The organism is Rhizobium chutanense (assembly GCF_002531935.1).
Lineage (GTDB): Bacteria > Pseudomonadota > Alphaproteobacteria > Rhizobiales > Rhizobiaceae > Rhizobium > Rhizobium chutanense.
In genome coordinates, this window is the sequence record NZ_NWSV01000001.1 from 56,028 (window position 1) to 283,319 (window position 227,292).

Below are 227,292 nucleotides of genomic sequence, written 5' to 3' on the forward strand. Positions count from 1 at the left end.
CGCCGAAAGCTCCTTCGTCGCCACCGAATTCCAGAAGCATTTTCTGAAGATCAGCCTCAAGGGCTCGGCGATCGGCAGCGCGCTTGCCGCTCTCTTTTTCGCCTCCGCGGGTTTCTGGCAGAGCCGCACGCTCGCCACCCCGGAAACGGATCAGGCCACCGCGCTCTTCGGCACCTTTTCCGTCGGCGTGCTCGGCTATGCCGGAATCTTCGCAACGATGATCGTCATCGCGCTGCTGACCACCTTCACCGCGCGTCTGACCGTCATGCGGACGATCTACGAAATCGATACATTGCGCTCGGACCCGACACGCACTGACGGTATTCCGAGTTGATCGTGACCATGCCGTTTTGCCATGAAAGCGTCTGTTCCGCGCCGCAATCAGCGTATAGTCACGATTGATGACCATGGGAGATACGACACCCAACCCGATTCATCAGGGTCCGGAGCTTGACCGCCCGGCGCCCTTGGCGCCGCGTCGCGGGCTGATCCGCCGCCTGCTGCGTTGGGGCGGTTTTGCCTGCATATTGGCAATGGCGCTGGTGTTCGGCGGCTTCCTGCGGTTCGCCGATTCCGTCACGACGCTGAAGCCCCCGGCCGAGCCGAAGGCCGATGCCATCGTCGTGCTGACGGGGGGCTACCAGCGCATCGACCAGGCCGTCGAACTGCTGCAGAAAGGCGCCGGCAAGCGGCTGCTGATCTCCGGCGTCCATCCGACCACGACTCCGAGGCAGATCCGCAGGATGACGCAGGGTTCGGCCGATCTCTTCTCCTGCTGCGTCGATATCGGTCACGACGCCATAGACACGATCGGCAATGCCGAGGAAGCCTCCAACTGGATCCATGCCAACGGCTACAGGAGCGTCATCGTCGTCACCAACAACTACCATATGCCGCGAAGCCTCGCCGAACTCTCCTATGTCGATCCCGACATCGAGTTCATTCCCTATCCCGTCGTCAATTCCGATCTGAAAACCCGCAATTGGTTCACCGATCCGAACGCGATGCGTGTCATGCTCGCCGAATATGTGAAGGTGCTGCTGGCCGGCGCCCGCAACATCACCGGCTTCGGCCGCCACACGGGGCTTCGCTCGGCAAGCGTGTCCGCCGCAGACTGAGCTTTTGCATTAACCCATCACCAAATGCTTTTTATGACGGGCAATATCGTGTAGGCCGGTCGCGTGAGCATGCCTCGGGAAAATTTCATGATCGCCCTGCGTTCCGTTCTCTTCAATACGATCTTCTACGCCAACCTCATCATCCGGATGATCGTGCTCTCGCCCTATTATTTTGTGGCGCCGCGCCTGACCGCCTATGCGATCCCGAAGAACTGGGCGCGTTCCAACCACTGGCTGATGCGGGCGATCGTCGGCACGACCTTCGAGATCGAGGGTCTGGAGAACCTGCCTGACGGCAGCTATATCCTGGCGCCGAAGCACCAGTCTTTCTGGGATACCTATGCGCTGCTGCCCTGGCTGAAAGACCCGGTCTATATCCTGAAGCGCGAGCTGATGTGGATTCCGCTGTTCGGCTGGTACGCCAAGAAGCAGCGGGTAATCCCCGTCAATCGCGGCGCCCGCGGCAAGGTGATGGTGGAAGTGCTCAAACGCACGAAAGAAGAACTCTCGACCGGCCGCCAGCTGATCATCTATCCCGAGGGCACCCGCCGTCCGCCGGGTGCGGAGCCGGTTTATAAATACGGCATCGCCCGCATGTACCGCGATCTCAACATCCCGGTCGTGCCGGTTGCCATGCATCCCGGCCTCTTCTGGCCGCGGCGAAGCTTTCGCCGTTATCCCGGCCATTTCAAGGTGAGGATCCTGCCGCCGATCATGCCCGGCATGGATCCGGACGCCTTTTTCGCCCAGCTGATCGAGGTATCGGAGCGGGCAAGCGACGAGCTTCTTCTGCAAACCGTCGAGCAAAATCCGCATCTGCCGCTGCCGCCGACAGCGGTCGAAAGGCTGGCCGAACTGCGCAAGCTGAAGGCGGCGACGGCCTGATCAGGCGGCGCGCAATCGCTCCACTTCACTGACGACCTGCTCCAGCCACTGATCGCGGATGCCCATCTGCCTCAGATGTGCCAGCGTGTTGAAGACATAGGCATCGTTCGGCCCGGACTGGCCCGTGGCCTCGTGCACCACCCGCGCCGCCTCAAATGCATCGAGCGTGCCGGCATATTGCTCGTGGTCGCGATCGGCAACATAGGTCACCGCCTCCACCCTGCGGCCTCCGGCAAATTGCAGCCGCACCCGCCGCTCCAGATAGACATTGGTGACCAGTTCGCGGGCGCGGAGATAATCGATCACCTCGTCCCATTTATCCGGCGAAATACGGAAGGCCATGCCGCGGCAGGCGCCGCCTCTGTCGAGGCCGAGGACGAGGCCCGGACTGTCGCGAGTGCCGCGATGGACGAAGGAGCGGACGCAGAGCGAACGCCTGTAACCATGCACCAAAGCATCGACTCGTTCTAAAAACTCGAAGCCCGGATTCCACATCAGCGAACCGTAGCCAAACACCCAAAATTCGTCCATATCGCACGCCAGACCGGAATCACATTTGCGATTCACCATTGGAGAACATCATGGCAGCGTCAAGCCGATCCGGCAGCGGTCAATCCAGCAGCGGCAAGAAATTCTGGCTGCTGGGTGGCGGTATCCTCCTGGTGATCGCACTTTATACCGGCGGCTGGTTCTATGCGGCATCGGCGTTGAAAACCACGGTGCTGAAAGCGATCGCACCAGGCAATCCGGCGGGCGTCAGCGGCGAATGCGGCGATATCGAATTCCGCGGCTATCCTTTCCGTATCGGCCTGTTCTGCTCCAAGATCGATGTCGACGACAATGTCAACGGCGTCTCCGCCAGCTTCGGCGCGCTGCGCTCGGCAGCTCAGGTCTACGCGCCCGGCAATATCGTCTGGGAGCTTGATTCGCCGGCCGAAATCCGCACCACCAATGGCCTTTCGATTTCGGCGCAATGGACGAACCTGCTGTCGAGTCTTGCGACCAGGCTCAAGGGCATCGACCACAGCTCGACCGTCGTCGAGGGTCTGAAAGCGACGGCGGTCTCCTCCTACACCGGCCAGACCATCAGCTTCGATGCCGCTCGCACCGAAATCCATCTGCGCCAGAACGGCGCCGATCTCGATGGCGCGATCTCGGTGCAGGATGCCAACACGGCGATCAAGGACTGGCCGCAGGTCTTCCCGAAATTCTCCGCCAGCATCGATCTGACCATCGCCGGCAAGGCCGGCCTGATCGACGGCAGTGATCCGACCGGCCTCAATGGTGCCAATGGCGAACTGCGCCGCATCGTCGCCGACATCGGCGACGGCAAGGTGATGACGCTGACCGGCCCCTTCTCCTTTGACGAGCAGGGCCTTCTCTCGGGTAAATTCAAGCTGGAGATCGAGCAGCTCGGCCCCTGGGGCCACAGCCTGAAACAGGCCTTCCCCGATGTCGCCTCGACCGTCGATACGGCGACGAAGCTCTTGAAATCGCTTGCCGGCGGCAAAGACAAGGTCTCGGTGGATCTCGTCGTCGATCACGGCAACGCCACCGTCAGCGGCTTCATCCCACTCGGCCGGATTCCGCCGATCTAACCGATCCGCTTGATGAAAAAGACCTCGGGTACCGACTGAAGTCCGGGCAGCTCGATCGCACCGGTTTCTGTAAAGCCGTTGCGGCGATGCCAGTCCTGCGGCCGGCTCTCGTCGCATTCGCTCGAGGTCATCAGCAGACGGGCGCCCTCGCCGCGCATCGCCTCTTCCCAGGCGAGAAACAGCGCGGTGCCGACGCCCGACCGGCGATGGCCGGGCAGAACGCGGATCATTTCCATATAGGGAACCCTGCCCCAGAAGCGGGAGAAACGCAGGAAACCGACGATCTCGCCGGCTTGCCTGGCGACGAGATATTCGCCGAGCGTCACGCAGCGCGATACCCACGCCTTGCCGGCGCTGGCATCTTCGCGAGCCAGCCAGTCGATATCCGCCTGACCTGCGCTCGCCACCTCCACCATCGGCGCTTACTTCTTGTCCAGAGCGTGGGGGCGGCCGAAATCGGGCGCGTCGACATCCTGGCCGGCCTGGACGATCGACCGGCGGATGGCGCGCGTGCGGGTGAAGAGTTCGAAAATCTTGTCGCCCTCGCCCCAGCGGATCGCGCGCTGCAGATAGGCGAGATCCTCCGAGAAGCGCGCCAGCATTTCGAGGATCGCATCACGGTTGTGCAGGCAGACGTCCCGCCACATGGTCGGGTCGGAGGCGGCAAGGCGGGTGAAGTCGCGAAAGCCCGAAGCCGAATATTTGATGACCTCGGACTCCGTCACCGTCTCCAGATCGTCGGCGGTGCCAACGATGTTGTAGGCGATGATATGCGGCAGGTGCGACACGATCGCCAGCACCTTGTCGTGATGTTCCGCATCCATCTCGTCGACCTTCGAGCCGAGCGCTTCCCAGAAGCTGCGCAGCCGCTTCATCGCCGCCACGTCGGTACCTGCGACCGGCGTGAAGATGCACCAGCGGCCCTCGAAGAGACCGGGAAAGCCGGCATCCGGACCGGATTTTTCCGTACCGGCCAGCGGATGTCCGGGGATGAAATGCACATGCTCAGGCATATGCGGCAGCATCTGCGCGATGACCGAGGCCTTGGTGGAGCCGACATCGGTAACAATAGCGCCGGGCTTCAAGCGCCCCGCGATCTCCTTCGCCACGCTTTCCGAAGCGCCGACCGGCACCGAGACGATGATGAGGTCGGCATCTTCGACGGCATCGGCCGACGACGTCGTGTAGCGATCGCCGAGACCGAGTTCTTTTGCCCGCTTCAGCGTATCGGGGCTGCGCGTCGCGACGACGATCTCTCTTGCAAGGCCAAGCCGTCTGATGTCGTAGGCAAGCGAAGAGCCGATCAGGCCGATGCCGATCAGCGCGATACGATCGAACTGCACGTTCATGCGTTGCGTCCCATGAATTCGGTGAGGGCGGCGATGACGCCGCGGTTGGCCTCTTCGGGGCCGACGCTCATGCGCAGCGCATTGGCGAAGCCATAGCTGCGCACGGCCCGCAGGATGTAGCCGCGGCTCGTCAGCAGCTCGTCGGCATCGGCGGCGCGCTTGCCGTCGATATCGGGGAAATGGATGAGGACGAAGTTGGCGACCGACGGCGTCACCGTCAGACCGATCGCTTCGAGCGCCTGGGTGAGCGTCTCCAGCCACATCTGGTTGAAGGAGACGGCCTGCTGGACGAAGGCCTGGTCGCGGATAGCCGCGGCACCCGCGGCAATGGCCGCTGCGTTCAAATTGAAGGGCGCGCGCACCCGGTTCAACGCGCCGACGATCTCGGCGGGCGCATACATCCAGCCGACACGCAGCGCCGCCAGGCCGTAGGCCTTCGAGAAGGTGCGGGTCATCACCACATTGGCATTGGAGGACACGACCTCGATGCCGGCTTCATAATCGTTGCGGCGCACATATTCGGCGTAAGCCGCGTCGAGCACGAGCACGACATGCTTCGGCAATCCGGCCTGCAGGCGGCGGATCTCGCTGACCGGAACATAGGTGCCGGTGGGATTGCCGGGATTGGCGATGAAGACGATCTTGGTCTTCTCCGTCACCGCCGCCAGGATCGCGTCGACATCGACGGTATAGTCCTTTTCCCGGACGACGACAGGTGTGGCGCCGGCGCCCATGATCTGGATCTTGTAGACGAGGAAACCGTGCTCGGTGATAATGGCCTCGTCGCCGGCGCCGAGATAGACATGGCAGAGCAGGCCGAGCAGTTCGTCCGAACCGTTGCCGCACAGGATATTTGCCGGATTGAGACCGTGCACGGCAGCGATCGCCTCGCGCAGTTCGACCGCCTGCCCGTCGGGATAACGCCCGAGATCGCCGCCGGCGGCCTTGAAGGCCTCGATCGCCTTCGGGCTGGCGCCGAGCGGCGTCTCGTTGGACGAAAGCTTGTAGACGCGGGCAACGCCCGGCACATGTTCCTTGCCCGGCACATAAGATGCGATATCGAGAATACCGGGACGCGGAACGGGCTTGCTCATCTCAACGCTCATGGGATCGACCTTGGAATTGCCGGAAAATGACCCCGTGGCATTAAAGCGGAATCCGGTTCTTGTCGAGAGCCGGAGGCCTACCGGTTGCGTGTCGTCGGCACACCGTGCGGGGCGAGAACCGGCACGAAGACGCGGCGGGAAGCGCGCGCCGCAACCGGCAGCCCCTGATAGAGCCGCTTCTGCGCCTCGACGATGATGACGCCCGAAAAAGCCGGCCACAGCGTTCGGCCGATCCGCTCGAAGGCGCGGCGCAGGCGCAGGATGGTTCTGAGTTTCGAAGGCGGGAAGAACAGCGCTTCGGCCGTTGCGCCCGGGGTGAAATTCGTCTCGCGCAGCAGATGTGTCAGCTGACCGCGCGAATAGGGCCGGCCCGAACCGAAGGGCGTATGCTCCATGCGGGCCCACACGCCGCGCCGGTTCGGCACGACGATGACAAGCCGTCCGCCCGGCGCCAGCACCCGCCAGAGCTCCTTCAGCGTCTCGCGCGGGCTTTCGGCGAATTCCAGCGAATGCACCATCAGCACCCGGTCGATCGAGGAATCCGGCAACGGCAATTCCTCGTCGAAAACCAGTGTCGTCGACGAGAGCGACCCCATCGGCCAGTTCACCGCGCCCTGCCCGGCCGGCATGAAGGCAAAGGTGCGCTCGGTATCGGCCTGGAAGCGATCGAGGAAAGGCACGGCATAACCGAGGCCGACCAGCCGCTCCTGCGGCAGCCGCACCCAGAGCGAGGACAGCGCCATGGCGATCGACTGCTCGGCAAGACGCCCGAGCTCGGAATGATAGAACTGGCGTAGGTCGACGATATCGGCGTGCATTGCGATAAATGTTATCAGCGGGCGGTTGGACTTCAAGACCGGACCCTCTACATTTCCGCGAGACTCGCATGACAAGGGATTATTGAACGATGAAACCGTTGGAATTAGACGTTTTTCTCTGCCGCACCGACAATTTCGGCGTTCTCGTCCACGACCCGGAAACAGGCTTTACCGCGGCGATCGACGCGCCGGAGGAGGCGCCGATCCTCAAGGCGGCGGCACGGCGCGGCTGGAAGATCACCCATATCTTCACCACCCATCACCACACCGACCATGTCGCCGCCAACCTGGCGCTGAAGGAGCGGTTCGGCTGCGAGATCATCGGCCCGATCAACGAGGCCATCGCCATTCCCGGTCTCGACCGGACGATGGCCGATGGCGACAGCTTCCTGTTCGGCGATCACACGGTCGACGTCATCGAGACACCCGGCCATACCGCCGGCCACATCTGCTATCACTTCGTCGACGACAAGCTGCTCTTTGCAGCCGACACGCTGTTTGCACTCGGCTGCGGCCGGCTGTTCGAACGCCCGGCCGCCGACATGTGGCACTCGCTGCAGAAACTTGCCGTGCTGCCCGATGAGACCGCCGTTTATTTCGGCCACGAATATACGCTCTCCAACGCCCGCTTCGCACTGACGGTCGATCCCGGCAATGAGCGGCTGAAAAGCCGTGCGGCCGAGATCGAGGCCTTGCGCACCGAGGGCAAATTCACCATTCCGACGACGCTGGGGCTGGAAAAGGAAACCAATCCGTTCCTGCGCGCCGCCGATCCGGCGATCCGCCGCAATCTGCTGATGGAAGGCAAGACCAACGAAGAAGTCTTCGCCGAGATCCGCAAACGCAAGGACAATTTCTGATGTCTCCCGAGGAGATCATCCGCGAACTCGGCATGCAGCCGCACCCGGAAGGCGGCTGGTACGTGCAGACCTTCCGCGACACTATGGGCGGAGACCGCGGCCACTCGACCGCGATTTACTACCTGCTGACCAGGGGACAGCGCTCGCACTGGCACCGCGTCCACGACGCCGCCGAGGTCTGGCATTATTACGCCGGTGCACCGCTTTCACTGCACCGGTCGGCAGACGGAACAGCAAGCGAGACGATGACGCTGGGAACGAACCTTCCCGCCGGCGAACGGCCGCAGGCGATCGTTCCCGCCAACTGCTGGCAATCGGCCGAAAGCCTCGGCGACTTCACCCTGGTCGGCTGCACCGTCTCGCCCGGCTTCGAATTTTCAAGCTTCGAGATGGCGCCATCAGGCTGGAAGCCCGGCGGCTGAGATCATTCCGCCGCGACGGCCGGCTGGACCTTGCGGCGGAACATGTCCTGGGCGGCCAGCACCGCCCCGCCGGTGACGAGCAGGCAGGCGAGAGCGATGCGCCAGCTCGGCTCGGCAAAGCCGAACAACGTCAGGATCAGCGTCGACAGCAGCGGTGCGGCATAACTGGCCGCACCGAGGATCTGGATATCGCCGTTCTTGACGCCGTAGTCCCAGGCGTAGAAGGCAGCCCCCACCGGCAGGAGCCCGAGTCCGGCGACGGCCAGCCATTCGAAGCCGGTTGCCGGCCAGACGGTCGTCTCCAGGCCGAGGTGGCAGAACAGCGACAGGATCGAGGTCGCCAAGCAGAAGCCGGTGACGACATCGGTGGAGACGGCGTCGAAACGCCGGGTCAGCAACGAATAACCGGACCAGGTGAAGGCGCTGAGAAAGGCGGCCCCGTAACCGACGGCATAGGCGCCGTCAAAATCGATGCCGTTGCGCGCGACGATCAGGAAGGTGCCGCAGAGCCCGGCAAACGCGCCGGTAACATGATACCAGCGCAGCCGTTCGCCCGGCAGCAGCGCCGAGCCGACGACGATCAGCAGTGGCCAGAGATAGGCGACCAGCCCCGCCTCCACCGCCGGCGCGTTTCTGAGCGCGGTGAAATAGAGGAAATGATAGCCGAACAGGCCTGCAATCCCCGTCAGCCAGACCTTGGCCGGCTGCTTCAGCAGCGCCAGGCGTGACGGGTTGAGGATAAGCACGGCAATGCCGGGGATGCTGCCGATCGCAAAGCAGATGGCCGACAGCTGGAATGGCGGCATCCTGCCGGAGGCTGATGTGAACAGCGCCAGGAACGACCACATCAGAATGGCCGCAAAACCGATCAACGTCGCGCGAAGCTTCACCCGTCCCCCTTGACGGGCAGGGGCCCGTCAGCTGTTGCTGCCGTATTTGACGGCAGTGATCGTCACCATGCCATATTCGGTTGGAATGCGCACATAGACGGGAGCGTATACATTTGCCGCGTCCGACTTGGCAAACCAGATTTCCATCCGGTCGCTCTTGCTGAGATAGACGATGTCCTTGCGGCCCTTCTTGTAGCCCGAGCGCGGCACGAAGCGCACGCCGCAGACAACCGCCTTGCCCTTGAAGCCGTCGGTCGAAAAATCTTCGTCGCCCTTCGGCGACAGCACCAGATCCATGCGCGTCTCGCCGTCGAAGATCGGCAGCGTCTGCGAGCAGACCTTGGTATCGCCGGTGAAGACCAGGCCGGAGATCGGATCGAGCACCGAGCGCATGTCGCCCGGCGTCACATCGATCCAGTTCTTCGGCCGTTTCGGCGCCGGCGTCGTCGTTGCCGAGACGATGTTGCCGTTGCGGTAGCTCACCTCGTAGACGCGGGCCTTCTTGCCGCTCTTGTAATAGAGCGAATATTTCTGCGCCTGCAACCGATCGTCGCGCACGACGCCGGTGACGCTGGTCTTGGCCGAAATCGTCGTGATGAGATCGGCAAGGCCGGCCGAATTGATGCTGCCGGCGATCTTGTAGCTGTGATCGTCCTCGATCTCGGTCAGGAACGCGGCGCGCGCGATCGGCAGGCCGGCGAGCGTCACCCGATATTCCGTCCGATGCTGGATTTCGGCCGCCGATGCCGGTATGGCAAGAAGCGCTGTTATGGCCGAAATGAAAATCCGTCTGCCCGAATGAGCCATGAATGAAGCCTTGTCTTGCCGCGCGCCGGCAGCCTTTGCCGAGCGCTCTATACGCCTGCCGTGAAGCGAAGAAAACAGCAGCTTTTTGACAGAATTGCGGGAAAGGCCAAGGTTTGGCTTGACGCGAGCGGCCGGTCTGACTATAGAACCGCAACTTTCCAATCATGCCCGTTGGATTGCGCGCCCGGTTTTGCCGGGAATGGCAATTCGATGGCCCGAGAAAAACAAGAATAGGTGTTCCATGTCCCGCGTGTGCGAATTGACCGGCAAGGCCGTCCTGACTGGTAACAATGTCAGCCATGCCAACAACAAGACCAAGCGCCGTTTCCTGCCGAACCTGTGCCAGGTCACGCTGATCTCAGACGCTCTCAACCAGCGTTATCGTCTTCGCGTTTCGGCTGCGGCTCTGCGTTCCGTCGAGCATCGCGGCGGCCTCGATGCCTTCCTGATCAAGGCAAGCGAAAACGAACTGTCGATGCGCGCGCGCCTGCTGCGCCGCCAGATCGTCAAGAAGAACGCCGAAGCCGCTGCTGCGTAAGCTTCTGCCTTTCTTTCATACGGCTTCAAAAGGCTTGCACGGATAAACCCGGTCAGGCCTTTTGCTTTGCCTGAGCACTCCAACTGGTGGCATCACCCAGGATAAAAAAATGCTGAAGACGCGCTATACCATCGCCTATGTCGCCCTGATGACGCTTGTCGTCGTCGCCTCCAACTTCCTCGTCCAGTTCCCGCTGAACGCCGAAGTCGCCGGCATCAACCTGGCCGATATCCTCACCTGGGGCGCCTTCTCCTATCCGGTCGCCTTCCTGATCACCGACCTGACCAACCGCCAGTTCGGCCCGCAGGCAGCCCGCAAGGTCGTCTTTGCCGGCTTCGTCGTCGGCGTGACGCTGTCCTTCTTTACCTCGGTGCCGCGCATCGCCATCGCCTCCGGCTCGGCCTATCTCGCCGGCCAGCTGCTCGATATCGCCGTCTTCAACCGGCTTCGCCGCCAGGCCTGGTGGCGCGCACCGCTCGTCGGCTCACTGATCGGCTCGGCGCTCGATACGGTGATGTTCTTCTCGCTGTCCTTTGCCGCGTTCTTCGTCTTCCTCGGCCCGAACGAACCCTTCGCGCTGGAAGTCGCGCCCGTCCTCGGCGTCTTCGCCACGGAGGCGCCGCGCTGGATTTCCTGGGCGCTCGGCGATTTCGCCGTCAAGATGATCGTCGGCCTGGTCATGCTGCTGCCCTATGGCGCACTGATGAACGTGCTGCGGCCGATGCAGGCCGCCCGCGCCAGCTGAACAGCGAGATCACCGACGCCGCCGGACCGCGCCGGCGGCGATCGCCGGATGCAGCAGTACCTCCGCCGTCAGAGCGTCGATGTCTCGCGATGACTCGAGCCGCAACACTGGCGCGGTCTGCGTTTCCAGCCATTGTTCGTGCGCCGCAAGGCTGCGCCGTTCCGGGCCTGCCGTATCGTAGCTGGCCGCCCATTCGAGGAATTCGCCGCTTTTCACTTCCATGTCGCCGCCGGGTCCGATTCTGTCGCCGTATCGGGCAGTCTCCCGCGCACGAATGCGCGCCATTCGAAGCTCCGGCTCGATCCTGAGGAAGACGATCAGATCGTAGAGCGGCTCGACCGGCCCTCCCCATTTCAGCGCCGATCCGGAAAGAACCCAGCCGTCGGGCCGTCCCGTCGCCTCAAGCAGCAGCCGAATGCGCTCGTCGGCATCCCTCGGCGTGGTATACGGCGGATCGGTCGGCAGCCAGAAGAAATCGTCGGTGTCGAGATGGGCGATATCGAGCTTTTCGGCAAGTGCAAGGCCGAGCGATGTCGTGCCGGAACCGGACGCGCCCATGATATGGATATGCACCATGATTTCCCTCCGAGAGCGGCGACGGGACGAAGGCTCAAGCCGGCCGACTGCGGCTCAACCCGATAGCCGAAGCCTGTGACATCAGTCTGATGCGGCCTGCTTCACATTGTCGGAAAGCCGGAATTCCAGCATCAGATTGCGCTGCAGGATCGAATGGTTGTCGTCCGATATCAGGATGAGATGGGTCGTGCCGTCGGCGGCCTGGAAAGTGTCGAGCCCTTCCATATTGTCGATCTGCGAATTGAAATCGCCTTCGAGCAGCAACTCACCGTCGACGACGGCGCCGGGCCGGATATCGGCGCCCTTGATGCGCCGAAGGCGCATGCCGATGCCTTCAGCCATGTTGAAGCGCCGCTCCAGGAGCAGCAGGTCGCCGTTCGGCAGGAAGGCGCCGTCGGTGACGTCGAAGCTGCCGTCCCGCGCGACCGCGAACTGCCCTTTCAGCGGCCCGCTCAGAATGGCCGCCAACCGGTTGCCGTCCCGGTCGAGACCCCGTTCCGAGACGATGACCACGCCGCCCTTGAGCGGGCTCGAGGCCGGCGCGACGGTGATGGTTTCGATACCGCGGTTGTCGCTCAGCATTTTGCGCGGGATGAGGATCGGCAAAGTGCCGATCGCGCGCGATTGGGCAAAGCCGGGATCGGGATAGACGTCGACGCGATGCTCCTGCTCGAAGGAGACCAGGATCCGGTCGCCGTCGAACGCCAGGCCCTCGGCATCCATATAACCCTTGCCCTCGAAGCTGCGTCCGGCGCTGTTCTTCATCGGGGTGATCTCGACATCGGAAAGGCCGGAAAGCCTGCCCTTGACGTCGCGCTCGATGCTGCCGGTCAGCCACTGGCCGGTGTCGAGCACCACGACGAAATGTTTCTGATCCTGGCGGAAGCGGATGGAAGAGAGCGAGCCGAACAGCGCTTTGCTGGAGACCATCTCCAGCCCGCCGAGAAATTCCAGCGAGCCGAATTGCATCTGCGAAGAGCCGATCCTGAAATCGGATATTTGCCGGCTAATGACCGGCACGTCGCCGCCGGCCCACGACGGGGAAACGGCGGCAGCGATGCAGAGAAGGATCGACGCCACACGGCGGAGGCGCTTGCCCATCATTCCCGACATTTCCCTGGTTGGCGTCAGCCGGCGCGACGGAGCCGGCCGCCGCGTGGCTGGGTGGATTGGTCTTCGAACAGCGAGGCAAGCTGCTCGGTCATCGCGCCGGCGAGCTCGTCCGCATCGACGATCGTCACGGCGCGGCGATAGTAGCGCGTCACGTCGTGACCGATGCCGATTGCCAGCAGTTCCACCGGCGAGCGCGTCTCGATCTGTTCGATGACGGCGCGCAGATGCCGCTCGAGATAATTGCCCGGATTGACCGACAGCGTCGAATCGTCGACCGGCGCCCCGTCCGAAATCATCATCAGGATACGCCGCTGCTCGCGCCGCGCGAGCAGGCGATTATGCGCCCAGATCAGCGCCTCGCCGTCGATATTTTCCTTGAGCAGGCCCTCGCGCATCATCAGCCCGAGATTGGCGCGTGCGCGGCGCCACGGCGCGTCGGCGGATTTGTAGATGATATGGCGCAGGTCGTTGAGGCGTCCCGGCGTCTGCGGCTTGCCGCCGGCAAGCCAGCTTTCGCGCGCCTGCCCGCCCTTCCAGGCCTTCGTGGTAAAGCCGAGGATCTCGACCTTGACGCCGCAGCGCTCCAGCGTGCGGGCGAGAATATCGGCGCAGGTGGCGGCAACCGTGATCGGCCGGCCGCGCATCGAGCCGGAATTGTCGATGAGCAGGGTGACGACGGTGTCGCGGAACTGCGTGTCGCGCTCCATCTTGAAGGAAAGCGCCTGCATCGGATCGATGATGATGCGCTGCAGCCGGGCCGGATCGAGATAGCCCTCTTCCAGGTCGAAATCCCAGGAACGGTTCTGCTGCGCCATCAGGCGGCGCTGCAGCCGGTTGGCCAGACGCCCAACCGCGCCCTGCAGATGCGCCAGCTGCTTGTCGAGGAAGGCGCGCAGGCGCTCCAGCTCGGCGGCATCGCAAAGTTCCTCGGCGGTGATGATCTCGTCGAACTCTTCGGTATAGACGTGATAATCGACCTTCTCGTTGAAATCGGAAAAAGGCGTGTTCGGACGGCGGGTCTCGCCGGGCGTTTCCGAATCGTCCTCGCCCTCTTCCATCATGTCGTCGTCGGAGATTTCGGCGCCTTCGGTCTCGCCGTCCTCCATCTGCTCGTCGGCGACCTCGCTGTCCTCGACGGGGGCGGCATCGGTGCCGGCATCCTCGTCGACCTCGTCCTGATCCTGCTCGTCGCCGCTCGGCTGGTCTTCCTGCTCCGACTGGTCGTCATTGTCGGCTTGGCTGTCGTCGTCGCCGTATTCCTCGGCCATTTCCATGGCCGACAGCATGTTGCGGACGACCTTGGCGAAGGCCTGCTGGTCATTGATCGCGCTCGACAGATTGTCGAGCTCGGCCCCTGCCTTGTCCTCGATGAAGCCGCGCCAGAGATCCAGCACCTTGCCGGCGGAAGCCGGCGGGCGCTGGCCGGTCAGCTTCTCGCGCACCATCATTGCCACGGCTTCACCGACTGGTGCGTCTTCCTGGCGCTCGATGCCGGTGAAATTCGCCTTGGAATATTTCTCTTCCGTCATGGAACGCAGGTTCGCCGCCACACCTTCCATGCGCAGCGCGCCGATCGATTCGACACGCGCCTGCTCGACGACGTCGAAGATCGCCCGGGCGTCGGAGCCCTGCGGCGCCATCGTCGAATGCATCTTCTCGTCATGGCAGGCGAGGCGCAATGCCATGGAATCGCCGAGCCCGCGGGTTACCGCCAGCTCATGCGCCGTCGGCCGCTTGGAAAGCTCCGGCAGCCGGATGCGCTCGCCGGTCATGCCAGGCCGTTCATTGGCAAAGGTCACCTCGACCTCGCCGTCACCGGCGATCGAGCGCACGCAGCCGGTTATTGCCCGGCGCAATGGCTCGACGTCGACGGGCGCGCCGGGCTTTGCTTTCGAATTGTCACCGCGAGCTGCCATGATCGGTCGGGCCTCAGGCTCCGAGAACGATATTGGCGGCACTTTCCTTCAGCTCGACGCCGAAGGCGCGCTGATAGTGCTCGGCGACCAGCGGACGCTCCAGTTCGTCGCACTTGTTGAGGAAGGTGACGCGGAAGGCGAAGGCGAGGTCGCCGAAGATTTCGGCATTCTCGGCCCAGGTGATGACCGTACGCGGGCTCATCACGGTGGAGAGATCGCCGTTCATGAAGGCGGCGCGCGTGAGGTCGGCGACCCGCACCATCTTCGAGACGGTATCGCGGCCGTCCCTGTCCTTGCCGAAGCTCTTCACCTTGGCGGCGACGATATTCACTTCGTGATCATGCGGCAGGTAATTCAGCGTCGTCACGATCGACCAGCGGTCCATCTGCGCCTGGTTGATCTGCTGCGTGCCGTGATAGAGGCCGGTGGTATCACCGAGGCCGATGGTGTTGGCGGTCGCAAACAGGCGGAAGGCCGGGTGCGGCCGGATGACGCGGCTCTGGTCGAGCAGCGTCAGGCGGCCGGACGATTCGAGCACGCGCTGGATGACGAACATCACGTCGGGGCGGCCGGCATCATATTCGTCGAAGACGAGCGCGACATTGTGCTGATAGGCCCAGGGCAGGATGCCGTCCTTGAATTCGGTAACCTGCAGCCCGTCCTTGACGACGATCGCATCCTTGCCGACGAGATCGATACGGCTGACATGGCTGTCGAGGTTGATGCGCACGCAGGGCCAGTTGAGGCGCGCCGCCACCTGCTCGATATGCGAGGATTTGCCGGTGCCGTGATAGCCGGAGATCATCACGCGGCGGTTATGGGCAAAGCCGGCGAGAATGGCGAGCGTCGTCTCGCGGTCGAAGAGGTAGTCGGGGTCGAGGTCCGGCACATAGGCGTCGCCCTTGCTGTAGGCGGGAACGCGGATGTCGGAATCGATGCCAAAGGTCTCGCGGACCGAAACGGTGGTATCGGGAAGTTCTGAAATATCGAGGTCGATCTTGCTCATCATGTCTCCAAGGCGGGTGATGCCACCCGGCCATACTGTCTCAGGCCATGTCGCAACCGTGACGCCGCGATTTTATTCCGCGCCCGTCCAGGTCGGAACGTCGGCGATACTTCTCCGGGACTGAGACGAAACCTCGGCGGGATAATGACCGCATGCGAGCATTCTTGAAAGAGTCCCGGACAAGAAACGCCGCGTCCGGAAGGTCGGCGGAGGCGATATCGGGAAAACGCACAAATATGAGCCGCGTTTGCCTGCGGCCTCAGCCGATTTGGACCATACCCGATTGAAGCCCAAGAGCAAGGACGGGAATTAACAAAAACCGTTCTGCTTCAACAATTGATAGGCCTGGATGACGGCGCGGAAACGTTCCTCCGAGCCGCGGTCGCCGCCATTGGCATCCGGATGGTGCTTCTTGACCAGTTCCTTGTAGCGGCTCTTGATCTCCGCCGACGTCGCATTGGCGTCGAGCCCCATCGTATCGAAGGCCTTGCTTTCCAGCGATTTCAGCTTGCGCGCCTGGGGGAAACGCGGCCCGCTGCCCTTGCCGCCTTCCTTGACGAAGCCGAAGGGATCGCGAACCCGCGAATAGGCGCCGGAGCGAACTTCCGAATGCAGCGGGCTGTCTTTGGCCGACTTGTTGACGCCGACGGTCCATGTCGGCCGATGACCGGTGATCGCCTCTTTCTGGTATCGGGCAATCTCGCCGTCGGAAAGACCGGAGAAATAATTGTAGCCCTTGTTGTAGTCCTTGACGTGCTCGAAGCAGAACAAAAAGAACTGGCCTTCCGCATTGCGTCCGACAGGAGCGCGATGCGAACCTTTTTTGTCGCAGCCGTCCCACTGACAGGTAGGCGGTGCCTGCTCTGTCTCCTGCTCGCGTTTGCGGCGTGTTCGGATGCGATCGAAATATTTGGAATCAAGTCTCATGACGGCGCTAATTATGGGGCTGTCGCGACGCGACAACAAGAATTGACAAACGGGTTTGTTGCTGGCTTGGTGGGAACCTTTTTCGCGAAACAGCAAGACCGGATGATGACCCTGCGAACCCGCATCGAAGAAAAACTCGTCGAAGCCTTCGCGCCCGACCGCCTGAGCGTCATCGACGAAAGCCATCTGCATGCCGGACATCAGCCCGATATCACGGGCACCGGCGAAACCCATATGCGGGTGAGGATCGTTTCGGCGAAATTCGCCGGCATGTCGCGGCTGGCGCGCCACCGGGCGATTACCGAGCTGTTGAAACCGGAACTCGACGCCGGCCTGCATGCGCTGGCCGTCGAACCGGCAGCCCCTGACGAACCGACCCGCTGGTAACACAGCCTATATAAGATCGATCGCCTGCGATCCAAGCCGGATCAGGCCGGTTTTGCGCCGTCTTCCCCGGCCGGGCGGATGCGCAGCTTGGTGATGCGGTTCTTTTCGCGCTTCATGACCACGAAACGCTTGCCGTAAAATGTGAAGGCCTGGCGCTCTTCCGGGATGATCATCGATTCATGGATGACGAGGCCGGCAATCGTCGTCGCCTCCTCGTCGGGCAGGTTCCAGTCGAGCGCCCGGTTGAGATCGCGGATCGGCACGCCGCCGTCGACGACGACCGAGCCATCGGCCTCCTGGCGCACGCCCTGGATCGCGATATCGTGTTCATCGGCAATATCGCCGACGATTTCCTCAAGAATATCCTCCAGCGTGACGATGCCCTGCACCTCGCCATATTCGTCGACGACGACGGCGAAATGCTGCTTGCGCCTGAGGAAGGCGTTGAGCTGGTCTTCGAGGTTGGTGCTGTCGGGCACGAACCACGGCTTCTGCGCGATCTTCACGATATCGAGGTTCTGCGGTTCCATGTGCGGCTCGGCAAGCGCCCGCAGCAGATCCTTGGCGTGCACGACGCCGATGATGTTGTCGATCGTGCCGCGCCACAGCGGCATGCGCGTATAGGGGCTTTCGAGAATGGCGCGCACCACCGCCTCGGGCGGATCGTCGGCGTTGATCGCCCGCATCGCCGTGCGGTGGACCATGATGTCGGAGAGTTCAAGCTCGCCGAGATCGAGCACGCCGCCGAGGCGGTCGCGGTCGGCCTTCACCACCGATCCCTCGCGGTGCAACAGATCGACGGCGCCGCGCAGCTCCTCATGTGCCGTCAGCATCGATACCTCCCGCGAGAGGTTGATGCCGAACAGCGCCAGGATCCGCCGCACGATCGCATTGACGAAGGAAGAAACCGGGCCGACCACGAGGACGAAGAGTTTGACCGGCAACGCAACGGCAAGGGCGAAACGGTCGGGCGTCGAAATCGCCCAGCTTTTCGGCAGCACTTCGGCGAAGATGACCAGGATGACGGTCATCGCCAGCGTCGCCAGGGCCACGCCGGAACTGCCGAACAGCCCGAGGAACAGGCTGGTGGCAATCGAGGAGGACAGGATATTGGCGAGATTATTGCCGATGAGCAGGGCGCCGATCAGCCGGTCACGCCGCTCTATCAGCTGCCGGACAAGGCCGGCGCGTTCGTCGCCATTGACCTCGAGTGTGTGGATGCGGCTGCGCGAAACGGCGGTCAAAGCGGTCTCGGAGCCGGAAAAGAAGGCGGACATCAGCACGAGCGCCGTGATCGAAAGGATCTCCGGCCAGTACGTCGCGAGAAATTCCAGCGCGCCTTCAATCGTCGTCAAGGATGTTTTTCCCGGAGAAAGCTGATCACTTCGGAGGCGGGAACGTCGTCGGCGACGAAGGACTGGCCGATGCCGCGCGTCAGGATGAAGGTGAGCTTGCCGCTCTTGACCTTCTTGTCCTGCGCGATCGCATCCATCAGCGTTTCGGCCGGCGGCAGCTCGCCCGGAATCTCCGCCATGCGGGTCGGCAAGCCGACCTCCTTCAAGTGCCGCTCGACGCGCCGCGCATCGTCTGGGCTTGCCAGATTCATCCGCGCGGAGAATTCATGGGCCAGCACCATGCCGATCGAAACGCCCTCGCCGTGCACGAGGCGGGAGCTGTCATAGGCTGTCGCCGCTTCCAGCGCGTGGCCGAAAGTATGGCCGAGATTGAGCAGCGCGCGCTGGCCGTTCTCACGCTCGTCGGCAACGACGACATCGGCCTTCGCCTGGCAACTGGCGGCAATCGCCTCGATACGTGCGGAGCCGCCTGTGAAAACCGCTTTCCAATTGGCTTCCAGCCAGGCGAAAAAATCCGGCTTGTCGATCAGCCCGTATTTGGCGACCTCGGCGTAACCGGCGCGGAATTCGCGCTCGCTCAGCGTATTCAGCGCATCCGTATCGGCCAGAACCAGGTCCGGCTGGTGGAAGACGCCGATCAGATTCTTGCCGTGGCGGGAATTGATGCCGGTCTTGCCGCCGACCGAAGAATCCACCTGCGCCAGCAGCGAGGTCGGCACCTGCACGAAGCGCACGCCGCGCCTGACGATGCCGGCCGCAAATCCCGAAAGGTCGCCGATGACGCCGCCGCCGAGCGCAATGACGCAATCGTTGCGCTCGACGCGGGCTTCGAGCACCTTGTCGCAGGCCGTCATCAGATGTTCGAAGCTCTTGGTCTTCTCACCGGCCGGCAGCACGACCGCAGCCGCAGCGATGCCCGCTTCATTCAGACTGGCGATCAGCGCCTCGAGATAAAGCGGAGCCACATTTTCGTCGGTGATCACAGCCGCCTTGCGGCCCTTGAGACGCGAGGCGATTTCGGCGCCGGCCCGCGCGACCAGCCCCGGCCCGATCAGGATGTCGTAGGCGCGCTCGCCGAGCGGCACATGCACCGTCTGGACTGAGGAGGCGGAGATTGTCGCATTCATGACGCTGCACTTTCCTTCTGAGCTTCGATCACCGCCTTCAGCACCTCGTCGGCCATGATTTCCTTGCGCACATCGCGCGAGAGCACGGTGAGATCGGCCTGCGCATAGATCGGATAACGCGCGTTCATCAGGCTTTCGAGCGTCTGCTTCGGATTTTCGGTCTTGAGCAGCGGCCGTGTATCGCGCTTGTTCACCCGGTCCCAGAGCACGTCGAGATCGGCCTTCAGCCAGACGGAAAGGCCGCCCTTCTTGATATGCCTGCGCGTCCGCTCGTTGATGAAGGCGCCGCCGCCGGTGGAAACGACACGCGGCCCGCTCTTCAAGAGCCGCTTCATCACCCGCGTTTCCAGCGCCCGGAACTCTTCCTCGCCATAGGCGGCGAAAAGTTCGGTGATCGTCATGCGCGACACCCGCTCGATTTCGTGATCGCTGTCGATGAAGGGAATGGCGAGCTGGCTGGCGACGATGCGGCCGACGGAGGATTTTCCCGCGCCCATCAGGCCGACGAGGATCAGATTGCGTGAACCGAGCGCGGCGCGAGCTCTGTCTTTCAGGCTGTCAGCAACGGTCAGCAGTGGTTCACTCATCGGTCCATTCACACTTTGTTTGCAAACCGTATCGACAAATGCAGGTGGAGCGTCAAGCCGGGGACAAGGGAATCATGGCTTGAAGAGCGCTTCTTGCACTTGCAGATACGCTTCTTATAACAGAAGCAGAGCATGAAGGAGTTGCCGGATGCCGACCCTGTTCCGTTTTCTGTTCTTCTGCGCGATCCTCGCCGGAACGGTCTACGGAGCCATGTGGGCGCTCGTGACCTTCGTCGAGCCGCAGCCGCGCGACGTGACGATCCGCATTCCCTCCGAGCGGGTCAATCCGCCGGCGACGGGCGCGATCGACCCGGCCAGGAAGTGAACGGCATGAGAGATCTCGGTCACGTCCATGTGGAATCCTTCCTGGAGATGATGAGCGCCGAGCGCGGTGCGGCGGCCAACACGCTGCAATCTTACGAGCGCGACCTCGACGATGTCAGCGCCTTCCTTAGGGAACGCAGCATCCGGCTGACCGAAGCCGCCTCCACAGATCTCGCCGCCTATCTCGCCTCGCTCGCCCGAAAAGGGTTCAAACCCTCGTCCCAGGCGCGCCGGCTGGCCGCCATGCGGCAGTTCTACAAGTTCCTTTACGCCGAGGGCCTCAGGACCGACGATCCCACCGGCATTCTCGATGCGCCGAAGAAGGGCCGCCCGCTGCCGAAGACGATGGGGGTCGAGGACGTCGGCAAGTTGCTTTCACAGGCTGAGGCCGAGGCACAGGACACGGCTCCTGGCCAGCTGCAGCGCCTGCGCATGCTGGCGCTCCTGGAGCTGCTCTATGCCACCGGCATGCGTGTCAGCGAACTCGTTTCGCTTCCCGCCCGCGTGCTCGACCAGGAAGGCCGTTTCCTGATGATCCGCGGCAAGGGCAACAAGGAGCGGCTGGTACCGCTGTCGCTATCGGCGATATCGGCGCTGAAATCCTACGGGCGCCTGCTGGCGGCGGAAAATGCAGCGGCAAAGGATCCGCAGGACAGCCCGTGGCTGTTTCCCGCCGCCTCGAAGGAGGGCTACCTGCCGCGCCAGGTATTCGCTCGCGACCTGAAGAATCTGGCGATCCGCGCCGGCCTGACGCCGTCGATGATCTCGCCGCACGTCATGCGCCACGCCTTCGCCAGCCATCTGCTCGCCAACGGCGCCGACCTGCGTGTCGTGCAGGAACTGCTCGGCCATTCGGACATTTCGACCACACAGATCTACACACATGTCCTCGAAGAGAGGCTGCAGCAGCTCGTCCAGACACATCACCCCCTTGCCAAACAGGCGAAAAAGCACGAATAGGACCGGCGACAAGGGGCGGAGCCAGGAAAACGCCCCGGGCACAAGGAACGGAAACGCACCTCATGCACAATTATCTCGACTTCGAAAAGCCGATCTCCGACCTCGAAGGCAAGATTATCGAGCTGAAAAAGCTCGCAACGGAAGACGAGAGCATCGACACCACCGATGAGATCGGCCGGCTGGAGGTTCGCGTTCGCGAGGCGATCGTCGAAATCTATTCCAAGCTCAATCCCTGGCAGAAGACCCAGGTCGCCCGCCATCCGCAGCGCCCGCATTTCGTCGACTACGCCAGGACGCTGTTCCAGGAATTCACGCCGCTCGCCGGCGACCGCAAATTTTCCGAGGATGCCGCGATCCAGGCGGGCCTTGCCCGCTTCCGCGGCCAGCCCGTCGCCGTCATCGGCCAGGAAAAAGGCAACGACACCAAGACCCGCCTGAAGCATAATTTCGGCAGCCCCCGGCCGGAAGGCTACCGCAAGGCGATCCGCATCCTGGAGATGGCCGATCGTTTCGGCCTGCCGGTGATTTCGCTGGTGGATACGGCCGGCGCCTATCCCGGCGTCGGCGCCGAAGAACGCGGCCAGGCCGAGGCGATCGCCCGCTCGACGGAAATGTGCCTCGGCGTCAAGGTTCCGCTGGTTTCCGTCGTCATCGGCGAAGGCGGCTCGGGCGGCGCCATTGCGATTGCCACCGGCAACAAGGTCTATATGCTCGAGCATTCGATCTACAGCGTCATCTCGCCGGAGGGGGCCGCCTCCATTCTCTGGCGCGATTCCACCCGCGCCCGCGAGGCGGCGACCAACATGAAGATCACTGCCGAGGACCTGAAATCGCTCGGCGTCATCGACGGCATCATTTCCGAGCCGCTCGGCGGCGCGCATCGTGATCCCGACAGCGTCATCGCCGCGACCGGCGACATGATTGCCAATGCGCTCGGCGAAATGGCCTCCCGTTCCGGCGAGCAGCTGCGCAACGAGCGGCGGCAGAAATTCCTCAATATCGGCCGCAACCTCTAAAACGGGGATGATTTCAGGCCGGATCGGCCTGAAATCTCAATCCTGTTCTCAATGGGTTGGAGCATCATGTCGCCCGAAAACCGCTGACGCTTTTGCGCGACATGCTCTGGACAAGTTGGGCTTTCATCGATTGGGGCCAAATCTTGGCCACATTGATGTTATCTGTAACTTTCGCGCTTGCGGGGATGTTCAGGGCACGTCATAGGCTGGTAAGGTTTTGTAAAGTATAAGCCACCTATGATTCTTTCCGATGCCCGAACTCCATAGGCGGACCGGGTCGCACAATCTTTATGGGCTAGTTTGGATGCGCATACGTCATTTTGCCTATGTTTCCCTCATGGCGCTGGCCCTGACCGGCTGCAATGACACGTTGGAATCGGCCCAGGGTATCGACCTCTCCACGGTCAGGAACAAGGTCGAGCAACCGCTTCCCTCTCATATCCTTACCGCCATGGCCGCCAAGGGCATGGACCGCAATTCGCCGATCATGATCCGCATCTTCAAGGAAGAGGGTGCCATGGAGATCTGGAAGGCGAAGGCCGACAACCGTTTCGACAAGATCGCCGATTACAAGATCTGCGCCTGGTCCGGCCGTCTCGGCCCGAAGGTCAAGACCGGCGACCGGCAGGCGCCGGAAGGCTTCTACGAGCTGACACGCGCCAACCTGAACCCGAACTCGAAATATTACCTGGCGATCAACACCGGCTTCCCGAACCGCTACGACGCGGCGAACGGCCGCACCGGCTCCGATCTGATGATCCATGGCGCCTGCTCGTCCTCCGGCTGCTATTCGATGACCGACCAGCAGGTGCTGGAGATCTATGCCTTCGCCCGCGACGCGTTCAAGGGCGGCCAGGCGACGGTGCAGCTGCAGGCCTTCCCCTTCCGCATGACGGCGGAAAACATGGTCAAGCATCGCCTCGACTCGAGCTACGACTTCTGGAAAATGCTGAAGGTCGGCTACGACAATTTCGAAGTGACGAAACGCCCGCCAGAGGTGAATGTCTGCGAGAAGAAATACGTCTTCAACCAGCAGGCAACCGATGGCGGCGCCTTCAATGCCTCCGGCAAATGCCCAGCCATGTCGACGCCGCCGGCGCTGACGGCGGCGCTTGCCTCCTACGGCAAGACCTATGATGCCGACTATGCCAAGGCGATGAGCAAATATGACGGCATGGCCTGGTACGACCCCTCCGAAGCCGAGCGCAAGGCCGTGGTCGCCAAGACGCGCAAGGGCCGCGAGCTGGCTTATGCCCCGACCGGCACCTCGCTGGAAGCCGGCCGCATGGTCAAGATTGCCGAACTCGAAGACCTGATGGCCAAGCGCACCGCCCAGGGGCTGGCCGCCAAGACCGCGCCCGGCGCCACGCCGGCAATGCCTGCCGCGCCGCAGGCAATCTCGGCCCAGCCGCAGGCAACCGCCGTCGCGGCCGCGACACCGGCGGTCGTGCCGATCCCGACGCAGAACCCGCTGGCCTTTACCGCGCCCGAGCCGCAGGAAACGGCGGAAGCCGCGGCAAAGAAGCCGTTCTGGAAATTCTGGGCACGGAACTGAACGGCTTGAGCCCCGTTCTCTACGACCTTCGCGGCCTGAAATGCCCATTCCCGGTGATCAAGACACGCAAGAAGCTTGCCGCCATGGCAAGCGGCGCCCTCATTCGCGTCGACACCACCGATCCGATGGCGGTGATCGACATGCCGCATTTCTGCAATGAGGACGGCCACGAACTGGTCGAGACCGAAAAGACCGAAGACGGCCACCGCTTCCTGATCCGCAAGCGCTAACTGGCACGGCTTCCTTGGCCAGACACCATCGTAGCACCGGGAAAGTTTTTTCCGCGCGATCCCCAATGGACCTGCGGCCTGAAATGAGGTTGCCTTTTATTTATATGATTGCACCAGCCACTCACCGGCATGAAGCTTGAAGGCCAAATAACGATGAACGCCGCCGCCTCATTTCGCAAGGATTACTCCGAACTCGTCCCGCCAAACCAGGATTTCTACCAGAATATTTTCAGGTTGAATGGTCGCTGCTTTCTGTTCGAGGGAACCAATGATGGTGTGCAGGGCTATGGAACCTTCAATTTGAAGGTCGAGGACCATGAGTATGGTCTGTCCAATGGGTTGTCACCGATTGAGTTGAGGTTGTGGAGTTTCGAAATCGAAGGACGCACGATCGTCTGCGCTGTGGCGCAGCATTTCCGTCGCCTTTCCAACGCCCCGGCGGACATGCGCTTTCGCTATACTGTCGAAGCGATCAATGTAAGCTGTTTCCATCACAGCGCGGACGCCGCGATCACAAAGGCCGATTGCCAGATGCTGTCGCGCATTTTGCGGAAGATGCTGCCCGATTATCACCGCATGGCTTTCCGGAATTTTCCGCTGCAAACGGCCGCCCCCATTGAGATCGTTGAAAGGTGGAACAATCCGAATCGGCAAGTTGCGTCTTTTCTCACGTTGACGACGCAAGTCGCGTGGGACGTTGAATCCGCGGAGCGCCAAATGGAAGGTATAGATAGCTTTTTCAAAGAAGGTTGGCGGGACCGATATGATTTTGCCTCCGACAATAATTTTGCCGTCAAGTTCCGCGCTCCGCCAATTGAAGACATTCCTTCGTTTAGCGTCATCTTCGATGGCCTTGAGTTCACGTACAACTATCAGGAGTTTTCAGAAACAATAGGCCAAAAAACCTTTTGCTCTACTGTGTTATACACTCCTTGGTCGCCGAACTCTATCAGGGCATCCGTCGACGGGGCGATATCTTCTATCGCCGATGAGACGAGAGCAAGAGCTGACCGGTTTGCGCGCTTTAGCGCTTACAGAGACCTTAGAGCAAGCTGGGGTGAGAAGTATCGGGACACCCCTCTTAGCGTGATTTTGCTTTCGGGAGAACTTTGACGTCTAAAACCATTGCTCCTAAACTTCTCGCTAAATTTTCATGCCCGGAATGGCGAGCGGGTTGTCGGAGAGCGCCGCACGATCCGGCCTGTCGATGCGCGGCTTGCCGAGGAAGGCGTCGAACAAATCCTTGACGAAGGCCTCCGGCAGATCCCTTGTGATCAGCACCATGCGTGTGCGCCGGTCCTGCGGATCAGGCCAGGCGGGAAGCCGCACCGGCGGATGGAAGATGCTTTGCACGCCGTGCAGCACCAGCGGCCGGTCCGGCCGGTCGGAGACGGAAACGATCGCCTTCATTCTCAAAAGCTTCTCGCCATGGGCGGAGCGCAGGAGATCGATGAACATATCGAGCGCCATCGGCTCGATCGGCTTCTCCTCGACGATCGAGAAAGAGCGGATCGAGGCATCGTGACGATTGACGTCGTGCGCGTCCTGGTGCGCATGACCGTGATGAGGGTGATGGTGATGGTGGTGGTGGCCGTGATCCTGGCCATGATGGTCATGATTGCCATCACGATCATCATCGTGATGGTGATGATGATGCGCCTCGTGGGCGTCCTCGTCCTGCAGCCAGCGGCCGACATCGGCGATCTTCGTCGTCGGATCATAGAGCCCGTTGACCAGCACCGCGGCGCTGCCGGCATCGGTGCTGTCGGCATCCATCATCGCGGCGCGCGGATTGAGCGCCCGCAGCCGCTTTTCCAGGGTATCCGTTCCAGCGTCGGCCATCGATTTTTTCGAGACGATCAGCCGGTCGGCGACTGCCGCCTGCTTGCGCGCTTCCTCGTGATTGTCGAGCGTCTGCAGCCCATTCACCGCATCCACCACGGTCACCACGCCGTCGAGCTCGAAATTCATGGCAATGACCGGATTGCCCATGATCGCCTGCATCACCGGGGCAGGGTCGGCAAGGCCCGTCGTTTCGATGACGACGCGCTTCACCGGCTTGACGCGGCCGGTCTGCACGGCGTCCATCAGGTTGGCGAGCGTATCGACGAGTTCACCGCGCACGGTGCAGCACAGACACCCGTCCGACAGCTCGATGATCGAATCGCCTGAGCTTTCGACCAGCAGATGATCGATGCCGACATCGCCGAATTCGTTGATGATGACGGCGGCATCCTTCATCGCGGGGTCTTTGAGGATGCGGTTGAGCAGCGTCGATTTGCCGGCGCCGAGAAAGCCGGTCAGAATGGTGACCGGAATCCTGTCGTTGAGGGCGCTCATCTCGTTTGACCTTGGCAGTTTAGAAGGATGTCGGGCGCGGCATCGGCACCGGCACGTTGGCGAGCGCTCCGGCCGCATCGCCGGCCGCCACCTTGTCCGGCTGCTGAGCCGGCTGCGGGTCCTGCCCGGGGATGAGGCCGGCAAAGACGAAGCGCGGATCGTGGTCCATTTCCAGGATATAGGGCGACTGCACGCGCATGCGGCCGACCTCGTCGCGCGTTTCGCTGCGTATTTTTGCGCCCTTGGCGCTGCAGATGTCGGCGCTGATGTCGGCAACCTGGTCCTGTCCCGGGCCATAGGGCCGCAGCGACCCCAGCGTCTCGCTGCCCGGAAACTGCGTGGTAAATCCCTTCTGCAACAGGTTTGCCGTCGCATCGGCGCGCGCCGCCAGGCTGTCGGTGCCGAGCACGACGGAGACCAGCGTGCGGCCGTTGCGTGTCGCCGAACCGATCTGGTTGAAGCCCGAGGCGCAGATGAAGCCGGTCTTCATGCCGTCGGCGCCGGCAAAGCGGCCGATCAGCATATTGAGGCTCGGCACGTTCTGCTGGCCGTTGGTGAAACCTTCAAGCGCGAAATAACCGGCATATTGCGGAAAATCGCGGCGCAGCGCCACCGTCAGCACCGCGAGATCGCGCGCCGTCGTATACTGCCCTTTGCCCGGCAGGCCGTTCGGATTGACGAAATGCGAATCCGTCATGCCGAGCTTCAGCGCCTCGCCGTTCATCCGCGTCACGAAGCCTTCCTGCGTGCCGCCGATGGCTTCGGCGACGGCGACGGCGATGTCGTTGGCCGATTTCACCATCAGGATCTTCAGCGCGCTGTCGAGCGTCAGCTTCTGGCCCGGCTTGAAATACATCTTGGCGGCCGGCTGCGCGGCGGCGCGCTTGCTCATGACGATGGGCGTATCGAGGCCGATCTGGCCGGCGCGGATCGCGTCGAACACGGTATAGACGGTCATCAGCTTGGTCAGCGAGGCCGGATACCATTTGCGGAAGGCTTCCTCGTGTTCGAGCACGCGGCCGGTCTGCACGTCGACGAGAATATGCGGATTGGCCTGGGCAAGCGGAACGGAGGCAAGAAAACCGGCAGTCGCGGCGACCACGAAACTAAACGGCCGCAAAACGGCAAACAAACGGAAGTGGCTCGTCGACACGGTTCGTCCTTCGGATATCAGGAAAATCTCGAAACCTTCCCCTATCTAGCCTATATGGCTATGACATGGCAAAGGTCATTGACTAAGTAATTTCCGAAAGCCTCACACCCAAGCTTCACACCGCCGTGATGCGAGGAAAGATTGTTGGGATTTCATAACAGGAACGCCAATATGCCGATTTTGAACAGAGCCGCGGAATTGCAGGACGAAGTCGCCGAATGGCGCCGCCACATCCACGCGCGGCCCGAACTGCTTTTCGCGGTGGAAAACACGGCCGCCTTCGTCGCTGAAAAACTCAAGGAATTCGGCGTCGACGAGATCGTCACCGGCATCGGCCGCACCGGCGTCGTCGGCCTGATCAAGGGCAAGGGCGAAGGCCGCCGCACCGTCGGCCTGCGCGCCGATATGGACGCCCTGCCGCTGACCGAAATCACCGGTAAGCCCTGGGCCTCGAAGACGCCGGGCAAGATGCATGCCTGCGGCCATGACGGCCACACCGCCATGCTGCTCGGCGCCGCGAAATATCTGGCGGAGACCCGCAATTTCAACGGCAATATCGCCGTCATCTTCCAGCCGGCCGAAGAAGGCGGCGGCGGCGGCAACCTGATGGTCAAGGACGGCATGATGGAGCGCTTCGACATCGAAGAGGTCTACGGCATGCACAATCTGCCGGGCCTGCCTGTGGGACAGTTCGCCACCCGCAAGGGCGCGATCATGGCGGCGACCGACGAATTCACCGTCACCATCAAGGGCCGCGGCGGCCACGCCGCCCAGCCGCACCGGACGATCGACCCGATCGCCATCAGCGCCCAGATCGTCGCCAACCTGCAGATGATCGCTTCGCGCACCGCCGATCCGATCAGCTCGGTCGTCGTTTCGGTGACCAAGTTCAATGCCGGTTTTGCCCATAACGTCATCCCGAACGATGCGACCTTCGCCGGCACCGTCCGCACTCTCGACCCCGAGATGCGCACGCTTGCCGAGACACGCTTCCGGCAGATCATCGAGGGCATGGTCGCAGCTCATGGCGCCGAGGCCGAAATCAGCTTCAACCGCAACTACCCCGTCACCGTCAACCATCCCGACGAGACCGAGCATGCGGTGGCCGTCGCCAGCGCCATCGCCGGCGAGGCCAACGTCAATGCCGAAATCGATCCGATGATGGGCGGCGAGGATTTCTCCTATATGCTGAACGCCCGCCCCGGCGCCTTCATCTTCATCGGCAACGGCGACAGCGCCGGTCTGCACAACCCGGCCTACGACTTCAACGACGAAGCGATCGCCCACGGCATCTCCTATTGGGTGCGCCTTGCCGAACAACGCTTGGGTCTCTGACAAGAATTAAGGCTTGGCTTCGCGCCAAGCCTTTTGTATGCATGGCATGCAAGTGGTCCCGTAGCTCAGCAGGATAGAGCACCAGATTCCTAATCTGGGGGTCACGCGTTCGAATCGCGTCGGGATCACCATTCGTTTCAATTACTTAAGGCTTAAAGCCTGAGTTTTCATGGAATCGCTCAAAAGGTTTGTCCCCACGAGCGCTGTTTTGTCCCTGACGCTTCAATAGGTTTGTCCCTGATTTTTTGCGCCAATCCGATTGCGCTGACGATCATTGATTTCATTACAAGAATCACATTCTTCTGCGAAAGATCAACGCGGAGATGGCTCTTATCGTGATGCTGACTTCGAACGTTCTCCAGCGGGCATCCACTTCCTCATCTTGATGCTCCGGTCGCGATGATGGCATGCTCGTCGTACGAGCCTCCACTCCTGTGATTCACAAATGGATGAATTGAAGACGCTGTTGGACAGGAAAGTTCGGACTAGCGTTCGGGTGCATGGTCTACTGGTTCCGGCCAATTCTCTACAATCACGGCTTCACGCACAACAATGTTTACTTGATCACGAGCGGAATACGCGCTCCCGCTGGCCATAAGAAGCGATCAGCCTTGATTTATCGCCGGCCGCGATCGAAGCATAGAACGTGGGGCCGCTCGGTCCGAACGCCGACAATGTTGCGCTGCTGGTGAAGGAATACGTTACAAAACGCCCTGGAGCCAGCCCCTACCAGATCACCTTGGACAGTTCGGAGAGGACAGCGTCGCCATAGCTCTCGTCTTTGATGCTGAACTCTGCCTCACCGGACACGAGATTGAAGTTAAAGTAGACTTCGGCCTGATCTTCTCCGAGGAAAATCTTGGTGGTGTACCAGTCCCCGGGACCGCCGCCGAAACCGCCTCCAGGGGACCGGGTAGTCGGTGGTCCGAGAAATGCTATATCGAACGCTAGCGTGTCCTGTTTGGCGTCCGAAAGGCTAGGATCGCTCGCTTCCAGGGCTTTGCCCAGTTCAGAAATGAACTGCGTGGGTCGCGCCCCGCCTGCAAGATGGCGAAACCTGCCGTGCGACTCACTCTGTAGTTCGATAGCGAATTTCGTTTGGTCGTCGCCATCGCCATACGACGCCATCAAGGCGAGTTCATCGGAGCCTGATTTAGCGGACAGCCAGGTGATCTTGAAGGCAAGCGACCCCGGAGACCGGTCGTCGGCAACCTGATCCTGTGCGTAAACGCTGCCGGAGAACACGGCACTCGCAAATACTATCAAGGCGGAGCGTCGAGTGATCATGTCATTCTCCTGAGAAAGAACCTGCGGCCACGGCCCTTGGCTGGGCCGCGAACACGAGTACGGAGATTATTCCCAGTCGTCATCGTCATCGTCGTCTTCACCCGCCTCCGCAGCCGCCAGTCCGATCTGGTATCGATGCGTCGGAACCGAGATGAAATCGACCGCGGCGGGGTTCAGAAACAGGTAGTGATGGTACGGGACGGCCTGAATGTACCTCGCTCCGAACGTCGGAATGTACTTGCCATCAAAGATATCGGAAAAGGCGTCATACATTTTTCGTTCGCTCTCGAACGAAAGCTCTCGCCGTGCTCCAGAGGACAGCTGGTAGACGCAGCGGAGTGACAGCTTCTCGGCCTCATCGAGATTCTTCTCCACAAGCTTTTTGACCTCGTCCACCTGTTCCTGCGTCACTTTTCCGGAGGCAAGGTCCTGTTCGATCACCTCTTTGGGCGGGCCGCATATGGCTCGTTTCAGGCGCTCCAAGCTTTCTTTGTCGTAGTCAGTCTCGCCGAAGTCGAGCACGATGGATTCGATGATTTCCCAGTCCCGGTTGTCGGGGTATTGCAGGTTCGAAGGGCGTTCGTAGGTCTCGTGTTCTGGGCCGTAGTCGTCGTGCGCCTCGCTACAGAAATAGATGTCGGCGATGGCATCCCTGCGAATGGCAACCAACTGATTGGTCAGGCTTCGAATGGGGATGAAGTAGCTCGAACCCATCATCGCGCGCGAAAACTGAACGCGAACTTCTTCCGAGATGGAAAGGACGAGTGGCTTCCCGCCAGAAGCAAAGTGGAAGGATACCTCACCGTAATATTGGTGTTCGGTCGGAGCGGTGTCGTCATAAAACGCCGCCACGATGGGAGCGTTAACTCCCAACAGGCGGTCTTCGGTCGAATTGAACAGCTTCGCCAGCGCCTTAATCTTTGCAGGCGGGACCTGTGCTCCCTTTTCCCAGCGCTGATATGTCGGTTGCGTGACCTTAATCGCCTCCGCTACCTCTATCTGTGTCATTTCGGCAGCAAGCCGATGCTCGCGTAGCCTATTAGATGTCATGACCGCCCCCGTTCGTGTATAATATGCGTATATTATACACGAACGGGCTTGGCAATCATTTTCTGCTGGCGCGATCCGGACGAGTTCCGATCCTACCTCGTCGCCAACGTCGGGCGGGCACCCTGCCCCGTAAAGGCGCCTGTTTAAACGGGCTCAGACGAGGGTCGTTCTCGATGGCTACCTTTCAATCGTGAAGCTCGCCCACAGATGTAATTGCCAGCTACGCGAACTCGTTGAGGCGGTTCTGCAGGATCAGCTTGAAGGAATTGTACGGGCTGGCGACGATTTGACGTTTCCTAATCTCTTTGTGAATCTGAAGGAGGCCCAGGAAATGCGACGTCGTGTTGTAAAGCAGAAGATCGGTATCAAGCTACTAACCATCAGGGACGCGGCGGCCGTATTGAAGACGACGCAGGTTAAGGTCTATCCACTCGTCAGGAGCGGCCTCCTTCCGTCCATCTCGAGACTCCATCCGTCGACGCGCAAAAGGCAGTTCTTCATCGAGCCCGAGGCGCTTGAGGAATTCCAGCGTCTTCATATCTCGATCGCCGGGATCGCTTCGATCTATGGGACTCGGGCCGACATCATCGCACGAAGGATGGAACTGCTCGGCATCGAGCCGAGTTTCGATCCCGGAGGCCGGACAGGACGATTTTATCGGCGGAGCGATCTCGATAAGTTCACCTTCGACCGATTGGCGGCATAAGCCTCCTGCATCATCATCCAAGGTTTCAAAGGCTCCGGTTTCGGGGCCTTTTTTACTGCCCTAATTCTGGTGGCGATTTCAGGGACAGACCTATTAAAACATCAGGGACCGATCAAATTAAACGGTGGTAAAAAACCCACAAAATCAATTACGATCCATCTCTTCTGGGACAAACCTACCGAACCGCTCCACTCGTTCAGCGTCGCCTCCTTTCCAGCGGCATACATTCACACCCGGTCACTCCAGGTAACCAATCGTCAATTACGAATTTGGAATACACGCGTATTATACTTCGGGGATTGCGATCCCTGCCCTGAGGTCGACGACTATGGATTGGGACGCAACGTCTGCATACACGCCCGTCGGGCTGGCTCTGCGCGGCCAGCCAGCTCACAGGGTCGTCCGCACTCTCCGCGATGCGGCATATATGCTGCTCAAGGAATGGCCCTCCGACGACGGCGAAGAATATGTCACCGCGGTGAAGGCTTGCGTCGATGCAATCAGCGGTGAGATCACTCAGCAGCAATTTTGGGACGCGTTCCTTCGCGCGGCCGATGAGGCCGGTATCGCCGCCCTGACCGTCGTTCAGCGATGACAACGAGTACGACGTAGCCCGGGAAAGCTCGGCGGCCAATGGTTGGCCGCCTATCTGGAACAACTGCAAGGACCACGAGTTAATGGTTCAGTCGGGCGTAAGCGTAATGGAGCGCGGCGCTCTCCCCATCCCTCGGGTATCCGAGGTTGCTTCCAGCCTTCGAGCTGTGACGCGGGGTTCGAATCCCTGCCCCGACAACCAAATTCGATACAATCGAACAAAGCCTTGGATTTCTGGTCGGGCTACCTCAGCCTGACCTCGACATGACACCCCTTCTCCGTGGGATACCTGATCACCTCGCCATCGAACTGCGCCGCCATCAGCTTGACGAGTTTCGATCCGATCCCGTCGTCGAGGTCGGGCGGGCACCCTGCCCCGTTGTCCGCCACGGTGAGGAGGATGTCCGCTCCTTCCGAGGTCAGCGCGATCTCTACGCTCCCACCATCGTCGTTCGGAAAGGCGTACTTGAAGGCGTTCGTCACCAATTCGTTGACAATCAGACCGATGGACGAGGCCTTGTTAGAGGGAATGAGTAGGTGCGGGCTCCTAACCCTGAGGGCGATTGGCCTCGCGCCGCGCAGCAGATCGGCCAGCCCTTGGGTCAGCTCTTCCAGATAGTTGGCGATGTCGACCGCCGCGCCGTCATCGTGGCTCTCCTGAAGATGGCGGTGCACGTGCGCGATAACGTTCAGCCGCGAAACTGCATCGTCGAGGGCGACCCGGGCCGGCCCCTGTTCGATGGCACGCGCCTGAAGGCGTAGAAGTGAGGCCACAGCGGCCAGATCGTTCTTGGTACGGTGGCCGAGTTCTTCCAACTGGACGGCCCTCGCCTTCTCAGACCGCGCCAGATTTGTGACGGCGCGCCTGAGGCTCTCGGTAACCGCTGTAATTCCGAAACCGATCACGACGAAGAGGAAGACCGGGAGCCATTGATCAGCCCCAACAGCCATGCTCCACTTGGGAACAATGAAAATCCACGTGGCGATCACGGCGCTCAAAACTGTGGCGAGATAACCGGAGCCTCGGTCGAAAAACAAAGCGGCAAGGAAGACGGCGGGCACGAACAGAAGCAACTGATAGTTCTGCAGAGATTCGTCGAGTGCGGCTCGCAGAAGCGCCGCCGAAGCCACAATGCCAACGGTGACCGAGTATCGCACCAGCGTCGAAGTTTGCGTTCTGGATAACACCGCAAGGAGGAGATTTTCCATGGCCACATGGAAACTCTCTTCACGGGGCCAAGGTTCCGTATTGGGTGGAAGGCCTCGAAGGGACTCATGACATACCCATCCCAGCCTTCCCATGTTCTTCAGGGGCGGACGCCACACACTGGCCTCGTCTCGAATTTCGAGTGCGTTGGGGTTCGAGATGTTCTCAGTGCGGCGGATCGATTAATGGAGGGCTGCGGGCGCTGGCGCGATCAGGGGAAACCGTGCGATTAATATACTGGTGAGTTCCTCCTGGGTACGATGGCCGCGATTGAAAAGGTCGATTGCAGCGCTGCAAATTATTTCCGATGTCTTGTCGTCCGGTTTGGCCCTGTAGTGCCTAAACCAAGATTGAACGGACATCGAGAGTACGGCCCATTCGGTTTCTTGGACGCTCGTGATCAACATTCCTCATTTCCCCACAAGTTGAAACGCGGCAGCTTTGCAGGGTTTCATAAGTGAGCCCCAGTTGTGCCGTGACGTTGAAGAATATTTCCTGCCATTCAGTGCGAGATGATCGCACGATCGCTGGACGCGAGATGCTCTGTAATGGCGCGCCGGATTTCGGTGACCGTGTCGAAGAGCCTGTTGTCTAGGTCGATGACATTGAAGCGGACAGCGATGAATTTGAGGCGGTTTTCGACAGGGACCGCGATCCCGACCTCCTGACCATTGAATACGACAGCTTGCTTTTGCATAACAAACCTCGGGCGCGCCACACGGGAGCACCATCTTAGAAAAGTGGAAGAAAGGGTTTACGACGCGTCAGATTCCCGTCGCAGGTCGGTATCGGATCGAGACGATATCACGCACTCGCTGCACCATTGCGAAGAAACGAAGTCGGACAAACAACGCATCATCCTCCCTCAAAGCGAGTAAAACGACCCCGCCGAGTATCGCCGGCAAGGGCCGGAGTTTCAAAACTCTTCTGTAAAAAACGTAGTCGAGAAATTTCGAGTAAGCAACTGATTTTTGTTATTATTTAGCGTTTTGAATCGTATGATAATTACCGCAGGTGCGAAGTAAAAAATGATGTACGTTCGTCCGCACGCATTGTCCGAGCGCGGTCGACGACCCGCCCGACAAAGCCCTGATGGTCTGGAGAAATCTTCATCACATGCATGCATGCATGCATGCATCGATGATGATCGCCTGGAGTTGTTCCAGGTCGTCAACGTCCATTGGACGCCGAACGGCGTTGTTCCCTATCAAGCTCGCGGCACTTGACGATAGGCTCCTCGCTCCCTCACAACCCGCCGCACCCCAAATCCCAGCAACGCCGCCACGACCCAGCCACCGATAAAACCGATCGCGCCCCAGACAAGACCCGCAAAGCTGACCGGCACGCCCGGCACAAAGTCTCGCCAGGTATTGGCAAACACGACATCGTCCGGCTCCCGCAGCAGCACGAAGGGCTTGGCGACAGGGGCGGCGGTGCCGAGTTTCATTTGCTGCGACAGCAGCGTTTCATAACGCGTGATCGTGGTCTGCATCGAGACGCCGCGGTCGCGCAGGAAATCGTCGGAGGATTGGGCATAGGCGCTGAGCGCCTGCTGGCGATCGAGATGATGGTCGGCCGCCTGGGCGTTGAAATCTTCGACGATGACGCGCAATTCGTCGACCGCTCCCCCGATCCGCTGGCGGTATTGCTGGGCAAATTCCGGCGCCTGTGAAAAAACCGTGCCGCCGGCAAGCCCGGCGACGATGGCGATGATCCTTGCAATCGATCCCATGAACGGTGCCTCCGGCTCTCCCCAGCCCTAACGATCCGCGGCGGCAAAGGTTTCTTCCTCGACACAATCGGTAACTCTATGTGATTGAACCGACAGCGCTTCCGGCGAGTTGATCCCCCAGAACCAACTCAGAAAGAGAGGCTTATCATGAAACAGTTCATCCTCGCCTATACGCTCGCTGCGGCGTCGGTCTTTTCCGCAATGCCGTCAGAGGCGGCGAGCGTTACCATTACCACGGACAATGCGCGTCCCTATTACGGCGATTCCGAGCGCCCCTATTACCGCCACCGTCCGTATCACCGCTACTATGGGATGTCGCATCGCGTCTCGCGTGATTGCTTCACCAAGACGGAAAAGATCCGTCGTCATGGCCATACGGTCGTCAAGGAAACCCGAATCTGCCGATAGGCAATCCATGCAGCAAACCCGGCTGATCAGCCGGGTTTTTCATTTGATCCGGTGATGCGGAACTTCGCCTCATCGTCCGCGTTATAAGCGAAGGGAGTGACCATCATGCGTATCAAAATGACTCTTTTGGCTGCCGCCTATGTCGCCGTCAGCGCCATGCTGCTTGCCATCGCCTATCACCCGCAGGGCTCGGGCGCCATGCAGAAGACGGATCGCCTCGCCGGTTCGTCCTTCCTGGTCGAGCGCTTCGCCGGTTGATCCCGGGTGATCCACTGGGCGCCGTCTATCGGCGCCGGACTATTCCGATAATGATCACGGCGAGCCCTCAGCCAAGGATCCGCCGAGCAGGATGCGATTGTGCACCGACTGCACGCCCTCGACGGCTTTTGCGACTGCGCTCGCCCTCTCGATCTCGCCGACCGTGCCGACCGTACCGCTCAGCACCACCTGGTCATTCTCCATCGTCACCTCGACATCGGACGCATCAATGCCGCCGGCAATCGCCAGCGCATTGGCAACGGCTGCCTCGACCTGTGCGCGATTGGCGACTTCGACCTCCATTTCAGGCTCGAGCCCATGAAATGTCTGCTCTTTGAAAACCATGATCCGTTGCTCCTTGAACCTCATCATCAAATCTCAGGAAGAACGCTTGGCAGCGGAATTTGGTTTCAGCACCGCTACCACTGCAGACGATAGCGCAGATTGACGCTGCCGGCCTCGCTTGGTGAAAACGGATTGCTGACCGAGGCATCGAGGTTGAGGTTCGGCAGGATGGTCTGGCCGACAGCCACCGTCGTCGAGAAATCACCGGCGGCATTGCTGATACCGGTGCCGGCCGAAAGCGAGGTTCCCGTCCACGGATGGATCAGTTTCAGCGCCTGCGACGCCGTCACCGAGGCCTGCCTGGTATCGATCGCGTCAAACTGCACACTGATGGACCGGCTCGATTGCATGTCGAGCGAATCGGACAGGATCCAGCTGCGCGAGCGGCTCAGCGTCAGCGCGCCGCTGCCGCGCAGCGTATCGACACTGACTTTCGCGCCCCGCTGCGACTGGCCCGCCGGCGTGACGCTCGTCTTCACGATCCGGCCCCAGAGCATGGCCTGGCCGGAATCGGGCAGCAAGGCACCGCCTTTGGTCGAGGCGAGCGCGATATCGGCGCCGGCGCTGGTTTCCCATTCCGCCGGCAGGCGAAAACCCATCGTCGCCTTGTAAGACCGGTCGGAGAGTTTTGCCGGCGACCAGATCAGCAGATCATCGGCCCTTGCAACAGCAGCGAGCGACGGCAGGATGGCGAAAAGCATGCATGCGGTTTTGAATATCGTCATGACATAAGAACGTGTTTTGACCTGACACGGGCTGCAGCGGCGCTCCTAGCGAACGCGATGGAATCACGGCAAAGCCGCGATAGAGATTACGGCCAAGCCGCTCATCCCGGTTTCATCTTCGATTTCATGTTGGCCGGAAGGCCGGCGGCACCAAGTGCCTTTGTGGACGCCGCAGCGCCCCGAATTGCTCATGCCGGTGTGGCTGGCTGCGGGAATCCCGTTTCCTCGAGCAATGCTGTAAGGATCGCCTCCAGCCGCCCTGATGTAAACCCCTCGACGGCGGAAATCTGCTGCACCGCACACTTGCCGCCCCCTCCAAAGCCTAGTAGAGCCTGAGCCTACGAGAGAAATTTTCGCGAAATTCCACATGATGACCGGCAAAAGCGCGCCGCGGCGCCTCAGCATCTTCGGTTCGACGGGTTCGATCGGCCAGAATACACTCAATGTCGTCGATCACCTGGGCGGACGGGAGAAGTTCGAAATTTCCGTGCTGACGGGCAACGGCAATGTCGAATTGCTGGCCCGGCAGGCGAAATCATCCGGCGCGCGGCTGGCGGTGACGGCAAACGACCGGCATTACGAATCGCTGAAGAGCGAACTTTCCGGCAGCGGCATCGCGGTTGCCTCGGGAAAATCCGGCCTGATGGAAGCGGCCGACCGCGAGGCCGACTGGGTGATGGCGGCGATCGTCGGCACCGCGGGTCTGGCGCCGACGCTTGCGGCGGCACGCCGCGGCGCCGATATCGCCCTTGCCAATAAGGAATGCCTGGTCTCGGCCGGCGATCTCTTCATCAAGGCAATCCACCAGGGCGGCGGCAGGCTGCTTCCGGTCGACAGCGAGCACAATGCGATCTTCCAGGTGCTGGAGGAAAACCAGCGCCACGCCATCGAGCGCGTCGTCCTGACGGCATCGGGCGGCCCCTTCCGCACCGCCTCGCTCAAGGAGATGGCTGACGTGACGGTGGAAACCGCGCGCGCCCACCCCAACTGGTCGATGGGATTGAAGATCTCGATCGACAGCGCCTCGATGTTCAACAAGGCGCTGGAGATGATCGAAGCCCGGCATCTGTTCGGCCTGACGCCCGAACAGATCGAGGTCATCATCCATCCGCAATCGATCATCCATTCGATGGTCGGCTATACCGACGGCTCGGTGCTGGCCCAGCTCGGCGCGCCCGACATGCGCACGGCGATCGGTTATGCGCTGTCCTTTCCGCGCCGGCCGAACCTGCCGATCGAACGGCTGGATTTCGCCAGGCTCGCCCGGCTGGATTTCGAGGCGCCGGACGAGCTGCGCTTTCCGGCGCTCAGGCTGGCGCGCCTTGCGATGACGCGCGGCGGTGTTCAGGGCGCGGTGTTGAACGGCGCCAAGGAAGTGGCGCTCGAAGCCTTCATCGAAGGGCGGCTGCCCTTCCTCGCCATGGCCGAGATCACCGAGCGGGTCATGGACGATCTGGCCGGCCTGCCGCCGGCCACCACCATGGACGATGTCTTTGCCGCCGACAGGCAGGCGCGGCAAAGGGCGGCTGATCTGATGAAGCTGGCGATCGCCGGCTGAAGGCTGTAGATTTTACGCATGTCGTTGCCGCAAAGCCGCTGCACACTTTTGCGCGACATGCTCTAGCGCAGCCGATTGCCACCCTCATCGAACAATCGGCAATCGGCCGGTTCGAACAGCAGGCCGACCTCTTCGCCGGCCGCAATGCCGACCGGCGAACGGTGCTCGACGGTGAGCGACTGGCCATCGGCAAGCTGGCAATAGAGATATTGCGTTCCCCCGAGATATTCCGAAAAATCGACCCTGGCCGACAGGCTGCCCGACGACTCGGATGCCACCTTCAGATGTTCCGGCCGCAGACCGAGCGTGACTGCGGCGCCGACAGGCCTGTCTGCCGGCGGCAGGCCGCTGTCGATGCGCCGGCCGGCGACCTCCACCAGCCCTGCGTCACTCCAGCGGGCATTCAGAAGGTTCATCCTCGGCGAACCGATGAAACCCGCCACGAAAGTATTGGCGGGGTCCTCGTAGATCTGCCGCGGCGTTCCGGCCTGTTCGACCCGGCCGTCGCGCAGCACGACGATCTTGTCGGCGAGCGTCATCGCCTCCGTCTGGTCGTGGGTGACATAGATCATCGTATTGCCGAGCTCGCGGTGCAGGCGGGCGATCTCGATGCGCATCGACACGCGCAGTTCGGCATCGAGATTGGACAGCGGTTCGTCGAACAGGAAAACGTCGGGCTTGCGCACGATCGCCCGGCCGATCGCCACTCGCTGACGTTGGCCGCCGGAAAGCTGGCCCGGCCGCCGGTCGAGAAGATGGTCGATCTTCAGGATGGCGGAGGCGGCCTTCACCCGCGTCTCGATCTCGGCGGCATGGGTGCGCGCCATCTTCAGCCCGAAGGCCAGGTTGTCGCGCACGCTCATATGCGGATAGAGCGCATAGGACTGAAAGACCATGGCGATGCCGCGCTCGGACGGATCGAGATCGGTGACCATTCGTCCCTTGATCTCGACCTCGCCGTCGGTGACGTCTTCCAGGCCGGCGATCATCCGAAGAAGCGTCGATTTTCCGCAGCCGGACGGGCCGACGAAGACGACGAATTCACCTTCCTCGATCGTCAGGTCGATGCCGTGGACCACCTGCAGATTGCCATAGCTTTTTCGCACGTCCTGGAGCACGACGCTCTTGTTAGCCATACCGTTCGTCATCCCCAAACGACCTACTTGTCCGACTGGACCCAGACGAGCATCTCTCCGGGCGCACGGTTATCCCAGAGATGATAGGGCACGAAACGCGCCGTGGCGACCTGCCTTTCGGCCGGCGCCTTGCGATAAAGCGGCGCGCCCCAGTTCGACGTCTCCTCGCGCTCGACCTTGAGATCGAGGGCGACGGCATCGTTGAGATCCTTCAGCACCACGGTTTCGGCGGCCGGCAGTTCGCGCGGCAGGACGATGGCATTGAGATCGTCGCCATTGTCCGTTGTCTCGACGCAATAAACCAGCGGGCCGCGCATCAAGGCGACGCGGCCGGCATCCTGGCGCACCTTCGGATTGGCATATTGCGGGCGAAGCGAAAGCGGCAGGAAAAGGTCGACACGATCGCCATCGGCCCATTGGCGCTCGATCCTGGCATAGCCGTCACGGATAGCGGCGCCGAGATCGAGCTTTTCTCCGTTGACGCTGAGGGTGGCGCCCTCGGCCCAATCGGGAATGCGCAGCGACAGGGCGAATTTTGCCGGCTTCTCCAGCCGGGTGGTGAAGGCGACCGCACCGTCCCAGGGATAATTGGTCGCCTGCTGGAGTTCGACTGCAGCGCCATTGGCAAGCTTCAGCCGGGTGGTGCTCTCGCCATAGAGATGCACGGCGATTTCGTCATCGGCAACCGCATACATATAGGAGCCGATCGAGGTTACCAGCCGGGCGATATTCGGTGGGCAGCAGGGGCAGTGATGCCATTTCCAGCGGTGGTGCTTGCCGGCACTTTCGAGCGGATTGTCGTAGAAGAAGGTCTTGCCGTCGGTGGAAAGGCCGGGCAGCGCGCCATTATAAAGCGCCTGTTCCATGATGTCGGCGTAGCGCCGGTCCGGCCCGCGCCCGAGCATGCGGCTTGCCCAGAAGACCAGGCCGACGGAGGCGCAGGTTTCCGCATAGGCCGTATCATTGGGCAGGTCGTAATAATCGGTAAAGCCTTCATTGGAGGCGGCCGGGCCGATGCCGCCGGTGATGTACATCTGCTTGGTGGTCAGGTCGTCCCAGAGGGTTTCCAGCGCCGCCGTCAGGCTGTCGTCCTTATATTCGGTGGCGATGTCGGCCATGCCGGAATAGAGATACATGGCCCGCACCGCGTGGCCGACCACCTTCGTCTGCTCGCGCACCGGCTGGTGCGCCTGGCCATATTCATAGGTCTTCTGATGGAAGTCGGCAGCACTGCGACCGTCGCGCGCGGCTTCCGCCGTGAAGAAGTGCGGCTCGGTGCCGCGCTCGTCGATGAAGAATTTCGACAGCTCGAGATATTTCGTCTCGCCGGTTACCCGGGCGAGCTTGACCAGCGCCAGCTCGACTTCCTCATGGCCGCAATAACCGGGGATTTGTCCCTCGCCATGGCCGAAGATCTTGATCATGTAATCGGCAAAGCGGCACATGATGTCGAGCAGCTTGCGCTTGCCGGTCGCCTGGTAATAGGCGACCGCGGCCTCCATCAGATGGCCGGCGCAATAGAGTTCGTGGTGGTCGCGCAGATTGGTCCAGCGACGGCTTGGCTCGACGCGCTGGAACCAGGCGTTCAGATAGCCGTCCTTGTCCTGCAGCCTCTCATACATGTCGATGATTTCGTCGGCGCGCGCCTCCAGCTTCGGGTTCGGCCGGCGATAGAGCGAATAGGCGATGGTCTCGATCGATTTGCCGAGGTCGGAATCCCAAAACATCTGCGTCGTGCCGCCCCAGGGCTGGATGGGAATGACGACGCCCGGGCTCGGCTGGTTGACGTCGATCGCCTTCAGCATGCCGGCCTCGACGCAGCGGTCGAGCAGGGTTTCGGCGGTGGAATTGCAGACGGCGTCCTGCCATTTGCCCCAGAAGCCGCCGAGCTCGACATCGGGAACGGCGACGGGACGAAACTGGCGGTCGTTGCTTGATTTGGTCATGGGCTCTACCTTCTCTCGTTCATTTCACCGCGCCGGCCATCAACCCGCGCATGTAGTAACGTTGCAGCAGCAGGAAGACGATCAGGCAGGGGATCGTCATGACGACGACGCCGGCCTGCACCGCTCCCCAGTTGATGGCGCCGAGCCGCCCGGCGCGAACCGCCGTCATCAGCACCGGCAAAGTGTATTTCTCGTTGCTGGAGAGCAGCACGAGGGCGGCCAGAAACTCGTTCCAGGCATTGAGGAAGGCGAAGATCGCCACCGTCGCGACGCCGGGAAGCACCAGCGGCAGGAGGACGCGCGCCAGCAGTCTGAGATCCCGTGCGCCGTCGATGCGCGCGGCCTCCTCGATCTCCTTCGGCACGGCATCGAAGGCGTTGCGCATCATGAAAACGGAGAAGGGCAGCTGCAGCGTCACATAGACGAGCGTCAGCCCGAGCAGCGAATTGTTGAGGCCGAGTTTTGCCAGGATGATGAAGAGCGGCGTCAGGATCGACTGGAACGGGATCATCAGTGTGGCGATGATCAGCACGAAGAGCGCATTCTTCATCGGGAAGCGATACCGCGAGAAGCCATAGCCGGCGAGCAGGCTGACGGCGACGGTCAGCACCACGGTGGCGACCGAAACGAACAGCGAATTGATCATGTGCCGCCAGATGCCGGCGCCGAACGTATCGAGCAGCGCATAGGCATCGAAGCTGACGCCCGAGCTCGGCCATGGCGGCAGCGGCGGCAGGCTGGCCTCGGCGCCCGGCCGGAAGGAGGCGAGCAGCGTGATCGCGAAGGGTGCGAGAAAGAAGATCGAGATGGCGATGCCGGTGAGATGATAGGCCGATTTCACCCGGATCGCCTTGCGGGCGCGGCGCTCCTTTGAGGTCGTCATGGACGCTCCTCCCCGACCCGCAGCAGCCAGAGCTGCACGATGCTGATGGCCATCAGGATGGCGAGAAGCACGATCGACAGTGCGGCGCCATAACCGAGATTGAACGACACGAAGGACTGGTTGAAGATGTAGTAGACCACCGAGATCATCTTGTTCTGCGGTCCGCCCGCCGTCATGATGTAGAACTGGTCGAAGGCGAGGATCGAGCCGGTGACCGAGACGATCAGCGCCAGCGCAATCGTCTTGCGCATCAGCGGCAGCGTCAGGTGCCGGAAACGCTGCCAGCGGCCGGCGCCGTCGATGCGGGCCGCCTCCGTCAGCTCCGACGGAATGGCCTGCAGCCCGGTCAACAGAATGATCATGGTGAAGCCGGCGATCTTCCAGACGACCATCACCACGACCGTCAGGAAGGCGGTGTCGAAGGTCGCCAGCAGATTGGGGCTCTTTTCCAGAAGACCGAGCGCTTTCAAGGCCGGGCCGATGAAGCCGCTATCGACATTGGCAAGCCAGACCCAGAGCAGCGAGGCGGTGGCAAGCCCGACGACCACGGGCAGGAAGATGATGGTGCGATAGGCGCTGACGAACTGCCGTTCCTTCTCGACGAAAATGGCCAGCGGAAAGGCGACGGCGAAGATCGCGATGGTGACGATCACGGTATAATAGGCGGTGAAATTCAGCGCCGTCATGAAACGCGTGTCGTTGACCATGCGGTAATAATTGTTGAAGCCGATCCAGCGCGACGCCCCCATCAGCGGCCAGTTGTGCAGGCTCATCCATCCGGTAAAGACAACCGGCATGATGAAGAAGACGATGACCAGCGCCATGGCCGGCGCGATATAGGCAAGGCCGCGCCAGTTCGATTGGCGCCGTCGCCTGCGCCGAGGCAACAGGGTCTCTTGCCGAGGCAATAGGGTCTCTGAACCGGAACCGGTCATCAAACGCTCCAAACCTGTCGAGTGAATTGGCCGGGAAGCTGCCACCGCTCCCCGGCCGCGGCCGAGGGAGAGTTATTGGCCGCTATCGATGATCGATTGCATTTCCGACTGGGCGCTCGAAAACGCGCCGTCGACATCGTCGCCGAAGATCGCCGCATTGGTGAAACTTGCCCAGGGGCCGTTGGCGCTGTTGATCAGATCGTTGAACTGCAGCGTATAGGGCGTCTTGGCGACACTGATCGCCTTGAGGCCGACCTGCATGCGCGGATCGAGACCCTCCAGCACCTTGTCGGCGATATCACCACGGGTCGGCAGGCTGCCGTATTTCGCCATGATCTTCTGGCCGTCCATCGAATAGATATATTCGAGGAACTCCTTCACCGCGTCGATCTTCTTGGTGCCCTTGGTGATGACGAAGTTGTCGCCGCCGGCAAAGGACGACGGCTTGCCGTCGACGCCGGGAATGAGGGTGACGCCGAAGTTGATGTCGGGATGCTGGGTCACCAGCGTGCCGATCGCAAAGGCGCCGAGACTTTGCTGGCCGATCTTGCCGTTGGTGAAGGTCAGGAAGTTGGCGCCGTTGTCGCTGGCAGCACCCGCCGGCACGAGGTCCTTCTTGACCATATTGCGGTAGATGTCGACGGCCTTGCGCATCTGAGGCGTATCGAGCGTCGCTTTCTTGCTGTCGGCCGACAGGATATCGGCGCCGGCACCCCAGGTGAGCGGCGTGAAGGTGAAGATCATGCAGCCGCCGCAGCCGCCGCCGGAGAAATAGAAACCGTAAGTATCGTCACCGAGCGCCCGGATCTTCTCGGCATTGGCGGTGATTTCGTCCCAATTGGCCGGCGCCTTTTCCGGGTCGAGACCGGCCTTCTTGTAGAGATCCTTGTTCCAGGCGAAGACCGATGTTTCCACCGAGAGCGGCAGGCCGTAAATCTTGTCCTGATAGGTGCCGAGACGGACATGCGACGGCGACAGCGAATTGAAATAGGGCAGCGATTTTGCCCAGTCGGTCAGGTCTTCCAGCTGGCCGGCCGCGGCAAAGGCGGGGTTGTAAATGAGGTCCATCGAGAGCGCGTCGGGCGCCTGCCCGCCGGCGATCGCCGTCGCATATTTCTGCACCAGCTCGGAGAACGGCACCTCGGTCACCACGACCTTGGTGTCGTGGCTGGAATTATAGGATTCGACCACCTTCTTGAAGGAGTCGCCGATCCCCGTGCGAACCCACATTTCGACATTCTCGGCGGCTGACGCGGCCGAAAACAGGCACAAGGTGGCGATGCTGGTCGCCGCCAATAGACGCTTGATCATGACACTCCTCCCGATATGGCGCATCTCCCTGCGCCTTTGCTCATTCCCTTAGTCTCAATCCTTCGGGGCTTTACCCCCGCATGACTGCCGGACGATCAGCCGGCAGGGCAATTTCCGGACACCCGGTTCGACAGGCCGTCCTTCCGCAAGCGCCAGCACCGTCAATCCGGCCTGCCGCCCGAGCTCCTTCAACTCCATATCCACCGTCGTCAGCGGCGGCCGCGTCTGGGCTGCGACAATCTCCCAATTGTCGAAGCCGATCACCGAAACATCGCGCGGCACCTTGACGCCGCGCTCGCGCAGCGCATCCGAGGCACCCCGGGCGATCTGGTCGTTGCCGCAGAAGAGCGCGTCCGGTTTTTCTCCCGGCCGCTTCCAAAGCTGGTCGACCGCCTCATGACCCCAGCTTTCCGACCAGACGCCGTAAAGCACCGGCTCGCGATGGCCTGCGACCACGTGATAGGCGCCGGCCCGTTCGCGCACCGAGAAGAACTCCTCCGGCCCGGTGATATGGGCGATCCGCCGCCGCCCGGCCTTGACGAGCCATTCCACCGCCAGTCGCGCACCCTGTTCGTCGTCCGAACGGAAGGTAACGCTGTTCTGCGTCCCCTCCGTGAAGGCGTAGACGACAGGCACATGCAAATTCGACAGATCGACAGGCAGACGCCTGTCCAGGCGCTTTCCCGTCGCGATGATGCCGTCGACCTGCTTGTCCAGCATCGCATCGACATGGATCTGGGCGAGCGCCGGATCGTCTTCGATGGCACACAGGAAAACCGAGACCCCGTGATCGACGAGGGCGTCCGAAATACCCGCCATCACAGGCAGCGTGAAACGGCCGTAAGTGTCGTTGGTCAGCAGCCCGATGGTGAAGCTGCGTTTGCTGAGAAGCCCTCTCGCCAGCGCATTCGGCCGATATCCGATTTCCCCGGCGATCCGCTTCACCCGTTCGCGGGTTTCCGCTCCCATCCGGCCGGTGTCGTTGAGCGCCTTCGACGCCGTCGAAATGCTCACCCCGGCAGCCGACGCCACCTCATGGATGGTGATCCTGCCTCTTTTTCCTCCCGATATGTTCAGAACGTCCTCCTTCTGAAGTGGCTTGAGAAAAGCTTTTACCAGCCTCACCGTCAAGTGAGAAAAGGTTTTCTCATGCAATTCGAAAAATGAACAGAGGCGGACGCAGGACAGAAGGCGCGCAGGGAAGACCGGGCCGCATCGGCCGCGGCTGATCGCGAGATAGCCCGGGCGCCGAGATCGGCACAGCGGGTCACAGCGCCGGATGCGCTTCCGGGGCGATGGGAGATTTGGGCGGGATCCTGCACACGCAGAAGCGAGCGCGATCAGAACCTCCGGCGGAGATCCTGATTCGCGGTTTGAACCCAGGCGATCATCGAAAGATCAGGCGACGTGCCTTGCGAGCGCACAGCGTGACCAGAGCGAATGCAGCGCCTCGACCAGATGGGCGATATCGGCGTCGGAATGCAGCGGTGTCGGCGTGATGCGCAGCCGCTCGGTCTTCTTCGGCACGGTGGGATAGTTGATCGGCTGGACATAGACGCCGCAATTGTCGAGCAGCAGGTCGGAGATCCACTTGCACTTGGCCGCATCGCCGACCAGCACCGGCACGATGTGGCTCGGATTGGGCATATGCGGAATGCCGTTCTGGTCGAGCAGCGATCTGAGCTTGCGCACCCGGTCCTGATGGCGGGCGCGCTCGAACTGGCTGACCTTCAGGTGCTGAATCGAGGCGACCGCACCGGCGGCAAGCGCCGGCGGCAGCGCGGTGGTGAAGATGAAGCCGGAGGCAAACGAACGGATGAAATCGCAAAGTGCTGCCGACGCGGCGATATAACCGCCCATGACGCCGAAGGCCTTGCCGAGCGTGCCCTCGATCACCGTCAGCCGGTCCATCAGCCCCTCGCGCTCGGCAATGCCGCCGCCGCGCGGGCCGTACATGCCGACGCCGTGGACTTCATCGAGATAGGTCATCGCCCCGTATTTGTCGGCAAGATCGCAGATCTCCTTGATCGGGGCGATATCGCCGTCCATCGAATAGACGCTTTCGAAAGCGATCAGCTTCGGCGCCTTCGGATCGGCGGCTTTGAGCTTGGCTTCGAGATCGGCGACGTCGTTATGCTTCCAGATCACCTTGTCGCACTTGGCATAACGGATGCCCTCGATCATCGAGGCATGGTTGAGCGCGTCGGAGAAGATGATCAGGCCGGGAATTTTGGCGCCGAGCGTGCCGAGTGCGGCCCAGTTGGAGACATAGCCCGAGGTGAAGATCAGCGCTGATTCCTTGCCGTGCAGATCGGCAAGCTCACGTTCGAGCATGACGTGGTAGTGGTTGGTGCCAGAAATATTCCGGGTGCCTCCCGCACCCGCGCCACAGTGGTCGATGGCGGCCTTCATCGCCTCGATCACCTTCGGGTTCTGGCCCATGCCGAGATAGTCGTTGGAGCACCAGACCGTGACTTCCTTTGCGCCATCGGCGGTGTGACGCGTCGCGCGGGGAAAATTGCCGCGGTGACGTTCGAGATCGGCAAAAACGCGGTAACGGCCCTCGGCATGAAGCCCGTCCAGTTCGTTTTTGAAAAATGCTTCGAAATCCATCATATGCTCCAGTATCGCGCGGCCGTTCTTGCCGACCGGACGTCCGCGCGTCAATGCTTACGCTTTGCTTTACCATCAACTGCGGCAAAAGGCCCAGTTTTTTGAATGATTCCAGATAAAAAATATAGCAGCTGCGATTGATGAGATCGATGCGGTAAACGCGACGGCAATTCGCCGCGCTGACGCGGTCGCCGACACGGCTCCTGCTGCAAAAAAATCAGAACAATGGTGGACAACCCTTTCTTCCGACATAGTTTTCGAGCTAGCGTGCCAAAAAAACAATAGGGACGGCCTATGCCCATTGGGCGACAACCCAGGAGAAAAAGATGAAAAAAGCTGTCATACTCGCATTGATCGGCCTGTCGATCGCAAGCTGCACCCCGACTCAGCAGGGGGCCGGCATCGGCGCCGCATCCGGTGCGGTCATCGGCGGCGTCGTCACCGGCGATGTTCGTGGCGCAGCGGTCGGCGCCGCTATCGGCGGCGTCTCCGGCGCCCTGATCGGCAGCGTCGCCGAACAGCCCGGCCAGTGCTACTATCGCGACCGCTATGGCCGCCGCTACATCGATGCCTGCCCGCGCTGAGACGCCCGCAGACCGAAAAATTCAGGAAATCCCGGACACACATCCGGGATTTTTTGTGCTAAATTAGCGCGTTGGCAATTTAAAATGGTACACCCCGCGCGATTTTGCCGCTAAGCTGTTCACGGCTGGGCAACGAAGCTTCATTGTAGGCATAACCAAAAGCGGCGGATGCGGATCAGAGGGAAAAGCCCGAAAACAGGTATTGCGTATCGGCGAACAGGCACCATGATGGTGGTCGCAGCGGCAGCTGCGTTCTCACCGGTCCTGATCGGCGATGCTTACGCCTTCAAGCTTTTCGGCATTACCATCTTCGGCAAGGAAGAGGACGAAGGTCAACAGGTGCCCGATCCGGTGCGCTACCATGTCGACCTCAAAGCCGATACCGCCGATCCCGACCTCAAAGAAGCGCTGGAAAACAGTTCGCGTCTCGTCAGTGACCAGAAGCAGCCGGTGTCCGGCGATCTCGGCATCGTCGTCAAGGCGCGCGACGACCGCGAACGGCTGATCGCCACCCTCTATGAAAAGGCCCGTTATGGCGGCGTGGTGACGATCACCGTCGACGGCAAGAATATCGACGACCTGCCGCCCAATCCGACTTTCGACCGGTCCGGGCCGGTCCCCGTCACCGTCGACATTGCGCCCGGCCCGGTCTTCAAGGTCAGGGAAGTCCAGTTCGGCGGCGACGCCGCAAACCACAATCCCGCCGACTATGATCTTGCCCCCGGCGCTGAGGCCGGCTCGCTTGCCATCATCAAGGCCGGCGACAAGATCGTCGAACAATTGAAGAGCGAGGGCCGGCCCTTCGCCAAGCTGACCGAACGCAAGGTCGTCGCCGATCACAAAAGCGACACCGTCGATATCGTCCTTGCCGCCGAGGGCGGTCCCATCGCTCCGATCGGCGATGTCGGCGTTTCCGGCGAAAAAACCGTCAAGCCGGCTTTCATCCAGCGTTATTCCCGGCTGAACAAGGGCGAAGCCTATTCCCCGGAAGCGCTGAAGAAAGCCGGCGAGCGGCTTCGCGCCCTCGGCGTCTTTTCGAGCGTCACTATTCACGAAGGCGATGCGCTGGCGCCTGACGGCACCCTGCCGATGACGATCGAGGTGTCCGAAGGCAAGCAGCGCTATTTTGGTGTCGGCGCGCAATATTCCACCACCGACGGCTTCGGCGTGCAGGGCTATTGGGGCCACCGCAACCTGTTCGGCGAAGCCGAAACGCTGCGGATCGAGGGCTCGGTTTCGCGCCTTGGCGAAACCACCGATATCGGCAGCCTCGACTATTCCGCCGGCATCCTTTTCACCAAGCCCGGCGCCTTCTTCCCGGCCGCCACCCTGAAGGCCGGCATCGTTGCCAAGACCGAAAATCCGGACGCCTATAATGCGACGCTCGTCACCGCCTCGCTCGGACTTTCCTACGAACTGACCGACCGGGACACGGTCTCGGCAAGTGGCGAGCTCAGCTGGGAACGCGACGACGACGCCTTCGGCACCAACGACTATCTGACCTTCACCCTGCCGCTTCAATATGACCGCGACGCGCGCGACGACAAGTTCAACCCGACGGAAGGCTACCGCGCGACATTCTCGGTCAAGCCCGGCTATGAGATCTTCAACGCCACGCCCTATGCGGCGTTCGAGGGCTCGATTTCGGGCTATCTGCCGTTTGGCCAGGAAGACGGCTTGGTGCTGGCCGGCAAGGTTGCCGCCGGCGTCCTGATCGGCGGCGGCGGCATCGAGAACATTCCCGCCACGCAGCGCTTCTTTGCCGGCGGCGGCGGCTCGGTGCGCGGATACAGCTATCAGGAAATCTCGCCCTATAACGACAATGGCGACCCCACAGGCGGTCGCTCCTATGTGACCGGTTCGCTGGAGGCCCGCATCAAGATCACCGATACGATCGGCATCGTGCCCTTCATCGATGTCGGCACCGTCTCCGACAGCACCTTTCCGGGTTTTTCCGATATCCGCGCCGGCGCCGGTGCGGGAATACGATATGCGACGCCTTTCGGTCCGCTGCGGCTTGATTTTGCCATGCCGCTGAACAAGTACGAAGGTGGCACAGATTACGGAATCTATGCGGGCATCGGTCAATCCTTCTAGAATTGCCGTTAACCGCGTTTTTCGATCTGTGACCGCCATGAAAACGGGGTAGTGTCCGCGCCGATGCAAATGCTGGCAAAAATCGTCACCTGGGTCATACGGCTCACCGGCTATGTCGCCGGCGCCGCTTTGATTCTTACGGTCGTAGCCCTTGCGATCTTCGGCTTCACCGCCTTCGGCGCCCGCATCGTCACCGAAAAGATAGCCTCGACGCTGTCCAACCGCGACATGACGATCACGGTGCGTGAACCGGAAGGTCTTCTGACCGGTGGGCTGCGCGCCGCCGAGATCACCGTCTCCGATACCAGGGGCGTGTTTGCGGAAGTTCACGGCATCGCGATCGACTGGAACCCGCTGGCGCTGCTGACCGGAACCTTCCATGCCAAACGCTTCGAGATCGAAGCGATCGATGTGCTGCGCAAGCCGGTGCGCACCCTGCCCTCGCGGCCCGGAGCAGAAAATTCCGGCGGCTTCAGCCTTCCGATCAAGCTCGATATCGATCGCATCGCGCTGCCCGATATCAAGCTTGCCGAACCCTTTGCCGGGCGCGCCTTCGCGCTCGCTGCCGAGGGTAGCCTGTCGGCGAACGGCGATGGCGGCGAGGCCGTCGTCAACGTCAGCCGTCACGCAGTTCCGGATGCGCGGCTTGCCGCCGACATCGCTTATGCGCCGGCCGAAAACCGGCTGCGGCTGAAGGCGCAGCTTTCCGAGCCGAAGGGCGGGCTGGTCGCCGGCTTGCTCGGCCTGCCGGACGATCCCGCCGTCAACATCGATCTCGACGGCCAGGGGCCGATATCCGATTGGAAAGGCAAAGTGCAGGCCGCCCTCGACGGCCAGCCGCGCGCCGCGATCGAGGCCCGGCATCAGATCACGGCAGACGGACTGCATCACCTCGACCTCAAGGGCGGCGGCGATCTCAGTTCGCTGCTTCCATCGGCATTCCGGCCGCTTTTCGCCGGCCAGACCAATATCGATCTCGCCACCACCTTCGACAATCGCGGCAAGATCGACATCCAGACCGGCAATATCGCCACCGGCAGCCTCGTCATCGCCGCATCGGGCACGCTCGATCCGGCCGGCAACAATAGCCTGAACGCCAATCTGCTCGGCACATCCGGCCCGGTCGATTTCCGCTGGCCGCTTGCCGAAGGCGATGCGCGCTTCCTGATTTCAGGTCTCAACCTAGCCCTGACAGGCGACGCCCAGACGGCCCGACTGAGCGTCGGCGGTTCGCTCGACAGCGCAACCCTTCCACAGGCCGATATCGGCAACGTCAAGCTGACGGCAAAGAGCGACGCCTTCAATCTCGCCGCCCGTTCCGGCAGCGTTCAGCTGCGTCTGGCAGCCGGCGACGCGAGTTTTGCCGAGCCGAACCTCAACCGCGCGGTCCAAGGCCCCGTGACGATCGCCGCGCCGCTGCAGATCTCGCCCGCCGGCATCGGCTTCAACGGCACCACCGTCGAAAGCACCAATATCAATGGCAGCCTCAACGGCTCCTATAGGCCGGCCGATCAAACGCTGACCGGCAACGTCAAGCTCGCCATCGCACCGGCAGCGTTGCCGGCTGCGGTGGCGGGCAAGTTCGACGGGCTGATCTCGCTCGAAAGCCAAGTGGTCGGTACCATCCCGTCGAAGTTCGCGCTGTCCAACCTCGTCCTGAAATCCGGCACGCTGGAAGCCGCCGGCAACGTCGCGCTTGAGGGCTCGACGTTGAATGCCGACCTCTCCGGTCGGCTGCCTGACATCGGCAAACTCGTCGCTGGCGCCCGCGGTTCGGTAGGCTATGCGTTGAGAGGCGGAGGCGAACTTCCGGCAATCTCGGTGTCGGCCAATCTCAAGGCCGCCAGCCTTGAGATGGCCGACCGCGTGCTTGCCAACCTCAACATCGACCTGTCGGGTGTCGCCGACCCCAAGGCGCCGCAGGGCAAGATCGCCGCCACCGGCACGATCGACGGCCAGCCGATCGGCATCAACGGCGACATCCGCTCTGAGGACGGCAAGACCAGCATTCCGGCGCTGACCGCCGATATCGGCGGCAACCGCTTGACCGGCAATCTGGAATTTTCACCCACCCTTGAGCCGACAGGCGCACTGACATTCGACTTCCCCAATATCGGCCTGCTCGCCGCACTCGGCGGACAGAAGGCTGAAGGCGATCTCAAGGGGTCGCTCGGCATCGAGAGCAACAGCGGCAAGATTGCGTTGAAGCTGCTGGCATCAGGCGGCTCGATCCGCCGCGATACGCTTGCGATCGTCAAACCCGATATCGACGTCACGATCAGCGATCTCAGCGCGCTTGCGGCAAACGGCACTGTTAAGGCCGAGGAACTGAATGCCGGCGCGAACAGGCTCGCCGGTCTTTCGCTCGGTTTCACCAAACAGCAGAACCAGGCCGATTTCGACCTTAACGCCGCCTATGACGGCAATCCGGTGCTGGCCGCCGGCAATATCCAGGCGCCAGGCGGCACGATCGCGGTCAATCTTGATCGCTTCTCGGCCAGCCCCCGCAACATCCCGGTCGAACTTGCCGCACCGACTGAGGTCACGATCGGCGGCGGCACCGCCAATCTGAACGGACTGACGCTGAAAACAGGCACCGGCTCGGTGAGCGTCACCGGCTCCGCCGGCGAGACGCTGAAGCTGAATGCCGACATCCACGAATTGCCGGCAGCCCTTGCCAATGGTTTCGTGCCGACCCTTTCAGCCGGCGGCACGATCTCCGGAACGATCGCGGTGACCGGCACGCCGGCGGCACCCGTCGCCGATTTCAAGCTCGACTGGAAGGATGCGACGACCGGGCAGACCAAGGGCGCCGGGCTGGCGCCGCTCAGCATCGCCGCCGGCGGCAAATTCGCCGACAACAGGCTCGATTTCGACACGACGATCGGCAATGACGACGGCCTGTCTCTGAAGGCCGCCGGCAATGTCGCTCTCGCCGATCCGAAGAACCCGGTCCTGGATGTCGACGCCGATATCCTCAGCCTGCCCGCCCGCATCGCCAATGGTTTCGTTGCCGATCTCGCCGCCGAGGGCACGATTACAGGAAAAATAGCGGCCTCCGGCTCTCTTGCCGCGCCCACTGCCGATTTCGATCTCGATTGGAAGAAGGCAGCCACAAGCCAGACGAAACGGGCCGGCCTTGCGGATCTCGGCCTGAAAGCATCCGGAAAATTCGCCGACAACAAGCTCGATTTCGATACGGCGATATCAGGCGCCGACAGCCTGTCGCTGAAGGCAAACGGCAATGTCGCCATAACAGGCACGACGATCGGCAACGTCACGGTCGACGCCGCGCTGACAAATGTTCCCGCAAGCATCGCAAACAGCTTCGTCGCCGATCTCGCCGCCGAAGGCGCGATCTCAGGAAAGATCTCGGCCAACGGGTCCCTTTCCGCCCCCAGCGCGGATTTCGATCTCACTTGGAAAGACGCTGCGACGAGCCATACGAAACGTGCAGGCCTTGCAGGACTCGGCGTCGCCGCATCGGGAAAATTTGCTGAAAACAAGCTTGATTTCAATGCGGCAGCCAGCGGCGATAAAGACCTCTCACTGAAGGCCACGGGCAATGTCGCGCTGGCCGGCACCACGGTCGAAAACCTCAAGGTCGATGCCGAGATCGTCAAGCTTCCGGCCGCGCTCGCAAACGCTTTCGTTCCGGATCTCGCGGCCGGCGGCACGATATCAGGCACGGTGTCGGCCGCAGGCACACCCGCCGCACCGAAAGCCGACTTCAAGCTCGATTGGACGGATGCGGCGACCAGCCAGACCAGAAGCGCCCATCTCTCAGGCCTCGCGCTTGCTGCATCCGGCCGCTTTGCCGACAACCGGCTCGATTTCGATGGCAATCTCAGCGGCAAGGACGGCCTGTCGCTGAAGGCGGCCGGCAACCTTGCGATATCGGGCACCGCGGTTAAAACCCTTGACCTCAAGGCCGATCTTGCCAACCTGCCCGCCGGCCTCGCCAACGGCTTCGTCTCCGGCCTTGCGGCAGAGGGCACCGTCTCGGGAACGGCATCCGCGTCCGGCGCGCTTCCAAAGCCCGCCGTCGAATTCAAGCTCGACTGGAAGAATGCCGCCACCGCCCAGACCAGGAGCAGCGGCCTGTCGGGCCTGAGTGCGGCAGCATCCGGCAAGTTCGCCAATGACCGGGTCGATTTCGACGCCAATCTCGCCGGCAAGGATGGCGTGCTGGCCAAGGCGACCGGCGGCGTCACCATCGCGGGAACGGCAATCCGCGACCTTTCGATCAATGCCGATATCCCGGCGCTGCCGGCCAATATCGCCAATGCCTTCGTTCCCGGTCTCGGTGCCGAAGGCACGCTCTCGGCAAACGCCGTGACGTCGGGAACGCCGGCCAATCCGATCGTCGATTTCAAGCTCGCCTGGAAAGATGCCGCGACCAGCCACACGAAGGCTGCCGGCCTTTCCCGGCTGGTACTGGCGGCGACCGGAAAATACGCCGGCGACAGGCTCGATTTCGATGCCGATCTCAGCGGTGGCGGCGGCATTGCGCTGAAAGCCGCGGGCAATCTTTCGATCGCCGGCACCTCGATCCGCTCGGTCGACGTCACGGCGAACGCCACCAACGTCCCGGTCGGCCTCGCCAATGGCTTCGTGCCCGGCCTTGGCGCCGAGGGCGCGGTTTCGGCGACCGCAAAGGCCACCGGCGCGCTATCGGCGCCGTCCGTCGACTTCAAGGTCGACTGGAAGAACGCGGCGACGAGCCAGACGAAAGGCGCCGGCCTTTCGTCATTCACCATCGGCGCCTCAGGCAAGCTTGTCGGCGACAGACTGACCATCGACACCAGCCTTGCCGGCGACGCCGGCATGTCGCTGAAGGGCGGCGGCAGCGTTGTGATCACAGGCAATCGCGCCATCGACATGCGCTTCAACGGCAATCTTCCCTTCGCCGTGCTCGGCGCGCCGCTTGCCGCACAGGGCCTCGTCGCCGACGGCGTCGCCACCGTCAATCTGCAGGTCGGCGGAACGGCCGCTGCACCCGTCATCAACGGCACCGTTGCAACCAATGGCGCCAAGCTCGTCGACGTCCGGCGCAATCTTGCCGTCAACAATCTGACGGCGGCAGTGACCTTCAACGGCAACCAGGCCGTGATATCGCGCCTCAGCGGCAATCTCGGCGGCGGCGGCACGATCTCGGCGAGCGGCACCGTCGGCATCCAGCCGGCCGGCGGCTTTCCCGCCGATATTTCGATCAAGCTCGACAAGGCGGTCTATGTCGACGGCACCCTTGTCGTCTCCACCGTCAGCGGAACCCTGGGTCTGCGCGGGCCGATCATGAGCGCGACGCTGAACGGCAAGCTTCGGCTGGACAAGACCTCGATCACCGTTCCGGAAAAATTGCCGACCTCGCTCCGTGAAATCGATATCCGGCACAAGAATGCACCGCGGGCGGTGCTTGCGCAGCTCAGAGAAGACGGCGAGCGGAAACCCGGCGAGAAATCCTCGACGATCACGCTCGATCTCGAAATCGACGCGCCCTCGCATATCTTCGTGCGCGGCCGCGGCATCGATGCCGAGCTCGGCGGCAGTGTGACGATCCGCGGAACGGCGGCTGCACCCGTCGTGACCGGCGGTTTCACCATGCGCCGCGGGCGCCTGACCATTCTCAACCGCCGTATGGATTTCACCGACAAGAGCCGGATCACCTTTGCCGGCGACCTGACGCCGGCGCTCGATATGGAAGCGACCTCCGCCTCCGGCTCGACGACGCTGACCGTCGATGTCGCAGGTCTCGCCACCGACCCGGCGATCACCTTCTCCTCCTCGCCGCAGCTGCCGCAGGATGAGGTGCTGGCGCAGCTGATCTTCGGCCAGTCGATGTCGAAGCTCTCGCCGGTGCAGATCGCCCAGCTCGCCGACGCCGTCAGTCAGCTGGCCGGCAACCGCTCCACCTCGCTTTTCGAAGGTCTGCGCAACCAGCTCGGCGTCGACGATCTCGACATCAGCACCGATTCCAAGGGCCAGACGAGCGTCAGCGTCGGCCGCTATCTCAACGACCGCACCTATTTCGAACTGCAGCAGGGCGGCGCAGCCGGCGCCAAGGCGATCATCAACCTCGACGTCGGCCGCGGCGTCAAACTGCGCGGCGCGGCAGGGGGCAATGGCGAAGGGGAAGCAGGCGTCGTTTATGAACGGGAATATTGAGCCGGCTTAGCGTAATTCAGGAGAGGCACGCTAAGATTGCAAATTTGCCAAGGCGCCCCTCACCCTAACCCTCTCCCCGTAAACGGGGCGAGGGGACGTGCCCTGCGAAAGGCGAGCGGGGAACGGAGAGGTCGCGGCAGGGTCCCTTCGCCCCGTTTACGGGGAGAAGGTGGCGGCAGCCGGATGAGGGGCTAGCCCCCGATTTCTCAGGCCAACTATCGCGTGACAATGCGTTAGAAACCGGTCTTGCTCGTCTTGAGCAGAATATTGCTCTCGGTCGAATTGATGCCGTTGATCAGCCGGATGCGGCGCAGCGTCTCGTCGAAGGAGGCGAGGTCGCGATCCTCGAGTTCGGCGACGAAATCCCATTTGCCGTTGGTGCTATGCAGCGCGCGCACCTGGGGCAGGCCCCGCAACTGGTCGGCCACCCGGTCGGCAAGCTTGCCGAGCACTTCGATCATGACGATGGCGCGCACACCGGCCGACCGTGTCTCATGGCCGGTGCGGATGGTGAAGCCAACGATGGTGCCGCTGGCGACGAGCCGGTCGATCCGGGCGGCGACCGTCGCCCGCGATGCGCCCGTCATCGCCGCAAGCGAGGAGACGGAAATCCGGGCATTGTGGCGAAGCGCACTCAGAAGTTCGGTATCGAGATCATCCACGCCGATCACTTTGTCAAAATAGATTTATCAATTTGCGCAATCATAGTCCATTTCTGACATTTTTCCATCTTTTTGCTACCAGCCGTTTAACCCAGTATCGGCCGAAACAGGCCTCAACACGGAGCCCTCCACATGAATGCTCGATCGCGATCTGTCACCCTCATCGGCGCGCCGCTGGAAGAAGGCTCCGGCCGAAGGGGCGCTGCCATGGGACCGGCGGCGCTACGGATCGCCGGCGTCGACCAGACGCTGATCGAGCTTGGCCATGACGTCGCCGATCTCGGTGATCTCAGGATCGTGCCGGCCATGGACCTGCCGAACCATCCGAAGGCTCATAATCTGAGGATTGTCGGCGCCTTCACCCGTGCGCTCGAAAGCAGCGTCCACGACGTGGCCGCCTCTGGCCGTTTCCCGCTGATTCTCGGCGGCGACCACAGCCTGTCCATGGGCAGCGTCTCCGGCATGGCGCGATATGCCGCCAGTAAAGGCCGCCCGCTTTTCGTGCTCTGGCTCGATGCCCATGCAGATTTCAATTCTCCGGCGACCTCGCCGTCCGGCAATATTCACGGCATGCCCGTCGCCTTCTTCTGCGGCGAGGCGGAGTTCGCCGAGATCCTGCCGAAGGACCGCGCCTTCGTCGATCCGAAGAATGTCTTCCAGGTCGGCATTCGTTCGGTCGATGCGCGCGAGCGCGAGGAAATCCACGAACACGGCGTCAACGTCTTCGACATGCGCGCCATCGACGAGCAGGGTATCGGCGCCATCATGCGTGAGATCCTCGATGTCGTCACCAAGGCGAACGGCCTGCTGCATGTCAGCCTCGACCTCGATTTCCTCGACCCCGAAATTGCCCCCGGCGTCGGCACGACGGTGCCTGGCGGCGCGACCTTCCGCGAGGCGCATCTGGTCATGGAAATGCTTTCGGACAGCGGTCTCGTCTCGTCGCTCGATCTCGTCGAGCTCAATCCGTTTCTCGACGATCGCGGCAAAAGCGCCCGCATCCTGGTGGAACTGACGGCAAGCCTCTTCGGCCGCCGCATCTTCGATCGACCAACCCGCGCCGCATAGGACGGGTTTCGGCACTATACTCTGGAGGGAAAACGGCCATGAACACTTCGGAAAAACTGATTGCCACGGAACAGCGGCTCGGCGCCCACAATTACAAGCCGCTCGATGTGGTGCTGACGCGCGGCGAAGGTGTTTACGTCTGGGATACCGACGGCAATCGTTATCTCGATTGCCTCTCGGCCTATTCCGCCGTCAACCAGGGCCACTGCCACCCGAAAATCCTCGCCGCCATGGTCGAGCAGGCCGGCAGATTGACGCTCACCTCCCGCGCCTTCCGCAACGACCAGCTCGCTCATCTCTACGAAGAGCTCGCGGCGCTCACCGGCTCGCACAAGATCCTGCCGATGAATTCCGGCGCCGAAGCGGTGGAAACCGCCATCAAGGCGGTGCGCAAATGGGGATACGAAGTCAAGGGCGTGCCGGAAGGCCAGGCGGAGATCATCGTCTGCGCCGATAATTTCCACGGCCGGACGCTGAGCATCATCAGTTTCTCCACCGATCCCGACGCCCGCACCGGTTTCGGCCCCTATACACCGGGCTTCCGCACCATTCCCTTCGGCGACGCCGAGGCATTCGCGGCCGCGATCAACGGCAATACGGTCGCCGCCCTGATCGAGCCGATCCAGGGGGAAGCCGGCGTCATCATCCCGCCGGCCGGTTATTTCACCCGCATCCGCGAGCTTTGCACCGATAACAACGTCACCCTCATTCTCGACGAGATCCAGACCGGCCTCGGCCGCACCGGCAAGCTGCTCGCCGAGGAACACGAAGGCATCGAGGCCGACGTGACGCTGATCGGCAAGGCGCTGTCCGGCGGCTTCTATCCGGTGTCGGCCGTGCTGTCGAATTCCGAGGTTCTCGGCGTGCTGAAGCCCGGCCAGCACGGCTCGACCTTCGGCGGCAACCCGCTCGCCTGCGCGGTGGCGCGCACCGCCCTCAAGGTGCTGACGGAAGAAGGGATGATCGAAAACGCCGCTGTCATGGGCGACTATTTCCTCGAAGGCCTCGGGTCGATCCGCTCGAACATCGTCAGGGAGGTGCGCGGCCGCGGGCTGATGATGGCGATCGAGCTGGAACCCGAAGCCGGCGGCGCACGGCAATATTGTCATGCGCTGAAGGAGCGCGGCCTTCTCGCCAAGGATACTCACGACCATACGATTCGCCTCGCCCCGCCATTGGTCATCACAAGAGAACAGGTGGATTGGGCGGTCTCTGAGATCGAAAAGACCATAGGCTGACGTAAATCGGAGCTGAAAAGCTTCGCAATCCCGCTCCCGATTTAGATTTGGGCAACACTCTTTCGCTAATGTCGTCGTAACCGTAACGATGCTGCGCCGAGCGCAAAGCATCGCGTGGTGTGAAGGCAAGGCTTGTCAGCGCCAATGGTGGCGCAGCCGCTTCTGCTTTGGCTTACGACAGTTGGGAAGAATTCTAATGGCCACGATCAATTCCACTAGCTTCAGCGGCGATACGCTCGAAATCATTGCCTTCCGCCTGCATGATCAGGAATTTTGCGTCAAGACCACGACCATCCGCGAAATCCGCGGCTGGGCGCCCTCGACGCCGATCCCGCATTCGCCGGCCGACGTCATCGGCGTCATGAACCTGCGCGGCTCGGTGATCCCGATCATCGACCTCGCCTACAAGCTCGGCATGAAAAGCACCGTCGCCAACGAGCGCAGCGCCATTGTCGTCGCCGAAGTTCACAACATGGTCATCGGCATGCTCGTCGACCGCGTCTCGGATATTCTCACCATCTCGTCCAGCCAGGTCCAGCCGGTTCCTGAGGTGACCGCCTCCTTCGACCGCGCATTCTGCGAAGGCATCATCGCCTCCGAAAACGGCATGATCTGCTTCCTGAACCTCGCCAAGATGTTCAAGGAAAACGAGACGGATGAACTGGCGGCCTGATCCGGCACAGCTTGATTTTCGAAAAACCGCCCCGCTTCGGGCGGTTTTTTATTGCGGCATCATGCTCTGACTTGGCTCGATCATGTTTTTCAACCTAACGTAATATAAGCGATAGCTTTTATATCGAAAAAATTAACCACAGCCTATCATCATGATTGCGAAGCATAAGGATGACACGTCCTCCGGTAAGCATGATACAACGAACGAGTAGTGGTTGTATCGGAGCGCCGGCGTCCCTCACCCGATCTGCTTCCCGACCAAGCCGGCGCAGCGGATGCTGTGCATTTCAGAGGGACAGGAATGTTTAGTCTATCCTCCGATGCAAAATACATTCTTGATGCTATCTCCAGATCGCAAGCGATCATCGAATTCGATCTCAAGGGAAATATCCTGACGGCGAACGAGAATTTCTGCAAAGCGCTCGGTTACAGCCTGAACGAAATTCTCGGCAAGCATCACAGCATGTTCTGCGAGCCGGCCTATACGGCCACCCAGGAATATCGTGAATTCTGGGCGCGGCTCGGCCGCGGTGAGTATGATGCCGGTGCCTACAAACGCTTTGCCAAGGGCAGCAAGGAAATATGGATCCAGGCGTCCTACAATCCTGTTTTCAAGGGCCGAAAACCGTTCAAGGTCGTCAAATTTGCAGCCGACATCACCGTGACAAAGAGGAAGGCCGTTGAGGATGCCGGCAAGCTGGAAGCGATCTCGCGCTCGCAGGCGGTGATCGAATTCACCCCGACAGGCGAAATCCTGACTGCCAACGACAATTTCTGCACCGCCATGGGATATTCGCTGGCAGAGATCGCCGGCAAGCATCACGGCATGTTCTGCGATCCCGCCTACGCCAGGACCGAGGACTACGCCAATTTTTGGAAGCGGCTGGCAGGGGGCGAATACATCGCCAATGAATTTGTCCGATTCGGCAAAGGCGGCCGGCAAATCTGGATACAGGCGGCCTATAATCCGATCCTCGATGCCGATGGCAAGGTCTACAAGGTCGTGAAATTCGCGACCGACGTCACCGAACGTATGAGCGCCATTTCGCAGCTCGGCAACGCGTTGCGCAATCTCTCGGAGGGCGATCTGACCCAAACGGTGGACACGCCTTTCGTCCCCTCGATGGAGCAGTTGCGTCACGATTTCAACACTACGATCAGCGACCTCGCCGAAACGATGAAGACGATCGGCGAAAATGCCAGCGCGATCGCCGCCGGCTCGCGCGAGATCGGCGAATCGGCCGATTCTTTCTCCAAGCGCACCGAGCAGCAGGCCGCATCGATTGAGGAGACGGCGGCCGCGCTGGAGGAGATCACCACGACAGTCAACGATTCCAGCCGCCGCGCCGATGAGGCCGGCCGCCTCGTCGTCAAGACCAAGAAGGGGGCCGAGCAATCCGGCATCGTGGTTCGCAATGCCGTCGCGGCGATGGATCAGATCGAACACTCCTCGCGCGAGATCAACAACATCATCGGCGTGATCGACGACATCGCCTTCCAGACCAATCTCCTGGCGCTGAATGCCGGCGTCGAGGCAGCACGCGCCGGCGAAGCCGGCAAGGGCTTCGCGGTCGTGGCCCAGGAGGTTCGCGAGCTCGCCCAGCGTTCCGCCAAAGCCGCCAAGGAAATCAAGGCGCTGATCAACACGTCGAGCGACCTCGTCAAGAACGGTGTCGGCCTCGTCGGCGAGACCGGTCAGGCGCTCGAGGAGATTGTCGCGCAGGTGGGCGATATCGACGGCAATGTCGAGGCGATCGTCAAGGCATCGAAGGAACAGGCGGTCGGTCTCAAGGAAATAAATCAGGCGGTCAACACGATGGACCAGGCAACGCAGCAGAACGCCGCGATGGTCGAGGAGAGCACTGCCGCCAGCCACAATCTTGCACGGGAAGCCGAAACGCTGCGGGTCCTGCTGGCGAGGTTCCGCCTCCCGGGTCAAACCCAGGCGGTCGGCAGACCGCAGGCAAGACAGATGGGTTCGCCGGCGCTGCATCTCGTTGCACGGGTCGCCAAGGCCCAGGGCGCCGCCGCTGCAGGCGCCCAAAGCTGGGAAGAGTTCTGATTTCCCTCTGCCATTATCCGTTCAAGCCGGAATGAAAGCGCGCCGCCAGCCCCTGGGCGGCGCGTTTGGATGCTTAACCGAACAGAGCGAAGGTCGCCTTCAGCGTGCATGCGCAGGCAGCTGACTGCTGCCTCCCTCCCGCATCCGCCGATCGTGATTACCGGACCTGGTTAGCCTCCGCCGCCGGTTTGCGGATCATGGGAGCGGCCTGAAGCACCAGGGCATCCAGCCCGTTTTCTTCCGTCTCCAGAATTTCGAACAATTGCCGCCGCATGCGCGGCTCCCAGAATTTGTTGATATGATTGGCGACCCCCTCGACGGCCTCGCTTGCCGGCTGGCTTTTGAAGAAGGTGGCGATCTGATTTGCCATATAGACGAGCTTGGTCTTGGTATCATGCGACATCGGCGATGCTTCCGGGCGAGATGCGGTGCGGGTGGGTGAAAATCTCGAAATCCTCGCCGCGCACCAGCGCGACGAGCGTGATGCCGGCCGCTTCGGCCGTGCGAATGGCCAGAGCCGTCGGCGCCGAAATGGCGATGAGCACGGGACTGCCGAGGATTGCCGCCTTCTGCACCATCTCGACCGAAAGCCGGCTGGTGACGACGACGGCGCCGTCTCCGCCTGTTTCACTGGCGCCGATGACGGCGCCGCAGAGCTTGTCCAGCGCATTGTGCCGGCCGACATCTTCGCGCACGGCAATCAGCCCGGTGCCGGGCCGATAGAAGGCGGCGCCATGCACCGCCCGCGTTTCGCGATGCAGCTGCTGCGCCTCGTTCAGAAGCGCAACGGCCCGCACGATATCCGCATGCGACAGCGCCAGCGGCAATGTCGAAACGTCAGGCACCGGCCGCACCGCCTGCTCGATCGATTCGATGCCGCAGAGCCCGCAGCCGACCGGCCCCGCCATGCTGCGGCGGCGTGCCCGCAGCCGATCGGCGACATCATCGACAAGGCTCACCTGCACATCGATCCCCTGCTCGCCCGCAACGACCTCGATGCCCGAGATCTCCGTCCGCTTGGCGATGATCCCTTCGGTCAGGCTGAAGCCGACGGCAAAATCCTCGAGATCGGCGGGAGTGGCCATCATCACCGCATGCGAACTGCCGCCATAGGAAAAGGCGATCGGCACTTCCTCCGGCACGATGCGCGAACCGCTGTGCATGAGGCCGTTGCGACGGGCGGTTTCGGAGGCGCGGGCGGTGGTCGGGAAAGTCATGCTGTACGCCCCCTCTTCGGCAATAGCTGACCGCCCTGCATCGTCACTCCGCCGCTTCGAGCTTGCCGGCAATGCGGCGCGATTGCCGTGCCTGCTCATCATATTCCATCTGCCAGTCGCTCGGCCCGTTGGAGGGCGAGACCTGCACCGCCGTCACCTTGTATTCCGGGCAGTTCGTCGCCCAGTCGGAGAAATCGGTGGTGATGACGTTCGCTTGCGTATTGGGATGATGGAAGGTCGTATAGACGACGCCAGGGGCGACGCGATCGGTGATCAGCGCCCGCAGCGTCGTGTCACCGGAGCGGCTGACGAGCTTCACCCAGTCGCCGTCGCGAATGCCGCGCTGCTCGGCATCATGCGCATGAATTTCCAGCCGGTCTTCCGGATGCCAGGCGACATTCTCGGTCCGGCGCGTCTGCGCTCCGACATTGTAGTGACTGAGGATGCGGCCCGTGGTGAGCAGCAGCGGGAAGCGCGGGCCGGTGCGCTCGTCGGTCGCCACATATTCGGTGCGGATGAATTTGCCCTTGCCGCGCACGAAACCGTTCACATGCATGATCGGCGAGCCGAGCGGGTTCTTTTCGTTGCAGGGCCACTGCACCGAGCCCATCTTTTCGAGATAGTCGTAGGAAACAAGCGCGAAACTCGGCGTCGTTGCGGCGATCTCGTCCATGATTTCCGACGGGTGGCTGTAGTGCCAGTCGAGCCCCATCGCCTGGGCGAGCTTCTGCGTCACCTCCCAGTCGCCGTAACCGTTGCGCGGCGACATCACCTTGCGCACGCGATTGATGCGCCGCTCGGCATTGGTGAAGGTGCCGTCCTTCTCGAGGAAGGTCGAGCCCGGCAGGAACACATGGGCGTAATTGGCGGTCTCATTGAGGAAGAGATCCTGCACGACGACGCATTCCATCGCCGCAAGACCGGCCGCGACATGTTTCGTATCGGGATCGGACTGGAGAATGTCCTCGCCCTGGACGTAGAGGCCCTTGAACGAGCCGTCGACCGCCGCATCCAGCATGTTCGGAATGCGCAGACCCGGCTCGTTGTTGAGCTTCACGCCCCAGAGTTTTTCGAAGATGTCCCGTGTCGCATCGTCGGAAATGTGCCGGTAGCCCGGCAGCTCGTGCGGGAAGGAGCCCATGTCGCAGGAACCCTGCACGTTGTTCTGGCCGCGCAGCGGGTTCACGCCCACGCCCGGGCGGCCGATATTGCCGGTCGCCATCGCGAGATTGGCGATCGCCATGACGGTGGTCGAGCCCTGGCTGTGTTCGGTGACCCCGAGGCCGTAATAGATCGCGCCATTGCCGCCCTTGGCGTAGAGCCTTGCCGCGCCGCGTAGATCCGCCGCCGGTACGCCGGTGAACATTTCGGTCTGTTCGGGGCTGTGCTGAGGCTCGGCGACGAAGGCCGCCCAGTCCTCGAACTCCGACCAGTCGCAGCGCTCGCGGATGAACTTCTCGTCGAAAAGCCCTTCGGTGACGATCACATGCGCCAGCGCCGTCATGACGGCGACATTGGTGCCCGGCTTCAGCGGCAGGTGGTAGGAGGCCTCGACATGCGGCGAGCGGACGATGTCGGTGCGGCGTGGATCGATGACGATCAGCTTGGCGCCCTGGCGCAGCCGCTTCTTCAGCCGCGAGCCGAACACCGGATGGCCGTCCGTCGGATTGGCGCCGATGATCACGACGACATCGGACTGTTCGACGCTGTCGAAATCCTGCGTGCCCGCCGACGTGCCGAACGCCTGGCCGAGACCATAGCCGGTCGGCGAATGGCAGACGCGTGCGCAAGTATCGACGTTGTTGTTGCCGAAACCGGCACGGACCAGCTTCTGCACCAGATAGGTTTCCTCGTTGGTGCAGCGCGAGGAGGTGATGCCGCCGACCGCATCGCGGCCGTATTGATACTGGATGCGGCGGAATTCCGACGCCACATGCGCGAAAGCCTCGTCCCAGCTGACCTCCCGCCAGGGATCGCTGACCTTTTCGCGGATCATCGGATTGAGGATGCGGTCCTTATGGGTGGAATAGCCATAGGCGAAACGGCCCTTGACGCAGGAATGGCCGCGATTGGCCTGGCCGTCTTTCCACGGCACCATGCGCACCAGTTCCTCGCCGCGCATTTCCGCCTTGAAGGAGCAGCCGACGCCGCAATAGGCGCAGGTGGTGACCGCCGAATGCTCCGGCTGGCCGATCTGGATGACCGACTTCTCCGTCAGTGTCGCCGTCGGACAGGCCTGCACGCAGGCGCCGCAGGAAACGCATTCGGAATCGATGAACTGCTCGTGCATGCCGGATGCAACGCGCGAGCCGAAACCCCGCCCCTCGATCGTCAGCGCGAAGGTACCCTGCACTTCCTCGCAGGCGCGCACGCAGAGCGAACAGACGATGCACTTGGAGGGATCATAGGTGAAATAGGGATTGGACTCGTCCTTCGGCAGCCATTTCAGATTGATGTCGCCGCTGTTGCGGGCCTTGACATGATTGTCGCCCTCGTAGCCGTAGCGCACGTCGCGCAGGCCAACGGCACCCGCCATGTCCTGCAATTGGCAATCGCCGTTGGCAGCACAGGTAAGACAGTCGAGCGGATGGTCGGAGATATAGAGCTCCATCACGCCGCGGCGGATATCCTTGAGCCGCCCCGTCTGCGTATGCACCACCATGTTTGCCGCCACCGGCGTCGTACAGGAGGCAGGCGTGCCGGCGCGGCCCTCGATCTCGACGAGACAGAGCCGGCAGGAGCCGAAGGCATCGACCATGTCGGTAGCGCAGAGCTTCGGCACCTCGATGCCGGCCTCCATCGAGGCGCGCATGATGGATGTTCCCTCCGGCACGCTGATCTGCTGCCCATCGATGGTGAGCGTCACCATGGTCTCGGATTTCGAAGCCGGAGTCCCGTAGTCGATTTCATGGATGAGAGACATGGTCGGCCTCCTGAATGGAAATGGAATTGAGCAGGTCACGCCAGAACGACGTCATTCGGCGGCCTCCACGATCGGCGCCGGCGAAAAATCCTCCGGGAAATGCGTCATGGCGCTCACGACCGGGTATGGCGTGAAACCGCCGAGCGCGCAGAGCGAGCCGAACTTCATCGTGTTGCAGAGATCGGCAAGCAGCACCCGGTTCTTCTCCGGCTCGATGCCTTGGGCAATCTTGTCCACCGTCTCCACCCCGCGCGTCGATCCGATGCGGCAGGGCGTGCACTTACCGCAGCTTTCGACGGCGCAGAATTCCATGGCGAAACGCGCCTGCTTCAGCATGTCGGCCGTGTCATCGAAGACGACGATGCCGGCGTGACCGATCAGCCCGTCTTTGGCGGCGAAAGCTTCGTAATCGAAAGGCGTGTCGAACAGCGCCCGCGGGAAATAGGCGCCGAGCGGCCCGCCGACCTGCACGGCCTTGACCGGCCGGCCGGTCGCCGTGCCGCCGCCGATCCGGTCGACGATATCGCCGAGCGAAAGACCAAACCCAGTCTCATAAAGCCCGCCGTACTTGATATTGCCGGCAATCTGCAGCGGGATCGTACCGCGCGAGCGGCCCATGCCGAAATCACGGTAGAAGGCGGCGCCCTTTTCCATGATGACGGGGACGGAGGCGAGCGAGATCACGTTATTGATGACGGTCGGACAGTCAAACAGCCCCTTATGCGCCGGCAAGGGCGGCTTGGCGCGGACGATGCCGCGCTTGCCTTCGAGGCTGTTGAGCAGGGCCGTCTCCTCGCCGCAGACATAGGCACCGGCACCGGTGCGGACCTCCATATCGAAGGCGCGGCCCGAGCCGAGCACCGACGGGCCGAGAATACCGGCCTGCCGGGCAATGCCGATGGCCGCCGTCATCGCCGCGATCGCATGCGGATATTCCGAACGTGTGTAGACGAAGCCCTTGGTCGCTCCGGTCGCGAGCCCTGCGATCGCCATGCCCTCGATCAGTACGAAGGGATCGCCTTCCATGATCATTCTGTCGGCAAAGGTGCCGCTGTCGCCCTCATCGGCATTGCAGACGATATATTTGCGGTCGCCGCTGGCATCGAGGACGGTTTTCCACTTGACGCCCGTCGGGAAGCCCGCGCCGCCGCGTCCGCGCAGGCCGGAATCGGTGACTTCCTTGACGACGTCGGCAGACGCCATCGAAACGGCGCGGCGAAGGCCGGCAAGGCCGCCATGCGCTTCGTAATCCGCCAGCGAGAGCGGATCGATGACGCCGCAGCGGGCGAAGGTCAGGCGGGTCTGTTCCTTCAGGAACGGGAGGTCTTCAACCTCCCCGAGACAGAGCGGGTGATCGCCGCCATTGACGATCCCCGCGTCGAAGAGAACAGACACATCCCCAGCCTTCACCGGTCCGTAGCCGATGCGCTTGCCGGCGACCTCGACTTCGACAAGCGGTTCCAGCCAGAACATTCCGCGCGAGCCGTTGCGCACGATCTCGACATCGAGGCCGCGGGCGGCGATCTCCTGGGCAATCGCCTTTGCCACCTTTTCGGCCCCGAGCGCCAGCGCTGCGGCATCGCGCGGAACATAAATCCTGACTGTCATCGGCGGGCCTCCGCAACGAGTTCGGCCGCCATCTGATTGTCGATCCGGCCATAGACCTCACCGTCGAGCATCGCCGACGGGGCGCAGGCGCAGAGCCCGAGACAGTAGACCGGCTCCAGCGTCACGCTGCCGTCGAGCGTCGTCTGGTGAAAATCAATGCCGAGCAGCGTCTTGACGCGCTCGGCCACCGCATCGCCGCCCATCGACTGGCAAGCCTCGGCGCGACAGAGCTTCAGCACATGCCGGCCGGCGGGATGGTTGCGATAATCGTGATAGAAGGTCATCACGCCATGCACCTCGGCGCGAGAGAGGTTCAGCTCCTCGGCGATCACAGGCAAGGCTTCCTGCGGCACGTAGCCGAATTCGTCCTGAACCCCGTGCAGAATGGGAAGCAGCGGTCCTTCGAGGAAGCGCAGATCGGCGACGATGGCACGAGTGCGCGCGGCAATATCGCCTTCGGCGATATGAATGGTCATAAGGCAGCCCTCCCGACGGCTTGCTCGTTGCGGAATCGCAGCCTCCTCCAGCCCGGGCGCTACTCCTCGACCAGCATCGCAAGGAAGCCGCCGGCGATCAATAACGCTTTCACGTCGATCGATAGATTTTTTCTATCAGAGTTCTTCGTCCCGTACGAGCACTCTGGCTTCGTGCAGCAAGGCCGACACGAGCGGCGTAAAGGGCTCGCGATAGGGTGCAACAAGGCCGACCAGATGATGCGCCTCCGGCTCGACGATCGGAATCATGCGGATTTCCACCGGAAAACCAAAGGATTTTGCCACATTGCGTGGCATGATGCTCGCCCAACGGCCAGTCCTGACATGCGAAAACAGCACGATCATCGAATTGGATTCGAGCGTCGGATGCACGGTCGCGCCTGCTTCGGTCAGGTGCCGATTGATGATTCGCCGGTTCTGCATGTCGGCCGTCAATAGACAAAGCCGAAGATCGCCGACCTCCTTCCAGGTCACGTTATCGCGATCGGACAGCGGGCTGCCCGCGGCGGTGATCAGATGATAGCGCTCGGCATAGAGCGGAACGCTGGTGACACGACCGAGCGGCTCGTTTTCGAGATAGGTGATGCCGGCGTCGATTTCGAGGTTTTCGAGCATGCTCAGCACCTGCAGCGAATTGCGCGAGACGATCGAGAAGGTCACGCCGGGATGCCGCTCCTGAAACGGCGTGGTGATGCGCGACAGCATGGCGAGCGCCGTCGGAATGGCGGCGAGACGGATGTGGCCGGAAAGGCCGCGGCGGGCGGCGCGCATTTCCTCCCGCATGGTGCGGGTGTCGCCGACGATGCGCCGGGCCCATTCGAGCACGCGCTGCCCCTCCGGCGTCAGCCCCTGGAACCGCGAGCCGCGCTGCACCAACATGACGCCCAATTGATCCTCGAGCTGGCGGATGGCGGCCGAAAGTGTCGGCTGCGAAATCCCGCACTCCTCGGCGGCGCGGCCGAAATGCTTTTCATTGGCAAGGGCGATAAAGAATTCCAGCTTGTCGATCATCCCCTTATCTTCGACGCAGCAGCCGCGCTCCGCAAGGGCGGTTGCTAAAGACCACCGCACAGTTTTGCCCGACGGGCTTTAAAGATTTTCTGCAATCGGAAAAAGATCGAACAGCGATTCGAGGAAGGCAAGCACGCTGACATTGCCGATGCTGTAATAGACCAGCCTGCCCTGGCGGCGCGTATTGACCAGGCCTTCGAGCCGCAAACGCGCAAGCTGCTGCGAGACCATCGCCTGCTGTATGCCGAGAATATTTTCGATTTCACCGACCGTCCGCTCCTCTTTCGCCAGGATGCAGAGGATCAGAAGTCGGGTGTGATGCGCCAAAGCTTTCAGCAGATCGCTCGCCTCATGGGCTTTTCCAGCGAGTATGTGCAGTTCCTGGCCGGTCATCCCCGGCTCCGGTTTAGGCAACGGCATTCGATATCTCGGAAGGGAGGCGGTGAAATAGTTCAGCACAATAGCATATTTGCAGAAGAGAATTCGCCAATAATAATGAAATACCAAAAAAGGTCTAAGTAAATCAGCAGATAAGCTGTCCGCCATTGATCTCGACCACCTGGCCGGTAATGTATCCCGACAGCGAGGGAGCCGCCAGGAACAGATAGGCGGGAGCGCAATCCTCCGCCGTGCCGAGCCGCTGCAGCGGGATGGATTTTCTGGTCTGCTCCAGTTTTTCGCGGGAGGAATAGCGCTCGTGGAAATCCGTCTCGATCGTGCCCGGAGAGACGCAGTTGACGCGGATTGCATCCGGGGCAAGCTCCCGGGCGAGCGCCTTGGAATAGGTGGCGACGAAGGCTTTCGAGGCCGAATAGATCGAGGAGCCGGGGCTGCCGCCGGTCAGCGCCGAAATCGAGACGGTGTTGACGATGGCAGCACCCTCGGCCGCTTTCAATGCCGGCAGCAGGGCGCGCGTCAGCGCCACCACCGATGTCTGGTTGAGCCGTATGACCGCCTCATATTCGGCGTCGGTCAGCGTGGCGGCGGGAAAACGGCCAAGCATGGTGCCGGCATTGTTGACGAGCACATGAACCCTGTCGAAGAAAGCCAGAACATCTTCTGCAAATTGCGCCGCCCCGCCGACGGCGGAGAAATCGGCATGCAGCAGCAGTGCCCGTCTTTCGGATTCCGCCGTCAGCAGGAAATCCGGCAGATCCCGTCCGGGCTTGCGCCCGGTATGGACGATCACCTTCGCGCCGCAGTCGAGAAACTGCCGGGCGACTTCGAGGCCGATGCCGCGGCCGGCACCGGTCACCACGACATTGCGATTTTCAAACAGTCTGGGATGAAACACGAAGCCGTCCTCCTAGAGCATGATACCGAAAAGTGTGAGCGGCGTTCGGACAAAATCATGCTCTAACTATATAATTTAGAACAGGATTCAGATTTAAGGCCGGTCTGGACTGAAATCATCCTGTTTTAGCGAACAGCGCCGCCGGTTGCGCCATTCGCCCTTAACATATGAGCGCGCCGGCCGAAAGAAAGGCGGGCATCGATCTTTCCTGAAAGAGACAGCTAAGTCTCCCTCTGGGAAAGCCAGGTTTTAGCTTTCGGTCTCCAGCAGCCGCGCCCCCGGTCCCTCCTTGCCGAGCCGGTCGCCGGGATTGCGCAGCGGACAGCTATCGACCGACAGGCAACCGCAGCCGATGCAGCCGGTCAGGCGGTCGCGCAGCAGGCTGAGCTGGCTGATTCGCGCGTCGAGATCGTCCTTCCAGCGGGCCGACAGCGTTTGCCAGTCGGCGGCCGTCGGCGTGCGTCCTTGCGGCAGGGATTCGAACGCGGCCTGGATTTCCGCAAGCGGAATGCCGACACGCTGCGCCACCTTGATGATCCCGAGCCGGCGGAGCACGTCGCGCCCGTAGCGGCGCTGGTTGCCGCGGCTGCGAATGCTCGAGATCAGCCCCTTGGTTTCGTAAAAGTGCAGCGCCGAGACGGCAAGGCCGCTGCGTTCAGCCACGTCGCCGACCGTCAGGAGCTTGCCGAGCGGCACGGTAGGAATTGTCTCCATCGCCTCTTGACCTCAATATTAGTTGAGGTTTTATAAGCCTTGCTCCAGCAGTCGTAAAGCCCAATCGCGAGAGGAGCGACGCATGAAAACATCCATCAGGCTGGCGGTGATCTACGGAAGTACCAGAAAGGGCCGCATCTGCGAGCGGGTTGTCAAATGGCTGACGCAGGAAATTGCCCGCTTCCCGCAATTCGATATCGACATCATCGACCCGCTCGAATTTGCGCTGCCGCCGAGCCGTGAGACGACACATCCCGAAATCGACAGGCTTGCCGGGCGGCTCGGCATGGCCGACGCCTTCATCATCGTCACGCCGGAATACAATCACAGCTTCACCGCCGCGTTGAAATCGACCATCGATCTGTTTTTCGAGCCCTGGCAGGGCAAGCCGGTCGCCTTCGTTTGTTACGGCGGCATATCGGGCGGCCTGCGCGCGGTCGAGCAGCTGCGGCTCGTCTTTGCCGAACTGCACGCCGTCACCATCCGCGATTCGGTCAGCTTTTCCGCGCCATGGAACCGCTTCGACACGGCCGGACGACTTCATGATCCGAGCGACGCCCTGCACGCGCTCGACCGTATGATGGCGCGGCTGGAATGGTGGACCCGGGCTCTGATTGCCGCGCGCAGCGATCGTCCCTATGCCGACATCGCTGCCTGAGGCGGAAGGCTGCGGTTCCGTTCCCGGCAGGTACGGGACCCCTGGGGACACCCGGACAGGACCTCCGTCCGGGTGTTTTCCCATCATGCCGGCCTCATCCCGGCCATGCGGACGGGTTGGGAATTTTGCGGTTGCGGGAAGAAAACCCCGGTGATAATTTCCGCGCCGATTAACAGGGGAGCTCCGTATCGCCGGGGCTGAGATGCGAGGCGCAAGCGTCCGGACCCTTCAAAGCTGATCTGGGTAATGCCAGCGGAGCGAGGTTCGGATGTTCTCAGGCGCACAACTATCACTCTCTCCGATGTCCGGCAGTTTCGTCGGTATCATTCTCGATGCCGTCAGGGCGCCCGATCCCTATCGCGACCGGCTGCGCATCGAGACCGCCGCCGAAATCGAACGCTGATGACACCGTCGCCACCATCGGATTCCCGCCGTGCCGCGCTCCTGGCAGCTCTCACCCGGGGCATGCCGGCCTTTCTCGCCGGCTGCGCCTTTCTGGCGGCATGGGAAGTCTATGTCGATCTCTCCGGTATCAAACCGTCCATCCTGCCGGCGCCGTCGCGCATCGTCATCCAGGGCTGGCTGAACCGCGAAGCGCTGATGGCAAACACCTGGCCGACGCTTGGGGCCACACTCGGCGGTTTCGCGCTGTCGCTTGCCTTCGCCTTCGCCGCGTCGATCCTCATGGATTTCATGCCCTTCATGCGCCGGGCGTTGCTGCCGGTCTTCATCGCCAGCCAAACCCTGCCGCTGGTGGCAATCGCGCCTCTTGTCGTCCTCTGGTTCGGGTTCGGTCTCGTGCCGAAGATCCTGCTGGTGGCGCTCGTCACCTTCTTTCCGCTGCTCGTCGCCCTGCTGCAGGGTTATGAATCGACCGACCGTGACATCGCCGAATTGCTGAACTCGATGAAGGCAGGCCGCTGGCGGATTTTCCGCCTGGCGCGGCTTCCCTCGGCGCTGCCTTATTTCTTCGCCGGCCTGAGGATCTCGATCACCTATGCCGTCGTCGGTGCGATCTTTGCCGAATATGCCGGTGCCGCCCGCGGCCTCGGCATCTATATTCTCAACGCCAAGAACAATTTCCGTCCCGATCTCGTGCTCGCCGCCGTCCTCGTCAGCGCCGTGCTGACACTCTGCCTCTTCGGGCTGACGCTGCTGATCGAGCGCCTCGTCATGCCCTGGCAGCCATCCGGGGAGCGGCGCCGATGAACGATGCAATGGTTGAACTGCGCAAGATTTCGAAGTCCTTCGACGGCATGCGGGTGCTGGGCGATATTTCGCTCACCGTCGCAAACGGCGAGTTCGTTTCGATCGTCGGCCCGTCCGGCTCCGGAAAATCGACGATATTGCGATTGCTGACGCAGGCGCTGCGTGCCGATTCCGGCGCCTTGCTTTTCAACGGCGCGCCGCTGGAACAGGCGCCGCATTCCTTCGCCTTCATGCCGCAGCGCGATGCGCTGATGCCCTGGCGCCGGATCATCGACAATGCGGCACTCGGCCTCGAGGTGCGGGGCATGAGCCGCCGGGCCGCCCGCGCCGCCGTGGCGCCGCTGTTCGAAAGCTTCGGTCTTGCCGGCTTCGAACGCCATTATCCCGCCGAACTTTCGGGCGGCATGCGCCAGCGCGCCGCCCTGCTGCGCACCGTCGTCCAGACCCAGGACATGCTGCTGCTCGACGAGCCTTTCGGCGCGCTCGACGCGCTGACGCGCACGCAGATTCAGGAATGGCTGCAGGGCATGTGGACCGAACACCGCTGGACGGCGCTGCTGATCACCCACGATGTCCGCGAAGCGGTGTTCCTCTCCGACCGCATCTACGTGCTTTCGGCCCGTCCGGCGCGTATCATTCGCGAATTCCACGTTCCCCTGCCCCGCCCGAGAAGCATTGCCGACCTCGGCTCGGCGGCGGCGCAGGCGATCGAAACCGAAATCCTGCAAACCCTGCTTCATCCGCTGGAACAGGATGATTTCAGGCCGGTCGGCCTAAAATCTGAATCCTGTTCTCATTTATAGAGTTAGAGCATGATGCCGAAAACAGCTCACATTTTTCGGCATCATGCTCTCAAGACCTGAGGAGGTCACCATGCTGCTTCTCACCCGTCGCCAGACGATCTTCGCCGCCATCGCGGCCAGCCTCGCCGGCCGCTCCGCCTTCGCCCAATCGGCGCCCGCAAAGGTCCGCATCGCGCTCGACTGGACGCCCAACACCAATCATATCGGCATCTATGTCGCCAAGGCGAAGGGCTTCTATGAGGCCGCCGGCCTCGATGTCGAGATCCTTCCCTTTGCCGATGCCAGCGCCGGAACGCTGGTATCCAACGGCGTCGCCGATTTCGGCATCAGCAGCGAGATCGAGGCCATCACGCAGCGCGCCGGCGGCGGTGACGTGAAGATGGTCTACGGCGTCGTCCAGACCGAGACCGCGCGGTTGATCTTCAAGGGCGGACGCGACGACATCAAGAGCCCTAAAGATCTCGACGGCAAGACCTATGGCGGCTTTGGCGGCACCTGGGAAAGTGCGCTGATCTCGGCGATGATCCGCAATGACGGCGGCAAGGGCGAAGTCAACACCGTCACCCTCGGCACCTCCGCCTACGAGGCGCTGGACAATGGCTCGGTCGATTTCACCCTCGAAATCTACACCTGGGAAGGCATCGCCGCCGAGCTGGAAAACCGCAAGCTCGGCCGCTTCCATTATTCCGACTACGGCATTCCGGACGAGCAGACGACGGTCATCGTCTCCAGCGACGCCTATCTCTCGGCAAGCCACGAACATGCCCGCGCCTTCATCCAGGCGACGCGCCAGGGTTATGCCTATTCCGTCGACCATCCCGACGAAGCCTGCGCGCTGCTGATATCGGGAAGCAACGGCGCGCTGATGAACACGGAACTGGTCAAGGCTTCCCAGAAGGCGTTGATCGAGGGGCACTTCCTGCGGTCCGAGACCGGAGTGATCGGCACACTCGACCCGGCAAAGGCCGAAGGCATCGGCGGCTTCCTGCTCGAGAACGGCATTCTGGTCGATGCGAACGGCGCCGCCCTCAAGGAAAAGCCGGATTTTTCCAGCTATTACACCAACGAACTCCTCGTCTGACCTCGAGCCTCGGCCTCGCCCGTCGCCGCTTTCCGCGGCAAAGTTCGTCGAGCACTGCATGATTTCTTAAATCGGAATCGATATAAGAAAAACGATGCAGCACTTCAAAGTGTTACAGCGCCGCGCGGCTGAAAGACGCGGCGCCGTAAGGCGGGGAACAGGATGCGACAACAGGAAAGACTGGCCGGAGCGGACTTTCTGCGCGCGACGGCCTGTCTGCTGGTGTTTGTCCATCATCTGGCGATCCGGCTGGATATGCGCAGAATCCCCGACGAACTGGGGTCGACCGCAAACATCCTCCGCTTCGGTAATTTCGGCGTCGCCATCTTCTTCGTGCTCAGCGGCTTCCTTCTTGCCCATCCCTTCTGGCGGGCGCTCGACGACGGCCGCGACATGCCGAGCCTTCGCCATTACACGATCCGCAGGGCGGCGCGCATCGCCCCGGGCTTCTGGTTCGCCGCGACCATCGGCTTCGCCCTCAGCCTGACGCTGCTTGCCCTGCCGCTGACGCCAGAGCTTGCGCTGCGCTACCTCTCCGGGCTGCTGTTCATGAGCCAATGGCATTGGCGCACGTTCTTTCCTGTCGAGACAGACGGGCCGCTCTGGTCGATTCCCTTCGAGGTCACCAGCTATGTGCTGCTGCCGGCCTGCTTCTTCCTGCTGTTTCGTTTGCCGGCCTTGAGGCAGCGTCCGCTCCTCGCCCGCTTCGCCTGGCTTTGCCTCATCGCCGGCGTGCTCCTCGCCCATCTGCTGATCCTCACCGTCTTTGCGCTCGACGACAGCGGGCGTGGCTGGCAATACGGCCTCCAGGGCGGGGCGAAGGAGTGGATGCCGAGATATAATCCGATCGGCTTCTTCGCCGTCTTCGCGCTCGGCGCGCTTGCTGCCGGCGTCGAGGTGATGCTCCCCAGAAGGCCCTCCCCCTGGTTCGATAGCGCAGCGCTGCTCGCCCTTACCATTGCCGGCTACCGCCTTGGCATATCGCCGGGCGGCACCCCCGAAGCTTATGGCTGGCTCGAAATCCCCTATGGCTTCCCGGTCTTTCCGCTGGCAATCGCAACCGCCCTCGTCTCGCTCTGCCATTCGCAATATCTGGGCAGGCTGCTCGACAACGCTCCGGTCCGCTATATCGCAAAGATCTCCTTCGGCATCTATATCTGGCAGGAGATCATCCTGATATCGATCCAGAGGCTCGACCAGGGTTCGTTCGGCGTTTCCTCGGAAAACGTCGTCACCGGCTGGCTGCAGTCCTGCGGACTGGCGGGAGCACTTGTCCTTCTGGTTGCAAGCCTCAGCTACACCCTGCTGGAAAAGCCGGTGATCGACATCGGCAACCGCCTGACATCGCGCCAGCCCAATCGGGCTACTCCTTTCAAAGTATAAATTCCTCATAACCTCAACTAGAGGCGTTAAGGTTAACGCGAATTACTCCCATTTTTGGCTTCTTTAGGGTTACGGATTTCTTATTTAAACCGATGACAAACGATACGTGAGGATGTATCTGTCTCCCTGCAATTCAGTATCGCATCTAAACTTGTGGGCCTTGCGTAATGAATGCTTATACTTCGAAGACGAATTCACGCTTCGATCCGTCTCAGCGTCAGGACAAAATCAGGTCCCTGGTTATCGCGAATTCCAACATTCGCCAGCCGGACAGCTTTTCTCTCGTTGAAAGAAAGATGGCTGTGCGGCTCGGCGTGAAGCGTTTGATCGACATTGTCGCCTCGCTCAGCGCTCTCATCGTTCTGGCGCCGTTTTTTCTGGCGATCGCGCTCTTCATCAAGTTCGACGACGGCGGGCCGGTATTTTTCCGCCAGATCCGCTGGGGACTGAACGGCCACAAGATCACCGTCTTCAAGTTCCGCACGATGCGCGCCGAAGCTTGCGATCCGAGCGGCGTGCAACAGACGGTCAAGGGCGACAGCCGGGTGACGGGCATCGGCGCGGTGCTCCGCAAGACCAATATCGACGAACTGCCGCAGCTTCTGAACGTCCTCAAGGGCGACATGTCGCTGGTCGGCCCGCGCTGCCACGCCATCAACATGCGGGCGGCCGGCCGGCTCTACGAAGAACTCGTGCCCGACTACCATCACCGCCACATCATGCGTCCCGGCATTACCGGCCTTGCGCAGACGCGCGGATGGCGCGGACCGACGGCACGGCCGCTGCAAGCCCGGGCCCGCATCGCCTGCGATATTTATTATGTCAGGAATTTCAGCCTGCTGCTCGACTTGAAGATTCTGTTGAAGACGCTGGTCATCGAACTGCGCGGCGGCACCGGCTTCTGAGCCGATTCACTGCATCGGCAAAGCCGCACGTGGTCGCCGCCTTTTCACTTCTGTCTTTCGTCAGCCGACAGATCGACGGACATAAAAAAGGCGGCTGTTGCAGCCGCCTTTCGTCATCGCATTCGGTTGCGATCAGTCCTGTTGCACGATGCCGCTCAGATGCGTCAGTTCCATGATGAAGTGCTCGAGCTTCGACTTGTGCTCGTGCAACTCGGCATGTTCGAGCTCCAGGCGAGCGGCTTCGATGCGACGGGTCAGCTCGTCCTTGTGGAGTTCCTCGACCGGAACCGCGGATTCGGCAAGCAAGGTGCAGCCGGTCGGCAGGATATCGGCAAAACCGCCGAACACGACATAGTCCTGCTTCCTGCCGGAAGCCGAACGCACGCTCACGACACCGGGCTTGATCGTCGTCATCGTCGGCGCGTGGTGCGCCATGACGGTCATTTCGCCCTCAGTCGCAGGAATGACGACCTCGGTCACCATCTCCGACAGCAGCAGACGCTCCGGCGAAACGAGCTCAAAGTTGAAATTGTCAGCCATCAGTGACTTACCTTCTCGGCTATGGCTTTCGCATCTTGCAATTTAGTCCCGCAGAACGGGCAGTGCATTATTGCCTGGTCGAGGTAACCGAGGCCTTCCTCGCTCTGGACCAGACCCACCACCATCATCATCACGCCGTTATCGGCGCGATAGATGATCGGCGCTGCCGGTTCCGGAAGATCCGCCACGACCCCCTTGAGGGAGTCGCAGCAGAATATCTCGTCCGAGGCATCGGTCATCAAGCAGCTGCAGAGAGCTTCTTGGCCTTTTCGATGGCTTCGTCGATCGAGCCGACCATGTAGAAGGCAGCTTCCGGCAGATTGTCGTACTCGCCGTTGACGAGGCCCTTGAAGCCCTTGATCGTGTCTTCGAGAGCAACCAGCTTGCCCGGCGAGCCGGTGAAGACTTCGGCGACGAAGAACGGCTGCGACAGGAAGCGCTCGATTTTACGGGCGCGGGCAACCGACAGCTTGTCCTCTTCGGACAGTTCGTCCATGCCCAGGATGGCGATGATGTCCTGCAGGGCCTTGTAGCGCTGCAGCGTCGACTGAACCTTACGGGCGATTTCGTAGTGCTCTTCGCCGACAACGAGCGGATCGAGCATGCGCGAGGTCGAGTCGAGCGGATCGACGGCCGGATAGATGCCCTTTTCGGCGATCGAACGCGACAGAACCGTCGTTGCGTCCAAGTGGGCGAACGAGGTTGCCGGCGCCGGGTCGGTCAAGTCGTCGGCCGGAACGTAAATGGCCTGGACCGAGGTGATCGAGCCCGTCGTCGTCGTGGTGATGCGTTCCTGCATCTGGCCCATGTCGGTTGCGAGCGTCGGCTGATAACCCACGGCCGAAGGAATACGGCCTAGCAGAGCCGACACTTCCGAACCAGCCTGCGTGAAGCGGAAGATGTTGTCGACGAAGAACAGAACGTCCTGACCCTGGTCGCGGAAATGTTCTGCGACGGTGAGACCGGTCAGCGCGACGCGAGCGCGGGCGCCCGGCGGTTCGTTCATCTGGCCGTAAACGAGCGCAGCCTTGGAGCCTTCGCCGCCGCCGTGCTTGTTAACGCCCGATTCGATCATTTCATGGTAAAGGTCGTTGCCTTCGCGGGTGCGTTCACCGACGCCCGCAAAAACCGAGTAACCACCGTGCGCCTTGGCGACGTTGTTGATCAGTTCCATGATGAGAACGGTCTTGCCGACGCCGGCGCCGCCGAACAGGCCGATCTTGCCGCCCTTTGCGTAAGGCGCGAGAAGGTCGACCACCTTGATGCCGGTGACGAGGATCTGCGCTTCCGTGGACTGCTCGACGTAAGCCGGAGCGTCCTGGTGGATGGCGCGCCTGTGAGCGGTGTTCAGCGGGCCTGCTTCATCGACCGGCTCGCCGATGACGTTCATGATGCGGCCGAGCGTTTCATCGCCGACCGGAACCGAGATCGGAGCGCCGGTATCGATGACCTGCTGGCCACGAACGAGACCTTCGCTCGAGTCCATCGCGATGGTGCGGACTTCGTTTTCGCCCAGATGCTGAGCGACTTCGAGAACCAGGCGGACGCCGTTATTGTCGGTTTCGAGCGCGTTCAAAATCGCCGGCAGTTCGCCTTCGAAAGCAACGTCGACGACGGCGCCGATAACCTGGGTGACTTTGCCGACAGAGCGGGTAGCTGCCTCAGCCATTTTCTTACCCTCTTTCCCTAACTCAGAGCGCTTCCGCGCCCGAAATGATTTCAATCAGTTCCTTGGTGATCTGAGCCTGACGCTGACGGTTGTAGTTCAGCGTCAGCTTGTTGATCATCTCACCGGCATTGCGCGTCGCATTGTCCATCGCGCTCATCTTGGCGCCCATCTCGCCCGCGACGTTCTCAAGGAGAGCGCGGAAGATCTGGACGGAGATATTGCGTGGGATCAGGTCGTCGAGGATCGATGCCGGATCCGGCTCGTATTCGTAGACGGCGCCCGCATGTTCTGCATCCTCGGTGACGGCTTCCGGAGCCTTGGCCGGGATGAGCTGCTGTGCAGTCGGAACCTGGCTGATCACCGACTTGAACTCGGAGTAGAACAGCGTGCAGATATCGAACTCGCCGGCCTCGTACATCTCGATGATGCGCTTGCCGATCTGGTCGGCATTCTCGAAACCGATCTTCTTGACCTCGCGCAGTTCCTTGCGCTCGATGATCAGCGACGCATATTCACGGCGCAGGATGTCGTAACCCTTCTTGCCCACCGTGAAGATCTTCACCGTCTTGCCCTCGGCAAGCAGCTTGCGGACATGGTCACGCGCAAAGCGCGCAATCTGCGAGTTGAAGCCGCCGCACAGACCGCGTTCGGCCGTGCAGACCACCAGCAGGTGAACCTGGTCCTTGCCGGTGCCTGTCATCAGCGCCGGCGCGCCATCCGCCTCGGTGACGGCCTTGGCGATGTTCGCCAGGACCGCACCCATGCGCTGCGAATAGGGCCGGGCGGCCTCGGCCGCCTCCTGCGCACGCCGAAGCTTCGCCGCGGCGACCATTTTCATCGCCTTGGTGATCTTCTGCGTCGCCTTGACGGAGGCGATCCGGTTTTTCAGATCCTTAAGTGAAGGCATCCGTTATCCGTCCTAACTTAGGGCCCGATTACGAGAAAGACTTTGCGAAGCTATCGAGAGCAGCATTGAGCTTGCCCTTGGTATCATCGCTGATTGCCTTTTCCGTGCGGATTGCGTCGAGGATGGCGGAGCCTTCCGAACGCAGGTACGAAAGCAAGCCCTGCTCGAACTTGCCGACCGATGCGACCGGCAGCTTGTCGAGATAGCCGTTGACGCCGGCGAAGATCACGGCGACCTGCTCTTCCGTCTTCAGCGGCGAGAACTGCGGCTGCTTCAGGAGTTCGGTCAGGCGTGCACCGCGGTTCAGCAGGCGCTGCGTTGCAGCGTCGAGGTCAGAACCGAACTGGGCGAAGGCTGCCATTTCGCGATACTGGGCGAGTTCGCCCTTGATCGAGCCGGCAACCTGCTTCATCGCCTTGATCTGGGCCGAGGAACCGACGCGGGAAACCGACAGACCGACGTTAACGGCCGGACGGATACCCTGGTAGAACAGGTCGGTTTCGAGGAAGATCTGGCCGTCGGTGATCGAGATCACGTTGGTCGGAATGAAGGCCGAAACGTCGTTGCCCTGCGTTTCGATAACCGGCAGAGCGGTCAGCGAACCGGCGCCCTTGTCGTCGTTCATCTTTGCGGCGCGCTCGAGGAGACGCGAATGCAGGTAGAAAACGTCGCCCGGATAGGCTTCGCGGCCCGGCGGGCGGCGCAGCAGCAGCGACATCTGGCGGTAAGCGACAGCCTGCTTGGACAGGTCGTCATAGCCGATCAGGGCGTGCTGGGCGTTGTCGCGGAAGTATTCGCCCATTGCGCAGCCTGCGAACGGAGCGAGGAACTGCATCGGAGCCGGGTCGGAAGCCGTCGCAGCAACGATGATCGAGTACTTCAGGGCGCCGCGCTCTTCGAGAACCTTGACGAACTGAGCAACGGTGGAGCGCTTCTGGCCGACGGCGACGTAGACGCAGTAGAGCTTGTCGTTGTCAGGGCCGTTGTCGTGGATCGGCTTCTGGTTCAGGAAGGTGTCGAGCAGGATCGCGGTCTTGCCGGTCTGGCGGTCGCCGATGACGAGCTCGCGCTGGCCGCGGCCGACCGGGATGAGGGCGTCGATGGCCTTGAGGCCGGTCGACATCGGCTCATGTACCGACTTGCGCGGAATGATGCCCGGGGCCTTGACGTCGACGCGCGCACGGCGGGTCGCGTTGATCGGACCCTTGCCGTCGATCGGGTTGCCGAGCGCGTCGACGACGCGGCCAAGCAGTTCCGGACCGATCGGAACGTCAACGATGGCGCCCGTACGCTTGACGGTGTCGCCTTCCTTGATGTCGCGGTCGGAGCCGAAAATAACGACGCCGACGTTATCAGATTCAAGGTTCAGGGCCATGCCGCGGATGCCGCCGGGGAACTCGACCATTTCACCGGCCTGAACATTGTCCAGACCGTAAACGCGAGCGATACCGTCACCGACGGAGAGAACCTGGCCGACTTCCGAGACTTCTGCCTCTTTGCCGAAATTTTTGATCTGGTCTTTGAGAATTGCGGAAATTTCCGCGGCGCGGATATCCATCAGCCGACCTCTTTCAATGCAAGCTTAAGGGTAGAGAGTTTGGTACGAAGAGACGTATCAATCTGACGGGACCCGACCTTGACGATCAGACCACCAAGAATTGACGGATCAACCGTGACGGCAATCGCCACGTCTTTGCCGGTGACGCCCTTCAGCGCCGCCTTCAATTCATTTTCCTGCTCTGCGGAGAGAGCATGGGCCGAGGTAACCTCGGCGGAAATTTCGCCACGATGATTGGCGGCGATCAGCCGGAAGGCCTTGATCATGCCCGGCAGGGCAAACAGGCGGCGGTTGCGCGCCACGACCTTCAGGAAATTGGCGAAGAAGCCCGAGATGCCGGCCTTTTCACTGATGGCGACGATCGCCTTCAGCTGGTCCTCGGCGGAGAAAACCGGGCTCAGGATGAAGCGCTTCAGATCATCGCTCTCGTCCAGCATCGCCTGGAAACGGTCAAGATCTGCAGTTACGGTACCGACGGCGTTCTCTTCGAGCGCCAGCTCGAAAAGCGACGAGGCATAGCGCTCTGCAACACCAGAAGTAAGCTGGGACGTGTCTGCCACTGGCACAAATTTCCCTGATTTCAACCCAAAATCCGGCTCTCGGCGGGCGCCGAACCTATGATCTTGAATTCGTTTTGATTTCCCCCAGAAATCACAAGAGAAGCCTCTTGCTTCTTCCGAAATTCGGGGTCCGTCTAACATAGGATGTTCGGACTCGCAACACGCGTAATGCCCGAATACGCCTTTCACATGAATTTCTGTTCGCAAAATTGCGCAATGGCCTGAAAGCCGGTCAGGGAGACCGTCTGCCAGCCAGGAGATTCACGTTTGGATGAAGCCGAAAACATAGAGCAGCGGCAGGGCGGCCAAAGCGATCTGCACAACCAGAAGTAAATAGTTGACGAGATTACTCCCCTTATCGGACAGGATCGATATGATACGGGCAAAGGCTGCCATCGCAAAGGAGGCCCCGAGCGCCATGTAGATCCAGTCCTGGGCGAGCAGGATGGCCGACAGGCCGAAGCCGAGATAGAAACCGCCCATCGAGCGTCCCTCGCCGAAACCTTCCCGCCGCCCCTCCTGCACCTGGAGGCCGAGAAGGCGGAAGGCTTGTCCCGGCGCAAACATCATGATGAAGCCGGCGAGCGCCGTGAAAGCGGCGGAACAAAAGGCAAGCTGCTCGCCAAGCTCGGTCGGAAAGTAAAATTCCATGCGTCGGCCCCAAATCGCCCGGATGATTCGGTGTTTATGGCATGCGCCGGAAAAGGAGGAAATGGCGGCCTTATGTTTTAGAGAAAACTCTGCGGATCGATGTCGAGCTGCACCTGTACCGATCCGCGCTCCTTGGGCGATTGCGACAGCATCGCCCGCAGGAAGCCCTGCATGTCGGAGTTCCGTCGGCCGTGCACCAGCAGGCGGAAGCGGTGGCGGCCGCGCACCAGCGCAAGCGGCGCTTCGGCCGGGCCGAGCACCGAAATGCCGGACACTTGCGGCGCCGCGTTGCGCATGCCGCGGGCATGGTTTTCGGCGTCATGGCGGGTTTCGGCCGAAACGATGATCGAGGCGAGCCTGCCGAACGGCGGCAATATGGCGCGTTCGCGTTCGGTGATCTCGCGCTCGTAGAAGGCGTCGGAATTGCCCGACACGATCGCCTGCATGACGGGATGCTGCGGCTGGTAGGTCTGCAGCAGCCCATGGCTCTTGAGGCCGGTGCGCCCGGCCCGACCCGTCACCTGCGACAACAGCTGGAAGGTGCGCTCGGCGGCGCGCGGGTCGCCATTGGCAAGGCCGAGGTCGGCATCGACGATGCCGACCAGCGTCATCAGCGGAAAATTATGCCCCTTGGCGACCAACTGGGTGCCGATGACGATATCGGCCTCGCCCTTGGCGATTGCATCGAGCTCCAGCCGCAGCCGCTTCACTCCGCCCATGATATCGGAGGAGAGAACGATGGTCCGCGCCTCCGGGAAATGCCGTTCCACCTCCTCGGCAATACGCTCGACGCCTGGCCCGCAGGCAACGAGATGGTCGAGCGTGCCGCATTCCGGGCATGCTTCCGGCGTGCGCTCGGCATAGCCGCATTGATGGCATTGCAGCTGTTTGCGGAAGCGATGCTCGACCAGCCAGCTCGAACATTGCGGGCATTGGAACCGGTGGCCGCAGACCCGGCAGAGCGTCAGCGGCGCATAACCGCGCCGGTTGAGAAAAAGCAGCGCCTGTTGGCGCTTCTCCACCGTCTTGCCGATCGCCCGGATCAGCACCGGCGACAGGAAGCCGCCGCGCTCCGGAGCGTGCCGGCGCATATCGATGAGATGCAGGTCCGGCAGCGCCGCGTCGCCGAAACGCGTCGGCAGGTGGACGGTGCTGTAGCGCCCGCTCTGGCCGTTGACCTGGCTTTCGACCGACGGCGTCGCCGAGACCAGAATGACGGGAAAATCGCCGATGCGGCCGCGCACCACGGCCATGTCGCGCGCATTGTAGAAGACGCGGTCCTCCTGCTTGTAGGCAGGATCGTGCTCCTCGTCGACGATGATCAGGCCGAGATCCTCGAAGGGCAGGAAGAGCGCCGAGCGGGCGCCGGCCACGACCCTGACTTCGCCGGTCACCGCCTGGCGCCAGACCTTTTCGCGCATGCGCGGCGCCAAATCGGAATGCCATTCGGCCGGCTTTGCCCCGAAGCGATCCTGGAAACGCTCCATGAAACTGGCCGTCAGCGCGATCTCCGGCAGCAGGATCAGCACCTGCCTGCCGCGTTTCAGCGTCTCGGCAATCGCCTCGAAATAAACCTCGGTCTTGCCGGAGCCGGTCACCCCGTCGATCAGCGACACCGAAAACTCACCCTTGCGGATGTCGGACACGATCTCTTCTGCCGCCGCCCTCTGCGGCCCTTCGAGGCGTGCGGCGGCGAAATCCGGATCGGGCATCGCCACCACCGGCGGCGGCGGCAGGAATATCGTCTCGAAAATGCCGAGCGTGATCAGCCCGTCGACGACGCTCGCCGAAACCCCCGCCGCATGCGCCAGGCCGCTGCGTGTCCAGGAAAGCCCGGCGGCGGCGGTATCGAGCACCCGGGCGCGCGCCGGCGTCATCCGCTCCGGTTCGCCGCCGACGAATTTCAGCCCTTCCACCATCGGCTCCGGCTCGAAAGCGTTCGGCGCCCTCAGCGCCATGCGCGCGACGAGGCCCGGCGGCGAGAGCGTATAGGTCGCCACCCAATCGATGAAATCGCGCATCTCCCGGGAGAGCGGCGGGCAGTCGAAGACATGGCTGATCGGCCGCAATTTCTTCGGATCGACACCGTCCTCGCCGCCGTCCCAGACGACGCCGATCACCTGCCGCGGCCCGAGCGGTACCTGCACGACCGAGCCGGGCTCGACCGCCATGCCATCCGGCACCGAATAGGAATAGGGTTTCGACGCCGGCATCGGCACCAGCACGGGAACCGTTCGGTTCGCGGGCGGTGCCTCGAAAAGCGCGCCAAAGAGATCGGACGAATCTGTGCTCATCGGGCGAGACCATGCCCGCAAATCGATGGAATTGGAACCGCAAAGACGAGGCGGCGTCTCTTGCATCCGTGATCGCCTGCAGCCCGAACGAAAAGGTTGCCGGGCAAGCGATCAGCTGCATAGATTGCCGGACGATCGTGTTCGAAATGCCGAAGCGCTATTCTTCGGCCGCTGAATTGGAGAGCACCAATGGCCAGACTGACCGAAGATGCCAAGGGCGTCTATGTGATCGCCGTCACCCCTTTCACCGATGACGGCGCGCTCGATCTTGCCAGCATCGACGGCATGGTCGATTTCTACGAGGGCGCCGGCGTTACCGGACTGACGGTGCTTGGCCAACTCGGCGAGGCCCCGAAGCTGACCGCCGAGGAATCGCGGACTGTGGTCGAACGCGTGCTGAAGCGCCTGGACGGCCGTCTTCCCGTCGTGGTCGGCGTCTCGGCGCCGGGGCTTGCTCCGATGCGTGAACTTTCCGAAGCGGTCATGGCAGCGGGTGCTGCCGGCGTCATGGTCGCGCCACCCTGGACCGTCAAGACCGACGACCAGGCCTTCGCCTTCTACCAGTCGGTCGGCGAGGCCCTGGGTAATACGCCCTTCGTCCTGCAGGATTATCCCCTCACCACCAATGTGACGATCGCACCCAAGGTCATCGAGCGCATCGTCAACGAGGTGCCGAACTGCGTCATGCTCAAGCACGAGGATTGGCCGGGCCTTGCGAAGATATCGGCGCTTCGCGCCGCCAGCGACAAGGGCGGCATGCGGCGCATCTCGATCCTTTGCGGCAATGGCGGGCTTTTCCTGCCCGAAGAGATGGGCCGCGGCGCCGATGGCGCCATGACCGGCTTCTGCTATCCGGAGATGATGGTCGGTGTCGTCGCGGCCTATGCGGCCGGACATCCCGATCGTGCCTATGAAATCTTCGACGCCTACCTGCCGCTCGCCCGTTACGAACAGCAGCAGGGCATCGGCCTTGCCTGCCGCAAATATGTGCTCGCCAAGCGGGGCGTGATCGGGTCCGCCGCCCTGCGCAAACCGGGCGCCGGGCTTTCGGCGCCCGATATTGCCGATGTCGAGCGGCTGCTGGCGCGTCAGGCGATCCGCCTCAAGGAGATCGGGGCGTGAGATCGAGACGATGTGTGTATCCGTCCCGCCCGTCGGCCTGAAATCCGAGCGACGCCCAGAATTTTGCCGCGCCATCGTTTCCCGCATGAACGGTGACGATGCTGCCGCAGGACCGCGCATGGTCGAGCAGCGCCAGGGCCAGCTTCCGGCCGATGCCGCGCTCACGCATTGCCGGACCGATGTAGAAACGCCGCATCCGCAACGCTCCCGATAGGGCGGGTTCGACGGTCATGCCGCCGATGCCGGCGAGCGCCTCATCGACATAGGCGCCCAGCAGCCTTTCGCCGTCACGCTCGAACCTGGTGCCGCCGGCCGCCCATTCGTCGACAAGACGGGTGATATGGCGATATCCCTCTTGCCGGGCCGCGCTTTCGAGATCTGCGATCTCCTGCGGCAACCGATCGCGGATCATGCGGATATCGATCATCACGGCAATGCCGATCGATTTAAATTGCAGGAACCGGCAGCTCACGGGGCATCGCCGCAGCCGGCGGGCCGACCGGCGCGAAGGTCGCATCACCATCGGCTGCCATATCGTGCACCGTATGTTTCTCCAGCGCCTTCGTCACCTCGTTGAGATCGCCGTCCAGATGTTCGGCAGGAACGAGATTGCCGATCATGAAATCGAAGCGGTCGCCGCGTTTGTTCAACAGCTCGTGAAACACCGTCATGTCGCGAAGCTCCGTCGACCATTTCGCCAGCCAATAGAACAGGCCGGAATTGCGCGCCGTCATGTGGACGGGAAGGATCGGCAGATTGTATTTACGCGCCAGCCCGACGGCCGAAGTCTTCCATGGGCGTTCGATCAGCCGGCCGTTCGCCCAATAGGCGATGCGGCCGGAGGGAAAGAGCACCGTCGCCTTGCCTTCCCGCACCGCGTGGTTGGTCAGCTGCAGCGTCTCGCGCGCCTTCAGCTTGCTCTTATATTCCTCGCGCCATTCGACGGGGATGATCATCTCGGCAAAGCGTGGATTGACGCGGATCGCATCGCGATTGGCAAAGAACATCATATCCGGCCGGCGCGCCTTCAGGAGATCGAACACGGCAACGCCGTCGGCAATGCCCGTGGGATGATTGCTGACGAGGATGAAGCCGCCGGTTTCCGGAATGCGTTCGCCATTGATGATGCCGATGTCGAGTTTCAGCACGCCGCTCAGATATTCGAACGACTGGAAGCCCGGCATTTTGGCGACCGCATTGGCGAATTCGATCGCCTTGTTGTAGCGCAGCAGCGTGTAGAGGAACGGCCGCATGACCGGCCAGAGCGGATGTTTCACGATCCTCTGGCCGCGTTCGGCAATCAGCGTGTCGACGATATGACCGGGCTTTCCCTGTGAAACGAGAGCGATCGCTTCCGCGAGCTGTCCGAAAGCCGTCATGGAATCGCGCCGTGCCATGAAAGATCCTGTCTATGGGGTATAAAGCTATCGCAGCAGAATATGATCTGGGAATGACAAAGGTTTGGCCGGCATTAGCAATTCCATAACCGTTCCTGCTTCAAATTGGCGGACTTGAAGGCAAATTCAAGGCCAGTGACGTGAACGAACTCTTGATCATCGCCGATCCGCGCCTGATGGCGGAACGGGCCGCATGGCTCGAAAATCTCGCTCGCGAACGCCGTCTTTCCGAGCATACGCTGGATGCCTATGAGCGTGACACCCGCCAGTTCCTGACATTCCTGACCGGCCATCTCGCCGGCCCGGCGACGCTTGGCGATATCAGGGAATTGCGCCCCGCCGATTTCCGCGCCTTCCTGGCGGCCCGGCGCAAGCAGGGCTCCGGCGCTCGCTCGCTCGGCCGCAATCTCGCCGGGCTTCGCTCGCTGCTGCGCCATCTCGAAAAGAAGGGCCTGGTCAATGCCGCCGGCGCCGGCGCGATCCGTTCGCCGAAGCAGCCGAAATCGCTGCCCAAGCCGCTGTCGGACACGCAGGCGATCACCGTCGTCAGCAACGAAGCCCAGCTCCACGACGAACCCTGGATCGCTGCGCGCGACGCAGCCGTCATGACGCTGCTCTACGGCTGCGGCCTGCGTATCTCCGAGGCGCTGGATCTCGTTCCCGCCGACCTGCAAAAGGGTGCCACGACGCTGCGCATCACCGGCAAGGGCAACAAGACGCGGCTGGTGCCGCTGCTCTCCGTGGTTTTCGACGCGGTCGAGAAATATCGCACGCTCTGCCCATACGATCTGGAAAGCGCTGAGCCGCTGTTTCGCGGCGCGCGCGGCGGCAAACTGCAGCCGGCCATCATCCAGCGCGCCATGCAGAAACTGCGCAGCGCCTTCGGCCTGCCGGAGACGGCGACGCCCCATGCGCTTCGCCACTCCTTCGCCACCCACCTGCTTGCCGGCGGCGGCGATCTGCGCACCATCCAGGAACTGCTCGGCCATGCCAGCCTCTCGACAACACAGGTCTATACCGGGGTGGATGCCTCGCGGCTCCTGGAAGTGTATGATCGCGCCCATCCGCGCGCCTAAGCTTTCGTTAACGCATTCTCTTAAGGGAATATGCGCAAGCCGGGCGTAGAGCATGACACGCATAAGGCATGTGATCGGAAACACCATCATGACGATATCAATCGGCCGCCGGACGTCTTACCTTGCAGTGTCGGCCAATCTGCTTCTCTGGTTGATCGCAGCCTTTCATATGCTGCTGCTCGCGGCCTTGTTTGTCGCTTTCCTCGTGGCAAGGCCGGCAGCGGCCGAAGACGCGGCCTGCACCGGTCGCAACCTAATGGTCGAGCTGCAGCAGAACGATCCGGCCCGCTATGCCGAGGCGGTAAAGGAAGCCGAGGCAACGCCGAACGGCAAAGGCATCTTCTGGAAGATCGAAAAGTCCGGACTTGCACCCTCCTGGCTGCTCGGCAGCATGCATGTCACCGACCCGCGTGTGCTGGCCCTGCCGCCGCGCGCCCAGGCCGCCCACGACGCGGCGAATACGATCATCATCGAATCCGACGAGATCCTCGATGAGCGCAAGGCGACCGCCGCCCTGCTCGCAAGGCCTGAACTGACGATGTTCACCGACGGCACGACGATCGACAAGCTGCTTTCTCCCGAGGACTATAAGCGCCTCGAAGCCGGCCTCAAGCAGCGCGGTATCCCGCTCAGTGCGGTCTCCCGCATGCGGCCGTGGATGATCTCCAGCGCCGTCGCGCTGCCTGCCTGCGAAATCGCCCGCAAGGCAAAGGGCGTGCAGTTCCTCGACCAGAAGATCGCTACCGATGCCGTTGCCGAGGGCAAACAGGTCAAGGGGCTGGAAACGCTGGCCGAACAGATCCAGGCCATGGCCGACCTGCCGATCGAATTCCATCTGAAGTCGCTGATCGAGACCCTGGAGCTCGGCGACAAGATGAGCGATGTGGTGGAGACGATGACCGACCTCTATCTCTCCGGCGATATCGGCATGACCATGCCGATGCTGAAGACCGTGACGCCTGAGGACAAGGACGAAAGCAACGACTACGCCGCCTTCGAACAGCGCGTCATCCTCGATCGCAACAAGGTCATGGCAGAGCGCGCCGCGCCCATTCTCGACAGCGGCAACGTCTTCATGGCCGTCGGCGCCCTGCACCTGCCCGGCAAGGACGGCGTCATCGAACTGCTGCGCAAACAGGGCTTCACGGTGACGGCGGTCAACTGAACAAGCCGGCCCTCAGCCGAGCGTCATGCGGCGCAGCACATTGCTTTTCCAATAAAACTGATGAATGAGCGCGCCGGCGACATGCGCCGCGATCAGCGCCCAGAGAATGATCTTCAGGATGTCCGCGTGGAACGACCCGGCCGGATTGATGCCGAAATAATAGGCCGCGATGCCCGAAAGCGGCATGGCGAAGATCAGGATGTAAAGCCCGGCATGGGCGAGTTTTGCCGCGAGACGAAAGATTGCCGGCTCTTGCGAGACCTCGGGCGGTACGCCCTGGGCAAAACGCAGACAGAGCCTGAGGACGGCGAGCAGCAGGATGGCAATGCCGACATAGGCATGGATATTCGCCGACGCAATCTGCTCCGGCGTCGGCACCTCGCCTCTGCGTATCAGCCGATGCCAGATGTTCATGCCGTCGGGAAACAGCAGGTTGAAGAAGATCAACAGCGCCACCGTCCAGTGGAGAAGACGCTGGCTTAGGCTGTAACCCTTGGCGGACGGCTGCTGCATGTCTTCCCCTTCATCAAATGCCGGACTCTGCGGTGCTCCACAAATAAAACAGCCGCCTGCCTTGCGGCAAGCGGCTGCAGGCTTTGTTACGAAGATGTAAGCTTACATATGGATCGGCTTGAAGAAGGTCGCGAGCGCGGCCTCCTTGACCGCTTCCGACATTGTCGGATGCGCGTGGCAGCTGCGGCCGAGATCTTCCGACGAACCGCCGAACTCCATCAGCACGGCGATCTCGTGGATCATCTCGCCGGCGCCGAAGCCGACGATATGGCCGCCGAGCACCCGGTCGGTTTCCTTGTCGGCAAGGATCTTGACGAAACCGTCGGTTGCCAGCATTGCGCGGGCACGGCCGTTTGCGGTGAACGGGAACTTACCGACCTTGTAGGCAACGCCTGCCGCCTTCAGCTCTTCCTCGGTCTTGCCGACCGAAGCGATTTCCGGCTGGGTGTAGACGACGCTCGGAATGACCTCGTAATTGACGTGGCCATGCTGGCCGGCAAGGATTTCGGCAAGCGCCACACCCTCGTCCTCGGCCTTATGCGCCAGCATCGGACCTTTGACCACATCGCCGATCGCATAGATGCCGGCGACATTGGTCTTGAAGTGACCGTCGATCTCGACACGGCCGCGATTGTCGAGCGCAACACCGGCCTCTTCCAGGCCGAGACCCGCTGTAAAGGGCTTGCGGCCGGTGGCAATCAGCACAACTTCGGCGTCGAGCGTCACCTTGTCGCCGCCCTTGACCGGCTCGAACGTGACCTTGGCGCCCTTGTCGCCCTTTTCGACGCCGGTGACCTTGGCGCTGAGATTGAAATCGATACCCTGCTTGGCAAGCATGCGCTGGAACTGCTTGGAGACTTCGCCGTCCATGCCGCCGAGGATGGTGTCGAGATATTCGACGACGGTGACCTTGGCGCCGAGTCGCGACCAGACCGAGCCGAGTTCGAGACCGATGACGCCGCCGCCGACGACGATCAGCGTTTCCGGCACCTTTTCCAGCGCGATGCCGCCGGTGGACGAGATGATGGTCTTTTCATCGATCTCGACCTGTACACCGGGAATGCCGGCGACCTCGGAGCCGGTGGCGATGACGATGTTCTTGCCCTCGATCTCCTGGACCGTGCCGTCTTCGGCGGTAACGGAAACTTTGCCGGCCGAGACGATCTTGCCGTTGCCCTTGATGGCATCGATCTTGTTCTTCTTGAAGAGAAAGGCGACGCCGTCGACATTCGCCTTCACCGTCGCATCCTTGTGGGCCATCATATTGCCGAGGTTGAGCGTCGGTGCCGGGATATCGATACCGAGCGCGCTCATGCCGTGGCCGGCCTGATGGAACATTTCGGAGGCATGCAGCAGCGCCTTCGACGGGATGCAGCCAACATTCAGGCAGGTGCCGCCATAGGTCGCGCGCTTTTCGACGACGGCGACCTTGAGGCCGAGCTGGGCTGCCTTGACGGCACAGACATAGCCGCCCGGGCCGGTTCCGATAATGATGACATCGTAGGACATTTGTTTTTCCCTTTGGATTTTTCGTTTAATCGGCCGCGCGCGACGTTTGGCCGAAGAATTCGAGAATATACTGCGTGCTGTTTTGCCCTGGCGTTCTAGCGGCCGCCGCTCACATTGAGGATCGCGCCGGTTACATAGGAAGCCGAAGGAGACAGAAGATAGAGGATTGCATCCGCCACCTCCTCGGGCGTACCCGCGCGCTGCATCGGGACCGACGGCGCCATTTCGCGCGCCCGGTCCGGCAGCCCGCCCGAAGCATGGAGGTCGGTTTCGATGATGCCGGGTCTGATCGCATTCACGCGGATGCCCTCGCCGGCAACCTCGCGCGAAAGCCCCACGGTAAACGTGTCGATCGCCGCCTTCGAGGCGGCATAATCGACATACTGCGTCGCCGAACCGAGGATCGCCGCCATCGACGAGACGTTGACGATCACCCCGCCCTGCCCGCCGTGCCGGCGCGACATCCGGCGTATGGCCTCTGCGGCGCAGAGCATGGAGCCGGTCACATTGATGCGCAGCATGCTCTCGATCCGCTCCGCCGACATCTCGTCGACCCGCTGCGGCTGGTCGACGATGCCGGCATTGTTGACCAGCCCGTCGAGTCGGCCGAAATGCCGGTCGACGGCCGCAAACATCAAGGCGATATCCGCAGTCTTGCCGACATCACCTTCAATCGCCACGGCCTCGCCGCCACCTTCGACGATCGCCGCGACGACGGCATCGGCGGCCTTGCGGTTGGAGGCGTAATTCACCGCGACACGCCAGCCCTGGCGCGCAGCGAGGCGGCAGACCGCCGCGCCGATGCCCCGGCTTCCGCCGGTCACAAGAACAACAGGGGCATCGCTCATGTCGCACACTCCTTGAAAACAAGCACGTCCCAGGGCGCCACGGACGCCTTGCCCTCGCCCCAGGCGCTGGATTCGCGAATGGCAGGACCAAGGCCCGGAAGCACGAGCTTTTCAGCCGCCGCAGCACCTTCCGGCTGCAGATTGTCGAGCTCACCCTCGGCATTCATCCCATAGACGGCGCCCTGCCAGACCGTGCAGGCATCCAGATCGGCGCCGGTCGCATCGCCTTCGGGGCAATTGAACATCAGGATGCCGATGGCACGCACCGGATCTTCCGATGGCATGACATAACCTTCCATGATGACGGACGTCTTGAGCGCGCTGATCTTGAACTGGTTGCTGGCGGCAGCCGAGGGAGAATTCAGCGGTGCGAAGCGCAATTCATAAGCGCCGTCGCGGTCGACGTAGACGGCCCGTTCCTGTTTACACTCGGCGCCGGATGTGGCGGCAGGCACGACGAAAAACGCGGCGGCCGCGATGGCAGCCACGCCCTTCCGCCCCGCCGTGATGCCGGTCCCGAAGCTGGCCGCCGACGCAGAGACCGGTGCATGCGCGGCGGCAGCGCAAGCAAGAAGGCGCGCCGCTCGCATGATCCGGTTCCGCATCGAAAATGCTCCTTAGAGATCGAGAACCAGACGTTCCGGATCTTCGAGGCTCTCCTTGACGCGCACGAGGAAGGTGACCGCTTCCTTGCCGTCGACGATGCGGTGATCGTAGGACAGCGCCAGATACATCATCGGACGGATGACCACCTGGCCGCCGATCGCAACCGGACGTTCCTGGATCTTGTGCATGCCGAGGATGCCGGACTGCGGCGCGTTAAGGATCGGCGAAGACATCAGCGAACCGTAGACGCCGCCATTGGTGATGGTGAAGGTGCCGCCCTGCATGTCGGCCATGGAGAGCGAGCCGTCACGGGCTGCCTTGGCAAGACGGCCGAGTTCCTTCTCGATTTCGGCGATCGACATCTGGTCGGCGTCGCGGATGACAGGAACGACGAGGCCCTTGTCGGTGCCGACGGCCATGCCGACATGGCAGTAGTTCTTGTAGATGACGTCGGTGCCGTCGATCTCGGCGTTGACGGCCGGCAATTCCTTCAGCGCATGCGTTACCGCCTTGGTGAAGAAGCCCATGAAGCCGAGCTTGACGCCGTGCTTCTTCTCGAAAATGTCCTTGTACTTGTTGCGCAGATCCATGACCGCCTTCATGTCCACCTCATTGTAGGTGGTCAGCATGGCGGCGGTGTTCTGCGCGTCCTTGAGGCGCTTGGCGATCGTCTGGCGCAGGCGCGTCATCTTCACGCGCTCTTCGCGCGAAGCATCCTCGACCGTCGACGGGCCGCGCGCGGCGGCCGGAGCGGCGGGGGCTGCTGCCGGAGCGGAAATGCCCTTGGCGACGGCGGCGATGACATCGCCCTTCAGCACCTGGCCGCGCTTGCCGCTGCCGTCGATCTGATCGGCGGAAAGATTGTTTTCGGCAAGCATCTTCGAAGCCGCCGGTGCCGGCGGCATGGTGGAGACGGAGGCGCTCGACGACGATGCAGCAGCGGCAACCGCCGCCGGCTGGGCAGCAGCGGCCGGGGCTGGCTGGACAGGCGTTGCGGCCGGTGCAGCCGCAGCCGGTGCGGCGGCGGCGCCGGCACCTGCGGAGATCTGCCCGAGCAGCGCACCGAGGCCGACGGTCTCGCCGGCAGCAGCAACGATTTCCGAAAGCGTGCCGGAGGCCGGTGCGGGAACTTCGATGGTCACCTTGTCGGTTTCAAGCTCGAGAATCGGCTCGTCGGCCTTGATGGCGTCGCCGACCTTCTTGAACCAGGTGCCGACGGTTGCCTCGCTGACGGATTCACCGAGAGTTGGAACGCGGATTTCTGTGGCCATTGTTCAAATCCTGATTTCGTGTGTTTTCGTTTATGCGTTTCAGACGGCGGGCGGCCGCAAAATGATCGAGGGCATCGGCAGAATATCGAAACGGAAACCGAACCCGGAAGCGATAATCGGATCGCCGTCGGCAAGAGCTTGTGCCGCCGCCAGATCCTCGACTTCGACGACTGCCATGCCGAAGGCGCCTTCACCCTCGAAGACGGGACCGACGACGATCGCCGATCCCGCAAGAGCATGGCGGTGCCAGTATTCGACATGGCGTTTCATCGCCGCCATTTCCTCGCCCGTTCCGTCATGCGGGAAAGTCGGGCGCGGCGGCTGCAGTCTCAGAAAGAAATAAGCCATTGCGCCCTCCTTGTTTTAGCCGCCCAATGCATCCTCGAGGAATGCGGCGAGCTGCGACAGATGCTTGGACATCAGGCCCGTCGCCGGCGAGGCGGCGGCCGGACGGCCGGTATAACGGACGCGCTGGTACTTTGCATCGATATGGGCGAGCACCCATTCGAGGAAGGGATCGATGAACGACCATGCGCCCATGTTCTTCGGCTCTTCCTGGCACCAGACCATCTCGGCATTGCGGAAGCGCGACAGTTCGTTGATCAGCGCCTTTGCCGGGAACGGATAGAGCTGTTCGACACGCAGAAGATAGATGTCGTCGATGCCGCGCTTTTCGCGTTCTTCGAGAAGATCGTAATAGACCTTGCCGGAGCACATGACGACACGACGGATCTTGTTGTCCTTCTGCAGCTTGATCGGGCCGTCCTTGATCACTTCGGCATCGTCCCAGAGCAGGCGATGGAAGGCGGATTCACCGGCCATTTCGGCAAGCGTCGAGACCGCCCGCTTGTGGCGGAGCAGCGATTTCGGCGTCATCAGGATCAGCGGCTTGCGGAAGTCGCGCTTCAGCTGCCGGCGCAGGATATGGAAGTAGTTCGCCGGCGTCGTGACATTGGCGACCTGCATATTGTCTTCTGCGCAGAGCTGCAGGAAACGCTCGAGGCGGGCCGAGGAATGTTCCGGACCCTGACCCTCATAACCATGCGGCAACAGGCAGACGAGACCCGACATGCGCAGCCATTTGCGTTCGCCCGACGAGATGAACTGGTCGAAAACCACCTGCGCGCCGTTGGCGAAATCGCCGAACTGGGCTTCCCAGAGCGTCAGCGCGTTCGGGCGGGCAAGCGAGTAGCCGTATTCGAAACCGAGCACGGCCTCTTCCGAAAGCATCGAATTGATGACTTCGTAGCGACCCTGCGTCGGCGAGAGATTGGCGAGCGGGATGTAGCGTTCCTCGGTTTCCTGATCGTAGAGAACCGAATGACGCTGCGAGAAAGTGCCGCGTTCGCAATCCTGGCCGGACAGACGGATCTTGCTGCCTTCGACACAAAGCGCGCCGAAGGAGAGCGCTTCAGCCATCGCCCAGTCGATGCCCTCGCCGGTGGCGATCATGTTGGCGCGGTTTTCCATGAAGCGCTGGATCGTGCGATGCGCATTGAAGCCTGCCGGGATCTCCGACAGCTTGCGGCCGATCTCCTTCAGCGTCTTCATCGGCACGGCCGTTTTGCCGCGGCGCTGCTCGTCGGCGTTGTCGGCCGCGCGCAGGCCCGACCACTCGCCATCAAGCCAGTCGGCCTTATTCGGCTTATAGTGCTGGCCGGCCTCGAACTCCTGTTCGAGATGGGCGCGCCAGTCGGCCTTCATTTTCTCGACTTCACCTTCGGTGAGCAGGCCTTCGGCGACGAGGCGCGCCGCATAGATCTGCAGCACGGTCTTGTGGCCGCGGATGACCTTGTACATCTTCGGCTGCGTGAAGGACGGTTCGTCGCCTTCATTGTGGCCGTAGCGGCGATAGCAGAACATGTCGAGCACCACAGGCTTGTGGAACTTCATGCGGAATTCGGTGGCGATCTTGGCGCCATAAACGACCGCTTCCGGATCGTCGCCGTTGACGTGGAAGATCGGCGCCTCGATCATCTTGGCGACGTCGGACGGATAGGGCGACGAGCGCGAGAAGGCCGGGTTCGTGGTGAAGCCGATCTGGTTGTTGATGATGACGTGCATGGTGCCGGCGACGCGATGGCCGCGCAGACCGGAAAGGCCGAGGATTTCGGCGATGACACCCTGGCCGGCGAAGGCCGCATCACCGTGGATCAAGAGCGGCAGAACCTTGGCGCGTTCGGAAAGCGGAATGATGTCGCCGTCCCAGACAGCCGCATTCATGTCCTGCTTGGCGCGGGCCTTGCCCATGACGACCGGGTCGACGATTTCAAGATGCGAGGGGTTTGCCGTCAGCGAGACATGCACCTTGTTGCCGTCGAATTCACGGTCGGAGGAGGCGCCGAGATGGTACTTGACGTCGCCCGAACCTTCGACTTCGTCGGGTGCGTAGGAGCCGCCCTTGAATTCGTGGAAGATTGCCCGGTGCGGCTTGCCCATAACCTGGGAGAGCACGTTCAGGCGGCCGCGATGGGCCATGCCGAAGACGGCTTCCTTGAGGCCGAGATGACCGCCGCGCTTCAAGATCTGCTCCAGCGCCGGGATCAGCGATTCCCCGCCGTCGAGGCCGAAGCGCTTGGTGCCCTTGAACTTGACGTCGAGGAACTGTTCGTAACCTTCGGCTTCGATGAGCTTGGAAAGGATCGCCTTCTTGCCTTCGGCCGTGAAGGCCACGCCCTTGTCAGGACCTTCGATACGCTCCTGGATCCAGGCCTTCTCTTCCGGATTGGAGATGTGCATGAATTCGACGCCGAGCGTCGAGCAATAGGTGCGCTCGAGAATATCGATCATCTCTGGGATGGTCGCGTATTCCAGGCCGAGCACGTTGTCGATGAAGATCCTGCGGTCGTAATCGGCTGATGTGAAGCCGTAATTCTCAGGCGACAGCTCGCGATAGTCGTCGACCGATGCGGCGATGCCGAGCGGGTCGAGCTTGGCATGCAGGTGGCCGCGCATGCGGTAGGCGCGGATCATCATGATGGCGCGCACGGAATCGCGTGTCGCCTGCAGAACGTCGGTGCTGTCGGCAGGCTTGCCCTGCGCTTCGGCCTTGGCCTTGACCTTGGTCTCGATGACCTTTTCGACGATGCCCCAGTCGCCGTCGAGCGCCGACACCAGATCGCCGCCGGCCGCCAGCGGCCAGTTCTTCTTGCGCCAGGAAGCCCCCTTGGCCGCTCTCTTCACATCGCTGGGATCGTCCTCCAGCGCCTTGAAGAAGGTGCGCCACTGATCGTCGACCGACGCCGGATCCTCTTCGTATCGCGCATAAAGCTGCTCGATATAGGCCGCGTTGGCGCCATCCAGAAACGAGGTGATCTGAAACTGCTCGTTGGCTTCTTGCCGTGCCATGGTGTTATGCGGACGCTTCCGTCCGCCTCCTGACTTTGATGAATTGCCGGCTATCGCCGGCTGCCGCATTCCGATTGCCGCCTGTCCGCGGCGCATCTATGTCCCGTGCCGTCAAGGCCGGGCGGAAGGCTGAGATGCCGCTCCTCCGCCCGGGTATAAGTTGGATTAGCCCTTGAGGACTTCAACCAGCGTCTTGCCGAGGCGGGCCGGAGACGGCGACACCTTGATGCCGGCCGCTTCCATCGCCGCGATCTTCGATTCCGCATCGCCCTTGCCGCCGGATACCACGGCGCCGGCATGGCCCATGGTGCGGCCCTTCGGCGCCGTACGGCCGGCGATGAAGCCGGCCATCGGCTTCTTGCGGCCCTTCTTGGCCTCGTCGATAAGGAACTGGGCTGCGTCTTCTTCAGCCGAGCCGCCGATTTCGCCGATCATGATGATCGAGGTCGTGGCTTCGTCGGCCAGGAACATTTCCAGCACGTCGATGAACTCGGTGCCCTTGACCGGGTCGCCGCCGATGCCGACGGCGGTCGTCTGGCCGAGGCCTTCGTTGGAGGTCTGGAACACGGCTTCGTAGGTCAGCGTGCCCGAGCGGGACACGATGCCGACCGAGCCCTTGCGGAAGATCGAGCCCGGCATGATGCCGATCTTGCACTCTTCCGGCGTCATGATGCCCGGGCAGTTGGGCCCAAGCAGTCGCGACTTGGAGCGGTCGAGGCGAGCCTTGACGCGCACCATGTCCATGACCGGGATGCCTTCGGTGATGCAGGTGATGAACGGGATCTCGGCGTCGATCGCCTCGATGATCGCGTCCGCTGCACCGGCCGGCGGAACATAGATGACCGATGCGTTGGCGCCGGTCTTTTCCTTGCCTTCGGCAACGGTTGCGAAGATCGGCAGGCTTTCGCCCTTCGAGCCGGTCCAGTTTTCGCCGCCCTTCTTCGGGTGGATCCCGCCGACCATCTGCGTGCCGTAATAGGCGAGCGCCTGTTCGGTGTGGAACGTACCGGTCTTGCCGGTCAGACCCTGAACGAGGATCTTGGTGTCTTTATTGACGATAATAGACATTCTTTCAGATCCTTCAAATTTAGCCGTTGATCGCCGCGACGATCTTCTTGGCCGCATCGTCCAAGTCGTCAGCCGCCGTGATGGCGAGACCCGACTCGTTCAGGATCTTCTTGCCAAGCTCGACATTGGTGCCTTCGAGGCGCACGACGAGCGGAACCTTGAGGCCGACTTCCTTGACCGCGGCAATGACCCCCTCGGCGATGACATCGCACTTCATGATGCCGCCGAAGATGTTGACGAGAATGCCTTCGACCTTGGGGTCCGCGGTGATGATCTTGAAAGCCGCAGCAACCTTCTCCTTGCCGGCTCCGCCGCCGACGTCGCAGAAGTTAGCCGGCTCTTTACCGTAGAGCTTGATGATATCCATCGTCGCCATGGCAAGGCCGGCCCCGTTGACCATGCAGCCGATATTGCCGTCGAGCGCGACATAGGCGAGGTCCCACTTCGAGGCCTCGATTTCCTTGGCATCTTCTTCGGTCTCGTCGCGCAGCAGTTTGACGTCGTCGTGACGGAAGAGCGCATTGCCGTCGAAGGACATCTTCGCGTCGAGAACGCGCAGGTGGCCGTCCTTCATGACGATCAGCGGATTGACCTCGAGCAGCGCCATGTCCTTCTCGTTGAAGGCCTTGTAGAGCGCCGGGAAGAGCGACTTGGCATCTTCGGCGGCGGCACCCTCGAGCTGCAGAGCCTTGGAGATCGCCGCAACGTCGGCAGCCGTCACACCGGCTTCCGGATCGATGGCGATCGTCTGGATCTTCTCGGGCGTGTCGTGGGCGACAGCTTCGATATCCATGCCGCCTTCGGTGGAAACCACGAAAGCCACACGACCGACCGAGCGGTCGACCAGCAGCGAGCAGTAAAGCTCGCGAGCAATGTCGGCGCCGTCTTCGATGTAAAGGCGATTGACCTGCTTGCCGGCTTCGCCGGTCTGGGCCGTCACCAGCGTATGACCGAGCATTTCCTTGGCATGGGCGACCACTTCGTCGATCGACTTGGCAAGACGCACGCCGCCCTTGGCCTCCGGCGACAGTTCCTTGAACTTGCCTTTGCCGCGGCCGCCGGCATGGATCTGGCTCTTGACCACGTAAAGCGGGCCGGGAAGCGACTTGGCGGCAGCCTCGGCTTCCTCGACCTTGAGAATAGCCACACCCTCGGCAACCGGCGCGCCATAGCCCTTCAGCAGAGCCTTGGCTTGATATTCATGAATGTTCATGGGTCTATCCCTATTTCGATTAGCTCAGCCCATCGCCTACTTGAGGGCAGGCGCGATGTTGATGCAGGCTTCGCAGAGACCGGCGACGGCGCCGACGGACTTGTCGAAGGCTTCCTTCTCGGTCTTGTTGAGATCGATCTCGATGATGCGCTCGACGCCGCCGGCACCGATGACGGTGGGAACGCCGACATACATGTCCTTGACGCCGTACTGGCCGGTCAGGTGAGCAGCGCAGGGCAGAACGCGCTTCTTGTCCTTGAGGTAGGATTCAGCCATTTCGATCGCCGAGGCGGCCGGCGCGTAATAGGCCGAGCCGGTCTTCAGCAGGCCGACGATTTCGGCGCCGCCGTCACGGGTGCGCTGAATGATCTCTTCGAGACGCTCCTTGGTGACCCAGCCCATGGTGACGAGGTCGGTGAGCGGAATGCCGCCAACGGTGGAGTAACGGGCGAGCGGCACCATCGTGTCGCCGTGGCCGCCGAGCACGAAGGCCGTCACGTCCTGAACGGAAACGTTGAATTCCTTGGCGAGGAAGAGGCGGAAGCGCGAGGAGTCGAGCACGCCGGCCATGCCGACGACCTTGTTGGCCGGAAGGCCGGAAAACTTCTGCAGCGCCCAGACCATGGCGTCGAGCGGGTTGGTGATGCAGATCACGAAGGCGTTCGGCGCATATTTCTTGATGCCGGCGCCGACCTGCTCCATGACCTTGAGGTTGATGCCGAGAAGGTCGTCGCGGCTCATGCCCGGCTTGCGCGGAACACCGGCGGTGACGATGCAGACGTCGGCGCCTTCGATCGCCGAATAGTCGCTGGCGCCGGTCAGATTGGCGTCGAAGCCTTCAACCGGCGAGGACTGGGCGATGTCGAGGCCCTTGCCCTGGGGAATGCCGTCCGCGATGTCGAAGAGGACGATGTCGCCCAGTTCCTTCAGGCCGGCGAGGTGCGCCAGCGTGCCACCAATCATGCCAGAACCAATGAGTGCGATCTTGTTACGCGCCATTTCGCTGTTTCCTTTGCGATCAAATTCGTCGAGCAGCACCCAGCAAGGCGCCGCCCAATGCCGCAATCGCATAGACTGAAAGCCAAAAAATGGCAATCCATTAATTTTGATGCAGCGTTTTCAATCGTTTAGATACTAAAATTCTTACGTAAACGTAAGTTAGTTCGTCACGGGATTGTTACTCTGCGGCGCGTTTTTCATGGTGCAGCGCAAGATATTCGGCACTGCGCATCTCGAACAGGCGCGAGGCCGTGCGGTCGAATTCGAAACCTTCGGTGCCCCGGCGTTGCACCAGCAACTCCTCCGGCATCGCGGCTGCGGAAATGTAAAGCCGCACGGCATGATCGTAGAACGTATCGACGAGAATGATGAACCGTTTGATCTGGTTTCGCCTTTCCGGCCCGAGCAAGGGAACGTGATCGATGAAGACCATATCGAAACGCTCGGCGATCGCGAGGAAGTCGGCCGCCCCGAGCGGCTTGTCGCAAAGATCGGCGAAGGAGAACCGCGCCATACGCTCGCTGGCGAGCGGCACGTGGATGTGGCGCCCCTTCATCGGAATATCCAGCGGCTGCGCCTTGCGCCCATGCAGCGCCTGCGTCCACGACGCTTCCATCGCCATGTCGTTGTGTTCGTTGATCGGCACCAGATAGACCGGCTGGCTGTTCAGCTTCTCCATCCGGTAATCGGTCGGCGAATCCAGGGTGACGACATCGACATGCTGCTTGAGCAGGGCAACGAAGGGCAGGAAGAGGCCGCGATTGAGCCCATCCCTGTAGAGGTTGTCGGGTTCGACGTTCGACGTCGCGACCAGCACGCATCCGCGCGCGAACAGCTCGGAGAACAGCCGCGACAGGATCATCGCATCGGCGATGTCGGTGACCGTGAATTCGTCGAAGCAGAGCAGTTCCGCTTCCTCGTAAAGCGCTGCGGCAACCGGCGGCATCGGATCGGCCTGCTTCGTCTCGCCGTTCTTGAGCTTCAGCCGGTGCGCCGCGATGCGGTTGTGCACATCCGCCATGAATTCGTGGAAATGCGCCCGGCGTTTCTTCCGGCACGGCGCCATCGAGAAGAACATGTCCATGAGCATGGTCTTGCCGCGGCCGACGCTGCCATGGATGTAAAGCCCCTTGGCGCCGTCGGCGGATTTTTTCTTGGCGGCAAACAGCCAGCCGAGCGCACTCGATTTTGCCGCCGGCCGCCGCTGTTTCAATCCGGCAAGCACCCTGTCGAGGCTCTTTGCCACGTCCATCTGGGCGGAATCGACCTGAAGCGTGCCCGATGCGGTCAGCGCTTTAAGCTGTTCGCAGACGCTGAGCGCATAATCCGGCATTGGTTGCATGAGGGCATGTCCGCCTGTCAGTCAACGGCGCAGGTCCGCCGGAGCGTTACCACGCCGGGTTCGTTTACCGCGCCGGTCTGCTTACCGGCTCAGGCTGATCTGCTGGCCCGTGCTCGTCTGTCCATCGAAGCGGTTGTCGGCCGTCTTGTAGACGCTGCCGAGCTGGTTGCCCGAGCGATCCTTGAGCAGCACCTGCTTGCCGGAAACCTCCCAGGAGCCCATCGCCGTCAGTTCGCCGACACAGCCGCGCGTTCCGCCACGCGAACCGCTGCCGAGATTGGTCAGCGTCAGGAACATGTCGCAGCTGCCGTTGACGCGCCAGCTTCCGACCATCGATTCCTTGGTGACGTCAAGCGCATTCGCGGCCATGGCGCCGGACTGAGCCCCCGGCATCGATGCCGTCGTCGCCGTCGGCGCTGCCGGAAACTGAGAATTGTTGACCGGCGGAAGCTGCCCGCCCTGCACCGAGGGAACCGGCTGCGCCGTCAACGGCGCCGGTCCGGCATTCGGGCTGGAGCTATAATCATATGCCGTACGCTGACAACCGGCTAGCGAGAGAGCCACCACCAGACCTGTCATCGCATATCGCAACTGCATCATCATACTCCTGAATTCGGCTATCGCCGTAGAGAAACGGGCTGAGACAAGTCCGATTATCGTAATTCGCTTTGTTTAATCAAGTCAGGCTGCATAAATTGCCCGTCACAACAACTAACCGAAAAACGATACAGTTCAACTGTCCCGCTGCAAAACTTCCTGCACATAGAATTTGTCAGCAAGGTGTTGCGCGCGTTGATCTCTGTCCGGATCCCTGTCGAACTCCCGCAATATCCCCGAATAACGCTCGAACGAGTTCTGCAGAAAGGATTGCACCAGCGTCGGCGGCAGACCTTCCCCCATTTCGCGAGTCTGTTTCTTGACATGCACGAGGTCGAGTATCGCCGTTCGAAGATCGGGGGCGACCGAGATCGCTTCGAGGCATTCCAGCATATTCATCGGCGGCAATACGCGAAACGAACTCTGCCGCATCCATTCGAGCGCGATGGCCGGGCGGATGGTATAGAGGAGCTTCTTCAGCCTGATCGGCCCCTCGCCCTGGCTCTGAAAATGCTGCCGCATCAGCCCCACATAGTGGGCAGCGACCTTTTCCGGAACCATGATCAGATCGAGCAGATCGCCCAGACGCGAGCGAAAACCGGCTTCCTCTTCATAAACGATCGGCGATTTCAGCCATTCGACCACCACCGCGTTACCCTTGAGGGCAAGCAGCAGCGCCTTTCGCAGATCCCAGCCGCCGGTATCGATATCGCCAATGATCGGAAATTCGATGACATCACGCGCCGAAGCAAGCGCGAGATGATGCTTGACGGGACGGATATAGACGAAGCGGCAGTCATAATCGCTGTCGGGAGATGGAAATCCCCAGGCGCGACTGCCGCTTTCGATCGCAAAACCGATACGAATGCCCTGTTCGCGCACCGAGGCGAGCCGCGACCTGATCTCCTTGACGGCTTCGGGATCGAAGCCGTCCATTCCGCCATCGGCACGCATGCCATCAGACCCGGCGTTCGACCATCATCTTCTTGATTTCGGCGATCGCCTTGGCCGGGTTGAGGCCCTTCGGGCAGGTCTGCGCGCAGTTCATGATCGTGTGGCAGCGATAGAGGCGGAACGGATCTTCGAGATTGTCGAGACGTTCGCCGGTTGCCTCATCTCTGGAATCGATCAGCCAGCGATAGGCCTGCAGTAGAACGGCAGGACCGAGATAGCGGTCGCCGTTCCACCAGTAGCTCGGACAGGAGGTCGAGCAGCAGGCGCAGAGGATGCATTCATAGAGACCGTCGAGCTTCTGACGGTCCTCATGGCTCTGCTTCCATTCCTTGGCAGGCGCCGGCGACACCGTCTTCAGCCACGGCTCGATCGAACGATGCTGGGCATAGAAGTTGGTGAGGTCGGGCACCAGATCCTTGACAACAGGCAGATGCGGCAGCGGATAGATCTTTACCGCGCCCTTGATGTCGTCGAGACCCTTGGTGCAGGCAAGCGTATTGGTGCCGTCGATATTCATCGCGCAGGAGCCGCAGATGCCCTCGCGACAGGAGCGGCGCAGCGTCAGCGTCGGGTCGATCTTGTTCTTGATGTAGAGCAGGCCGTCGAGCACCATCGGGCCGCAATCGTCGACATCGATGTAGAAGGTGTCGATCGACGGGTTCTGTCCGTCGTCCGGGCTCCAGCGGTAGACGCGGAATTCGCGGGTGTTCTTGGCACCCGCCGGCTTCGGCCAGACCTTGCCTTCGCGCATCTGAGAATTCTTGGGGAGAGCGAGTTCAACCATATCCGGTTCCTCTTGAGATCAGTACACGCGAGCTTTCGGCTCGATCTTGTGCGGATCGATGCCTTCGGCGATGAGCTCGGTGTGAACCGGCCGATAGTCGAGCTTCACATCGCCCGCCTCGTTCACCCAGGCAAGCGTGTGCTTGCGCCAGTTGAGGTCGTCGCGGCCGGCGAATGCACCTTCGGTATAATCCTCGCGGGCATGCGAACCGCGGCTCTCCTTGCGGGCCTCGGCGCCGTAAATGGTCGTGATGGCGTTGGCCATCAGGTTCTGCAGTTCGAGCGTTTCCACCAGGTCGGAGTTCCAGACCATCGAACGGTCGGTAACCTTGATGTCCTGCATCTCGCCCCAGATCGCCGAAATGCGCCGGCAGCCGGATTCCAGCGAGTCTTGCGTGCGGAACACGGCAGCGTCTTCCTGCATGGCACGCTGCATTTTCTCGCGCAGCACGGCCGTCGGTGTGCCGCCGCTGGCGTGACGCAGGCCGTCGAAGCGGTCCATGATCTTGTCGCAGGCGGCGACGTTGAGATGCGGGATCGGCGCTGCGCGGTCGATGACTTCGCCGGCGCGGATCGCCGCGGCGCGGCCGAAGACCACAAGGTCGATCAGCGAATTGGAGCCGAGGCGGTTGGCGCCGTGCACCGAGGCGCAGCCGGCCTCGCCGACAGCCATCAGGCCGGGGATGATCCGCTCCGGATTGGCGCTGTCGGCGTTCAGCACTTCGCCCCAATAATTCGTGGGAATGCCGCCCATATTGTAGTGAACGGTCGGCAGAACCGGGATCGGCTCGCGGGTGACGTCGACGCCGGCGAAAATCTTGGCGCTCTCGGAAATCCCCGGCAGGCGTTCATGCAGCACGGCCGGATCGAGATGGTCGAGATGCAGGAAGATGTGATCCTTGTTCTTGCCGACGCCGCGGCCTTCGCGGATCTCCAGCGTCATGCAGCGCGAAACGACGTCGCGCGAGGCAAGATCCTTGGCCGAGGGCGCATAACGCTCCATGAAGCGTTCGCCCTCGGAATTGACGAGGTAACCGCCTTCGCCGCGTGCGCCTTCGGTGATCAGACAGCCCGAACCATAGATGCCGGTCGGGTGGAACTGGACGAATTCCATGTCCTGCAGCGGCAGGCCGGCGCGCGCCACCATGCCGCCGCCGTCGCCGGTGCAGGTATGGGCAGACGTTGCCGAGAAATAGGCGCGGCCGTAGCCGCCGGTCGCCAGCACCACCATCTTGGCGGCGAAGCGATGGATCGTGCCGTCATCGAGGCACCAGGCGACGACGCCGGTGCAGCGGCTGCCGTCTTCCGACATGATCAGGTCGAGCGCGAAATACTCGATGAAGAATTCGGCGTTGTTCCTGAGCGACTGGCCGTAGAGCGTATGCAGGATGGCGTGGCCGGTGCGGTCGGCGACGGCGCAGGTGCGCTGCACCGGCGGGCCTTCGCCGTAATTCTGCATGTGGCCGCCGAACGGGCGCTGATAGATCTTGCCTTCCTCGTTGCGCGAGAACGGCACGCCGTAATGCTCGAGCTCATAGACCGCCTTCGGCGCTTCCATGGTGAGATACTGCATGGCGTCGACGTCGCCGAGCCAGTCGGAACCCTTGACGGTGTCATAGAGGTGCCATTGCCAGCTGTCCGGCGTCATGTTGCGCAGCGAGGCGGCGATACCGCCCTGGGCGGCGACCGTATGCGAGCGGGTCGGGAATACCTTGGTGATGCAGGCGGTGCGGAAACCCTGCTCGGCCATGCCGAGCGTGGCGCGCAGGCCGGCGCCGCCGGCGCCGACGACGATCACGTCGTAGGAGTGATCGACATATTTGTAGGCCTTGCCGTTCTGGGCGGGTGAAGTCGGTGCCATATCGAGCTTATCCTACGAATGCGATTTTCAGAATGGCGAAAAGACAGAGGCCGGCGATCAGGATCGCGAAGAAGGTGTTCAGCATCAGCAGCGCGATCTTGCCGAACTCGCCATGCACGTAATCCTCGATGATGACCTGCATGCCGAGCTTCATGTGGATGACGCCCGAAATCACCATCAGCCCCATGACGACGGCGACGAAGGGGTTCGACAGCGCGCGAACCACGTCCGCATAGGGCGCGCCGGCATAGGCGATCATGAAGAAGAGGAAGAAGAGGATGAGCGGAACATTGGCGACGGCCGTCAGCCGCTGGCGCCAGAAATGGTCCGTGCCGTCCTTGGCGGAGCCGAGCCCGCGAACCTTGCCGAGGGGGGTGCGCATATCCATGAGAGGACCTTCAGAAGCGAATGAGGAAGCCGATCACCCAGACCAGCACGGTCAGACAGAGCGACCCGATGACGTTGGCGATGGCGAGCTTGGTGGAAAATTCCTTCTCGAAGCCGTAGCCGAGATCCCACATGAAGTGGCGGAAACCGCCGAGCATGTGGTGCAGCAGCGCCCAGGTATAGCCGAGCAGCACGAGCTTGCCGAGAAGGCTGCCGAGCACCCAGTTGGCCCAGTCATAGGAGCCCTGGCCGCTTGCCGCTGCGATCAGCCACCAGGCGACCAGCAGCGTGCCGACGTAAAGCGCCCCACCGGTAATGCGGTGGACGATGGACATGATCATGGTGGGAATAGGTTTGTAGATTTGCAAATGCGGCGACAGGGGCCGATTATTTGTCACGTTCGCCATCAGAACCTCGCGGCGGCTTCTCTGCGCTCCCGGATTTCGGAGCATGCTCAGTCAACCACACGAATGACAAAATTCTCTGTGTGCGTTGCATCAATTGCGACGTTTAATCACCGAAAACGCCGACGACAAGCACAATCGCTGTCTGCTTTTAATTTAATCGATTCGGGTTACCGGGAAGTTTGCCGGCATGGGCAAATCCAGGAAAATGCGAAGCGGCTTTCCCGGGCGAGACGCGCCGCGATTTTGCCGGCAATCGGGTAAAAACAACCGATTGGAGCGGTTCTGCGCTTCGACGGAAATTTGAGCCCCTCTCACAAAACTAGCCTTTTTCGCTCAATATTGATCGCGTTCCACCCCTGCGCATGGACAAGCCACGGCTTTTGGCGCAATCTGGTGTTAACGATTTGTTAACGATTGGAATTTCGGAGGCCGGCGCCCATGTTTCGCAGTCTGTCCGTCGTCACCCTGCTTGCCCTGTCCGCGCTCGTCGCACTGCCCGCCACCGCCGGCGAACGCCGCCACGGCGAGCGCTTTTTCGGCCATCGCCACAATTTCCACAACGGATTGTTTCTTGGCGAGCGTGCGGGCTGGCGCAATCGCGGCATCCTCCATGCTTTCGGCCCCCGATACGTCAGGGACCGGATGCCGTTCCTGAAGCGGTTTTCATCCCCGGCGACAAATCGCATCGCCCGCGGCCCTCTGGTCATCATCGCACCCCAGGCACCGGGTAGCGACAGCGGCGGCACCTATTCCGGCTCTTCCTATGCCTATCAGGTCGATGGCGGAACTTATGTCGGCGGCAACGGCTATGGATATGGTCCCGCGGCACGGCCCGAGCCGCAGACCCCGAAGGCGAAGGTCATCGACGTCGCCATCCAGGACGACCCCTGCACCTACGAGGCCAATGTCTGCGTCATCCGGCCTTAGAATATTTGCCGGCCCCCGCTTTTTCGCGACGCGGCTACGTCGATACGGACGGCGCACATCGGCGGGAGATTCTTGTCCTCGAACGTCGCCCGGCGTGGCGTTCCGCCATCCGGCATCCAGGCACCCCATACTCTGTTCATTTCCTCGAACGAGGCAAGATCCCTGAGCCAGATATTGGCGAGTATGATCTCCGACTTGTCGGTACCTTCGCGCAGCAGCATGTCATTGATGCGCTCCAGTATTTCGTTGGTTTGCGCTGTCACGCTCGCTCCCCTCGTCAGATTTGCGACTTGGCCCGGCAGGTAGGCGGCATCTGCAAGGAGTGTATCATCAACTTTGGCTTGCCCCGTCATCGTATTCGCAGACTTCCATGAATGCTTGAGATCGGGCCGTCGACCCATCATCGGATCACTATGGAGCTTCGCTCGCCACCCCGGTAGAGCGAATTAAATTGACCCGATATAATGGAAGCTGAACGCGCCTGAGGCACGTCGCACCAAACTTGATTCATACGACGTCTTTAGGTGCTTTGACGAATGTCGTTGTCACAAAACCGCCGCGTACTTTTGTGCGACATGCGTTAGCTCGACAGTATGGCCGTATGTCGCGAAATGAAGTCCACAAGATACCGCGCGCCTTCGGCCGTCTCGGACTGAGCATACAGACCGATCTCGATGCGCACCGGACCGGGCAGGTCCGTCGATTTGTCGAGTGTCCGGCAGCCCTCCGGTTTCGTTGTGAGCATCATCGGTGCAATACCGATACCGACGCGAACCGCAGTCGCCATGGCCACTAGCGTCGATGCGACGCAAGCCATCTTCCACTTGACGTTCCGCTGCGACAGAGCCGCAATCGTCGGGAGCGTCCAGGGACACTCCTCCTCGAACATAATGATGGGCAGCGGCTTTTCCGCATCCACCACAAAGTCGGATCTGACCGTCCACATCAAATATTCGGTCCAGATCAAGGTCGGTTTTCGGGAGAGGCAGGTGATGTCGCAAACCACGAGATCCAGCTTCCTGTCTTCAAACAGATGGGCGAGACGGCGATTGGGTTCGACGATGATGTCGATATCGACCTTCGGGTTCTGGGCTCTGAAATCACTAAGAATGTCGATCAGGTGGCCGGCGGCGAAGTCCTCAACGACGCCGAGGCGAATGCGGTCCTCGATCATCTTGCCTGTCAACCTTTTCTCGACTTCGTCGCTGAGGGCGACCATTTCGCGGGCATAAGCCAGCATGATCTGTCCATGGCTCGTCAGCTCGAGGCCTTTTGACGAACGTGAAAACAGCGCAACGCCGACAAGCTCCTCCAGCTTGCGGATCTGCATGCTCACGGCCGCCTGGGTTCTGTTGAGCTTGACGGCGGCCCCATTGACGGTGCCGATCCCCGCGACGGTCAGAAATGCACGAAGCAGATAGGAATCAAGATCAAGCATCAGCAGCCGCATTCCATACTTTGTGGCGATCGAGGGCCGATGCCTCTCTGCCTATAAGCGGATATTGGACGAACCATGTTCTTCCGGCAACTGGCGATCCCTAGCCCGGGGCGCAGCGCAAGCTGCGTCAATGCCAGCTTATCGCGCGAAGAGGACGCAGGCTTCGGGGGGAATGGACACGCCCACCTCCTGCCCGCGGGTGAAGGCTATGTCTGGACGGTTCGGGCAAGCCGAGATGATGCGGTCGCCACTGACCAGGTCGAGAACGACATGCCTGAAGGCACCGAGTGTCACAACGTCGGCAACGCGACCGAGCACGGCCCCGGCACTCCGCGCATCCGACGATATCTCGACGCTTTCCGGCCTCACACAAATCTCGGCGGCACCTGAAAGGCTTCCCGTGGTCGCGACCGGAAATTCCCAGCCGGATTCGGAGCGAAATTTGCGGGAGCTTTCGCCCGCTGCCGAAATCGAGCCGTGAATCCAATTCGTCCGTCCCATGAAATCGGCAACGAAACGCGAGTCCGGACGCCAATAGACATCATCCGGTCTGCCGGATTGCATGATTGCTCCACGATTCATCACGAATATGCGCTCTCCCAGGCTCATCGCCTCCTCCTGGTCGTGGGTTACCACGATTGCGGTCGAGCCGACCGCGGCAAGCACATCCTTCAATTCGGTGCGCAGCTCATGCCGAAGTTTGGCGTCGAGGGCCGACAGCGGCTCATCCAGAAGGACGAGGCTCGGATGGGTGGCGAGCGCCCGCGCAAGCGCAACACGCTGCTGCTGGCCGCCGCTCAACTGGTGCGGCCGCCGCTGTCCGAAGCCGACGAGCCGGACGAGCTCAAGCATCTCGGCGATGCGGCGAGGTATTTGCCCCGGCGGATGGTTGCGATGGCGAAGTCCGTAGCCGATATTCTGCTCGACGGTCATATGCGGGAAAAGAGCATAGTGCTGGAACAGCAGCCCGACGTTGCGCTCATAGGGTTTCAATCCCGCCATCGGCATGCCGTCGATCAAGATCGAGCCTTTATCGGGCCGCTCGAATCCGGCAATGAGCCGAAGAATGGTGGTTTTGCCGCAGCCGCTCGGTCCAAGCAGTGCGATTGTTTCACCTGGATTCACCGAGAAGGAGATATTACCGAGGGCGACGGTTTCGCCGAAGCGCTTGCTGACCCCTTGAAATTCCACGGCAGAAATCATCGTATTGTCCTCAAGAACGAAACAAACCCTGACCGACGACAGTGTCGAAGCCGACGACTCGGTCCAGTATGACGATCAGCAATGCGGTGACGGCAATCAGGACCACGGCCGCCGCAGCGATCGTCAGATCGAAAGCCGCGCGCATGTTGCTGACCAGCGTAACAGGCAAGGTCGTTGCGGACGGATCGCTCAGAAAGAGACTGATCGATACGTCATCTATCGAAATTGCGAAGGCGAAGATCGCGCCGGTGACGACGCCCGTCCGCATGAGCGGCAGGGTAATGGTCCAGAAGGCCTGGCGCTCGGTAGCACCGAGAACCATTGCCGCTTCCGTCAATCGTCGGTCGCTGCCGAGAAGGCTGGCAAGGCTGGTCCTGATGCAGTAGGGCAGCGTCACGATCACGTGGCCGAGGAGCAGGCGCGCCATACCATTTGCAATACCGACCTTGGAAAGGAAAAGCAGCAGGCCGAATCCGATGACGACCGGCGGGACGATGAGTGGCGAGAGGAAGGCCGAAGTCAGCGCTCCCCTTCCCGGAAAATTGCCACGGGCAAGGCCGACAGCCGCTGCAGTTCCGATCGTGACGGACAGAACCGTCGTCAATGCCGCCAAGATGAGGCTGGTGCGCAGGCTGGCAAGGATATCCGCCTGAGAGACGAGCCGTTCGAACCAGTGAAGCGACAGCGCAGGCGGCGGCAATGGACCGAGGTAGGTCCTGGCGTCGAAAGCCATGAGGCATGTTATCACCAACGGGATGGCGAGGAACGCCAATCCAAGGCCGATGACACCATAGGCAAGGGAAACGGCGATCCGGTCTCCGGTTCGCGCGGCAAGAGACTGCATGCTCATCGGGAAACCTTCCAGGCCTGCGCAAACGTGATAACAGCGACGACCGCCAACGCCACGGCAAGCATGACGAGCGAGATCGCCGCGCCGCTCGGATAATTGGCGATGTCACTGAACCGGGTGTAGATGACATTCGACATGAAAAGCACCCGGCCCCTCCCGAGCACCATAGGAATGACGAAGGCGCTGATCGCGAAAGTCAGCGAGACAAGCGCGCTTGAGATCAGAGCCGGGAAGCTCAGGGGAAGCGTGATCGACAGATGCGCCTTCCATCCCGGCGCGCCGAGGGACTGGGCGGCATCGAGCAGACGCGGATCGATCGATTGCATCGCACCAATCAGCGTCAGGGTTGCGACCGGTATGATCGAGTGAACCAGACCCGCAATAACAACGATGTTAATATATTCGCGGCTGTTGGGCGAAAGGCCAAGCGTCAGGAGGAGGGGTCGGAAGACGCCGACCGACCCGAAGGTCAATTCGATCGCATAAGTCTTGATCAGCACGCTGGAGAGCACAAGCGTAATCAAAAAACCGAGAGTGAGTGCGCGCATCCGCGGGGAAATGCGCCGCACGATGACGTAGGCAAGCGGGAGTGCCACAAGCTGGCCGATGATCGCGGCAGCTCCACCGATCCAGAAGGTTGTCAGCAGGACACTCGCAAACGCCTGGTTTGCAAGCTCATAATAGTTTTGAACCGTTGCCGCGGCATTTTCAACGGAACCGACGCGACCCGGCGTAAACTCCTTCAGGCTTTCGATTGCCAGATTGACCAACGGTGACAGAAAACCGAATGCGAACACCAGCAGGGCCGGCCCGAGCGTCAGGGCAGCATCTCGGCGATCGGGAATTGAAATGGCAACGGGTTGCCGCCTTGCTTGGGTCATGGTGGAACAGCCTTTTCCTCGCCCTAAACGGGCTATGAGAAAGGGAGGTTATCGACGTCCGCGTTCACGCCTTCGATAACCTGCCGCGAGGTGCCTTAGAGCAGCGGGGCGATGTCCTGTTCCCAGCGCGTGGACCAGGCATCCTGCTGTTCGAGAACAACATTGTAGTCCGGCACGTAAACGAAGTTCGAAAACTCGTCCGATGTGAAGGACAGATGCTTGAGATTGTCCGGCGTGACCGCCTTGCTGTTCAGCGGCGCTTCGCCAGCCACCTTGGCGTAGAGCGAATTCATGTCCGGGCTGATCGCGAAGTTGACGAAATCGAGCGTTGCCTTGGTGTTCGGTCTATTCTTCAATACGCCGAAACCGCTCTGGTAGAGGAAGGCCTTGAAGTTCTTGTCCTTGGTGAAACGAGTAACGGGGAAGTTCTTCGCGACGGCCGCCCAACCGGGTTCGGCGAAGAAGCCGACGGAGGTCTCGCCCGATGTCAGCGAATTGGTGAAGTCGATGTCGGTGATGGCGACACGGCCGATATTGCCGGATTTCGCCAAGTCCTTCATGAGCTTCCATCCCGGCTCCATATTCGTTTCACTGCCGCCGGCGTGAAGGGCGAGCGCGACAATCTGGAGCATCATGCTCTGTGTCGGGCCCGGCCAGCAGATCGCGCCCTTAAGATCGGGGCTCAGCAGATCATCGACGGTCTTCACGGCGATGGGAGCCGTGTCGGTTCGGGCACCGAAATACATGCCGCCGACTGCGCGTGGCACCGCCTTGATATTACCCTTGCCATCGCGAATGATGATTTTCTCGGGAATATTCGCAAGGTTGGGAACATCGGCAGGATTGATGGTCTCGAGCCAATCCTCCTTCACCATGCTGTTGAATGAGCCTTCCCAGCCGGCGACGTAGTCGTAGTCGACATTCGGCCAGACGGCCTTGATCTTTGGAAGGATCGCGCCCGCACCGCCCTGGTGAAGAACCCAGTTGAACGTCGCCGCATTCTGGTCGGCGGCAATCTGCTTCATGGCTTCGACGACATCACCGCCCCATTCGACGGCGGTAAGACTGCCGTTGTCGGCCGCGGCGGATCTCGCAAACCCGGCCATCGTGCCGGCAATCCCCGCAGCAGCGGCGGACCCGAGGAAGCGGCGACGTGTCATATCGTGCAACATGGTAAGTTCCCTTTGTTGTCGGCCCTCTGCAGGACCGTTCGCATCGGAGACTGCTTGCAGGTTGCCAACCGCGATAGTGGGAAAATTCTCGCCGGGTTATAAGGTTTTCTGAATAGCTCGATGAAGGCGCCAGCCGTACGGCGGAGCTCAGCGGAGCCAAGCTATCAACAATCGTTATATCCCCTCTCGAATTTTCGCGGTTCCAAGAGAAGCGGACGGCGCCGATGATCACGGCAGCATCAAGACCGTGGGAGCCTGCCTTGACCATTGACCGGGATTTTTTGGAAGACCTGAGAAGGCGCTTCGGCAGCGCTGCAGGCGGGGAGATGGAAGATCCGCACTTCCGTGCCGTGGCGGCGAGCGTTTTCAAGGACGGCGACAGCCGCAAGTGGCCCTTCGCCGATCCTGCCACCTTTCTGGACGCCCGTTTCATCGAAAACGGCTTGCGGCCCGAGGTACTTGAGATGCTCGACGTGGCTCTGATCGGCGTGCCGATGGATCTCGGTGTCACCAATCGCGCCGGCGCGCGGCTGGGGCCGCGGGCCGTCCGGGCGATCGAGCGCGTCGGTCCCTACGAGCATGTTCTGCGTGTCGCACCGATGGGAGGGCTAAAGGTCGCCGATGTCGGCGACGTGCCGATGCGCAGCCGGTTCGGCCTCGCAGAATGCCACGCCGACATCGAGGCCTGCTACCGGATGATCTCGGCAACCGGGGTCATTCCGCTGTCGGTCGGCGGCGACCATTCGATCTCCGGCGCCATCCTCAAGGGCTTGGCGGCCAGCCAGCCGGTCGGCATGATCCATATCGACGCGCATTGCGACACCGCAGGTCCCTATGAGGGTTCCAGGTTCCATCACGGCGCGCCCTTCCGCGAGGCAGTTCTGGCGGGCGTACTCGACCCGAAGCGTACGATCCAGATCGGCATCCGCGGCGGCGGCGAGTATCTCTGGGAGTTCTCCTTTGCCTCCGGTATGACCGTCATCCACGCGGAAGAGGTGGCGGAGATGGGTCTCAAGGCCGTGATCGCAAAGGCTTTGGAGGTCGTCGGCGCCGGTCCAACCTATCTCAGTTTCGACGTGGACAGCCTCGATCCGGCCTTTGCTCCGGGAACCGGCACGCCAGAAGTGGGCGGGCTTCAGCCGAGGGAGGCCCTGACCCTGCTGCGCGGCTTCAAAGGCATCAACCTCATCGGTGGCGACGTCGTGGAAATTGCGCCGCAGTACGACAACACCACCAACACTGCGCAAATCGCCGCACAGGTCCTGTTCGAACTCCTGTGCCTCGCGATGTTCAGTCCCGCGGTCAGGACAAACGTGACTTGAGAACCAGCTCCACAACGGCAGCGTGCGCCGTGCCCGCTGCCGTCCATCATCTGTCGCACAATACATCTCAAAAAGGGGAACGACATGAATGCTCTTATGAAATTGCGCTACGCCGCCACCGCGGCAATTGCCGTGTTCGGCATTCTGGCAGGGGCCGCTCAGGCTGACGAACTTGCCGATATCAAAGCCGCGGGCGAGATTAACATCGGCATCTTCTCCGATTTCCCGCCCTTCTCTTCGGCAAGCGCCGATATGAGCATCAAGGGCTATGACGTCGACGTCGCCCAGAAGATCGCCGACGGGCTCGGCGTGAAACTCAATCTCGTCAGCGTTACTGGCCAGAACAGGATCGCCTACCTGAACGACGACCGCGTCGACCTGCTGATGAGCGTCGGCTATTCGAAGGAGCGCGCCGAGGTCATCGATTTTGCCGCGCCGTACGCTCCCTACTATATCGCTGTCATCGGTCCAGCCGCGCTGAAGGTGAGCGGCAAGGAAGACCTTGCCGACAAGACCGTTGCCGTCAATCGCGGCACGCTCGAAGACACGTCACTGACCGCCGCCGCCCCCGGCTCGGCCGCGATCCAGCGCTTCGAGAACTACAATTCGGTCATCCAGGCCTTCATCTCAGGCCAGACCGAGCTGATGGTCGTCGGCAACGATGTCGGTGCGCAGGTTCTGGCACGACAGGACGCCCTGAAGCCGGAGCAGAAATTCCAACTCCTGAGTTCGCCCTCGCACATTGCGCTCCGCAAGGGCGAGGAAGGCCTGAAGAAGGCCGTTAATGACAGCGTCGCCGCAATGATCGCCGATGGTTCACTCGACGCAAGCTCGAAGAGCTGGCTGAAAGCGCCGCTCAACCCCGAAAATCTGAAGGACTGACGGAGCCGCCCCCGCTCATCAAAGCATGATGCCGAAAACTGGTAGCAATTTCAGTGGCATCATGCTGCATCTCTTGATTGAAAGGCGGATCCGCATGTCGGTCCGACCCAGCCCAGATCATCCGGCCCCAAAGGACAAACGATGAGATACAGCCTCGATTTCAATTGGCTTTGGGACGGACTGGGACCTCTGGCTTACGGCGCAGGCACGACGCTTGCACTGACGGCCTCCACATCGGCCCTCGGGATCGTTCTCAGCGTTCTCGGCGCAGCCGCGCGCCGCGGACCGTATCCATGGTTGCGCAAGGTCGTCGGGCTGTATGTGGAAGTCATGCGCAATACGCCATTCCTGGTGCAGCTGTTCTTCATCTTCTTTGGCTTGCCTAGCCTGGGCCTTCGCCTCGATCCGATCTCTGCCGCAGTTCTTGCCATGACCCTCAACATGGCGGCCTACACGATCGAGGTGGTCGGGGCCGGGCTGGATGCCATACCGAGAGGCCAGAAAGAAGCGGCGCAAGCACTTGGCCTCAGGCCTCGGCTGGTGTTCTTCAAGATCATCCTGCCGCAAGCACTCGCCATCATTTTCCCGGCACTCACAAGCCAGATCATCATCATGATGCTGGAATCGGCGGTGGTTTCGCAAATATCCGTCCGCGAACTGGCGCAGGAAGCCGATCTGCTTCAGTCGCGCACCTTCCGCTCCTTCGAGACCTATCTGGTGGCGACGTTGATCTACCTTTCGATGTCCGCCGCACTGCGCCGGCTCCTTTTCGCCGGGAAACGCCGTTTTCTGGGAGCTGGTCTGGCATGATTGAGTTCACGTTCTGGGACATTCTGCGCAATCTTGTCTTCGCGACCCGCTGGACCCTGCTGCTTTCGCTCGCAGCGTTTGCCGGCGGCGCCATCGTTGGCCTGGCGATCCTATCTGCACGGATATCGAAAATGCGCTGGCCGCGCAGCTTGGCGTCCGGCTACATTGCCCTGTTTCAGGGAACGCCGCTGCTCATGCAGCTCTTTTTGATGTTCTTCGGCCTGCCGATGCTCGGGTTCCGGATCGAGTCATGGACCGCTGCCGTCTGCGGCCTGACATTCTATGCCAGCGCTTATCTTGCCGAAATCTGGCGGAGCGGCGTCGAGGCGGTGCCGCGCGGGCAATGGGACGCTGCAGCCAGCCTGGGCCTGCATCGTCTCCTCGAACTTCGCCTTGTCATCCTTCCGCAGGCTTTCCGGATTACGCGCGCGCCGACTGTCGGCTTCTTGGTCCAATTGATCAAGAGCACCGCACTGGCCTCGATCCTGGGCTTCGAGGAACTGCTGAAAACCGCAAACGCCATCAACAATGCGACCTTCGAACCCTTCAAGGTCTACGGTCTCGTCGCAGTGATCTTCTTCGCCCTGTGCTATCCGCTTACGCAATACGCCAGAACTCTGGAGAAGAAAGCGGCCTTTGGCTGAGCGGTGCAGAATTGCTCCGCATCCGGCATTGCAGCGGAGTGGCCCAAAAGGCCGATGCCGCTTGAAAAGCCGGTGCGCCACGCAGCGGCGGCGCTGTTTCGGTCAACCACACTGAACTCGCCTTATCCAGCAGTTAGACCTTCCTGAGAGATCGCTTCAATGACCGACACGCAAATTCGTATTCTCGATGCCCGGACAACGGGCGAGCTTCTCCCTTTCGGCGCGCTGGTCGCGACCTTGCGGCAAGCATTTGCCGAAGGCTGTGTTGTCCCGGTACGGCATCACCACACGATAGCCAACAGCGACGAGTCGGATGCGACGCTGCTTCTGATGCCAGCCTGGCATGCAACGCACCGGTCGGAGCGCTATCTTGGCATCAAGATCGTTACCGTCTTTCCCGACAATACGGTGCGCGGCATTCCCGGTTTGACCTCGACTTACATGCTCTATGATGGCCGGACCGGGATGCAGCTTGCGTTAATTGACGGAAACACGATCACGGCGCGCCGTACGGTAGCGGCATCGGCCCTTGCCGCGGACTATCTTGCCCGAAAGGACGCGCGCCGCCTGCTGGTGATCGGCGCAGGTCGCGTCGCGAGCCTCATACCCGATGCCTACCGCGCCGTCCGGCCGGTCGCACATGTCGATATCTGGGATATCGATCCCGCCAGCGCGGAGCGGCTGGCGCAGAGCCTCGCGCAACGGGGATTCCACGCCACCGCCGTCACGAATCTGGAAGCCGCGGCGCGGCAAGCCGATATCGTCAGCGCGGCGACGCTAGCGACCGCGCCGCTGATCCGGGGCGAATGGCTGAGGCCGGGCACCCATGTCGATCTGATCGGCGGCTTCACCCCGGCGATGCGCGAGGCCGATGACGAGGCGCTTCGGCGCGCCTCGGTCTATATCGACACTCAAGAAGCCCTTCACGAAGCGGGCGATCTGGTTCAGCCGATCAGCGCAGGCGTCATTTCTACAGAGGCGGTGCGTGCGACACTCGACGAACTGTGTCGCCGGGATATTCCGGCGCGGGTGTCCAACGATGAGATCACTCTCTACAAGGCAGTCGGAACGGCATTGGCCGATCTTGCCGCCGCGACGATGGTCTATGAAGCCGCTTTGATTGCCGGCTGACATTTTCTGGCCTCGGCGGCCGCGAATACCAACCTAAGGAACGAAGCGCCAGACCGTCGTCTTCTTGATTTCGCTGTCCTCCAGCGCCCGCGTCACCGGCACCTCGTAGACCGCGCAGCATTCCAGCCGATCTCGAGGCAGGTAGCTACGCCCGGGATCGCCGACCAGAACCGATTTGCCGCCGGCCGCCAGCCCGGAAAACCAGGGAACGAGCGCAGCGGCGAAAGCGCTGTCGTAGAAGACGTCGCCGGCAAGCAGTATATCCGCATCGACGGCCTGGCCGATCAGATCGGCGCCGGCAAATCCGAGAACAACGCCGTTCACCTCGGCATTCAGCCGGACTGCGGCTTCCGCCCAGGGATCGATATCGCAGGCCGTGACCTCCCGGGCGCCGGCCATGACCGCCGCAATGCCGACGAGGCCGGAGCCGCTGGCGAAATCCAGCACGCGCTTGCCGCGCACCATCTCCGGATGATCGAGAATGTAGCGCGCCAGCCCCTGCCCGCCCGCCCAGGCGAAAGCCCAGAAGGGCGGCGGCAGGCCGATCGCTTCCAGCTCCTCCTCGGTCTTCAGCCAGAGCTCGTGCGCCTCGCTCGCCAGATAGAGCGAAATCTCCGGCACATGCGGCGGCGCCATCACGCTGGTATTGGCGCGGATGAAGATTTCAGGGTCGGTTTTCACCGCGGCGGATTGTCCAGGCCGCCCATGCGGCAGACCTCGGCCCATTCGTCATCGGTCACCGGCTGCACCGAAAGCCGCATCGAGGTGACGAGCGCCATCTTGGCAAGCTTTTCGCTCGCCTTCACGTCCTTCAGCGTCACCGGCTTCGGCATGTCCATGACGGCGCGGATATCGACGCAATCCCACTTCGGGTCGTCCTTGGCCGTGGAATCGGGATGCGATAGCGCGCAGACTTCGACAATGCCGACGATCTCCAGCCCGTCATTGGAGTGGTAGAAGAACCCCTTGTCGCCAATCTGCATCGCCCGCATGTTGTTGCGCGCCAGATAGTTGCGCACGCCGGTCCATTCCGTGCCCTTGTCGCCGGCAGCTTTCTGCTGCTCCCAGGACCAGGCAGCCGGTTCGGATTTATAGAGCCAGTGCGCCATGCTTATGCTTCCGGTTTGTTGAAGACCCAGTTGTAGGCCTGGACCTCGACGCTTTCGAACAGCCCGGCCTTGGCGTAGGGGTCGGCATCGGCCAGCGCACGCGCCGCCTCCTTCGAACCCGCTTCGACGATGATCAGGCTGCCGCAGGCCTTGCCCTCGTCATCGAGAAACGGGCCGGCAATCTTCAGCGTGCCCTCGGCGTTCAGCCCGTTCAGATACTCGAGATGCGTCGGACGCGTCTCCATGCGCACGTTCAGATGTCCGGGCTTGTCCTTGCAGAGAAGGGCGAAAAGCATGTCAGTCTCCTATTCGGTAGTGATTGGACGCGTCATCAACTGCTCGATGGCATCTGAAATATCGAGGCTGCCGTCGATGATGGCGGAAACGGCCTCGGTGATCGGCATGCTGATCGCCAGCTCCGCCGCAAGCCGGCAGGCGACGGAGGCAGCCAGCGCGCCTTCCACCAGTGCGCCCTGCAGCGGATCGACCTTTTCGCCGCGCCCGAGCGCGATGCCGAAGCGCAGGTTTCGCGATTGGTGGCTCGTTCCCGTCAGCACCAGATCGCCGAGTCCGGAAAGCCCGCGCACAGTATCCGTCTTCCCGCCCTTGGCGACGACGAAACGCGACATTTCCGCAAGCCCGCGCGCGATCAACGCCGCGCGCGCCGAGTCGCCGATACCACCGCCTTCGACGATGCCGCAGGCAATCGCCAGCACATTCTTGAGAGCGCCGCCGAGCTGCACGCCGATACGGTCGTCAGAGGCGTACAGCCGGAACGTCCGGCCGGATATCGCCTGAGCGAGCCGCTCCGCGGTCTCCATATCATCGGCCGCGATTGCCATCGCCGTCGGCAGGCCTTTGGCGATATCGGCGGCAAAACCCGGACCGGAGAGCACGGCGACCGGATGGTCCGGCAGTTCCCGTTCCAGCATGTCGGTCAGAAGATTGCCCGTCGCCCGCTCGATGCCCTTGGCACAGGTGACGACGACCGCATCCTTGGCAAGATAGGGGCCATATTGCCGCGCCGCATCGGCCTGCGCCTGCGACGGCATCGCAAAAAGCACGATGGAGGCGGCAGTGATCGCATCCGGCTCGGCGGAAAATTCCAGCGTATCGGGGAGAGAAATGCCGGGCAGCGCCGCGTCATGCAGCCGTTCAGCCTTCAGATCCGCAATCAGCGACGGATCACGCCCGACGAGCGTCACGGCGCTGCGGCCGGCAAGGGCGATGACGGCGGCGAGCGCCGTTCCGAAAGCCCCGGCTCCGACGACGGCGATGTTTTCGCTCATGCCTTAGCTCCTCGTTTTCCGAAACCGACCAGCGTCTCCGCCTTGGAATCGAGCGGCCAGCGCGAACGCGGCTGGACGTCGAGCGGATCAGGCGCGGCACCTGTCGCCATCCGCTCCAGCCCCGCCCAGGCGATCATCACGGCATTGTCGGTGCAGAGGCTGAGCGGCGGCGCGATGAAGCGGAAGCCGTTCTTGTCGCACAGCGCCTGCAATGTGGCGCGCAATTCGAGATTGGCGGCGACACCGCCGGCAACGACGAGCGCCGGCTTTTCGCCAGTAACAGGGAATTCCGTCTTGAACCGCTGCAGGCCGCGGCCGATGCGGTCCTTCAGCGTCCGCGAAATCGCCTTCTGGAACGAGGCGCAGATATCCGCCACATCCTGATCGCTGAGCGGCGCGATGTCCTGCGCTGCCTGCCGCACCGCCGTCTTCAGGCCGGAGAAGGAGAAGTCGAGCCTGGCCTCGCCGACCAGCGGCCGCGGAAAGGCGAAACGATCGGCATTGCCGTCGCGCGCCATCCGTTCCACCGCCGGGCCGCCGGGATAGGGCAGGCCGAGCAGCTTTGCCGTCTTGTCGAAGGCTTCGCCCAGCGCATCGTCGATCGTCGTGCCCCAGCGCTCATACTGTCCGACGCCGCGCACCAGGATGAGCTGGGTATGGCCGCCGGAAACGAGCAGCATCAGATAGGGAAAGGAAAGTCCGTCCGTCAGCCGCGCCGTCAGCGCATGGCCTTCGAGATGGTTGACCGCGTAAAGCGGCTTGCCGGCGGCTCTAGCGATCGCCTTGCCGGTCATCAACCCCACTAGCAGCCCGCCGATCAGCCCCGGCCCTGATGTCGCGGCAATGGCGTCGACCTCGGCGAGCGACACATTGGCGCGCGTCAGCGCCTCCTCGATCAACTCGTCCAGCGCCTCGACATGGGCGCGCGCGGCAATCTCCGGCACCACGCCGCCATAGGCGCTATGCTCGTCGAGCTGGGAAAGCACCACATCCGACAGCACCCTGGAATGCCCGTCCGCATCGCGCTCGACGACGGCGGCCGCGGTCTCGTCGCAGCTCGTTTCGATGCCAAGGATGCGCAGAAAGGGAACCATGAGGCCTGTTCGTTGATTGCGATGGGATGGAAACCCGTTTACGAGAACTCCGGTAACAACGGAATAGAGCGGATGCAAACAAAACCTTTCCGGATCGGCACGCGCGGCAGCCCGCTGGCGCTTGCCCAGGCGCACGAGGCCCGCGACAGGCTGATGGCGGCGCATCATCTGCCCGAGGAAATGTTCGAGATCGTCGTGCTGACGACCAAGGGCGACCGCATCACCGACCGGTCGCTCTCCGAGATCGGCGGCAAGGGCCTCTTCACCGAGGAACTCGAACAGCAGCTCGCCGCGGGCGAGCTGGATTTCGCCGTGCACTCCGCCAAGGACATGCCGACCAATCTGCCGGACGGCCTGCATCTCTCCGCCTATCTGCCGCGCGAGGATATCCGCGACGCCGTTATCGGCCGCACCGCGCCCAAGCTGATCGACCTGCCGCATGGCGCCACCGTCGGCTCCTCATCGCTCCGCCGCCAGGCGCTGATCCGCCGCATGCGGCCGGATATCAACGTCATCACTTTCCGCGGTCTGGTGGAAACGCGCCTGCGCAAACTCGAAGAGGGCCAGGTCGACGCGACCCTTTTGGCGCTTGCCGGCCTGAAACGGCTGGGGAAAGTCGAGGTGATTACCGATATCCTCGACCCCGACACTTTCCCGCCGGCACCGGCGCAAGGGGCGATCTGCATCGAAAGCCGCATCGGCGATAACAGGATCGACGATCTCCTGGCGCCGGTCAACGATGCCGCGACCTTCGACACCGTCTCCTGCGAGCGCGCCTTTCTCGCCGCCCTTGACGGCTCCTGCCGCACGCCGATCGGCGGTTACGCCGTCTGCGAAGGCGACCTGATCCGCTTCTCCGGTCTGATCATCACCCCCGACGGCCGCAGCCAGCATGCGGTGACAACAGACGGCCACCGCCGCGATGCGGCAGCTCTCGGCACCCGCGCCGGTCAGGACGTGCGCGCAAGGGCCGGCAGCGCATTCTTCGACGACTGGCACTGAGGCCGCCATGCGCGTGCTCGTCACCCGCCCCGCCCATTCGGCGACGAGAACCGCACAACGTCTGCGCGATATGGGCCACGAGCCGCTGCTGCTGCCGCTGCGTCAGCCGGTCCACGACAGCGCCGCCGCCGCGGCCGCGCTCGCAGCCACCGGCGGCGCAATCGCCGTGACTAGCGCCGAAGCGATCAGGGTCGTTTCCGCGCTCGGTGAGCAACTTCATCCGCATCTCGGCCGCCCGCTTTTCGCTGTGGGAGAAACCACGGCGGAAGAGGCGAAGAGCCTCGGCTTCCGATCCGTCGCCGCATCCCAGGGCAACGGCCGCGATCTCGCCGATCTCATCGCCGCGCAGGGAGCCGACGGCTTGCTCTACCTTGCCGGCATGCCGCGCGCCGAAACCTTCGAAGCAAGATTGGGCGAACTCGGCATCCGCTTTTCCGTCGCTGAATGTTATCGCATGCAGCCGGCTGCCCCCGGCCGGGCCGAGATCGAAGCGATTTTTGCGGGCGGCCGGCCGGACGCGGTTCTCTTCTATTCCCGGCAAACGGCCGAGGATTTCTTTGGCCTGGAGCAACTCCGCTTGGCCCTGCCAGAAGGGGCGGCAATCCGCCTTCTCTGTCTTAGCGAGGCGGTAGCTGACGCCATCCCGCCGGTTCTGAAAAATACCGTGGCAGTCGCACCGATGCCGGATGAGATAAGTCTTTTGTCGCTGCTTTGAATGCTCCAGCCGCCCAAATTTGATCTAACCTCTTCCCTTAATTGGCATCACTGTCTAGTTTCGTTGCAATGCAGGATAAAGAGGACCTCATGGTATCGGGAAACCCGCCACGCCATTCCAAGAGCGCCGACGAGCCGGTCACGATCGACCTCGAAGCACAGGATTTCGCCTCTGCAACCGATACCGAGAAGCCGGTGGAGAATGATGTCGGCGACGCCGACCGCAGTCCTGCCGAGGCAGGCATGCCGCCCGAAACAGAGGCCGCACCGCTGAGCGAACATGAACGGGCCGAGCTCGAATCGGCCGAACACCAGGACCAGTCTGGAATGGATGGGCAGGCGGAGGAGCCGGCAACCCCGGAACCGTCCTTCACGCCTCCTCCCGAACAGCCGGCGGCGCGGCGCGGCGGCACCTCCGGTCTCATCGCCGCCGGCATCTTCGGCGGCCTCGTGGCGCTGCTGGGTGCAGGCGCCATTCAATATGCCGGTTACCTCCCGGGCTCCTCGGCGCCGCAGACGTCGCCGGAGACCGCCGATCTTGCCGGCGAGATCGACGGCTTGAAACAGACCGTCGCCAATCTCGCTGCCAACCCGCCGATTGCAAAGAACGACGCGCTTGAAAAGCGTATCGCGGCGCTGGAAACCGCTGCCGGGGCACCCTCGGCCGGCGCGCCCGCCGATTCGGCAAATGTCGAAGCACTCAACCAGAAGATTGCCGAGCTCAGCGGTCAGCTCGACCAGCTGCGCGCCACGCTCGCCCAATCCTCCGAACAGCAGACGACCAGCGGCGCGGATATCACCAAGCGGCTGGAAGAGGCCGAAAAGAAGCTGAACGAGCCGCGCCAGGATGTTGCCGTCGCCAAGGCGATTGCGGCAGCCGCCCTCAAGGCGGCGATCGATCGCGGCGGCCCGTTCCTGGCCGAGCTCGATACTTTCGCCGGGGTCGCGCCCGACGATCCCACAGTTGCCGACCTGCGCAGCTTTGCCGAGACCGGCATTCCCTCGCGTGCCGAGCTCGTGCGGCAGGCTCCCGACGTTGCAACCGCGATCGTTGAAGCCGTCAACCAGCCGGATCCGAACCAGAGCTGGTCGGACCGACTGATGTCGAGCGCCAAGTCGCTGGTCACGGTCCGTCCCGTCGGCAATATCGAGGGCGAAAGCGTCGAAGCGATCGCCGCCCGCATGGAGGACAAGGTGAAGAACGGCGATCTGCCAGGCGCCTCTGCCGAATGGAACGCTCTGCCGGCCGTGGGCAAGCAGGCATCCGCCGCTTTCAAACAGTCGCTCGAAGCACGTATCCGCGTCGAAGAACTCGTCGGCGGGGCGCTGTCGAAAGCGGTTTCCGGCACCGGCAAGGAAGGATAAGACCATGCTGATCCGTCTTGTCGCCTTCGCCCTCTTCGTGCTGGCTCTCGCCTATGGCTTCTCCTGGCTTGCCGATCGTCCCGGCGACCTGTCGCTGATCTGGGAGGGACAGATCTATCAGACGAAACTGATCGTCGCCGCCAGCGCGATCATCGCTCTGATCGCCGCCGTCATGCTCGTCTGGTGGTTCGTCCGCCTGATCTGGACCTCGCCGCATTCGGTGACGCGTTATTTCCGCGCCCGCAAGCGTGACCGCGGTTATCAGGCGCTGTCGACCGGCCTGATCGCCGCCGGCGCCGGCAATGCCCTGCTCGCCCGCAAGATGGCCGCCCGCTCGCGTGGCCTCATCCGCGCCGATCAGGAGCCGCTGATCAACCTGCTGGAGGCCCAGGCCGCCCTGATCGAAGGCCGCCATGACGAGGCCCGCGCCAAATTCGAGGCCATGGCCAACGATCCCGAGACCCGTGAGCTCGGCCTGCGCGGCCTCTATCTGGAGGCCCGCCGGCTTGGCGCCAACGAGGCCGCCCGCCAATATGCCGAAAAGGCCGCCGACAATGCGCCCTATCTGCCCTGGGCAGCACAAGCGACACTCGAATATCGCAGCCAGGCCGGCCGCTGGGACGACGCGATCCGCCTGCTCGAGCAGCAGAAGGCCGCCCGGGTGGTCGAAAAAGCCGAAGCCAACCGCCTGCACGCCGTCCTTCTGACGGCGCGCGCCGGCGAGAAGCTGGAAGGCAACCCGGCCGGCGCCCGCGACGATGCCCTGCAGGCGCTGAAACTCGCCGCCGATTTCATTCCGGCAGCCCTCATCGCCGCAAAGGCGCTGTTCCGCGAAGGCGGCCTGCGCAAGGCTGCCTCGATTCTCGAGCAGGCATGGAAGTCAGCACCCCATCCCGAGATCGGCCAGGCCTATGTCAGGGCGCGCAGCGGCGATTCCACCCTCGACCGGCTGAAGCGGGCCGAGCGGCTGGAGGGGCTGCGTCCGAACAATGTCGAATCCCTTCTCGTCGTCGCCCAGGCAGCGCTCGACGCGCAGGAATTTGCCAGGGCCCGCGCCAAGGCGGAAGCGGCGGCGCGCATGCAGCCGCGTGAAGCCGCCTTCCTGCTGCTGGCCGACATCGAGGAAGCCGAAACCGGAGACCAGGGCCGCGTGCGCCACTGGCTGGCCCAGGCACTGAAAGCCCCGCGCGATCCGGCCTGGGTGGCTGACGGTTTCGTCTCCGACAAATGGCTGCCGGTGTCGCCGGTGACCGGCCGCCTCGACGCCTTCGAGTGGAAGGCGCCCTTCGGCCAGATCGAGGGTCCGCTCGAAGACGGCGCGGCGCCGGCCGCAATCGAAACCGCCCTGAAGACCCTGCCGCCGCTGCGCGACGTCAGGCCGGAAAGCCCGGTCAACGATCATCGCATCATCGAACTGGAGCGCGCCGCGACGATTGCCGAGGCGGTGCGTCCGGCACCGGAGCCAACCAACCAGAAGCCAGCAAAACAGAAGCCTGCCGAACCGGCCGCCGGCGATAAGGCGCCCGCGCCGAACGACGCCAAGCCTTTCTTCGGCGGGCTGCCGGATGATCCCGGCGTTCGCGATCCCAGGGCGGAGCAGGAACCCAGGACACGGCTCCGCCTTTTCTGAAATGGAACGAAAACCGCATGTTCGAACGCTTTCAGGCATTCTTCCAGAAGCTCACCGCCGACCACCCGAAAAAGGGTTTTGCCCCTGACGATCCGCGCATCGCGGTGGCAGCCCTCTGCATGCAGGTGATGGAGGCCGACGGTCAGATCAAAGCCAGCGAGAAGAAGCGGCTGCGCAAGCTCCTGAAGGAGCAATATGCGCTCGACGGCAAGCAGCTTGACGCCCTGATCGCCGCCGGCCTTGAGGCCGAAAGCTCCGCCGTCGACTATTATCGCTTCACCGCCGACCTGAAACGCCATCTGAATACCGAACAGCGGCTGGAGCTGATCGGCATTCTCTGGGACATCGTCTATGCCGATGGCGAACGCAGCGAAATGGAAGACCATGTGATCTGGCGTATCGCCGACCTGCTCGGCGTCTCCTCACGCGAGCGCATCCAGAAGCGGCAGGAGGCCGCCGCCAGGGTGACAGATGTCCAGGTTGCGCAAGATGACAGCGACTGAGCAAGACCCGAACCGCGACCGGCGACCGATCCTCATCGTCCTGCATCAGGAGCGGTCGAGCCCCGGCCGTGTCGGCCAGCTACTTATCGAAAAGGGCTACCGCCTCGATATCCGCCGCCCGGTTCTCGGCGAGCCGCTGCCGACGACGCTCGAAGACCATGCCGGCGCCGTCGTCTTCGGCGGGCCGATGAGCGCCAATGATCCCGAGGATTTCGTCAAGAAGGAGATCGACTGGATCAACATTCCCTTGCGGGAAAAACGCCCCTATCTCGGCATCTGCCTCGGCGCGCAGATGCTGGTGCGTCAACTCGGCGGCAAGGTGCAGTCGAATGCCGACGGCTCGACGGAGATCGGCTGGTATCCGCTGCACCCGACCGAGAAGGGCCGGCTGCTGATGCACTGGCCGAGGATGGTCTATCATTTCCACCGCGAGGGCTTCGAGCTGCCGCACGGCGCCGATCTTCTGGCCGAAGGCGATGCCTATCCCAACCAGGCTTTCCGCTACGACGGCAACGCCTGGGGCCTGCAGTTCCATGCCGAACTCACCCGGGTGATGATGCACCGCTGGGTCGTGCATGGCGCGCATCGCTTCATTCTGCCGAACGCCCAGCAGGGGCGCGAACATCTCGAAGGCCGCATGCTGTTCGACGCGCCGCTGAGAGCCTGGCTGAGCGAATTCCTCGATATCGTCTTCGAGGGCAAGACGGCGAAAGCCGCGCCCCCGATCACGCTTCCCGCATAAAGCGTCGTTCGGCAGAAGCCTCTATGGGCTGGGCGCGTCGAGCGTATCGATCTGCCGCAATTTCGGGAAACTCGAAGCCCAGATCGCCGCCACGGCAAGCGTTCCGATCCCGCCGATGACAACCGCCGGCACCGCGCCGAAGATCGATGCCATCGTGCCCGCCCGGAATTCCCCGAGTTCGTTCGAGGCGCCGACGAAAACCATGTTGACCGCATTGACGCGGCCGCGCAGCTGATCCGGCGTCCACAGCGCAATCAGGCTTTCGCGGACATAGACCGACACCATGTCGGCCGCCCCCATCAGCGCCAGCGCCGCGATCGAGACTTCGGTGTTGGTGGACACGCCGAAGATGATCGTTCCCATGCCGAACAGGGCGACGCCGATGAACATGTAGAGGCCGGCGCGATGTTTGAGCGGATAAGCCGCAAGAAAGATCGCCATGACGATGGCGCCTAGCCCCGGGGCGGCGCGCAGCAGCCCCAGGCCCCAGGGACCGAGCGTCAGGATATCGCGGGCGAAGATCGGCATCAGTGCAGTCGCGCCACCAAGCAGCACGGCGAAGAGATCGAGCGAGATCGCCCCGAGCACCACCTTTTCGGCGCGGATGAAACTGAAGCCGCCAAGGATCATCGCCCAGCTCTTGGCCTCGCCCGTCGTCTTCTGCTCCGGCTTCGGGATCATGTAGAGAAGAGCCGCGCCGAGCACGGAAAAGACCACCGCCACCGTATAGGCCGTCGCGGCACTGACGCCGTAGAGCAGACCGCCGATCACCGGCCCGGTGATCGCCGCGAGCTGCCAGGACGACGAGTTCCAGGCGATCGCATTGGAAAGAGCGTGCTCCGGCACGAGATTGGGCGCCAGCGACTGCACTGCCGGCGACATGAAGGCGCGTTCGATGCCGAAGATCAGCAGCACGGCGAAAACAGGCAGGGGCGTGAAGCTCCCCATAAGAGTCATGACAAGCAGCGCCAGCGTGCAGAGCGCGCTCACCAGCGAGCACAGAGCCGCGATTGCACGGCGATTGTGCCGGTCGGCAACCGAACCGGTGACGAGGATGAGCAGCAGCGACGGCAGGAACTGTACCAGCCCGATCAGACCGAGATAGATCGCCTTGCCGGTCTGGTCGTACATCTGCCAGCCGACGGCGACGCTGACGATCTGCTGCGAGAAGGACAGCAGGAAACGCGCAAAGAAAAAGCGCGTGTAAGACGAGTGCCGGAACGCGGCAAAACGGTCTCCGGTGGGCGAAAACGACATGGGTGTTGTCCGAGGAGACGGGCGCCGCAACAGCTGCAAAGCCGCCCGTTAAACATGATTCACCGTGCGTCTCCACACGGCACTTGCCCGTTTAGTCGCCAATGTCTACATGTCTGTCAACAACGAATTTGGAGACGGTGATGGCAGGGATTTTTCAAGCCATATTTACAATCCTCAATATGGCTTTGAACATTTATTGGTGGGTGATCATTTTCAGCGCCGTTTTCTCGTGGCTGTATGCATTCAATGTCATCAATTCGCACAACCAGTTTGTGAACCAGTTAGGCATGTTCTTCTACAATGCGACCGAGCCCGCGCTCCGGCCGATACGCCGCTTTATGCCCAATCTGGGCGGCATCGACATCTCGCCAATCATTCTGCTGCTGATCCTCGCCTTCATACAGATGATCCTGAACGATCCGATCAAGCCCTTCATCTACTCGCTGGTCGCTTGAGCCGTCCCTGGAGCCTTTTCGGCGATCATCTGCGCCTCGCCGTCCGGCTGATGCCGAATGGCGGGCGTGATGCGATCGATGGCATTGAGGTCGATGGCGAGGGCAAAACGCACCTGAAGGCCCGCGTCACATCGGTCCCGGAAAAGGGCAAGGCCAACAAGGCCCTCATCCTTCTCGTCGCCCAATCGCTGCGCATCGCCAAATCCAGCATCAGCCTCGTCTCCGGCGACACCGCGCGCAAAAAAATCCTCCGGATCGAAGGCGACCCGGAGGATTTGGCAAAAAAGCTCGAAACGCTTTTCGGCTGAATAATCAGCCCTTCGTCGTCTTGGCGCGCTCGACCGCCTCAAGAATGAGCTGGCCGGCTTCCTTGGAATCGCCCCAGCCGTAGATCTTAACCCACTTGCCGGGCTCCAGATCCTTGTAGTGCTCAAAGAAGTGCTCGATCTGCTTCAGTGTGATTTCCGGAAGATCGGTGTAATCCTTCACCTTCTCGTAGCGCAGCGTCAGCTTCGGCGACGGCACAGCGATGATCTTCTCGTCCTTGCCGGAATTGTCTTCCATCTTCAGGACGCCGATCGGGCGCACATTGATGACGCAGCCAGGAACCAGCGGGCGGGTGCTGGCGATCAGGACGTCGATCGGGTCGCCGTCTTCCGACAGCGTGTGCGGCACGAAACCGTAATTGCCCGGATAGGTCATCGGCGTATAGAGGAAACGATCGACCACCAGCGTACCGGCTTCCTTGTCCATCTCATACTTGATGGGATGGCCGCCAACTGGAACCTCGACGATAACGTTGACGTCCTCAGGTGGGTTATTACCGATTGAAATGGCATCGATGCGCATAGGAAACTCCCGCGAAGTTGAATTGCTCGCAGCCAGATAATCAGTTTCATGTGGCAACGCAACATTGGAGATCACCAATGCGTGATGGCACCGGCGCAAAGAGGTCAAATCTTTGGAATGGGCGATCGGCCCACGTCGACCAAACCGGTCAGTTCCAGATGAAGCCGATCTTCTTCAACTGCTTATGGTCGAAATTCTCCATGCCTTCGCAGAAATCGACACCGCCGTGATTGCGGTAGAAGCGGCCGGCGGTCTCGTTTTCCTCGAGGCACCAGACGACCAGCCCCTTGCAGCCGAGCGACTTCAGCAACCGCCGCGCCTCGCCGAACAGCATTCTGCCGAGGCCGATACCCTGATATTCGGGGCGAAGGTAAAGCTCGTAAATCTCGCCTTCCTGCGGCAGAGCGCGGGCGCGATTGAGGCCGAGCGTGGCGTAGCCGGCAACCGTTCCGGCAACATCGAGAACCAGCAGCGTTGCCGGTCCGCGGGTCGCCTTGCGCCACCAGTTTTCGCCGCGCCGCTCGATCATCTGCGTCAGCGCCCGATGCGGAATGATGCCCGCATAGGTATGCTGCCAGGCGAGCCTGTGGGTTTCCGATATGGCCCGGGCATCGTGCGGTTCGGCCCGCCGGACATCGATCGACAACGTCTTCATAACGTTTACTCTGGTCCTGCCAAAGGCAATTAACCATATGCGGCCAGCGCATCGTGATCGATTGCCCACAGACTTGATATGTGGACGACAGATAAATTTTAACGCTTTTTTAACGATTGTCACAAGTCGGAATCAGCGCAGCGCACAATAAAAAACCCCGGCTCGAAGACCGGGGTTTGAAATGATCTTTCCGAGCGCTCAGAGAGCCGCTTTGGACTTCTCGAAACGCTTGCGATCGTTGGCGTCGAGATACATCTTGCGCAGACGAATGTTCTTCGGCGTCACTTCCATCAGCTCGTCGTCCTGGATCCAGGAGAGAGCACGATCGAGCGTCATGCGGATCGGCGGGGTCAGCTTCACCGCTTCGTCCTTGCCGGCAGCGCGGATGTTGGTGAGCTGCTTGCCCTTCAGCACGTTGACCTCAAGGTCGTTGTCGCGCGAATGGATGCCGATAATCATGCCGGCATAGACCTTTTCGCCCGGCTCGATGATCATCGGGCCGCGATCTTCCAGGTTGAACATCGCATAGGCGACGGCTTCGCCGGAAGCGTTGGCGAGCAGCACGCCGTTGACGCGGCCACCGATCACACCCTTGTAGGGCTGGTAGTCGTGGAACAGGCGGTTCATGATCGCCGTGCCGCGCGTGTCGGTCAGCAGTTCCGACTGGTAGCCGATCAGGCCACGGGTCGGTGCATAGAAACGCAGGCGAAGACGGTTGCCGCCCGACGGACGCAGCTCGACCATTTCGGCCTTGCGCTCGGACATCTTCTGCACGACGACACCGGAATGTTCTTCGTCGACGTCGACGACGACTTCTTCGATCGGCTCGAGAAGCTGGCCGCTTTCATCCTTGTGCATCACGACGCGCGGACGCGACACGGCAAGCTCGAAGCCTTCGCGACGCATGGTTTCGATGAGAACGGCGAGCTGAAGTTCGCCGCGGCCGGAGACGTAGAACGAATCCTTGCCTTCGGCTTCTTCGATCTTCAGGGCGACGTTGCCTTCTGCTTCCTTGAACAGACGGTCGCGGATGACGCGTGAGGTCACCTTGTCGCCTTCGGTGCCCGCCAGTGGGCTGTCGTTGACGATGAAGGACATGGTGACCGTCGGCGGGTCGATCGGCTGTGCCTTCATGGCTTCCGAGACGGCCGGATCGCAGAAGGTATCGGCGACGGTCCCCTTGGAGAGGCCGGCGATCGCGACGATGTCGCCTGCGTGCGCTTCTTCGATCGCCGTGCGCTCAATGCCGCGGAAGGCGAGGATCTTGGAGATACGGCCGGTTTCGATCAGCTTGCCATCCTGGCCGAGAACCTTGACGGCCTGGTTCGGCTTGATCGAGCCCGAGGCGATGCGGCCGGTGATGATACGGCCGAGGAAGGGGTTGGCTTCGAGGATCGTGCCGATCATGCGGAACGGGCCTTCTTCGACCGTCGGCTCCGGAACATGCTTGAGCACCAGGTCGAGAAGCGGCGCAAGACCCTCATCCTTCGGGCCTTCCGGATTGACGTTCATCCAGCCGTCGCGGCCGGAACCGTAGAGGATCGGGAAGTCGAGCTGCTCGTCGGTCGCGTCGAGATTGGCAAAGAGGTCGAAGACTTCGTTGATGACTTCTTCGTGGCGGCCGTCGGGACGGTCGATCTTGTTGATCGCGACGATCGGGCGAAGGCCGACCTTCAGCGCCTTGCCGACGACGAACTTGGTCTGCGGCATCGGGCCTTCGGATGCATCGACGAGAACGATCGCGCCATCCACCATCGAGAGAATGCGCTCGACCTCACCGCCGAAGTCGGCGTGGCCGGGGGTGTCGACGATGTTGATGCGGACACCCTTCCATTCGACCGACGTCGCCTTGGCGAGAATGGTGATGCCGCGTTCTTTTTCGAGATCATTCGAGTCCATCACGCGTTCGGCGACGCGCTGATTTTCGCGGAACGAGCCGGACTGCTTGAGAAGCTCATCCACCAGGGTCGTCTTGCCATGGTCAACGTGCGCGATGATCGCGATATTGCGAAGTGCCATTTGTGAAATCTCTGAGGCTGGGGCGCTACGCTCTTGAGGACGCGCCTATTAGTTTGGGGCGTCCATACAGTTTTTTTTGCGCTTGCGAAAGGGGGGAACGCGCAAAAGCTGCGGCAGGGCCATCGCCCCGCCGCATGATAGCGTGTCATCAAATTGTCTTAGGCATCGCTGCCTGTCAATTCCTCGAAGGTCGAAAGTCCCTTTTTCACAAGCATCGCATTCGGGCTCGGCAGCTTGCCGCGGAAGGCCTTGTAGGCATCCTCCGGATCGACCGAGCCGCCGACGGAATAGATGTTTTCCCTAAGCTTGCGCGCCATTTCGCCATTGAAGGCGTCGCCCGTCTCCTCGAAGGCGGCGAAGGCGTCGGCGTCGAGCACCTCCGACCACATATAGGAGTAATAACCGGCCGAATAACCGCCGGAAAAGATGTGCTGGAAGTGCGGCGTCGCATGGCGCATGACGATCGATTTCGGCATGCCGATCTCAGCCAGCACCTCCGCCTGCACCGCCATCGGGTTCTCGACGGTCGTTCTCGTGTGAAACGCCATGTCGACAAGCGCCGACGAGGTGAACTCGACGGTGTTGAAGCCGGCATTGAAGGTGCGGGCGGCGAGCACCTTGTCGAGCAGAGCCTGCGGCATCGGCTCGCCGGTTTCGACGTGCACGGCGTAGCGCTTCAGGATAGCGGGAACCGTCAGCCAGTGCTCGTAGAGCTGCGACGGCAGCTCGACGAAATCGCGCGACACGCCGGTGCCGGAGACCGAGGGGTAGGTGACGTTCGACAGCATGCCGTGCAGCGCGTGGCCGAATTCGTGGAACAGCGTGCGCGCATCGTCGAGCGACAGCAGCGCCGGCTTGCCTTCCGCCGGCTTGGCGAAGTTGCAGACATTGTAGATGATCGGCAGTTCGCCGTGGCGGCCGTTCTTCAGTTCCAGCTTGTGCTGCGATTGCAGCGAGCTCATCCAGGCGCCGGAGCGTTTCGAGCCGCGGGCGAAATAATCACCGAGGAACAGGGCAACCAGCCGGTCCTCGCGGTCCCTGATTTCGAACACTCGGACATCCGGATGATAGGCGGCCACACCCTTCTTTTCGACGGCGCGGATGCCGAACAGCCGGCCGGCCACATCGAAGCAGGCCTCGACGATCTTCTCGAGCTGCAGATAGGGCTTGAGCTCAGCTTCGGAGAAGTCGAACTTCCGCGCCCGGATCTTTTCGGCGTAGTGGCGCCAGTCCCAGGGCATCACATCATGGTTCCGGCCTTCCTCGGCGATCAGCGCCGAGATATCGGCTTCCTCCTCGCCGGCGCGCTTCACCGCCCGCGCCCACACGGCTTTCAGCAGGTCGTTCACCGCACCCGCCGTCTTCGCCATGGTGTTGTCGAGCTTCAGCTCGGCAAAATTGCGGTAACCGAGCAGCGTCGCCACCTGATGGCGCAGCGCCAGCGTTTCCTTGATGACGGCGCGGTTGTCCGTCTCCCCGTCATTTTCGCCGCGCGCCACCCACGCCTTGAAAGCCTGCTCACGCAGATCGCGGCGCTCCGAGAAGGTCAGGAATGGCTCGATGATCGAGCGTGACAGCGTTACCGCATATTTGCCCTCTTCGCCGCGTTCACGCGCCGCCGCCGCCATTGCGTCGCGAAGGAATTCCGGCAGCCCATCGAGCTCGGCGCCATCGGCAAGCGTGAGCGCCCAGGCCGTCTCGTCGGCCAGCACGTTCTGGCCGAATTGCGTCCCGAGGCCGGCAAGCTTTTCATTGATCGCCGCGAGCTTCTCCTGCTCGGCCTTCTCAAGCTTGGCGCCCGACTTGACGAAGCCTTTCCAGTGGCGCTCCAGCACGCGTGTCTGTTCGAGCGTCAGGCCAAGGCTCTCGCGCTTTTCCCAGAGGGCATCGATGCGGGCAAAAAGCGCCGCATTCATCCCGATCTTCGAATAGTGGCGCGACATCTTCGGCGAGATCTCCCGCTCCAGCGCCTGGATCACGTCATTGGTATGGGCGCCCGCCTTGTTCCAGAACAGCGCCGAAACACGCGACAGCGCATCGCCGGCGATCTCCAGCGCCACGACCGTATTGTCGAATGTCGGCGCATGGCCATTGGCGGCGATTTCGTCGATCTCCGCTTCATGGGCGGCAAGCGCCGCGTCGAAGGCGGCGGCAAAATCGCCGTCGTCGACAGCATCGAAACGCGGCAGGCCATGAAGACCGTCCCAGTTGACCAGCGCCGGATTGACATTGCGGGGAGAAGACATCGGAGAAATTCCTTTTTGGCATGCAGGTGGATCGTCATATAGGAGAGCCGCCCTGGAATTGGTATGTTGCAGGCAAGCGCCTTTCGCCTCGCCCGCCAAATCTCGTGGACAAAAATTGACGCGCTCGAATTAACCATTTGTTAACGATTGACGCGAATCACGCGCAGGCGCTAGTTTCCCGATATTCTTCCTGTAAGGGGACATGCGCCATGGAAATTTTTTCTGTGCGGTCTTCTCAGAGTTTGCTATTTAAAAACAATCCTAATAACGCAAAAACTTCGAAGACCTCTGATATTGAAATCGAGACCAAAGCTCCGGCCCCGGCCTCATTCCAGATCGAAGACAATCTCGACGAAGGCCCCGATTTCACCGCGGTCAGCCCCGGAGAGCTGCGCAATTACGCACGCCAGAGCTTCGATAGCGGCCTGATCGATCAAAATACCTACGCCGCGATCTCCGAACCGCTGCCGATGCATGCGATCGATCCGCTCGGCAACGTCATCGACCTCTCCAGCGTCACCGACGGCACCAGCTTCAATTTCCTCGATTATTACAAGAGCCAACTGCAGGTCGCCATGTCGATCGGCGATCCCGACGAGGTTCAGACGCTGAATTCGATCGTCAATTTTCTGGATGGCTGATCAGGCCTTGCGCCAGCCGAGCAGGCCCGGTGTGGCGTGCCATAGGGCCTGGGCGGCAAAACCCATGAAGAGCACGCCGGAGCAACGCACGATCAAGCGCTCATGGGCGCGATAGAAGCGCCGCACCGCGCCGGCGCCGATGACGCCGATCAGGATGATGTCGGCCGTGACGAAACCGACGAAGGACACGCCGAGCAACAGCGGTAACGCCTCGAAATCGAGCGCCCCGGCCGAGCCTGCGACCAGTGCGGTGAAGGTCGCGAGCGCCACCGGATAACCCTTCGGATTGGTGACGCCGAAGATCAGCCCACGGCGAAACGGCCGCTCGACCATCACCAGAGCCTGCCCTTCGGCTTTCGGCTTGGCATTGACGGCGCTCCAGCCGATCCAGGCGAGATAGAAACCGCAGGCAAGGCCGAGCAGGTCGAAGACGAAGGTTCCGATCGTCTTGGCCCCGACGATCGCGATCAGCGCCAGCGACGACCAGATAATATCCCCGACCAGATGCCCCATCATGAAGAAGGCGCCGGCCTTGCGGCCCTGCCCGGCGCCGATGCCGAGCAACTGCAGGAAGGCGGGTCCGGGAATGAGCACGTAGAAGAGTGCTGCCAGAAAGGCACCGAAGACCAGGGACTGGGTCATGAAAAGACTCCGGAGGATGATTTGGCAGACTAAGCGATCGCGGCCGTCCGTCAAGGGTGGCCTCGGTCAAGGCCGGCCACACCGCCACGAAAAGGGAGATGCCGCCGGCGGCGGTTTCGGGCCAAGCGCATATATCGCTCAAATTCTCCGATCGAACAGGGCAAACGGCGTCTTCAGCCGATACAGTGTCGTCGGCCGCCGCGCCCGCTCGGTCTGCCGTTTTTCGCCCTCGACCGTTTCGAGGAGGTCCAGATCGTTGATCTTGCGGCGAAAGGCGCTTTGATCGAGCCGTTCGCCCATCACCGTCTCATAGATTGCCTGCAGTTCCGACATGGTGAAAATCTCCGGAAGCAGTCTCGCCGGAATGCTCGAATAGGCGCCCTTGCCGCGCAACCGCTCCAGCGCCGCGGCGACGATCTCATTGTGGTCGAAAGGCAGCTTGCCGGCAGCCTCGGCCGGCCGCAATTCCAGAGGGCTCGTGCCGCCCGCAAGCGCTCCCTGCGGCACCAATGCAAAATAGGCGATCGATACCGACCAGTCGCGGGGGTCGCGGCGCGCCGAAGCGAAGGTCCCGAGCTGCTCGAAGAATATGCCCTCGAGCCCGGCCTTCGCCTTGAGGATGCGCCGCACGGCCGCCTCGGCATCGGCGTCCTCGTCCGTATGCACATAGCCACCGATCAGCGCCGGAACGCCGGCAAACGGCGCGGCGGAGCGCGGCAGCAGCGCCACGCACAGCCGTCCTTCGTGCAGCGTCAGCAGGACGATGTCGACCGTCACGATCGGCCGTGCGAATTCAGCCTCTGCCATCAGCATCTCCCCGCTTGCGTGTTCCGGCTCTCATAGCGGCCAATCATAAAAATAACAATTTGCAAAACTCAACTTGCAAAGTGCAATTTGCAAGTTTATGCCATAAACATCGAAGCGGCAGGGGACAGACACCCAAGCCGGATCGCCAAAGCAAAACGCAAAGGAGTGACGCCATGGGTATGGGACGATTCAGCACGGCCGACTGGGCCGCCTACAATGCACGCCATGTGGACGGCCGCAGCCGGTCTGAAGTCTTCGGCGCCACCGGCATCGATCCGCAATTCGACCCGGCGCGCTTTGCCACCCGCGAGAGCCGCGACAGCGCCTATAATCCGCGATCGACCCCGATCATTCTGGCCTCGGATGTGACCGGCTCGATGGGCATGATCGCCCACGAACTGATGCGCGGCGGGCTCATCACCCTGACATCGGAGATCTACGATCGCCGTCCGGTGTCTGACCCGCACATCATGGTGGCGGCGGTGGGAGATGCGGACACCGATGTGGCACCGCTGCAGGCCACCCAGTTCGAGGCAGACATCTCGCTTGCCAGCCAGATCCGCGCCTTGTGGCTGGAGGGCAATGGCGGCGGCAATGACGGCGAGAGCTACAGCGCCGCCCATCTTTTGGCAGCCCTCAAAACCTCGACCGATGCCTTCGAAAGACGCGGCCGCAAGGGCTATCTCTTCACCATCGGCGACGAGCCGATTCACAATGGCCTGACCGCCCCTCAGATTGCCCGCATCTTCGGCATCGAACCGCCGCGCGGTCTGAGCGCCCGGGAATGCCTTGCGATGGCCGAGAGATCTTACGAGGTCTTCCACATCGTCATCCGCGAGGGCTATGCAGCCAGGAGGCTCGGCCGGGTGCTCGAAAGCTGGCAGCCGCTGCTGCCCGGCCGCACCTTCGTGCTCGATGATTACAGACGCATTGCCGAGCTGGTGGTTTCGATCATCGAGATCACCGAGGGCCGCGACCCCGGCGACGTGGCCGCTAGCTGGCCCGGCGCGGCAGCCGCGGTCGTCGCCAAGGCCATCGGCGAACGCCCGAAGCGGCACCTGCTGCCGTTCTTCTAAATCAGGCACTCCAAAGGCCCCGGCGCGATCGCTCCGGGGCGCCCTTTTAAGGAGCAGAATGATGACTATTGAAGCACAGGCCGTGATCGGCGCGCTCTACGGCGACGAAGGCAAGGGATTGATGGTCGATCGCCTAGCCGCGGCGACATCGGGCGCCGTGGTGGTTCGCAGCAACGGCGGTGCTCAAGCCGGCCACACGGTGGTTGGTGAGGCCGGCGCCCGCCATGTCTTTCACCATCTCGGCTCCGGCAGCTTTGCCGGGGCCGCCACGCATTTCAGCCGCTTCTTCGTCGCCCATCCGATGCTGCTGCTCGACGAATTGGCGGCCCTTGATGCGCTTGGTGTGAAGCCCGAGACCAGCAGCGACCCGCGTGCCCCAGTGACGACCCCATTCGACGTCATCATCAACCAGGCGCTGGAGCTGGCGCGCGGCGGCGCCCGTCACGGCAGTTGCGGCCTCGGCTTCGGCGAGACCATCGAGCGCAATCTGCGCCCGGAATTCGCCCTGTCGACGAAGGATCTGTTCCGCCCCGATCTGCAGGACCGCCTGGTCTCCATCCGTGACGCTTGGGTGCCGGTCCGGCTTGCCGCGCTCGGCATCACTGCCTTGCCCGCCGAACTTGCCGCCGCGCTGGCTGACGAAACCACCATCGCCCGCTTCCAGGCCGATTGCGCCGCCTATCTCGACCGGGTCACGCTCTGGCCCGACCGACGGCTGTGCGAGCGCGGCGCCGTCATCTTCGAGGCCGCCCAAGGTTTGCTGCTCGATCAGGATAGCGGCGGCTTTCCCCACGTCACCCGCTCGAAGACCGGGCTCGCCAACATGCTCGCCATTTCAGCTGAGGCCGGTATCACCGAGATCAACGCAACATATGCAACGCGCTGCTACACCACCCGGCACGGCACGGGGCTCCTCAAGGGCGAAGTTCCCGTACTGCCCGGGATCAAAGTCGCTGATCCCACCAACGCGCCGAACGAGTGGCAGGGCACCCTCAGGCTCGCCCCGCTCGATCTCGGTGTGTTGTGCGAGGCCATTGCACGCGATCTGGCGTTGGAGCGCGGCGGCATCGCGGTCAAAGCCGGGCTGGCGGTGACCTGCCTCGATCAGGCGGACGATGGCTTTGTCGTGGCGGATCGCGAAGAAGCAATGCAGCTTGATCCCACCAAAGCGGCGGCGCACATATCGGATCGTGTCGGCCTGCCGCTCTGTGCCGAAAGCTGGGGACCGCGCCGTGGGGATGTCAGGCTCTGTATGGATGCAGCCGCCGCGTGAACGCCGAGCAACAAAAGAGCCCGCGCGGCAATGCCGGCGGGCTCCTGTCGAATTCGAAAGCGCGTGATTACTTCGTGAGGTTGCGCTTGCCGAGCGTGCGCAGGCGCAGCGCGTTGAGCTTGATGAAGCCGGCTGCATCCTTCTGGTCGTAGGCGCCCTGGTCGTCCTCGAAGGTAACGAGCTTGTCGGAATAGAGCGACTTTGCGCTTTCGCGGCCGATGACCATGACGTTGCCCTTGTAGAGCTTCAGCGTCACTTCGCCTTCGACATGTTCCTGGCTCTTGTCGATCAGCGCCTGCAGCATCTCGCGCTCCGGCGAGAACCAGAAGCCGTAATAGATCAGCTCGGCGTAGCGCGGCATGATCTCGTCCTTGAGGTGGGCCGCACCACGGTCGAGCGTGATCGATTCGATGGCGCGATGCGCCGAGAGCAGGATCGTGCCGCCGGGTGTTTCATAGACGCCGCGCGACTTCATGCCGACGAAGCGGTTCTCGACGAGGTCGAGACGGCCGATGCCGTTGTCGCGGCCATAATTGTTGAGCGTTGCGAGGAGTGTGGCCGGCGACATCTCGACGCCGTTGATCGAGATCGCGTCGCCCTTGCGGAAGCCGACCTTGATGGTGGTCGCTTTGTCGGGGGCGGCTTCCGGCGAGATCGTGCGCATATGCACATATTCCGGCGCTTCCTGCGCCGGATCTTCGAGAACCTTGCCCTCGGAAGAGGAGTGCAGCAGGTTGGCGTCGACGGAGAAGGGCGCCTCGCCCTTCTTGTCCTTGGCCACCGGGATCTGATGCTGTTCGGCGAAGGCGAGCAGGTCGGTGCGGCTCTTGAAGGACCAGTCGCGCCACGGCGCGATGATCTTGATGTCGGGGTTCAGGGCATAGGCGGAAAGTTCGAAACGGACCTGGTCGTTGCCCTTGCCGGTCGCGCCGTGGGCGATCGCATCCGCGCCCGTCTTGCGGGCGATATCGATCAGATGCTTGGAAATCAAAGGCCGGGCGATCGAGGTGCCGAGCAGATAGACGCCCTCGTAGACGGCATTGGCGCGGAACATCGGGAAGACGAAATCGCGCACGAATTCCTCGCGCACATCCTCGATATAGATTTCCTTGATGCCGAGCATCTCGGCCTTCTTGCGCGCCGGCTCCAGCTCTTCGCCCTGGCCGAGATCGGCGGTGAAGGTGACGACTTCGGCGCCGAGTTCCGTCTGCAGCCACTTCAGGATGATCGAGGTGTCGAGACCGCCGGAATAGGCGAGAACGACTTTCTTCACGTCTTTGTATGATGCCATGATGATGAGGTCCGTTGCATAAAAGGCCGGCGAAAACCCGGTATCGCGGCACTTTTAGCGAGATTGGCGCGTGACGCAAGGGCAAGCCGGACACCACAAGCCCAGTTTAGAGATGGGCCGCGATATTCATGCGCCGATGCAGGATGCGAATAACCGTCAACGCTTCTTCGGTCTCTGCATAAATGATGAAATGCGAGCGAGACGCCAGAGCGGCGTAGCCGTCTCTCAATCCAATGATTTTGCGGCCACGCTTTGTCTGTGCTGCAAGCGCCTCGCAGTCATCCCGGAGCGCAAAGATATAGTCCTCCGCTTGAGCCTGCCCCCATTTCTCTTCGGTATAGTCATAAATCCTGTCGATATCGTCGGCAGCGGCTGGCGAGAGAACAAGCGCTTTCATTGGCGGCCGCGGCGTGCTCGCTTTCCCTCGATAAAAGCATCAAAATCAAAAGGCCGCGGCTGGCCGGATTTCTCACCGTCGATAATGGCTGCCTCGATGGCTGCAAGCTCTGCCTCGCGCTGCAGAAGCCTCAAACCGGCGTCGATCATCTCGTCTGCGGAGCCATAGGTTCCCTGATCGAGCTGATGGCCGATAAATTCCTCCATATGATCATCGATTCGGATCGACACGACCTTGGCCACGCGCGGCACCTCGCAGGTTTGACTTGCACTTCGAAACTACCATATTCGGCATCGTCCGAACAATGCTCCGAGGAGAGGCTGGTCCCGTGACGAATATTCAAGATATTTTCAAGACATCCAATGTTGCAGTCGTCACCGGCGGCGCGTCCGGCATCGGCCTGGCTGCGGCGAAATATTTCGCCGGACGCGGCATGAGCGTCGTCATCGCCGATCTCGGCGGCGACCGGCTGGCGGGCGCCGCCGACGAGCTCAAGGCTATTGCCGGCGAGGAAAATGTGATGGCGGTCGAGACCGACGTCGCGATCAAGGAATCCCTGGAAGCGCTCGAACGCGCCGTTCTGCAGCGTTTCGGCCGTGTGCATGTGCTGATGAACAATGCCGGCATCGGCCCGGAAACCTCGATCTTCAGCCCTCAGGCGAACTGGGACCATATCTTCGCCGTCAATCTGATGGGGGTGATCAACGGCACCCGCACCTTCGGCCCGAAGATGCTGTCGCACGGCGAGCCCGGCCTGATCATCAACACCGGCTCGAAGCAGGGCATCACCACGCCGCCCGGCAATCCCGCCTACAACATCTCCAAATCGGGCGTGAAGGTCTTCACCGAAGCGCTGGAGCACGAGCTGCGCAACATCGAGGGCGGGAAGATCTCCGCCCATCTTCTGATCCCCGGCTTCGTCTTCACCGGCCTCACCCAGGGCGACCGCTCGGAAAAGCCGGCCGCCGCCTGGACGCCGGAACAGACCGTCGACTTCATGGTCGAGAGCCTCGAGCGTGGCGACTTCTATATCCTCTGCCCCGACAATGACGTCGCCCGTCCGGTCGACGAGCGCCGCATGGCTTGGGCGGCCGGCGACATTATCGAGAACCGCCCGCCGCTGTCGCGCTGGCACAAGGACTATGCCGACAAGTTCAAGGCTTTTCTGGAACAGAAGTGATCGGCGGCATCAGCAGGTTTGATTGGTAATTTTCTGAAAGCCGGATAAAAAATCGTCCGATCTTTCCGGCTTTCAGAGCGTGCCATGGATTTCCTGCCGAGCCTCTCGACCCTTCTGGCCTTTGCCGCCGCAACGCTGTTGCTCGCGGCGACGCCGGGTCCCGACATGACGCTGTCGATCAGCCGTTCGCTGAGCCAGGGCAAGAAAGCGGCTCTTTTCGTCGTCATCGGCACCAGCCTCGGCATCGTCGTTCATACCATGCTGGTCGCCTTCGGCATTTCGGCGCTGATCACCGCCTCGCCGACCGCCTTCCTGATCCTGAAGACCGGTGGTGCTGCCTATCTGTTCTGGTTGGCGGTGCAGGCGATCCGCTTCGGCTCGAAGCTCACCGTCGCCAAGGTCGAGGAGCAGAAGGGTTCCGCACTTTCGAACATCTCGTCCGGCTTCTGGGTCAATCTTCTGAACCCGAAGGTCATCATCTTCTTCATGACCTTCCTGCCGCAATTCGTCAGCGCCGGCGATCCCGCCGTCACGCAGAAGCTGCTTTTCCTGGGGCTTTGCTTTATCGTCATCGGGATGCCGGTCAATGCCGGCGTCGTCCTTGCCGCCGACTGGCTGGCCTCCTGGCTGCAGAACAACAGGAAGGTGCTGCGCGGCATGGATTATACCTTCGCCGGCGTCTTCTCGATCTTCGCTGCCAAGATCCTGCTCACCCAGGCCAGATAATCAGCCGATCAGCAAAGCATCGTCGTCGAGCGTCTGGCCGCGCATGTTGCGGAACATGGCGATCAGGTCCTCGACCTGCAGGTTCTTTCTGTTGTCGCCTGCCACGTCGAGAACGATCTCGCCGCCATGCAGCATAATCGTGCGGTGGCCGTAATCCAGCGCCTGGCGCATCGAGTGCGTCACCATCATCGTCGTCAGCTTGCGTTCGGCGACGATCTTCTGCGTCAGGTTCATGACGAACTCGGCCATCCCGGGATCGAGCGCTGCCGTATGTTCGTCGAGCAGCAGCACTTCGGAACCGGCAAGTGTTGCCATGACAAGCGAGACGGCCTGCCGCTGCCCGCCGGAGAGCAGATCCATGCGGTCCTTCAGGCGGTTTTCCAGCCCGAGATTGAGCTCGGCGATCCGTTCCTTGAAATAGTCGCGCCGCTTGCTGCCAAGCGCCGAGACAAGTCCGCGCTTCTCGCCGCGCCGGGCAGCCAGCGCGAGATTTTCCTCGATCGACAAGGCGCCGCAGCTTCCCGTCAACGGATCCTGGAACACACGCGCCACCAGACCGGCGCGCGCCGCGGTCGATTTGCGCGTCACCTCGTTCTTGCCGATCAGCACCTGCCCTTCGCTCGGAATGACGTCGCCGGCGAGCACGCCGAGCAATGTCGATTTGCCGGCGCCGTTGGAGCCGATGACGGTGACGAAGGAGCCTTGCTCGATGGTCAGGCTGACGCCGTTCAGCGCCTGCTTCTGCAGCGGCGTGCCCCGCCCGAAAACAACCTTGATATCCTTGACGCTGATCACGATGCGGCACCTCCGCGAAGACGGGGAAGGATGAGCGCCACGGTCACCAGCACCGCCGTGACGAAATTGAGGTCGGATGCCTGCAAGCCGATGACGTCGCTCGAAAGCGCCAGCTGGATCGCGATGCGGTAGAGGATCGAGCCGAGCACGCAGCCGATCAACGCGATCAACAGACCGCGCCGCCCGAGCAGCGTCTCGCCGATGATGACGGCGGCAAGCCCGACGACGATCGTGCCGACGCCGGAGGTGACATCGGCAAAGCCATTCGTCTGGGCAAACAGCGCGCCGCCGAAGGCAACCAGCGCATTGGAAATCGCCATGCCGAGATAGATCTGCCGGCTGGTATCGACGCCCTGGGCGCGGGCCATCCTTGCATTGGCGCCGGTCGCCCGCATGGCAAGCCCGGCATCGCTTTCCAGGAAGCGCCAGACCAGGATGAGTGCGACGACGACCAGAACGCCGACGAACAGCGGCCGCACGTAGAAATCACGCAGGCCATGGCCGAAGAACGGGCTGATCATCGTATCCGCATTGATGAGCGCGACATTGGGTTTGCCCATCACCCTGAGATTGACGGAAAACAGCGCGATCATCGTCAGGATCGAGGCCAGCAGATTGAGGATCTTGAAACGCACGTTGAGCAGCGCCGTCACCATGCCGGCCGCCGCACCCGCCGCCATCGCGATCAGCGCCGCGAGCCAGGCATTGACGCCTGATATAATGAGCACGGCGGTCACCGCCGCACCGAGCGGAAAGGAACCGTCCACCGTCAGATCGGGAAAATCGAGGACGCGGAAGGCGAGATAGACGCCGAGGGCGACGAAGGAATAGACCAGGCCGAGCTCGACGGCCCCCCAGAATGCGATTTGGCTCAAGGCTTTCAGCCCCTTTTTTGTTTCCGTTCCGCCCGTCGCGAAACCGCAGCCTTGTAATACTTCAGCCGCCCCCGCGCAAACGGGAGCGGCTGAATGTGAACAGACCGATGGAGTTACAGATTTATTCGATGACCTTGTTGGCGCGCTTAAGCACGCTCTCAGGCAGGGTGACGCCCATCTTGGCGGCGGCGGCCTTGTTGACGACGAGGTCGCTGCCGGCGGCAGTCTTGACGGCGATATCGCCGGGGTTTTCGCCCTTCAGCACCCGCACGACGATTTCACCCGTCTGCTTGCCGACATCGTAATAGTTGAAGCCGAGGGCAGCGATCGAACCGCGCGACACCGAATCCGTGTCGGCGGTGAAGAGCGGCAGCTTGCTCTCTTCGGCAACGGCGACAGCGCCTTCGAGAGCGGAGATGATCGTGTTGTCGGTCGGGATATAGATCGCATCGGCGCGGCCGACGAGCGCACGCGCCGCACCCTGAACCTCGGCCGACTTGGTGGCAGCTGATTCAACAACTGTCAGGCCGGCCTTCTCAGCTTCGGCCTTCAAGACGGCGAGCAGCGAAACCGAGTTCGCCTCACCCGAGTTGTAGAGGTAACCGATGGTTTTCACCTTCGGCAGGATTTCCTTGATCAGCGCTAGGTGCTCGGCGACCGGCGACATGTCGGAAAGGCCGGTGACATTGCCGCCTGGCTTGTCCATGTTCTTGACGAGCTGGGCGCCGAGCGGGTCGGAGACGGCGGTGAAGACGACCGGGATGTCGCGCGTCGCCGACACGACGGCCTGGGCTGAGGGCGTGGAGATCGGCACGATGACATTGGGCTCGTCGCCGGCGAACTGGCGGGCGATCTGGGCAGCGGTGGCCGGATTGCCCTGCGCCGACTCGAACAGGAATTTCAGGTTCTCGCCTTCCTTGTAGCCGGCGGCCGTCAGCACATCGAGAACGCCCTTGCGGGCCGCATCCAGCGCCGGGTGCTCGACGATCGCCGTCACGGCAACCGTCACATTGTCAGCCTTTGCGGGCAGGGAAAGCGCCAAAGTGGCAGCAAGAGCGAGCAGAATCGGGCGCATGAGTGTCCTCCTGAATGATTTTGGCGGCACTATTAGAAAAAGCGCATGCTTAAATCAATGCAGGAGAATTGTAGCGAGGATCAAACTTGCTGATCAGTCGTCGGCGCCATGATTGGCGATCATCATCGCCTCGAAGGCCAGCCGCTCGGTCTTGCGCATGCGTTCGGATTCCGATTTCAGCTGACCGCAGGCGGCCAGAATGTCGCGGCCGCGCGGCGTGCGGATCGGCGAGGCATAGCCGGCCGAATTGATGAAATCGGCGAACTTCTCGATCTGCGCCCAGTCCGAACACTGATAATTGGTGCCGGGCCAGGGATTGAACGGGATGAGGTTGATCTTCGCCGGCACGCCCTTCAGGAGCTTGATCAGCCCCTTGGCGTCCTCGAGGCTGTCGTTGACATCCTTCAGCATCACATATTCGAAGGTGATGCGCCGGGCGTTGGAAAGACCCGGATAGGCCTTGCAAGCGTCAATCAATTCCTTCAGCGGATACTTCTTGTTGATCGGCACCAGAATGTCGCGCAGATCGTCGCGCACCGCATGCAGCGAGATCGCCAGCATGACGCCGATCTCCTCGCCGGTGCGGAAGATCTCCGGCACGACACCGGAAGTCGAAAGCGTCACCCGGCGCTTGGAGAGCGACAGGCCGTCGCCATCGGTGGCGATCAGCAAGGCCTGCTTGACAGCATCGAAATTATAGAGCGGCTCGCCCATGCCCATCATGACGATGTTGCTGACCTTGCGGCCTTCGGCAGGCATGATCGTTCCCTGCGGCGCTTCGCGATCCGGGAAGTCGCCGAGCCGGTCGCGGGCAAGCAGCAGCTGCGACAGAATTTCCTCCGCCGTCAGGTTGCGCACCAGCCGCTGCGTCCCGGTATGACAGAAGGAACAGGTCAGCGTGCAGCCGACCTGGCTTGAGATGCAGAGCGTGCCGCGGCCCTCTTCGGGAATATAGACGGCTTCGATCTCGACCGGGCGGCCTGCGCCGCGGGCGGGAAAACGCAGCAGCCATTTGCGCGTGCCGTCATTGGAGACCTGCTCTTCGACGATCTCCGGACGTTCGATGGTGAAATGCTGCTTGAGCATCTCCCGCATGTCCTTGGCGACATTCGTCATATGGTCGAAATCAGAGACGCCGCGCACATAGATCCAGTTCCAGAGCTGCGCGACGCGCATCTTGATCTGCTTCTCGGCCACGCCCCTCTCACGCAGCGCCGCCGCCATCTCCTCGCGCGACAGCCCGATCAGTGACGGCTTCTCGACACCGGAAGAGAGGCGCGCGGCTTGAGGCTTGTTGACGACGATCGCATCCATCACGGACATAGGCATTCATCCCGAATTCAAACACGTAACCGTTCCGCAAGCCGCGGACTTCAGGGTCTGATCCGGAAGGCTTGCGGGCGCATGACGGCACATTGGCAGAAATTGATGGCGGACGGCGACTGATATCGCGATCTGTCCGCTGTTTGCGCGGCCTTTAGCATCATTTTGGCCGCGCGTCACTATAGATGGAAATAACGAAGGCCGGCGCAAGGCCGGCCTTTTGAACTCCATCGACGAAACCTTGCTTACTTGCAGCTTTCGATCTGCTTCAGCGCCGCCGAGATGCCCGAGAGCGAATAGCTGTAGGAGGTGCCGGTACCCTTGCGCGAGACGGCATTGACCGTCATCGAATGACCGGTCTTCATGGCAGCGACCAGGGCCGGCTCCTGCGCCGCGTTCTCGACCCAGCCGGCCTTGTCCTTGGTGAACATCACGAAGGTCTTGTTGTCGATGACGACATTGATCTTCGAATTTTCCTTCACCGTATAGCCCATCATCGCCTGCGGCTCATAGGAGATGTTCTGGCCCGGACGCTGCGAGACGATGAAGAAGTTGTCGCCGTGGTCGACGCTCGCCGGCTGCTTGGCCGTCGGAACCGACAGCACGTAGCAGACGGTGCTGTTGCCCGACTTGTAGGAGTAGGCGCCCCAGGCCTGGAACTGCTGGATGCGGTTCGGCGCGGCCTGCTGCGCTGTCGCAACTCCGGCCATGACAAGGGTGAGTGCGAGAGCGGATACGATACTTTTTACAAACATGGATTCCTGCCGGTTCTTGCGATTCAAGGCCCGAAGCGATCATAGCGGGCGCCGCATAATCACGATCTGCTTTATTTTGACTTAATTCAGGTTACCAAATGGTCAACAATAGCTGCGATTTGTATCTGCCTGTGTCATTTCAGCTCGAGTTTCAACTTCGCCCCTTCGACGGCATCTGTCGTGACATCTTATCCCGATGCCATCGACCGTCCGTTCGGCTGAATTTAAGACACAAAGATTCAGGCAAGAGTTTGACCTTTCAGAATTCCGTTGTACCTCATTAAGACTTGGAAATCCGGGACGAAATTTTCGCCGCAGGGGGCTCGTGAGAGGACATGGATGCCGAGGAAAGACAGCGTTTCGCTGCCCTCGCAGAGGCCGTCGCCAGGGAACGCGACCAGCAGGCCTTTTCCATCCTGTTCGACTATTTCGCACCCCGCCTGAAGGCCTGGCTGATGCGCCAGAAAATGACGTCGGGCGAGGCAGAGGAATTGGTTCAGGAGATCATGATCGTGCTCTGGCACAAGGCGGATCTCTACGATGCGACGCGATCTTCGCTTTCGACCTGGCTTTTCCGCATTGCCCGCAATCGCCTTATCGACCTGCAGCGCCGCATCAATACCCGTGTCTTCGATGAGACCGACCCGGCCCTGCAGCCGCCGGCCGAGATCGGCGCGGAAGACATTATCGCCAATGACGACCGCGACGCCCGGATACGCGCCGCTGTCGGCCAATTGCCGGAAGAGCAGCGCGACATGCTGCGCGCCGCCTTCTTCCTCGGGCAATCGCATTCTCAAATCGCCGAGGCAACCGGGCTGCCGCTCGGCACGGTCAAATCGCGCATCCGGCTTGCCTTCGGCAAACTCCGCAAGGTGTTGGAACGCGAAATCGCCTGACGCATGCCGCCCAAACTGTGCAGCGATTTTGGGAGGACGACGCGCTTCAGATTGTCTTCATGGCCTCTTCCGGCCGGTCGGCGAGAATGCGGTCGGCCGCTTCGTAGTGGCCGGGCCTGATATGACCGCGCACCATCGCGAAGGCGGCCGAGAGCACGGCGACGTCGTCGGAAAAGCCGATGACGGCGAAAACATCGGGAATCACGTCGATCGGCATGACGAAATAGGCGAGCGCTGCCAGCAGCACGCCGCGCACCTTGGTCGGCGTCTGCGGATCGAGCGCACAGTAGAAACCGGCGACGACGTCACGCGAAAACGGAATCTGCCGCACCGCCCGCCGAAAGGTCGGCCAGAATTTCTGCCTTACGGTCTTTTCCCGCCGGCTCTGGGTGTCCTCGTCGCCCGGCAACAGGATTTCTCCGAATTTGACCTCATCCATCCCTGCATCCCTTTTGTCCAAGCGAACATATGGTGATGGCGGCCCGCCTTTCAAATGGCCCCGCTTTCAAACCATCCGTCGCGCCGCCGCCTTCTCCATTGCCTTGGCGAGCTTGAAATCCAGCTCCGTCAGTCCGCCGGCATCATGCGTGTTCAGCGTCACCTCCACTTTGGAGTAGACGTTAAACCATTCCGGATGGTGGTTGAGCTTTTCGGCCGTAATCGCTGCTTCCGTCATGAAACCGAAAGCCTCGATGAAATTGGAAAATTTGAAGGTTTTCGATATTGAGGAGGCCGCGTCGTTGAGCGTCCAGCCTGCAAGCTTGGTCAGTTCAGCATCGACTGCCGCCCGTTCCAGTTTTTCCCATTTCATGCCATGGTCCTCCTATCCTCTGGCAGGTCTACCGATGAAACGCATCAGCATCCTATTCGTTTGCATGGGCAATATATGCCGTTCTCCGCTTGCGGAAGGAATTTTTGGCCATCTTGTCGCCGAGGCTGGCCTGATCGGCCATTTTAGGATCGATTCCGCCGGCACCGGCGGATGGCATGAAGGCGATCCGCCCGACCGGCGCTCGGTCGCCACCGCGAAAAGCCACGGCATCGACATATCGGGACAACGCGCCCGGCGCATCCAGCCAAGGGATTTCACGGATTTCGATCTGATCCTCGCCATGGACCGCGACAATGTGGCGGCGCTTCGAAAGATCGCACCGCCGGAAGCCGGCATCCGCCTCTTCGGTGACATCGCGCTCGGAACCGGAGAGGATATCCCCGATCCCTATTATGGCGGCCCGGACAGCTTCGAGCTGGTCTACACCAGGCTCTTGACCGGCTGCAGCAGCTTGCTCGAAACGCTGGGCGTCGAGCGTGCCTCATGCAGCGGAAACACTTCCTCGGTGAGGTAAGGGCCGCCACCGACCGATTCGCGCGACGAAAGCAGCACGAAACGCGGCGCGGTGAACGTCGCGGTGTGGAAATTGCCGCGCCCGGCCAGATATTGCACGACATCGTCGAGCCGCGAGGATTTGAGCCGCGCCAGCGTCACATGCGGCATGAATTTGCGCGGATCCGGCGGCAGGCCGATGCGCTGGCAGATGCGCTCGATCTCGCCCTGCAGGGCGTACATTTCAGGCGATTGCGAAACGCCGGCCCAGACCGAATGCGGTTTTTTCGAGCCGAAGGAACCGATGCCTTCGAGCCGGAACTGGAATTCCGGCCGGTCGATCCGGTCGAGGCGTTCGACGATTTCATCGGCCGTGCGGCCGTCGACATCACCGATGAAGCGCAGAGTGATGTGGTAATTCTCCACATCGATCCATCGTGCTCCGGGGAGGCCGCCGCGCAGCAATGAAAGGCTCATCGCCGCATTGCGCGGAATTTCGAGGGCGGTAAACAGTCTCGGCATAACGAGCACTCCCCGAATCTTTTGCAGGTGCTTACACGGAATCATGCAATCAATGACCGCGCAAGTCCCTATTTCTTCACAGTAGAAATCGTCCCGACGAAATTTGTGACATCGGCTTCCATCTTCCCGACCATGACGTCGATGCCTTTCGCATTCGGATGCATGCCGTCGTCGAGCTTCAGCCCGGCATCGAGCGCGACACCGTCGAGGAAGAAGGCATAAAGCTGAACTCCGTGTTTCTCAGAAAGTTTCCGGTAAATCGGATTGAAGCGTGCGGCATAATCCGCCCCCATATTGGGCGGCGCCATCATCCCGACGAGCAGCACGGCAATGCCACGCTCCTTTAGCCGGGTAATCATCTGGTCGAGGTTCTTCTCGCTCTCTTCGGGAGGAATGCCGCGCAACGCATCGTTGGCGCCGAGTTCCAGAATGACGCCGTCGGTCCCGTCGGGCACCGACCAGTCAATCCGGGCGAGGCCGGCTGTTGTGGTGTCGCCGGAAACCCCGGCATTGGCGACGGCGACGGCGAGCCCCTTCGCCTTCAGCGCCGCCTGCAGCTTTTCCGGAAAGCCGTCGCCGGGCGGCAGCTGATAGCCCGCCATCAAACTGTCCCCAAAACCGACGAGATTGATCGTCCGGGCATTCGCTCCACCGGCAAAGATCAGCGAGAGGGCGATGACGGTGAATTGAAGCGCGGCAACTTTAAATCTCATTCTGGCTTCCCTAGATTGGCGAAGTGCTGTTATGCGGCCATTCGATTGCAGACTTATATAGGGCGATTTCTGTTGGCAAAAACCATCATCGAGTTGAAGGGCGCCGATCTGACCCTTGGCAGTGCGGCCGCCTCCGTCCATGTGCTGAAGGGCATCGATCTCGATATCGCCGCGGGAGAATCCGTCGGCATCGTCGGCCCGTCCGGTTCCGGCAAATCCACCCTGCTGATGGTGCTTGCCGGCCTGGAAAAGCTCGACAGCGGCGAGATCAACATCAACGACACGCCGCTGCACGCGCTGAACGAGGACCAGGTGGCCGATTTCCGCGGCCGCAACATCGGCATCGTCTTCCAGTCCTTCCATCTGATCGCCAATATGACGGCGCTGGAAAACGTTGCCGTGCCGCTGGAACTCGCCAATGTTCCCAACGCCTTCGAGATCGCCCATCGCGAACTGAAATCGGTCGGCCTCGGCGAACGGCTGAACCACTATCCCGGCCAGCTTTCCGGCGGCGAACAGCAGCGCGTGGCGATTGCAAGGGCGCTCGCCCCCTCGCCCGCTTTGCTGATCGCCGACGAACCCACCGGCAATCTCGACACCGAGACCGGCCGACAGATCGCTGACCTCCTGTTTTCCAAGCAGGCCGAACGCGGCATGACCCTGCTTCTCGTCACCCATGACGTCTCGCTTGCCAATCGCTGCTCGCGCCAGATCCGCGTCCGTTCCGGCAGGATCGAAGGCGACAGCGCCGCCCACCGCAGCGAGGCGGCGATCGCATGAGGATCATCACACCGCGCGTCTCGCTCGCTTTTCGCCTGGCGCTGCGTGAGCTGCGCGGCGGCATCCGCGGCTTCTACATTTTCCTCGCCTGCATCGCGCTTGGCACCGGCGCCATCGCCGCCGTCAATTCCGTTTCGCAGTCGATCACCGATACGATCGCCTCGCAGGGACAGGAACTGCTGGCGGGCGACGTCCGCTTCGAACTCAACAACCGTGAAGCCACGCCAGAAGAAATGGCTTTCCTCGAAGGCCTCGGCACCGTCTCGGTCTCGACCGGCCTGCGCTCGATGGCCCGCAAGCCCGATGGCTCCGACCAGGCGCTGGTCGAGGTCAAGGCGGTCGACGACGCCTACCCGCTCTACGGCAGCTTCGTCGCCGAGCCGGACTATCCGCTCGCAGCCCTGCTTTCCGGCCAGGGCGGCACCTATGGTGCGGTCGCAGCACCGCTGCTTCTCGATCGGCTCGGGCTTGCGGTCGGCGACGAATTACTGCTCGGCAATGTCAAGCTCAGCATAACAGGCACCGTTAAAACCGAGCCGGATGCGCTGTCGGAAGGTTTCGGCTTTGCGCCGCGTCTGCTCGTCAGCCGCCGGGCGCTCCAAGCCTCCGGATTGATCCAGACGGGAAGCCTGGTCGAACATGCCTATAAGATCCGGCTGGAAAACAAGGCCGCGATGTCGGGCATCCAGGCGCGGGCATCGAAGGAATTTCCGTCCGCCGGCTGGGCAGTCCGCACCAGCGACCGCGCGGCACCCTCGCTCACCGAAAACATCACGCGTTTCTCGCAGTTCCTGACGCTGGTCGGCCTCACCGCGCTGATCGTCGGCGGCGTCGGTGTCGCCAATGCCGTGCGCGCCTTCCTCGATGCCAAACGCACCACCATCGCCACCTTCAAATGTCTCGGTGCACCGGCGCAGGTCGTCGTTCTGATCTATCTCTTCCAGATCGCCATCATCGCGCTTGGCGGCATCCTGATCGGTCTCGTCATCGGCGCCCTTTCGCCGTTCTTCGCCGCGCAGTTCCTGGCGCAATTCCTGCCGGTCTCCACGACACCGACCCTCTATCCCGGCGCCCTGCTGCTCGCGACCCTCTTCGGCATCCTGACGACGCTCGCCTTCGCCATCCTGCCGCTCGGCCATGCCCGCGAAGTGCCGGCGACCGCACTCTTCCGCGAGCAGGGCTTCGAGGCCCGCCGCCTGCCGTCCTGGCCCTATATCCTGCTGGCCGCATTGTTGATGGCCGCTCTCGCCGGCCTCGCCATCCTCACGGCCTACGACCGCTTCATCGCCGTCGTCTTCGTCGGCGCGATCGTCTTCGCCTTCGTCGTGCTGCGCCTCGTCGCAGCAGCGATCGCCTGGCTTGCGCGCCGCAGCCCGCGCGTCCACTCGCCGGCATTGCGGCTTGCGATCGGCAATATCCACCGCCCGGGCGCATTGACGCCCTCGGTCGTGCTCTCGCTCGGCCTCGGCCTGGCATTGCTGGTGACGCTGACCCTGATCGACGGCAACCTGCGCCAGCAGTTGACCGGCCGCATGAATGAAGGGGCGCCGAACTTCTTCTTCGTCGATATCCAGAGCGCCGAGGTCGACGCCTTCCGAAATCTCGTCCAGCGCCAAGCGCCGCAGGGCAAACTCGTCGAAGTGCCGATGCTGCGCGGCCGCATCGTCGCCTTCAACGGCGAGGACGTCACCAAGATGAACGTGCCGGCCGCCGGCCGCTGGGTGCTGAACGGCGATCGCGGCATCACCTATGCCGACACCCTGCCCAAGAATGCCGCCCTCACCGAAGGCAGCTGGTGGGACAAGGATTACAGCGGCGAGCCGCTCGTCTCCTTCTCCTCGGAAGAGGCGCATGAACTCGGTCTCAAGATCGGCGACAAGGTCACCGTCAACGTGCTCGGTCGCAATATCACGGCGAAGATCGCCAATCTGCGCCGCGTCCAATGGGAATCGCTGTCGATCAATTTCGTCATGGTCTTCTCGCCGAACACCTTCCGCGGCGCCCCGCATGCGTGGCTGGCGACGCTGACCGATCCCGCCTCGACAGCCGCCGAAGATGCGGCGATCCTGAAATCCGTCACCAACACCTATCCGACGATCACCAGCGTCCGCGTCAAGGATGCGATCGACATCGTCAACCAGCTGGTGGCGCAACTGGCGACCGCAATCCGCGCCGCAGCCTCCGTCGCCCTCATCGCCTCGGTCCTCGTCCTTGCCGGCGCGCTCGCCGCCGGCAATCGGGCGCGCACCCATGACGCGGTGGTGCTGAAGACGCTCGGCGCCACGCGCGCCATGCTGATTCGCGCCTTCAGCTACGAATATCTGATCCTGGGGCTCGCCACCGCGATCTTCGCGCTGATCGCCGGCGGCGTTGCCGCCTGGTTCATCGTCGCCCGCATCATGCACCTGCCTTCGGCCTTTCTGCCCGACGTGGCGGGACTGACGCTCGTGACCGCGCTCGTCCTCACCGTCGGCATCGGCCTCATCGGTACCTGGCGCATCCTCGGGCAGAAGGCCGCACCGGTCCTGCGCGAGCTGTGACCCGGCCGCGCCAGCCAAACCCTTCACCTTACGGCGATTTAACCGGCCGAGCCTTTGCAACCCTCTTGTTTGCAAGGGGCGAAAGCCTCATATTGTCTGCAGGCATGCTGGAGCTCCGCAGCGGCGCCCGGGTCGAAAACCCCGACACCGTATCTCCATCGGAGCTTGTAAGAGGAAACTATGGCTGATCTTCGTAACTATCAAAGCCGCGCTCAGACCGGCGAGATGATTGATCAAGGCCTGCGCGCATATATGCTCAAGGTCTACAACCTGATGGCGCTGGGTCTGGCGATCACCGGGGTGGCCGCATATCTGTCATTCCAATTCGCCTTCGCCGACGGCGAGCTGACCGCTTTCGGTCAGGCGATCTATTTGAGCCCGCTGAAGTGGGTGGTCATTCTGGCGCCGCTGGCTATGGTGTTGTACCTGAGCTTCCGGATCAATAACATGACGGTGAGCGCCGCCCAGACGACGTTCGCGATCTATGCCGCGCTTGTCGGCCTGTCGCTCTCGTCGATCTTCCTGATCTACACGGGCCAGAGCGTCGTTCAGACCTTCTTCGTCACCGCCGCCTCCTTCGGCGCGCTGTCGCTTTACGGCTACACGACCAAGCGTGACCTGTCGGCCGTCGGCTCGTTCCTGATCATGGGTCTCTTTGGCCTGATCATCGCTTCGATGGTCAACATCTTCCTGGCTTCATCGGCCATGCAGTTCGCGATCTCGGTGCTCGGCGTTCTGATCTTCGCAGGCCTCACCGCCTACGACACGCAGCGGATCAAGGAATTGTACCTGGAAGCCGATGACGTCGCTGTCGCCGGCCGCAAGGCAATCATGGGTGCGCTGACGCTCTATCTCGACTTCATCAACCTCTTCATGTTCCTGCTGCAGTTCATGGGCAACCGTAAATAAGCAGGACGGACTGAGATCGAAAAGGCGGCTTCGGCCGCCTTTTTTGTTGCGCCGGTCCCGGAGGACTGGTTTTAGAGAGACCTTGCTTTCCCGATGGACCAGCCACCCCAATGTCCTTCCTCCTGCGTGACGCCTCGCAAGCCGACATTCCCGCCATTGCCGAGATCTATCGCGACTCCGTCCTGAACGGCGTTGCAAGCTACGAGATCGTCCCACCTTCCGAGGCCGAGATGATGCAGCGTTTCGCCGCGATCGTCGGCCAGCGCTATCCCTATATATCAGCCGTCGATGCGGGCGGGATTCTGCTCGGCTACGCCTATGCCTCGGCCTTTCGCACGCGACCGGCCTATCGCTGGATGGTCGAGGATTCGATCTATCTGGCGCCTGAAGCGCGTGGACGCGGCATCGGCAAAGCGCTGATGAGCGAGCTGATCGCCCGCTGCACCGGTCTCGGTTTCCGTCAGATGGTGGCCGTCATCGGCGGCGCCAGCCCCGCCTCGATCGCGCTTCATCTCAAGGCAGGTTTTGTGGAAGTCGGCCTGATGAGGGGCGCCGGCTACAAGCATGGCCGCTGGCTCGACACGATGCTCATGCAGCGCGCCCTCGGCGAGGGCATGAGCACCGACCCGGATCAATCGAGCTATCCCGGCACGCTGTTTGCCGGTTGATTCGCTATTTATCGACGAGCTTTAGAGCCTTGTCGAACACCTTCAGCACCTGATTCAGCTCGTGTCCGCGCTTCAGGATCATGCCGTTGACGTTGATGACGGAATAAGCGCCCTGCTTGGCGGCAAGCTTCGGATTTTTCTCGATTCGGAAGAGCGGCATTTCGCCGGAGCGTTTGAAGACGGAGAAGACCGCCTTGTCCTTCAGGTGATCGATGGCGTAGTCGCGCCACTCGCCGTCGCCGACCATGCGGCCGTAGATCCAGAGGATCGCGTCCAGTTCGCGCCGGTGAAACGTCACCGGAAGCGGGTCCTTGCTCTGCTTGTATTCCCTGAGATCGACGACGACTGAGGAACTATGGTCGACGGAACGGCTTTCGCCGTGTCGTAAATCCGGCTGATCTGTCATCAGTCTCCCAAGGCCTCCGCTTGTGACAGGAGAGTGACAGTGTGCCCGAGCCGCCGCAAATTGCAAGAGTCCCACCCGTCACATTCGGCCGCACCGGACAGCGCCGCGCATCTACCGAGACGCGCAGAGGAGCGCTGACGCTTTCTCGGCAACGCCGCATTTCAGTCAAAACAGCGCCTCATTTGCAGGAGAATTATGAATCCCGGTTTGGCGCCAGCGCGCCAAAGGGCCCGGCGGAGCGTATCGACCTTAACCCCAGCCCCGAATACGCTCAGCCGGGCCGCCCGGTACTTCATCCGCAAGCGGATGAAATCTCAGATATTTTTTCCAGCCATCACCACGGTCGCACCAAGGATCGCAGCCGGATCGCCGTTGTCGGTCGCCGATTGCAGCAGGATCGCGCAGCCTTCGAGCTGCGGCCGCTGCAACACGCTCGCCGGCAGCGTCAGATTGGTCGCCTTGCCGTCCCACATGCCGACGGTTTCGACATTGGTGACGCTGTGCAGATAGGACAGCTTCTTGCCGCTGTTTTCGCCCTTTTCGACCTCGATCGTCTTTTCCTTGTCGAAATAGACCATCACGACATTGGCTTTGCCCTGCCCCGCACCGATCTTGATCTCCAGCTCGTCGCCGCGCATCGACGCGCTGATCGGAACGGTCAACCCATTGCCTTCGCTGCTGTAGGTGTCGATCTTGCTGTTGATGCCGGTGAGATCGGCGCCGGCCAGATGGCCGCGCCCGTTGACGATCGCCTGCGGGGTGTAGACGTTGCTGCGGCCCATCGTTCTGGCATAGCCGTATTGCCGTTCGGTGTTTTCCTTGGAGCTCAGCGTATCGGCCCAGCCGAGATAATTCCAGTAATCGACATGATAGGCGAGCGCGATCACATCGCCCTGGCTCACCAATTTGCGGAACGCCGCATCAGCCGGAGGACAGGAGGAGCAGCCCTGCGCCGTAAAGAGTTCGACGACGCCTTTCGGCGTACCGTCTTCGGCCTGCAACGAGCCTGCGAAAACAACACCGGCGATCAGCGGAATCAAGAAACGGGGGGACATTCACCTGCACCTCTTTTTCAGCGCCGCCAGCCTGTTCGAACCGGAAGCCCTGACATATGAACGTACGAATAATCCTTCCGGGTCCAAACGAAAAGTCACGAACGGGTGAGACGCCGCGCCACCCGAACCCGCGGAAAACAAATCATCGTGAGCTGTTCGAATCACTGTCGTCGCAAAGAAAAGCCGCCGGAAACTGCTCTCCGGCGGCCATTATCAGTCAGGTGTCTTAAGAATCAGGCAGCGAGATCGCGCAGAACCGTCTGCAGGATACCGCCATTGTTGAGGTAGACCACCTCGTCGAGCGTATCGACGCGCGACAGCAGCGGAACGTCCTTCACTGTGCCGTCGCCATAGGTGATCTTGGCGATCTTCTTCTCGCGCGGCTTGATCTTGTCGAGGCCTTCGATAGTGACGAGTTCATCGCCCTTGAGGCCGAGGCTCTGCCAGGTCGTACCCTCTTCGAAGACGAAGGGAATGATGCCCATGCCGACCAGGTTCGAGCGATGGATGCGCTCGAAGGACTGGGCGACCACGGCCTTGACGCCGAGCAGGTTGGTGCCCTTGGCAGCCCAGTCACGCGAGGAGCCGTTGCCATATTCGACACCGGCGAAGATGACCAGCGGCACGCCTTCAGCCTTGTACTGCATCGCGGCGTCGTAGATCGAAGTCTCCTCCTTCGACGGATAGTGGATGGTGTAGCCACCTTCCTTGCCGTTCGGGCCGAGCATGTGGTTGCGGATGCGGATATTGGCGAAAGTGCCGCGCATCATCACTTCATGATTGCCGCGACGCGTGCCGTACTGGTTGAAGTCGGCAACGGCCACCTCGTGACCGAGCAGATAGGCGCCAGCAGGCGATGCAGCCTTGATCGAACCGGCCGGCGAGATGTGGTCGGTGGTGATCTTGTCGCCGAACAGGCCGAGGACGCGGGCGCCCTTGATGTCGGAGACGCCGGTGCCCTTCTTGCCCATGCCGACGAAGTAGGGCGGGTTCTGGACATAGGTCGAATTGTCGTCCCAGGCATAGGTCTGGCCCGGCGGGACCTGAACGGCCTGCCAGTTGACGTCACCCTTGAAGACGTCGGCATACTTGCTTTCGTACAGTTCGCGGGTCACGTATTTCTGGATGAACTCCTGCACCTCGTGCGAAGTCGGCCAGATATCCTTGAGGTAGACCGGGTTGCCGTTCTGGTCCTCGCCGATCGGCTCCTTGGTCAGGTCCTTCTGCACCGTGCCGGCGAGCGCGTAAGCGACGACGAGCGGCGGCGAAGCGAGGTAGTTCGCCTGAACATCCGGAGAGATACGGCCTTCGAAGTTACGGTTGCCCGAGAGCACGCCGGAAACGATCAGGCCCTTGTCGTTGATCGTCTTCGAGATCGGCGCCGGCAGCGGGCCGGAATTGCCGATGCAGGTGGTGCAGCCGAAGCCGACCAGGTTGAAGCCGAGCTTGTCGAGGTCGGCCTGCAGGCCGGATTTGGCCAGATATTCGCCGACGACCTGGCTTCCCGGAGCCAGCGAGGTCTTGACCCACGGCTTGGTCTTCAGGCCCTTGGCAACGGCGTTGCGGGCGAGAAGGCCGGCAGCGATCAGCACCGACGGGTTGGAGGTGTTGGTGCAGGAGGTGATGGCGGCGATCGCGACGTCGCCATGGCCGAGATCGAAATCCGTGCCTTCGACCGCATAGCGGTTGTTAAGCTGGCCGGGCTTCTTGTAGTCGGCATCCATCGAGCCGGCAAAACCGGAGGCGATATTCTCGAGCGCGATGCGGCCTTCCGGACGCTTCGGGCCGGCCATCGACGGCACGACGTCGCCGAGGTCGAGTTCCAGCGTGTCGGTGAAGACGAGATCGGAGCCGTCGCCGTCACGCCACATGCCCTGGGCCTTCGAATAGGCTTCGACGAGGGCGATCCGGTCATGCGTGCGGCCGGACATGGTGAGGTAGTTGATGGTTTCGCCGTCGACCGGGAAGAAGCCGCAGGTCGCGCCATATTCCGGGCCCATATTGCCGATCGTCGCACGGTCGGCGAGCGGCATGTTGTCCATGCCCGGGCCGAAGAATTCGACGAACTTGGAAACGACACCCTTCTTGCGCAGCATCTGCACGACGGTCAGAACGAGGTCGGTGGCGGTCACGCCTTCCTTGAGCTTGCCGGTGAGCTTGAAGCCGATGACCTCGGGCAGAAGCATCGAAACCGGCTGGCCGAGCATGGCGGCTTCCGCTTCGATACCACCCACACCCCAACCGAGAACGCCGAGGCCGTTGATCATCGTCGTGTGGCTGTCGGTGCCGACGCAGGTGTCGGGATAGGCGATCGTCTCGCCGTCCTCTTCCTTGGTCCAGACGGTCTGGCCGAGATATTCGAGGTTGACCTGGTGACAGATGCCGGTGCCGGGAGGCACGACGCGGAAGTTCTTGAAGGCCTGCTGGCCCCACTTCAGGAAGCGGTAGCGCTCGCCGTTGCGCTGGTATTCCAGTTCGACGTTCTTGGCGAAGGCCTGCGGCGTGCCGAATTCGTCGACGATGACCGAGTGGTCGATGACAAGGTCGACCGGAACGAGCGGGTTGATCTTTTCCGGATCGCCGCCGAGCGACACCATCGCGTCGCGCATCGCGGCAAGGTCGACGACGGCGGGAACGCCGGTGAAGTCCTGCATCAGCACGCGCGCCGGGCGATAGGCGATCTCGTTTTCGACCGCACCCTTATTGTTCAGCCATTCGGCAACGGCCAGGATGTGCTCCTTGGTGACCGACTGGCCGTCTTCGAAGCGCAGCAGGTTTTCCAGCAGCACCTTCATCGAATAGGGAAGCTTCGAGACGCCCGGCAGACCGTTTGCCTCAGCCTTGGGCAGGCTGTAATAGACATAGTCTTTCCCGTTCACGGAAAGCGTGGAACGACAATTGAAACTGTCAAGAGATTTAGACACGAGAGACCCCGTTTCTGATAGCCAACACAGTCGTGCGAACGCCTATGCACTTAATGCACATCAGGATGCGGGTACGGCCATTTCCGCTGTCCGCACGTGGAACGAATGCTCCAAGTTCGGCGCAAGGATGAAATTCACGCCGACCGCTGGCGTGGTTGCGGGTCTTATAGATAATTTCCTAAAAACTTGCCATACCCGAGCACGGTCAAAATCGGAGATTTTTTGACCCTCCCGCGAGCCAAAACGAAGAAAGAGCCGACGCATGCATCTCACCGCCGAAAATCTGGCTGCAAGGCGCGGTGAGGATTTAATTTTCGCTAATATTTCCTTTCACTTGAGAGCCGGCGAGGCGCTTGTGCTGACGGGGAGAAATGGATCGGGAAAGTCCACTTTGCTGCGTGTCGTCGCCGGTCTCCTGAGGCCGGAAAAAGGCACTGTCATCCTCCGCGATGGAGAGGGCCGGGAAGACCGGCATCCGGGCGAAGCCAGCCACTACCTTGGCCATCGAAATGCAATGAAGAATGAACTTACAGTTGCAGAGAATCTGGAATTCTGGCGGGTCTTTCTCGGCAATCCCGGCACTGCCGGTCTTCCCGTCGAAGACGCCGCCGAAGCCGTTGGCCTCTCGGGAATCACCCACCTTCCCTTCGGCTACCTCTCCGCCGGCCAGCAGCGCCGGATAGCCTTCGCCAAGCTGCTCGTCGCCCACCGCCCCGTCTGGATCCTCGACGAACCCACAGCGGCACTCGATGCCAGCGCCGACCGGCTGCTGGCCGGATTGATCGAAGCGCATCTGGCAAAGGGCGGCATCGTGCTGGCGGCGACGCACCAGCCGCTGGGTCTGGAGAATGTGCAGGAAATGAAGATGACGGGCTTTGCCGGTGTGGATCAGGGGGTGTGGGGTTGATGATTTGCCGTGCCGCTACCCCCCTCTGCCCTGCCGGGCATCTCCCCCACAAGGGGGGAGATCGGCAAGATGCACCGGCTTCGCGAAATGTTGATCGCGCGCCAAGCGGCTGCGGCCATCTGCGACATTTGATTAGGGTGAGCGCGCGCCCCCAGCCGATCTCCCCCCTTGTGGGGGAGATGCCCGGCAGGGCAGAGGGGGGTGCCCCGTCCACCGCACACGCAGAGAGCCGCCCCGCATGACCGCCCTCTTCCTCCGCGACCTGAAACTCTCGATCCGCGCCGGCGGCGGGGCGCTGATCGGCGTGCTGTTCTTCCTCACCATCGTCGCCGTCATCCCCTTCGGCGTCGGCCCCGACCTCAAGCTGCTGTCGCGCATCGGCCCCGCCATCGTCTGGATCGGCGCGCTGCTGGCCGCCCTTCTCGGCCTCGACCGCCTGTTCCAGGCCGAACGCGACGACGGATCGCTCGATCTGATGCTGATGCAGGAAACGCCGCTCGTCCTCACCGTGCTGGTCAAATGTCTCGCCCACTGGACGGCCACCAGTCTGCCGCTGGTCATTGCCTCGCCGCTGCTCGGCCTGTTCATGAATATGGACGAGGCGGCGATCGGCGCGACCATGCTGACGCTGCTTGTCGGATCGCCTGCCATCACCTTCATCGGCGCTGTCGGCGCTGCCGTTGCCGTAGCGCTTCCCCGCGGCGGCCTGCTGGTCTCGATCCTCGTCTTGCCCCTGACCATTCCGGTGCTGATCTTCGGCGTCAGCGCCACCTATGCCGCGGTCGAGGATCCAGCCCCGTTCCTGCCGCCTTTTCTCATCCTGACCGCGCTGACGCTCTTCTTTACGGTCATCGGCCCGGCTGCGGCTGCGCTGGCGCTGCGAAACACGGCGGATTGATGGGCCATTCGATTGCGGGAAAAGCCGGATCAAGGTAAGGAAGCGGTCATGAGCCAAACGAGCCTTGCCATCAGCAAATTCAGCGATCTCGCCAACCCGACGCGGTTTCTGGCGCTGGCGGCGCGTATCATTCCCTGGCTGGCCGGTATCACCGCCCTCTGTTTCGCGGCCGGCCTCTATCTGAGCTTCGCCACCGAAGGCGATTATCAGCAGGGCGAGACCGTGCGCATCATGTATATCCACGTGCCGGCGGCCTGGCTTTCGATGATGTGCTACACGATCATGAGTGTTTCGGCGATCGGCACGCTGGTCTGGCGCCATCCGCTGGCCGATGTCTCCGCCAAGGCGGCAGCCCCGCTCGGCGCCGCATTCACCCTGCTTGCCCTCGTCACCGGTTCGCTTTGGGGCAAGCCGATGTGGGGCACCTGGTGGGTCTGGGATGCCAGGCTGACCTCCGTCTTCGTTCTCTTCCTGATGTATCTCGGCCTGATTGCGCTCGGCCGCGCCATCGACGATCCGTCGAAGGCCGCGCGCGTCTCCGCCGTGCTGATCCTCGTCGGCTTCGTCAACATCCCGATCATCAAATTCTCTGTCGAATGGTGGAACACGCTGCATCAGTCGGCAAGCGTGCTGCGCCTTGACGGCCCGGCGATCGATCCGGAATTCCTGCGCCCGCTCTTCGTCATGGCGATCGCCTTCACCCTGCTCTTCTTCACCCTGCATATCATGGCGATGAGGAACGAGATCTGGCGCCGCCGCATCGCCGCCCAGCGCCGTCTCGCCGCCCGCATGGCCAACCGCGAGGAACAGACGTGACGCACGCTTTCTACGTCTATGCCTCCTATGGCTTCGCGGCCCTGGTGACGGTCGCCGTCACGCTCTGGACCTGGAACGACGGCCGGGCGCGCCGCCGCGAACTCGCGAGCCTTGAAGCCGCGGGCATCCGCCGCCGCTCGGCTCGCGCGGGGGACGGGCAATGAGCGAGGCGCCGGAAACCACGACCGCCAAGCCGCGCGGGCGCGCCAGCTACCTGCTGGCGCTTCTGCCGCTGATCGTCTTCGGCGGTATCGCGGCAACCGCCGCAAAGATGCTCTACGACCAGGATTTTCACGGCAAGGACATCACCGAAATCCCCTCCGCCCTGATCGGCACCAAGGCGCCGGCGCTGAACCTTCCGCCGCTCGACGGCGCCAACCTGCCGGCGCTGACCGATGCCGCGATCAAGGGCAAGCTGACCCTCGTCAACGTCTTCGCCTCCTGGTGCGTCCCCTGCCGGGACGAACATCCTGTCTTGAAAGAACTGGCAAAGGACGGACGGCTGAACATCGTCGCCATCAATTACAAGGACCAGAGCGACAACGCCCTGCGTTTCCTCGGCGAGCTCGGCAACCCCTATCAGGCGATCGGCATCGATCCGAACGGCAAGGCGGCGATCGACTGGGGCGTCTACGGCATTCCGGAAAGTTACCTGGTCGCCCCCGACGGCACCATCCTCTACAAGCGCGTCGGCCCCTTCGACGATGTCAGCCTGAAGGAAGGGCTCTATCCAGCGATGGAAAAGGCGCTGGGAAAGCCGGCTTCGTAAGTCTACAGCCCGCCCTGCCAGACCTTGATCGCCTCGACAGGCCAGATCAGCATCACCACATTAAGCGTCAGGTTGTCGCGGATCACATAGCCGGTGAAAATTTCGAAGAAGATGGCGATAACAACCGTCAGCGCCACCGGCGCACGCGATGCGAAGAAGAAGCCGACGCACATGAAGACGGTGTCCATCGCCGAATTCAGGATGCTGTCACCGTAATAATCGAGCGCGATCGTCGCCGTGCGGTAACGGTCGATGATGAGGGGCGAATTCTCCAGCAGTTCCCAGCCGGATTCGATGAAGAGCGCCAGCAGCAGCCGTGCCGCCAGCGGCTTGCGGCGCAAGACGAGATGGCCGAGCCCGTAGAACAGGAAGCCGTGGATGATGTGCGACGGCGTGTACCAGTCCGACAGATGCTGTGAATTGCCGCTGGTATTGACCCCGCCCTCCCACAGCTTGACATAACCGCAGGCGCAGATCGGCACGCGGCCCATCAGATATTCGGCGACGATCTGGGTCAGCAGCACCGCAAGGCAGGCGACGAACCAGTAGGTCTGGTGTCTCACACGATATTCGACGTCCGTAGCACTCACTTCTCGCCGTCCGTTTCCAGGTTAACGCTATGTTTGAGCACCAGCGGCATCTGCGCCAGCGTGAAGATGACGGTGATCGGCATCGTGCCCCAGACCTTGAAGGCGACCCAGGTATCGTCCGAAAAATTGCGCCAGACGAATTCGTTCAGCACCGCGAGGAAGAGGAAGAAGATGCCCCAGCGGATGGTGAGCTTGCGCCAGCCCTCGGCATCGAGCTGGAAGGCAGCGTTGAAGACATAGCCGAGCAGCGATCGGCCGAAGGCAAGCCCGCCGAGCAGCGTCACCCCGAAGAGCGCATTGACGATGGTCGGCTTCATCTTGATGAAGGTCTCGTTCTGCAGCCAGATCGACAGCGAGCCGAAGATGAGAACGACAATGCCGGAGACGAAGGGCATGATCGGCAGATGGCCGAGCACGATCTTCGAAACGACAAGCGAGATGATCGTCGCCGCCATGAACAGCCCGGTGGCGACAAACAGCGGTCCGCCCAGCTCGGCAAGAACCGGAAACTTTTCCACCAGCCACTGGCCGCGCAGATTGGCAAAGAAGAAGATCAGCAGCGGCCCGAGTTCCAGCGCCAGTTTCAGCAGCGGGTGATGCCGGTCGGCCGCGGATGGGGTGATATCGCTTTCGGTGCTCATGCCGTCTTCAAACCTGTTCTTCCTGGAAACCTGCGTGCCGACGGTGCCCTGCAGGCTTTCGGCGGCATATCTGTGGCATCATTGCCCAAGTCCGGCAATGGCATGCGCAAAATCCTCGGCCTCGAACGGCTCGAGATCGTCGACACCCTCGCCGACGCCGATGAAATAGACCGGCAGCTTGTGCTTGGCGGAAATGGCAACGAGGATGCCGCCGCGTGCCGTGCCGTCGAGCTTGGTCATGATCAGCCCGTTGACGCCGGCGACGTTGCGGAAAATCTCGACCTGGCTCAGCGCATTCTGTCCTGTGGTGGCGTCGAGCGTCTGCAGCACGGTGTGCGGCGCATCGGGATCGAGCTTGCCGAGCACGCGCACGATCTTCTCAAGCTCGGCCATCAGTTCGGCCTTGTTCTGCAGGCGGCCGGCGGTATCGACGATCAGCACGTCGCATTTTTTTGCCTTTGCCTGCTCGAAGGCGTCATAGGCAAGGCCGGCGGCATCGGCGCCGAGCTTGGTGCCGATGAATTCGGAATTGGTCCGCTCTGCCCAGATTTTCAGCTGCTCGATCGCCGCTGCGCGGAAGGTATCGCCGGCGGCCAGCATCACCTTCAGCCCGGCGCCGGAAAGTTTGGCCGCCAGCTTGCCGATCGTCGTCGTCTTGCCGGTGCCGTTGACGCCGACGACGAGGATGACATGCGGCTTGTGCGAGAGATCGAGCTGCAGCGGCTTGGCGACCGGCTTCAAAACCTTGGCGATTTCAGACGCCATGATCCGGCTGACATCCTCGCCGGTGACATCCTTGCCGTAGCGCTCGGACGCCAGCGTGTCGGTGACGCGCAGCGCGGTCTCGACGCCGAGATCGGCCTGAATCAGCAGATCCTCGAGATCCTGCAGCGTCTCGTCGTCGAGCTTGCGCTTGGTGAAGAGCGCGGCGATCTGGCCGGTCAGCTGCGAGGAGGTGCGCGCAAGGCCGTTGCGCAGGCGCTGGAACCAGCTGAGTTTCGGCTGCGGGGCGACGGGTTCGGGCTCGACGACCTTCGGGCCGGTGGCGAAGCCTTTGGGGAGGATGGGCGAGCCGGTCTCCGGTTCTGCCGTGGGGCTACCCCCCTCTGCCCTGCCGGGCATCTCCTCCACAAGGGGGGAGATCGGCTGAACGGAGGTGTCTAATATCTCATCGAGCTTAGGCGAAATCTCCTCTGGAGACGCTTCTGCAACTTCCTCGGCCCCTTCGATCGAAACCGGCGCGTCAGGCTCCAAACGATCTCCCCCCTTGTGGGGGAGATGTCCCGGAGGGACAGAGGGGGGTATTTCCGCAACGGTTTCGACAGGCGCCTGGATTTCGGTCTGCACTTCCGCTGCCGCCTCGGCTTCCAGCAATGACAGCGGCACGACGCCCATGTCGCTCAGCTGGTCCGGAGCCGGCAGGATCGCGGGTTCCGCGTCGTCGAGAGCGACATGCTCTTCCGCCGTATCCTGATCAAAATCCGCCGCCGGCCCACCAGCGGTATCCATTTCCTCCGGAAGAACAGGATCCTCCGCAATCGGCAGGGCTTCATCGCGCGAGCGCGGCTCCAGCTCCCTTTCGACGGACTCAGGCACAGGCTCTTCAGCCGGCTTGCCGAAGGTGAAGACCTTTTTGATGAAACTGAGCGCCATGGGGATTCCGTGAAAGTCAGGCCGCGGCTGCGGCCGTCAATTGCATGTCGAGATGCTTGCCATTGTGGCCGGTGATTTCGGCCGGCACAAGTTCGCCAGGACGAAGGCCCGGTGTAGCGACCAGCATGAAGTTCTCCGTATGCGCCAGGCCGTTGTTTTCAACTAGCAGCCATTGCCGGGTTCCGACCATGCCATCGAGATGGGATTGATGCAGCCTATGTCCAGTGGCGCGCAGCCTTGCGGCGCGGTCCTTGACCAGCGACCGGTCGAACTGTGGCATGCGGGCTGCCGGCGTGCCGGGACGCGGGCTGTAGGGAAAAACATGCAGATGCGCGATATCGGCTTCTTCGGCGAGCCGCACGGCATTGCCGAACATCTCTTCCGTTTCAGTGGGGAAACCGGCGATCATATCGGCGCCGAAGCTCATCTCCGGGCGAAGCCGGCGCGCATCCTCGATGAAACGCAGCGCATCGGCACGCGAATGCCGGCGCTTCATGCGCTTCAGGATCATGTCGTCGCCATGCTGCAGCGACAGATGCAGATGCGGCATGAAGCGCGGCTCGTCGGCGATCAGATCTATCAGATGGGCGTCGGCCTCGATGCTGTCGATCGAGGAAAGCCGGAGGCGGCGGATATCGGGGAGCTGCTTTAAGAGCGTCTTCGCCAAGAGTCCGAGCGTCGGCGCGCCGGGCAGATCGGCGCCATAGCTGGTGGCGTCGACCCCGGTCAGCACGATCTCACGATAACCGCTGTCGGCGAGCTTGCGGGCCTGGTCGACGACCGCGCCCATCGGCACGGAGCGGGAGTTGCCGCGGCCATAGGGGATGATGCAGAAAGTGCAGCGGTGGTCGCAGCCGTTCTGCACCTGGATGAAGGCGCGCACATGGCCGTCGATGTGCCTGACCATCTGCGGCGCCGTCGCCTTCACGCTCATAATATCGTTGACGCGGAGCTTCTCTTCGGCCGAAACGCCGAAATCCGGCAGGCTGCGATAGGAGGCGCTCGAAAGCTTCTCCTCGTTGCCGAGCACGGCGTCGACTTCCGGCATTTCAGCGAAGGTCTGCTTTTCCGTCTGCGCGGCGCAGCCGGTGACGATGATGCGGGCATGCGGATTGTCGCGCCTTGCGCGGCGGATCGCCTGGCGGGCCTGGCGCACGGCTTCGCCGGTCACCGCACAGGTGTTGACCAGGACCGCATTGTTGAGCCCGGCCTTTTCGGCCTGCGCCTTCATCACTTCGGATTCATATGTGTTGAGGCGGCAGCCGAAGGTAATGACCTCGACGCCGCTCACTGCGCCCCGGCCTCTCGGCTATCGTCGCGCGACCAGAGACCGGTCGTGGGATCGAGCCTGCCCGACCATTCCCATTCGGCAGGGCCGGTCATGATGACGTGATCGTCGCGCTCGCGCCATTCGATGGACAGTGTCGCCGGCGGCTTGGCACTCGCCACATTGATTGTCACGGTGCGGCCGGTGCGGCCGGTGCGCGCCGCGCTGACGGCGGCGGAACAGGCGGCCGAGCCGCAGGCGAGCGTCAGTCCCGCGCCGCGCTCCCAGGTGCGCGTCGTCACCGACGTCGGCGACGTCACCTGCGCCAGCGTGATATTGGCGCGCTCGGGAAACATCGGATGGTTTTCCAGCAGCGGCCCGAAACGGGCGAGATCGTAGGACATGACGTCCCGGTCCACCCAGAAGATCGCATGCGGATTGCCCATCGACATCACCGACGGCGAATGCAGCACCGGATTGTCGATCGGGCCGATCTGCAGCTCGATGCGGCTGGTGTCGTGGAATTCTTCCGCCAGCGGGATCCTGTCCCAATCGAAGACCGGCCGGCCCATATCGACGGAAATCGTCCCGTCTTCATGCTCGACGGCGTTCAGAATGCCGGCGACGGTCTGAAAGGTAAAAGCCTTTCGGCCGGTCTCGGCGGCAAGCGCCTGCACCACGCAGCGCGTGCCGTTGCCGCAGGCCTGCGCCTTCGAACCGTCGGAATTCAGGATATCGATGAAGGCATCGGTGCCGTCGGCCTTCGGATCATGGATCGCCATGATCTGATCGAACTCGGTCTGCGGATCGGCATTGAGCGCGATGGCCGCCGCCGGCGTCACCTTATCCGGCCGGCCGCGCATGTCGACGACCAGGATCTTGTTGCCAAGCCCGTTCATCCTCGCGAATTCGACCGTTGCGCTCATGATATCATTCCGTCCGTCTTTCCGCTGTATATGGCGGAAATGCGAAGGAATTACCAGTGGGTGAGTATCGGGCAGGTTGGCCGCCGGCCGCCCCCTTCGAGCCAGTTCAGCTTTTAACGCCGCGCACCGTCGGGATCGAAAGACGCCGCATGTGCTTCGACGATAGCGGCGGTGATGACTTTTCTCAGCTCATAGACCAGCGAGCGGGACCGTTTGCGGTCTAGGTCCTGTGCCGCCTTGGCAAGATTCAGGCCTTCGTTCAGGACAATATGGTGAGCTCGGGCCAGCGCCCAGCTCTCAATATCAGGATCTATCATTCGATATCTCCGCCGAATCATTCGGCATCAAGGATATTTACGAATCATTTTACAGGATGCACTTAAGTAGAAAGTAGAATCATAAGTGGAATATTTTGCAACTGGCCGATATCGCGAATTTGGACTGCCTTCCGGAATTTTAATGGCTCTCGCCAGGTCGCAGCGCTCCCGAAAAGCTCGCCACACGGTCATTCCACGCATTCGCCTTGACTTTCCCGCCGCTTTCCTGTTTATCGCGCCCAATCCGCGACGAGCCTGATGACTCCGAGCCGCCGACCGGGACCTTGAGATCCCGGAGGTCAACACCCGACAGCGCGATGCGCCCTCGGGTGCTTTTTGGCTTTGCGTCTTGTTTTCGTCACGGAAAAGCACGACGTTTCCGGGCATATCGAACCCGCCCGAAACGTATCAAGGAAGAGCCGATGTTTGAAAACCTCCAGGACCGTCTTGGCTCCATTCTGAATGGACTGACAGGCCGTGGCTCGCTTTCGGAAGCCGATGTTTCCGCAGCGCTGCGAGAGGTTCGCCGTGCGTTGCTGGAGGCCGATGTCGCGCTCGACGTCGTGCGTTCCTTCACCGACCGCGTGCGGGAAAAGGCCGTCGGCGCCGAGATCCTGAAGTCGATCAAGCCCGGCCAGATGGTCGTCAAGATCGTCCATGACGAACTGATCGAGATGCTGGGCGGCGAAGGTGTGGGCATCGACCTGCATGCGGCCGCCCCGGTCGTCGTCATGATGGTCGGCCTGCAGGGCTCCGGCAAGACGACGACCACGGCCAAGATCGCCCATCGCCTGTCGACACGCGATAAGAAGAAAGTGCTGATGGCGTCGCTCGACACGCGCCGTCCGGCAGCCCAGGAGCAGCTCCGCCAGCTCGGCGCCCAGGCCAGTATCGACACGCTTCCGATCATCGCGGGCCAGTCGCCGACGGATATCGCCGCCCGCGCCGTGCAGGCAGCGAGACTCGGCGGCCATGACGTCGTTATCCTCGACACCGCCGGCCGCACCCATATCGACGAGCCCTTGATGGTCGAGATGGCCGACATCAAGAAGCGCTCGAATCCGCATGAAATTCTGCTGGTCGCCGATAGCCTGACCGGTCAGGACGCCGTCAATCTCGCCCGCAACTTCGACGAACGCGTCGGCATCACCGGTCTCGTCCTGACCCGCATGGACGGCGACGGCCGCGGCGGTGCGGCCCTTTCGATGCGCGCCGTCACCGGCAAGCCGATCAAGCTGATCGGCGTCGGCGAGAAGATGAGCGAGCTGGAAGAATTCCATCCCCGCCGCATCGCCGACCGCATCCTCGGCATGGGCGATATCGTTTCGCTCGTCGAGCGCGCCGCCGAAAACATCGACGCCGAGAAGGCGGCCGCCATGGCCGCCAAGATGGCCAAGGGCAAGTTCGATCTCGACGACCTCGCCGACCAGCTGCGCCAGATGCAGAAGATGGGCGGCATGGGCGGCATCATGGGCATGATGCCCGGCATGTCGGGCATGAAGGACAAGATGGCCGCGGCCGGCCTCGACGACAGGCTTTTCGGCCGGCAGATCGCCATCATCCAGTCGATGACCAAGGCCGAGCGCGCCAATCCCGACCTGCTCAAGCATTCGCGCAAGAAGCGCATCGCCGCCGGCTCCGGCACCGATGCCGCCGCCATCAACAAGCTTCTGAAGATGCACCGCCAGATGGCGGACATGATGAAGATGATGGGCGGCAAGGGCAAAGGCGGCCTGATGAAGCAGATGATGGGCGGCCTTGCCGGCAAGATGGGGCTCGGCGGCGGTATGGGCGGCATGCCCGATCTCTCGAATATCGATCCCCGGCAGCTCGAGGCCCTGCAGAAGCAGGCGGAAGCGGCGGGGCTTGGAAAACCGGGCGGGGGTATGCCCGGTCTCGGCGGTCTGCCGGGTGGTTTGCCGGGCCTCGGCGGCGCCAAGCTGCCGGGCCTAGGTGGTGGTTTCCCGGGATTGCCCGGATTGCCGAAGAAGAAGTGAAAGGATCGCTTGCCCCATGATTGATCCAAACGTCAAAGCCCAGCTCGCGAGCTATCGTCAGTCGATCGACAACATCGATGCCGCTCTCGTGCACATGCTGGCCGAACGCTTCCGCTGCACCAAAGAGGTCGGCGTGCTGAAGGCCAAATACAATCTGCCGCCGGCCGACCCGGCGCGCGAGGAATACCAGATCGAACGTCTTCGCCAGCTGGCAAAGGCCGCCAATCTGGACCCGGATTTCGCCGAGAAGTTCCTGAACTTCGTCATCAAGGAAGTCATCCGGCATCATGAGCAGATCGCTGCGGATCACGCTGAACAGAGCGCCGCAGCCCGATAACCACACCGCCCACGAAGCGGTCAAGAAAAGCCTAAGGAGTAAAGAACATGGCACTGAAAATTCGTCTCGCCCGCGGTGGCTCCAAGAAGCGCCCGTATTACCACGTCGTTCTCGCCGATGCGCGCAGCCCGCGTGACGGCCGCTTCCTCGAAAACCTCGGCTCCTGGAACCCGATGCTCGCCAAGGACGACGAGAAGCGCGTTCAGCTGAATGCCGAGCGTATCAAGCACTGGATCGCAAACGGCGCCCAGCCGACCGACCGCGTTCTGCGCTTCCTCGATGAAGCCGGCGTTGCCAAGCGCGAAGCCAAGAACAACCCCGAGAAGGCAAAGCCCGGCAAGCGCGCTCAGGAACGCGCCGCAGAAAAGGCTCAGAAGATCGCTGACGCCGCCGCTGCTGCTGCCGACGCCGCGGAATAATCGGGATAGTCCCTTTTCGAACGGGCGGCATGGCGACATGCCGCCCGTTTTCGTTTCCAATCCTTCGCACTTCGTTTATGAGAAACCTGTCTTTCGGCTTCACATGAAGGAACCCATGACAAAGCTTGAAAACCCCGTTCTGATGGCGACGATCGGCGGCGCGCAAGGCCTCCGGGGAGAGGTGCGCGCCAAGGCCTATACGGCCGATCCGAGCGCCCTTGGCGACTACGGCCACCTGCACAGCATGGACGGCCGCAGCTTCGAAGTCCTCGAAATCCGCGAGAACAAGAATGTCGTCGTCGTCCGCTTCCGCGGCGTCAACGACCGCAATGCCGCCGAGGCGCTGAACGGCCTCGAACTCTATATCGAGCGCGACAACCTGCCGGACGAGGAGCTGGAGGACGACGAATTCTACTATGCCGATCTCGAGGGTCTCGAAGCCCTTGATGACAAGGGCGCCAGCTACGGCACGGTCACCGGCGTCTTCGATTTCGGCGCCGGCGATCTCTTGGAACTCAAGGGTCCGGGCAAGCGCCCGGTGCTGATTCCCTTCTCCGAAGCCTCGGTGCTGGAGATCGACCTCGAGGCCGGCACGCTGCTGATCGATCCGCGGGCGGCAGGGCTGGTCGACGATCCCGAAGAGCTTTCGAAATTCACCGCGGACAAGCCGAAAAAGAAGAAGTGATGGCCTTTCGGGCGAGCGTGCTGACACTCTATCCGGAAATGTTTCCGGGGCATCTGGGCTTTTCGCTCGCCGGCAAGGCGATGGAACGAGGGCAATGGTCGCTGGACGCGGTGCAGATCCGCGATTTCGCCACCGACAAGCACCGCACCGTCGACGACACCCCGGCCGGCGGCGGCGCCGGCATGGTGCTGAAATCAGACGTTCTCGCTCGGGCGATCGACAACACCTCGCAAAACGACACCCGCCCGCGGCTGCTGATGAGCCCGCGCGGCCGGCCGCTGACACAGGAGCGCGTGCGCGCGCTTGCATCAGGTGACGGCGTCATCATCGTCTGCGGCCGCTTCGAGGGCGTCGACCAGCGGGTGATCGAGGCACGCGGGCTGGAAGAGGTCTCGATCGGCGACTATGTGCTGTCGGGCGGCGAGCCGGCGGCGCTGATCCTGCTCGATGCCATCATCCGCATCCTGCCCGGCGTCATGGGCAACGATCTTTCCGGCCTGCACGAGAGTTTCGAAGGCGGGCTGCTGGAACATCCCCATTATACCAGGCCACAGGCGTGGGAAGGCCGGGAAATCCCGTCGATCCTGACCTCCGGCAATCACGGCGCCATCGAAAAATGGCGGCACGAAGAGGCGGTGCGGCTGACGCGGGAGCGGCGGCCGGATCTCTTCGAAAGAGCGAAAACCGAGAAAAGCGGCTGATTCCGCCCTCCCTTTCACAAAAATGTCGTGCGAGGGATGACAAGCACCGGCCTTTGGTGTATTGGCGCACGCGGAAATGGGGTTAGCCCCGTCTGCCAGCAAACAAAGAATGGCGAATCCGCTCCCGCCCTGAGAGGGCAAAATCCTGAGGCTAACCCAAAGGATCAGTGTCGAGCGCTCTGGCTGTTTCAGAAGAACCAAAGGTTAAGACGATGAACATCATTCAGCAGCTTGAGGCCGAACAGGCCGCCAAGATCGAAGCCAAGCGCACCCTTCCCGAATTTTCCCCGGGCGACACCGTCCGCGTCAACGTGAAGGTCACGGAAGGCAACCGTACCCGCGTTCAGGCCTATGAAGGCGTCTGCATCGCCCGCTCCGGCGGCGGCCTGCAGGAAAACTTCACGGTCCGCAAGATCTCCTACGGCGAAGGCGTCGAGCGCGTGTTCCCGGTCTACTCGCCGATGATCGAAAGCGTCGAGGTCGTTCGCCGCGGTAAGGTTCGTCGCGCCAAGCTCTATTACCTCCGCGACCGTCGCGGCAAGTCTGCCCGTATCGTTGAAGACACCGGCGTCCGCGCCCGCAAGCTCAACGACGCCGAGCGCGCCGCCGTTGCCGAGGAAAAGGCACGCATCGAAGCCGAGAAGGTTGCAGCCGCCCAGGCGCTGGCCGCCGAGAAGGCAGCAGCAGAAGCAGCCGAAGCCAAGGCCGCTGCTGAAGCAGCAGCCGCTGCCGCCGCAGCGGAACCGGCAGCAGAATAAGATCTGCGCAAAATTCTATTCCTGGAAAGGCGGCCTTCGGGTCGCCTTTTCTATTTTTTGCTTCGCCACGCAGCCCGCGGCCTTGCCTCCGGCCTATCTTCCGTGACAGTTTTCGCCGTTCAATTGAGGGAACCGTTCAATGTTGTTTCGCCGCACCGTTCTTGCTGGCTTTGCCGCCCTTGCTCTTCTGCCGCTTGCCGCATCGGCCGCCGAACTGCCGGATCTCGGCGGCAAGAGCGTCGTCGTCGTCACCGAGAATGCCTATCCGCCGCTGCAGTTCATCGATCCGAAATCGGGCAAGGCGATCGGCTGGGAATATGACGCGATGAACGAGATCGCCAAGCGCCTGAACGTCAAGATCGAATATCAGAACACCAGCTGGGATGCGATGATCCAGGCAGTGTCCGACGGCCAGTACAACATCGGCATGACCGGCATCACCATCAAGGAAGACCGCAAGCAGAAGGTGGATTTCTCCGATCCCTATATGCGCTCGCAGCAGTTCATGCTGGTGCGTGGCGACGAGAAACGCTTCACCGACGCCAAGTCCTTCGCCGAAATCAAGGATGGCCTGGTCGGCGCCCAGCCCGGCACGACGCCTTTCTATACGGCTGTCTATGAGGTGCTCGACGGCAACGAACAGAACCCGCGCATCAAGCTCTTCGAAACTTTCGGCGCCACCGTCCAGGCGCTGAAGGCCGGCGACGTCGACGTCGTGCTGACCGACGGCACTGCCGGCAAGGGTTATGTCGACGCCTCCAATGGCGCCCTGAAGCTGATCGGTGGGCCGCTCGGCACCGAGGATTTCGGCTTCATCTTCCCGAAAGGCTCCGATCTCGTCGCCCCGGTCAACGCCGCCATTTCAGCACTCAAGGCCGACGGTACGCTGGATGCGCTGAACAAGAAGTGGTTCCTCGACTACAAGATGGGCGAATGACGCCGGGCAACCGCTGATGGCCGTACGACCGTCTTCCGACAGGCACGTCAAGGACGACTATCCCTGGTGGTTGGTCGCGCTCGTCGCGATCGGCATCGTCCTTGCCACCGTCATCGTCACCAACGATATCTACGCCCAGGTTTTCCGCACCGTGGTCAACGGCGTCGGCATCACCGTCTTTGTCACCCTGGTCGCCTTCGTGCTCGCCACGGTGCTCGGCCTCGGCATCTGCCTGCTCGGCATGGCCGACAGCCAGGTCGCGCGGCAGATCGCACGATTCTACATTGAGACCATCCGCGGCATCCCGATCCTCGTGCTCTTGTTCTACGTCGCCTTCGTCGGCGCGCCGGCTCTGGTCGCCGCCTATAATTTTCTGATTTCGCCGCTGGTGACGTCAGGTATGGCCGAGCCCATCCTGGTGCGCGATCTCTCGCTGATGTGGCGGGCGATCATCGCGCTGACGATCGGCTATTCCTCCTTCATCGCCGAAATCTTCCGGGCCGGTTTCCAGTCGGTCGATCTGGGCCAGATCGAAGCGGCCAAGGCACTCGGCCTTTCCCGCTACCGGCGCTTCCGCTCCGTCGTCTTCCCGCAGGCGGTCCGGGTGATCTTCCCGCCGCTCTCCAACGATTTCGTGTCGATGGTCAAGGACAGCTCGCTCGTCTCCGTGCTCGGCGTCGCCGACATCACCCAGATGGGCAAGGTCTATGCCGCCGGCTCCTTCCGCTTCTTCGAAACCTATTCGATCGTCACCTATATCTACCTGATCCTGACGATCGGCCTGTCGCTGGCGCTGCGACGGACGGAGAAGTGGCTGAAGTCGCGGTGAATGACCACCAGCCGCGCCATCGCAGCCGGCCTCTGATGATTCAAATTGAAGCCGCCGCGAAAAATCGTTATATGCAGGCGATGGAATCCAAGTTCAGATGCACTGGCGCGCATATTTTCGTGCTGCAGGACCATTATCGCCTGCCGGCGCGGTTTTTTGCCTGCGTGTCCGGTGCGCTCAACAGCCGACTTCGTTGATCGAATGACGGCCGCGGAGCCTGATCCGCATTCTCGATTTTCCAAAGCTTCCAAAAAACGGACTTAACGCCATGAGCGCACCGCGTACCCTCTACGACAAGATCTGGGACGATCATCTGGTCGACGAACAGGCAGACGGCACCTGTCTTCTCTACATCGACCGCCATCTGGTCCATGAAGTCACCTCGCCGCAGGCGTTCGAAGGCCTGCGCATGACCGGCCGCAAGGTTCGCGCGCCGGAAAAGACGCTCGCCGTCGTCGACCACAACGTTCCGACCTCGCCCGACCGCCATCTCGGCATCAAGAACGAGGAAAGCCGCATCCAGGTGGAGGCGCTCGCCACCAACGCCGCCGAGTTCGGCGTCGAATATTATTCGGCAAGCGACAAGCGCCAGGGCATCGTTCACATCGTCGGTCCGGAACAGGGCTTTACCCTGCCCGGCATGACCATCGTCTGCGGTGACAGCCACACCTCTACACATGGCGCCTTCGGCGCGCTGGCGCACGGCATCGGCACCTCCGAGGTCGAGCATGTGCTGGCGACCCAGACGCTGATCCAGAAGAAGGCGAAGAACATGCTGGTGCGTGTCGACGGCCTGCTTCCGCCGCACGTCACCGCCAAGGACATCATCCTCGCCATCATCGGCGAAATCGGCACCGCCGGCGGCACCGGCCACGTCATCGAATTTGCCGGCGAAGCGATCCGCTCGCTGTCGATGGAAGGCCGCATGACCATCTGCAACATGACGATCGAAGGCGGCGCCCGCGCCGGCCTGATCGCGCCTGACGAAAAGACCTTCGAATACATCAAGGGCAAGCCGCGCGCGCCGAAGGGCGAGGCGCTGGAACAGGCGATCGCTTATTGGAAGACGCTGCAGACCGACGAAGGCGCTCACTATGACCGCGTCGTCGTGCTCGATGCCGCCAGCCTGCCGCCGATCGTCTCCTGGGGCTCCTCGCCCGAGGACGTCATCTCCGTCCAGGGCATCGTGCCGAACCCCGACGATATTCAGGACGAGACCAAGCGCACCTCCAAGTGGCGCGCGCTCGACTATATGGGCCTGAAGCCCGGCACCAAGATGACCGACATTACCCTCGATCGTGTCTTCATCGGCTCCTGCACCAACGGCCGCATCGAGGATCTGCGCGAAGTCGCCAAGGTCGTCGAAGGCAAGACGGTGGCCGCCACCGTCGACGCGATGATCGTTCCGGGCTCCGGTCTCGTCAAGGAACAGGCGGAAGCCGAAGGCCTCGACAAGATCTTCAAGGCCGCCGGTTTCGACTGGCGCGAGCCGGGCTGCTCCATGTGCCTTGCGATGAACGACGACCGCCTGAAGCCGGGCGAGCGTTGCGCCTCGACCTCGAACCGCAATTTCGAAGGCCGCCAGGGCTTCAAGGGCCGCACGCACCTCGTCTCGCCGGCCATGGCAGCCGCTGCTGCAATCGCGGGTCACTTCGTCGATATCCGCGAGTGGAACTGATCTGTCATCCGACAGAAGAGAGTGAAAGCCGCCCGATGCGTTGAGCGCATCGGGCGGTTTCGTATTTCATGGCGCCGCTGCTTCGGTCCGACAGTTGTGAGAGAGCGGGTAAGCCCGTTTGTGCATGGCCTCGCCTTTCCAATTTCATCCTTTCGGGCAATCGACATCGAAAAACGCGTATGGCCTCATTGAGATAGGCGCGATACGCGACTGATACCGTTCAGGCTCCGGCGAACACCGCGCCATCGGGGAATGGCCATGAGGCAGAAGAGGGTACGGAGTTTACTGCAAGCCAGCCTGATCGTGTTTGCATCGCAGGCATCGATCGACGCCGCCAGAGCCGCGCCGATCCATTCGGCGATAGAACCGGTCATGGCCTCTTCCGATCTGCTGCACCAGATCGCCCAAAGCAAGATACCCCATCTCAACGGATATCGGGGCTATAGCAGCCCCCGGTCCGGCTATATCAAGAGCTCGAACGGCTATTGGTATCCGGCGCGCGCCTTCAACGATTATTATACCGGCTCGGTCGGACGGTCACGGCGCCTGAACGATAGCTGCGACTACGGCTTTGCGCCGACCAACGGATCCTCGAACTGCAATTATTGACGGAAGGCTGTCCTTCAAACGGCCGCAGGTCGAATCATCAGAGCATGTTGTCCGAACACCGCTCGCGGGTTCGGCATCATGCTCTGACGGGCGCAACGGGGTCAGAAGGTTGCCGTCATCGGGTCCGGTCCCATGCGGGCGCCGGCGCTGTCGAGCCTGGCGATCGCCGCCATGTCGTCGGCATCGAGCTTGAAGTCGAACACCTGGAAATTCTCCTCGATACGCGATGGCGTCACCGATTTCGGAATGACGACGAGGCCGGTATCGATGTGCCAGCGGATGATGACCTGAGCCGGCGTCTTTTGATGTTTGCGGGCGATCTCGCCGATCACGGCATTGGCGATGAACTGCCCCTGGCCGAGTGGGCTCCAGGATTCGGTGGCAATGTTCAGTTTCTTGTGGGCCTCCTGCGCCGCCTTCTGTTGGAAGTCGGGATGCAGCTCGATCTGGTTGATGACGGGAACGACGCCGGTCTCGCCGATGATGCGCTCCAGATGCTCGGGCGTGAAATTCGACACGCCGATCGAGCGGGCGCGGCCCTCTTCGCGGATGCGCACGAAGGCCTTCCAGGTTTCGGTGTAGAGGCCGCGATGCGGCGACGGCCAGTGAACGAGATAGAGATCGACATAGTCGGAGCCGAGCTTCTTCAGGCTGCCGTCGAAGGCGCGCAGCGCATTGTCGTAGCCCTGATCGGTATTCCTGAGCTTGGTGGTGACGAAGATATCCCTACGGTCGACACCAGAGGAGCGGATGCCTTCGCCGACGCCCTCTTCGTTGTCATAACCGGATGCTGTGTCGATATGGCGATAGCCGGCGGCGATTGCGGTGCGCACCGTCGGGGCGGCGATCTCCTGCGGCGTCTGCCAGACACCGAGGCCGACCTGCGGAATGGAATGTCCGTCATGGAAAGTGATGATCGGTTGAGCTGTCACAATATATCTCCGGGAGTTTGAAGAATTGGACACGGCTTGGATTGCGCCCCGCTTGCGGGGCGTCCCGAAACGCATTTCAGCCGCAGCGTTCGGTCACCGGAAACATATAGGCAGCCGCCTCGACAAAACAATCAGAGCACGCGGACAATCGTTCCCTTTCGAAGATGGGGAAGAAGGCGGCGCATGTCGCTGAGGCTGATCGCCACACAGCCGGCCGTCGGTTCGTAGCCCGGCCGGATCAGATGGAAGAAGATCGCCGAGCCGCGATAACGCGCCCGCGAGGAGAGGTTCCAGTCCATCACCAGGCAGATATCGTAGAGCCCGTCGCTGCGTCGCATCTCCTCATGGCTTGCCCCGAACGGCGCCCTGACGAGGCGGTTGTAGCTGGCATCGTCAGGCTGATCGCACCAGAGCATGTCGGCGCGGATGCGACGGATAGGAAGAGACGTGACGAGTCGGCCGTTTCGCTCGCCGCGCCGGAAACCGGCGAGCAGCCTCATCGAAGCGATCGGCGTGGCGCCGTCGCCCTCGCGTTTGATCACCGTGCGGCCGGACCGGCCGATCGCCGCAGGCACGGTGATCGCGCCGAGCCGGACGATCGCCCGGCTCTTCTTCCCCGGCGCCGGCCGAACCACGATCGTCGACGGCTTCATCCCCGGCTCACGCCTTGTTTTTTCCATTTTTCTCGCATGTCTTGGATTGTCTGGGACTCCAATTGAAATCATATGAAAACCTGCGCGGCAACAGTCCGCCGCCCGATCCTTGCCAAACCAGGAATTTGGCGTAGGACTAGGGAACTTAACATGAGGACGCAACGGCATGACCGCACGCACCATTCTTCTGGTGGATGACGACGACGACCTTCGTCAGACGCTGACGGAGCAATTGTCGCTGTATGAGGAATTTTCGGTTCTGCAGGAAGCCAATGCCGGCAAGGGCGTTGCGACCGCCCGCTCGACACCGGTCGACCTGCTGATCATGGATGTCGGCCTGCCCGACATGGATGGCCGCGAAGCGGTGAAGCTGCTGCGCAAGGGCGGCTTCAAGGCACCGATCATCATGCTGACCGGTCACGATACTGATTCGGATACGATCCTCGGCCTCGAAGCCGGCGCCAACGACTATGTCACCAAGCCTTTCCGCTTCGCCGTGCTGCTCGCGCGCATTCGCGTGCAGCTGCGCCAGCACGAACAGAGCGAGGATGCGACCTTCACCGTCGGCCCCTATCTGTTCAAGCCGAGCCAGAAACTGCTCACCACCGACAACGGCCAGAAGATCCGGCTGACGGAAAAGGAGGCGGCGATCATCCGCTATCTCTACCGTGCCGAACAGAAAGTGGTCACCCGTGACGTGCTGCTCGAAGAGGTCTGGGGCTATAACTCAGGCGTGACGACGCATACGCTGGAAACCCACGTCTACCGGCTGCGCCAGAAGATCGAGCGCGATCCCTCCAATGCCGAAATCCTGGTGACGGAAAACGGCGGCTACAAGATCATACCCTAGAGCCTCTCCGTTTTCTCCGAAACGGAAAGGCTCTGTCTCTTTGTTTTCACGCAATTTCCGGTGCAGGACGCGACGCGCTTTCCGGAATTGCTCTAAGGCGAAAAGCCCACATGGCGCTGACTGACGACATCCGCATGCTCGCGCAGCTTCCACTGTTCAAGGACATGAACGAGGATCAGCTGCGGTTGATCGCCTTCGGCGCCGACCGGCGCCTGATCGCGGCCGGCCAGATGCTGTTTCGCCAGGGTTCGCCTGCCGAGAGCGCCTATGTCATCCTCAGCGGCAGCCTGGAGCTGAGCGCAACGAGCAGCGACGGCATACAGAGGACGGAGGGGGTCGCCGGTCCCGGAACGCTGGTTTCCGAGCTGGCGCTGGTCACGCTGGTGGAGCGCAAGTTCACGGCCATCGCCCGCGAGGACACCAGCATCATCCGCATCACCCGCGCCCTCTTCCACCGGCTGATCGAAGAATATCCGGACGCCGCCCGGCTGATCGAGAACCGCATCCGCGACAATCTCGCCGAACTTGCGGCCAAGGCCGCAAGCCAGTTCTACCGCTTCAGCTGAACCGTCTCGCCCGCAGCCATACGGCGCAAGCCGTCAGTCGCGCCCCAGGCTGTCGATTGCTGCGGCCAGCCTTACCAGGTCCGCGGCGTAGAATCCGGCGGCGTTGAGGCAGTTCGTCTCGAGCAGCTTCAATCCATCTTCGGTACGGCAGACATCGATGACATAGGCCGGCGAGTAGCCGGGATTGACATCCACCATCCGCTGCCCGAACTCCAGCACATCGGCATCGATCTCGTGACGATGGATGACACGCGATCCATCTTTGTAGAGCGAGTAGGTGACGATCCGATCGTTGACGGCCCACAGACGCCATTCGCGCAGGATGCGGACAGGCTTGGTGAACATCAGCAGCGTGTCGTGGCGAAGCGATCCTGTCGGAATTTCATCCTCGTCAAGCGCGAGCACCCGCTCCGCCATGCGGATAATCTCGCCTGTCGATTTGACGTTGCCGGGCTCCTCCTTGCTGTCGTCAACGGGACGCAGGAACCATTCCCTTCCATCGTCGGCCAGACGGGCCGGGACATCTCGGAGGACGATGAACAGCGCATCGGCTCCATTGAGGAGATAGGGATGCCACGCCCGTTCCTGAACGAAAGGACGCAGCTTGAACACGCCCGGCCGGTAACCGTTCGCCTCGGCGTTCCTCCACAGCGAATACGAGCCGAACATGACCACCGAGCCCGGATCGGCGACGACCGGCTTCGGAATAAGCTCGCCGATGAACGGAACGACCTTGTGCCATGTGTACGAGATGCCGAGCCGGTCGAGTGCCTCGGCCAGCTTATGAGTGTCCTCGAACTCCTGGAGAAGCCACTGCATCAGAAATCGAAATGTGCCGTCACCGGCACGTGGTCGGAGGGGCGGTCCCAGCCGCGCGCCTCCTTGAGGATTTCGATGCGCTTGAGGTGCGGCCCGAGATCCGGTGACGACCAGATGTGGTCGAGACGGCGGCCGCGATCGGCAGCCTCCCAGTCCTTGGCACGGTAGCTCCACCAGGTATAGAGCTTTTCGCTGGCAGGCACGTGCTGGCGCATCAGATCGTGCCAGCCGCCGCGCTTCATCACCTCGAGCAGCCCATCGGTCTCGACGGGCGTATGGCTGACGATCTTCAGTAACTGCTTGTGCGACCAGACATCATGCTCCAGCGGCGCGATGTTCAGGTCGCCGACGAGGATCGCCGAGGTATTGGCCTCACCATTGGCTTTCAGCTGCTTCATCTCCTCGATGAAATCGAGCTTGTGGCCGAATTTCGGATTGATCGTGCGATCCGGCTCATCGCCGCCGGCCGGAACGTAGAAATTATGCAGCCGGATCCGACGATTGCCGCGCTCGACGATCGCCGAGATGTGGCGGGCATCGCCGACGCCGCAATAATCCTGACGGTGATCCTCCGTCAGCGGAATACGCGAGGCGATCGCGACACCGTGATAGCCTTTCTGGCCGTGGATGATGATGTGGTCATAGCCCATCGCCCGCAGCGGCGCTGCCGGAAACAGCTCGTTCGGCACCTTGGTTTCCTGCAGGCAGAGAATATCCGGCCTGTGCTTGAGAACGAGCTGCTCGACGATCGGCATGCGCAGCCGTACTGAATTGATATTCCAGGTGGTGATCGAAAAGCTCATGCCCCATGCCCTCTCACGCTTTCATGAAAGGGCTTTAGAACAAAGGCGGACCGGAGGGAACTGCCCGCAATGGCGATCAACCGAAAACGCCTCAATCACGAGACTGCGGTGTGCCCGGAATGGTCTCATAGGGCACGCGGAACACGCGATCGTCGAATTGCACGCCTGTCTTGACGTTAAAGATCATCACCGACGTGTCCTTGCCCTGATTGTCGGTGATCGTCCACTGACGCAGGTCGTAGGTCTTCGGGTCGAACATCATGGTGATGGTCGAGTTGCCGAACACCGTATTGTTGCCGAGCGCGATCGTCGTCAGGTCCGACTCCTCCTTCACGCCCTTCACCATGCCGGCCGACAGGTCGATATGCTGCGCCAAGAGCAGGCTGAGCGGCGTCTTGGAGAGCGGATAGAGATCCCAGGTCTTCAGCTTGGTATTGCCGATGGCAACATTCTTGCCGTCGGCGATCACCCGCATCGGCGACGGGTCGTCATAGTTGAATCGCAGCTTGCCGGGGCGCTGGATGAAGAACTTGCCGCCGGTCTGCTCGCCGCGCGGGCCGAACTGCACGAATTCGCCCTGCATCGTCGTGACGCCGGAGAAATGATCGGCAATCGCCTGCGCGGTGCCGGAGGCGGGGGCTGCCGCCTGTGCGTGGGCACCGAGAGGAATGGCGCTCGCCGTCGCAGCGATGGCAAAGGCACCGAGGAGATCGCGCCGCGTTACCGTCAGGCCGGAGAGGAAGGCGTCGGAATTACTCATCTAAATCTCCTTTATGCGATCTGCATGCTGCCGAAAGGCGGCGTCTTCAAGGCGTTGCGATCGCCCCGCGAGAGGTAACGGCTTCGATACCGTCAGGTTTCCGCAAAAGCGGCCCTATGGGAAATATATGCCGATTATTTCAGCGGTCGAGGATGTCGCCTTCGGTCGGAACGAGAATTTCGCGTTTGCCGGCATGGTTGGCCGGCCCGATGATGCCTTCCTTTTCCATCCGCTCGATCAGCGAGGCGGCTCGGTTGTAACCGATGCCGAGCCGGCGCTGAACGTAGGAGGTCGAAGCCTTGCCGTCACGCAGCACGATGGCGACGGCCTGATCGTAAGGATCCTCCGAATCCGAAAGGTTTGATGTGCCGGCCGGGCCACCGCCACCGTAATCGCCATCCTCGTCGTCATCGGCAGTGATCGCATCGAGATATTGCGGCGAGCCCTGGCTCTTCAGGTAGGAGACGATCTCTTCCACCTCGACATCCGAGACGAACGGGCCGTGCACGCGCTGGATGCGCCCGCCACCGGCCATATAGAGCATGTCGCCCATGCCGAGCAGCTGTTCGGCGCCCTGTTCGCCAAGGATCGTGCGGCTGTCGATCTTCGAGGTCACCTGGAAGGAGATTCGGGTCGGGAAGTTCGCCTTGATCGTGCCGGTGATGACGTCGACCGAGGGGCGCTGCGTCGCCATGATCACGTGGATGCCGGCGGCGCGCGCCATCTGGGCCAGACGCTGGACGGCGCCTTCGATATCCTTGCCGGCGACCATCATCAGATCGGCCATTTCGTCGATGATGACGACGATATAGGGCATCGGCTTGAGGTCGAATTCTTCGGTCTCGTACATGGCCTCGCCGGTATGGCGGTCGAAACCTGTCTGCACCGTGCGCGAGATCGCCTCGCCCTTCGACAGGGCTTGCTCGACGCGGCTGTTGAAGCCGTCGATGTTGCGCACACCGATCTTCGACATCTTCTTGTAGCGCTCTTCCATCTCGCGCACGGTCCACTTCAGCGCGACGACGGCCTTCTTCGGATCGGTGACGACGGGCGAGAGCAGATGTGGGATGCCGTCATAAACGGAGAGTTCGAGCATCTTCGGGTCGATCATGATCAGCCGGCACTGTTCCGGCGTCATCCGGTAGAGCAGCGACAGAATCATCGTATTGATGGCGACCGACTTACCCGAGCCGGTGGTGCCGGCGACGAGCAGATGCGGCATCTTGGCAAGATCGGCGATGACGGCTTCGCCGCCGATCGTCTTGCCGAGCGCCATGGCGAGCTTGGCTTTGCTGCCTTCGAAGTCGCGCGAGGCGATGAGTTCACGGAGATAGACGGTTTCGCGCGTCTGGTTCGGCAATTCGATGCCGATCGCATTGCGGCCGGGCACGACGGCGACGCGGGCGGCAATGGCGCTCATCGAGCGGGCGATATCGTCGGCAAGACCGATGACGCGCGACGACTTGATGCCGGGCGCCGGCTCGAGCTCGTAAAGCGTCACGACAGGGCCCGGACGGACATGGATGATCTCGCCCTTGACGCCGAAATCCTCGAGCACGCCTTCGAGCATGCGGGCGTTCTGCTCCAGCGCATCGGCTGAAAGCGTGGAGTCGCGCACGACATTCTTCGGCTCGGCAAGCAGATGCATCGAGGGGAGCTGGAAACCCTCGGGACGGATGAACGAGCCCTGCGCCTCCCGCTCGATACGGGCGCTGGGCTTCGGACGCGCCACCGCGGGGACGACGCGCGGTTCCGGCTTGCCGGCCGGTTTTGCCGGCGCGCTGATCATCCAGTCGTCGTCATCGTCGTCGGGCAGGATATCGGCCGGGCGCGGCGGCATGTCGGCATCGAAAGGCAGATCGTCGTCGTCATCGTCATCGACGGAAAGCGACGGCGCAGAGACGATGCGGCGCGGCGGCGCCGCCCTTGCCCCCATCGATGGCTCCATGCGCTCGCCGCGGACAGTCGGCGCCTTGGCGCGGACCGGTTCGTTCAGCGTGCCGAACTCGTCATCGTTGAAATCATAGGGTGATTCAAAATCGCCCTGGCGGCGCTTGCGCGGCCCCATGCCGAAGAGCCGGCGCAGCCGGGCTTGGCTCATATACCAGGCATGCGTCATGGCACCGCTGAAAGCGACCCAGCGCGACTCCTCGTCCTCCTCCTCGTCTCCGACGACGCGGGCCTTGCTTGTTGTGCCGACGTAATCGTCCTCGATCTCTTCCTCGGCTTCGCTGCGGCCGACGAGGCCCGATGCGAAGAGCATCATCCAGGCGGTGGGTGCCGCAAAGAGGCAGCCGACGACCATGGCGAAGGTGCCGGTGGGATAGGCGCCGACGAAGAGTGCGGGAAAACGCAGGATCATGTCGCCGACGACGCCGCCGATGCCATTCGGGATCGGCCAGGTGAGTGGCGGCGGAAAGCAGCCGATGACGGCGGAAGACAGCACCGTGCCGGCAAGCCAGGCGCCGGCACGGGCGGGAATACGGCTGAAGCGGCGGCCCGAGATCAGCGTCAGCGCCCAGGCGACGATCGGCAGCATCGAAACGACGCTGGCAAGGCCGAGGAATTGCATGACGATATCGGCAAAGGCAGCCCCGCTGTAACCCAGGATATTCGTCGGCAGGTTGGCGGTGGCATAGGAATAGCTCGGATCCGCGACGTTCCATGTCGCCAGCGCCGCCACGCAGAGTGCCAGCAGCAGAAAGATCGCAAAGCCGATGAGCGCCTGGATCTGCCGCAGCATGAATGCCGAGAAGGAGAACCGATCCGGACGGCCATCCATCGCCGGCGACGTGCTTCTTGCCATGTGTCTAACCCGTCCAATGCCTGAGGGCAGGCGAATCACCGAAGCTTCGCCATGCCAAAATGCGTCCGCTCTACCTAATCAGAGCCGGGTTAAAGCGATGTTAACCATGCATGCCGGGACATGCATTGCCGACAGGGAAATGAAAAAAGCCCGAACCTTGGAAGGTCCGGGCCAAATGCGGTCTATGGCAGCTTTTCCGGGTCTAACCCGGAAAAGCTCTGGATAGGCCGCGACGGGCCGTGAAGCGGCGCCCGTGTGCCCGGGCGCCGCAAAGCCGATGTTACGAGTGGTAGGCAGCTTCGCCGTGGGTCGAAAGGTCGAGACCTTCGCGCTCGGCTTCGACGGAGACGCGCAGGCCGATAACGACGTCTACGATCTTGTAGAGGATCGCCGAGCCGATGCCCGACCACAGGAGCGTCGTCAGCACGCCCTTGGCCTGGGCCAGAACCTGGGTTGCCGTGCCGGAATAGGTCGCAGCGAAATCGGCCGTCGAGTAATCGACGATGCCGGCGCCGCCGAGAGCCGGGTTGACCAGGATACCGGTGCCGAGAGCGCCGAGGATACCGCCGATGCAATGCACGCCGAAGACGTCGAGGCTGTCGTCGTAGTTGAACTTGTTCTTCACGACGTCGACGAAGAAGTAGCAGACCGGCGAGACGACGAGGCCGAGAACGATCGAACCCATCGGGCCGGCAAAGCCTGCCGCCGGGGTAATGGCGACGAGACCGGCAACAGCGCCGGAAGCGCCGCCGAGCATGGAAGCCTTGCCGCGGGCGAGGCTTTCAACGATGCACCAGGATACGGCGGCAGCGGCCGTCGCAACGAAGGTGTTGATAAAGGCAAGCGAGGCGTAGGAATTGGCTTCGAGGTTGGAGCCGGCATTGAAGCCGAACCAGCCGACCCAGAGCAGCGAGGCGCCGACCATGGTCAGCGTCATCGAATGCGGAGCCATGATTTCCTTCTTATAGCCCGTGCGCTTGCCGAGCATGATGGCGCCGACGAGGCCGGCAATACCGGCATTGATGTGAACGACCGTGCCGCCGGCAAAGTCGATTGCGCCGTAGGAATAGATCAGGCCGGCCGGCGAGGTGTAGGAGCTCGGGCCGCCCCAGAACCAGACCATATGCGCCATCGGGAAGTAGATGAAGGTGACCCAGAGCACGACGAAGAGCATGACCGCCGAGAACTTAACGCGTTCGGCGAATGCGCCGACGATCAGGCCGGGTGTGATGCAGGCGAAGGTCATCTGGAAGACGACGAAGGTATATTCGGGAATGGCAACGCCCTTGGTGAAGGTTTCAGCGAGCGACGTGGTGTTGACGCCGGCCAGGAACGCCTTGGAGAAGCCGCCGACGAAGCTGTTCAGCGAGCCGCCGTCGGTGAAGGCGAGCGAATAGCCGTAGGTCACCCAGAGCAGCGCCACAACGGCGGTGATCATGAAGACCTGCATCAGCACGGAGAGCATGTTCTTGGCGCGAACGAGACCGCCGTAGAAAAGCGCAAGGCCCGGGATGGTCATCAGCAGGACGAGCGCCGAAGAGACGAGCATCCAGGTATTGTCACCCTTGTCCATGGTGAAGGCGGGAGCGGCGGCAGCGGCAGCAGCCGGCGCGGTCTCCTGGGCAAAGGCGACAGCCGGCGCCAGAAGCGCGGCCGTTGCTGCGCCAATCAGCGCAAGGCGGGAAGAAAACTTCGAAATTGACATTGGAAAAAGCTCCTTGATCTGCCGCTTACAGCGCTTCTGAATCGGTTTCGCCCGTACGGATGCGCACGGCATGGTCGATCGAGTAGACGAAAATCTTGCCGTCGCCGATCTGACCTGTTTTGGCCGATGCCGCGATGGCTTCGACCGCCCTGTCGACGAGTTCCGATGCAACGGCGATTTCGATCTTGAGCTTCGGCAGGAAGCTGACCGCATATTCGGTGCCGCGATAGATTTCGGTATGACCCTTCTGGCGGCCGTAGCCCTTCACTTCGGTCACAGTCAGCCCCTGAATGCCGATCGCCGTAAGAGCTTCGCGGACCTCATCGAGCTTGAACGGCTTGATAATAGCCATCACAATTTTCATCTGGTTTCCCATCCTTCGTTATCCTCGGCACGGAGCCGACTCTCCTTGCCGCTGACGTTCCTGAACAGCGACCGGCGATATACATTCAAAGGGCGTGCCAGATTCGTGACTGGATATAACTTATTGAAAAGTAACGCTTATATGAAAGCGCGCCAATAAACAGGCAAATGACCGGCCAATAAGCGCATAAATAATGCGCAAATTTTCAAAGATGCACATTATTTATTCATTTGCCTTTTTCCGAATCAAACCTTCCTGCGCAACCGACGCGATCAACTCGCCTGATCGGGTAAAGAGGCTCCCCCGGGTCAGCCCTCTGGCGCCCGAAGCCGACGGGCTGTCCTGCGTATAGAGCAGCCAGTCGTCGAGCTTGCAGGGCCGATGGAACCACATGGAATGATCGAGGCTCGCGACCTGCAGGCTCTGGTCGAAGATCGACGTGCCGTGTGCATAGAGCGAGGTATCGAGCAGCGTCATATCGGAGAGATAGGCAAGGACGGCCGCCTGATAGAGCCGGTCGTCGGGAACCGGGCCGGTTGCGCGCACCCAGACGTCCTGTTTGGGATCGAGCTTCCTGTCGGAAAAATAATGCGTCAGCGAGACCGGACGAATCTCGATCGGCCGCTCGCGCTGCCAGTATTTTCGGATCGCCTCCGGCGCATGCATGAGATACTGCTCCTTGATCTGCTGTTCGCCGAGCAGCGCCTCCGGCAGCTGGACGTCTGGCATGGAGATCTGATGGTCGAAGCCCGGCTCCTCGGCCTGGAAGGAGGCCGACAGCGCGAAGATCGCCCTGCCGTGCTGGATCGCGACGACACGCCGCGTATTGAAGCTCGACCCGTCCCGTATCCGCTCCGCCTGATAGATGATCGGCACCGAGGGATCGCCGGGCCGGATGAAATAGGCATGCAGCGAATGGACGAAACGCTCGCCCTCGATGGTACGCTGCGCCGCCATCAGCGCCTGGCCGATCACCTGGCCGCCGAAGACCCGCTGCCAGCCGGCCTGTGGGCTGCGCCCGCGGAAGATATCGACCTCGATCGGCTCCAGGTCGAGCGTCGAAAGCAGCGTCTCCATCGCCGAAGGCCCTGATGTCTCGCGCGTCATTTTGTATGTCTCCCGGCGGTAGGAAGTGAAGTTGCGATGATCTATATAGATCACATCTGAGACTGAAAGTACGGGAGCGGCGCGATGCTTGATATGCTGGTTGTGGGCGGGGGTTATGTCGGCCTTTCCGCCGCTGTCGCGGTCAAACAGGCAGCACCGCATCTGAATGTCGCCGTCGTCGAGGCGGCCCCCGAGCATGTCTGGAAAAACGATACGCGCGCTTCGGCCGTCATCGCCGCCGCGGCGAAGATGCTCGAGGTCTTCGGCATCTGGAACGAGATCGAGCCGGAAGCCCAGCCGATCACCAAGATGATCGTCACCGACTCCAAAACCTCCGATCCGGTGCGCCCGGTGTTTCTGACCTTCGACGGCGAAGTGGCCGAAGGCCGGCCCTTCGCCCACATGATCCCGAACGTGACGATGGTGGCGGCGCTACGCGGCCTCTGCGCGCGGCTCGGCATCGACATCCGCCACGGGCTCGGCGCCACCGAACTGAAGACCCATGACAGCCATGTCACGGTCACGCTGTCGGACGGCAGCCCGCTGGAGAGCCGGCTGCTGGTTGCCTGCGACGGCGTGCGCTCGACACTGCGCGATCTCGCCGGCATCAAGACCGTCACCTGGAACTACGGCCAGTCCGGCATCGTCACCACGGTCGAACATGAGCGGCCGCATGAGGGCTGCGCCGAGGAGCATTTCCTGCCGGCCGGCCCTTTTGCCATCCTGCCGCTCAGGAACAACCGCTCGTCGCTGGTCTGGACCGAGCGGACGCATGATGCCGACCGGCTGGTCGCCGCCGACGATCTGGTTTTCGAGGAGGAAATGGAACGCCGCTTCGGCCATAAGCTTGGGAGCCTGAAGGTCGTCGGCGACAAGCGCGCCTTCCCGCTCGGCCTGACGCTCGCCCGCGCCTTCGTCGCGCCGCGTTTTGCCCTGGCCGGCGACGCCGCCCACGGCATTCACCCGATTTCCGGGCAGGGTCTCAATCTCGGCTTCAAGGATGTGGCGGCACTCGCCGAAACCATTGTCGAAGCCGATCGCCTCGGCCTCGATATCGGCTCGATCAACATTCTCGAGCGTTACCAGACCTGGCGGCGCTTCGACACCTTCCGCATGGGCATGACGACCGACGTGCTGAACCGGCTCTTCTCCAATGACGCGACGCCGATCCGCATCGCCCGCGACGTCGGCCTCGGCCTCGTCGACCGGCTGCCGCGCCTCAAATCCTTCTTCATCGGCCAGGCAGCGGGAACGACGGCGAAGGACAATCCGCGCCTGCTGGCCGGCCAGACGATCTAGAGAAACCGCCTATTCGTCGAGACGACGGGCTTCGGACACCAGCATGATCGGAATGCCGTCGCGGATCGGATAGGCGAGCTGCGCCTTTTCCGAAACGAGTTCATTGTGTTCGCGATCATAGGAAAGCCGCCCCTTGGAGAGTGGGCAGACCAGGAGTTCGAGCAGTTTCGGATCGACGCGGCTGAGTTTTTCGTCCATGGCCGAAAGTCTACTGCAGAACCGTGTCGGAGTCACCGAAGACCCTCGCCAGCACGATCTCGGTAATAGCGATCAGCGTTTCGGCCCGCGTCTTCAGGTCGGGCGCCTCCAACAGTGCCTGTTTTTCAGCCGGCCCGAACGGCGACATCATCGCCAGCGAATTGACGAGCGTCAGATTGCTCGCCCGCTCGACGCTCTCCCAGTCGGCTTCCAGCTTGTTGGCATCGAGATAGGCCTTGAAGGCGGTCAGCAGGGCGGCGCGGTCGACCGCCTCCTCCTCGTTCGCGGCCGAGAGATCGGCGATAAAAGGGGCGATACGGAAGGTGCGGAAGGGATCGCTGGTGGCTTTCTCCTCCAGCAGCCGAAAGCGGCAGACGCCGGTCAGCGAGACGATATAGCGCCCGTCGCCGGTCTCGGCGAAGGAGGTGATTCGGCCGAGGCAGCCGACAGCGGCAAGGTGCGGATCGCCGCCCTTGTCCTCATGTTCGCCGAGCGCCGGCTGCACCATGCCGATCAGCCGGTTTCCGGTCAGCGCGGCATCCAGCATCGCCAGATAACGCGGCTCGAAAATATTGAGCGGAAGCTGCCCGGCCGGCAGAAGCAGGGCACCGGTCAGGGGAAAGACGGCGATCGTATCAGGCAAATCGCCCGGCTTCAGGTATCTGGCATTACCGACTTGCATGAAACCGTCCCGCATTCTTGTAAACGGGCATGCCCGTTCTGACGAGAATGTGGTGCCCCCGCCCGAAAACGCAAGGGCATATCTGCTAAACTTAGGAGAACAGCATCGCCGAAAGCTTGCGGCGGGCCGCAACCGTCGCCGGATCCTTGAAGCCCCAGACCTCGAAGAACTGCAGCAGCTGGCGCCGCGCCCCGTCATCGTCGAAGGTCCGGTCCTTGCGCATGATCAGCAGCAGGTGCTCGGCCGCTTCGTCGCGCCGGCCTTCGACGTTGCGGATCTTGGCGAGTTTCAGCCGCGCCTCGTGGTCGTCGGGATTGGCAGCCAGGTCGCGTTCGAGCGCAACGGGATCGCCGAGCTTGCGGGCTTCCTCGATCTGTTCGAGCTTTTTCAGCACCGCCTGGATGCCGGCGTCTTTCGCCAGCGCCTCCGGCAGATCAGCCAGAGTTTCGCGCGCCCGCTCATGCTGGTTTGCGGCAATCATGCATTCCGCCATGCCGGCAATCGCCTTGGCATTTTCGGGATCGGCCTGCATTACGGCGGCGTAGAGCTGGGCGGCCTCATTGATATTGCCGGCGGCCAGAAATTCTACCGCTTCGCCAAGCACGGCCTCGATCTCGGCCGCCTCGTCGGCGCCGGCCGGGCCGGCGATGCGATCGATGAACTGGTTGATCTGGCTTTCCGGCACCGCGCCCATGAAGCCGTCGGCGGGACGGCCGTTGACGAAGGCGATGACGGCGGGGATGGACTGGATGCCGAGCTGACCGGCGATCGAGGGATGGTCGTCGATGTTCATCTTGACCAGCTTGACGCGACCCTTGGCTTCGTTGACCACTTTTTCCAAGACCGGCGTCAGCTGCTTGCACGGGCCGCACCAGGGCGCCCAGAAATCGACCAGAACCGGCTGCCTGCGCGATTCCTCGATGACGTCCTTGCCGAAATTGGCGGTCGTCGTGTCGGTGATGTAGCTGCCGGCCGCAGGCGCCGCTTCCGGCTGGGCGCCGAAGCTTGCCGTCGCCGACATCTGATTTCCGAAGGAACCGTTATAGGGATTGTTGCTGCCGCTCATAGGTATCTCCCGCGCGCCGATCCTGCCGGCATCATTGTAGCGCTAAAATCGTATGTCAGGACGTCACTTTCAAGACAAGCGGCTTGTGTCCGGTCGCTTCCATGAAACGGATGAGATCGCCGCTTGCAATCGAGGTCGTCGCATCGTTGGAGAGTGGATGGCAGTTGACGATCTCTTCGCGCATCAGATCGGCATCGAGCACGAAGGTGACGCTCCCTGCCGTATCGTTGATCGCGCCGAAGGCGGTGACCGCGCCGGGAACGACCCCGAGATAGTCCATCAGCTTCTCTGCCCTGCCGAAGGAGACCCGGCCGGACCCGCCGATCAAATTATGCACCTGCTTGAGGTCGACCTCGGCATTTTCCTCCACGGTCAGCAGAAAATACCTGTCCTTCTTATCCTTGATGAAGAGATTCTTGGTGTGGCCGCCGGGAATCTCATCGCGCAGCGCAACCGATTCGGCCACGGTGAAAACAGGCGCATGATCGACCGTCTTATGGGCGATACCGAGCCCGTCGAGGAAGGCGAACAGTTCTTCTCTTGTCTTGGGGGTGTTTTCAGGCATCGGGCAATCCATTGGCGGTGAGGAAAAGTCGAGACGCCCTGATTAAGTCCGCCCACATCATTTGGCAATCTTCGCCACCGACGCTCAACCCCTGCATTTGCGGCCCTTCCGCCTGCCTCATGCGAGCTTGCGAATTTTTCTTCGCCTCTTCGTCATTTCCCTGTTGCATTTGAAAATCCGTTAGGCCATATAGCGCCCGTCGCCACAAGGCGGCGCCCACGGTCCAACGACTACCCCGGACCGATGCGGATTGAGCGGGTGTAGCTCAGGGGTAGAGCACAACCTTGCCAAGGTTGGGGTCGAGGGTTCGAATCCCTTCGCCCGCTCCAGTTTCTCCATCAATACCGAGTAACGGAACGTTACCAGACATGGGTGACAACCCGGTTGCGAACGGGTTGCCGATCGACGCAAGGTTTTCTGCGGCGGTCTCCGTCCAGACGACATGCCCTCCGCCGTCTCGGCGTGTGACGCCCTCAATCGCTCCTTGTCGCGCCATCAGTCACCGCTTTCCTGCCAATTTTGCCGCGCCCGATTGATTCTGCTCAATGCAAAACATGGTGGTATCCGACTAGGCTCTCTGCGTTTGTCGAAAAGCACGGAGTGACGGCATCTGAGGAGATGCAGCCGGAGTTGGATCAACATGCTCGTCAAAGATGTAATGACGACGGCGGTCGTCACACTATCGCCTGACAATAGCGTTCGGCATGCAGCCAAGCTCATGGCCGAGCAGCAGATAAGCGGCGTCCCGGTCGTCGATGATGACGGGCGCTTGCTGGGCGTCATCAGCGAGGGCGATCTGATCCGTCGAACGGAACTGTCGAGCGGCGCATTCGTTCTGAAGGCGGATATGGAGCTTGGACCCGATGAGAGAGCGAACGCTTTTGTAAAACGATGTGCATGGAGAGTGGGCGACGTCATGACCCCCGATCCCCTGACGATCGCCGAAGATGCTACCCTTTCCCGTGTCGCCGAACTCATGCAGGAGCGTGGCATCAAGCGCATTCCTGTGCTGCGGGACGGCAAACTCGTCGGCATCGTCAGCCGCGCCGACCTCCTGCAGGTAATTTACTCGGCAAAACCGGACGACACCGCAGCCGGCGACGAAGCCATTCGACGCAGTATTCTTGTTCGGCTCGGTGAAAATACCGGTCTTGAACGGTTGGATGTGTCCGTCACGGTCACTGAAGGGATCGTGCATTTCTGGGGCAATGTCGAGACGGCCGCCTGCCGCAGGGCCGCGCGGATTTTAGCGGAAGGGGTCCACGGTGTCCGCGGCGTGGTGGAGCATTTCCCGGAATCGCCTCCTCCATAGTGCCACAGTGCCGACATGAGACTGCACCGGCCTTCAGAAAATGAGCCGGCGAGAATCGGCAATATCATTTTGATTGGAGAGTCCGATGGCTTCACTAGAAACGGCAGTGATGAAGAAAACCGCCCCGGCAGTGTCGCGCGGAAAAGCTCCGCTTTCGACCGAGGAGCTCCGCCTGATGGATGCCTACTGGCGGGCATCGAACTATCTGTCGGTCGGGCAGATCTATCTGCTTGACAATCCCCTGCTCAAGAAACCTCTGGCACGCGCGCATATCAAGCCGCGGCTGCTCGGCCATTGGGGAACTTCGCCCGGCCTGAACATGCTCTATGTGCACCTCAATCGGGTGATCAAGCGCGACGACCTCAACATGATCTATGTGATCGGCCCCGGCCACGGTGGACCGTCGCTTGTCGCCCATGCCTATCTGGAGGGGACCTACAGCGAATTCTACCCGAATATCGGTCAGGACGAGGAGGGCATGAAGCGGCTGTTCAAGCAGTTCAGCTTTCCTGGCGGCATTCCGAGCCACGTCGCTCCGGAAACACCGGGGAGCATCCATGAAGGCGGCGAACTCGGTTATGCCCTCAGCCACGCCTATGGCGCCGCCTTCGACAATCCCGATCTGATCGTTGCCTGTGTCGTCGGTGACGGGGAAGCCGAAACCGGGCCTCTCGCCACGGGATGGCATGGAAACAAGTTTCTCAATCCCGCCCGTGACGGATGCGTTCTGCCGATCCTGCATCTCAATGGCTACAAGATCGCCAATCCCTGTTTCCTCGCCCGCATTCCCAAGGAAGAATTGACGAAGTTCTTCGAGGGCATGGGATATGCGCCCCTCTTCGTCGAAGGCCATGAGCCGGATCAGGTGCAGCAGCAGCTTGCCGCAGCCATGGACACCGCCGTCGCGACGATCAAGACGATCTGGTCGCAAGCGCGGGGCAAGGGGAAGATCCGCCGTCCGGCCTGGCCGATGATTGTCTTCCGCACGCCGAAAGGCTGGACCTGCCCGCCCGAAATCGACGGCAAGAAATGCGAAGACTATTGGCGCTCGCACCAGGTTCCGATGGGCGACATGGACAAGCCGGAACATATCAAGGTGCTTCAACACTGGATGAAGAGCTACAGGCCCGAAGAGCTTTTCGACGGCGACGGCAGGTTGCGGTCTGAACTGGCCTCGCTGGCGCCGACCGGGCGTCGCCGGATGAGCGACAATCCGCATGCAAACGGCGGTCTGTTGCTGCGCGATCTGAAGATGCCGGATTTCCGCGATTATGCCGTCTCGGTGCCCAAGCCTGGATCGGTGACCGCAGAATCCGCTCGTGTCATGGGCAAGTTCCTGCAGGATGTGATGAAACTGAACCTTCACAGCGAGAACTTTCGGCTGTTCAGCCCAGACGAGAACAATTCCAACCGCTGGCAGGACGTGCTCGAGGTGACGGATCGCTGCTATATGGCCGAGATCTATCCCGAGGACGATCACCTGTCGCCCGGCGGCCGCGTCATGGAAGTCTTAAGCGAGCATCAATGCCAGGGCTGGCTGGAAGGCTATCTGCTGACCGGGCGTCACGGCTTCTTCTCCTGCTACGAGGCGTTCATTCACATCATCGACTCGATGTTCAATCAGCATGCCAAATGGCTGAAGGTGTGCAACCACATTCCCTGGCGACGGCCGATCGCCTCGCTCAATTATTTCCTGAGTTCGCATGTCTGGAGGCAGGATCACAATGGCTTTTCTCATCAGGATCCTGGCTTCATCGACCACGTGATCAACAAGAAGGCCGAGGTTATCCGGGTCTATCTTCCGCCGGATGCCAATACGCTTCTGTCCGTTACCGACCATTGCCTGCGCAGCCGCAACTATGTGAACGTGGTGGTGGCGGGCAAGCAGCCGGCACCCCAATGGCTCACGATGGACGAGGCCATCAAGCACTGCACCGAAGGCCTCGGCATTTGGGAATGGGCCAGCAATGACCGGGGCTCGGAACCGGATGTGGTCATGGCCTGCTGCGGCGATGTGCCGACGCTCGAGACGCTTGCTGCCGTCCAGATGATCCGCGAGCACCTTCCCCAATTGAAGGTTCGGGTCATCAATGTCGTCAATCTGATGAAGCTGCAGCCCTCGAGCGAACATCCCCATGGGCTTTCGGATGCCGATTTCGATGCGCTTTTCACGAAGGACAAGCCGATCATCTTCGCATTCCACGGATATCCCTGGTTGATCCACCGGCTGACCTATCGGCGAGCCAACCATAAGAACCTGCATGTCCGGGGTTACAAGGAAGAGGGAACGACCACGACGCCGTTCGACATGGTCGTTCTGAACCAGCTCGATCGCTTCCATCTTGTTGAAGACGTCATCGACCGGCTGCCGCAGCTTGGCGCGCGTGCGGCCTACTTCAAGCAGGCAATCCGCGGCAAGCTGATCGAACACCGGCAATATATCGAGGCGCACGGTGATGACATGCCTGAGATCAGCGGCTGGACTTGGGGCGTCAAGAGCACCGCGAAGGGGAAGGCGGCGACCTCCACAGAGGGGGACAATGCCTAGACGGCGACGGGCTGATGCCCACGCTGCTCATGCGTCGGGCGCATCTTGCAAGAACGCGCTGCGTCCGACCGGAGCCGGCCCGGATACTCCACGAAATCATCTCGTCTTCTCGGTGGTTAGCCAGTCATGCCGGAATTGCCGTCAACCGATCCCGAACTGAACCGGATACCGACGGAGGAGGATCTCGGTCGTCTTCAGTTCACGACCTTGCTCTATTATCTGCAATGCACGAATCCGGACAACGGATTGGTCCGCGACAAGACCCAGGCAGGCGCACCGGCGAGCATCGCTGCCATCGGCATGGCGCTTGCCACCATTCCCGTCGTGGTGGAACGCGGCATCGTCATTCGTGAATTTGCCGCCAAGATTGCCCGACGCCGGCTGGAATTCCTGATGTCCTGCCACCAGGGACCGGAGCCGGACGCCTCCGGCTACAAGGGCTTCTTCTACCATTTCCTGGATATCGAGACCGGACGAAGGGTCTGGCAATGCGAACTGTCGACGATCGATTCGGCTTTCCTGTTCGCCGGCGCTCTGACCGTCGCAACCTATTTCGATGCGGACACCGAGGACGAGGCGAAGATTCGGGCGTTGGCGACATCGCTGTATGAGCGGGCGGACTGGAACTGGGCTTGCGACCACGGGGCGACGCTCACTCACGGCTGGCGACCGGAAAACGGCTTCATTCCCTACCGGTGGCGCGGCTATGACGAAGGCCTGCTTCTCTACATTCTCGGCCTCGGCTCACCGAGCCACCCCCTGCCGCCGGAAAGCTACGCGGCCTATACCGACAGCTACGACTGGCGGAATATCTTCGGCCGCGAATTGCTCTATTCCGGACCGCTCTTTACGCATCAGCTTTCACATATGTGGATCGATTTTCGCGACATTCGCGACAAGTTCATGCACGAGCACGGCAGCGATTATTTCCAGAACAGCCGACATGCGACTTTCGTTCAGCAGGAATATGCGATCCGCAATCCGCGGGGCTTTGCGGGCTATGGCGAACATTGTTGGGGTTTCACGGCAAGCGATGGCCCCGGTTGGACCAAGCGAAACATAGACGGCATCGACAGGGAATTCTTCGACTATATCGCACGCGGCGCACCCTACGGGCCGGATGACGGAACGGTATCTCCCTGGGCAGTGGTCGCCTCGCTGCCGTTCGCGCCGGAAATCGTCATTCCGACTGTCAGGAATTTTGCCCTCATGAAACTCGGCATGACACGACTTTACGGGTTCAGGCCATCGTTCAATCGGACATATACGATGAACGGCAAGAACGAGGAATGGTGGGTCAGCCCTTACCATTTCGGCATCGACCAGGGTCCCGTTGTCCTAATGATCGAAAACTATCGAACCGGCCTACTATGGAACATCATGCGTCGGTGCGAGCCGGTAGTAACTGGTTTGAGGCGAGCGGGTTTTTCAGGCGGCTGGCTGTGAGGGTTTCGAGCTGTCAAAGAGGCCGGGCCTCGTCTTCACCCGCAGCCTTTTGATCGATCCACGTCCACGAACCGTCAGGACCATATTCGAGAACGGCATCATAGGCTGAACGCGGCGTGCCCGGTTCGGCGAAGTTGATGCAGGCGATCTTTCGTTCCGCGAGCAGCCTGAGGATTTCGGCAAGATGCTCGTGCCCGAAGACGGCATCGGCTTTTTCCAGGACAATGTATGACGGAGTGGCCGCGAGCGCGCTCGCAAGCGCGACGAGCTGTTGTTCACGCGGCGACAGCAAGCTGGCCCAGTCTTGTTCGCTGTCGAGGTCGCCAGGCATGAGATCGCGGGCGAGCCCGACATTCTTCAGCAAAGCGAGGATTTCAGTATCCGTTGCCTCGGCCGAAGGCTTTGATGGCGCCAGGATCTGGCGCAGGGTTCCGGGACCCGAATAGGTTCGCTGACCGAGAAACCGCACATATTGATGAGATGGGGTGACGATGCGTCCTATCCCCGACATATCGAGTCCCGCCGTGGCCCGGAACAATGCGGCGCCTGCGGCGTCGCCCTCTCCGGTCACGACCACACGTCTGTCGGCCGGGATAAGGACCGACAAGTCCTTCAGCAATACCTCGCCGCTCGGCGATGTCAGCGTCAGGCGTTCGTAAGCGAAAATTCCTTCGGCCTCGATGCGTTCGAAACGCGTATCCGGCGCGCCATGCGCGCTTTCGATCGCCTCAATGAGGGAACTGATGCGCGCTACGACGGCCGCGAAGCTCGAGATCGAGTTGAATTGTGCGACAATGAAGGAAAACGCGCCGACGAGCATCGCAAAGGCTGCCGCCGACTGCGTGATCACGCCAAATTCCATGTCGCCACGCATGAAAACAGGCGCGATGATGACAACCGGCAGGATCTGTATCATCCAGTTATAACCGGTGGTGAAGAACCCGACGTTGCGATTGACGGAAATTATCCGCCTGAAGTTCGCGGCGAGATCGTCGAACTGCCTCGACAATCGGTTGGCATGGCGCTGCTCCGTGCCCTCGATCATGATCGATTCCGCGTTTTCCCGGACGCTGATCAGCCCGGAGCGGAAGGCCGCTTCATTGTCGAGCTGATTATAATTCAGTTTGATCAAAGGCCGTCCCAAGACGATCGTCATAAACGATCCGAAGGCCGCGTAGATGACAGCGGTAAAGAAAAGAAGCGGGCTGATCAGCCATAACACGCTCGAAAAAGTGAAAACCGTCAGCAGGCTGCTGAGCAGCATGAGCAGGAACGAGAGCGTCGTCGTCGCGAATGCCTTTATATCCTCGGCGATCCGCTGATCAGGGAAAGAGAGTGTACCCTGAACGCCGAGCCGGTAGAAAGCACCACCGCTCATATAAAGGCCGATGGCGCGACGGGTTAGGAATTCTCGCCAAAGCAAAGCCAGTCGCTCTTCGGCGAAGCGCGCGATCACCGAGACAATCGTCGAGGCAGCAAAAGCGCCGGCGTAGAGGATCGCCTGGCGGATGAATTCGGCAGTTTGCCTTTCAGCGATGGCAGTCATGAAGTGTCGACCGACGAAGCTGTTGACCACATTCAGAGCGCTGACGCCGCCAAAAAGAGTAATCAGGGAGGCGAGAAGGAAGGTGGCTCGTCCGCCGACGTCGGATGTCATGAAGAGTCTGACCGCGCGGACGAGCCGTGTCGCCGTCACCTTGAGCGGAATTTGCTGCGTGCTCATATTCGCTCCCGCCGTGTCTTGGGGAATGAACTATAGCCTGAAAAATCCACGAGGAAGAGCGCGCACGAAGGACGGACGTGGCTTTTCAGGCACAAGACGGAATACAGCTTCGTGGACGAAGTTCCCGACTGCCGCGAGGCGGCGAGCTTATCGAGGACGATGCGCATACGCCGCTTGCAGCCGGCGCGCGCTTGGTGTCAGATGACCCCGAAATTCCTGTCGGCTGCATTGGCTCCGAAAGGCAGAGCCGACGGCACCACTCCTAGCGTCCTCACTGCTCCCAACATCATTTGAGGTTCCTCATGCGCATCGCCGTCGGTGGCATTCATATCGAATGCAGCACATACAACCCCGTCCTCAACGAGGAGAAGGATTTTCGCGTGTTGCGCGGGCAGGCGTTGCTGGAAGCCCCCTACTTCGCCTTCCTCAAGGATTACGATGCCGAATTCCTGCCGACGATCCATGCCCGCGCCATTGCCGGCGGGCCGGTTGCGCGTGCTACCTACGAGGCGTTCAAGGGTGAATTCCTCGAGCGGCTGAAGCCGCTGCTGCCGCTCGACGGGCTCTATCTCGCCATGCACGGCGCCATGTATGTCGAAGGCATGGAAGATGCCGAGGGCGACTGGATCGGTGCGGCACGGGCGCTGGTCGGCGAGAATTGCACGGTTTCGGCAAGCTACGACCTGCACGGCAACGTCACCCAGCGCATCATCGATGCGCTCGACATCTATTCCACCTATCGCACCGCACCGCATATCGATGTCGAAGAGACGATGCGCCGCTCGGTCTCCATGCTGGTGAAAAGCCTGAAATCAGGCGTGAGGCCGATCGTTCTCTGGGCGCCGATCCCGGTCGTGCTGCCCGGCGAGCGCACCAGCACCGTCGATGAGCCGGCTAAGAGCCTCTATTCGCTGCTGCCCGGGATCGATGCGATCGACGGCGTCTGGGACGCGTCGCTGATGGTCGGTTATGTCTGGGCCGACGAAGCCCGCGCCACCGCCGCCGCCATCATGACCGGCACCGACCGCGCCGTGCTCACGCGCGAGGCCGAACGCCTCGCCAAGGCCTATTGGAACGTGCGTGAAGACTTCGTTTTCGGCTGCGAGACCGGCTCGGTCGAAGAATGTGTCGCAAGAGCCATTACAAGCCCGACCGCGCCCGTCGTGCTTGCCGAATCCGGCGACAACCCCACGGGCGGCGGTGTCGGGGACCGGGCTGAGGTGCTGGCCGAGCTGATTGCCAGGAATGCTGCCGGCGTCGTCTTTGCCGGCATCACCGACAGGGCGGCGACCGAGGCCTGCTATGCCGCCGGCATCGGCGCCGAACTGGAGCTCAGCGTCGGCGCTTCGCTCGACACCAAAGGCAGCAAGCCGGTCAATGCCCGTTTCACCGTCAAATTCCTGCACGAAACCGCAGATCCGACCGACCGCCAGGCCGTGGTTTCCATCGGCGGCATCGATCTCGTGCTCTGCGCCAAACGCCGGCCCTATCACAATATCGTCGATTTCACCCGGCTCGGCCTCGACCCGCACAAGGCAGGGATTATCGTCGTCAAATCGGGTTATCTCTCGCCGGAGCTGGCGCCGATCGCCAATCCGAACCTGATGGCGCTGTCGACCGGCGTCGTCGACCAGTTCGTCGAGCGCCTGCCGCGGCTGCGCAAGCAGCATCCGACCTACCCCTTCGACAAGGACTTTGCCTTCGAGCCGCAGGTCTTCTTCTCCGCACGCGCCTGAGCTTCGACCGATCCGAACGAGATTTGATTTCCCGGAAAGGACATTTGACATGACCGCATTCACCACCCGTCCAGAAATCCTCGGCACCTTCGGCGTCGTCACCTCGACGCACTGGATCGCCTCCGCGGTCGGCATGAGCATTCTCGAAAAGGGCGGCAACGCCTTCGATGCCGCGGTGGCGACGGGTTTCGTGCTGCAGATCGTCGAGCCGCATCTCTGCGGCCCGGGCGGCGACCTGCCGGCGGTGATTTATTCGAAGAGGAACGACAAGGTCGAGGTCATCTGCGCGCAGGGACCCGCCCCCGCCGGCGCCACCATCGAGCACTATACGGCGGAAGGCCTGACGCTCATTCCTGGCGACGGCCTGCTTTCCACGGTCATCCCCGGCTCCTTTGACGGCTGGATGCTGATGCTGCGCGATTATGGCTCGATGAGCGTGCGCGAGGTGTTGGAGCCGGCGATCTACTACGCCGAGCATGGCCATCCCCTGCTGCCGGGTGTCTCCGCCACCATCAAGGGACTGGCCGTCTTCTTCGAGAAGGAATGGCCGACCTCTTACGAGACCTGGCTGCCCGGCGGCAGCGTCCCCGCGGCGCAAGCCAATTTCAGGAACCCGGTGCTTGCCGAAACCTGGAAGCGCGTCATTGCCGAAGCCGAGACGAAACGCGGCCGGGAAGCGCAGGTGGAGGCGGCCCGCGACGCCTTCTATCGCGGCTTCATCACCGAGAAGATCGACGCCTATCTCAAATCAGCCGAGGTGATGGATGCGAGCGGCAACCGCCACAAGGGCGTGCTCACCGCAAACGACATGGCCAGTTGGTCGGCGACGATCGAGGCGCCGCTGACCCATGACTATCACGGCTGGACGATCGCCAAGACCGGCCCCTGGGGCCAGGGTCCGGTTTTCCTGCAGACCCTGTCGATCCTCAAGGGCTTCGATCTCGCCGCGATGGACCCGGCCGGCGCCGATTTCGTCCATACCGTCGCCGAGGCGATGAAGCTCGCCTTCGCCGACCGCGAAGTCTATTACGGCGATCCGGATTTTTCCGAGGTCCCCGTCGCCCATCTGCTGTCGGAGGCCTATGCCGCCGAGCGCCGCAAGCTGATCGGTGCGGAGGCCAGCTTCGATCTTCGCCCCGGCATCGTTCCCGGCTTCGAGGCGCAGCATGATCTGACGATGAAGATGCTCGGCGCAGACTCCAGGACCGGCACCGTCTACGAGCCGACCATGGCGCATCTTTCCGAAAAGCGCGGCGACACCGTGCATATCGACGTGATCGACCGCGATGGCAACATGGTCTCGGTCACGCCCTCCGGCGGCTGGTTGCAATCTTCGCCGACCGTGCCCGGCCTGGGCTTCTGCCTCAATTCCCGCGCCCAGATGTTCTGGCTGAAAGCAGGGCTGCCGACCTCGCTGGCACCGGGCAAACGGCCGCGCACGACGCTGACGCCTTCGCTCGGCCTCTACGAGGGTCGTCCGACGCTTGCCTTCGGCACACCAGGCGGCGACCAGCAGGAGCAATGGCAGCTCTCCTTCTTCCTGCGGCATGTGCACCACAGACTGAACCTGCAGGCGGCGATCGACCAGCCGCTCTTCCACACGTCGCATTTCCCGAGCTCCTTCTATCCCCGCACCCGCGAGCCCGGCGGCCTGATGGTAGAAGCAAATTTCGGCGCCGACGTGCTCGCCGCACTCGCCCGCCAGGGCCACAAGCTGACGGTGGCCGATGAATGGACGATCGGCCGGCTGACCGCAGCAAGACGCGATGCCGACGGATTGATGCGCGCCGCAGCCACCCCCCGCCTGATGCAGGCCTATGCGGTCGGACGATAGCGTCACCGGGCTCTATCGCGAGCGCCGGAGGAAACAAGTATTGCCTGAGATAAGCTGTGCCGGCACGGAGCGTGGCCGCCTTTTTGCTGCACTGCTTATATGACTTCTGCTAGATATTATTTCACCCATAATTGTTAACGACCAAGTCCGCCCATTTGTGTTCTCTTATCTCTACGAATCAAAAAGGTTTGATTTGCCGGGGGACGGCCACCATGTTGAGCATGGGGCGATGCAACAGTTGGGTAGGAGCCTATGCTGCAACGGATCGAAGACATTGATGCAGCACTCGTCGACAGGCTGCAGCATTCGGCATTCAAGTACTTCCTGAAATACTCCAACCCCGAAAATGGCCTGGTGGCCGATACCTCGATCGGTGGCGTGCCGGCGAGCATCGCAGCCGTCGGTTTTGCACTCTCCTCCTATCCCGTCGGTGTCGAGCGCTGCTGGATCAGCCGCGAGGAAGCAGCCGAGCGCACGGTCAATACGCTGCGTTTCTTTGCCGAGGCGCGCCAGGGCGAAGAGCGCCACGCGACCGGCTACCGCGGCTTCTTCTACCACTTCCTGCACATGGATACCGGCAACCGCGCCTGGAACAGCGAGCTTTCGACCATCGATACGGCGCTGCTCGTCGCCGGCATCCTGACGGCAGCGCAATATTTCAATCGCGAAGACGACGAGACCGAAACCGAGATCCGGGAACTCGCCACCTTCATCTATGAGCGCGTCGACTGGCGCTGGGCGCTGAACAAGGGCGACACCATTGCCATGGGCTGGAAGCCCTCTTCCGGCTTCCTGCGCTGGCGCTATCACGGCTTCGACGAGGCGATTATCCTCTACGCGCTGGCGCTCGGCTCGCCGACGCACCCCATCCCGCAGTCATGCTACGACGCCTTTACGTCGAGCTATTCCTGGATGCTGCACGGCGAACAGTCCTATCTCTATGCCGGGCCGCTGTTCATCCATCTCTTCTCGCATGCCTGGATCGATTTCCGCGGCATTCGGGACAAGCCGATGGCCGAGCGCAACTGGGATTATTTCCGCAACACGCAGGTTGTCATCAACGTCCAGCGTGATTATGCCGAGCGCAATCCCGGCCAGTTCGTCGGCTATAACCGGAATATCTGGGGTTTCTCCGCCTGTGACGGCCCGCCGCCGACGCGGCGCATGCGCGGCGGCCGCCAGCCGAAGGTTCTGGGTTACGCCGCCCGCGGCGCCCCGCTCGGCCCCGATGACGGCACGATTGCGCCCTGGGCGGCGCTTGCCTGCCTGCCCTACGACAAGCAGGCCGCTCTCGACGGCACCAAGGCGCTTCTGACCACCTATCCGAACCTGCTCTTGGAAGGCGGCTTTCCCGGCGGCTTCAATCCGACGGTCAAGACCAAGCGGCCGGAAGGCTGGGTCGACGACCGCACCGTCGGCATCGATCAGGGCCTTGTCGTCATGACGATCGAGAACGAGCGCTCCGACTTCATCTGGAAGCTGATGCGGCAATCTCCCGTCATCCGCCTCGGGCTCGAGCGCGCCGGCTTTACCGGCGGCTGGCTCGAAGGCATCGAGCCGGAAGACATGGTGCGCAAGTTCGCCTGAACTCACTGCATGTCACTTAAGCCTCGAAGACATGCGCCTTGCCTGCAATATCCAGGCGAACGAGATCGCCCCGCGCCGGCAGAGCGACACTCGAAGTCTTGATCAGGATCGGCGGCAGGGCAACGCCGTCGAGCGAAACCGCAACGGTGCAGACCGCGCCGCCGAATTCCACCTCGACGACACGTCCGCCATAGCTGCGGTCGCTATCATCGGCAACAACGCGAATCTGCTCGGGCCGCAGCATGATCTCCGCCTTGCCCTGACGACTGCCCTCGACCGCGACATGGCCAAGGGCGCAGTCTGCCAGGCCGTTGCGGATGATGGCGGGGAGCAGCACGGCATCGCCGAGAAACAATGCCGTCTCGCGATCGCGCGGATGCAGATACAAGGATTGCGGCGACCCGGCCTGGATCAGCCGTCCTTCCCTCAGCACCGCCACCTGATCGGCAAAGGTCAGCGCCTCTTCCTGATCATGGGTGACGAGGATGCTGGTGATGCCGGCCGCCTGCAGCACGCGCGCCACCGCCTTGCGCATATTCTCGCGCAGGCCCGTGTCGAGGGCCGAGAACGGTTCGTCGAGCAGCATCAGCCGCGGCTTGCGGCCAAGCGCGCGGGCGAGCGCCACGCGCTGCTGCTGCCCGCCGGACAGCTGATGCGGGCGGCGCACCAGCATGCCGCGATCGAGCTCGACCATATCGAGCAGTTCGAGGATGCGCTTGTCGCGATCGGCGGCCCCGCGCTCGAACCCGAAGCCGATGTTCTCGGCAACGCTCAGGTGCGGAAACAGCGCGCCATCCTGCGAGACGATGCCGATGCCGCGCTTGTGCGCCGGTACTGTCGCCGCACCGTCTGCCAGCACCTCGCCATCCAGCGTCACCCGGCCGACATCGGGCTGCTCGAAGCCGGCAATGATGCGCAGCAGCGTCGTTTTGCCCGAACCGGACGGGCCGACGACGGCGGTGCGGCTGCCGGCCTGGACGTCGAGCGAAATATCCTTCAACGCCTGCACCGGCCCATAGCGCTTGCTGATGTTTTCGATCGTAAGCAGCGTCATTGGCCGACGGTCCGTTTCGATTGGGTATAGAGTGTCAGGGTGAGCGGCAGCGACAGAACCACCATCATGAAGGCATAGGGTGCGGCCGAGACGTAATCGATCTCGCTGGTCAGCGACCAGAATTTCGTCGCCAGCGTATCGACGCCGTTGGGCGACAGCATCAGCGTCGCCGTCAGTTCATTGGTAATGCCGAGTGCGGTGAGCGCCACGCTGGCGGCGGCTCCGGGCGCTGCAAGCCGCATGGTGATCTGCCGAACCGCCTGGCCCGGCGTGCGGCCGAGGCCCATTGCGGCGCGCTCTAGCTCCACCGGGGCCTGGGCGATGCTGGCGCGCAGCCCGACCATGGCGCGCGGCAGGAAGAGCATCACATAGGCGACGATGAGCGTTGCGAAGGTCTGATAAAGCGGCAGCACGAGGCGCACGGTGATCGTCACCAGCGCCAGCGCCACGACGACGCCCGGCAGCGAGCCGACATAATAGTGGCAGGCTTCGAGCACACGCTGGAAGCGGCCGGGCGCCCGCACCGAAAGCCAGGCCATCGGTGCCGCGGCAATCGTCGCCAGCACGCCGCCGACAACGGCAAGCACGATCGTCTGCAGGAAGGCGCTGCCGACCTCGATGCGCCAGATATCGATGCCGCCGAGATAGAGCCAGCGGCCGAGCGTCACCAGCGGCACGCCGAGTGTCAGCACCGCCAGGACGACCGGCAGCAAAACGGCCGGCACCACGAACCAGCCCAGCCGCCGGCGGTCCGCCGGACGCGGCGAGCCGGAGCCGACGCGGGCGTAACGTTCGTTGCCGCGCACCAGCACCTCGAAGCCGAGCAGGAAAAGACAGCAGGCGACGAGCACGCCGCCGAGCATGTTGGAGGCCGGGCTGTTGTAGGAGGACTGGAACTGGTCGACGATGGCGGTCGCGAAAGTGTCGAACCGGATCATCACGAACAGGCCGTATTCCGACAGCAGATGCAGCGCGATCAGCAGCGAGCCGCCGCAGAGGGCCAACCGGAGCTGCGGCAGCACGGCGCGGAAGAACACCCGCCAGGGATTGAGGCCGAGCGAGGCTGCCGCATCCTCGATCGCCGGATCGAGACGGCGCAATGCTGCGGCAACCGGCAAGTAGAGGAAGGGATAATAGGCGAGGACCGAGACGAAGACGCCGCTCTGCAGGCCGCGCATGCCGGGAACGAGGCTGACCCAGGCATAGCTGTGCACGAAGGCTGGCACGGCGAGCGGAGCAATGGCAAGCCAGGCCCAGAGCCGCGCGAAAGGAATGTCCGTCCGCTCGGTCAGCCAGGCGAGCGTCACGGCAAGCGCGATCGACAGCGGAATCGTGATTGTTTCAAGCAGAACTGTATTGACGAGGAGATCGCCGACCCGCGGCCGAAAGACCAGCGCCTTCACCGTTTCCCAGCCGACATCGTAGGTGACCCAGCCGATGAAGCCGAGCGGCACGAGGCTGAAGATCGCGACCACGGTTGCCAGCAGGATCACCGAAGCGTGCGGCATGCGTCCGCGCGGCAAAATCATTCGCACGGTCCTCGGCGCCACCGGCGCTTCGTTGCCGGATGCGAGCAATCTGTTGTCCTGCAGCAAGGCCGATGCCTTCACACGCTGAAAAAGGAAGGCAACCGCCTTTGAAGGACGGTTGCCGGATATCGTCATGCCCTAAGGTTTTCTTGAGCCAAAAGCAACAGTTTTGGCCGAAGCAGGCCTGCGGCAGAAAAGTTAGATCAGGCCGGCCGCCGTCATCAGTTCCACGACCTTCTTGCTATCCAGCGTCGAAGCTTCGACTTTCGGCGCATTGAGATCGGCAAGCGGCGTCAGCTTGTCGTTGGAGGGTGCATCCTTGCCGACGGCATATTCATAGGAATCGCCGTCCTTAAGAACCTTCTGGCCCGATTTGCTGGTGAGGAACTTCAGGAAAGCCTGGGCGTCCTTCATGTGCTGCGTCGACTTCAGGATGCCGCCGCCCGAAACGCTGACGAAAGCGCCCGGATCCTGGTTCTTGAAGTAATGCATTCCGACATTCTTGCTGTTCTCGCCGGTTTTGGCCTGATCGCCGAACCAGTAATAGTGATAGATGACCGCGCCTTCGACTTCGCCGGCATTGACGGCCTTCATGGCGACGCTGTTGCCCTTGTAGGGCGTGGCATTGTCCTTGAGGCCCTTCAGCCATGCCTTGGTTGCATCTTCACCCTTCAATTGCAGCAGGGCTGCGACGATGGCCTGGAAGTCGGCGCCGGCGGGTGCCGCACCCCAGCGGCCCTTCCAGGCCGGATCCTGGAGGTCGAGCAGCGACTTCGGCAGCTTGTCTTCGCTGAGCTTCGTTTTGTCATAGGCAAAAACGGTGGTGCGGGCGGCAATACCGGTCCACATGCCGTCAACCGGGCGATACTGCTCCGGAACCTGATCCAGCGTTTCCTTTTCGATGGGGGCGAAGAGGCCCGCGCCATCGACCAGCGTCATGGCAGGCGAATTCTCGGTCAGGAAGACGTCGGCCGGCGAGGCGTCGCCTTCCTGGATGATCTGGTTGGCGAACTGCATGTCGCTGCCCTGGCGCATGGTGACCTTGATGCCGGTCTCCTTGGTGAAGGCATCGATCCATTCGCGGCCGAGGCTTTCGTGCTGGGCATTGTAAACGACGAGACCTTCATCCTGCGCATGCGCGCTGCCCGCAAGTGCGGTGGCGGAAAGAAGCGAAGCGGCAAGCGCGAGGGAAAAACGGTTAAGAGCAGTTTTCAAGATGGCCTCCGTAGCGATGTCACCCAAATTCTCAAAGGGCGATCAGAGGCGTATATTTTTCCTGACTGCCAATTTCAAGTTTGGCTTGGCCGGAAAAGACATCACAATATCTTGACGAAATATTTCATATTACGAGGGAATAAATTTCAATCGGTCAAAAAAGGCGACGCCCTGGCAAGCGCCGCCTCTTCTTTCAGCCGGCTTATTCGACGTCGAACTTGACGCCCTGGGCGAGCGGCAGCGTCCTGCCGTAATTGATCGTGTTGGTGGCGCGGCGCATATAGGCCTTCCAGGCATCCGAGCCGGATTCGCGACCGCCGCCGGTTTCCTTCTCGCCGCCGAAGGCGCCGCCGATCTCGGCACCGGAGGGACCGAGGTTGACATTGGCAATGCCGCAATCCGAACCGCGGGCGGAGACGAAGGTTTCAGCCTCGCGCATGTCGTTGGTGAAGATCGACGACGACAGTCCCTGCGGCACGGCATTGTGCAGCGCCAGCACCGCATCGAAATCGCTGTATTTCATCACATAGAGGATCGGCGCGAAGGTCTCGTGCTCGACCGGGCCGGTCTGATCAGGCATTTCGACGAGAGCCGGGCGAACGTAGAAAGCATCGGTCAAACCGTTGCCGACGCGCTCGCCACCGGTCACCGTGCCGCCGGCCGATTTCGCCTCGCCAAGCGCGGCCTGCATCTTCTCGAAAGCCTGGCCGTCGATCAGCGGTCCGACAAGCGTGCCGCTTTCCAGCGGATTGCCGATGGTGACGGAGCCATAGGCCTTCTGCAGGCGCGGCACCAGCTGGTCGTAGACGCTCTCATGCACGAAGAGACGGCGCAGCGTCGTGCAGCGCTGGCCCGCCGTACCCATGGCGGAGAAGGCAACGCCGCGCAACGTCAGATCGAGATCGGCGCTCGGGCAGACGATCGCCGCATTGTTGCCGCCGAGTTCGAGAATGCCGCGGGCAAAACGCTGCGACAGGCGCGGACCGACCGCGCGGCCCATGGCCGTCGAGCCGGTGGCGGAGACGAGCGGGATCTTCGGATGGTCGACCAGCACTTCGCCGACATCGCGGCCGCCGATGATCAGCGTCGACAGATTGGCCGGCGCCGTGCCGCCCTCGGCGACGAAACGCTTCAGCGCCTTCTCGAACAGCGCCTGCACGGCAAGCGCCGTCAGCGGCGTCTTTTCCGAAGGCTTCCAGACGGTGGAATTGCCGCAGACCATCGCCAGCGCCGCATTCCACGACCAGACGGCGACTGGGAAATTGAAGGCCGAGATGATGCCGACCACGCCGAGCGGATGCCAGCTTTCCATCATCCGGTGCTCGGAGCGCTCGGTGGCGATCGTCAGGCCGTAGAGCTGGCGGGAAAGACCGACGGCGAAATCGCAGATGTCGATCATCTCCTGCACTTCGCCCAGACCTTCCGACGTGATCTTGCCGACCTCGATCGAGACGAGACGGCCGAGTGCCGCCTTGGCAGTGCGCAGTTCCTCGCCGAGCAGGCGGACCAGTTCACCGCGCTTCGGCGCCGGCACCGCACGCCATTCGAGGAAGGCCTGGTGCGCCGCTTCGATCGCCGCTTTCGTCTCGGAAACGGAATGCTCCCTGAGCTTGCCGATTTCCTTGCCTGTCACCGGCGAGGTGACGGACAGCGTGCCGCCGTGATAGCGGCCGGCATCGACGCCGAGTTCGGCGAGCAGCTTGGCGGTTTCGGTGGCGAGATCGAGGACGGCGATGGTCATTGTCGTGGTTCCAATCTTATTTTTCCCGGAAGCGTTCATCGCTTCCAGAAGCGTTGATCGTTTCTAGAAGCGGGCATCGGCGAAATGGGCGAGCTGAGCGCCGGCTTCGTACCATAGTTCTTTCAGCGCACGGAAGCTCGGTTCGGTCGGCGACGTCGGCGGCAGCGGCAGATCGGCTTCGCTGAGCCGGCCGAGAATATGGTCCGCCAGCGTCCGGCCGAAGACTGTGCCGGGCGCAATGCCGCGGCCATTGTAACCCGAAAAGCCGACAACCCCAGGCGCGAATTTGTGGAAGCGCGGCAGCGCATTGTCGGTCATGCCGATATGGCCATACCATTCGCATTCGAATTCGACATCGCCGATAACAGGGAAGAGCCGCTTCAAGGCACGTTTGGCCCAGCCTTTGTGCACGGCGAGCCCGGTATTGCGCAGCGCCCCGACACTGCCGAAAACGAGACGGCCGGCCTGGTCCATGCGGAAGGAGGAGAGGATTTCCTTGGTATCCCATGCGCCTTCGCGCCCCGGCAGGATCGACTGACGCAGATTATGGCCGAGCGGCACGGTGGCGAAGTTGAAATAGGGCAGATAGACCTGTTCGTTGCGCACCTGCTCGAAAGGACCGGTGCTGTAGGCATCGGTCGCAACGATGATCCAGTCGGCGCTGACCTCGCCCTTTGCCGTCTTCACGATCCAGCGGCTGCCGTTCTGCTCCGTTGCAATGACAGGGCTGGACGTATGAATGGCAACGCCGGCCTTGACGGCGGCATGGGCAAGGCCGCGGGCATAGGCAAGCGGCTGCAGCGTTCCGGCGCGTTTATCGAGCAGCGAACCGGTATAGGCATCGCTGCCGATGCGTTTGGCCGTCTCCGCCGCATCGAGCAGCGTCACCGGCGCGCCGCGCGCCGACCATTGCGCCGCGCGTTCCTCGATCTCCTTCAGCCCGTCGGCGCCGACCGCGCAATGCAGCGTGCCGTTGCGTTCGAGTTCGCAGGCGATGCCATGCTTGTCGATCAGCTCCATGACCAGTTTCGGCGCATTGCCGAGCAGATCGAGCAGGCGTTCGCCATGCACCGGGCCGAGCACGCCGGGAAGGTCGTCGGGCATCACCCACATGCCGGCATTGATCAGGCCGACATTGCGCCCCGCGCCGCCGAAACCGATCTCCTTCGCCTCCAGCAGCACCACCTTCGAGCCGGCGTCGGCAAGGTGCAGAGCGGAGGAGAGACCGAGGTAACCGCCGCCGACGATGACGACATCGGCCGACACCGCGCCTTCGAGAGGCGAAGTCGCCGGCGGTTCGGGTGCGGTCTTTTCCCAGAGGCCGTGGGAGCGCGGATCATTCAGCATGGTTTGGTCCGATCGGATCGAAATTGCGCTACTCTAACCCATAAAACCGAGTGTTGAAGCCGGCATTTCAAGCGACGGTCTTCAGCTGCAGGCCTGCAAGGCCGAGTGCTTCCATCGCCGCATTCAACGAGGTCGCCTGCCGCTCGGCATAAAGCACCAGCTCGTCCTGAACGGTGGCGCCGAGCGCCGCCTCGAAGGCATCGCGGTTGGAATGCGTCGCATAATTCTGCTGCTGATCGGTGCCGAGGTTCGACTGGAAAATGCCGGCCGCGCTGACGGGCAGGAAGTCTTCATAGACGATCGGCGCGAAGGCAAGATAACCCTTGGCGATCAGCGCCTCGGGATCGCCGGCCAGCGTGCCGCCGACCGCGGCGGCAATGCCTGCAGGCGTCGCGGAATAGCGGAAGAAGGCCAGACCTTGCCGGCGCAGCTCATCCCAGCTGTCCGGCAGCGCCTTGAAGCGCTCGGCGAGTTCCTGGTCGTAGGTGCCGGCCTTGGCGCCGCCGGCGCCGACCTGCACTTCGCCGCGAACCGAGGCGAGCAGCCGGTCGTAGAGCGCCCGGCCCTTGGCCGTCAGCGCCACGCCGCGCTGTTCGATTTCGCCGAAACGGGCGGTATGCGTCCCCTGAACCGCAGCCGTGTCGCCGGAGAAGATGATCGCTTCCTCCAGCGCCTTGAAACTCGTCTGCCGCAGCAGGATATCGCAATGACGGCGCGGCGGCCCTTCGATGACGGCCTTCGGCGTGATGCCGCGTTCCGGCATACGGGCCTGGACCGCGTCGATATCGAGCGTGCGCGGCGTCAGATGGTTGATATGCGGCCCCTTGAAGCTGACGACATCGGCGATCAGCCGGTGCGCATCGTGCAGGCGTTTGTAGGTCTCGGCGCTGACCGTCGCCTCGCCGTGCCAGCGGAAGGTTTCAAGCGCCTCGGCGACGAATTCCCGCGCTTCCGCCTCGGTCAGGCCGCCATTCTGCTCGTGACGCTCGATCAGCGCGACGGCGCGTGGCGTATAGATGCGCCGCGCGGCCAGAATGGCTTCGGCTTCGGCGCGCAGTCCTTCGTCCTCGATCAGTTCCAATCGCAACAGCGAGGTGAAGACGCGGAACGGATTGACGTTGAGCGCCGCCTCGTCGATCGGCCGGAAGCTGGTGGAATGAACCGGCACCCCGGCGACCGAGAGATCGTAATAACCGACCGGCTGCATGCCCATGACCGCAAACAGACGGCGGATGGTGAAGAGCTCCTCTGCCGTGCCGAGCCGGATGGCACCGTGGCGCTCGACATCGATGCGCTCCAGCTCGCCGGCCTGGGTCAGGCGCTCGCGCAGATCGGGATCCTTGTCGAGGCAGCCGGCATTCACATCCGCCACCAGTTCGATCAGCGTGCCATATTGCGGCACTTCCGCCCGGTACATCTGCGACATCGCTTCGGTGAACAGCGAGCGGATACGGTCTGTGGAAACGAAGACTTGCGGCATCTGAGAACTCCGGCTCATTCCGTTTTTGCAGGATGAGCCTCTTTACTTCAGTCACAAAGCCGGAAATATCGACAATTTGGAAATAGCTCATTCTGAAATGGAATGAACATGTTCGCTTCAAGGCGTTTTCTGCCGTCGATTTCACATCTCGCCGCCTTCGAGGCGGTCGCCCGCACCGGCAGCGTCACGGCGGCCGCGCGCGAACTCGATCTGACCCAGAGCGCCGTCAGCCGCCAGGTCAGCGCGCTGGAGGAGCAGCTCGGCGTCGAGCTCTTCCTGCGCGAACGCCAGACCATGCGGCTGACGCTCGCCGGCGACAGTTATGCCCGCGAAATCCGCGAGGCGCTGCGGCGCATCTCGAGCGCTTCGCTGAACCTGCGCGCCAATCCGCATGGCGGCACGCTCAATCTCGCCATCCTGCCGACCTTCGGCACACGCTGGCTGGCGCCGCGCCTCGGGCGTTTCCTCGCCGCCAATCCCGGTGTGACCATCAATCTGGTGACCCGGCTTTCGCCCTTCGATTTTCGTCTCGATTCGATCGACGCCGCCATCCATTTCGGCCACCCGCACTGGCCGGGCGCCGAACTCGTCTTCCTGATGTCCGAGCGCACGGTCCCGGCCTGCAGCCCCGATTTTCTGAAGCGATACGCGATCTCCGGGCCGCAGGATCTGCTTGCCGTCCCGCTTCTGCATCTGACGACGCGCCCGGATGCCTGGGAGCAATGGTTTGCCGGCAACGGCGTTTCCTTCGAAAACGTCCACGGCATGCTGTTCGACCAGTTCGCCACCGCCGCGCAAGCCGCGATCGCCGGCCTCGGCGTCGCCCTGTTGCCGACATTCCTGATGCAGGAAGAGATCAGGCGCGGCGATCTCGTCGCCGCGATCGATCGTGAAATGGAGAGCCGCGAGCGCTATTATCTCGCCTTTCCCAGAGAGCGCGCCGACTATGCGCCGCTGGCCGCCTTTCGCGACTGGATCGTTGCGGAAGCCGCCGCCAATCCGGCGGCGTGACGAACGGCTTGCATCGGCAGGGCGCTTTCGACCATTATATCAGCCAACCAACATTTGCAGGAAATCCCCATGAAGCCGATCTTCGTCCAGCTCCAATGCGCCCCCGGCAAGACCTATGAGGTCGCCGACGCCATCTACCAGACCGAACTGGTCTCGGAGCTTTATTCCACAAGCGGCGACTACGACCTGCTGCTGAAGGTCTATATCGAGGAAGGCCAGGATATCGGCAAGTTCATCAATGACAACATCGCCAATATATCAGGCATCGTCCGCTCGCTGACGACGCTGACCTTCAAGGCTTTCTGATCTCCATCAGAGGCGGTTAACCCTCTTCGCGAAGAATCGCCTTTCAGGACGCCGCCGACACCACGACTTAACGCCTGAGATATCCGGTCGTTGCTATAAGAGTCCCGCCTCGACATGAGGCGGCGTGCGCAGCGATAGGTGGAAAATGGCGATCGTCGAGGCAGATAGGGTGCGCGAGAGGCCGCAGCCGGAAACGGCGCCGCTGATCGTCCATGTCGTGCGCCAGTTCCTGCCCAATCGCGGCGGCCTGGAAGACGTCGTCGCCAATCTTAGCCGCCAGACCGTGCGCCGTGGTTATCGCGTCCGTGTCGTCACCCTCGATTCGCTGTTCACCGCGCCCGAGAACAAGCTGCCGCCGCGCGAAAATATCGACGGCATCGAAGTGGTGCGCATTCCCTGGTCGGGCAGCAGCCGTTATCCGCTGGCGCCTCAGGTTTTCCGCCATCTCGCCGATGCCGATCTCGTGCATGTCCATGCCATCGACTTCTTCTTCGATGCGCTCGCCTGGGGCCGGCGGCTGCACGACAAGCCGATGATCGTCACCACCCATGGCGGCTTCTTCCACACCAGGAAATATGCGGCGATCAAGAAGATCTGGTTCCGGACGCTGACCCGCGCTTCAGCGCTGGCCTATCGGCGCGTCGTCTGCTGCAGCGCCTCCGACCTCAGGCAATTTGCCGAAATCGCCCCCGACAGCCTGCTGATCGAAAACGGCGCCGATATCGGCAAGTTCGCCGACACCGCGTCGCGCCGGCCAAAGCGCCGCATCGTCACCATCGGTCGGTTCTCGGTGAACAAGCGGCTGGACCACCTGCTCGACGCGATGGCCATGCTGGCGACTCGCGACGCGGAATGGCATCTCGACATCGTCGGGGCCGAATCCGATCTGAACCGGGCCGATGTCGACGCCGCGATCGAAGGCCGTAACCTTTCCGGCCGCGTCACCTTGCACGTCTCACCCGACAACGGCACTATTCGGCGCATCATCGCCGAGGCCTCGCTCTTTGCCTCCGCCTCGGAATATGAAGGTTTCGGCCTGGTGGCGCTGGAGGCGATGAGCGCCGGCCTGCTGCCGGTGCTGAACGCCAACGATGCCTTTGCCACGCTTGCCGGCCGGCATCCGGTCATCCGGCTCGCCGATTTCACCAATCCCGAGACCGCCGCGACAGTGATCGAAGCCGCCTATCAAGCTCTGGAACGCCAACCGGACGCCGTTCGCGCCGGCCTTCTCGACGCTGCACGCGGTTATTCCTGGGACATCGTCGCCGGGCGTTACATCGATCTCTATCGGTCGCTGAACGTCGTCACCGCCGACCGCATCTGATCCTGTCCGTCTGAAATCCCTCAGGCTCTCGCCAGGCGGATGATCTCGTCGAGCACGAATTTGCGCGATTGCGGCGGCGTCAGATTGTGGTCGGCATCCGGCAGCATCAGCAACCGCACATTCGGGTAGCGGGAAAGCTTGGCGCCGCGCGGCCCGAAATGGAAATAGACGTGGTCGAGCCCGACATCGCCCTCGCTGTAGATCAGCGTCAGCGGCACCTTGCGCTTGGTAAACAGCGCGAAGGAATGCCGGACTTCGCGGGCGATGTGGCGCCGGTCGGGAAGCAGCTCGAGCAGCGGCGCAATCCATGGCGACAGACGCCGGCCGCCGGCGATGACGATATTCTGCAGCGCCGACACCACATCCACCTGACCGCTGATGAGCCGCTTCAGCGTATCCATCCGCGCCAGGCGCTGACCGTAATCGTCGAGGCTGCGGGGAACCGAGACGACATGCTCCTTGCGCACCGGAATCTCGGGGTCCCAGTAATAGACGAAGGGATTGATCGAGACGACGGCCTTCAACCGGTCGTCGGCGACGCCGGCGCGGAAGGCGACATAGCCGCCGCTGCATCGGCCGGCCACCATGATCGGACCCGCGACGATGCTTTCGAGCAGATCGAGCGAGGCAACCGCATCCGCGGTCTGCGTATCCGAATAAAGCACCTGTTCCGGCGCGTCGGGCCGCGGCGGGCTGTCTCCGACATTGGCGGAATCGAAGCGCAGCGAAACGACGCCCTGGCGCGCAAGCTCGCGCGCCATATCCACCGTCGTGCGTCCCCAGCCGGCATGCCGGTCGTAGGCCGTCGACAGGAACAGCACCGCATTGCCCTTGATCTCGCCGAGCGGCCGGCTGACGACGCCGACCAGATGATCATGGCTGCCGAAGCGCACCGGCGTTTCGGTAAAACCCTCGCCGGCAAGCGGCGGGTTTTCGATCACATCAGGCGAGTGGGCGGCGGATGTTTCCGTCGTCGTCGCCTCCAGCCAGGTTCTCAGCCGCTCGACGACACCGCTCGGCGTCTTGGCAAACAGCGGATTGGTGGCGAGCTCGTCATACCCTTCGAAAACCGTCTGCTCGACATTGGCGCCAAGCGCCTTCAGCGCATCGGCAAAGCCGGTATCGTCGGCCCTGGCGGGACGTTCGAGGATCAGGTAACGCGACGCTGCAAGCCCCTGCGGCGCGGCGATGTTGAGCTTGCCGAGTTCGGCGGCGATCTCTTCGGGCATGACCAGCCCGGCGATCTGCACCTTCGCGGTCTGGACATGCTCCTTGCCGAGGCCGAGATCGGCATCGATGATCTTGGACCACATGTTGAGTTCGCGCAGATAGGCCCGGCCGCTCAGCACCGGCGCCAGCATGACGAGGCTGTCGACACCTTCGATCGAGGCGCCGATGCGGTGGGCAAGCGTTGCCCCGAGGCCCTGTCCGATAAGGATGATGCGGTCGCAGCCGGAGAGCGCTTTCAGCTCGGCGGCGGCGGCGCGGATCGAATTTTCCCAGGTTTCCAGCCGGGCCGGCAGCGCGCCGAAATCGAGCGCATCGCCGGTGCCGCGATAGTCGAAGCGCAGGCTCGGCACGCCAATATCGGCGAAATGCTCGGCCGCGACGCGGAAGAATTTGCGGCTGCACATTTCCTCGAAACCCCAGGGGCTGACGAACAGCACCGCGGCCGAACGCTTCTTGACCTCGGGATTCTCAGGCATGAACAGCCCGATCGTGCCGGCGAAGACGACAGGCAGGGCAGCGCTGCGCCCGGCGCCTTCGGCCGGTTCGAGCGAAAATTCGCCCGGCGCGACCTTGGCGCGGTCGGGATCGCCGGGAAGCCGCGGCGCAATGAAATTGATTGCCTGTCCCACCGGTCGCCGCAGCACCGGCGGCATCTTCTCGAGAATGGAGCGCATGACCTCGACATCCTCGGCCGGCACGGCGCGCAATACGCGCAGTGCCGCGAAATAGCAGAACGTGCCGGCGATGATCGCGGCGACGAGACCGATCGGACCGTGGATGAATTCCAGCGCGGAGATCGCTCCACACGCACAGAGCACGGAGGCGAGCGTCACCTTCGTCAGGCTTGTGTAGAGGCCTGAGAGCTGGGATCCGAATCCTGTCTGTCTGATCATCATCACCGACATTGCAACGAAAACGAGGATGCGCACGAGTGCGGCACCCTCGGCGGCAAGCCTAGGGACGATCAGTAAACAACCCGCTACCATCACAAGGCCACCGATCACACTGATCTTGAGGCGGGAGCGGGCCCTGTCCATCGACAAGAGATAGAGGCTGAGGATCTGCATGAAAGTATAGGCGGGCGCGACCAGCGCCAGCAGCGCCACCACCGTTCCGCTGCGGCGGAACGCTTCGCCGAACACCACCAGCACCAACTCGCTGGAGATCGCAGCAAGCCCGAGGCTCATCGGCAGGACGATATAGGCCATGCTGCGGGTGACCGCGGCAAAGACCTCGACCGGCAAGGTCGAATCGTCGCTGTTGTGCCGCCGCTCGGAATAATAGGGCAGCAGGCTGCCGGTCATCTGGATCGGCAGTTGCAGGGCGATATTGGCGATCGACAGGCCGACGGCATAATAGCCGACCATCTCCACCGACCAGAACTGCTGCAGGAAGAGCAGTTCGAGCCGGTTGAGGAAGATCGAATCGATGATGAACTGGATCGACAGGATGACGGAGGAGGAGGCGAGATATTTCAGCGACACCCCGCACCAGTCGCGCCGCGCCAGCAGGATCGGCAGCGTGGCGAAAAACAGCACCAGCTGGCCGAGCGCATAACCGACGAGAACGCCCTCGACGCCATAGAAAACTGCGCCGGCGGCAACACCGGCAAGCTGCACGATCGAGACGGCGACCGTCAGCTTGAAGAAGGCACCGAGTTTCTTTTCGCCGATCAGGTAGAATTTGACGAAGGAGCCGATCGCCTGGATGAAGAACAACACGCCGGTGACGAGCGCGACGGACGGCGCGGTCTCCGCCCAGTGCATCTTCTCCGAGGTCAGGAAGAACAGCGCATAGAGCGCCAGCAGCACGACGGTCGAAAACATCATGAAGCTGACGAGGATGGCCGCAAAACCCCGCCGGCGGCGCGCATCGTAACCTTCCGCCGAAAGCTGCGGCAGGGTCTTCAAGAGCGTGATGCTGGAGCCGAGCTCGGCAATCGAGGCGCCCGTGACCACCAGCCACAGCGAGAAGGCGACGATGCCGTTGGCCTCGGGCCCGAGCAGGCGCGCGGTTATGATCGAGGAGACGAAGCCCGTCAGCAGCAGCAGCATGCCCGCCGCCGCGTTCATCACCGAATTTGCGATAATACCCTTCGACATCTGTCCATCCGTCAGCATGGGCCTAAAGCGCGCTGCTCGCGCTTTAGGTTTTTGTTTTTACGCATGTCGTTATCGCAAAACCGCTGCACACTTTTGCGGGACATGCTCTAAAGCCGCATACCCGCCATCTCTAATGCGAAAATATTAAAATAAAGCGGAGTGGCGACCTCACCTTAGCTGGCCTGCATCGCCGCCAGCGTCTGAAGCGCCTTGTCATAGCTGTTCTCGGCGAGGTATCGCAGCAGGAACGCCCGCGCCTTCTCGGCCTTGTCTCGTGCGCGCTCCGGCGCGCGGAAGATCTCCTTGAGATGCGCGGCTGCGATCTCCGGAGAGGGATCCGCCCAGACTGCACCCTCGAGCCCGGCAAATTCCGGGTGGGTGTCGACCACCGGAATGAGGGGAGAGGCGACCAGCCATGAATTGTCGGGGTCGCAGAAATCCGCCGTGCCCGACCAGGCGGTGGAAATGACCGGCGTGCGCTGCATGATCGCCTCGGCAACCGTCAGCCCGAAACCCTCGGAACGGTGCAGCGAAAGATAGGCTTGGGAAGAACGAATGAGGCCGTTGATATCGGCGTTCGACAGCCTGTCGGTAACGATCCTGATCCGGCTGTCGCCTGCGACCGAAGCAACCAGTTCACGCAGGCCTTCATCCTTGTTCACATCGCCGCTGGCCTTCATCAACAGGAAGGCGCTCGGGGCTTCGGCGGCAAATATCTTGAAGGCCTCGATGACGGCCCGCGGATTTTTGCGGTTGATCGAGGAGCCGGCGCTGAAGATGAAGCTGACGAGAAAAGCGTCCTTCTCGATGCCGAACCTCTCCCGCATGCCCTCCGTCGCCGGCGCCTCGGTCACCGGATGCGGGACGACGATGACGGGCGCCTTGGTGAGTGGCGCAATCGCCCGCCGGGTGAATTCCGACGGCACGAAGACGGCATTCATGTAGTGCATCGCATTGCGCCACTCGGCCGGCACGACTTCGAGTTCCCAGGCGAAATAGCCGATATTGAAGGCGCGGGTGAAGTTGCCGACCCTCTTCTTGAGGATGGCGCGTGGCAGCATTGGCGGATTGAGGTGCCAGATTCGACCTCCGGGCAGCTCGCTGGGGGGACGCGGCGGCGTCCATCCGGGAAAGGAATTCGCGTCGGGATGCGTGCTGACATCGGAGAGCGATATCGCCCGTCCCGCCTCCGACAGCGCGCCGGCGCAGAGCCGCGCCGATTCGCCGACACCGACCGCCATCGAGAGATAGCCGACGATTTCCACCGGCTTGCGCGGATTGAAAGCGACACGCGACCGCGGGATCAGCCGCTGCAGGACGTGGGCGCGTAGAAAGCGGTATGTCTTTCTCAAGTCACGATCTTTCCGGTGGATTTGGGTCGTTCCTCGCGAGCCTCAGCCCGCGAGGCCGACGCGATGTGAACTGCCGAGGCTTCTGATTTCGCCCGCAGGCGGGATATCGGCCTCCGCGCCGGGGAGCGCGTGAAGCTTCACGCGCCGCAATGCGCCGGGAGCGAGATGGAACCAGTCGTCGTCGGCCCGATAGCCTTCGATGTCGATATGCAGCGATTGCGCCAGCCGGTCGGTCCTGAGATCGACAAACCAGTCGTCGCCGTCTCTGCCGAGCGATGCTTCGATGCCCGCATCATGCAGCGCCTTTGCCCGTCCGCAGGGAAAGTGAAAGCTTTCCGCGAGAACCGCACCATCCGCCAGCGAGCGCAGACGCGCAACACTTGCATCATGCGACGGCGGTCCGAAACGGAAGGCGTAGGTCGTATCGAAAAAGGCGCCGAACAATGCGGTGCAGGCAAGGCGTTCCGTGTCCCTTGCCGCCAGCTTGAAGGCCCTGCTGCCGCTGACGACCTGCTGTTTCCCCCCGCGCAGGCAGACAACTTCGAGTTCCACGTCGAGTGCGGCATCCGTCTCGTTGATGACGTGCACATCGAGACCGTTGGTTCCCTCGTCGGTGAAGACCATCTGAACGGGGCGGAAGGCGCGGCGCATCGCGTACCAGACCGGCTTCGGCTCTCCGGTGGAATCGATCACCCCCCAGCCGGGACCGGGCAGCAGATCCTGCAGCGTCCAGACGAGCGCGCCGTTGCAAGTGGAGCCCTTGCGCCGCCATTCGGCAAAGGTTTCCTCGATCACCTCGCAGGTGACGGCGCGGGAGAAATCGAGATAGCGTTCCGGATCCTCGCGGCGCAACCGGGCCGGATCGAGACCGTAGAGAAGCTGCAGATAGAAGTCGCGAACGTCCTCGAAATCCCAGGAGGCGCTGCGGTCGCGCGGCACGCGGGCCTTCCACAGCGGGCTATGGACAGCCGGCACATCGAGATGGCGCTGCAGTGTCCTTTGCTGCGGCACATGCGCAAAGGCGAGGCATTCGGAGGCAAAACGCACGTCGGCGCGGCGCGCATCGGCAAGCGGCCGCATATAGGCGCCGACGCCGTAATAATGGGCGATCCCGGCATTCGGCGAAAACGGCATCGCCCCGCCATGGGGCGAATTCGGGACATAGGGCACGTCGGGACGCATGCGCGCCGCAATGGCCGGGATGATCTCATCGGTGATCGGGCCGCTCCAGAATTCCATCGGCAGGCCGAGCATCGCCGCCTGCTGATGGATTTCGCTGCCGCCGCAGAGCACGGCGAGGGAAGGCGACGCCTGGACACCGTGCAGGAATTCCTCGACCTCGGCATGCACGTGGCCGAGAAAGGCCTTGTCGTTGCGGGGATAATCGAAATTGGCGAACATGAAATCCTGCCAGACCAGCAGGCCGAGCTCATCGCAGAGCGCGAAGAAATCCGGGGTCTCATAGGCCATGGTGCCGCCGATGCGGATCATGTTCATGCCGGCTTGCGCCGCAAGCCGCAGGAACGGTTCATAATCCGCCCGCCCGCCCGGCAGCCGCACAATATCGGCCGTCGTCCACACCGCGCCGCGGCAGAAAATGCGTTCACCGTTGACGGTGAGTGCGAAGTCGTCGCCATCGGCGCCACGCTCGACGTCGATCCGCCGGAAGCCGGTACGACCAAGCGGATATTCCGCACCGTCGGCAATGAGCGTCAGCTCGTAGAGCCGCGGAACGCCGTGCGTATGCGGCCACCAGGGCTCGATGTCGGAAAGCTTGAGGATAGCCGAGTAATGGTTGTCGGCAACCTTCTCGAAGGGCTGTTCCATGCCGCCGCAACGCAGCAGCATTGTCGGCTCCTCGGCATTGCTGTGCAGCGAAACACTGAGACGGCCGACGCCATTCTCGTCCAGCACGGCACGGATGGAGACATTGTCGATCGAGACGGGATTGCGCCGCACCAGCGAAATCGGCCGCCACGGCCCGACCGCATGGATATCGGGACACCAGCCCGGCATATGCCCGAGCAGCGTCGTGCGGAAATTCTTCAGCCCCGCCGGCGTGATCATCTGTGGCCGCCAGCGCGCCCGCGGCCCCGGCTCCGACAGGCGGGGGCCGAGCGCCCGGAAACACAGCGCCAGCTCGTCGCCGCCGGTAAGCGTCACCGGGATTTCATGCGCCGTGAACATACTTTCGGAAAACAGGATTTCCTGGCCGTTGAGGAAGACATGGCAAAGTGTGGCAAGCCCTGCAAACCGCAGGATCGCCTCGCCGGGCTCGGCATCGAAGAGCCGGCAGAGATACCAGGCATCCCTGGTGTTCAGCGGCTCGGGATTTTCCCGGTCGAAGAGTCCGGCTTTTTCGAGGGCTGACGCGACGGTGCCGGGAACGGGCGCTGGAATGAACTGCGCGGAGAGATGAATATCGTGCGGCACGGCGCAGGCGCCCGGCTCCGTCAGGATCAGGTTCCAGCCTTCACAAAGCTGGCTTTCCTCCGCTCCGATGCTTGCCAAACGCCCCCGCATGGTCAGATCTCCGGCCTCAGATTCGCCCCGCAAGCGACGCCATCATGGCATCCCATGCATCGGCGGCCGGATCAAGAGCGGCCTGCAGCGGCTCGAATTTTCTGCGGGCGACGGCGCGGGCAAGCTGGAACTGCACGGATTTCGCCGCGTCCGAAATGCGCCGGGCATGCTCGGCGGCTTCAGCGAATTCATCGGGGGAAAGCCAGGCAAGGTGATCGGCCGCCAGCTCGAAATTGGCGCCGACCTGGCGAAGCGTATTGAAGGCATATTTGTGGAAGAAGCCGAACGGCCGATCCGCCACGGCTTCGACCTGTTGCGGGAAGACCGCCGCGAAGGCGCGGATCGGATTTTCGCCGGGACGCCGGAGGAAATGGCCCCCCGCAAGCCGCCGCGCCGTCGCCCGCAGATGCGTTTCATCCGCCGGCTTTTCCGGGAAGCGCGCAAATTCCGTGTAGGGCAGGAACGGCGCATCGTTCTCCGTCAGCTGCAGCTGGAACAACCCGTCGAAGTCCTCGCCTTCAAGGCGGAAATAGCCGGCATTGTGAAAATAATCGACGCGCTTGGCCGCAACATCGAGCCGGTTGATCGCAACCGTCGTCTTGCCGTGCTCCTGCCGGTAGGCGGTGCCGCGCGTATCCGGCATATAGAAGGAATCCATCTCGATCAGGCAGAGACGGCCCCGCGCGATCTGCACCTCGACATGCCGTTCGACACGGTCATAGATGGCAAGCTCGGTGGCGCGAATGCCGTAAAGCGCTTCGAGATCTTCGAGCGGCACCTTGAAGAAGGTGAACTGGTCGCCCTCGAAATCCTGCGTCAGGGTGAATCCCAGCATCGCCTCGGGCGCCACACCCGATGATGCCAGCACCTCGATCCAGAGATCGACGTAGCAATTGGTTTCCGGCCAGGCGCGCTCGCCGGAATGCAGCGCGTGCTGACGATAGGTTTCCGGGTCGATTCCCGAAAATACCGATGTCATCGACCGGCTCAGCCCCACAGCGTTTTCCGCACGCTGGCCGGCCATTGCTTCACGTCGAGCCCGTGATGGTGGAACAGCGCAAGCGCGATGCGCTCCAGCCCGAAGCCGACGCAGGCGGTGTGCGCGACGCTGCCGTCTTCGAGATTGAGGCCCCATTTCAGGCCGAAGGAATCCTGATGGTAATTGAAGCTCATGCAGGCGGTCGGATTGGCGACCGAAGTGATCGGGATCAGCAGTTCGAACTTCAGATTCTGGTCGCGCTGATTGTTGACCATCATCTTGCCGGCACGGCCGAAAAACGGGTCGTTCGCGACGTCGATGGTCACGTCGAGGCCAACCTGCTTCATCATCTCGACGCCGCGATCCATCCAGCGCTGGCGAAAATCGGTGACGTGCTGCTCGGTGCCCATGCAGATATATTCGCGCATGCGAAACAGCTGCTGGCGGGCCGGATCCTTCGAAGGCTCGTGGCGGAAGCAATAGGACTGCAGATCGAACAGGCCGCCCGTCTTCGGCAGCTTGCCGCGCTTGGCGACCGTCGGATAGAGCGGATAGCAGGCGGCCGGCGTCAGCACGATATCGGTGGCCTTCTGGTCCTTGGTCCAGTCGTCGCCGACTTCCATGCATTGCAGCAGGCTCATATGGTCGAGTTCGCTGCCGCAGAAACTATGCACCGTGCCGGCGAGCTGCGGGAAGCTCTTCATGTAACCGCTCTTTTCGAAGAGCGCGCGGTTCATGCCGGGCGGGAAACGCATCGCCTCGGCGCCGTCGGCGCCGCCGAACGTGTCGATCAGCCGTTCGAAAGCGGTGATGACATCTTCGAACTGGCCGCTGCGGCCATAGAGGCCATCAACGCCGGTATCGATCAGCAGGCCGGACTCGAAGAGCCGGTCGAGAAACGAGGTCTGCATATCCATGGCTTTACCCCAGTAGGCTAGTGTCCTGCTTGTGGACGAGAAGCATGCTCGACGTATTGCCGAGGATACGGTCGT

General features: G+C 62.0%; 223 protein-coding genes, 2 tRNA genes, 1 pseudogene and 1 riboswitch (2 of these 227 running past the window's edge). Of the genes and pseudogenes, 93 read left to right on the top strand and 133 right to left on the bottom strand.

What is annotated here, in order from left to right; translation table 11 throughout:
* From CO666_RS00280 to CO666_RS00290, 3 genes are all read left to right on the top strand, one after another.
* A protein-coding gene (locus CO666_RS00280) for a cell division protein FtsX (protein ID WP_097610194.1) crosses the window boundary here: on the top strand, window positions 1-334 show its 3' portion. The gene continues 680 nt to the left of window position 1, outside the view; only the last 334 of its 1,014 coding nucleotides appear in the window; its start codon lies off the left edge, out of view; its stop codon occupies window positions 332-334.
* 67 nt (window positions 335-401) lie between these two features.
* Window positions 402-1,118: a YdcF family protein gene (locus CO666_RS00285; protein WP_097610195.1), complete on the top strand. Its 717-nt coding sequence runs from the start codon at window positions 402-404 to the stop codon at window positions 1,116-1,118.
* Between the two features lie 87 nt (window positions 1,119-1,205).
* The gene (locus CO666_RS00290; protein WP_097610196.1) at window positions 1,206-2,003 is read left to right on the top strand and encodes a lysophospholipid acyltransferase family protein; all 798 of its coding nucleotides are present in this window, start codon (window positions 1,206-1,208) and stop codon (window positions 2,001-2,003) included.
* Here CO666_RS00290 and CO666_RS00295 read toward each other — a convergent pair whose 3' ends face one another.
* Window positions 2,004-2,534 carry a gamma-glutamylcyclotransferase gene (locus CO666_RS00295; protein ID WP_097610197.1) on the bottom strand — a complete coding sequence of 177 codons (531 nt, stop codon included), beginning with the start codon at window positions 2,532-2,534 and terminating at the stop codon, window positions 2,004-2,006.
* A 50-nt stretch (window positions 2,535-2,584) separates the two neighbouring features.
* Between CO666_RS00295 and CO666_RS00300 the strand changes: the two genes are divergently transcribed.
* Window positions 2,585-3,601 (top strand): DUF2125 domain-containing protein, encoded by a 1,017-nt coding sequence (locus CO666_RS00300; protein ID WP_097610198.1) that lies wholly within the window; start codon window positions 2,585-2,587, stop codon window positions 3,599-3,601.
* Here CO666_RS00300 and CO666_RS00305 read toward each other — a convergent pair.
* The 4 genes from CO666_RS00305 to CO666_RS00320 all read right to left on the bottom strand — a co-directional run bounded on the left by CO666_RS00305 (window position 3,598) and on the right by CO666_RS00320 (window position 6,910).
* The gene (locus CO666_RS00305; protein WP_097610199.1) at window positions 3,598-4,017 is read right to left on the bottom strand and encodes a GNAT family N-acetyltransferase; all 420 of its coding nucleotides are present in this window, start codon (window positions 4,015-4,017) and stop codon (window positions 3,598-3,600) included. The two genes, CO666_RS00300 and CO666_RS00305, sit on opposite strands and share 4 nt — an antisense overlap.
* A 6-nt stretch (window positions 4,018-4,023) precedes the next feature.
* Window positions 4,024-4,950 (bottom strand): prephenate/arogenate dehydrogenase family protein, encoded by a 927-nt coding sequence (locus CO666_RS00310; protein ID WP_097610200.1) that lies wholly within the window; start codon window positions 4,948-4,950, stop codon window positions 4,024-4,026.
* Window positions 4,947-6,044: a histidinol-phosphate transaminase gene (gene hisC, locus CO666_RS00315; protein ID WP_179869585.1), complete on the bottom strand. Its 1,098-nt coding sequence runs from the start codon at window positions 6,042-6,044 to the stop codon at window positions 4,947-4,949. Before hisC ends, CO666_RS00310 begins: the two co-directional genes overlap by 4 nt.
* A gap of 89 nt (window positions 6,045-6,133) precedes the next feature.
* Complete coding sequence (locus tag CO666_RS00320) at window positions 6,134-6,910, bottom strand: class I SAM-dependent methyltransferase (RefSeq protein WP_003582647.1); 777 nt, start codon at window positions 6,908-6,910, stop codon at window positions 6,134-6,136.
* 53 nt (window positions 6,911-6,963) lie between these two features.
* Between CO666_RS00320 and gloB the strand changes: the two genes are divergently transcribed.
* Both gloB and CO666_RS00330 read left to right on the top strand, forming a co-directional pair.
* Entirely contained in the window at window positions 6,964-7,734 is a 771-nt protein-coding gene (gene gloB / locus CO666_RS00325) for a hydroxyacylglutathione hydrolase (protein ID WP_097610202.1), read from the top strand.
* Entirely contained in the window at window positions 7,734-8,156 is a 423-nt protein-coding gene (locus CO666_RS00330) for a cupin domain-containing protein (protein ID WP_097610203.1), read from the top strand. Before gloB ends, CO666_RS00330 begins: the two co-directional genes overlap by 1 nt.
* A 2-nt stretch (window positions 8,157-8,158) precedes the next feature.
* Here the strand turns inward: CO666_RS00330 and yddG are convergent, their stop codons facing one another.
* Together yddG and CO666_RS00340 are read right to left on the bottom strand one after the other, a co-directional pair.
* Window positions 8,159-9,046 carry an aromatic amino acid exporter YddG gene (yddG, locus tag CO666_RS00335; protein WP_097610204.1) on the bottom strand — a complete coding sequence of 296 codons (888 nt, stop codon included), beginning with the start codon at window positions 9,044-9,046 and terminating at the stop codon, window positions 8,159-8,161.
* Window positions 9,047-9,073: 27 nt separating this feature from the next.
* Window positions 9,074-9,853: a DUF3108 domain-containing protein gene (locus CO666_RS00340; RefSeq protein ID WP_097610205.1), complete on the bottom strand. Its 780-nt coding sequence runs from the start codon at window positions 9,851-9,853 to the stop codon at window positions 9,074-9,076.
* Window positions 9,854-10,094: 241 nt separating this feature from the next.
* On the opposite strand from CO666_RS00340, the gene rpmB reads away from it, so the two are divergent.
* Both rpmB and CO666_RS00350 read left to right on the top strand, forming a co-directional pair.
* Window positions 10,095-10,391: a 50S ribosomal protein L28 gene (gene rpmB, locus CO666_RS00345; protein WP_010069655.1), complete on the top strand. Its 297-nt coding sequence runs from the start codon at window positions 10,095-10,097 to the stop codon at window positions 10,389-10,391.
* 109 nt (window positions 10,392-10,500) lie between these two features.
* Window positions 10,501-11,136, top strand: a complete 636-nt coding sequence (locus tag CO666_RS00350; protein ID WP_097610206.1) for a VUT family protein — start codon at window positions 10,501-10,503, stop codon at window positions 11,134-11,136.
* Window positions 11,137-11,145: 9 nt separating this feature from the next.
* On the opposite strand, the gene CO666_RS00355 is transcribed toward CO666_RS00350, so the two are convergent.
* The 5 genes from CO666_RS00355 to CO666_RS00375 all read right to left on the bottom strand — a co-directional run bounded on the left by CO666_RS00355 (window position 11,146) and on the right by CO666_RS00375 (window position 16,674).
* Window positions 11,146-11,712 (bottom strand): ATP-binding protein, encoded by a 567-nt coding sequence (locus tag CO666_RS00355; protein ID WP_097610207.1) that lies wholly within the window; start codon window positions 11,710-11,712, stop codon window positions 11,146-11,148.
* Window positions 11,713-11,793: 81 nt separating this feature from the next.
* A complete protein-coding gene (locus tag CO666_RS00360; protein WP_097610208.1) occupies window positions 11,794-12,816 on the bottom strand; it encodes an esterase-like activity of phytase family protein in 1,023 nt (340 codons plus the stop codon).
* Window positions 12,817-12,839: 23 nt separating this feature from the next.
* Complete coding sequence (cobT, locus tag CO666_RS00365; protein ID WP_097610209.1) at window positions 12,840-14,741, bottom strand: cobaltochelatase subunit CobT; 1,902 nt, start codon at window positions 14,739-14,741, stop codon at window positions 12,840-12,842.
* Between the two features lie 13 nt (window positions 14,742-14,754).
* Window positions 14,755-15,747: a cobaltochelatase subunit CobS gene (gene cobS, locus CO666_RS00370; protein ID WP_097610210.1), complete on the bottom strand. Its 993-nt coding sequence runs from the start codon at window positions 15,745-15,747 to the stop codon at window positions 14,755-14,757.
* Between the two features lie 309 nt (window positions 15,748-16,056).
* On the bottom strand, window positions 16,057-16,674 hold the full coding sequence (locus CO666_RS00375; protein ID WP_003589932.1) for a J domain-containing protein: 618 nt from the start codon (window positions 16,672-16,674) through the stop codon (window positions 16,057-16,059).
* Between the two features lie 102 nt (window positions 16,675-16,776).
* On the opposite strand from CO666_RS00375, the gene CO666_RS00380 reads away from it, so the two are divergent.
* Complete coding sequence (locus CO666_RS00380; RefSeq protein WP_179869586.1) at window positions 16,777-17,061, top strand: BolA family protein; 285 nt, start codon at window positions 16,777-16,779, stop codon at window positions 17,059-17,061.
* A gap of 41 nt (window positions 17,062-17,102) precedes the next feature.
* Here the strand turns inward: CO666_RS00380 and CO666_RS00385 are convergent, their stop codons facing one another.
* The 3 genes from CO666_RS00385 to CO666_RS00395 are packed head-to-tail and all read right to left on the bottom strand — an operon-like array spanning window position 17,103 to window position 20,130.
* Window positions 17,103-18,416 (bottom strand): HlyC/CorC family transporter, encoded by a 1,314-nt coding sequence (locus CO666_RS00385; RefSeq protein ID WP_097610211.1) that lies wholly within the window; start codon window positions 18,414-18,416, stop codon window positions 17,103-17,105.
* Entirely contained in the window at window positions 18,413-19,543 is a 1,131-nt protein-coding gene (aroB, locus tag CO666_RS00390; protein ID WP_097610212.1) for a 3-dehydroquinate synthase, read from the bottom strand. Before aroB ends, CO666_RS00385 begins: the two co-directional genes overlap by 4 nt.
* The gene (locus tag CO666_RS00395; RefSeq protein ID WP_097610213.1) at window positions 19,540-20,130 is read right to left on the bottom strand and encodes a shikimate kinase; all 591 of its coding nucleotides are present in this window, start codon (window positions 20,128-20,130) and stop codon (window positions 19,540-19,542) included. The genes aroB and CO666_RS00395 overlap by 4 nt, the downstream gene beginning before the upstream one ends.
* Before the next feature lie 148 nt (window positions 20,131-20,278).
* On the opposite strand from CO666_RS00395, the gene CO666_RS33970 reads away from it, so the two are divergent.
* The 6 genes from CO666_RS33970 (at window position 20,279) to CO666_RS00425 (ending at window position 25,328) form a co-directional block, all read left to right on the top strand.
* Complete coding sequence (locus CO666_RS33970; protein WP_097610214.1) at window positions 20,279-20,455, top strand: hypothetical protein; 177 nt, start codon at window positions 20,279-20,281, stop codon at window positions 20,453-20,455.
* A 5-nt stretch (window positions 20,456-20,460) separates the two neighbouring features.
* The gene (gene xerD / locus CO666_RS00405; protein ID WP_097610215.1) at window positions 20,461-21,414 is read left to right on the top strand and encodes a site-specific tyrosine recombinase XerD; all 954 of its coding nucleotides are present in this window, start codon (window positions 20,461-20,463) and stop codon (window positions 21,412-21,414) included.
* Between the two features lie 62 nt (window positions 21,415-21,476).
* Window positions 21,477-22,430, top strand: coding sequence for an acetyl-CoA carboxylase carboxyltransferase subunit alpha (locus CO666_RS00410; protein WP_097610216.1), 954 nt, complete (start codon window positions 21,477-21,479; stop codon window positions 22,428-22,430).
* 304 nt (window positions 22,431-22,734) lie between these two features.
* Window positions 22,735-23,985: a L,D-transpeptidase family protein gene (locus CO666_RS00415; protein ID WP_097610217.1), complete on the top strand. Its 1,251-nt coding sequence runs from the start codon at window positions 22,735-22,737 to the stop codon at window positions 23,983-23,985.
* Window positions 23,986-23,990: 5 nt separating this feature from the next.
* A complete protein-coding gene (locus CO666_RS00420) occupies window positions 23,991-24,215 on the top strand; it encodes a sulfurtransferase TusA family protein (RefSeq protein WP_097610218.1) in 225 nt (74 codons plus the stop codon).
* Window positions 24,216-24,368: 153 nt separating this feature from the next.
* Window positions 24,369-25,328 (top strand): hypothetical protein, encoded by a 960-nt coding sequence (locus tag CO666_RS00425; protein WP_097610542.1) that lies wholly within the window; start codon window positions 24,369-24,371, stop codon window positions 25,326-25,328.
* Between the two features lie 30 nt (window positions 25,329-25,358).
* On the opposite strand, the gene CO666_RS00430 is transcribed toward CO666_RS00425, so the two are convergent.
* On the bottom strand, window positions 25,359-26,555 hold the full coding sequence (locus tag CO666_RS00430; RefSeq protein WP_097610219.1) for a CobW family GTP-binding protein: 1,197 nt from the start codon (window positions 26,553-26,555) through the stop codon (window positions 25,359-25,361).
* A gap of 19 nt (window positions 26,556-26,574) precedes the next feature.
* Window positions 26,575-27,708: a D-alanyl-D-alanine carboxypeptidase family protein gene (locus CO666_RS00435; protein WP_097610220.1), complete on the bottom strand. Its 1,134-nt coding sequence runs from the start codon at window positions 27,706-27,708 to the stop codon at window positions 26,575-26,577.
* Between the two features lie 171 nt (window positions 27,709-27,879).
* On the opposite strand from CO666_RS00435, the gene CO666_RS00440 reads away from it, so the two are divergent.
* Together CO666_RS00440 and CO666_RS00445 are read left to right on the top strand one after the other, a co-directional pair.
* Window positions 27,880-29,043: a M20 aminoacylase family protein gene (locus CO666_RS00440; protein ID WP_097610221.1), complete on the top strand. Its 1,164-nt coding sequence runs from the start codon at window positions 27,880-27,882 to the stop codon at window positions 29,041-29,043.
* Between the two features lie 54 nt (window positions 29,044-29,097).
* A tRNA-Arg gene (locus CO666_RS00445) sits at window positions 29,098-29,174 on the top strand.
* Between the two features lie 595 nt (window positions 29,175-29,769).
* Here the strand turns inward: CO666_RS00445 and CO666_RS00450 are convergent.
* Both CO666_RS00450 and CO666_RS00455 read right to left on the bottom strand, forming a co-directional pair.
* A complete protein-coding gene (locus CO666_RS00450; protein WP_097610222.1) occupies window positions 29,770-30,330 on the bottom strand; it encodes a hypothetical protein in 561 nt (186 codons plus the stop codon).
* Window positions 30,331-30,396: 66 nt separating this feature from the next.
* A complete protein-coding gene (locus CO666_RS00455) occupies window positions 30,397-31,380 on the bottom strand; it encodes a helix-turn-helix transcriptional regulator (protein WP_097610223.1) in 984 nt (327 codons plus the stop codon).
* Window positions 31,381-31,570: 190 nt separating this feature from the next.
* Here CO666_RS00455 and CO666_RS00460 point away from each other — a divergent pair, with 190 nt between their 5' ends.
* On the top strand, window positions 31,571-32,086 hold the full coding sequence (locus CO666_RS00460) for a helix-turn-helix domain-containing protein (RefSeq protein WP_097610224.1): 516 nt from the start codon (window positions 31,571-31,573) through the stop codon (window positions 32,084-32,086).
* A gap of 328 nt (window positions 32,087-32,414) precedes the next feature.
* A complete protein-coding gene (locus CO666_RS00465; RefSeq protein WP_097610225.1) occupies window positions 32,415-32,681 on the top strand; it encodes a DUF982 domain-containing protein in 267 nt (88 codons plus the stop codon).
* Between the two features lie 242 nt (window positions 32,682-32,923).
* Here the strand turns inward: CO666_RS00465 and CO666_RS00470 are convergent, their stop codons facing one another.
* The 3 genes from CO666_RS00470 to CO666_RS00485 form a co-directional block, all read right to left on the bottom strand.
* On the bottom strand, window positions 32,924-33,889 hold the full coding sequence (locus CO666_RS00470) for a sensor histidine kinase (protein WP_097610226.1): 966 nt from the start codon (window positions 33,887-33,889) through the stop codon (window positions 32,924-32,926).
* 500 nt (window positions 33,890-34,389) lie between these two features.
* On the bottom strand, window positions 34,390-34,584 hold the full coding sequence (locus CO666_RS00480) for a hypothetical protein (RefSeq protein WP_179869587.1): 195 nt from the start codon (window positions 34,582-34,584) through the stop codon (window positions 34,390-34,392).
* 510 nt (window positions 34,585-35,094) lie between these two features.
* Entirely contained in the window at window positions 35,095-35,619 is a 525-nt protein-coding gene (locus CO666_RS00485; RefSeq protein WP_097610229.1) for a DUF2937 family protein, read from the bottom strand.
* A 147-nt stretch (window positions 35,620-35,766) separates the two neighbouring features.
* Between CO666_RS00485 and CO666_RS00490 the strand changes: the two genes are divergently transcribed.
* Entirely contained in the window at window positions 35,767-36,027 is a 261-nt protein-coding gene (locus tag CO666_RS00490) for a hypothetical protein (RefSeq protein WP_097610230.1), read from the top strand.
* Between the two features lie 105 nt (window positions 36,028-36,132).
* Complete coding sequence (locus CO666_RS33975; RefSeq protein ID WP_164517697.1) at window positions 36,133-36,285, top strand: hypothetical protein; 153 nt, start codon at window positions 36,133-36,135, stop codon at window positions 36,283-36,285.
* A 54-nt stretch (window positions 36,286-36,339) separates the two neighbouring features.
* Here CO666_RS33975 and CO666_RS00495 read toward each other — a convergent pair whose 3' ends face one another.
* Complete coding sequence (locus CO666_RS00495; protein ID WP_097610543.1) at window positions 36,340-36,630, bottom strand: BON domain-containing protein; 291 nt, start codon at window positions 36,628-36,630, stop codon at window positions 36,340-36,342.
* A 74-nt stretch (window positions 36,631-36,704) separates the two neighbouring features.
* A complete protein-coding gene (locus CO666_RS00500; RefSeq protein ID WP_097610231.1) occupies window positions 36,705-37,355 on the bottom strand; it encodes a hypothetical protein in 651 nt (216 codons plus the stop codon).
* A 367-nt stretch (window positions 37,356-37,722) separates the two neighbouring features.
* Between CO666_RS00500 and dxr the strand changes: the two genes are divergently transcribed.
* Window positions 37,723-38,913 carry a 1-deoxy-D-xylulose-5-phosphate reductoisomerase gene (gene dxr / locus CO666_RS00505; RefSeq protein ID WP_097610232.1) on the top strand — a complete coding sequence of 397 codons (1,191 nt, stop codon included), beginning with the start codon at window positions 37,723-37,725 and terminating at the stop codon, window positions 38,911-38,913.
* A gap of 62 nt (window positions 38,914-38,975) precedes the next feature.
* Here the strand turns inward: dxr and CO666_RS00510 are convergent, their stop codons facing one another.
* From CO666_RS00510 to hemA, 7 genes are all read right to left on the bottom strand, one after another.
* Window positions 38,976-40,049: an ABC transporter ATP-binding protein gene (locus CO666_RS00510; protein WP_179869588.1), complete on the bottom strand. Its 1,074-nt coding sequence runs from the start codon at window positions 40,047-40,049 to the stop codon at window positions 38,976-38,978.
* A 23-nt stretch (window positions 40,050-40,072) separates the two neighbouring features.
* Entirely contained in the window at window positions 40,073-41,995 is a 1,923-nt protein-coding gene (locus CO666_RS00515; RefSeq protein WP_097610234.1) for a glycoside hydrolase family 127 protein, read from the bottom strand.
* Window positions 41,996-42,014: 19 nt separating this feature from the next.
* Window positions 42,015-42,878, bottom strand: coding sequence for a carbohydrate ABC transporter permease (locus tag CO666_RS00520; RefSeq protein WP_097610235.1), 864 nt, complete (start codon window positions 42,876-42,878; stop codon window positions 42,015-42,017).
* Complete coding sequence (locus CO666_RS00525; protein ID WP_097610236.1) at window positions 42,875-43,813, bottom strand: carbohydrate ABC transporter permease; 939 nt, start codon at window positions 43,811-43,813, stop codon at window positions 42,875-42,877. The genes CO666_RS00520 and CO666_RS00525 overlap by 4 nt, the downstream gene beginning before the upstream one ends.
* Before the next feature lie 72 nt (window positions 43,814-43,885).
* Window positions 43,886-45,124: an ABC transporter substrate-binding protein gene (locus tag CO666_RS00530; protein WP_097610237.1), complete on the bottom strand. Its 1,239-nt coding sequence runs from the start codon at window positions 45,122-45,124 to the stop codon at window positions 43,886-43,888.
* Window positions 45,125-45,178: 54 nt separating this feature from the next.
* Entirely contained in the window at window positions 45,179-46,156 is a 978-nt protein-coding gene (locus CO666_RS00535; RefSeq protein WP_097610544.1) for a LacI family DNA-binding transcriptional regulator, read from the bottom strand.
* Window positions 46,157-46,522: 366 nt separating this feature from the next.
* Entirely contained in the window at window positions 46,523-47,737 is a 1,215-nt protein-coding gene (hemA, locus tag CO666_RS00540; RefSeq protein ID WP_097610545.1) for a 5-aminolevulinate synthase, read from the bottom strand.
* A gap of 326 nt (window positions 47,738-48,063) precedes the next feature.
* Here hemA and CO666_RS00545 point away from each other — a divergent pair, with 326 nt between their 5' ends.
* From CO666_RS00545 to CO666_RS00555, 3 genes are all read left to right on the top strand, one after another.
* Entirely contained in the window at window positions 48,064-48,321 is a 258-nt protein-coding gene (locus CO666_RS00545; RefSeq protein WP_003567150.1) for a YMGG-like glycine zipper-containing protein, read from the top strand.
* A 168-nt stretch (window positions 48,322-48,489) separates the two neighbouring features.
* A complete protein-coding gene (locus CO666_RS00550; RefSeq protein WP_179869589.1) occupies window positions 48,490-50,418 on the top strand; it encodes an autotransporter assembly complex protein TamA in 1,929 nt (642 codons plus the stop codon).
* Between the two features lie 63 nt (window positions 50,419-50,481).
* On the top strand, window positions 50,482-56,583 hold the full coding sequence (locus CO666_RS00555; RefSeq protein ID WP_097610547.1) for a translocation/assembly module TamB domain-containing protein: 6,102 nt from the start codon (window positions 50,482-50,484) through the stop codon (window positions 56,581-56,583).
* A gap of 233 nt (window positions 56,584-56,816) precedes the next feature.
* On the opposite strand, the gene CO666_RS00560 is transcribed toward CO666_RS00555, so the two are convergent.
* Window positions 56,817-57,254 carry an Lrp/AsnC family transcriptional regulator gene (locus CO666_RS00560; RefSeq protein ID WP_179869590.1) on the bottom strand — a complete coding sequence of 146 codons (438 nt, stop codon included), beginning with the start codon at window positions 57,252-57,254 and terminating at the stop codon, window positions 56,817-56,819.
* Between the two features lie 123 nt (window positions 57,255-57,377).
* Here CO666_RS00560 and rocF point away from each other — a divergent pair, with 123 nt between their 5' ends.
* From rocF to CO666_RS00580, 4 genes are all read left to right on the top strand, one after another.
* Window positions 57,378-58,313, top strand: coding sequence for an arginase (rocF, locus tag CO666_RS00565; RefSeq protein WP_097610238.1), 936 nt, complete (start codon window positions 57,378-57,380; stop codon window positions 58,311-58,313).
* Window positions 58,314-58,351: 38 nt separating this feature from the next.
* Window positions 58,352-59,551, top strand: coding sequence for an ornithine--oxo-acid transaminase (gene rocD / locus CO666_RS00570; protein ID WP_097610239.1), 1,200 nt, complete (start codon window positions 58,352-58,354; stop codon window positions 59,549-59,551).
* Between the two features lie 196 nt (window positions 59,552-59,747).
* Window positions 59,748-60,224 carry a chemotaxis protein CheW gene (locus CO666_RS00575; protein WP_029868938.1) on the top strand — a complete coding sequence of 159 codons (477 nt, stop codon included), beginning with the start codon at window positions 59,748-59,750 and terminating at the stop codon, window positions 60,222-60,224.
* Window positions 60,225-60,524: 300 nt separating this feature from the next.
* Window positions 60,525-62,285, top strand: a complete 1,761-nt coding sequence (locus tag CO666_RS00580; protein WP_097610240.1) for a methyl-accepting chemotaxis protein — start codon at window positions 60,525-60,527, stop codon at window positions 62,283-62,285.
* A gap of 157 nt (window positions 62,286-62,442) precedes the next feature.
* Here CO666_RS00580 and CO666_RS00585 read toward each other — a convergent pair whose 3' ends face one another.
* The 9 genes from CO666_RS00585 to soxR all read right to left on the bottom strand — a co-directional run bounded on the left by CO666_RS00585 (window position 62,443) and on the right by soxR (window position 71,546).
* A complete protein-coding gene (locus CO666_RS00585) occupies window positions 62,443-62,688 on the bottom strand; it encodes a formate dehydrogenase subunit delta (protein WP_097610241.1) in 246 nt (81 codons plus the stop codon).
* Window positions 62,678-63,502: a formate dehydrogenase accessory sulfurtransferase FdhD gene (gene fdhD / locus CO666_RS00590; RefSeq protein ID WP_097610242.1), complete on the bottom strand. Its 825-nt coding sequence runs from the start codon at window positions 63,500-63,502 to the stop codon at window positions 62,678-62,680. The genes CO666_RS00585 and fdhD overlap by 11 nt, the downstream gene beginning before the upstream one ends.
* Window positions 63,503-63,545: 43 nt before the next feature.
* Window positions 63,546-66,425, bottom strand: coding sequence for a formate dehydrogenase subunit alpha (fdhF, locus tag CO666_RS00595; RefSeq protein WP_097610243.1), 2,880 nt, complete (start codon window positions 66,423-66,425; stop codon window positions 63,546-63,548).
* Between the two features lie 51 nt (window positions 66,426-66,476).
* Window positions 66,477-68,033, bottom strand: a complete 1,557-nt coding sequence (locus tag CO666_RS00600) for a formate dehydrogenase beta subunit (protein WP_097610244.1) — start codon at window positions 68,031-68,033, stop codon at window positions 66,477-66,479.
* Window positions 68,030-68,509: a formate dehydrogenase subunit gamma gene (locus CO666_RS00605; protein WP_097610245.1), complete on the bottom strand. Its 480-nt coding sequence runs from the start codon at window positions 68,507-68,509 to the stop codon at window positions 68,030-68,032. The genes CO666_RS00600 and CO666_RS00605 overlap by 4 nt, the downstream gene beginning before the upstream one ends.
* A 135-nt stretch (window positions 68,510-68,644) precedes the next feature.
* Window positions 68,645-69,538: a LysR family transcriptional regulator gene (locus CO666_RS00610; protein ID WP_097610246.1), complete on the bottom strand. Its 894-nt coding sequence runs from the start codon at window positions 69,536-69,538 to the stop codon at window positions 68,645-68,647.
* 78 nt (window positions 69,539-69,616) lie between these two features.
* Complete coding sequence (locus tag CO666_RS00615) at window positions 69,617-69,958, bottom strand: ArsR/SmtB family transcription factor (protein ID WP_097610247.1); 342 nt, start codon at window positions 69,956-69,958, stop codon at window positions 69,617-69,619.
* Window positions 69,959-70,061: 103 nt separating this feature from the next.
* Window positions 70,062-70,832, bottom strand: coding sequence for an SDR family NAD(P)-dependent oxidoreductase (locus CO666_RS00620; protein WP_097610248.1), 771 nt, complete (start codon window positions 70,830-70,832; stop codon window positions 70,062-70,064).
* 249 nt (window positions 70,833-71,081) lie between these two features.
* Window positions 71,082-71,546, bottom strand: coding sequence for a redox-sensitive transcriptional activator SoxR (gene soxR / locus CO666_RS00625; protein WP_097610249.1), 465 nt, complete (start codon window positions 71,544-71,546; stop codon window positions 71,082-71,084).
* An 82-nt stretch (window positions 71,547-71,628) separates the two neighbouring features.
* On the opposite strand from soxR, the gene CO666_RS00630 reads away from it, so the two are divergent.
* From CO666_RS00630 to CO666_RS00655, 7 genes and pseudogenes are all read left to right on the top strand, one after another.
* Window positions 71,629-72,204 carry an NADPH-dependent FMN reductase gene (locus CO666_RS00630; RefSeq protein WP_097610250.1) on the top strand — a complete coding sequence of 192 codons (576 nt, stop codon included), beginning with the start codon at window positions 71,629-71,631 and terminating at the stop codon, window positions 72,202-72,204.
* A gap of 164 nt (window positions 72,205-72,368) precedes the next feature.
* A riboswitch (TPP riboswitch) is annotated at window positions 72,369-72,483 on the top strand.
* A pseudogene (locus tag CO666_RS33980) lies at window positions 72,473-72,586 on the top strand (YkoF family thiamine/hydroxymethylpyrimidine-binding protein); the annotation flags it as partial. (Overlaps the previous riboswitch by 11 nt.)
* A gap of 20 nt (window positions 72,587-72,606) precedes the next feature.
* Complete coding sequence (locus CO666_RS00635; protein WP_097610549.1) at window positions 72,607-73,413, top strand: ABC transporter permease; 807 nt, start codon at window positions 72,607-72,609, stop codon at window positions 73,411-73,413.
* Window positions 73,410-74,216, top strand: a complete 807-nt coding sequence (locus CO666_RS00640) for an ABC transporter ATP-binding protein (protein ID WP_097610251.1) — start codon at window positions 73,410-73,412, stop codon at window positions 74,214-74,216. Before CO666_RS00635 ends, CO666_RS00640 begins: the two co-directional genes overlap by 4 nt.
* 70 nt (window positions 74,217-74,286) lie before the next feature.
* A complete protein-coding gene (locus tag CO666_RS00645; RefSeq protein ID WP_097610252.1) occupies window positions 74,287-75,297 on the top strand; it encodes an ABC transporter substrate-binding protein in 1,011 nt (336 codons plus the stop codon).
* Between the two features lie 162 nt (window positions 75,298-75,459).
* Window positions 75,460-76,680: an acyltransferase family protein gene (locus CO666_RS00650; protein ID WP_097610253.1), complete on the top strand. Its 1,221-nt coding sequence runs from the start codon at window positions 75,460-75,462 to the stop codon at window positions 76,678-76,680.
* A gap of 167 nt (window positions 76,681-76,847) precedes the next feature.
* The gene (locus CO666_RS00655) at window positions 76,848-77,585 is read left to right on the top strand and encodes a sugar transferase (RefSeq protein ID WP_097610254.1); all 738 of its coding nucleotides are present in this window, start codon (window positions 76,848-76,850) and stop codon (window positions 77,583-77,585) included.
* Window positions 77,586-77,717: 132 nt separating this feature from the next.
* Here CO666_RS00655 and CO666_RS00660 read toward each other — a convergent pair whose 3' ends face one another.
* From CO666_RS00660 to CO666_RS00695, 8 genes are all read right to left on the bottom strand, one after another.
* Window positions 77,718-78,125: a F0F1 ATP synthase subunit epsilon gene (locus CO666_RS00660; protein ID WP_097610255.1), complete on the bottom strand. Its 408-nt coding sequence runs from the start codon at window positions 78,123-78,125 to the stop codon at window positions 77,718-77,720.
* Window positions 78,125-78,364, bottom strand: coding sequence for a hypothetical protein (locus CO666_RS00665; protein ID WP_097610256.1), 240 nt, complete (start codon window positions 78,362-78,364; stop codon window positions 78,125-78,127). Before CO666_RS00665 ends, CO666_RS00660 begins: the two co-directional genes overlap by 1 nt.
* Entirely contained in the window at window positions 78,364-79,794 is a 1,431-nt protein-coding gene (gene atpD / locus CO666_RS00670) for a F0F1 ATP synthase subunit beta (RefSeq protein ID WP_097610257.1), read from the bottom strand. Before atpD ends, CO666_RS00665 begins: the two co-directional genes overlap by 1 nt.
* A 22-nt stretch (window positions 79,795-79,816) precedes the next feature.
* The gene (locus CO666_RS00675; RefSeq protein WP_097610258.1) at window positions 79,817-80,701 is read right to left on the bottom strand and encodes a F0F1 ATP synthase subunit gamma; all 885 of its coding nucleotides are present in this window, start codon (window positions 80,699-80,701) and stop codon (window positions 79,817-79,819) included.
* 28 nt (window positions 80,702-80,729) lie between these two features.
* Window positions 80,730-82,259 (bottom strand): F0F1 ATP synthase subunit alpha, encoded by a 1,530-nt coding sequence (gene atpA, locus CO666_RS00680; RefSeq protein WP_085738611.1) that lies wholly within the window; start codon window positions 82,257-82,259, stop codon window positions 80,730-80,732.
* The gene (locus tag CO666_RS00685) at window positions 82,259-82,825 is read right to left on the bottom strand and encodes a F0F1 ATP synthase subunit delta (protein WP_085738612.1); all 567 of its coding nucleotides are present in this window, start codon (window positions 82,823-82,825) and stop codon (window positions 82,259-82,261) included. Before CO666_RS00685 ends, atpA begins: the two co-directional genes overlap by 1 nt.
* A gap of 255 nt (window positions 82,826-83,080) precedes the next feature.
* On the bottom strand, window positions 83,081-83,470 hold the full coding sequence (locus CO666_RS00690; RefSeq protein ID WP_097610259.1) for an AGROH133_08824 family phage infection protein: 390 nt from the start codon (window positions 83,468-83,470) through the stop codon (window positions 83,081-83,083).
* Window positions 83,471-83,547: 77 nt separating this feature from the next.
* Window positions 83,548-85,764 carry a primosomal protein N' gene (locus tag CO666_RS00695; protein ID WP_097610550.1) on the bottom strand — a complete coding sequence of 739 codons (2,217 nt, stop codon included), beginning with the start codon at window positions 85,762-85,764 and terminating at the stop codon, window positions 83,548-83,550.
* A gap of 189 nt (window positions 85,765-85,953) precedes the next feature.
* Here CO666_RS00695 and CO666_RS00700 point away from each other — a divergent pair, with 189 nt between their 5' ends.
* The gene (locus CO666_RS00700) at window positions 85,954-86,886 is read left to right on the top strand and encodes a dihydrodipicolinate synthase family protein (protein WP_097610260.1); all 933 of its coding nucleotides are present in this window, start codon (window positions 85,954-85,956) and stop codon (window positions 86,884-86,886) included.
* On the opposite strand, the gene CO666_RS00705 is transcribed toward CO666_RS00700, so the two are convergent.
* Together CO666_RS00705 and CO666_RS00710 are read right to left on the bottom strand one after the other, a co-directional pair.
* A complete protein-coding gene (locus CO666_RS00705) occupies window positions 86,867-87,316 on the bottom strand; it encodes a GNAT family N-acetyltransferase (RefSeq protein ID WP_097610551.1) in 450 nt (149 codons plus the stop codon). The genes CO666_RS00700 and CO666_RS00705 overlap by 20 nt on opposite strands.
* Before the next feature lie 16 nt (window positions 87,317-87,332).
* Entirely contained in the window at window positions 87,333-88,283 is a 951-nt protein-coding gene (locus tag CO666_RS00710; protein ID WP_097610261.1) for a GNAT family N-acetyltransferase, read from the bottom strand.
* Window positions 88,284-88,423: 140 nt separating this feature from the next.
* On the opposite strand from CO666_RS00710, the gene CO666_RS00715 reads away from it, so the two are divergent.
* Together CO666_RS00715 and CO666_RS00720 are read left to right on the top strand one after the other, a co-directional pair.
* A complete protein-coding gene (locus tag CO666_RS00715; RefSeq protein WP_097610262.1) occupies window positions 88,424-89,359 on the top strand; it encodes a tyrosine recombinase XerC in 936 nt (311 codons plus the stop codon).
* Window positions 89,360-89,447: 88 nt separating this feature from the next.
* A complete protein-coding gene (locus CO666_RS00720) occupies window positions 89,448-90,524 on the top strand; it encodes a TraB/GumN family protein (protein WP_097610263.1) in 1,077 nt (358 codons plus the stop codon).
* A gap of 12 nt (window positions 90,525-90,536) precedes the next feature.
* Here CO666_RS00720 and CO666_RS00725 read toward each other — a convergent pair whose 3' ends face one another.
* From CO666_RS00725 to sdhC, 17 genes are all read right to left on the bottom strand, one after another.
* Window positions 90,537-91,037 (bottom strand): cytochrome b, encoded by a 501-nt coding sequence (locus tag CO666_RS00725; protein ID WP_097610264.1) that lies wholly within the window; start codon window positions 91,035-91,037, stop codon window positions 90,537-90,539.
* Window positions 91,038-91,139: 102 nt separating this feature from the next.
* The gene (lpdA, locus tag CO666_RS00730) at window positions 91,140-92,546 is read right to left on the bottom strand and encodes a dihydrolipoyl dehydrogenase (protein ID WP_097610265.1); all 1,407 of its coding nucleotides are present in this window, start codon (window positions 92,544-92,546) and stop codon (window positions 91,140-91,142) included.
* A gap of 95 nt (window positions 92,547-92,641) precedes the next feature.
* A complete protein-coding gene (locus tag CO666_RS00735; RefSeq protein WP_097610266.1) occupies window positions 92,642-93,394 on the bottom strand; it encodes an SDR family oxidoreductase in 753 nt (250 codons plus the stop codon).
* Window positions 93,391-93,882 (bottom strand): hypothetical protein, encoded by a 492-nt coding sequence (locus tag CO666_RS00740; protein WP_245436729.1) that lies wholly within the window; start codon window positions 93,880-93,882, stop codon window positions 93,391-93,393. The genes CO666_RS00735 and CO666_RS00740 overlap by 4 nt, the downstream gene beginning before the upstream one ends.
* Before the next feature lie 129 nt (window positions 93,883-94,011).
* Entirely contained in the window at window positions 94,012-95,271 is a 1,260-nt protein-coding gene (gene odhB / locus CO666_RS00745; protein WP_097610267.1) for a 2-oxoglutarate dehydrogenase complex dihydrolipoyllysine-residue succinyltransferase, read from the bottom strand.
* 39 nt (window positions 95,272-95,310) lie between these two features.
* Entirely contained in the window at window positions 95,311-95,619 is a 309-nt protein-coding gene (locus tag CO666_RS00750; protein WP_097610268.1) for a YciI family protein, read from the bottom strand.
* A gap of 15 nt (window positions 95,620-95,634) precedes the next feature.
* A complete protein-coding gene (locus CO666_RS00755) occupies window positions 95,635-98,619 on the bottom strand; it encodes a 2-oxoglutarate dehydrogenase E1 component (protein WP_097610269.1) in 2,985 nt (994 codons plus the stop codon).
* Window positions 98,620-98,784: 165 nt separating this feature from the next.
* Window positions 98,785-99,687, bottom strand: a complete 903-nt coding sequence (gene sucD, locus CO666_RS00760; RefSeq protein WP_097610270.1) for a succinate--CoA ligase subunit alpha — start codon at window positions 99,685-99,687, stop codon at window positions 98,785-98,787.
* A gap of 19 nt (window positions 99,688-99,706) precedes the next feature.
* The gene (gene sucC / locus CO666_RS00765) at window positions 99,707-100,900 is read right to left on the bottom strand and encodes an ADP-forming succinate--CoA ligase subunit beta (RefSeq protein ID WP_097610271.1); all 1,194 of its coding nucleotides are present in this window, start codon (window positions 100,898-100,900) and stop codon (window positions 99,707-99,709) included.
* Between the two features lie 36 nt (window positions 100,901-100,936).
* Window positions 100,937-101,899, bottom strand: a complete 963-nt coding sequence (gene mdh / locus CO666_RS00770; RefSeq protein WP_007822364.1) for a malate dehydrogenase — start codon at window positions 101,897-101,899, stop codon at window positions 100,937-100,939.
* Between the two features lie 178 nt (window positions 101,900-102,077).
* Window positions 102,078-103,241 carry a cell division protein ZapE gene (zapE, locus tag CO666_RS00775; protein ID WP_097610272.1) on the bottom strand — a complete coding sequence of 388 codons (1,164 nt, stop codon included), beginning with the start codon at window positions 103,239-103,241 and terminating at the stop codon, window positions 102,078-102,080.
* 81 nt (window positions 103,242-103,322) lie between these two features.
* Window positions 103,323-103,838: a protease inhibitor Inh/omp19 family protein gene (locus tag CO666_RS00780; protein WP_097610553.1), complete on the bottom strand. Its 516-nt coding sequence runs from the start codon at window positions 103,836-103,838 to the stop codon at window positions 103,323-103,325.
* Between the two features lie 135 nt (window positions 103,839-103,973).
* Window positions 103,974-104,792: a nucleotidyltransferase domain-containing protein gene (locus CO666_RS00785; protein ID WP_097610273.1), complete on the bottom strand. Its 819-nt coding sequence runs from the start codon at window positions 104,790-104,792 to the stop codon at window positions 103,974-103,976.
* A gap of 4 nt (window positions 104,793-104,796) precedes the next feature.
* Entirely contained in the window at window positions 104,797-105,576 is a 780-nt protein-coding gene (locus CO666_RS00790; RefSeq protein WP_003567268.1) for a succinate dehydrogenase iron-sulfur subunit, read from the bottom strand.
* Window positions 105,577-105,594: 18 nt separating this feature from the next.
* A complete protein-coding gene (gene sdhA / locus CO666_RS00795) occupies window positions 105,595-107,436 on the bottom strand; it encodes a succinate dehydrogenase flavoprotein subunit (RefSeq protein ID WP_097610274.1) in 1,842 nt (613 codons plus the stop codon).
* Window positions 107,437-107,443: 7 nt separating this feature from the next.
* Complete coding sequence (gene sdhD / locus CO666_RS00800) at window positions 107,444-107,824, bottom strand: succinate dehydrogenase, hydrophobic membrane anchor protein (RefSeq protein ID WP_003567272.1); 381 nt, start codon at window positions 107,822-107,824, stop codon at window positions 107,444-107,446.
* 10 nt (window positions 107,825-107,834) lie between these two features.
* On the bottom strand, window positions 107,835-108,230 hold the full coding sequence (sdhC, locus tag CO666_RS00805) for a succinate dehydrogenase, cytochrome b556 subunit (RefSeq protein WP_097610275.1): 396 nt from the start codon (window positions 108,228-108,230) through the stop codon (window positions 107,835-107,837).
* A gap of 438 nt (window positions 108,231-108,668) precedes the next feature.
* On the opposite strand from sdhC, the gene CO666_RS00810 reads away from it, so the two are divergent.
* Window positions 108,669-109,157, top strand: a complete 489-nt coding sequence (locus tag CO666_RS00810) for a hypothetical protein (protein WP_097610276.1) — start codon at window positions 108,669-108,671, stop codon at window positions 109,155-109,157.
* Here the strand turns inward: CO666_RS00810 and CO666_RS00815 are convergent.
* The 6 genes from CO666_RS00815 to CO666_RS00840 all read right to left on the bottom strand — a co-directional run bounded on the left by CO666_RS00815 (window position 109,154) and on the right by CO666_RS00840 (window position 114,701).
* Window positions 109,154-109,510: a RidA family protein gene (locus CO666_RS00815; RefSeq protein ID WP_097610277.1), complete on the bottom strand. Its 357-nt coding sequence runs from the start codon at window positions 109,508-109,510 to the stop codon at window positions 109,154-109,156. The genes CO666_RS00810 and CO666_RS00815 overlap by 4 nt on opposite strands.
* Before the next feature lie 227 nt (window positions 109,511-109,737).
* Entirely contained in the window at window positions 109,738-110,607 is an 870-nt protein-coding gene (locus CO666_RS00820; RefSeq protein WP_179869591.1) for a LysR substrate-binding domain-containing protein, read from the bottom strand.
* 126 nt (window positions 110,608-110,733) lie between these two features.
* Window positions 110,734-111,798 carry an ABC transporter ATP-binding protein gene (locus tag CO666_RS00825; RefSeq protein WP_097610278.1) on the bottom strand — a complete coding sequence of 355 codons (1,065 nt, stop codon included), beginning with the start codon at window positions 111,796-111,798 and terminating at the stop codon, window positions 110,734-110,736.
* A 10-nt stretch (window positions 111,799-111,808) separates the two neighbouring features.
* Complete coding sequence (locus CO666_RS00830) at window positions 111,809-112,648, bottom strand: ABC transporter permease (RefSeq protein ID WP_097610279.1); 840 nt, start codon at window positions 112,646-112,648, stop codon at window positions 111,809-111,811.
* Window positions 112,645-113,529: an ABC transporter permease gene (locus CO666_RS00835; RefSeq protein ID WP_097610280.1), complete on the bottom strand. Its 885-nt coding sequence runs from the start codon at window positions 113,527-113,529 to the stop codon at window positions 112,645-112,647. The genes CO666_RS00830 and CO666_RS00835 overlap by 4 nt, the downstream gene beginning before the upstream one ends.
* A 95-nt stretch (window positions 113,530-113,624) precedes the next feature.
* Window positions 113,625-114,701 carry an extracellular solute-binding protein gene (locus CO666_RS00840; protein ID WP_097610281.1) on the bottom strand — a complete coding sequence of 359 codons (1,077 nt, stop codon included), beginning with the start codon at window positions 114,699-114,701 and terminating at the stop codon, window positions 113,625-113,627.
* A gap of 224 nt (window positions 114,702-114,925) precedes the next feature.
* On the opposite strand from CO666_RS00840, the gene speB reads away from it, so the two are divergent.
* From speB to lhpI, 5 genes are all read left to right on the top strand, one after another.
* Window positions 114,926-116,023 (top strand): agmatinase, encoded by a 1,098-nt coding sequence (gene speB / locus CO666_RS00845; protein WP_097610282.1) that lies wholly within the window; start codon window positions 114,926-114,928, stop codon window positions 116,021-116,023.
* Between the two features lie 84 nt (window positions 116,024-116,107).
* A complete protein-coding gene (locus tag CO666_RS00850) occupies window positions 116,108-116,905 on the top strand; it encodes a transporter substrate-binding domain-containing protein (RefSeq protein WP_164740432.1) in 798 nt (265 codons plus the stop codon).
* Between the two features lie 141 nt (window positions 116,906-117,046).
* On the top strand, window positions 117,047-117,715 hold the full coding sequence (locus tag CO666_RS00855; protein WP_097610283.1) for an amino acid ABC transporter permease: 669 nt from the start codon (window positions 117,047-117,049) through the stop codon (window positions 117,713-117,715).
* On the top strand, window positions 117,712-118,359 hold the full coding sequence (locus CO666_RS00860) for an amino acid ABC transporter permease (protein WP_097610284.1): 648 nt from the start codon (window positions 117,712-117,714) through the stop codon (window positions 118,357-118,359). Before CO666_RS00855 ends, CO666_RS00860 begins: the two co-directional genes overlap by 4 nt.
* A 159-nt stretch (window positions 118,360-118,518) precedes the next feature.
* Window positions 118,519-119,490 carry a bifunctional Delta(1)-pyrroline-2-carboxylate/Delta(1)-piperideine-2-carboxylate reductase gene (gene lhpI, locus CO666_RS00865; RefSeq protein ID WP_097610285.1) on the top strand — a complete coding sequence of 324 codons (972 nt, stop codon included), beginning with the start codon at window positions 118,519-118,521 and terminating at the stop codon, window positions 119,488-119,490.
* 33 nt (window positions 119,491-119,523) lie between these two features.
* On the opposite strand, the gene CO666_RS00870 is transcribed toward lhpI, so the two are convergent.
* Genes CO666_RS00870 through tsaD form a run of 5 tightly spaced genes read right to left on the bottom strand, consistent with a single transcriptional unit; the run spans window position 119,524 to window position 122,982 of the window.
* Window positions 119,524-120,171: a class I SAM-dependent methyltransferase gene (locus CO666_RS00870; protein WP_097610286.1), complete on the bottom strand. Its 648-nt coding sequence runs from the start codon at window positions 120,169-120,171 to the stop codon at window positions 119,524-119,526.
* Entirely contained in the window at window positions 120,168-120,599 is a 432-nt protein-coding gene (locus tag CO666_RS00875; protein ID WP_097610287.1) for an EVE domain-containing protein, read from the bottom strand. The genes CO666_RS00870 and CO666_RS00875 overlap by 4 nt, the downstream gene beginning before the upstream one ends.
* Before the next feature lie 2 nt (window positions 120,600-120,601).
* Entirely contained in the window at window positions 120,602-120,895 is a 294-nt protein-coding gene (locus CO666_RS00880; protein WP_097610288.1) for a YciI-like protein, read from the bottom strand.
* Between the two features lie 9 nt (window positions 120,896-120,904).
* Window positions 120,905-121,888, bottom strand: coding sequence for an NAD(P)H-dependent glycerol-3-phosphate dehydrogenase (locus CO666_RS00885; RefSeq protein ID WP_097610289.1), 984 nt, complete (start codon window positions 121,886-121,888; stop codon window positions 120,905-120,907).
* Window positions 121,885-122,982 carry a tRNA (adenosine(37)-N6)-threonylcarbamoyltransferase complex transferase subunit TsaD gene (gene tsaD / locus CO666_RS00890; protein ID WP_097610290.1) on the bottom strand — a complete coding sequence of 366 codons (1,098 nt, stop codon included), beginning with the start codon at window positions 122,980-122,982 and terminating at the stop codon, window positions 121,885-121,887. Before tsaD ends, CO666_RS00885 begins: the two co-directional genes overlap by 4 nt.
* A gap of 72 nt (window positions 122,983-123,054) precedes the next feature.
* Here tsaD and hemC point away from each other — a divergent pair, with 72 nt between their 5' ends.
* The 6 genes from hemC to CO666_RS00920 all read left to right on the top strand — a co-directional run bounded on the left by hemC (window position 123,055) and on the right by CO666_RS00920 (window position 128,938).
* Window positions 123,055-123,984, top strand: coding sequence for a hydroxymethylbilane synthase (hemC, locus tag CO666_RS00895; protein ID WP_097610291.1), 930 nt, complete (start codon window positions 123,055-123,057; stop codon window positions 123,982-123,984).
* 7 nt (window positions 123,985-123,991) lie between these two features.
* Complete coding sequence (locus CO666_RS00900) at window positions 123,992-124,699, top strand: uroporphyrinogen-III synthase (protein WP_097610292.1); 708 nt, start codon at window positions 123,992-123,994, stop codon at window positions 124,697-124,699.
* A 68-nt stretch (window positions 124,700-124,767) separates the two neighbouring features.
* Window positions 124,768-126,063 (top strand): COG4223 family protein, encoded by a 1,296-nt coding sequence (locus CO666_RS00905; protein WP_179869592.1) that lies wholly within the window; start codon window positions 124,768-124,770, stop codon window positions 126,061-126,063.
* A gap of 4 nt (window positions 126,064-126,067) precedes the next feature.
* Entirely contained in the window at window positions 126,068-127,693 is a 1,626-nt protein-coding gene (locus CO666_RS00910; protein WP_097610294.1) for a heme biosynthesis protein HemY, read from the top strand.
* 17 nt (window positions 127,694-127,710) lie between these two features.
* Window positions 127,711-128,196, top strand: a complete 486-nt coding sequence (locus tag CO666_RS00915) for a tellurite resistance TerB family protein (protein WP_010066424.1) — start codon at window positions 127,711-127,713, stop codon at window positions 128,194-128,196.
* Complete coding sequence (locus CO666_RS00920) at window positions 128,165-128,938, top strand: glutamine amidotransferase (RefSeq protein ID WP_097610295.1); 774 nt, start codon at window positions 128,165-128,167, stop codon at window positions 128,936-128,938. The genes CO666_RS00915 and CO666_RS00920 overlap by 32 nt, the downstream gene beginning before the upstream one ends.
* Window positions 128,939-128,959: 21 nt before the next feature.
* Here CO666_RS00920 and CO666_RS00925 read toward each other — a convergent pair whose 3' ends face one another.
* A complete protein-coding gene (locus CO666_RS00925; RefSeq protein WP_097610296.1) occupies window positions 128,960-130,195 on the bottom strand; it encodes an MFS transporter in 1,236 nt (411 codons plus the stop codon).
* 140 nt (window positions 130,196-130,335) lie between these two features.
* Between CO666_RS00925 and CO666_RS00930 the strand changes: the two genes are divergently transcribed.
* A complete protein-coding gene (locus tag CO666_RS00930; RefSeq protein ID WP_097610297.1) occupies window positions 130,336-130,650 on the top strand; it encodes a YggT family protein in 315 nt (104 codons plus the stop codon).
* Window positions 130,647-130,958 carry a DUF167 domain-containing protein gene (locus tag CO666_RS00935; protein WP_097610298.1) on the top strand — a complete coding sequence of 104 codons (312 nt, stop codon included), beginning with the start codon at window positions 130,647-130,649 and terminating at the stop codon, window positions 130,956-130,958. The genes CO666_RS00930 and CO666_RS00935 overlap by 4 nt, the downstream gene beginning before the upstream one ends.
* A 4-nt stretch (window positions 130,959-130,962) precedes the next feature.
* Here the strand turns inward: CO666_RS00935 and ppa are convergent, their stop codons facing one another.
* The 4 genes from ppa to CO666_RS00955 all read right to left on the bottom strand — a co-directional run bounded on the left by ppa (window position 130,963) and on the right by CO666_RS00955 (window position 136,419).
* Window positions 130,963-131,499: an inorganic diphosphatase gene (gene ppa / locus CO666_RS00940; RefSeq protein ID WP_003589783.1), complete on the bottom strand. Its 537-nt coding sequence runs from the start codon at window positions 131,497-131,499 to the stop codon at window positions 130,963-130,965.
* 148 nt (window positions 131,500-131,647) lie between these two features.
* Entirely contained in the window at window positions 131,648-132,154 is a 507-nt protein-coding gene (locus tag CO666_RS00945) for a GNAT family N-acetyltransferase (RefSeq protein ID WP_097610299.1), read from the bottom strand.
* Between the two features lie 198 nt (window positions 132,155-132,352).
* Window positions 132,353-134,173, bottom strand: a complete 1,821-nt coding sequence (typA, locus tag CO666_RS00950; protein ID WP_097610300.1) for a translational GTPase TypA — start codon at window positions 134,171-134,173, stop codon at window positions 132,353-132,355.
* A gap of 158 nt (window positions 134,174-134,331) precedes the next feature.
* Window positions 134,332-136,419 carry a M3 family metallopeptidase gene (locus CO666_RS00955; protein WP_097610301.1) on the bottom strand — a complete coding sequence of 696 codons (2,088 nt, stop codon included), beginning with the start codon at window positions 136,417-136,419 and terminating at the stop codon, window positions 134,332-134,334.
* Between the two features lie 209 nt (window positions 136,420-136,628).
* On the opposite strand from CO666_RS00955, the gene CO666_RS00960 reads away from it, so the two are divergent.
* The gene (locus tag CO666_RS00960) at window positions 136,629-137,060 is read left to right on the top strand and encodes a hypothetical protein (protein WP_097610302.1); all 432 of its coding nucleotides are present in this window, start codon (window positions 136,629-136,631) and stop codon (window positions 137,058-137,060) included.
* On the opposite strand, the gene CO666_RS00965 is transcribed toward CO666_RS00960, so the two are convergent.
* The gene (locus CO666_RS00965) at window positions 137,061-137,702 is read right to left on the bottom strand and encodes a LysE family translocator (RefSeq protein ID WP_097610303.1); all 642 of its coding nucleotides are present in this window, start codon (window positions 137,700-137,702) and stop codon (window positions 137,061-137,063) included. It abuts the gene before it with no gap.
* Window positions 137,703-137,840: 138 nt separating this feature from the next.
* Window positions 137,841-138,509, bottom strand: coding sequence for an NUDIX hydrolase (locus tag CO666_RS00970; RefSeq protein ID WP_097610304.1), 669 nt, complete (start codon window positions 138,507-138,509; stop codon window positions 137,841-137,843).
* Between the two features lie 173 nt (window positions 138,510-138,682).
* Between CO666_RS00970 and CO666_RS00975 the strand changes: the two genes are divergently transcribed.
* Both CO666_RS00975 and CO666_RS00980 read left to right on the top strand, forming a co-directional pair.
* Complete coding sequence (locus CO666_RS00975; RefSeq protein WP_097610305.1) at window positions 138,683-139,585, top strand: vWA domain-containing protein; 903 nt, start codon at window positions 138,683-138,685, stop codon at window positions 139,583-139,585.
* Between the two features lie 61 nt (window positions 139,586-139,646).
* Window positions 139,647-140,858 carry an adenylosuccinate synthetase gene (locus tag CO666_RS00980; RefSeq protein ID WP_097610306.1) on the top strand — a complete coding sequence of 404 codons (1,212 nt, stop codon included), beginning with the start codon at window positions 139,647-139,649 and terminating at the stop codon, window positions 140,856-140,858.
* 67 nt (window positions 140,859-140,925) lie between these two features.
* On the opposite strand, the gene CO666_RS00985 is transcribed toward CO666_RS00980, so the two are convergent.
* The 3 genes from CO666_RS00985 to CO666_RS00995 form a co-directional block, all read right to left on the bottom strand.
* Window positions 140,926-142,149 carry an argininosuccinate synthase gene (locus CO666_RS00985; protein ID WP_097610307.1) on the bottom strand — a complete coding sequence of 408 codons (1,224 nt, stop codon included), beginning with the start codon at window positions 142,147-142,149 and terminating at the stop codon, window positions 140,926-140,928.
* A gap of 106 nt (window positions 142,150-142,255) precedes the next feature.
* Window positions 142,256-142,546 carry a type II toxin-antitoxin system RelE/ParE family toxin gene (locus tag CO666_RS00990; protein WP_097610308.1) on the bottom strand — a complete coding sequence of 97 codons (291 nt, stop codon included), beginning with the start codon at window positions 142,544-142,546 and terminating at the stop codon, window positions 142,256-142,258.
* Window positions 142,543-142,788 (bottom strand): type II toxin-antitoxin system ParD family antitoxin, encoded by a 246-nt coding sequence (locus tag CO666_RS00995; RefSeq protein ID WP_097610309.1) that lies wholly within the window; start codon window positions 142,786-142,788, stop codon window positions 142,543-142,545. The genes CO666_RS00990 and CO666_RS00995 overlap by 4 nt, the downstream gene beginning before the upstream one ends.
* Window positions 142,789-142,874: 86 nt before the next feature.
* On the opposite strand from CO666_RS00995, the gene CO666_RS01000 reads away from it, so the two are divergent.
* Window positions 142,875-143,726, top strand: a complete 852-nt coding sequence (locus CO666_RS01000; RefSeq protein ID WP_097610310.1) for an SDR family NAD(P)-dependent oxidoreductase — start codon at window positions 142,875-142,877, stop codon at window positions 143,724-143,726.
* Between the two features lie 84 nt (window positions 143,727-143,810).
* Window positions 143,811-144,452, top strand: coding sequence for a LysE family translocator (locus CO666_RS01005; protein WP_097610311.1), 642 nt, complete (start codon window positions 143,811-143,813; stop codon window positions 144,450-144,452).
* Here CO666_RS01005 and CO666_RS01010 read toward each other — a convergent pair whose 3' ends face one another.
* The 5 genes from CO666_RS01010 to CO666_RS01030 form a co-directional block, all read right to left on the bottom strand.
* Window positions 144,453-145,247 carry an ABC transporter ATP-binding protein gene (locus CO666_RS01010; RefSeq protein WP_097610312.1) on the bottom strand — a complete coding sequence of 265 codons (795 nt, stop codon included), beginning with the start codon at window positions 145,245-145,247 and terminating at the stop codon, window positions 144,453-144,455.
* Complete coding sequence (locus CO666_RS01015; RefSeq protein WP_097610313.1) at window positions 145,244-146,122, bottom strand: ABC transporter permease; 879 nt, start codon at window positions 146,120-146,122, stop codon at window positions 145,244-145,246. Before CO666_RS01015 ends, CO666_RS01010 begins: the two co-directional genes overlap by 4 nt.
* Before the next feature lie 121 nt (window positions 146,123-146,243).
* A complete protein-coding gene (locus CO666_RS01020; protein WP_097610314.1) occupies window positions 146,244-147,197 on the bottom strand; it encodes an ABC transporter substrate-binding protein in 954 nt (317 codons plus the stop codon).
* 93 nt (window positions 147,198-147,290) lie between these two features.
* Complete coding sequence (gene rlmN, locus CO666_RS01025; RefSeq protein ID WP_097610315.1) at window positions 147,291-148,520, bottom strand: dual-specificity RNA methyltransferase RlmN; 1,230 nt, start codon at window positions 148,518-148,520, stop codon at window positions 147,291-147,293.
* A gap of 245 nt (window positions 148,521-148,765) precedes the next feature.
* Window positions 148,766-149,275: an invasion associated locus B family protein gene (locus CO666_RS01030; RefSeq protein WP_097610316.1), complete on the bottom strand. Its 510-nt coding sequence runs from the start codon at window positions 149,273-149,275 to the stop codon at window positions 148,766-148,768.
* A gap of 335 nt (window positions 149,276-149,610) precedes the next feature.
* On the opposite strand from CO666_RS01030, the gene CO666_RS01040 reads away from it, so the two are divergent.
* Window positions 149,611-150,171, top strand: a complete 561-nt coding sequence (locus tag CO666_RS01040; protein WP_097610318.1) for a sigma-70 family RNA polymerase sigma factor — start codon at window positions 149,611-149,613, stop codon at window positions 150,169-150,171.
* A 46-nt stretch (window positions 150,172-150,217) separates the two neighbouring features.
* On the opposite strand, the gene CO666_RS01045 is transcribed toward CO666_RS01040, so the two are convergent.
* The gene (locus tag CO666_RS01045; RefSeq protein WP_097610319.1) at window positions 150,218-150,610 is read right to left on the bottom strand and encodes a YkvA family protein; all 393 of its coding nucleotides are present in this window, start codon (window positions 150,608-150,610) and stop codon (window positions 150,218-150,220) included.
* Between the two features lie 66 nt (window positions 150,611-150,676).
* Window positions 150,677-150,982: a 4a-hydroxytetrahydrobiopterin dehydratase gene (locus CO666_RS01050; protein WP_097610320.1), complete on the bottom strand. Its 306-nt coding sequence runs from the start codon at window positions 150,980-150,982 to the stop codon at window positions 150,677-150,679.
* A gap of 34 nt (window positions 150,983-151,016) precedes the next feature.
* Between CO666_RS01050 and CO666_RS01055 the strand changes: the two genes are divergently transcribed.
* Window positions 151,017-151,517, top strand: a complete 501-nt coding sequence (locus CO666_RS01055; RefSeq protein ID WP_097610321.1) for a low molecular weight protein-tyrosine-phosphatase — start codon at window positions 151,017-151,019, stop codon at window positions 151,515-151,517.
* On the opposite strand, the gene thpR is transcribed toward CO666_RS01055, so the two are convergent.
* Entirely contained in the window at window positions 151,424-152,017 is a 594-nt protein-coding gene (gene thpR, locus CO666_RS01060) for an RNA 2',3'-cyclic phosphodiesterase (protein WP_085738650.1), read from the bottom strand. The genes CO666_RS01055 and thpR overlap by 94 nt on opposite strands.
* 68 nt (window positions 152,018-152,085) lie before the next feature.
* On the bottom strand, window positions 152,086-152,730 hold the full coding sequence (locus CO666_RS01065) for an arylesterase (protein WP_097610322.1): 645 nt from the start codon (window positions 152,728-152,730) through the stop codon (window positions 152,086-152,088).
* A gap of 72 nt (window positions 152,731-152,802) precedes the next feature.
* Between CO666_RS01065 and CO666_RS01070 the strand changes: the two genes are divergently transcribed.
* The 4 genes from CO666_RS01070 to CO666_RS01085 all read left to right on the top strand — a co-directional run bounded on the left by CO666_RS01070 (window position 152,803) and on the right by CO666_RS01085 (window position 157,627).
* Window positions 152,803-153,510: an ABC transporter ATP-binding protein gene (locus tag CO666_RS01070; protein ID WP_097610323.1), complete on the top strand. Its 708-nt coding sequence runs from the start codon at window positions 152,803-152,805 to the stop codon at window positions 153,508-153,510.
* On the top strand, window positions 153,507-156,050 hold the full coding sequence (locus CO666_RS01075) for an ABC transporter permease (RefSeq protein ID WP_097610324.1): 2,544 nt from the start codon (window positions 153,507-153,509) through the stop codon (window positions 156,048-156,050). The genes CO666_RS01070 and CO666_RS01075 overlap by 4 nt, the downstream gene beginning before the upstream one ends.
* Window positions 156,051-156,230: 180 nt before the next feature.
* Window positions 156,231-156,959 carry a Bax inhibitor-1/YccA family protein gene (locus CO666_RS01080; protein WP_097610325.1) on the top strand — a complete coding sequence of 243 codons (729 nt, stop codon included), beginning with the start codon at window positions 156,231-156,233 and terminating at the stop codon, window positions 156,957-156,959.
* A gap of 110 nt (window positions 156,960-157,069) precedes the next feature.
* Complete coding sequence (locus CO666_RS01085) at window positions 157,070-157,627, top strand: GNAT family N-acetyltransferase (protein ID WP_097610326.1); 558 nt, start codon at window positions 157,070-157,072, stop codon at window positions 157,625-157,627.
* Window positions 157,628-157,631: 4 nt separating this feature from the next.
* On the opposite strand, the gene CO666_RS01090 is transcribed toward CO666_RS01085, so the two are convergent.
* The 3 genes from CO666_RS01090 to acnA all read right to left on the bottom strand — a co-directional run bounded on the left by CO666_RS01090 (window position 157,632) and on the right by acnA (window position 162,012).
* Entirely contained in the window at window positions 157,632-158,033 is a 402-nt protein-coding gene (locus CO666_RS01090; protein ID WP_097610327.1) for a DUF2794 domain-containing protein, read from the bottom strand.
* Window positions 158,034-158,347: 314 nt separating this feature from the next.
* The gene (locus CO666_RS01095; RefSeq protein ID WP_097610328.1) at window positions 158,348-159,088 is read right to left on the bottom strand and encodes a DUF1223 domain-containing protein; all 741 of its coding nucleotides are present in this window, start codon (window positions 159,086-159,088) and stop codon (window positions 158,348-158,350) included.
* Between the two features lie 233 nt (window positions 159,089-159,321).
* Complete coding sequence (gene acnA, locus CO666_RS01100; RefSeq protein ID WP_097610329.1) at window positions 159,322-162,012, bottom strand: aconitate hydratase AcnA; 2,691 nt, start codon at window positions 162,010-162,012, stop codon at window positions 159,322-159,324.
* Window positions 162,013-162,274: 262 nt separating this feature from the next.
* Between acnA and ccmA the strand changes: the two genes are divergently transcribed.
* The 5 genes from ccmA (at window position 162,275) to CO666_RS01130 (ending at window position 165,402) form a co-directional block, all read left to right on the top strand.
* On the top strand, window positions 162,275-162,919 hold the full coding sequence (gene ccmA, locus CO666_RS01105) for a heme ABC exporter ATP-binding protein CcmA (RefSeq protein ID WP_097610330.1): 645 nt from the start codon (window positions 162,275-162,277) through the stop codon (window positions 162,917-162,919).
* 238 nt (window positions 162,920-163,157) lie between these two features.
* Window positions 163,158-163,817, top strand: coding sequence for a heme exporter protein CcmB (gene ccmB, locus CO666_RS01115; protein ID WP_097610331.1), 660 nt, complete (start codon window positions 163,158-163,160; stop codon window positions 163,815-163,817).
* 48 nt (window positions 163,818-163,865) lie between these two features.
* Window positions 163,866-164,633: a heme ABC transporter permease gene (locus CO666_RS01120; RefSeq protein WP_097610332.1), complete on the top strand. Its 768-nt coding sequence runs from the start codon at window positions 163,866-163,868 to the stop codon at window positions 164,631-164,633.
* On the top strand, window positions 164,630-164,797 hold the full coding sequence (gene ccmD / locus CO666_RS01125; protein WP_097610333.1) for a heme exporter protein CcmD: 168 nt from the start codon (window positions 164,630-164,632) through the stop codon (window positions 164,795-164,797). The genes CO666_RS01120 and ccmD overlap by 4 nt, the downstream gene beginning before the upstream one ends.
* Window positions 164,794-165,402, top strand: a complete 609-nt coding sequence (locus tag CO666_RS01130) for a DsbE family thiol:disulfide interchange protein (RefSeq protein ID WP_097610334.1) — start codon at window positions 164,794-164,796, stop codon at window positions 165,400-165,402. The genes ccmD and CO666_RS01130 overlap by 4 nt, the downstream gene beginning before the upstream one ends.
* 2 nt (window positions 165,403-165,404) lie before the next feature.
* Here the strand turns inward: CO666_RS01130 and CO666_RS01135 are convergent, their stop codons facing one another.
* From CO666_RS01135 to CO666_RS01160, 6 genes are all read right to left on the bottom strand, one after another.
* Window positions 165,405-165,992, bottom strand: a complete 588-nt coding sequence (locus CO666_RS01135) for a DUF2585 domain-containing protein (RefSeq protein ID WP_097610335.1) — start codon at window positions 165,990-165,992, stop codon at window positions 165,405-165,407.
* A complete protein-coding gene (locus CO666_RS01140) occupies window positions 165,989-166,633 on the bottom strand; it encodes a septation protein A (protein ID WP_097610336.1) in 645 nt (214 codons plus the stop codon). The genes CO666_RS01135 and CO666_RS01140 overlap by 4 nt, the downstream gene beginning before the upstream one ends.
* Window positions 166,634-166,711: 78 nt before the next feature.
* Window positions 166,712-168,286 carry a signal recognition particle-docking protein FtsY gene (gene ftsY, locus CO666_RS01145; RefSeq protein ID WP_097610337.1) on the bottom strand — a complete coding sequence of 525 codons (1,575 nt, stop codon included), beginning with the start codon at window positions 168,284-168,286 and terminating at the stop codon, window positions 166,712-166,714.
* A 16-nt stretch (window positions 168,287-168,302) separates the two neighbouring features.
* On the bottom strand, window positions 168,303-169,577 hold the full coding sequence (gene mtaB / locus CO666_RS01150) for a tRNA (N(6)-L-threonylcarbamoyladenosine(37)-C(2))-methylthiotransferase MtaB (RefSeq protein ID WP_097610338.1): 1,275 nt from the start codon (window positions 169,575-169,577) through the stop codon (window positions 168,303-168,305).
* Window positions 169,574-170,479 carry a diaminopimelate epimerase gene (gene dapF, locus CO666_RS01155; protein WP_097610339.1) on the bottom strand — a complete coding sequence of 302 codons (906 nt, stop codon included), beginning with the start codon at window positions 170,477-170,479 and terminating at the stop codon, window positions 169,574-169,576. Before dapF ends, mtaB begins: the two co-directional genes overlap by 4 nt.
* 113 nt (window positions 170,480-170,592) lie before the next feature.
* A complete protein-coding gene (locus tag CO666_RS01160) occupies window positions 170,593-170,817 on the bottom strand; it encodes a hypothetical protein (protein ID WP_179869593.1) in 225 nt (74 codons plus the stop codon).
* 401 nt (window positions 170,818-171,218) lie between these two features.
* Between CO666_RS01160 and ffh the strand changes: the two genes are divergently transcribed.
* The 11 genes from ffh (at window position 171,219) to CO666_RS01220 (ending at window position 179,746) form a co-directional block, all read left to right on the top strand.
* Entirely contained in the window at window positions 171,219-172,793 is a 1,575-nt protein-coding gene (ffh, locus tag CO666_RS01170) for a signal recognition particle protein (protein ID WP_097610341.1), read from the top strand.
* Between the two features lie 16 nt (window positions 172,794-172,809).
* On the top strand, window positions 172,810-173,130 hold the full coding sequence (locus tag CO666_RS01175) for a chorismate mutase (RefSeq protein WP_003543666.1): 321 nt from the start codon (window positions 172,810-172,812) through the stop codon (window positions 173,128-173,130).
* 47 nt (window positions 173,131-173,177) lie between these two features.
* Complete coding sequence (rpsP, locus tag CO666_RS01180; RefSeq protein ID WP_097610342.1) at window positions 173,178-173,549, top strand: 30S ribosomal protein S16; 372 nt, start codon at window positions 173,178-173,180, stop codon at window positions 173,547-173,549.
* A gap of 115 nt (window positions 173,550-173,664) precedes the next feature.
* Window positions 173,665-174,234: a ribosome maturation factor RimM gene (gene rimM / locus CO666_RS01185; RefSeq protein ID WP_097610557.1), complete on the top strand. Its 570-nt coding sequence runs from the start codon at window positions 173,665-173,667 to the stop codon at window positions 174,232-174,234.
* Window positions 174,234-174,935, top strand: a complete 702-nt coding sequence (gene trmD / locus CO666_RS01190) for a tRNA (guanosine(37)-N1)-methyltransferase TrmD (RefSeq protein ID WP_097610343.1) — start codon at window positions 174,234-174,236, stop codon at window positions 174,933-174,935. Before rimM ends, trmD begins: the two co-directional genes overlap by 1 nt.
* 212 nt (window positions 174,936-175,147) lie before the next feature.
* Entirely contained in the window at window positions 175,148-175,693 is a 546-nt protein-coding gene (gene rplS / locus CO666_RS01195) for a 50S ribosomal protein L19 (RefSeq protein ID WP_097610344.1), read from the top strand.
* Window positions 175,694-175,832: 139 nt separating this feature from the next.
* Window positions 175,833-176,630 carry a transporter substrate-binding domain-containing protein gene (locus CO666_RS01200; RefSeq protein ID WP_097610345.1) on the top strand — a complete coding sequence of 266 codons (798 nt, stop codon included), beginning with the start codon at window positions 175,833-175,835 and terminating at the stop codon, window positions 176,628-176,630.
* 16 nt (window positions 176,631-176,646) lie between these two features.
* Window positions 176,647-177,459: an amino acid ABC transporter permease gene (locus CO666_RS01205; protein WP_097610346.1), complete on the top strand. Its 813-nt coding sequence runs from the start codon at window positions 176,647-176,649 to the stop codon at window positions 177,457-177,459.
* A complete protein-coding gene (locus CO666_RS33985) occupies window positions 177,441-177,656 on the top strand; it encodes a hypothetical protein (RefSeq protein ID WP_164740429.1) in 216 nt (71 codons plus the stop codon). Before CO666_RS01205 ends, CO666_RS33985 begins: the two co-directional genes overlap by 19 nt.
* Window positions 177,657-177,727: 71 nt before the next feature.
* On the top strand, window positions 177,728-179,137 hold the full coding sequence (gene leuC / locus CO666_RS01215; protein WP_085738673.1) for a 3-isopropylmalate dehydratase large subunit: 1,410 nt from the start codon (window positions 177,728-177,730) through the stop codon (window positions 179,135-179,137).
* A gap of 258 nt (window positions 179,138-179,395) precedes the next feature.
* Window positions 179,396-179,746, top strand: a complete 351-nt coding sequence (locus CO666_RS01220) for a cell surface protein (RefSeq protein ID WP_097610558.1) — start codon at window positions 179,396-179,398, stop codon at window positions 179,744-179,746.
* Window positions 179,747-179,847: 101 nt separating this feature from the next.
* Here the strand turns inward: CO666_RS01220 and CO666_RS01225 are convergent, their stop codons facing one another.
* The gene (locus CO666_RS01225) at window positions 179,848-180,678 is read right to left on the bottom strand and encodes an aldo/keto reductase (RefSeq protein ID WP_097610347.1); all 831 of its coding nucleotides are present in this window, start codon (window positions 180,676-180,678) and stop codon (window positions 179,848-179,850) included.
* Window positions 180,679-180,809: 131 nt separating this feature from the next.
* Complete coding sequence (locus CO666_RS01230) at window positions 180,810-181,331, bottom strand: L,D-transpeptidase family protein (protein WP_097610348.1); 522 nt, start codon at window positions 181,329-181,331, stop codon at window positions 180,810-180,812.
* A gap of 166 nt (window positions 181,332-181,497) precedes the next feature.
* On the opposite strand from CO666_RS01230, the gene CO666_RS01235 reads away from it, so the two are divergent.
* Window positions 181,498-182,181, top strand: coding sequence for a response regulator transcription factor (locus CO666_RS01235; RefSeq protein WP_003582964.1), 684 nt, complete (start codon window positions 181,498-181,500; stop codon window positions 182,179-182,181).
* Window positions 182,182-182,291: 110 nt separating this feature from the next.
* Window positions 182,292-182,747: a cyclic nucleotide-binding domain-containing protein gene (locus CO666_RS01240; protein WP_097610349.1), complete on the top strand. Its 456-nt coding sequence runs from the start codon at window positions 182,292-182,294 to the stop codon at window positions 182,745-182,747.
* Between the two features lie 33 nt (window positions 182,748-182,780).
* Here CO666_RS01240 and CO666_RS01245 read toward each other — a convergent pair whose 3' ends face one another.
* The 7 genes from CO666_RS01245 to tesB all read right to left on the bottom strand — a co-directional run bounded on the left by CO666_RS01245 (window position 182,781) and on the right by tesB (window position 191,111).
* Window positions 182,781-183,566 (bottom strand): ATP-grasp domain-containing protein, encoded by a 786-nt coding sequence (locus tag CO666_RS01245; protein ID WP_097610350.1) that lies wholly within the window; start codon window positions 183,564-183,566, stop codon window positions 182,781-182,783.
* Complete coding sequence (locus CO666_RS01250) at window positions 183,566-184,369, bottom strand: exodeoxyribonuclease III (protein ID WP_097610351.1); 804 nt, start codon at window positions 184,367-184,369, stop codon at window positions 183,566-183,568. The genes CO666_RS01245 and CO666_RS01250 overlap by 1 nt, the downstream gene beginning before the upstream one ends.
* Before the next feature lie 91 nt (window positions 184,370-184,460).
* The gene (locus CO666_RS01255; protein WP_097610352.1) at window positions 184,461-185,129 is read right to left on the bottom strand and encodes an outer membrane lipoprotein carrier protein LolA; all 669 of its coding nucleotides are present in this window, start codon (window positions 185,127-185,129) and stop codon (window positions 184,461-184,463) included.
* A 139-nt stretch (window positions 185,130-185,268) separates the two neighbouring features.
* A complete protein-coding gene (locus tag CO666_RS01260; RefSeq protein WP_097610353.1) occupies window positions 185,269-187,935 on the bottom strand; it encodes an FtsK/SpoIIIE family DNA translocase in 2,667 nt (888 codons plus the stop codon).
* 280 nt (window positions 187,936-188,215) lie between these two features.
* Window positions 188,216-189,640 (bottom strand): ammonium transporter, encoded by a 1,425-nt coding sequence (locus CO666_RS01265; RefSeq protein WP_097610354.1) that lies wholly within the window; start codon window positions 189,638-189,640, stop codon window positions 188,216-188,218.
* 25 nt (window positions 189,641-189,665) lie between these two features.
* On the bottom strand, window positions 189,666-190,016 hold the full coding sequence (locus CO666_RS01270; RefSeq protein WP_003543684.1) for a P-II family nitrogen regulator: 351 nt from the start codon (window positions 190,014-190,016) through the stop codon (window positions 189,666-189,668).
* A 210-nt stretch (window positions 190,017-190,226) separates the two neighbouring features.
* Window positions 190,227-191,111 carry an acyl-CoA thioesterase II gene (tesB, locus tag CO666_RS01275; RefSeq protein WP_097610355.1) on the bottom strand — a complete coding sequence of 295 codons (885 nt, stop codon included), beginning with the start codon at window positions 191,109-191,111 and terminating at the stop codon, window positions 190,227-190,229.
* Window positions 191,112-191,195: 84 nt separating this feature from the next.
* On the opposite strand from tesB, the gene CO666_RS01280 reads away from it, so the two are divergent.
* Entirely contained in the window at window positions 191,196-192,410 is a 1,215-nt protein-coding gene (locus CO666_RS01280; RefSeq protein ID WP_097610356.1) for a ubiquinone biosynthesis hydroxylase, read from the top strand.
* Between the two features lie 9 nt (window positions 192,411-192,419).
* Here the strand turns inward: CO666_RS01280 and CO666_RS01285 are convergent, their stop codons facing one another.
* The 4 genes from CO666_RS01285 to CO666_RS01300 form a co-directional block, all read right to left on the bottom strand.
* Window positions 192,420-192,608 carry a Trm112 family protein gene (locus CO666_RS01285; protein ID WP_003567459.1) on the bottom strand — a complete coding sequence of 63 codons (189 nt, stop codon included), beginning with the start codon at window positions 192,606-192,608 and terminating at the stop codon, window positions 192,420-192,422.
* A gap of 10 nt (window positions 192,609-192,618) precedes the next feature.
* Complete coding sequence (locus CO666_RS01290) at window positions 192,619-193,305, bottom strand: LON peptidase substrate-binding domain-containing protein (protein WP_171898278.1); 687 nt, start codon at window positions 193,303-193,305, stop codon at window positions 192,619-192,621.
* Between the two features lie 76 nt (window positions 193,306-193,381).
* Window positions 193,382-194,356, bottom strand: a complete 975-nt coding sequence (gene trxA, locus CO666_RS01295) for a thioredoxin (RefSeq protein ID WP_097610357.1) — start codon at window positions 194,354-194,356, stop codon at window positions 193,382-193,384.
* 55 nt (window positions 194,357-194,411) lie between these two features.
* A complete protein-coding gene (locus CO666_RS01300; RefSeq protein ID WP_097610358.1) occupies window positions 194,412-194,921 on the bottom strand; it encodes a prolyl-tRNA synthetase associated domain-containing protein in 510 nt (169 codons plus the stop codon).
* Between the two features lie 254 nt (window positions 194,922-195,175).
* Here CO666_RS01300 and CO666_RS01305 point away from each other — a divergent pair.
* The 4 genes from CO666_RS01305 (at window position 195,176) to CO666_RS01320 (ending at window position 200,227) form a co-directional block, all read left to right on the top strand.
* Window positions 195,176-195,250 (top strand) — tRNA-Gly (locus CO666_RS01305).
* Between the two features lie 311 nt (window positions 195,251-195,561).
* Complete coding sequence (locus tag CO666_RS01310; protein ID WP_097610359.1) at window positions 195,562-196,233, top strand: CBS domain-containing protein; 672 nt, start codon at window positions 195,562-195,564, stop codon at window positions 196,231-196,233.
* 85 nt (window positions 196,234-196,318) lie between these two features.
* Window positions 196,319-198,781: a phosphoketolase family protein gene (locus CO666_RS01315; RefSeq protein WP_097610360.1), complete on the top strand. Its 2,463-nt coding sequence runs from the start codon at window positions 196,319-196,321 to the stop codon at window positions 198,779-198,781.
* A gap of 126 nt (window positions 198,782-198,907) precedes the next feature.
* Window positions 198,908-200,227: a glucoamylase family protein gene (locus CO666_RS01320; protein ID WP_179869594.1), complete on the top strand. Its 1,320-nt coding sequence runs from the start codon at window positions 198,908-198,910 to the stop codon at window positions 200,225-200,227.
* Window positions 200,228-200,240: 13 nt separating this feature from the next.
* Here CO666_RS01320 and CO666_RS01325 read toward each other — a convergent pair whose 3' ends face one another.
* Window positions 200,241-201,950 carry an ABC transporter ATP-binding protein/permease gene (locus CO666_RS01325; protein WP_097610361.1) on the bottom strand — a complete coding sequence of 570 codons (1,710 nt, stop codon included), beginning with the start codon at window positions 201,948-201,950 and terminating at the stop codon, window positions 200,241-200,243.
* A 302-nt stretch (window positions 201,951-202,252) separates the two neighbouring features.
* On the opposite strand from CO666_RS01325, the gene CO666_RS01330 reads away from it, so the two are divergent.
* From CO666_RS01330 to CO666_RS01340, 3 genes are all read left to right on the top strand, one after another.
* Entirely contained in the window at window positions 202,253-203,686 is a 1,434-nt protein-coding gene (locus tag CO666_RS01330; RefSeq protein ID WP_097610362.1) for a M81 family metallopeptidase, read from the top strand.
* Window positions 203,687-203,735: 49 nt separating this feature from the next.
* Window positions 203,736-205,520, top strand: a complete 1,785-nt coding sequence (locus tag CO666_RS01335; protein ID WP_097610363.1) for a gamma-glutamyltransferase family protein — start codon at window positions 203,736-203,738, stop codon at window positions 205,518-205,520.
* Window positions 205,521-205,772: 252 nt separating this feature from the next.
* Window positions 205,773-207,107, top strand: a complete 1,335-nt coding sequence (locus CO666_RS01340; RefSeq protein WP_097610364.1) for a glucoamylase family protein — start codon at window positions 205,773-205,775, stop codon at window positions 207,105-207,107.
* Between the two features lie 16 nt (window positions 207,108-207,123).
* On the opposite strand, the gene CO666_RS01345 is transcribed toward CO666_RS01340, so the two are convergent.
* The 6 genes from CO666_RS01345 to hglS form a co-directional block, all read right to left on the bottom strand.
* A complete protein-coding gene (locus tag CO666_RS01345; protein ID WP_097610365.1) occupies window positions 207,124-208,161 on the bottom strand; it encodes an ABC transporter ATP-binding protein in 1,038 nt (345 codons plus the stop codon).
* Entirely contained in the window at window positions 208,158-209,825 is a 1,668-nt protein-coding gene (locus CO666_RS01350) for an ABC transporter permease (RefSeq protein ID WP_097610366.1), read from the bottom strand. The genes CO666_RS01345 and CO666_RS01350 overlap by 4 nt, the downstream gene beginning before the upstream one ends.
* A 63-nt stretch (window positions 209,826-209,888) precedes the next feature.
* A complete protein-coding gene (locus CO666_RS01355) occupies window positions 209,889-210,905 on the bottom strand; it encodes an iron ABC transporter substrate-binding protein (RefSeq protein ID WP_097610367.1) in 1,017 nt (338 codons plus the stop codon).
* A 202-nt stretch (window positions 210,906-211,107) separates the two neighbouring features.
* A complete protein-coding gene (amaB, locus tag CO666_RS01360) occupies window positions 211,108-212,646 on the bottom strand; it encodes an L-piperidine-6-carboxylate dehydrogenase (protein WP_097610368.1) in 1,539 nt (512 codons plus the stop codon).
* A 63-nt stretch (window positions 212,647-212,709) separates the two neighbouring features.
* Complete coding sequence (locus tag CO666_RS01365; protein ID WP_097610369.1) at window positions 212,710-213,993, bottom strand: NAD(P)/FAD-dependent oxidoreductase; 1,284 nt, start codon at window positions 213,991-213,993, stop codon at window positions 212,710-212,712.
* 67 nt (window positions 213,994-214,060) lie between these two features.
* The gene (gene hglS / locus CO666_RS01370) at window positions 214,061-215,491 is read right to left on the bottom strand and encodes a 2-oxoadipate dioxygenase/decarboxylase HglS (RefSeq protein ID WP_097610370.1); all 1,431 of its coding nucleotides are present in this window, start codon (window positions 215,489-215,491) and stop codon (window positions 214,061-214,063) included.
* 84 nt (window positions 215,492-215,575) lie between these two features.
* Between hglS and CO666_RS01375 the strand changes: the two genes are divergently transcribed.
* The 3 genes from CO666_RS01375 (at window position 215,576) to CO666_RS01385 (ending at window position 218,114) form a co-directional block, all read left to right on the top strand.
* Window positions 215,576-216,484, top strand: a complete 909-nt coding sequence (locus tag CO666_RS01375) for a LysR family transcriptional regulator (RefSeq protein ID WP_097610371.1) — start codon at window positions 215,576-215,578, stop codon at window positions 216,482-216,484.
* A gap of 69 nt (window positions 216,485-216,553) precedes the next feature.
* The gene (locus CO666_RS01380) at window positions 216,554-216,790 is read left to right on the top strand and encodes an Lrp/AsnC ligand binding domain-containing protein (protein ID WP_097589936.1); all 237 of its coding nucleotides are present in this window, start codon (window positions 216,554-216,556) and stop codon (window positions 216,788-216,790) included.
* 145 nt (window positions 216,791-216,935) lie between these two features.
* Window positions 216,936-218,114, top strand: coding sequence for a glycosyltransferase family 4 protein (locus tag CO666_RS01385; RefSeq protein WP_097610372.1), 1,179 nt, complete (start codon window positions 216,936-216,938; stop codon window positions 218,112-218,114).
* Between the two features lie 20 nt (window positions 218,115-218,134).
* Here the strand turns inward: CO666_RS01385 and CO666_RS01390 are convergent, their stop codons facing one another.
* From CO666_RS01390 to CO666_RS01415, 6 genes are all read right to left on the bottom strand, one after another.
* The gene (locus CO666_RS01390; RefSeq protein ID WP_097610560.1) at window positions 218,135-221,446 is read right to left on the bottom strand and encodes an oligosaccharide flippase family protein; all 3,312 of its coding nucleotides are present in this window, start codon (window positions 221,444-221,446) and stop codon (window positions 218,135-218,137) included.
* A 173-nt stretch (window positions 221,447-221,619) separates the two neighbouring features.
* Window positions 221,620-222,798, bottom strand: a complete 1,179-nt coding sequence (locus tag CO666_RS01395; RefSeq protein WP_097610373.1) for a glycosyltransferase family 4 protein — start codon at window positions 222,796-222,798, stop codon at window positions 221,620-221,622.
* Between the two features lie 42 nt (window positions 222,799-222,840).
* Window positions 222,841-225,321 carry a glycoside hydrolase family 2 protein gene (locus CO666_RS01400; protein ID WP_097610374.1) on the bottom strand — a complete coding sequence of 827 codons (2,481 nt, stop codon included), beginning with the start codon at window positions 225,319-225,321 and terminating at the stop codon, window positions 222,841-222,843.
* A 16-nt stretch (window positions 225,322-225,337) separates the two neighbouring features.
* The gene (locus tag CO666_RS01405) at window positions 225,338-226,318 is read right to left on the bottom strand and encodes a DUF1839 family protein (protein ID WP_179869603.1); all 981 of its coding nucleotides are present in this window, start codon (window positions 226,316-226,318) and stop codon (window positions 225,338-225,340) included.
* Window positions 226,309-227,217 carry an amino acid--[acyl-carrier-protein] ligase gene (locus CO666_RS01410; RefSeq protein ID WP_097610375.1) on the bottom strand — a complete coding sequence of 303 codons (909 nt, stop codon included), beginning with the start codon at window positions 227,215-227,217 and terminating at the stop codon, window positions 226,309-226,311. The genes CO666_RS01405 and CO666_RS01410 overlap by 10 nt, the downstream gene beginning before the upstream one ends.
* Window positions 227,218-227,221: 4 nt before the next feature.
* Window positions 227,222-227,292: the end of an acyl-CoA dehydrogenase family protein gene (locus tag CO666_RS01415; RefSeq protein ID WP_097610376.1), read on the bottom strand. The gene runs 1,111 nt beyond the window's last position; 71 of the gene's 1,182 nt are visible here — the last part of the coding sequence; its start codon lies beyond the right edge, outside the window; its stop codon occupies window positions 227,222-227,224.

Coding starts and splice junctions, on each gene's coding strand:
- CO666_RS00285 (WP_097610195.1), top strand. CDS start 402: ATGACCATGGGAGATACGACACCCAACCCGATTCATCAGGGTCCGGAG.
- CO666_RS00290 (WP_097610196.1), top strand. CDS start 1,206: ATGATCGCCCTGCGTTCCGTTCTCTTCAATACGATCTTCTACGCCAAC.
- CO666_RS00295 (WP_097610197.1), bottom strand. CDS start 2,534: ATGGACGAATTTTGGGTGTTTGGCTACGGTTCGCTGATGTGGAATCCG.
- CO666_RS00300 (WP_097610198.1), top strand. CDS start 2,585: ATGGCAGCGTCAAGCCGATCCGGCAGCGGTCAATCCAGCAGCGGCAAG.
- CO666_RS00305 (WP_097610199.1), bottom strand. CDS start 4,017: ATGGTGGAGGTGGCGAGCGCAGGTCAGGCGGATATCGACTGGCTGGCT.
- CO666_RS00310 (WP_097610200.1), bottom strand. CDS start 4,950: ATGAACGTGCAGTTCGATCGTATCGCGCTGATCGGCATCGGCCTGATC.
- hisC (WP_179869585.1), bottom strand. CDS start 6,044: ATGAGCAAGCCCGTTCCGCGTCCCGGTATTCTCGATATCGCATCTTAT.
- gloB (WP_097610202.1), top strand. CDS start 6,964: ATGAAACCGTTGGAATTAGACGTTTTTCTCTGCCGCACCGACAATTTC.
- CO666_RS00330 (WP_097610203.1), top strand. CDS start 7,734: ATGTCTCCCGAGGAGATCATCCGCGAACTCGGCATGCAGCCGCACCCG.
- CO666_RS00340 (WP_097610205.1), bottom strand. CDS start 9,853: ATGGCTCATTCGGGCAGACGGATTTTCATTTCGGCCATAACAGCGCTT.
- rpmB (WP_010069655.1), top strand. CDS start 10,095: ATGTCCCGCGTGTGCGAATTGACCGGCAAGGCCGTCCTGACTGGTAAC.
- CO666_RS00350 (WP_097610206.1), top strand. CDS start 10,501: ATGCTGAAGACGCGCTATACCATCGCCTATGTCGCCCTGATGACGCTT.
- CO666_RS00355 (WP_097610207.1), bottom strand. CDS start 11,712: ATGGTGCATATCCATATCATGGGCGCGTCCGGTTCCGGCACGACATCG.
- CO666_RS00360 (WP_097610208.1), bottom strand. CDS start 12,816: ATGATGGGCAAGCGCCTCCGCCGTGTGGCGTCGATCCTTCTCTGCATC.
- cobT (WP_097610209.1), bottom strand. CDS start 14,741: ATGGCAGCTCGCGGTGACAATTCGAAAGCAAAGCCCGGCGCGCCCGTC.
- cobS (WP_097610210.1), bottom strand. CDS start 15,747: ATGAGCAAGATCGACCTCGATATTTCAGAACTTCCCGATACCACCGTT.
- CO666_RS00375 (WP_003589932.1), bottom strand. CDS start 16,674: ATGAGACTTGATTCCAAATATTTCGATCGCATCCGAACACGCCGCAAA.
- CO666_RS00380 (WP_179869586.1), top strand. CDS start 16,777: ATGATGACCCTGCGAACCCGCATCGAAGAAAAACTCGTCGAAGCCTTC.
- aroB (WP_097610212.1), bottom strand. CDS start 19,543: ATGAATGCGACAATCTCCGCCTCCTCAGTCCAGACGGTGCATGTGCCG.
- CO666_RS00395 (WP_097610213.1), bottom strand. CDS start 20,130: ATGAGTGAACCACTGCTGACCGTTGCTGACAGCCTGAAAGACAGAGCT.
- CO666_RS33970 (WP_097610214.1), top strand. CDS start 20,279: ATGCCGACCCTGTTCCGTTTTCTGTTCTTCTGCGCGATCCTCGCCGGA.
- xerD (WP_097610215.1), top strand. CDS start 20,461: ATGAGAGATCTCGGTCACGTCCATGTGGAATCCTTCCTGGAGATGATG.
- CO666_RS00410 (WP_097610216.1), top strand. CDS start 21,477: ATGCACAATTATCTCGACTTCGAAAAGCCGATCTCCGACCTCGAAGGC.
- CO666_RS00415 (WP_097610217.1), top strand. CDS start 22,735: ATGCGCATACGTCATTTTGCCTATGTTTCCCTCATGGCGCTGGCCCTG.
- CO666_RS00425 (WP_097610542.1), top strand. CDS start 24,369: ATGAACGCCGCCGCCTCATTTCGCAAGGATTACTCCGAACTCGTCCCG.
- CO666_RS00430 (WP_097610219.1), bottom strand. CDS start 26,555: ATGAGCGCCCTCAACGACAGGATTCCGGTCACCATTCTGACCGGCTTT.
- CO666_RS00440 (WP_097610221.1), top strand. CDS start 27,880: ATGCCGATTTTGAACAGAGCCGCGGAATTGCAGGACGAAGTCGCCGAA.
- CO666_RS00450 (WP_097610222.1), bottom strand. CDS start 30,330: ATGATCACTCGACGCTCCGCCTTGATAGTATTTGCGAGTGCCGTGTTC.
- CO666_RS00455 (WP_097610223.1), bottom strand. CDS start 31,380: ATGACATCTAATAGGCTACGCGAGCATCGGCTTGCTGCCGAAATGACA.
- CO666_RS00465 (WP_097610225.1), top strand. CDS start 32,415: ATGGATTGGGACGCAACGTCTGCATACACGCCCGTCGGGCTGGCTCTG.
- CO666_RS00470 (WP_097610226.1), bottom strand. CDS start 33,889: ATGGAAAATCTCCTCCTTGCGGTGTTATCCAGAACGCAAACTTCGACG.
- CO666_RS00480 (WP_179869587.1), bottom strand. CDS start 34,584: ATGCAAAAGCAAGCTGTCGTATTCAATGGTCAGGAGGTCGGGATCGCG.
- CO666_RS00485 (WP_097610229.1), bottom strand. CDS start 35,619: ATGGGATCGATTGCAAGGATCATCGCCATCGTCGCCGGGCTTGCCGGC.
- CO666_RS00490 (WP_097610230.1), top strand. CDS start 35,767: ATGAAACAGTTCATCCTCGCCTATACGCTCGCTGCGGCGTCGGTCTTT.
- CO666_RS33975 (WP_164517697.1), top strand. CDS start 36,133: ATGCGTATCAAAATGACTCTTTTGGCTGCCGCCTATGTCGCCGTCAGC.
- CO666_RS00495 (WP_097610543.1), bottom strand. CDS start 36,630: ATGGTTTTCAAAGAGCAGACATTTCATGGGCTCGAGCCTGAAATGGAG.
- CO666_RS00500 (WP_097610231.1), bottom strand. CDS start 37,355: ATGACGATATTCAAAACCGCATGCATGCTTTTCGCCATCCTGCCGTCG.
- dxr (WP_097610232.1), top strand. CDS start 37,723: ATGATGACCGGCAAAAGCGCGCCGCGGCGCCTCAGCATCTTCGGTTCG.
- CO666_RS00510 (WP_179869588.1), bottom strand. CDS start 40,049: ATGGCTAACAAGAGCGTCGTGCTCCAGGACGTGCGAAAAAGCTATGGC.
- CO666_RS00515 (WP_097610234.1), bottom strand. CDS start 41,995: ATGACCAAATCAAGCAACGACCGCCAGTTTCGTCCCGTCGCCGTTCCC.
- CO666_RS00520 (WP_097610235.1), bottom strand. CDS start 42,878: ATGACGACCTCAAAGGAGCGCCGCGCCCGCAAGGCGATCCGGGTGAAA.
- CO666_RS00525 (WP_097610236.1), bottom strand. CDS start 43,813: ATGACCGGTTCCGGTTCAGAGACCCTATTGCCTCGGCAAGAGACCCTG.
- CO666_RS00530 (WP_097610237.1), bottom strand. CDS start 45,124: ATGATCAAGCGTCTATTGGCGGCGACCAGCATCGCCACCTTGTGCCTG.
- hemA (WP_097610545.1), bottom strand. CDS start 47,737: ATGGATTTCGAAGCATTTTTCAAAAACGAACTGGACGGGCTTCATGCC.
- CO666_RS00545 (WP_003567150.1), top strand. CDS start 48,064: ATGAAAAAAGCTGTCATACTCGCATTGATCGGCCTGTCGATCGCAAGC.
- CO666_RS00550 (WP_179869589.1), top strand. CDS start 48,490: ATGCGGATCAGAGGGAAAAGCCCGAAAACAGGTATTGCGTATCGGCGA.
- CO666_RS00555 (WP_097610547.1), top strand. CDS start 50,482: ATGCAAATGCTGGCAAAAATCGTCACCTGGGTCATACGGCTCACCGGC.
- rocF (WP_097610238.1), top strand. CDS start 57,378: ATGAATGCTCGATCGCGATCTGTCACCCTCATCGGCGCGCCGCTGGAA.
- rocD (WP_097610239.1), top strand. CDS start 58,352: ATGAACACTTCGGAAAAACTGATTGCCACGGAACAGCGGCTCGGCGCC.
- CO666_RS00575 (WP_029868938.1), top strand. CDS start 59,748: ATGGCCACGATCAATTCCACTAGCTTCAGCGGCGATACGCTCGAAATC.
- CO666_RS00580 (WP_097610240.1), top strand. CDS start 60,525: ATGTTTAGTCTATCCTCCGATGCAAAATACATTCTTGATGCTATCTCC.
- CO666_RS00585 (WP_097610241.1), bottom strand. CDS start 62,688: ATGTCGCATGATACCAAGACCAAGCTCGTCTATATGGCAAATCAGATC.
- fdhD (WP_097610242.1), bottom strand. CDS start 63,502: ATGACTTTCCCGACCACCGCCCGCGCCTCCGAAACCGCCCGTCGCAAC.
- fdhF (WP_097610243.1), bottom strand. CDS start 66,425: ATGTCTCTCATCCATGAAATCGACTACGGGACTCCGGCTTCGAAATCC.
- CO666_RS00600 (WP_097610244.1), bottom strand. CDS start 68,033: ATGACAGTCAGGATTTATGTTCCGCGCGATGCCGCAGCGCTGGCGCTC.
- CO666_RS00605 (WP_097610245.1), bottom strand. CDS start 68,509: ATGACCATTCATATCGCCGAAGGCGATATTGCCGCGCGCACTCGTGCC.
- CO666_RS00610 (WP_097610246.1), bottom strand. CDS start 69,538: ATGATCGACAAGCTGGAATTCTTTATCGCCCTTGCCAATGAAAAGCAT.
- CO666_RS00615 (WP_097610247.1), bottom strand. CDS start 69,958: ATGCCGTTGCCTAAACCGGAGCCGGGGATGACCGGCCAGGAACTGCAC.
- soxR (WP_097610249.1), bottom strand. CDS start 71,546: ATGGAGACAATTCCTACCGTGCCGCTCGGCAAGCTCCTGACGGTCGGC.
- CO666_RS00630 (WP_097610250.1), top strand. CDS start 71,629: ATGAAAACATCCATCAGGCTGGCGGTGATCTACGGAAGTACCAGAAAG.
- CO666_RS00635 (WP_097610549.1), top strand. CDS start 72,607: ATGACACCGTCGCCACCATCGGATTCCCGCCGTGCCGCGCTCCTGGCA.
- CO666_RS00640 (WP_097610251.1), top strand. CDS start 73,410: ATGAACGATGCAATGGTTGAACTGCGCAAGATTTCGAAGTCCTTCGAC.
- CO666_RS00645 (WP_097610252.1), top strand. CDS start 74,287: ATGCTGCTTCTCACCCGTCGCCAGACGATCTTCGCCGCCATCGCGGCC.
- CO666_RS00650 (WP_097610253.1), top strand. CDS start 75,460: ATGCGACAACAGGAAAGACTGGCCGGAGCGGACTTTCTGCGCGCGACG.
- CO666_RS00655 (WP_097610254.1), top strand. CDS start 76,848: ATGAATGCTTATACTTCGAAGACGAATTCACGCTTCGATCCGTCTCAG.
- CO666_RS00660 (WP_097610255.1), bottom strand. CDS start 78,125: ATGGCTGACAATTTCAACTTTGAGCTCGTTTCGCCGGAGCGTCTGCTG.
- CO666_RS00665 (WP_097610256.1), bottom strand. CDS start 78,364: ATGACCGATGCCTCGGACGAGATATTCTGCTGCGACTCCCTCAAGGGG.
- atpD (WP_097610257.1), bottom strand. CDS start 79,794: ATGGCTGAGGCAGCTACCCGCTCTGTCGGCAAAGTCACCCAGGTTATC.
- CO666_RS00675 (WP_097610258.1), bottom strand. CDS start 80,701: ATGCCTTCACTTAAGGATCTGAAAAACCGGATCGCCTCCGTCAAGGCG.
- atpA (WP_085738611.1), bottom strand. CDS start 82,259: ATGGATATCCGCGCCGCGGAAATTTCCGCAATTCTCAAAGACCAGATC.
- CO666_RS00690 (WP_097610259.1), bottom strand. CDS start 83,470: ATGGAATTTTACTTTCCGACCGAGCTTGGCGAGCAGCTTGCCTTTTGT.
- CO666_RS00695 (WP_097610550.1), bottom strand. CDS start 85,764: ATGAGCACAGATTCGTCCGATCTCTTTGGCGCGCTTTTCGAGGCACCG.
- CO666_RS00700 (WP_097610260.1), top strand. CDS start 85,954: ATGGCCAGACTGACCGAAGATGCCAAGGGCGTCTATGTGATCGCCGTC.
- CO666_RS00710 (WP_097610261.1), bottom strand. CDS start 88,283: ATGGCACGGCGCGATTCCATGACGGCTTTCGGACAGCTCGCGGAAGCG.
- CO666_RS00720 (WP_097610263.1), top strand. CDS start 89,448: ATGACGATATCAATCGGCCGCCGGACGTCTTACCTTGCAGTGTCGGCC.
- CO666_RS00725 (WP_097610264.1), bottom strand. CDS start 91,037: ATGCAGCAGCCGTCCGCCAAGGGTTACAGCCTAAGCCAGCGTCTTCTC.
- lpdA (WP_097610265.1), bottom strand. CDS start 92,546: ATGTCCTACGATGTCATCATTATCGGAACCGGCCCGGGCGGCTATGTC.
- CO666_RS00735 (WP_097610266.1), bottom strand. CDS start 93,394: ATGAGCGATGCCCCTGTTGTTCTTGTGACCGGCGGAAGCCGGGGCATC.
- odhB (WP_097610267.1), bottom strand. CDS start 95,271: ATGGCCACAGAAATCCGCGTTCCAACTCTCGGTGAATCCGTCAGCGAG.
- CO666_RS00750 (WP_097610268.1), bottom strand. CDS start 95,619: ATGGCTTATTTCTTTCTGAGACTGCAGCCGCCGCGCCCGACTTTCCCG.
- CO666_RS00755 (WP_097610269.1), bottom strand. CDS start 98,619: ATGGCACGGCAAGAAGCCAACGAGCAGTTTCAGATCACCTCGTTTCTG.
- sucD (WP_097610270.1), bottom strand. CDS start 99,687: ATGTCTATTATCGTCAATAAAGACACCAAGATCCTCGTTCAGGGTCTG.
- sucC (WP_097610271.1), bottom strand. CDS start 100,900: ATGAACATTCATGAATATCAAGCCAAGGCTCTGCTGAAGGGCTATGGC.
- mdh (WP_007822364.1), bottom strand. CDS start 101,899: ATGGCGCGTAACAAGATCGCACTCATTGGTTCTGGCATGATTGGTGGC.
- zapE (WP_097610272.1), bottom strand. CDS start 103,241: ATGCAACCAATGCCGGATTATGCGCTCAGCGTCTGCGAACAGCTTAAA.
- CO666_RS00780 (WP_097610553.1), bottom strand. CDS start 103,838: ATGCAGTTGCGATATGCGATGACAGGTCTGGTGGTGGCTCTCTCGCTA.
- CO666_RS00785 (WP_097610273.1), bottom strand. CDS start 104,792: ATGCGTGCCGATGGCGGAATGGACGGCTTCGATCCCGAAGCCGTCAAG.
- CO666_RS00790 (WP_003567268.1), bottom strand. CDS start 105,576: ATGGTTGAACTCGCTCTCCCCAAGAATTCTCAGATGCGCGAAGGCAAG.
- sdhA (WP_097610274.1), bottom strand. CDS start 107,436: ATGGCACCGACTTCACCCGCCCAGAACGGCAAGGCCTACAAATATGTC.
- sdhD (WP_003567272.1), bottom strand. CDS start 107,824: ATGGATATGCGCACCCCCCTCGGCAAGGTTCGCGGGCTCGGCTCCGCC.
- sdhC (WP_097610275.1), bottom strand. CDS start 108,230: ATGGCGAACGTGACAAATAATCGGCCCCTGTCGCCGCATTTGCAAATC.
- CO666_RS00810 (WP_097610276.1), top strand. CDS start 108,669: ATGTTTCGCAGTCTGTCCGTCGTCACCCTGCTTGCCCTGTCCGCGCTC.
- CO666_RS00815 (WP_097610277.1), bottom strand. CDS start 109,510: ATGACGGGGCAAGCCAAAGTTGATGATACACTCCTTGCAGATGCCGCC.
- CO666_RS00820 (WP_179869591.1), bottom strand. CDS start 110,607: ATGCGGCTGCTGATGCTTGATCTTGATTCCTATCTGCTTCGTGCATTT.
- CO666_RS00825 (WP_097610278.1), bottom strand. CDS start 111,798: ATGATTTCTGCCGTGGAATTTCAAGGGGTCAGCAAGCGCTTCGGCGAA.
- CO666_RS00830 (WP_097610279.1), bottom strand. CDS start 112,648: ATGAGCATGCAGTCTCTTGCCGCGCGAACCGGAGACCGGATCGCCGTT.
- CO666_RS00835 (WP_097610280.1), bottom strand. CDS start 113,529: ATGACCCAAGCAAGGCGGCAACCCGTTGCCATTTCAATTCCCGATCGC.
- CO666_RS00840 (WP_097610281.1), bottom strand. CDS start 114,701: ATGTTGCACGATATGACACGTCGCCGCTTCCTCGGGTCCGCCGCTGCT.
- speB (WP_097610282.1), top strand. CDS start 114,926: ATGATCACGGCAGCATCAAGACCGTGGGAGCCTGCCTTGACCATTGAC.
- CO666_RS00850 (WP_164740432.1), top strand. CDS start 116,108: ATGAATGCTCTTATGAAATTGCGCTACGCCGCCACCGCGGCAATTGCC.
- CO666_RS00855 (WP_097610283.1), top strand. CDS start 117,047: ATGAGATACAGCCTCGATTTCAATTGGCTTTGGGACGGACTGGGACCT.
- CO666_RS00860 (WP_097610284.1), top strand. CDS start 117,712: ATGATTGAGTTCACGTTCTGGGACATTCTGCGCAATCTTGTCTTCGCG.
- lhpI (WP_097610285.1), top strand. CDS start 118,519: ATGACCGACACGCAAATTCGTATTCTCGATGCCCGGACAACGGGCGAG.
- CO666_RS00875 (WP_097610287.1), bottom strand. CDS start 120,599: ATGGCGCACTGGCTCTATAAATCCGAACCGGCTGCCTGGTCCTGGGAG.
- CO666_RS00880 (WP_097610288.1), bottom strand. CDS start 120,895: ATGCTTTTCGCCCTTCTCTGCAAGGACAAGCCCGGACATCTGAACGTG.
- CO666_RS00885 (WP_097610289.1), bottom strand. CDS start 121,888: ATGAGCGAAAACATCGCCGTCGTCGGAGCCGGGGCTTTCGGAACGGCG.
- tsaD (WP_097610290.1), bottom strand. CDS start 122,982: ATGGTTCCCTTTCTGCGCATCCTTGGCATCGAAACGAGCTGCGACGAG.
- hemC (WP_097610291.1), top strand. CDS start 123,055: ATGCAAACAAAACCTTTCCGGATCGGCACGCGCGGCAGCCCGCTGGCG.
- CO666_RS00900 (WP_097610292.1), top strand. CDS start 123,992: ATGCGCGTGCTCGTCACCCGCCCCGCCCATTCGGCGACGAGAACCGCA.
- CO666_RS00905 (WP_179869592.1), top strand. CDS start 124,768: ATGCAGGATAAAGAGGACCTCATGGTATCGGGAAACCCGCCACGCCAT.
- CO666_RS00910 (WP_097610294.1), top strand. CDS start 126,068: ATGCTGATCCGTCTTGTCGCCTTCGCCCTCTTCGTGCTGGCTCTCGCC.
- CO666_RS00915 (WP_010066424.1), top strand. CDS start 127,711: ATGTTCGAACGCTTTCAGGCATTCTTCCAGAAGCTCACCGCCGACCAC.
- CO666_RS00920 (WP_097610295.1), top strand. CDS start 128,165: ATGTCCAGGTTGCGCAAGATGACAGCGACTGAGCAAGACCCGAACCGC.
- CO666_RS00925 (WP_097610296.1), bottom strand. CDS start 130,195: ATGTCGTTTTCGCCCACCGGAGACCGTTTTGCCGCGTTCCGGCACTCG.
- CO666_RS00930 (WP_097610297.1), top strand. CDS start 130,336: ATGGCAGGGATTTTTCAAGCCATATTTACAATCCTCAATATGGCTTTG.
- ppa (WP_003589783.1), bottom strand. CDS start 131,499: ATGCGCATCGATGCCATTTCAATCGGTAATAACCCACCTGAGGACGTC.
- CO666_RS00945 (WP_097610299.1), bottom strand. CDS start 132,154: ATGAAGACGTTGTCGATCGATGTCCGGCGGGCCGAACCGCACGATGCC.
- typA (WP_097610300.1), bottom strand. CDS start 134,173: ATGGCACTTCGCAATATCGCGATCATCGCGCACGTTGACCATGGCAAG.
- CO666_RS00955 (WP_097610301.1), bottom strand. CDS start 136,419: ATGTCTTCTCCCCGCAATGTCAATCCGGCGCTGGTCAACTGGGACGGT.
- CO666_RS00960 (WP_097610302.1), top strand. CDS start 136,629: ATGGAAATTTTTTCTGTGCGGTCTTCTCAGAGTTTGCTATTTAAAAAC.
- CO666_RS00965 (WP_097610303.1), bottom strand. CDS start 137,702: ATGACCCAGTCCCTGGTCTTCGGTGCCTTTCTGGCAGCACTCTTCTAC.
- CO666_RS00970 (WP_097610304.1), bottom strand. CDS start 138,509: ATGGCAGAGGCTGAATTCGCACGGCCGATCGTGACGGTCGACATCGTC.
- CO666_RS00975 (WP_097610305.1), top strand. CDS start 138,683: ATGGGTATGGGACGATTCAGCACGGCCGACTGGGCCGCCTACAATGCA.
- CO666_RS00980 (WP_097610306.1), top strand. CDS start 139,647: ATGACTATTGAAGCACAGGCCGTGATCGGCGCGCTCTACGGCGACGAA.
- CO666_RS00985 (WP_097610307.1), bottom strand. CDS start 142,149: ATGGCATCATACAAAGACGTGAAGAAAGTCGTTCTCGCCTATTCCGGC.
- CO666_RS00990 (WP_097610308.1), bottom strand. CDS start 142,546: ATGAAAGCGCTTGTTCTCTCGCCAGCCGCTGCCGACGATATCGACAGG.
- CO666_RS01005 (WP_097610311.1), top strand. CDS start 143,811: ATGGATTTCCTGCCGAGCCTCTCGACCCTTCTGGCCTTTGCCGCCGCA.
- CO666_RS01020 (WP_097610314.1), bottom strand. CDS start 147,197: ATGCGCCCGATTCTGCTCGCTCTTGCTGCCACTTTGGCGCTTTCCCTG.
- rlmN (WP_097610315.1), bottom strand. CDS start 148,520: ATGTCCGTGATGGATGCGATCGTCGTCAACAAGCCTCAAGCCGCGCGC.
- CO666_RS01030 (WP_097610316.1), bottom strand. CDS start 149,275: ATGTTTGTAAAAAGTATCGTATCCGCTCTCGCACTCACCCTTGTCATG.
- CO666_RS01040 (WP_097610318.1), top strand. CDS start 149,611: ATGGATGCCGAGGAAAGACAGCGTTTCGCTGCCCTCGCAGAGGCCGTC.
- CO666_RS01045 (WP_097610319.1), bottom strand. CDS start 150,610: ATGGATGAGGTCAAATTCGGAGAAATCCTGTTGCCGGGCGACGAGGAC.
- CO666_RS01050 (WP_097610320.1), bottom strand. CDS start 150,982: ATGAAATGGGAAAAACTGGAACGGGCGGCAGTCGATGCTGAACTGACC.
- CO666_RS01055 (WP_097610321.1), top strand. CDS start 151,017: ATGAAACGCATCAGCATCCTATTCGTTTGCATGGGCAATATATGCCGT.
- thpR (WP_085738650.1), bottom strand. CDS start 152,017: ATGCCGAGACTGTTTACCGCCCTCGAAATTCCGCGCAATGCGGCGATG.
- CO666_RS01065 (WP_097610322.1), bottom strand. CDS start 152,730: ATGAGATTTAAAGTTGCCGCGCTTCAATTCACCGTCATCGCCCTCTCG.
- CO666_RS01075 (WP_097610324.1), top strand. CDS start 153,507: ATGAGGATCATCACACCGCGCGTCTCGCTCGCTTTTCGCCTGGCGCTG.
- CO666_RS01080 (WP_097610325.1), top strand. CDS start 156,231: ATGGCTGATCTTCGTAACTATCAAAGCCGCGCTCAGACCGGCGAGATG.
- CO666_RS01085 (WP_097610326.1), top strand. CDS start 157,070: ATGTCCTTCCTCCTGCGTGACGCCTCGCAAGCCGACATTCCCGCCATT.
- CO666_RS01090 (WP_097610327.1), bottom strand. CDS start 158,033: ATGACAGATCAGCCGGATTTACGACACGGCGAAAGCCGTTCCGTCGAC.
- CO666_RS01095 (WP_097610328.1), bottom strand. CDS start 159,088: ATGTCCCCCCGTTTCTTGATTCCGCTGATCGCCGGTGTTGTTTTCGCA.
- ccmA (WP_097610330.1), top strand. CDS start 162,275: ATGCATCTCACCGCCGAAAATCTGGCTGCAAGGCGCGGTGAGGATTTA.
- ccmB (WP_097610331.1), top strand. CDS start 163,158: ATGACCGCCCTCTTCCTCCGCGACCTGAAACTCTCGATCCGCGCCGGC.
- CO666_RS01120 (WP_097610332.1), top strand. CDS start 163,866: ATGAGCCAAACGAGCCTTGCCATCAGCAAATTCAGCGATCTCGCCAAC.
- CO666_RS01130 (WP_097610334.1), top strand. CDS start 164,794: ATGAGCGAGGCGCCGGAAACCACGACCGCCAAGCCGCGCGGGCGCGCC.
- CO666_RS01140 (WP_097610336.1), bottom strand. CDS start 166,633: ATGAGCACCGAAAGCGATATCACCCCATCCGCGGCCGACCGGCATCAC.
- ftsY (WP_097610337.1), bottom strand. CDS start 168,286: ATGGCGCTCAGTTTCATCAAAAAGGTCTTCACCTTCGGCAAGCCGGCT.
- dapF (WP_097610339.1), bottom strand. CDS start 170,479: ATGAGCGCAACGGTCGAATTCGCGAGGATGAACGGGCTTGGCAACAAG.
- CO666_RS01160 (WP_179869593.1), bottom strand. CDS start 170,817: ATGATTCGGCGGAGATATCGAATGATAGATCCTGATATTGAGAGCTGG.
- ffh (WP_097610341.1), top strand. CDS start 171,219: ATGTTTGAAAACCTCCAGGACCGTCTTGGCTCCATTCTGAATGGACTG.
- CO666_RS01175 (WP_003543666.1), top strand. CDS start 172,810: ATGATTGATCCAAACGTCAAAGCCCAGCTCGCGAGCTATCGTCAGTCG.
- rpsP (WP_097610342.1), top strand. CDS start 173,178: ATGGCACTGAAAATTCGTCTCGCCCGCGGTGGCTCCAAGAAGCGCCCG.
- rimM (WP_097610557.1), top strand. CDS start 173,665: ATGACAAAGCTTGAAAACCCCGTTCTGATGGCGACGATCGGCGGCGCG.
- trmD (WP_097610343.1), top strand. CDS start 174,234: ATGGCCTTTCGGGCGAGCGTGCTGACACTCTATCCGGAAATGTTTCCG.
- rplS (WP_097610344.1), top strand. CDS start 175,148: ATGAACATCATTCAGCAGCTTGAGGCCGAACAGGCCGCCAAGATCGAA.
- CO666_RS01200 (WP_097610345.1), top strand. CDS start 175,833: ATGTTGTTTCGCCGCACCGTTCTTGCTGGCTTTGCCGCCCTTGCTCTT.
- CO666_RS01205 (WP_097610346.1), top strand. CDS start 176,647: ATGGCCGTACGACCGTCTTCCGACAGGCACGTCAAGGACGACTATCCC.
- leuC (WP_085738673.1), top strand. CDS start 177,728: ATGAGCGCACCGCGTACCCTCTACGACAAGATCTGGGACGATCATCTG.
- CO666_RS01220 (WP_097610558.1), top strand. CDS start 179,396: ATGAGGCAGAAGAGGGTACGGAGTTTACTGCAAGCCAGCCTGATCGTG.
- CO666_RS01230 (WP_097610348.1), bottom strand. CDS start 181,331: ATGAAGCCGTCGACGATCGTGGTTCGGCCGGCGCCGGGGAAGAAGAGC.
- CO666_RS01235 (WP_003582964.1), top strand. CDS start 181,498: ATGACCGCACGCACCATTCTTCTGGTGGATGACGACGACGACCTTCGT.
- CO666_RS01240 (WP_097610349.1), top strand. CDS start 182,292: ATGGCGCTGACTGACGACATCCGCATGCTCGCGCAGCTTCCACTGTTC.
- CO666_RS01245 (WP_097610350.1), bottom strand. CDS start 183,566: ATGCAGTGGCTTCTCCAGGAGTTCGAGGACACTCATAAGCTGGCCGAG.
- CO666_RS01250 (WP_097610351.1), bottom strand. CDS start 184,369: ATGAGCTTTTCGATCACCACCTGGAATATCAATTCAGTACGGCTGCGC.
- CO666_RS01255 (WP_097610352.1), bottom strand. CDS start 185,129: ATGAGTAATTCCGACGCCTTCCTCTCCGGCCTGACGGTAACGCGGCGC.
- CO666_RS01260 (WP_097610353.1), bottom strand. CDS start 187,935: ATGGCAAGAAGCACGTCGCCGGCGATGGATGGCCGTCCGGATCGGTTC.
- CO666_RS01265 (WP_097610354.1), bottom strand. CDS start 189,640: ATGTCAATTTCGAAGTTTTCTTCCCGCCTTGCGCTGATTGGCGCAGCA.
- CO666_RS01270 (WP_003543684.1), bottom strand. CDS start 190,016: ATGGGAAACCAGATGAAAATTGTGATGGCTATTATCAAGCCGTTCAAG.
- tesB (WP_097610355.1), bottom strand. CDS start 191,111: ATGACGCGCGAGACATCAGGGCCTTCGGCGATGGAGACGCTGCTTTCG.
- CO666_RS01280 (WP_097610356.1), top strand. CDS start 191,196: ATGCTTGATATGCTGGTTGTGGGCGGGGGTTATGTCGGCCTTTCCGCC.
- CO666_RS01285 (WP_003567459.1), bottom strand. CDS start 192,608: ATGGACGAAAAACTCAGCCGCGTCGATCCGAAACTGCTCGAACTCCTG.
- CO666_RS01290 (WP_171898278.1), bottom strand. CDS start 193,305: ATGCGGGACGGTTTCATGCAAGTCGGTAATGCCAGATACCTGAAGCCG.
- trxA (WP_097610357.1), bottom strand. CDS start 194,356: ATGAGCGGCAGCAACAATCCCTATAACGGTTCCTTCGGAAATCAGATG.
- CO666_RS01300 (WP_097610358.1), bottom strand. CDS start 194,921: ATGCCTGAAAACACCCCCAAGACAAGAGAAGAACTGTTCGCCTTCCTC.
- CO666_RS01310 (WP_097610359.1), top strand. CDS start 195,562: ATGCTCGTCAAAGATGTAATGACGACGGCGGTCGTCACACTATCGCCT.
- CO666_RS01315 (WP_097610360.1), top strand. CDS start 196,319: ATGGCTTCACTAGAAACGGCAGTGATGAAGAAAACCGCCCCGGCAGTG.
- CO666_RS01320 (WP_179869594.1), top strand. CDS start 198,908: ATGCCGGAATTGCCGTCAACCGATCCCGAACTGAACCGGATACCGACG.
- CO666_RS01325 (WP_097610361.1), bottom strand. CDS start 201,950: ATGAGCACGCAGCAAATTCCGCTCAAGGTGACGGCGACACGGCTCGTC.
- CO666_RS01330 (WP_097610362.1), top strand. CDS start 202,253: ATGCGCATCGCCGTCGGTGGCATTCATATCGAATGCAGCACATACAAC.
- CO666_RS01335 (WP_097610363.1), top strand. CDS start 203,736: ATGACCGCATTCACCACCCGTCCAGAAATCCTCGGCACCTTCGGCGTC.
- CO666_RS01340 (WP_097610364.1), top strand. CDS start 205,773: ATGCTGCAACGGATCGAAGACATTGATGCAGCACTCGTCGACAGGCTG.
- CO666_RS01345 (WP_097610365.1), bottom strand. CDS start 208,161: ATGACGCTGCTTACGATCGAAAACATCAGCAAGCGCTATGGGCCGGTG.
- CO666_RS01350 (WP_097610366.1), bottom strand. CDS start 209,825: ATGACGATATCCGGCAACCGTCCTTCAAAGGCGGTTGCCTTCCTTTTT.
- amaB (WP_097610368.1), bottom strand. CDS start 212,646: ATGACCATCGCCGTCCTCGATCTCGCCACCGAAACCGCCAAGCTGCTC.
- CO666_RS01365 (WP_097610369.1), bottom strand. CDS start 213,993: ATGCTGAATGATCCGCGCTCCCACGGCCTCTGGGAAAAGACCGCACCC.
- hglS (WP_097610370.1), bottom strand. CDS start 215,491: ATGAGCCGGAGTTCTCAGATGCCGCAAGTCTTCGTTTCCACAGACCGT.
- CO666_RS01375 (WP_097610371.1), top strand. CDS start 215,576: ATGAACATGTTCGCTTCAAGGCGTTTTCTGCCGTCGATTTCACATCTC.
- CO666_RS01380 (WP_097589936.1), top strand. CDS start 216,554: ATGAAGCCGATCTTCGTCCAGCTCCAATGCGCCCCCGGCAAGACCTAT.
- CO666_RS01385 (WP_097610372.1), top strand. CDS start 216,936: ATGGCGATCGTCGAGGCAGATAGGGTGCGCGAGAGGCCGCAGCCGGAA.
- CO666_RS01390 (WP_097610560.1), bottom strand. CDS start 221,446: ATGTCGAAGGGTATTATCGCAAATTCGGTGATGAACGCGGCGGCGGGC.
- CO666_RS01400 (WP_097610374.1), bottom strand. CDS start 225,321: ATGCGGGGGCGTTTGGCAAGCATCGGAGCGGAGGAAAGCCAGCTTTGT.
- CO666_RS01410 (WP_097610375.1), bottom strand. CDS start 227,217: ATGGATATGCAGACCTCGTTTCTCGACCGGCTCTTCGAGTCCGGCCTG.